The organism is Pseudonocardia sp. ICBG1293 (assembly GCF_020131355.1).
GTDB lineage: Bacteria > Actinomycetota > Actinomycetes > Mycobacteriales > Pseudonocardiaceae > Pseudonocardia.
The window spans coordinates 114,467-290,816 of sequence record NZ_JAHLEL010000007.1; the positions used below are offsets into that span (position 1 = coordinate 114,467).

The 176,350-nt window shown below is 74.7% G+C and carries 166 protein-coding genes, 1 tRNA gene, 5 pseudogenes and 3 riboswitches (1 of these 175 only partly in view); of the genes and pseudogenes, 81 read left to right on the plus strand and 91 right to left on the minus strand.

The annotated features are described in order from the left end of the window. A pseudogene (locus KPF47_RS03985) lies at positions 1 to 26 on the minus strand (IS5 family transposase) (it extends 832 nt beyond the left edge of the window). Between the two features lie 288 nt (positions 27 to 314). On the opposite strand from KPF47_RS03985, the gene mdo (KPF47_RS03990) reads away from it, so the two are divergent. The 3 genes from mdo (KPF47_RS03990) (at position 315) to KPF47_RS04000 (ending at position 4,263) form a co-directional block, all read left to right on the plus strand. After that, positions 315 to 1,586: an NDMA-dependent methanol dehydrogenase gene (mdo, locus tag KPF47_RS03990; protein ID WP_224387005.1), complete on the plus strand. Its 1,272-nt coding sequence runs from the start codon at positions 315 to 317 to the stop codon at positions 1,584 to 1,586. Between the two features lie 74 nt (positions 1,587 to 1,660). Further along, positions 1,661 to 2,749, plus strand: a complete 1,089-nt coding sequence (locus KPF47_RS03995; RefSeq protein ID WP_224387007.1) for a MoxR family ATPase — start codon at positions 1,661 to 1,663, stop codon at positions 2,747 to 2,749. Next, on the plus strand, positions 2,746 to 4,263 hold the full coding sequence (locus KPF47_RS04000; protein WP_224387009.1) for a VWA domain-containing protein: 1,518 nt from the start codon (positions 2,746 to 2,748) through the stop codon (positions 4,261 to 4,263). Before KPF47_RS03995 ends, KPF47_RS04000 begins: the two co-directional genes overlap by 4 nt. A gap of 33 nt (positions 4,264 to 4,296) precedes the next feature. Here the strand turns inward: KPF47_RS04000 and KPF47_RS04005 are convergent, their stop codons facing one another. Beyond that, complete coding sequence (locus KPF47_RS04005; protein WP_224387011.1) at positions 4,297 to 4,884, minus strand: NADPH-dependent FMN reductase; 588 nt, start codon at positions 4,882 to 4,884, stop codon at positions 4,297 to 4,299. A 142-nt stretch (positions 4,885 to 5,026) separates the two neighbouring features. Between KPF47_RS04005 and KPF47_RS04010 the strand changes: the two genes are divergently transcribed. The 7 genes from KPF47_RS04010 (at position 5,027) to KPF47_RS38380 (ending at position 12,586) form a co-directional block, all read left to right on the plus strand. Beyond that, on the plus strand, positions 5,027 to 6,520 hold the full coding sequence (locus tag KPF47_RS04010; protein ID WP_224387013.1) for an ABC transporter substrate-binding protein: 1,494 nt from the start codon (positions 5,027 to 5,029) through the stop codon (positions 6,518 to 6,520). Positions 6,521 to 6,632: 112 nt separating this feature from the next. Continuing rightward, complete coding sequence (locus tag KPF47_RS04015) at positions 6,633 to 7,883, plus strand: MFS transporter (RefSeq protein WP_224387016.1); 1,251 nt, start codon at positions 6,633 to 6,635, stop codon at positions 7,881 to 7,883. 9 nt (positions 7,884 to 7,892) lie between these two features. Next, entirely contained in the window at positions 7,893 to 9,413 is a 1,521-nt protein-coding gene (locus tag KPF47_RS04020; protein WP_308015307.1) for an ABC transporter substrate-binding protein, read from the plus strand. Beyond that, on the plus strand, positions 9,410 to 10,378 hold the full coding sequence (locus tag KPF47_RS04025) for an ABC transporter permease (RefSeq protein WP_224387018.1): 969 nt from the start codon (positions 9,410 to 9,412) through the stop codon (positions 10,376 to 10,378). The genes KPF47_RS04020 and KPF47_RS04025 overlap by 4 nt, the downstream gene beginning before the upstream one ends. Further along, entirely contained in the window at positions 10,375 to 11,166 is a 792-nt protein-coding gene (locus KPF47_RS04030; protein ID WP_224387020.1) for an ABC transporter permease subunit, read from the plus strand. The genes KPF47_RS04025 and KPF47_RS04030 overlap by 4 nt, the downstream gene beginning before the upstream one ends. Continuing rightward, a complete protein-coding gene (locus KPF47_RS04035) occupies positions 11,163 to 11,654 on the plus strand; it encodes an ATP-binding cassette domain-containing protein (protein WP_308015308.1) in 492 nt (163 codons plus the stop codon). Before KPF47_RS04030 ends, KPF47_RS04035 begins: the two co-directional genes overlap by 4 nt. Next, positions 11,537 to 12,586: an ATP-binding cassette domain-containing protein gene (locus tag KPF47_RS38380; protein ID WP_308015309.1), complete on the plus strand. Its 1,050-nt coding sequence runs from the start codon at positions 11,537 to 11,539 to the stop codon at positions 12,584 to 12,586. The genes KPF47_RS04035 and KPF47_RS38380 overlap by 118 nt, the downstream gene beginning before the upstream one ends. 62 nt (positions 12,587 to 12,648) lie before the next feature. Here the strand turns inward: KPF47_RS38380 and KPF47_RS04045 are convergent, their stop codons facing one another. Then, the gene (locus tag KPF47_RS04045) at positions 12,649 to 13,011 is read right to left on the minus strand and encodes a hypothetical protein (protein ID WP_224387022.1); all 363 of its coding nucleotides are present in this window, start codon (positions 13,009 to 13,011) and stop codon (positions 12,649 to 12,651) included. 196 nt (positions 13,012 to 13,207) lie between these two features. On the opposite strand from KPF47_RS04045, the gene KPF47_RS04050 reads away from it, so the two are divergent. Then, positions 13,208 to 13,594 carry a hypothetical protein gene (locus tag KPF47_RS04050; protein ID WP_224387025.1) on the plus strand — a complete coding sequence of 129 codons (387 nt, stop codon included), beginning with the start codon at positions 13,208 to 13,210 and terminating at the stop codon, positions 13,592 to 13,594. Then, positions 13,591 to 15,111 (plus strand): ABC transporter substrate-binding protein, encoded by a 1,521-nt coding sequence (locus KPF47_RS04055; protein ID WP_224387026.1) that lies wholly within the window; start codon positions 13,591 to 13,593, stop codon positions 15,109 to 15,111. The genes KPF47_RS04050 and KPF47_RS04055 overlap by 4 nt, the downstream gene beginning before the upstream one ends. On the opposite strand, the gene KPF47_RS04060 is transcribed toward KPF47_RS04055, so the two are convergent. Beyond that, positions 15,112 to 15,858, minus strand: a complete 747-nt coding sequence (locus KPF47_RS04060) for a trans-aconitate 2-methyltransferase (protein ID WP_224387028.1) — start codon at positions 15,856 to 15,858, stop codon at positions 15,112 to 15,114. Positions 15,859 to 16,093: 235 nt separating this feature from the next. Further along, positions 16,094 to 16,297, plus strand: a riboswitch (cobalamin riboswitch). 133 nt (positions 16,298 to 16,430) lie between these two features. Here KPF47_RS04060 and KPF47_RS04065 point away from each other — a divergent pair. Further along, on the plus strand, positions 16,431 to 19,325 hold the full coding sequence (locus KPF47_RS04065) for a ribonucleoside-diphosphate reductase subunit alpha (RefSeq protein ID WP_224387031.1): 2,895 nt from the start codon (positions 16,431 to 16,433) through the stop codon (positions 19,323 to 19,325). 5 nt (positions 19,326 to 19,330) lie between these two features. Next, the gene (locus KPF47_RS04070) at positions 19,331 to 20,407 is read left to right on the plus strand and encodes a ribonucleotide-diphosphate reductase subunit beta (protein WP_374108796.1); all 1,077 of its coding nucleotides are present in this window, start codon (positions 19,331 to 19,333) and stop codon (positions 20,405 to 20,407) included. Positions 20,408 to 20,668: 261 nt separating this feature from the next. On the opposite strand, the gene KPF47_RS04075 is transcribed toward KPF47_RS04070, so the two are convergent. Next, positions 20,669 to 21,670 carry a hypothetical protein gene (locus KPF47_RS04075; protein ID WP_224387034.1) on the minus strand — a complete coding sequence of 334 codons (1,002 nt, stop codon included), beginning with the start codon at positions 21,668 to 21,670 and terminating at the stop codon, positions 20,669 to 20,671. 77 nt (positions 21,671 to 21,747) lie between these two features. Here KPF47_RS04075 and KPF47_RS04080 point away from each other — a divergent pair, with 77 nt between their 5' ends. Next, positions 21,748 to 21,885: a hypothetical protein gene (locus tag KPF47_RS04080; protein WP_224387036.1), complete on the plus strand. Its 138-nt coding sequence runs from the start codon at positions 21,748 to 21,750 to the stop codon at positions 21,883 to 21,885. Positions 21,886 to 21,887: 2 nt separating this feature from the next. Here the strand turns inward: KPF47_RS04080 and KPF47_RS04085 are convergent, their stop codons facing one another. From KPF47_RS04085 to metE, 4 genes are all read right to left on the minus strand, one after another. Continuing rightward, positions 21,888 to 22,664 (minus strand): ABC transporter permease, encoded by a 777-nt coding sequence (locus KPF47_RS04085; RefSeq protein WP_224387038.1) that lies wholly within the window; start codon positions 22,662 to 22,664, stop codon positions 21,888 to 21,890. A gap of 38 nt (positions 22,665 to 22,702) precedes the next feature. After that, complete coding sequence (locus KPF47_RS04090) at positions 22,703 to 23,647, minus strand: ABC transporter permease (RefSeq protein ID WP_224387040.1); 945 nt, start codon at positions 23,645 to 23,647, stop codon at positions 22,703 to 22,705. Next, positions 23,644 to 25,167 (minus strand): ABC transporter substrate-binding protein, encoded by a 1,524-nt coding sequence (locus tag KPF47_RS04095; RefSeq protein ID WP_224387042.1) that lies wholly within the window; start codon positions 25,165 to 25,167, stop codon positions 23,644 to 23,646. The genes KPF47_RS04090 and KPF47_RS04095 overlap by 4 nt, the downstream gene beginning before the upstream one ends. 145 nt (positions 25,168 to 25,312) lie before the next feature. Then, positions 25,313 to 27,607 carry a 5-methyltetrahydropteroyltriglutamate--homocysteine S-methyltransferase gene (metE, locus tag KPF47_RS04100; protein WP_224387044.1) on the minus strand — a complete coding sequence of 765 codons (2,295 nt, stop codon included), beginning with the start codon at positions 27,605 to 27,607 and terminating at the stop codon, positions 25,313 to 25,315. A gap of 131 nt (positions 27,608 to 27,738) precedes the next feature. Then, positions 27,739 to 27,948, minus strand: a riboswitch (cobalamin riboswitch). A 234-nt stretch (positions 27,949 to 28,182) separates the two neighbouring features. Here metE and mdo (KPF47_RS04105) point away from each other — a divergent pair. From mdo (KPF47_RS04105) to KPF47_RS04115, 3 genes are all read left to right on the plus strand, one after another. Beyond that, on the plus strand, positions 28,183 to 29,475 hold the full coding sequence (mdo, locus tag KPF47_RS04105; RefSeq protein WP_224387047.1) for an NDMA-dependent methanol dehydrogenase: 1,293 nt from the start codon (positions 28,183 to 28,185) through the stop codon (positions 29,473 to 29,475). Between the two features lie 136 nt (positions 29,476 to 29,611). Then, entirely contained in the window at positions 29,612 to 30,910 is a 1,299-nt protein-coding gene (locus KPF47_RS04110; RefSeq protein ID WP_224387049.1) for a MoxR family ATPase, read from the plus strand. Between the two features lie 12 nt (positions 30,911 to 30,922). Continuing rightward, complete coding sequence (locus tag KPF47_RS04115) at positions 30,923 to 32,470, plus strand: VWA domain-containing protein (protein WP_224387051.1); 1,548 nt, start codon at positions 30,923 to 30,925, stop codon at positions 32,468 to 32,470. A 125-nt stretch (positions 32,471 to 32,595) separates the two neighbouring features. Here the strand turns inward: KPF47_RS04115 and KPF47_RS04120 are convergent, their stop codons facing one another. Continuing rightward, positions 32,596 to 33,591: a zinc-binding alcohol dehydrogenase family protein gene (locus KPF47_RS04120; RefSeq protein ID WP_224387053.1), complete on the minus strand. Its 996-nt coding sequence runs from the start codon at positions 33,589 to 33,591 to the stop codon at positions 32,596 to 32,598. Positions 33,592 to 33,694: 103 nt separating this feature from the next. Between KPF47_RS04120 and KPF47_RS04125 the strand changes: the two genes are divergently transcribed. Beyond that, on the plus strand, positions 33,695 to 34,324 hold the full coding sequence (locus KPF47_RS04125; RefSeq protein WP_224387055.1) for a hypothetical protein: 630 nt from the start codon (positions 33,695 to 33,697) through the stop codon (positions 34,322 to 34,324). 107 nt (positions 34,325 to 34,431) lie between these two features. Then, positions 34,432 to 35,142 (plus strand): mycofactocin oligosaccharide methyltransferase MftM, encoded by a 711-nt coding sequence (mftM, locus tag KPF47_RS04130; RefSeq protein ID WP_224387057.1) that lies wholly within the window; start codon positions 34,432 to 34,434, stop codon positions 35,140 to 35,142. Here the strand turns inward: mftM and KPF47_RS04135 are convergent. Together KPF47_RS04135 and KPF47_RS04140 are read right to left on the minus strand one after the other, a co-directional pair. Next, entirely contained in the window at positions 35,096 to 36,232 is a 1,137-nt protein-coding gene (locus KPF47_RS04135; protein ID WP_224387058.1) for a DUF418 domain-containing protein, read from the minus strand. The genes mftM and KPF47_RS04135 overlap by 47 nt on opposite strands. Continuing rightward, positions 36,222 to 36,821: a hypothetical protein gene (locus KPF47_RS04140; RefSeq protein ID WP_224387060.1), complete on the minus strand. Its 600-nt coding sequence runs from the start codon at positions 36,819 to 36,821 to the stop codon at positions 36,222 to 36,224. The genes KPF47_RS04135 and KPF47_RS04140 overlap by 11 nt, the downstream gene beginning before the upstream one ends. A 710-nt stretch (positions 36,822 to 37,531) precedes the next feature. Between KPF47_RS04140 and KPF47_RS04145 the strand changes: the two are divergent. After that, a pseudogene (locus KPF47_RS04145) lies at positions 37,532 to 37,702 on the plus strand (histidine kinase); the annotation flags it as partial. 507 nt (positions 37,703 to 38,209) lie between these two features. After that, on the plus strand, positions 38,210 to 38,860 hold the full coding sequence (locus KPF47_RS04150) for a response regulator transcription factor (RefSeq protein ID WP_224387295.1): 651 nt from the start codon (positions 38,210 to 38,212) through the stop codon (positions 38,858 to 38,860). A 51-nt stretch (positions 38,861 to 38,911) separates the two neighbouring features. Here KPF47_RS04150 and KPF47_RS04155 read toward each other — a convergent pair whose 3' ends face one another. The 5 genes from KPF47_RS04155 to thiC all read right to left on the minus strand — a co-directional run bounded on the left by KPF47_RS04155 (position 38,912) and on the right by thiC (position 45,410). Further along, a complete protein-coding gene (locus KPF47_RS04155) occupies positions 38,912 to 39,730 on the minus strand; it encodes a xanthine dehydrogenase family protein subunit M (RefSeq protein WP_224387062.1) in 819 nt (272 codons plus the stop codon). Then, the gene (locus KPF47_RS04160) at positions 39,727 to 40,275 is read right to left on the minus strand and encodes a (2Fe-2S)-binding protein (RefSeq protein WP_224387064.1); all 549 of its coding nucleotides are present in this window, start codon (positions 40,273 to 40,275) and stop codon (positions 39,727 to 39,729) included. Before KPF47_RS04160 ends, KPF47_RS04155 begins: the two co-directional genes overlap by 4 nt. After that, positions 40,272 to 42,533 (minus strand): xanthine dehydrogenase family protein molybdopterin-binding subunit, encoded by a 2,262-nt coding sequence (locus tag KPF47_RS04165; RefSeq protein WP_224387066.1) that lies wholly within the window; start codon positions 42,531 to 42,533, stop codon positions 40,272 to 40,274. Before KPF47_RS04165 ends, KPF47_RS04160 begins: the two co-directional genes overlap by 4 nt. A 191-nt stretch (positions 42,534 to 42,724) precedes the next feature. Then, complete coding sequence (gene thiD / locus KPF47_RS04170; protein WP_139318905.1) at positions 42,725 to 43,576, minus strand: bifunctional hydroxymethylpyrimidine kinase/phosphomethylpyrimidine kinase; 852 nt, start codon at positions 43,574 to 43,576, stop codon at positions 42,725 to 42,727. Between the two features lie 196 nt (positions 43,577 to 43,772). Continuing rightward, positions 43,773 to 45,410: a phosphomethylpyrimidine synthase ThiC gene (thiC, locus tag KPF47_RS04175; RefSeq protein WP_224387068.1), complete on the minus strand. Its 1,638-nt coding sequence runs from the start codon at positions 45,408 to 45,410 to the stop codon at positions 43,773 to 43,775. A 199-nt stretch (positions 45,411 to 45,609) separates the two neighbouring features. Between thiC and KPF47_RS04180 the strand changes: the two genes are divergently transcribed. After that, entirely contained in the window at positions 45,610 to 46,041 is a 432-nt protein-coding gene (locus KPF47_RS04180) for a nitroreductase family deazaflavin-dependent oxidoreductase (RefSeq protein ID WP_224387070.1), read from the plus strand. A gap of 54 nt (positions 46,042 to 46,095) precedes the next feature. On the opposite strand, the gene KPF47_RS04185 is transcribed toward KPF47_RS04180, so the two are convergent. Next, positions 46,096 to 48,219, minus strand: coding sequence for an FtsX-like permease family protein (locus KPF47_RS04185; RefSeq protein WP_224387072.1), 2,124 nt, complete (start codon positions 48,217 to 48,219; stop codon positions 46,096 to 46,098). Then, positions 48,216 to 49,028 carry an ABC transporter ATP-binding protein gene (locus KPF47_RS04190; protein WP_374108792.1) on the minus strand — a complete coding sequence of 271 codons (813 nt, stop codon included), beginning with the start codon at positions 49,026 to 49,028 and terminating at the stop codon, positions 48,216 to 48,218. The genes KPF47_RS04185 and KPF47_RS04190 overlap by 4 nt, the downstream gene beginning before the upstream one ends. Positions 49,029 to 49,150: 122 nt before the next feature. Between KPF47_RS04190 and KPF47_RS04195 the strand changes: the two genes are divergently transcribed. Both KPF47_RS04195 and KPF47_RS04200 read left to right on the plus strand, forming a co-directional pair. After that, entirely contained in the window at positions 49,151 to 50,314 is a 1,164-nt protein-coding gene (locus KPF47_RS04195; RefSeq protein ID WP_224387076.1) for a sensor histidine kinase, read from the plus strand. Continuing rightward, entirely contained in the window at positions 50,311 to 50,955 is a 645-nt protein-coding gene (locus KPF47_RS04200; protein ID WP_224387078.1) for a response regulator transcription factor, read from the plus strand. Before KPF47_RS04195 ends, KPF47_RS04200 begins: the two co-directional genes overlap by 4 nt. Positions 50,956 to 50,961: 6 nt before the next feature. Here the strand turns inward: KPF47_RS04200 and KPF47_RS04205 are convergent, their stop codons facing one another. Next, the gene (locus tag KPF47_RS04205; RefSeq protein ID WP_224387080.1) at positions 50,962 to 51,234 is read right to left on the minus strand and encodes a hypothetical protein; all 273 of its coding nucleotides are present in this window, start codon (positions 51,232 to 51,234) and stop codon (positions 50,962 to 50,964) included. 120 nt (positions 51,235 to 51,354) lie between these two features. Next, positions 51,355 to 51,936 carry a peptide deformylase gene (locus KPF47_RS04210; protein ID WP_224387082.1) on the minus strand — a complete coding sequence of 194 codons (582 nt, stop codon included), beginning with the start codon at positions 51,934 to 51,936 and terminating at the stop codon, positions 51,355 to 51,357. Positions 51,937 to 52,138: 202 nt separating this feature from the next. On the opposite strand from KPF47_RS04210, the gene KPF47_RS04215 reads away from it, so the two are divergent. Both KPF47_RS04215 and KPF47_RS04220 read left to right on the plus strand, forming a co-directional pair. Beyond that, positions 52,139 to 52,456 carry a DUF3263 domain-containing protein gene (locus KPF47_RS04215; protein WP_100878847.1) on the plus strand — a complete coding sequence of 106 codons (318 nt, stop codon included), beginning with the start codon at positions 52,139 to 52,141 and terminating at the stop codon, positions 52,454 to 52,456. Positions 52,457 to 52,472: 16 nt separating this feature from the next. Continuing rightward, positions 52,473 to 53,186: a LytR C-terminal domain-containing protein gene (locus tag KPF47_RS04220; RefSeq protein ID WP_224387084.1), complete on the plus strand. Its 714-nt coding sequence runs from the start codon at positions 52,473 to 52,475 to the stop codon at positions 53,184 to 53,186. A gap of 112 nt (positions 53,187 to 53,298) precedes the next feature. On the opposite strand, the gene KPF47_RS04225 is transcribed toward KPF47_RS04220, so the two are convergent. The 4 genes from KPF47_RS04225 to glp form a co-directional block, all read right to left on the minus strand. Beyond that, positions 53,299 to 55,653 carry an AAA family ATPase gene (locus KPF47_RS04225; RefSeq protein WP_224387087.1) on the minus strand — a complete coding sequence of 785 codons (2,355 nt, stop codon included), beginning with the start codon at positions 55,651 to 55,653 and terminating at the stop codon, positions 53,299 to 53,301. Positions 55,654 to 55,677: 24 nt separating this feature from the next. After that, positions 55,678 to 56,685 carry a CDP-diacylglycerol--serine O-phosphatidyltransferase gene (gene pssA, locus KPF47_RS04230; RefSeq protein ID WP_224387089.1) on the minus strand — a complete coding sequence of 336 codons (1,008 nt, stop codon included), beginning with the start codon at positions 56,683 to 56,685 and terminating at the stop codon, positions 55,678 to 55,680. Positions 56,686 to 56,695: 10 nt separating this feature from the next. Then, positions 56,696 to 57,406, minus strand: a complete 711-nt coding sequence (locus tag KPF47_RS04235) for a phosphatidylserine decarboxylase (RefSeq protein ID WP_224387091.1) — start codon at positions 57,404 to 57,406, stop codon at positions 56,696 to 56,698. 631 nt (positions 57,407 to 58,037) lie between these two features. Beyond that, positions 58,038 to 59,279 (minus strand): gephyrin-like molybdotransferase Glp, encoded by a 1,242-nt coding sequence (glp, locus tag KPF47_RS04240; protein ID WP_224387093.1) that lies wholly within the window; start codon positions 59,277 to 59,279, stop codon positions 58,038 to 58,040. A 217-nt stretch (positions 59,280 to 59,496) separates the two neighbouring features. Here glp and groL point away from each other — a divergent pair, with 217 nt between their 5' ends. Then, entirely contained in the window at positions 59,497 to 61,125 is a 1,629-nt protein-coding gene (gene groL / locus KPF47_RS04245; RefSeq protein ID WP_224387095.1) for a chaperonin GroEL, read from the plus strand. A 93-nt stretch (positions 61,126 to 61,218) separates the two neighbouring features. Here groL and KPF47_RS04250 read toward each other — a convergent pair whose 3' ends face one another. Then, the gene (locus KPF47_RS04250; protein ID WP_224387097.1) at positions 61,219 to 62,184 is read right to left on the minus strand and encodes a YafY family protein; all 966 of its coding nucleotides are present in this window, start codon (positions 62,182 to 62,184) and stop codon (positions 61,219 to 61,221) included. A 62-nt stretch (positions 62,185 to 62,246) separates the two neighbouring features. On the opposite strand from KPF47_RS04250, the gene KPF47_RS04255 reads away from it, so the two are divergent. Next, positions 62,247 to 62,963 (plus strand): TIGR03086 family metal-binding protein, encoded by a 717-nt coding sequence (locus KPF47_RS04255; protein WP_224387099.1) that lies wholly within the window; start codon positions 62,247 to 62,249, stop codon positions 62,961 to 62,963. On the opposite strand, the gene KPF47_RS39870 is transcribed toward KPF47_RS04255, so the two are convergent. Both KPF47_RS39870 and KPF47_RS04265 read right to left on the minus strand, forming a co-directional pair. Further along, a complete protein-coding gene (locus KPF47_RS39870; protein WP_308015310.1) occupies positions 62,927 to 63,427 on the minus strand; it encodes a PspC domain-containing protein in 501 nt (166 codons plus the stop codon). The genes KPF47_RS04255 and KPF47_RS39870 overlap by 37 nt on opposite strands. 175 nt (positions 63,428 to 63,602) lie before the next feature. Continuing rightward, positions 63,603 to 65,264, minus strand: coding sequence for a DNA repair helicase XPB (locus KPF47_RS04265; RefSeq protein WP_224387101.1), 1,662 nt, complete (start codon positions 65,262 to 65,264; stop codon positions 63,603 to 63,605). A gap of 363 nt (positions 65,265 to 65,627) precedes the next feature. Here KPF47_RS04265 and KPF47_RS04270 point away from each other — a divergent pair, with 363 nt between their 5' ends. The 4 genes from KPF47_RS04270 (at position 65,628) to KPF47_RS04285 (ending at position 71,451) form a co-directional block, all read left to right on the plus strand. After that, positions 65,628 to 69,647, plus strand: a complete 4,020-nt coding sequence (locus KPF47_RS04270) for a nitrate- and nitrite sensing domain-containing protein (protein WP_224387104.1) — start codon at positions 65,628 to 65,630, stop codon at positions 69,645 to 69,647. Further along, positions 69,644 to 70,072 (plus strand): roadblock/LC7 domain-containing protein, encoded by a 429-nt coding sequence (locus tag KPF47_RS04275; RefSeq protein ID WP_020623626.1) that lies wholly within the window; start codon positions 69,644 to 69,646, stop codon positions 70,070 to 70,072. The genes KPF47_RS04270 and KPF47_RS04275 overlap by 4 nt, the downstream gene beginning before the upstream one ends. Positions 70,073 to 70,148: 76 nt before the next feature. After that, positions 70,149 to 70,853 (plus strand): DUF742 domain-containing protein, encoded by a 705-nt coding sequence (locus KPF47_RS04280; protein ID WP_224387106.1) that lies wholly within the window; start codon positions 70,149 to 70,151, stop codon positions 70,851 to 70,853. Positions 70,854 to 70,881: 28 nt separating this feature from the next. Continuing rightward, a complete protein-coding gene (locus KPF47_RS04285) occupies positions 70,882 to 71,451 on the plus strand; it encodes an ATP/GTP-binding protein (RefSeq protein WP_224387299.1) in 570 nt (189 codons plus the stop codon). A gap of 63 nt (positions 71,452 to 71,514) precedes the next feature. Here the strand turns inward: KPF47_RS04285 and KPF47_RS04290 are convergent, their stop codons facing one another. Next, positions 71,515 to 73,836 (minus strand): helicase-associated domain-containing protein, encoded by a 2,322-nt coding sequence (locus KPF47_RS04290; RefSeq protein WP_224387108.1) that lies wholly within the window; start codon positions 73,834 to 73,836, stop codon positions 71,515 to 71,517. Between the two features lie 122 nt (positions 73,837 to 73,958). Here KPF47_RS04290 and KPF47_RS04295 point away from each other — a divergent pair, with 122 nt between their 5' ends. Together KPF47_RS04295 and KPF47_RS04300 are read left to right on the plus strand one after the other, a co-directional pair. Then, the gene (locus tag KPF47_RS04295) at positions 73,959 to 74,141 is read left to right on the plus strand and encodes a hypothetical protein (RefSeq protein WP_224387110.1); all 183 of its coding nucleotides are present in this window, start codon (positions 73,959 to 73,961) and stop codon (positions 74,139 to 74,141) included. A gap of 2 nt (positions 74,142 to 74,143) precedes the next feature. Then, entirely contained in the window at positions 74,144 to 74,746 is a 603-nt protein-coding gene (locus KPF47_RS04300; RefSeq protein WP_224387112.1) for an NTP transferase domain-containing protein, read from the plus strand. A gap of 64 nt (positions 74,747 to 74,810) precedes the next feature. Here KPF47_RS04300 and KPF47_RS40745 read toward each other — a convergent pair whose 3' ends face one another. Both KPF47_RS40745 and KPF47_RS39665 read right to left on the minus strand, forming a co-directional pair. Further along, entirely contained in the window at positions 74,811 to 74,942 is a 132-nt protein-coding gene (locus tag KPF47_RS40745; protein ID WP_224387114.1) for a LysM domain-containing protein, read from the minus strand. Then, entirely contained in the window at positions 74,939 to 75,355 is a 417-nt protein-coding gene (locus tag KPF47_RS39665; protein WP_374108793.1) for a transglycosylase family protein, read from the minus strand. Before KPF47_RS39665 ends, KPF47_RS40745 begins: the two co-directional genes overlap by 4 nt. A gap of 453 nt (positions 75,356 to 75,808) precedes the next feature. Here KPF47_RS39665 and moaC point away from each other — a divergent pair, with 453 nt between their 5' ends. From moaC to KPF47_RS04325, 3 genes are read left to right on the plus strand one after another with little or no spacing between them, the layout of a single operon-like run. Continuing rightward, the gene (gene moaC, locus KPF47_RS04315) at positions 75,809 to 76,318 is read left to right on the plus strand and encodes a cyclic pyranopterin monophosphate synthase MoaC (protein ID WP_224387115.1); all 510 of its coding nucleotides are present in this window, start codon (positions 75,809 to 75,811) and stop codon (positions 76,316 to 76,318) included. Further along, complete coding sequence (locus KPF47_RS04320; protein ID WP_224387117.1) at positions 76,315 to 76,797, plus strand: molybdenum cofactor biosynthesis protein B; 483 nt, start codon at positions 76,315 to 76,317, stop codon at positions 76,795 to 76,797. Before moaC ends, KPF47_RS04320 begins: the two co-directional genes overlap by 4 nt. Beyond that, complete coding sequence (locus KPF47_RS04325) at positions 76,794 to 77,243, plus strand: molybdenum cofactor biosynthesis protein MoaE (RefSeq protein WP_224387119.1); 450 nt, start codon at positions 76,794 to 76,796, stop codon at positions 77,241 to 77,243. The genes KPF47_RS04320 and KPF47_RS04325 overlap by 4 nt, the downstream gene beginning before the upstream one ends. Positions 77,244 to 77,394: 151 nt before the next feature. On the opposite strand, the gene KPF47_RS04330 is transcribed toward KPF47_RS04325, so the two are convergent. Further along, on the minus strand, positions 77,395 to 77,922 hold the full coding sequence (locus KPF47_RS04330; protein ID WP_224387121.1) for a transglycosylase family protein: 528 nt from the start codon (positions 77,920 to 77,922) through the stop codon (positions 77,395 to 77,397). Between the two features lie 579 nt (positions 77,923 to 78,501). Here KPF47_RS04330 and KPF47_RS04335 point away from each other — a divergent pair. The 6 genes from KPF47_RS04335 to KPF47_RS04360 all read left to right on the plus strand — a co-directional run bounded on the left by KPF47_RS04335 (position 78,502) and on the right by KPF47_RS04360 (position 85,459). After that, on the plus strand, positions 78,502 to 79,395 hold the full coding sequence (locus tag KPF47_RS04335) for a MoxR family ATPase (protein ID WP_224387123.1): 894 nt from the start codon (positions 78,502 to 78,504) through the stop codon (positions 79,393 to 79,395). A 10-nt stretch (positions 79,396 to 79,405) separates the two neighbouring features. Next, positions 79,406 to 80,587, plus strand: a complete 1,182-nt coding sequence (locus tag KPF47_RS04340; protein WP_224387125.1) for a VWA domain-containing protein — start codon at positions 79,406 to 79,408, stop codon at positions 80,585 to 80,587. Further along, on the plus strand, positions 80,580 to 81,695 hold the full coding sequence (locus KPF47_RS04345) for an XdhC/CoxI family protein (protein WP_224387126.1): 1,116 nt from the start codon (positions 80,580 to 80,582) through the stop codon (positions 81,693 to 81,695). The genes KPF47_RS04340 and KPF47_RS04345 overlap by 8 nt, the downstream gene beginning before the upstream one ends. 193 nt (positions 81,696 to 81,888) lie before the next feature. Next, positions 81,889 to 83,208, plus strand: a complete 1,320-nt coding sequence (locus KPF47_RS04350) for an iron-containing alcohol dehydrogenase (RefSeq protein WP_224387128.1) — start codon at positions 81,889 to 81,891, stop codon at positions 83,206 to 83,208. A 22-nt stretch (positions 83,209 to 83,230) separates the two neighbouring features. After that, positions 83,231 to 84,610, plus strand: coding sequence for a histidine kinase (locus KPF47_RS04355; RefSeq protein ID WP_308015311.1), 1,380 nt, complete (start codon positions 83,231 to 83,233; stop codon positions 84,608 to 84,610). 159 nt (positions 84,611 to 84,769) lie between these two features. Then, positions 84,770 to 85,459 (plus strand): response regulator transcription factor, encoded by a 690-nt coding sequence (locus KPF47_RS04360; protein WP_308015312.1) that lies wholly within the window; start codon positions 84,770 to 84,772, stop codon positions 85,457 to 85,459. A 3-nt stretch (positions 85,460 to 85,462) separates the two neighbouring features. Here KPF47_RS04360 and KPF47_RS04365 read toward each other — a convergent pair whose 3' ends face one another. Beyond that, entirely contained in the window at positions 85,463 to 85,813 is a 351-nt protein-coding gene (locus KPF47_RS04365) for a hypothetical protein (protein WP_224387130.1), read from the minus strand. Between the two features lie 64 nt (positions 85,814 to 85,877). On the opposite strand from KPF47_RS04365, the gene KPF47_RS04370 reads away from it, so the two are divergent. Then, positions 85,878 to 86,483, plus strand: coding sequence for a hypothetical protein (locus KPF47_RS04370; RefSeq protein WP_224387131.1), 606 nt, complete (start codon positions 85,878 to 85,880; stop codon positions 86,481 to 86,483). A 121-nt stretch (positions 86,484 to 86,604) separates the two neighbouring features. Beyond that, positions 86,605 to 87,126 (plus strand): gamma carbonic anhydrase family protein, encoded by a 522-nt coding sequence (locus KPF47_RS04375; protein WP_224387133.1) that lies wholly within the window; start codon positions 86,605 to 86,607, stop codon positions 87,124 to 87,126. Between the two features lie 37 nt (positions 87,127 to 87,163). Here KPF47_RS04375 and KPF47_RS04380 read toward each other — a convergent pair whose 3' ends face one another. The 3 genes from KPF47_RS04380 to thiO form a co-directional block, all read right to left on the minus strand. Next, positions 87,164 to 87,934 (minus strand): thiazole synthase, encoded by a 771-nt coding sequence (locus KPF47_RS04380; RefSeq protein ID WP_224387135.1) that lies wholly within the window; start codon positions 87,932 to 87,934, stop codon positions 87,164 to 87,166. Between the two features lie 2 nt (positions 87,935 to 87,936). Then, entirely contained in the window at positions 87,937 to 88,137 is a 201-nt protein-coding gene (thiS, locus tag KPF47_RS04385) for a sulfur carrier protein ThiS (protein ID WP_224387138.1), read from the minus strand. Then, positions 88,137 to 89,309 (minus strand): glycine oxidase ThiO, encoded by a 1,173-nt coding sequence (gene thiO, locus KPF47_RS04390; RefSeq protein ID WP_224387140.1) that lies wholly within the window; start codon positions 89,307 to 89,309, stop codon positions 88,137 to 88,139. Before thiO ends, thiS begins: the two co-directional genes overlap by 1 nt. Continuing rightward, a riboswitch (TPP riboswitch) is annotated at positions 89,306 to 89,415 on the minus strand. Its footprint overlaps the gene before it by 4 nt. A gap of 39 nt (positions 89,416 to 89,454) precedes the next feature. On the opposite strand from thiO, the gene thiE reads away from it, so the two are divergent. Beyond that, complete coding sequence (gene thiE, locus KPF47_RS04395) at positions 89,455 to 90,147, plus strand: thiamine phosphate synthase (protein ID WP_224387142.1); 693 nt, start codon at positions 89,455 to 89,457, stop codon at positions 90,145 to 90,147. Between the two features lie 32 nt (positions 90,148 to 90,179). Here thiE and KPF47_RS04400 read toward each other — a convergent pair whose 3' ends face one another. Then, on the minus strand, positions 90,180 to 91,208 hold the full coding sequence (locus tag KPF47_RS04400; protein ID WP_224387145.1) for a hypothetical protein: 1,029 nt from the start codon (positions 91,206 to 91,208) through the stop codon (positions 90,180 to 90,182). 421 nt (positions 91,209 to 91,629) lie between these two features. Beyond that, complete coding sequence (locus KPF47_RS04405) at positions 91,630 to 92,298, minus strand: DUF3159 domain-containing protein (RefSeq protein WP_224387147.1); 669 nt, start codon at positions 92,296 to 92,298, stop codon at positions 91,630 to 91,632. 152 nt (positions 92,299 to 92,450) lie between these two features. On the opposite strand from KPF47_RS04405, the gene KPF47_RS04410 reads away from it, so the two are divergent. Then, entirely contained in the window at positions 92,451 to 93,239 is a 789-nt protein-coding gene (locus KPF47_RS04410) for an SGNH/GDSL hydrolase family protein (RefSeq protein WP_224387150.1), read from the plus strand. 47 nt (positions 93,240 to 93,286) lie between these two features. Here KPF47_RS04410 and thpD read toward each other — a convergent pair whose 3' ends face one another. The 4 genes from thpD to ectA all read right to left on the minus strand — a co-directional run bounded on the left by thpD (position 93,287) and on the right by ectA (position 96,595). Continuing rightward, positions 93,287 to 94,213 carry an ectoine hydroxylase gene (gene thpD / locus KPF47_RS04415; RefSeq protein ID WP_224387152.1) on the minus strand — a complete coding sequence of 309 codons (927 nt, stop codon included), beginning with the start codon at positions 94,211 to 94,213 and terminating at the stop codon, positions 93,287 to 93,289. Positions 94,214 to 94,342: 129 nt separating this feature from the next. Beyond that, positions 94,343 to 94,738 carry an ectoine synthase gene (locus KPF47_RS04420; protein WP_224387154.1) on the minus strand — a complete coding sequence of 132 codons (396 nt, stop codon included), beginning with the start codon at positions 94,736 to 94,738 and terminating at the stop codon, positions 94,343 to 94,345. A gap of 7 nt (positions 94,739 to 94,745) precedes the next feature. Next, positions 94,746 to 95,999: a diaminobutyrate--2-oxoglutarate transaminase gene (gene ectB / locus KPF47_RS04425; RefSeq protein WP_224387156.1), complete on the minus strand. Its 1,254-nt coding sequence runs from the start codon at positions 95,997 to 95,999 to the stop codon at positions 94,746 to 94,748. Next, positions 95,996 to 96,595 carry a diaminobutyrate acetyltransferase gene (gene ectA, locus KPF47_RS04430; RefSeq protein ID WP_224387158.1) on the minus strand — a complete coding sequence of 200 codons (600 nt, stop codon included), beginning with the start codon at positions 96,593 to 96,595 and terminating at the stop codon, positions 95,996 to 95,998. Before ectA ends, ectB begins: the two co-directional genes overlap by 4 nt. 325 nt (positions 96,596 to 96,920) lie before the next feature. Here ectA and KPF47_RS04435 point away from each other — a divergent pair, with 325 nt between their 5' ends. Then, positions 96,921 to 97,229 carry a hypothetical protein gene (locus KPF47_RS04435; RefSeq protein WP_224387160.1) on the plus strand — a complete coding sequence of 103 codons (309 nt, stop codon included), beginning with the start codon at positions 96,921 to 96,923 and terminating at the stop codon, positions 97,227 to 97,229. Between the two features lie 95 nt (positions 97,230 to 97,324). On the opposite strand, the gene KPF47_RS04440 is transcribed toward KPF47_RS04435, so the two are convergent. Further along, positions 97,325 to 98,008, minus strand: coding sequence for an SDR family oxidoreductase (locus KPF47_RS04440; protein WP_308015323.1), 684 nt, complete (start codon positions 98,006 to 98,008; stop codon positions 97,325 to 97,327). Positions 98,009 to 98,103: 95 nt separating this feature from the next. Beyond that, on the minus strand, positions 98,104 to 98,379 hold the full coding sequence (gene tatA / locus KPF47_RS04445) for a Sec-independent protein translocase subunit TatA (protein WP_224387162.1): 276 nt from the start codon (positions 98,377 to 98,379) through the stop codon (positions 98,104 to 98,106). Between the two features lie 196 nt (positions 98,380 to 98,575). On the opposite strand from tatA, the gene KPF47_RS04450 reads away from it, so the two are divergent. From KPF47_RS04450 to KPF47_RS04465, 4 genes are all read left to right on the plus strand, one after another. Beyond that, positions 98,576 to 99,445: a pre-mRNA-splicing factor SPF27 family protein gene (locus KPF47_RS04450; protein WP_224387164.1), complete on the plus strand. Its 870-nt coding sequence runs from the start codon at positions 98,576 to 98,578 to the stop codon at positions 99,443 to 99,445. A gap of 5 nt (positions 99,446 to 99,450) precedes the next feature. Further along, a complete protein-coding gene (locus KPF47_RS04455) occupies positions 99,451 to 101,235 on the plus strand; it encodes a choline/carnitine O-acyltransferase (protein WP_374108794.1) in 1,785 nt (594 codons plus the stop codon). Between the two features lie 17 nt (positions 101,236 to 101,252). Next, positions 101,253 to 102,227 (plus strand): NAD(P)-dependent oxidoreductase, encoded by a 975-nt coding sequence (locus KPF47_RS04460; protein ID WP_224387168.1) that lies wholly within the window; start codon positions 101,253 to 101,255, stop codon positions 102,225 to 102,227. Positions 102,228 to 102,347: 120 nt separating this feature from the next. Further along, positions 102,348 to 103,349, plus strand: coding sequence for a hypothetical protein (locus KPF47_RS04465; protein ID WP_224387171.1), 1,002 nt, complete (start codon positions 102,348 to 102,350; stop codon positions 103,347 to 103,349). A gap of 21 nt (positions 103,350 to 103,370) precedes the next feature. Here KPF47_RS04465 and KPF47_RS04470 read toward each other — a convergent pair whose 3' ends face one another. Continuing rightward, entirely contained in the window at positions 103,371 to 103,550 is a 180-nt protein-coding gene (locus KPF47_RS04470; RefSeq protein ID WP_224387173.1) for a hypothetical protein, read from the minus strand. Beyond that, entirely contained in the window at positions 103,525 to 104,196 is a 672-nt protein-coding gene (locus KPF47_RS04475; RefSeq protein ID WP_224387175.1) for an alpha/beta fold hydrolase, read from the minus strand. Before KPF47_RS04475 ends, KPF47_RS04470 begins: the two co-directional genes overlap by 26 nt. Before the next feature lie 105 nt (positions 104,197 to 104,301). Between KPF47_RS04475 and KPF47_RS04480 the strand changes: the two genes are divergently transcribed. Beyond that, positions 104,302 to 104,886, plus strand: a complete 585-nt coding sequence (locus KPF47_RS04480; protein ID WP_224387177.1) for a hypothetical protein — start codon at positions 104,302 to 104,304, stop codon at positions 104,884 to 104,886. 9 nt (positions 104,887 to 104,895) lie between these two features. Here KPF47_RS04480 and KPF47_RS04485 read toward each other — a convergent pair whose 3' ends face one another. The 3 genes from KPF47_RS04485 to KPF47_RS04495 are packed head-to-tail and all read right to left on the minus strand — an operon-like array spanning position 104,896 to position 107,128. Then, a complete protein-coding gene (locus KPF47_RS04485; RefSeq protein ID WP_224387179.1) occupies positions 104,896 to 105,405 on the minus strand; it encodes a VOC family protein in 510 nt (169 codons plus the stop codon). A 5-nt stretch (positions 105,406 to 105,410) separates the two neighbouring features. Continuing rightward, the gene (locus KPF47_RS04490) at positions 105,411 to 106,022 is read right to left on the minus strand and encodes a CE1759 family FMN reductase (RefSeq protein ID WP_224387181.1); all 612 of its coding nucleotides are present in this window, start codon (positions 106,020 to 106,022) and stop codon (positions 105,411 to 105,413) included. After that, complete coding sequence (locus tag KPF47_RS04495; RefSeq protein WP_224387183.1) at positions 106,022 to 107,128, minus strand: LLM class flavin-dependent oxidoreductase; 1,107 nt, start codon at positions 107,126 to 107,128, stop codon at positions 106,022 to 106,024. The genes KPF47_RS04490 and KPF47_RS04495 overlap by 1 nt, the downstream gene beginning before the upstream one ends. 101 nt (positions 107,129 to 107,229) lie before the next feature. Here KPF47_RS04495 and KPF47_RS04500 point away from each other — a divergent pair, with 101 nt between their 5' ends. Next, positions 107,230 to 107,691 carry a MarR family winged helix-turn-helix transcriptional regulator gene (locus KPF47_RS04500; protein ID WP_224387185.1) on the plus strand — a complete coding sequence of 154 codons (462 nt, stop codon included), beginning with the start codon at positions 107,230 to 107,232 and terminating at the stop codon, positions 107,689 to 107,691. Positions 107,692 to 107,866: 175 nt separating this feature from the next. Here KPF47_RS04500 and KPF47_RS04505 read toward each other — a convergent pair whose 3' ends face one another. The 3 genes from KPF47_RS04505 to KPF47_RS04515 are packed head-to-tail and all read right to left on the minus strand — an operon-like array spanning position 107,867 to position 110,636. Continuing rightward, positions 107,867 to 108,892, minus strand: a complete 1,026-nt coding sequence (locus KPF47_RS04505; protein ID WP_224387187.1) for an NAD(P)-dependent alcohol dehydrogenase — start codon at positions 108,890 to 108,892, stop codon at positions 107,867 to 107,869. Continuing rightward, complete coding sequence (locus KPF47_RS04510) at positions 108,889 to 109,623, minus strand: iron-sulfur cluster assembly protein (RefSeq protein ID WP_224387189.1); 735 nt, start codon at positions 109,621 to 109,623, stop codon at positions 108,889 to 108,891. The genes KPF47_RS04505 and KPF47_RS04510 overlap by 4 nt, the downstream gene beginning before the upstream one ends. Then, the gene (locus KPF47_RS04515) at positions 109,620 to 110,636 is read right to left on the minus strand and encodes an amidohydrolase family protein (protein ID WP_224387191.1); all 1,017 of its coding nucleotides are present in this window, start codon (positions 110,634 to 110,636) and stop codon (positions 109,620 to 109,622) included. Before KPF47_RS04515 ends, KPF47_RS04510 begins: the two co-directional genes overlap by 4 nt. Before the next feature lie 168 nt (positions 110,637 to 110,804). On the opposite strand from KPF47_RS04515, the gene KPF47_RS04520 reads away from it, so the two are divergent. Then, positions 110,805 to 112,226, plus strand: coding sequence for a helix-turn-helix domain-containing protein (locus tag KPF47_RS04520; RefSeq protein ID WP_224387193.1), 1,422 nt, complete (start codon positions 110,805 to 110,807; stop codon positions 112,224 to 112,226). Between the two features lie 346 nt (positions 112,227 to 112,572). Further along, on the plus strand, positions 112,573 to 113,196 hold the full coding sequence (locus tag KPF47_RS04525) for a DedA family protein (RefSeq protein ID WP_224387194.1): 624 nt from the start codon (positions 112,573 to 112,575) through the stop codon (positions 113,194 to 113,196). Positions 113,197 to 113,207: 11 nt separating this feature from the next. On the opposite strand, the gene KPF47_RS04530 is transcribed toward KPF47_RS04525, so the two are convergent. From KPF47_RS04530 to KPF47_RS04545, 4 genes are all read right to left on the minus strand, one after another. Further along, positions 113,208 to 114,074, minus strand: a complete 867-nt coding sequence (locus tag KPF47_RS04530; protein ID WP_224387195.1) for a VWA domain-containing protein — start codon at positions 114,072 to 114,074, stop codon at positions 113,208 to 113,210. Between the two features lie 83 nt (positions 114,075 to 114,157). Beyond that, positions 114,158 to 115,087 carry a MoxR family ATPase gene (locus tag KPF47_RS04535; protein ID WP_224387197.1) on the minus strand — a complete coding sequence of 310 codons (930 nt, stop codon included), beginning with the start codon at positions 115,085 to 115,087 and terminating at the stop codon, positions 114,158 to 114,160. Beyond that, the gene (locus KPF47_RS04540) at positions 115,087 to 116,199 is read right to left on the minus strand and encodes an NDMA-dependent alcohol dehydrogenase (RefSeq protein ID WP_224387199.1); all 1,113 of its coding nucleotides are present in this window, start codon (positions 116,197 to 116,199) and stop codon (positions 115,087 to 115,089) included. The genes KPF47_RS04535 and KPF47_RS04540 overlap by 1 nt, the downstream gene beginning before the upstream one ends. 100 nt (positions 116,200 to 116,299) lie before the next feature. Then, positions 116,300 to 117,937, minus strand: coding sequence for a helix-turn-helix domain-containing protein (locus KPF47_RS04545; protein ID WP_224387201.1), 1,638 nt, complete (start codon positions 117,935 to 117,937; stop codon positions 116,300 to 116,302). 102 nt (positions 117,938 to 118,039) lie between these two features. On the opposite strand from KPF47_RS04545, the gene KPF47_RS04550 reads away from it, so the two are divergent. Further along, the gene (locus KPF47_RS04550) at positions 118,040 to 119,395 is read left to right on the plus strand and encodes an amidase (RefSeq protein WP_224387203.1); all 1,356 of its coding nucleotides are present in this window, start codon (positions 118,040 to 118,042) and stop codon (positions 119,393 to 119,395) included. Between the two features lie 47 nt (positions 119,396 to 119,442). Here the strand turns inward: KPF47_RS04550 and hppD are convergent, their stop codons facing one another. Together hppD and KPF47_RS04560 are read right to left on the minus strand one after the other, a co-directional pair. Beyond that, on the minus strand, positions 119,443 to 120,639 hold the full coding sequence (gene hppD, locus KPF47_RS04555) for a 4-hydroxyphenylpyruvate dioxygenase (protein WP_224387205.1): 1,197 nt from the start codon (positions 120,637 to 120,639) through the stop codon (positions 119,443 to 119,445). Continuing rightward, positions 120,639 to 121,685, minus strand: a complete 1,047-nt coding sequence (locus tag KPF47_RS04560; protein ID WP_224387206.1) for a Glu/Leu/Phe/Val dehydrogenase family protein — start codon at positions 121,683 to 121,685, stop codon at positions 120,639 to 120,641. Before KPF47_RS04560 ends, hppD begins: the two co-directional genes overlap by 1 nt. A gap of 189 nt (positions 121,686 to 121,874) precedes the next feature. Here KPF47_RS04560 and KPF47_RS04565 point away from each other — a divergent pair, with 189 nt between their 5' ends. The 5 genes from KPF47_RS04565 (at position 121,875) to KPF47_RS04585 (ending at position 124,919) form a co-directional block, all read left to right on the plus strand. Beyond that, positions 121,875 to 122,489: a carboxymuconolactone decarboxylase family protein gene (locus KPF47_RS04565; protein WP_224387207.1), complete on the plus strand. Its 615-nt coding sequence runs from the start codon at positions 121,875 to 121,877 to the stop codon at positions 122,487 to 122,489. A gap of 34 nt (positions 122,490 to 122,523) precedes the next feature. Next, positions 122,524 to 122,964 carry a CBS domain-containing protein gene (locus KPF47_RS04570; RefSeq protein ID WP_224387209.1) on the plus strand — a complete coding sequence of 147 codons (441 nt, stop codon included), beginning with the start codon at positions 122,524 to 122,526 and terminating at the stop codon, positions 122,962 to 122,964. A gap of 150 nt (positions 122,965 to 123,114) precedes the next feature. After that, on the plus strand, positions 123,115 to 123,912 hold the full coding sequence (locus KPF47_RS04575) for an aldo/keto reductase (protein ID WP_224387303.1): 798 nt from the start codon (positions 123,115 to 123,117) through the stop codon (positions 123,910 to 123,912). A gap of 73 nt (positions 123,913 to 123,985) precedes the next feature. Next, positions 123,986 to 124,189: a CsbD family protein gene (locus tag KPF47_RS04580; protein ID WP_224387211.1), complete on the plus strand. Its 204-nt coding sequence runs from the start codon at positions 123,986 to 123,988 to the stop codon at positions 124,187 to 124,189. Positions 124,190 to 124,313: 124 nt separating this feature from the next. Continuing rightward, complete coding sequence (locus KPF47_RS04585; protein ID WP_224387212.1) at positions 124,314 to 124,919, plus strand: flavodoxin family protein; 606 nt, start codon at positions 124,314 to 124,316, stop codon at positions 124,917 to 124,919. Between the two features lie 135 nt (positions 124,920 to 125,054). Here KPF47_RS04585 and KPF47_RS04590 read toward each other — a convergent pair whose 3' ends face one another. Both KPF47_RS04590 and KPF47_RS04595 read right to left on the minus strand, forming a co-directional pair. Next, entirely contained in the window at positions 125,055 to 125,561 is a 507-nt protein-coding gene (locus KPF47_RS04590; RefSeq protein WP_224387214.1) for a flavin reductase family protein, read from the minus strand. Beyond that, positions 125,558 to 127,141 (minus strand): AMP-binding protein, encoded by a 1,584-nt coding sequence (locus KPF47_RS04595; RefSeq protein ID WP_224387215.1) that lies wholly within the window; start codon positions 127,139 to 127,141, stop codon positions 125,558 to 125,560. The genes KPF47_RS04590 and KPF47_RS04595 overlap by 4 nt, the downstream gene beginning before the upstream one ends. 103 nt (positions 127,142 to 127,244) lie before the next feature. On the opposite strand from KPF47_RS04595, the gene KPF47_RS04600 reads away from it, so the two are divergent. Next, a complete protein-coding gene (locus KPF47_RS04600; protein WP_224387217.1) occupies positions 127,245 to 127,982 on the plus strand; it encodes a LuxR C-terminal-related transcriptional regulator in 738 nt (245 codons plus the stop codon). A gap of 11 nt (positions 127,983 to 127,993) precedes the next feature. On the opposite strand, the gene KPF47_RS04605 is transcribed toward KPF47_RS04600, so the two are convergent. Both KPF47_RS04605 and KPF47_RS04610 read right to left on the minus strand, forming a co-directional pair. After that, complete coding sequence (locus tag KPF47_RS04605; RefSeq protein ID WP_224387219.1) at positions 127,994 to 128,362, minus strand: nuclear transport factor 2 family protein; 369 nt, start codon at positions 128,360 to 128,362, stop codon at positions 127,994 to 127,996. Further along, positions 128,359 to 129,519, minus strand: coding sequence for an LLM class flavin-dependent oxidoreductase (locus tag KPF47_RS04610; RefSeq protein WP_224387221.1), 1,161 nt, complete (start codon positions 129,517 to 129,519; stop codon positions 128,359 to 128,361). Before KPF47_RS04610 ends, KPF47_RS04605 begins: the two co-directional genes overlap by 4 nt. A gap of 169 nt (positions 129,520 to 129,688) precedes the next feature. On the opposite strand from KPF47_RS04610, the gene KPF47_RS04615 reads away from it, so the two are divergent. Then, positions 129,689 to 129,994 carry a hypothetical protein gene (locus tag KPF47_RS04615; RefSeq protein ID WP_224387223.1) on the plus strand — a complete coding sequence of 102 codons (306 nt, stop codon included), beginning with the start codon at positions 129,689 to 129,691 and terminating at the stop codon, positions 129,992 to 129,994. 58 nt (positions 129,995 to 130,052) lie between these two features. Further along, positions 130,053 to 130,826, plus strand: coding sequence for an SDR family NAD(P)-dependent oxidoreductase (locus KPF47_RS04620; RefSeq protein WP_224387225.1), 774 nt, complete (start codon positions 130,053 to 130,055; stop codon positions 130,824 to 130,826). Between the two features lie 23 nt (positions 130,827 to 130,849). On the opposite strand, the gene KPF47_RS04625 is transcribed toward KPF47_RS04620, so the two are convergent. The 10 genes and pseudogenes from KPF47_RS04625 to KPF47_RS04670 all read right to left on the minus strand — a co-directional run bounded on the left by KPF47_RS04625 (position 130,850) and on the right by KPF47_RS04670 (position 141,590). Then, entirely contained in the window at positions 130,850 to 132,625 is a 1,776-nt protein-coding gene (locus KPF47_RS04625; protein WP_224387227.1) for a CocE/NonD family hydrolase, read from the minus strand. A 64-nt stretch (positions 132,626 to 132,689) separates the two neighbouring features. Next, entirely contained in the window at positions 132,690 to 134,228 is a 1,539-nt protein-coding gene (locus tag KPF47_RS04630) for an MFS transporter (protein WP_224387229.1), read from the minus strand. Next, positions 134,221 to 135,492: a 2-hydroxyacyl-CoA dehydratase family protein gene (locus KPF47_RS04635; RefSeq protein WP_224387231.1), complete on the minus strand. Its 1,272-nt coding sequence runs from the start codon at positions 135,490 to 135,492 to the stop codon at positions 134,221 to 134,223. Before KPF47_RS04635 ends, KPF47_RS04630 begins: the two co-directional genes overlap by 8 nt. Further along, on the minus strand, positions 135,489 to 136,598 hold the full coding sequence (locus tag KPF47_RS04640) for a 2-hydroxyacyl-CoA dehydratase family protein (RefSeq protein ID WP_224387304.1): 1,110 nt from the start codon (positions 136,596 to 136,598) through the stop codon (positions 135,489 to 135,491). The genes KPF47_RS04635 and KPF47_RS04640 overlap by 4 nt, the downstream gene beginning before the upstream one ends. A 14-nt stretch (positions 136,599 to 136,612) precedes the next feature. Further along, a complete protein-coding gene (locus KPF47_RS04645) occupies positions 136,613 to 137,863 on the minus strand; it encodes a CaiB/BaiF CoA-transferase family protein (RefSeq protein WP_224387233.1) in 1,251 nt (416 codons plus the stop codon). Then, positions 137,860 to 138,180: a hypothetical protein gene (locus KPF47_RS04650; RefSeq protein ID WP_224387235.1), complete on the minus strand. Its 321-nt coding sequence runs from the start codon at positions 138,178 to 138,180 to the stop codon at positions 137,860 to 137,862. The genes KPF47_RS04645 and KPF47_RS04650 overlap by 4 nt, the downstream gene beginning before the upstream one ends. Before the next feature lie 101 nt (positions 138,181 to 138,281). Beyond that, a pseudogene (locus tag KPF47_RS04655) lies at positions 138,282 to 139,010 on the minus strand (CapA family protein); the annotation flags it as partial. Beyond that, complete coding sequence (locus tag KPF47_RS04660; protein WP_224387237.1) at positions 139,007 to 139,783, minus strand: amino acid ABC transporter ATP-binding protein; 777 nt, start codon at positions 139,781 to 139,783, stop codon at positions 139,007 to 139,009. The gene KPF47_RS04660 and the pseudogene KPF47_RS04655, both read right to left, overlap by 4 nt. Further along, on the minus strand, positions 139,780 to 140,673 hold the full coding sequence (locus tag KPF47_RS04665; RefSeq protein WP_224387239.1) for an amino acid ABC transporter permease: 894 nt from the start codon (positions 140,671 to 140,673) through the stop codon (positions 139,780 to 139,782). The genes KPF47_RS04660 and KPF47_RS04665 overlap by 4 nt, the downstream gene beginning before the upstream one ends. Continuing rightward, entirely contained in the window at positions 140,670 to 141,590 is a 921-nt protein-coding gene (locus KPF47_RS04670) for a transporter substrate-binding domain-containing protein (protein WP_224387241.1), read from the minus strand. The genes KPF47_RS04665 and KPF47_RS04670 overlap by 4 nt, the downstream gene beginning before the upstream one ends. A 169-nt stretch (positions 141,591 to 141,759) precedes the next feature. Here KPF47_RS04670 and KPF47_RS04675 point away from each other — a divergent pair, with 169 nt between their 5' ends. Further along, entirely contained in the window at positions 141,760 to 142,755 is a 996-nt protein-coding gene (locus tag KPF47_RS04675) for a PaaX family transcriptional regulator C-terminal domain-containing protein (RefSeq protein WP_224387243.1), read from the plus strand. Positions 142,756 to 142,762: 7 nt separating this feature from the next. Here the strand turns inward: KPF47_RS04675 and KPF47_RS04680 are convergent, their stop codons facing one another. The 5 genes from KPF47_RS04680 to KPF47_RS04700 all read right to left on the minus strand — a co-directional run bounded on the left by KPF47_RS04680 (position 142,763) and on the right by KPF47_RS04700 (position 148,701). Continuing rightward, positions 142,763 to 143,509, minus strand: coding sequence for an LLM class flavin-dependent oxidoreductase (locus tag KPF47_RS04680; RefSeq protein ID WP_224387245.1), 747 nt, complete (start codon positions 143,507 to 143,509; stop codon positions 142,763 to 142,765). Between the two features lie 2 nt (positions 143,510 to 143,511). Continuing rightward, positions 143,512 to 145,464 carry an acetoacetate--CoA ligase gene (locus KPF47_RS04685; RefSeq protein WP_224387247.1) on the minus strand — a complete coding sequence of 651 codons (1,953 nt, stop codon included), beginning with the start codon at positions 145,462 to 145,464 and terminating at the stop codon, positions 143,512 to 143,514. Positions 145,465 to 145,601: 137 nt separating this feature from the next. Further along, a complete protein-coding gene (locus tag KPF47_RS04690) occupies positions 145,602 to 146,600 on the minus strand; it encodes an LLM class flavin-dependent oxidoreductase (RefSeq protein ID WP_224387249.1) in 999 nt (332 codons plus the stop codon). A gap of 42 nt (positions 146,601 to 146,642) precedes the next feature. Further along, a complete protein-coding gene (locus KPF47_RS04695; protein WP_224387251.1) occupies positions 146,643 to 148,181 on the minus strand; it encodes a long-chain fatty acid--CoA ligase in 1,539 nt (512 codons plus the stop codon). A 211-nt stretch (positions 148,182 to 148,392) separates the two neighbouring features. Continuing rightward, positions 148,393 to 148,701, minus strand: coding sequence for a YciI family protein (locus tag KPF47_RS04700; RefSeq protein ID WP_224387253.1), 309 nt, complete (start codon positions 148,699 to 148,701; stop codon positions 148,393 to 148,395). A 173-nt stretch (positions 148,702 to 148,874) separates the two neighbouring features. Between KPF47_RS04700 and KPF47_RS04705 the strand changes: the two genes are divergently transcribed. Continuing rightward, positions 148,875 to 149,147, plus strand: coding sequence for a hypothetical protein (locus KPF47_RS04705; RefSeq protein WP_224387255.1), 273 nt, complete (start codon positions 148,875 to 148,877; stop codon positions 149,145 to 149,147). A 163-nt stretch (positions 149,148 to 149,310) separates the two neighbouring features. Here KPF47_RS04705 and KPF47_RS04710 read toward each other — a convergent pair whose 3' ends face one another. The 4 genes from KPF47_RS04710 to KPF47_RS04725 all read right to left on the minus strand — a co-directional run bounded on the left by KPF47_RS04710 (position 149,311) and on the right by KPF47_RS04725 (position 152,008). After that, the gene (locus KPF47_RS04710) at positions 149,311 to 149,763 is read right to left on the minus strand and encodes a GNAT family N-acetyltransferase (protein WP_224387306.1); all 453 of its coding nucleotides are present in this window, start codon (positions 149,761 to 149,763) and stop codon (positions 149,311 to 149,313) included. A gap of 306 nt (positions 149,764 to 150,069) precedes the next feature. Next, on the minus strand, positions 150,070 to 150,234 hold the full coding sequence (locus KPF47_RS04715; RefSeq protein ID WP_224387256.1) for a hypothetical protein: 165 nt from the start codon (positions 150,232 to 150,234) through the stop codon (positions 150,070 to 150,072). A gap of 545 nt (positions 150,235 to 150,779) precedes the next feature. Further along, positions 150,780 to 151,421 carry a TetR/AcrR family transcriptional regulator gene (locus KPF47_RS04720; RefSeq protein ID WP_224387257.1) on the minus strand — a complete coding sequence of 214 codons (642 nt, stop codon included), beginning with the start codon at positions 151,419 to 151,421 and terminating at the stop codon, positions 150,780 to 150,782. Positions 151,422 to 151,432: 11 nt separating this feature from the next. Further along, the gene (locus KPF47_RS04725; protein WP_308015315.1) at positions 151,433 to 152,008 is read right to left on the minus strand and encodes a DUF3159 domain-containing protein; all 576 of its coding nucleotides are present in this window, start codon (positions 152,006 to 152,008) and stop codon (positions 151,433 to 151,435) included. Positions 152,009 to 152,143: 135 nt separating this feature from the next. On the opposite strand from KPF47_RS04725, the gene KPF47_RS04730 reads away from it, so the two are divergent. Next, positions 152,144 to 153,814 carry an amidohydrolase family protein gene (locus KPF47_RS04730; RefSeq protein WP_224387258.1) on the plus strand — a complete coding sequence of 557 codons (1,671 nt, stop codon included), beginning with the start codon at positions 152,144 to 152,146 and terminating at the stop codon, positions 153,812 to 153,814. A 159-nt stretch (positions 153,815 to 153,973) separates the two neighbouring features. Here the strand turns inward: KPF47_RS04730 and KPF47_RS04735 are convergent. Next, positions 153,974 to 154,048, minus strand: a tRNA-Thr gene (locus tag KPF47_RS04735). A gap of 152 nt (positions 154,049 to 154,200) precedes the next feature. On the opposite strand from KPF47_RS04735, the gene KPF47_RS04740 reads away from it, so the two are divergent. The 3 genes from KPF47_RS04740 to otsB are packed head-to-tail and all read left to right on the plus strand — an operon-like array spanning position 154,201 to position 157,887. Further along, complete coding sequence (locus KPF47_RS04740; protein WP_224387259.1) at positions 154,201 to 155,673, plus strand: threonine/serine exporter ThrE family protein; 1,473 nt, start codon at positions 154,201 to 154,203, stop codon at positions 155,671 to 155,673. Between the two features lie 34 nt (positions 155,674 to 155,707). After that, positions 155,708 to 157,126: a trehalose-6-phosphate synthase gene (locus KPF47_RS04745; protein WP_224387260.1), complete on the plus strand. Its 1,419-nt coding sequence runs from the start codon at positions 155,708 to 155,710 to the stop codon at positions 157,124 to 157,126. Further along, positions 157,123 to 157,887, plus strand: coding sequence for a trehalose-phosphatase (gene otsB / locus KPF47_RS04750; protein WP_224387261.1), 765 nt, complete (start codon positions 157,123 to 157,125; stop codon positions 157,885 to 157,887). The genes KPF47_RS04745 and otsB overlap by 4 nt, the downstream gene beginning before the upstream one ends. Positions 157,888 to 157,902: 15 nt before the next feature. Here the strand turns inward: otsB and KPF47_RS04755 are convergent, their stop codons facing one another. The 3 genes from KPF47_RS04755 to KPF47_RS04765 form a co-directional block, all read right to left on the minus strand. Then, positions 157,903 to 158,979 carry a transglycosylase domain-containing protein gene (locus tag KPF47_RS04755; protein WP_224387262.1) on the minus strand — a complete coding sequence of 359 codons (1,077 nt, stop codon included), beginning with the start codon at positions 158,977 to 158,979 and terminating at the stop codon, positions 157,903 to 157,905. 699 nt (positions 158,980 to 159,678) lie between these two features. Continuing rightward, entirely contained in the window at positions 159,679 to 160,521 is an 843-nt protein-coding gene (locus KPF47_RS04760; protein WP_224387263.1) for an MOSC domain-containing protein, read from the minus strand. Continuing rightward, positions 160,515 to 161,618 (minus strand): LacI family DNA-binding transcriptional regulator, encoded by a 1,104-nt coding sequence (locus KPF47_RS04765; RefSeq protein ID WP_224387264.1) that lies wholly within the window; start codon positions 161,616 to 161,618, stop codon positions 160,515 to 160,517. The genes KPF47_RS04760 and KPF47_RS04765 overlap by 7 nt, the downstream gene beginning before the upstream one ends. Before the next feature lie 148 nt (positions 161,619 to 161,766). Between KPF47_RS04765 and KPF47_RS04770 the strand changes: the two genes are divergently transcribed. From KPF47_RS04770 to KPF47_RS04780, 3 genes are read left to right on the plus strand one after another with little or no spacing between them, the layout of a single operon-like run. Beyond that, positions 161,767 to 162,795 (plus strand): metal ABC transporter solute-binding protein, Zn/Mn family, encoded by a 1,029-nt coding sequence (locus KPF47_RS04770; protein WP_224387265.1) that lies wholly within the window; start codon positions 161,767 to 161,769, stop codon positions 162,793 to 162,795. Position 162,796: 1 nt separating this feature from the next. Continuing rightward, positions 162,797 to 163,633, plus strand: coding sequence for a metal ABC transporter ATP-binding protein (locus KPF47_RS04775; protein ID WP_224387266.1), 837 nt, complete (start codon positions 162,797 to 162,799; stop codon positions 163,631 to 163,633). An 8-nt stretch (positions 163,634 to 163,641) separates the two neighbouring features. Next, positions 163,642 to 164,487 (plus strand): metal ABC transporter permease, encoded by an 846-nt coding sequence (locus KPF47_RS04780; RefSeq protein ID WP_224387310.1) that lies wholly within the window; start codon positions 163,642 to 163,644, stop codon positions 164,485 to 164,487. 78 nt (positions 164,488 to 164,565) lie between these two features. Here KPF47_RS04780 and rlmB (KPF47_RS04785) read toward each other — a convergent pair whose 3' ends face one another. Together rlmB (KPF47_RS04785) and KPF47_RS04790 are read right to left on the minus strand one after the other, a co-directional pair. Then, positions 164,566 to 165,543, minus strand: coding sequence for a 23S rRNA (guanosine(2251)-2'-O)-methyltransferase RlmB (rlmB, locus tag KPF47_RS04785; protein WP_224387267.1), 978 nt, complete (start codon positions 165,541 to 165,543; stop codon positions 164,566 to 164,568). Positions 165,544 to 165,557: 14 nt separating this feature from the next. Then, on the minus strand, positions 165,558 to 165,914 hold the full coding sequence (locus KPF47_RS04790) for a hypothetical protein (protein ID WP_224387268.1): 357 nt from the start codon (positions 165,912 to 165,914) through the stop codon (positions 165,558 to 165,560). Between the two features lie 83 nt (positions 165,915 to 165,997). Here KPF47_RS04790 and KPF47_RS04795 point away from each other — a divergent pair, with 83 nt between their 5' ends. From KPF47_RS04795 to KPF47_RS04810, 4 genes are read left to right on the plus strand one after another with little or no spacing between them, the layout of a single operon-like run. Beyond that, on the plus strand, positions 165,998 to 167,266 hold the full coding sequence (locus KPF47_RS04795) for an ABC transporter substrate-binding protein (protein WP_224387269.1): 1,269 nt from the start codon (positions 165,998 to 166,000) through the stop codon (positions 167,264 to 167,266). A 31-nt stretch (positions 167,267 to 167,297) separates the two neighbouring features. Next, complete coding sequence (locus KPF47_RS04800) at positions 167,298 to 168,239, plus strand: ABC transporter permease (protein WP_224387270.1); 942 nt, start codon at positions 167,298 to 167,300, stop codon at positions 168,237 to 168,239. Continuing rightward, positions 168,236 to 170,095 carry a dipeptide/oligopeptide/nickel ABC transporter permease/ATP-binding protein gene (locus tag KPF47_RS04805; RefSeq protein WP_224387271.1) on the plus strand — a complete coding sequence of 620 codons (1,860 nt, stop codon included), beginning with the start codon at positions 168,236 to 168,238 and terminating at the stop codon, positions 170,093 to 170,095. Before KPF47_RS04800 ends, KPF47_RS04805 begins: the two co-directional genes overlap by 4 nt. Continuing rightward, complete coding sequence (locus KPF47_RS04810) at positions 170,092 to 170,931, plus strand: ATP-binding cassette domain-containing protein (protein ID WP_224387272.1); 840 nt, start codon at positions 170,092 to 170,094, stop codon at positions 170,929 to 170,931. Before KPF47_RS04805 ends, KPF47_RS04810 begins: the two co-directional genes overlap by 4 nt. Positions 170,932 to 170,978: 47 nt before the next feature. On the opposite strand, the gene KPF47_RS04815 is transcribed toward KPF47_RS04810, so the two are convergent. Then, positions 170,979 to 171,377 (minus strand): glyoxalase/bleomycin resistance/extradiol dioxygenase family protein, encoded by a 399-nt coding sequence (locus tag KPF47_RS04815; RefSeq protein ID WP_224387273.1) that lies wholly within the window; start codon positions 171,375 to 171,377, stop codon positions 170,979 to 170,981. A gap of 67 nt (positions 171,378 to 171,444) precedes the next feature. On the opposite strand from KPF47_RS04815, the gene cysS reads away from it, so the two are divergent. Then, positions 171,445 to 172,836 carry a cysteine--tRNA ligase gene (gene cysS, locus KPF47_RS04820; protein WP_224387274.1) on the plus strand — a complete coding sequence of 464 codons (1,392 nt, stop codon included), beginning with the start codon at positions 171,445 to 171,447 and terminating at the stop codon, positions 172,834 to 172,836. 14 nt (positions 172,837 to 172,850) lie between these two features. Continuing rightward, positions 172,851 to 173,828 carry a 23S rRNA (guanosine(2251)-2'-O)-methyltransferase RlmB gene (rlmB, locus tag KPF47_RS04825; RefSeq protein ID WP_224387267.1) on the plus strand — a complete coding sequence of 326 codons (978 nt, stop codon included), beginning with the start codon at positions 172,851 to 172,853 and terminating at the stop codon, positions 173,826 to 173,828. A gap of 78 nt (positions 173,829 to 173,906) precedes the next feature. Here rlmB (KPF47_RS04825) and KPF47_RS04830 read toward each other — a convergent pair. The 3 genes and pseudogenes from KPF47_RS04830 to KPF47_RS04840 form a co-directional block, all read right to left on the minus strand. Beyond that, positions 173,907 to 174,750, minus strand: a pseudogene (locus KPF47_RS04830) (metal ABC transporter permease). Positions 174,751 to 174,826: 76 nt separating this feature from the next. Further along, positions 174,827 to 175,594: pseudogene (locus KPF47_RS04835) on the minus strand (metal ABC transporter ATP-binding protein); the annotation flags it as partial. A gap of 42 nt (positions 175,595 to 175,636) precedes the next feature. Then, on the minus strand, positions 175,637 to 176,350 hold a 714-nt coding region (locus KPF47_RS04840), incomplete at its 5' end, for a metal ABC transporter substrate-binding protein (protein WP_224387275.1).

Below are 176,350 nucleotides of genomic sequence, written 5' to 3' on the forward strand. Positions count from 1 at the left end.
ATCAGCGATTCTGGCAATAGAGGCACGGACCCTCCAGGCGACCATCAGGACATCAGCAATCCCATGATCACTTGCAGGTCCGTGTCTCTACCAACACCGACACACGGCCACCTCTACTGCCGGACGCTCTAAGAGGTCGTTTCAGAACGACTTGTCGAGTTTCCATTGACCCCTCGACGACAGATCAAACGGCAGGTCAGATAGCCGCTTGTCGTCTACAACAGACACGTCGACCTCGTTCTGAAATGACCTCTAAGTCGCAACAACCATGGTTGTGCTCGTCCACCGGCCGACGACGTCGTCGAGGAGAGCCAATGGCCATCGAGCTCAACCAGATCTGGGACTTTCCGATCAAGGAGTTCCACCCGTTCCCGCGGGCGCTCCTGGGGGTGGGCGCACACGACATCCTGGGGGTCGAGGCGAAGAACCTCGGCATGACGCGGGTGCTGTTCGTGACCACCGGACTGCGCGGTTCCGGGATCATCGAGGAGCTGAAGGGCAAGGTCGAGTACCAGGGCGTCGACGTGGTCGTCTACGACCAGGTCGAGTCCAACCCCAAGGACTACAACTGCATGGACGCCGCCGCGCTCTACACGAGCGAGGGCTGCGACGGCATCATCTCGATCGGCGGCGGCTCGTCGCACGACGCCGCGAAGGGCGCCCGCGTCGTCATCGCCCACGACGGCCGCAACATCAACGAGTTCGAGGGCTTCTCCAAGTCCACGAACATGGAGAACCCGCCGCACATCGCGGTCTCCACCACGGCCGGGACGGGGTCGGAGACCTCCTGGGCCTACGTCATCACCAACACCAGCGACATGGCGAACCCGAAGAAGTGGGTCGGCTTCGACGACGCCGTCGTCACCACCCTGGCGCTGGACGACCCGCTGCTCTACTACAGCTGCCCGCAGCACTTCACCGCCTACTGCGGCTTCGACGTGCTGGCGCACGGCTCGGAGCCGTTCGTGTCGCGGCTGGACTTCGAGCCGTCGCTGGGCAACGCGCTCTACTCGATCGAGCTGGTCGGGCAGTACCTGCGCGAGGCCACCTACGAGCCCCGCAACCTGCAGGCGCGGTCGAAGATGATGCACGCGCAGTACATCGCGGCGCAGGCGTTCAACTCCGGCGGCCTCGGCCTGGTCCACTCGACCTCGCACGCGGTGTCGGCGTTCTTCGACACCCATCACGGCCTCAACAACGCGATCGCCCTGCCCCGCGTCTGGGAGTACAACCTCCCGTCGCGCTACGCGCGCTACGCCAAGATCGCGACCGCGCTGGGCGTCGACACGAAGAACATGACCACCGTGCAGGCCGCGGACGCCGCGGTCGAGGAGGCCATCCGGCTGTCGAAGGACGTCGGCATCCCGGACAACTTCGGCGTGCTGCGGTCCGACAGCTACGACAAGAACCGGATGAACACCGGCCGGTACGCCGGGGTCGGCGACAAGATCCCCACCGACGGCGACACCGTCCACCGGATCGCGGAGCACATGATGGGCGACTACTGCACCCCCGGCAACCCGCGCGAGTGCACCGTCGAGGCGCTGGTCCCGCTGGTGGACCACGCGTTCAACAAGTCCTACTAGGACACGCACCCTCCCGCCGCCGCGCCCGGGTACGAGCCCCGGGCGCGGCGGTCCCTGCGCGCACGAGGAGCCCCGTGTTCGACAGCCCCGAGACGCTGGCCGACGCCCTGGCCGGCGTGAACTACGTCATCGATCCCGAGTTCGCCGTGGTCGTGCACCTGGCCACGGCCCTGGAGCGGCCGCTGCTGCTGGAGGGACCCGCCGGCGTCGGCAAGACCGAGCTCGCCAAGTCCCTGGCGGCGACGAGCGGGCGGACGCTGGTCCGCCTGCAGTGCTACGAGGGTCTCGACGACGGCCGCGCCCTCTACGAGTGGGACTACGGCAAGCAGCTCATGCACGTCCAGATGCTGCGCGACCGGATCGGCGAGCTGCTGTCGGGCACGGCGACGATGGCGGAGGCCTCGGCACGGCTGCGCGCCGAGGACACCGGCCTCTACACCGAGGACTTCCTCTCCGCCCGGCCGCTGCTGGAGGCGGTGCTCTCCCCCGACCCGGTCGTGCTGCTGGTCGACGAGGTCGACCGCACCGAGGAGTCGATGGAGGCGCTGCTGCTGGAGGTGCTCGCCGAGCGCCAGGTCACCGTCCCCGAGATCGGCACCTTCACCGCCCGCTCGACCCCGTGGGTGGTGCTGACCTCCAACGACACCCGCGAGCTGTCCCCGGCGCTCAAGCGTCGCTGCCTGCACTACCAGGTGGACTTCCCGACCCCGGAGCGCGAGACCGAGATCCTGTCCCGTCGCGCCCCGGAGGTGGCCGAGGAGGTCGTCACCGACGTCGTCGAGCTCGCCCGGCGACTGCGGGAGCTCCCGCTGCGCAAGTCCCCGTCGATCTCGGAGGTGATCGACGCCGCCCGGGCCGCCGCCGTCCTCGGGCTCCGGTCGGGCGGGGAGCTGGAGAAGGTGCGACCGGCGCTGCTCGCGGCGCTGCTCAAGTACGGGTCGGACCGCGAGCTGGCGCTCGTCCGGCTCGACGGCGCCACCCGCGGCACCGACCCCGGCGACGAGGCCGGGGACGCGGCCGGCCCTGGCCGGGTCGGTCACCCGGGCCGCCCGGCCGACACGACCGCCGGAGCCTTCGGCAGGGGCCGCGCGTCCTCGGCGGACGGCCGGGCGGGCACCGGCTCCCGTGCGCTCGCCGACCGCGCCCGCCGCGGCCGGCGATGACCGGCACCGCGCAGCGGCTGCTGGCGGTGGTGTCGGCGGCGTTCTGCCGGGTGCTGCGCACGCAGCGGGTGCAGGTCTCGCCCGCGGAGGCGATCGAGGTGCACCGGGTGCTGGCGATGGTCGGCGGCGCCGACACCGCACGGCTGCGGGCGTCGCTGCGCGCCGTCACCGTCAAGTACGGCCACGAACGCGACGGCTTCGAGCACGCCTTCGACGCGTTCTTCGGGCTGCTGCCCGAGGACGACGGCTGCGGTCCCGGCGGCGGCCCGGGCCTGCGCGGACCCGCCGCCGAGGGGCTGCCCGGCGACCTGGAGCTGACCGAGGAGGACGACCCGCTCGGCCGCTTCGCCGACTACGACCCGGCGGCCGCCGAGGTGGGTGACCTGCTCGACGCGCCGGAGCAGGAGAAGGGATTCAACCCGCACCGCGACGACGAGGACGTCTCCCTCGGCGGGTCCGACAAGGACCTGTCGGTGTCCTCGGGCGACGACCGGGGGCGGCGCGGCACGACCTACACCGTCGACCTGGAGCGGGCCGGGGCCGCCGCCGGCCGGGAGCTGACGTCGGGGGCGAGCGCCCCGGTCTCCGGCGAGATCGACTTCGACGACCCGGAATCGGTCCTGGCCTGGCTCGCCGCCTTCGACCCGCACGCCGTCTACGTCGACGGCCCCGCCGGTGAGGAGCTGTCCGCGGTCCAGCTGGGCAGGCTCGTCGAGGCGATCACCGAGTTCGTGACCCGGCTCGCCGAACGGACGCGGACGGGCCGGGAGCGACGGCCCGACCCGGACGACCCCGGCTCCGGCGCACCGGAGCGGGCGGACATGGCCCAGGCCTGCCACGAGCTGCTGCACCGGATGCGCGGCGCCCCCCGGCGGGTCCCGCGCGAGCACGCGCACGGCCCACTCGACGTGCGGCACACCGTGCGGCGCAGCATGCGCAGCGACGGCGTCCCGTTCCACCTCTACCACCGCGCGACGGTCCCGGACCGGGTCCGGCTGCTGGTCGTCGCGGACGTCTCGCTCTCGGTCCGCTCGATCACCGCGTTCGTGCTGCAGCTGGCCCGCACGCTGCACCGGCAGGCCTTCCGCTGCCGGGTGCTGGCCTTCACCGACTCCCCGGTCGAGGTCACCGACCTGCTGCTGGGTGCGCAGGACGACCGCGCACTGGCCGCCGTCCTCGCCGCGCCGGGGATCGACCTCGACGCCACCAGCGACTACGGCCGGGTGCTGCGTGAGATCGGCGACCGGTTCACCGACGCCGTCGACCACCGGACCGCGGTGCTGTTCGTCGGCGACGGCCGCTCCAACGGGCTCCCGCCGGGCACCGCGGAGCTGGAACGGCTGGCCCGCCGGGCCCACCGGATCGGCTGGATCACCCCGGAGCCGCAGCGCTACTGGGACCAGGCCTCGTGCGCCATGCACGACTACGCCCGGGTGCTCGACCACGTGCTCGTGGCCCGCGACGCCGACGAGCTGCGCGCCGGTGCCGGAGAGCTCGGCCACGCCCTGTCCTGAGCACGGTGCCGGGCGACGACCCGGGCGCGGCGGTCACCCCTGGCCCAGCGAGCGCCGCGGGATGTCCGGCGCGGCCGGGCCGGCAGCCGTGCGCGGCACCGCCCGCGCGAAGGTGACCACGGCGTCGGCCAGGTCGTGCAGGCGCTCGCGGACACCGTCGTCGGTGAGCTCACCGCCGGTGAAGTGGGTGTTGTTCGCGTACACCGCGCCCGGCACCGCCCACGCGCGGAAGAACCCGACGAGCGGCTTGAGCTCGTGCTCGACGGCCAGGAAGTGGTGGTCGGTGCCGCCGGTCGCGACGAGCCCGACGGGCTTGCCCGCCAACGCGTCGTTGGGCAGCACGTCGAACAGGTTCTTGAGCCTGCCGGTGTAGCTCCCCCGGTACATCGGGGTACCCACGATCAGCGCGTCCGCCGCGACCACCCGGTCGATCACCGCACGGGTGTCGCCGGTGTAGTCCGCGGGGTCGCGGCCGTCGGAGAACACGACGTCGCGCTCGCGCAGCTGCAGCAGCCCGGCGGTGACGCCGTCGTGCCCGCCGGCGCGGTGCACGGCGACCCGGAGGAGCAGCGCCGTCTTCGACGGGTCCGAGGGACTGCCGGAGATCGCCAGGAGATCCATCTCCGGGACCCTAGACGCGGCCGGGTCCGGTGGCCGGGCAGCCGATCGGCCACCCGGACGACCCGCAGGTCCTCCGGGTGGGTCCGCACGGCGAGCCGGGTGCCCGGGCGCTCCCGGCGCCCGGCACCCTGGAGGGGTGTCCGTGTCCCGACGCTCGTTCCTGCGCGCCACCGGTACCGTCGCCGCGCTGGCCGGGGTACCGGCGCTGGCCGCGTGCGGCGCCCCGGCCGACGTCGCCACGACCCGGCTGGTCGTCGCGTTCCCCGGGTCCGGGCCGCTCGGGGCGCCGGACCCGCACCGGGTGGAGCGGCCGGTGGACCGGGCACGGGCCGCGGCCGTCGCGGACACCCTGCTGGTGTGGGACCAGGAGATGCGTCCGGCCCCGCACCTGGCCGCGTCCGTCGGCCCGGACCGGACCGGCACCCGGTGGCGGGTCCGGCTGCGGCCCGCCGTCGCCCACGACGGACGGCCGATCACCCCGGCCGACGTGCTCGCGTCGCTGCGCCGGGTGGCCGACCCGGACACCGGGGCGACCGCGGGCCCGCTGCTGCGCACGCTCGACCCCGCCGCCAGCCGGGTCGTCTCCCCGACCGAGCTGGAGCTCGTGCTCGGCGCGCCGGACTTCCTGTTCCCCCTGGTCCTGGCTGCGCCGGGCACCGGGATCGTCCGCGATGGGCGCGGCGAGCTGCCCGTCGGCACCGGCGCGTTCCGGTTCCTGCCCGGCTCGCAGGACGCGCTGTACCGGCACGACGCGCACTGGCTGGGCGCGGCACCGTCACCGGCCGTGGAGTTCGTGGTCGACGACGACGAGGAGAACCGCTACCAGTCGCTGATCGACGGCTACGTGGCCTACGCCCACGACCTGTTCCCGCACTCCGCCCGCCGGATCGCCGGCCGCACCGGCACCGCAGTGCTCACCGCCCCGGGGTCGGTCACCCGCTTCCTGGAACCCCGTGGCGGGGCGTTCGCGGATCCGCGGCTGCGCGAGGCCGTCCGGCTCGGCATCGACCGCCGGGAGCTGGTGCGCACCGTCCTGCTCGACCTGGGCGACCCCGGCGACGACCTGTTCGGAGCCGGTCTGGCCTTCCACCCCGCGGAGGTCCCCCCGGTGGTCCGGGACCTCGACCGGGCCCGATCGCTCGTCGCCGACGCCGGTCTCGACGGCTCCCCGGTGCCGCTGGTGTTCGACCCGTTCGACCCGCTGTCGCACCCCGCGGCGCCGGTCGTCGCCGAACAGCTCGCGGCGATCGGGCTGCGCGCCGAGCCGCGGGAACCCGGTCCGCCGGACACCGGACCGGCCCCGGGGATCGCCTTCGTCAAGGTCGCCGCGCACCCGGTCCCGCTCCACCTGCGCGCCGTCGCGGACGCGGCCGGGGTGGACGACACGGACGGCCCACCGGGCCCGGGCGGTGCCCGGGCCGGACTCGCCGCCCTGGTCGGAGCGGCCGCCGCGACCCCGGACGAGCGGGTCCGCGACGACGCGCTGCGCCGCGCCCTGCTGCTGACGCGCGAGAACGGCACGGTCTGGTCCTCCGGCCACGAGACCGCGGGGATCTCCGCCGACCTGACCGGAGTCCGTGCCGCCCGCCCGGACACCGGGGACTGGGCCCGGTTCCACCGCGCCCGGATGGGCTGACCCTTCGGGCAGCGGTCTTGTTGCCAGGAGGATGCAGATGCCTGCATCCGTCTTGAAACCCCTCGACGACTGTGGTCCCGTTCAGGTGATCATGTGACCTCGGGGGGATGACGTGCTGCGCGCGTTCGGTGAGCTGACCGTGCCGAGCCGGCTGCTGGTGGTGAACCAGTTCGGCATCAACCTCGGCTTCTACCTGGTCCTGCCGTTCCTGGCGACCTACATGGGCAGCCTCGGGTTCGCCGCCGCGACCATCGGGCTGGTCCTGGCGCTGCGCAACCTCTCCCAGCAGGGGATGTTCCTGGTCGGCGGGTCGGCCGCGGACCGGATCGGCTGCCGACCGATGATCATCCTCGGGTGCGCGCTGCGGATCCTCGCGTTCGGGCTGTTCGTCGTCGTGGACGACCTGCCCGGGCTCGTCGTGGCCGCCGTCCTGACCGGTCTCGCCGGCGCCTTCTTCAACCCCGCGGTGCGGGCCTACCTGATGCACGAGGCCGGGGACCGCCGCGCCGAGGTGTTCTCGGTGTTCAACGTCTTCGGGCACGTGGGCGCGCTGGCCGGGCCCCTGCTCGGCGCCGCGCTGCTCGCCGTGGACTTCCGGCTCGTCGCCGGCGTGGCCTGCGCGGTGTTCACCGTGCTCACCGTCGCGCAGCTGTTCGTCCTGCCCGCGCGGCCGGTCGAACCGCAGGACCGCGGAGTGATCGGCAGCTGGGGCGAGGTCGTGTCGAACCGGCGGTTCCTGCTGTTCGCGCTCGGGGGCGCCGGGTACTTCGCCCTGTTCAACCAGCTCTACCTGGTGCTGCCGGTCGAGGCCGAGCGGGTGTCCGGGGTCACCGGGGCGGTCAGCGCGGTGTTCGTCGTCTCCACCCTGGTGGGGATCGCCGGGCAGGTCCGGATCACGGCGTGGTGCCGGGCCCGCTGGTCGGAGGGCCGGTCGATGGCCGTCGGCCTGCTCCTGATGGGCACCGGGTTCGTCCCGATCGGCGTGGCCGCCCCGTTCGTCCCCACCGCGGCGGCCGGGGAGTGGACCGCCGCCGGACTGCTCGCCGTCGCCCCCGTCCTGGCCGGCACCGTGGTGTTCACCGTGGGGATGGCGATGACCAGCCCGTTCTCGCTGTCGCTGCTGCCCCGGGTGGGCAGCGAACAGCTCGCCGGCACCTACTACGGCTGGTACTACCTCGTCTCCGCCGTCGTCGTCGCGATCACCAACACCGCCGTCGGCGAGCTGCTCGACCGCTTCCCCGACGGGTCCGGCCGCTGGGTCCCGTTCGCCGTCCTGCTCGCGATCGGCGCCGCGGGGGGCGCGGTCATCGCCGGAATGGCGCGCACCGGCCGTCTCGAGCCCCGTCCCGTCCCCACCACCTGAGGAACCCCCGTGCCGATCAGTCGCCGCCGTCTCCTCGGCGCTGCCGCCGCGCTCGCCGCCGTCCCCGCCCTCGCCGCCTGTGGCGGCGGGTCGGGCGGGGGTGGTGAGCGGCTGCGGGTCGCCTTTCCCGGCGGGGGGACGCGTGAGTCCCTCGACCCGCACGTCGTGCCGCAGTTCGTCGACCAGGCCCGGGCGAAGGCCTGCTTCGACACCCTCACCGGCTGGTCGCAGCAGATGACCGCGCAACCACGGCTGGCCGAGTCGATCGAGCCCGACGCGACCGGCACCCGCTGGCGGATCCGGCTGCGCGACACCACCTGGCACGACGGCCGTCCGCTGACCGGGGACGACGTGCTGTTCACCCTGCGCCGGATCGCCGACGACGCGACCTCCGCGACCGCGGCCTCGCTGTTCGCCACGGTCGACCACACCGCGAGCACCGCCCGCGGGCGGGACGCCGAGATCGTGCTCTCGGCGCCGAACTTCCTGTTCCCGCTGTCCCTGGGCGCCCCGGGGACCGAGATCGTCCCGGCCGGCACCACGTCGTTCGCGAACCCGGTCGGCACCGGGCCGTTCCGGTTCGTCTCGTTCGAACCGGGCGGCCCCGCCGTCTACGCCCGCAACGACGCCTACTGGGACGGCGCACCGCCCGCACCGGAGCTGGAGTTCACCCCCATCGACGACGAGCAGGCCCGGCTGGGCGCGCTGCTGTCCGGGCAGGTCGCCTACGCCCACGACCTGCGCCCCGCCGCCGCCCGCCGGCTCGAGCAGCAGGGCGGGCGCGCCGTGCTGCTCTCGGCGCCGCAGTCGACCACCCAGTTCCTCAACCTGCGGGTCGACCGGCCCCCGTTCGCCGACCCGCGGGTGCGCGAGGCCGTCCGGCTCGGCATCGACCGCGAGGCCCTGGTCCGGATCGTGCTGCTCGGCACCGGGCGTCCCGGGAACGACCTGTTCGGCGGCCCCGACCTGCAGTACTTCCCCTCCGGGGTCCCCCAGCTCACCCGGGACGTCGAGCGGGCCCGTTCCCTGGTCCGGGAGGCCGGCGCGCAGGGGGCCGCCTTCGCGCTGCAGTCCTCGGGCAGCGACCCCAACTTCGGCCCCGCCGCGACGCTGGTCGCCGAGCAGCTGAACGAGATCGGGCTCCGTGCCACCCCGCGGACCCTGGACCCGCAGACCTACTTCGTGACCGTCCGGACCGAGGGGGTCTCCTCGTTCACCCGGACCGGCACGCTGCCCATCCCCGACTACATCGGACGGCGCAGGCTCACCGGGTCGAACGAGAACCAGTACACCGGCTACCGGGATCCGGAGATCGACCGGCTCTACGCCGCCGCGGTCGCGACACCCGACGACGCCGAGCGGGCCGCCCACCTGGAGCGGATCCAGACCACCCTGCGGGCCGGCTCGGGGGCGCTCGTGTGGGGCACGAGCAACTGGAACGTCGGCGTCGCCGACGGCGTGACGGGCATCGCCGAGGCCCGGCCGAACAGCCTGCTCTGGGCCCGCTTCGACAAGGCCGCCGCCGGGTGAGCAGCACCGCGCCCGCCCGGCAGCGGGTACGCGGTGTCCGCGCCGCCCGCCGGGCCGGGGTGGCGGCGGCGCAGCTGGCCGCGGCGGCGCTGCTGGTGTTCGCCCTCACCACGCTGCTGCCCGGGGACGCCGCCGAGATCGTCCTGGGGCCGGACGCGACCGACAATCAGGTCGAGCGGCTGCGCACCACGCTGGGGACCGACCGGCCGCCGGCCGAACGCCTCGGCGACTGGGCGGGTGACCTGCTGCGGGGCGACCTGGGCACCTCGCTGGTGACCGGCAGGCCGGTCGTCGACGAGCTCGTCGACCGGCTCGGCACCACGGTGCTGCTCGGCGGGCTCGCCCTGCTGGTGACGGTCCCGCTCGCGGTCGCGATCGGGGTGCTCGCGGGACGTCGGCCCGGCGGTGCCGGCGACCGGGTGTCCACCGGCGTCGTCGCGGCGCTGCAGGCCGCCCCGGAGTTCGCGCTGGGCCTGCTGCTGGTCGGGCTGTTCTCGCTGCAGCTCGGCTGGCTGCCCGCCACGGCGGGCGGCGGGTCGCTGCTGACACCGGCGGTGCTGGTGCTCCCGGTCGCGGTCCTCGTCTCCGCGCAGCTGGGACGGCTGTCCCGGCAGGTCCGGCTGGGCGTGGTGCAGACCGACCGGTCCCCGCACGTCGCCCACCTGCGGCGGCTCGGGCTGCCCGAGGGCGTGGTGCTGACCCGGCACGTGCTACCCGGCGGTGTGGCACCCGCGTTGCAGCAGCTGGCCCGGGTCGTCGACGGGATGCTCGGCGGCGTCGTGGTGGTCGAGGCGCTGTTCGCCCTGCCCGGGGTCGGTGCGAGTTTCGTGCAGGCCGTGCAGCTGCGCGACCTGCCGCTGGTCCAGGGCTACGCCCTGCTGTTCGCGGCCTCGACGATCGGGGTCAACCTCGTCGTCGACGTCGTGGCGGCGCGGCTCACCCCGGTCCGCGAGGAGGCCCCGTGACCGTGCTCGCCCTGGTCCTGGTGGGTGTACCGCTGGTACTGGCCCTGGCCGGGCCGCTGCTCGCGCCGCTGCTGGGCGGGGGCGGGCCCTCGCCCGGGGCGCTGCTGCCGCCGGGGCCCGGCCACCCGCTGGGGACCGACGCCCTGGGACGCGACGTGCTCGGTCTCGCCCTCACCGGCGGCACGACGGTGGTGCTGCTGACCGTCGGGGCGCTGGCCCTGACCTACCTGGTCGGCGTCCCGCTCGGCCTGGCCCTCGCCGCGGCGACCCGGCACCGGGTCGCCGCGCTGTCCCAGCGGCTGCTGGACCTGCTGCTGGTCCTGCCCTCGCTGCTGGTGCTGCTGGTGCTCGCCGGGACCGGGCGTCGCGGGATCGGGTGGCTGCTGGCGGCCGCCGCGCTCGTCCAGCTCCCGGCCGTGGTCCGGCTCGTCCGCGGCGCGGCCGCCGCCCCGGCCCGCCGGGTCGCACTGGAGACGATGGCGTTGTCCGGCGAGCCGTGGTGGCGGATCCATCTGCTGGAGACCGGGCGCTTCGTCTCCGGTGCGGTGCTCGTCGACGCCGGCACCCGGGCGGTGCTGGTGCTGACGCTGCTCTCGAGCGCGAACTTCCTGGGGGTCGGGCTGCCCCCGGACACCGTCGACTGGGCGGTGGTGATCGAGCAGAACACCGCGTCGCTGTTCCTGGCCCCGGCCGCGCTGCTGGTGCCCGCGGTCCTGCTGATCTCCCTGGCCGCTGGGGCGAACCTGCTGGTGGACCGGATCGCCGACCGGACAGGGGCGGCCTCGTGACCCCGGTCCTGCGGGCCGCGGGGCTGTCCGCACGTACCGCGGACGGCGCCGTGCTGCTCGACGGGGTGGATCTCGAGCTGGCCGCCGGCGCGGTGCTCGCGGTCGTCGGGCCGTCCGGGGCGGGCAAGTCCACGCTCGGTCTCGCCCTGCTCGGCGAGGCGAACCCCGGGGTCGGCCTGGCCGGCTCGGTGCGCGCCAGCGGCACCGAGCTGCTCGGCCACGACGCCGCCGGGCTCCGGAGCGCCCGGGCGGGACGGGTGGGACACCTCCCCCAGCACCCGGGCACCGTGCTGGACCCGGTCCGCCGGACCGGACCGGTGCTCGACGAGCTCGCCGCGGCCGCCTGCACCGGGCGGTCCGGGCCGCCGCGGTGGCCGACGCCGTGGACCGGGCCGGGCTCGGGGCCGAGCCCTGGCTGCTGCGGCGGTTCCCGCACCAGCTCTCCGGCGGGCAGCAGCAGCGCATGGCGCTGGCCCAGACCCTGGTGACCCGACCCGGCGCGGTGGTGCTCGACGAGCCGACCACCGGCCTGGACCCCGCCACCCGGGGCGCCGTCCTCGACCGGCTCTGCGTCCTCGCCCGGGGCGGTACGGCCCTGGTGCTGCTCACCCACGACCTCGACGCGGTCGCCCGGATCGCCGCCGCCGGGCCCGCGGTGCAGGTGCTGCGGCTCGACCACGGACGGGTTGTCCGTCGCGGCCCGGCCGGTGGGCGGGCCGATGCCCCGCGGGCAGGGGGCGCGCCGGCCGGGGACGGGGACGCCCGGCTCGCCGTGCGCGGTCTCACGGTCCGGAGCGCGTCCGGGGTGCCACTGCTGTCCGGTGTGGACCTGACCCTGGGGCGGGGAGGGTGCCTGGCCGTCGTCGGGCCGTCCGGCGCGGGCAAGACCACGCTGGGGCGCGCGCTCGCCGGTCTCGCCCCGCACACCGGCCGGGTGCTGGTCGACGGGGCGGTGCCCGCGCGACGGGCGGTGCAGTACGTCCACCAGGACTGCCGGTCGGCGTTCCTGGACCACCGGTCGGTCCTCGACCAGGTCGCCCGGCCCGCGGTGCTGCTGCACGGCTCCTCCCACGCGGACGCGCGGGCCGGGGCGCTGGCACTGCTCGACCGGCTGGGTCTGGCCCGGGACACGGTCGCCCGCCGCCCGGGCGGGCTGTCCGGCGGGCAGCTGCAGCGGGCCTCGGTGGCCAGGGCCCTGCTGGTACGACCGTCGGTGCTGGTCGCCGACGAGGCGACCTCGGCGCTGGACGGCGGGCACCGGCGGCTGCTGCTCGACGAGCTCGGGCGCGCCCGCCGGGAGGAGGGTCTCGCCGTCGTCCTGATCAGCCACGACCCGGTGACCGTGGCCGCCGCCGACCGGGTGCTCGCCCTCTCCGGGGGACGGGTGGCCGCACCCCCGGGGCCGACGCCCGGGGCCTGAGTCCCCGGGCGCGCGGGGGCCGTCGGCCCGGTCCGCGCCTGCGGCCCCGCCGGCGCGACGGGTCAGGCGCCGGCGTGCTCGCGCAGCAGTGCCGCGGTCTCCCCGGTGACCTCGGCGTGCAGCCGGCAGTGCTCGTGGTGGTCGGCGTGCGCGCCGCAGGCGGCCGAGCTGGCCTCGCAGGCGAGGGCGGCGGCCGACGCGGCGGCCTCGGCGACGGCCTTGTCCCCGGTGCGGCGGCCCAGCACGCGGGCCGCCGCCGAGCACAGGTCCGCACAGTCCAGGGCGAGCAGGACCTCGCGCTCCATCCCGCCGGTGGCGGCCATGGCCGACGCGCAGGCGGTACTCGCGCGCTCCGCGTCGTGCAGCTTCTCGACGACCGCCGCCGGGGTGCTGACGCCCGCGGCCTGAAGGACGTGGTGGCTCATCGCCGTTCCTCTCGTCGGGGTGGTCGCCGCAGCCGGTCGGCGCGACGCCGGGTCCGCCCCCCGGGTTCCCCGTCCGGACCCGGCCCACCCCTGCCGGCCGGTGGTCGTCGGCCCTGCGCCGCGGCCGACGTCCCGGGGACACCGGCGGTCGAACGACACATGAACATCTCGTCAGATGTGCCGTAGTGTCCGCCGCATGTCCGCGCTCCCCTCCGTCACGGTCTGCCGCGGCTGCTGCTGCGGCTCCGGTCGCAAGCACCCCGGCCTGGACCGTGCCCACCACGACGGGCTGCTCGACCTGCTCATCCGCGACACCGCAGGACACGCGACCCTGCGGACCAGCGAATGCCTCGGCCCGTGCGCCGACTCCGACGTCGTGGTGGTCGCGCCGGCTCCGGCCGCCCGCCGGGCCGGCGCCCGGCCGGTCTGGCTGCGTGCGGTCCTCGATGCGGCGACGACCGACGCCGTCACCGGCTGGGTCCGGGCCGGTGGGCCCGGGGCGGCACCCCGCCCGGCCGTCCTCGACAAGCACGTGTTCGCCCCCGGCCCGCGTGCCACGGACACCGGACGGGCCGCCGGATGACCCCACCGGCACTGTCCCGGCGCCGGGTGCTGACCGGCGCGCTGGGCGTCGCTGCGCTCGCGCTCACCGGCTGCTCCGGGGCCGGGACGGGCGACGGGCGCCTGCGGGTGGCCTTCGCGACCGGCGGCTCGCGCGAGTCGCTGGACCCGCACGTGCTGCCGCTCTACGTCGACCAGGCCCGGGCCAAGGCGTGCTTCGACACCCTCACCGGGTGGTCCCAGGACATGACGCCCGAGCCGCGTCTGGCCGAGTCCTGGGAGAGCGACCCGTCCGGGCGGCGCTGGCGGATCCGGCTGCGCACGGCCCGCTTCCACGACGGCTCCCCGCTGACCCCCGACGACGTCCTGGCCACCGTGGCCCGCATCCGCGACCCCGCGACGAACGCCGTCGCCGCGGCCCTGTTCCGCGACCTCGACGCGGCCGCGTCGCGCGCGGTGTCCCCGGACACGGTCGAGCTGGTGCTGTCCCGGCCGAACACGCTGTTCCCGCTGGCCTGGGGCGCGCCCGGTACCGAGATCGTGAAGGCCGGGACCACCTCGCCCGAGCGTCCGAACGGGACCGGGCCGTTCCGGCTCGCGTCGTTCACCCCGGGCGGCTCGACGCTCTACACCGCCTCCGAGGACCACTGGGACGGCGCACCCGGCGTGCGCGAGCTGGAGTTCCTGCCCGTCGACGACGAGGCCGCCCGGATCGGCGCGCTGCTGTCCGGCCAGGTGCACTACGCCCACGACCTCACCCCCACCGGAGCCGCCCGCCTCGACGGCGAGCGGCGCGCGTCGGCACTGTCCGCGCCCGCCTCGGCGAGCCAGTTCCTGGTGATGCGGGTGGACCGCCCGCCGTTCGCCGACCCGCGGCTGCGGGAGGCGGTCCGGTTCGGCATCGACCGCGAGGAGCTCGTACGGGTCGTCCTGCTGGGCCGCGGCCGGGTCGGCGACGACATGGTCGGCCTCGGTCTGCGCTACCACCCGGCCGACGCGGAGCCGGTGGCCCGCGACGTCGCGCGGGCCCGCGCCCTCGTCGAGGCCGCGGGCGCCCGCGGGACCGCGGTCGAGCTGCAGACCAGCGGTGCCGACCCGACCTTCGACGCCGCCACGGCGCTCGTCGCGCGGCAGCTGGGCGAGATCGGACTGCGGGTGACGGCGCGGCCGCTGCCGTCGGCAGGATACTTCCGCGCGATCCGGCAGCAGGGCGTCTTCTCCCAGAACAGCACCGGCTCGCTGCCGATCCCGGACTACGTCGGACGCCGGATGCTCACCAGCACCCCGACCTACGACTTCACCGGGTACCGGAACCCGGAGATCGACCGCCTCTACCACGCAGCCGTCTCCACCACCGACGAGACCGCACGGGCCGAGGCGTTCGCCCGGATCCTGGGGCTCCTGCGGGACGACTCGGGCGCGCTGGTGTGGGGCGTGCGGGACTGGAACGTCGGCGTCGCGGCCGGGCTGACCGGGATCGAGGCGGCCCGGCCGAACACGTTCGCCTGGGCGAACTTCGCCCGCGCCCGGCTCGGGTGATCAGCGGATCGCGACCAGGGTGCGCCGGTCCAAGGTCTGGGTGAGCGTCGCGACCTCGGCGAACCCGGCGCCGGACAGCGCCCGTTCCCAGGCGGGCAGGGACGACCCGCCGGCGACCCGGTCGGCGAAGCGGCGCTCGCGTTCGGTGAAGCCCGCCGCGAGCGCGGGCTCCTCGGCGAGCGCGTCCCACCAGGCCCGGAAGTCCTCGCCGGTGGCCAGTCCGCGGTCGGTGCGCTCACGGCGCAGCGCCACGGTCAGCTCGGCCAGCCGCGGGTGCGCCGGGTCGGTGAGCAGGGTGTCGACGTCGACGAACACCCCGCCCGGGCGCAGCACCGACGCGAGCCGGGCGGCGAGGCCGGGCAGCGCGTTCTCGGGCAGCCAGTGCAGTGCGGTGGCGGAGACCGCGGCGTCGAACGGCCCACCGACGGCGCCGGTCCAGCCGGGACCGGACAGGTCGGCGTCGACCCAGCGGACCCGGTCGCCGGTGGTGCGCCGGGCCAGCTCCAGCATCACCGGGTCCATGTCGACCCCCACGATCTCCGCGTCGGGGAACCGGTCGGCCGCACGGGCCGCGAACGACCCGGGCCCGCAGGCGAGGTCCAGCACCCGGGCGGGGGCGCCGACGAGCCGGTCGACGGCGTCGAGCGCCAGGGCGAACAGCTCCTCGCGGTCGGGGACGTAACGCTCCTGCTGGGTGTCCCAGCGCCGCAGCCAGTGCTCGGCGTCGAGGTCGGTCCCGACCGTCACGCGGCCTCCTGCACCTCTGTGGCAACAACGGGTCCGACCGTAGCCCGCCGGCCACGGCGACGGAAGGCGGCGACGATCCTCACCCCGCGTCACCCGTCCGCGCGGGCACGCCGGGCGGTTCCCCGGCCGGGGCGGACGGCGCCGCGCCGCTGACCGGCGGCGTTCACCGTGCGTGAGCCTCCTACCCGGAAAACCCGAACAGATAGGGGCTCGCCCGGTTCGCAGCCCCAGATGTAGTGTCCGGGGCGCTGGTGGTTCACCGGCCCGCACGGGCCGGTGAGGCAAGAGGGAACCCGGTGGGAATCCGGGACTGCCCCGCAGCGGTGAACGGGAACGACCGCCGTCAACAGCACTGGGAGTGATCCCGGGAAGCGACGGCCAGTAGGTGTGAGCAGTGCGCCCGTGAGTCCGAAGACCTGCCGCCGGTGCGTGCGCCGTCCGGCGTGCGCTGCTCCGGGGCCTCGTGGGACGGCGCCAGGGTGTGGTGGGCCGCCGACGACACGGGACCCGCCGCCTCCTCCCTCGCACCACGCCCGCCCCGGAGTGGACGGCGACTCGCGAGGAGAGAGCCCGTGACGGCTTCCACCGCTGCACCGGCAGCAGCACCCCCGGCCCTGCGCGTCATCCGGCGCGACGGCTCGGAGACCGGGTTCGACGCCACGAAGATCTCGGTGGCCACGACCAAGGCGTTCCTGGCGGTCGAGGGGGACCCGGGCGCGGCGTCGTCGCGGCTGCACCACCTCGTGGCCGGGCTGACCGACCAGGTCGTCGCGGCGCTGACCCGGCACCCGGCGCACGCCGTGCACGTCGAGCAGATCCAGGACCAGGTCGAGCTCGCCCTGATGCGCGGCGGCCACCACCAGGTCGCCCGCTCCTACGTGCTCTACCGCGAGCAGCAGGCACGGGCCCGGGCGCGCGACGGCGGGGACCGCGCCCCGGGCGCGCCGGTCGTGCACGTCACCGGCCCCGACGGCAGCCGCACCCCGCTGGACCGGGACCGGGTCGCCGCCGTGCTCGGTGAGGCGTGCGAGGGCGTCGCCGACGTCGCGCCGGAGCCGGTGCTCGCCGAGCTGGACCGCACCGTCTACGACGGCATCACCGCCGACGAGCTGGCCCAGGCCCTGGTCCTGGCCGCGCGCACCCTGGTGGAGCGCGAGCCCGCGTACTCCCTGGTGGCGTCGCGGCTGCTGCTGGACCGGCTGCGCACCGAGGCCGTCTCGCACCTGGCGGGCACCCGGGAGACCCCGGACCACGCGACGATGACGCAGCAGTACGCGTCCTACACGAAGGACTACCTGCGCCACGCCATCGCGATCGGCCTGGTCGACCCCGAGCTCGCGACCTTCGACCTGGACCGGGTCACCGCCGCGATCCGGCCGGACCGCGACCTGGAGATCGGCTTCCTCGGCCTGCAGACCCTCTACGACCGCTACTTCCTGCACGACCGCGGCGTGCGCTTCGAGCTGCCGCAGGCGTTCTTCCTGCGGGTCGCGATGGGCCTGGCGGTGCGCGAGGTCGACCGCGAGGCCCGTGCGGTCGAGTTCTACGAGCTGCTGTCGAGCTTCGACTTCATGGCGTCCACCCCGACACTGTTCAACTCCGGCACCACCCGGCCGCAGCTGTCGTCCTGCTTCCTCACCACCGTCGACGACGACCTGGAGTCGATCTTCGGCGGGTACCGGAACAACGCGCTGCTGGCCAAGTACTCCGGCGGACTCGGCAACGACTGGACCCCGGTCCGCGGCCTCGGGGCGCACATCCGCGGCACCAACGGCGTCTCCCAGGGCGTCGTGCCGTTCCTCAAGATCGCCGGGGACACCGCCGTCGCGGTCAACCAGGGCGGCAAGCGCAAGGGCGCGGCGTGCGCCTACCTGGAGACCTGGCACGTCGACATCGAGGAGTTCCTCGACCTGCGCAAGAACACCGGCGACGACCGCCGCCGCACCCACGACATGAACACCGCGAACTGGGTGCCCGACGAGTTCCTGCGCCGGGTGCAGGCCGACGCGCAGTGGACGCTGTTCTCCCCGGACGAGGTGCCCGACCTGCACGACCTCTACGGCACCGCGTTCGCGCAGCGGTACCGCGAGTACGAGGCGGCCGCGGCGCGCGGGGAGATCCGGGTGCACCGCACGGTGCGCGCGGTCGAGCTGTGGCGCCGGATGCTGACCATGCTGTTCGAGACCGGGCACCCGTGGATCACGTTCAAGGACCCGTGCAACCTGCGCAGCCCGCAGCAGCACGCCGGGGTGGTGCACTCGTCGAACCTGTGCACCGAGATCACCCTCAACACCCGCGCCGGCGACGAGGGCGAGGTCGCGGTCTGCAACCTCGGCTCGGTCAACCTGGCCGCGCACGTCACGCGCGACGGGCTCGACACGGACAGGCTGCGCGCCACGGTGACCACCGCGGTACGGATGCTCGACAACGTCGTGGACATCAACTTCTACACGATCCCCGAGGCCCGCCGGTCCAACCTTCGCCACCGCCCGGTCGGCCTGGGCCTGATGGGTTTCTCCGACGCGCTGTTCCTCCAGCGCATCGCGCCCGGCAGCGACGCCGCGGTGGAGTTCGCCGACCGCAGCGCGGAGGCGCTGTCGTTCCACGCGATCACGGCCTCGTCGGACCTGGCCGCCGAGCGCGGCCGCTACGCCAGCTTCGAGGGATCGTTGTGGAGCCGGGGGATCCTGCCGCTGGACTCGCTCGCGCTGCTGGCCGAGGCCCGCGGCGAGGGCGAGCTCGACGTCGACCGGTCATCCACCCTGGACTGGGCCGCGCTGCGGGACAAGGTCGTCTCCCAGGGGATGCGCAACTCGAACGTCCTCGCGATCGCCCCCACCGCGACCATCTCGAACATCTGCGGGGTCGGGCAGTCGATCGAGCCGATCCACCTCAACCTGTACGTGAAGTCCAACATGTCCGGCGACTTCACGGTGATCAACCCGCACCTGGTCCGCGACCTCAAGGAACGCGGGCTGTGGGACGAGGTGATGGTCGCCGACCTCAAGTACTTCGACGGGTCGGTGGCCGAGATCGACCGGGTCCCCGCCGACCTCAAGGAGCTCTACGCGACCGCGTTCGAGATCGAGCCACGCTGGCTGGTGGCCGCCGCCTCGCGCCGGCAGAAGTGGCTGGACCAGGCACAGTCGCTGAACCTCTACCTCGCCTCCCCCAGCGGCCGGGCGCTCGACGAGCTCTACCGGCTCGCCTGGCGCTCCGGGCTCAAGACCACCTACTACCTGCGGACCCGCGCGGCGACGTCGGTGGAGAAGTCCACCCTCACCGGCACCGACGGCCGGCTGACCGGTGTCCCGAGCACCCCGGCCCCTGCCCCGTCGCCCGCGGCCGCCGTGCCCACGGCCCCCGCCGCCGGGCCCGCCACGGCCGTCCCCGCCACCGGCGCCCCCGACCTCGACCCGGGCCGCGCCTGCTCGGTCGACGACCCCGACTGCGAGGCCTGCCAGTGACCACCGTGCAGCCCACCGGACACCCCGGCGACGCCAGCGGCCTCGGCGAGATCGCCCGCGGCGCCGCCCCGATCGACGCCGACGACAAGCGCATGATCAACGCGCGCGCCGACGTCAACCAGCTCCTGCCGCTCAAGTACACCTGGGCCTGGGACAAGTACCTGGCCGGCTGCGCCAACCACTGGATGCCGACCGAGGTCGCCATGCAGGCCGACATCGCGCTGTGGCGCTCCCCCGGCGGCCTCACCGACGACGAGCGCCTGATGCTCACCCGCAACCTCGGCTTCTTCGCCACCGCGGAGTCGCTGGTCGCGAACAACATCGTGCTCGCCGTCTACCGCCACCTCACCAACCCCGAGTGCCGCCAGTACCTGCTGCGGCAGTCGTTCGAGGAGGCGGTGCACACCCACACGTTCCAGTACGTCTGCGAGTCCCTCGGTCTCGACGAGGGCGAGCTGTTCAACGCGTACCGGACCGTCCCGTCGATCACCGAGAAGGACGCCTGGGCGCTGCGCTACACCCAGGCACTGTCCGACCCGGACTTCCGCACCGGCACCCCGGAGAACGACCGCGCGTTCCTGCGCGACCTGGTCGCCTTCTACGTGGTGTTCGAGGGCATGTGGTTCTACACCGGGTTCGCCCAGATCCTCGCGCTCGGCCGGCGCAACAAGATGGTGGGCATCGCCGAGCAGTACCAGTACATCCTGCGCGACGAGTCGATCCACCTGAACTTCGGCATCGACTGCATCAACCAGATCAGGATCGAGAACCCGCACCTGTGGACCGAGGGGTTCGTCGCGGAGATCCGCACCATGCTGCGCGAGGCCTGCGAGCTGGAGGTCGCCTACGCCCGCGACACCATGCCCCGCGGGATGCTCGGGCTCACCGCCGAGTCCTGCGAGCGGTACCTGCGGTTCATCACCGACCGGCGCGCCGAGCAGATCGGGCTCGCCCCGCTGTTCGGGGAGCCGGAGAACCCGTTCCCGTGGATGAGCGAGGCGATGGACCTGCGCAAGGAGAAGAACTTCTTCGAGACGCGGGTGACCGAGTACCGCACCGGGGGCTCACTGGACTGGGACTGACGGCAGGGGCGGACGGGCAGGCCGAGGCCGGCCCGTCCGCTCGTCCGTCCGGCCCACCTCCGCGCGGGCCGGGGACCCTCCGGGCACCGCCGCGGGAGCAGCCGCCGTCACCGCCGGCCGGGGCCGCCTCCCACGCCCCGTGCCGGTGGCCGGGTGGATCACGACCGGCCCGGTGGTGCCGAACACCGGCCGGACCTCGCGATCGGGCCGACCGCAGGCCGGCTGTGTCGACCGCGTCGCGGGTCCGCCCCGCGGCCGGGGTCATCCAGCGTTGCGGTCGCCGCTCGGATCGAGGAGGCCGTCGGCACCGGTACGTCCGCGCCAGGCGTCGAGCACCGCGCGGTCGGCCCCGCCGGCGACGGCGAGCACCCGCAGCGCGACGGCCTGCGCGGCCCGGCCCGGCGCCGTCGCCGGCCGCGGCCCGGGGGCCTCCCCCGCCGCGACCGCCCGGACGACCCCGGCGGTCACCGCCCCCTGCTCCGGGTCGCCGAACCGCTCCAGCAGACCGTCGAACGCGGCCGCCCGGGTCGGGTCGAACGGGATCGGACGACCGGTGAGGTCGGCGAGCGGGTGCGCGGGGTAGAGGTGCGCACACGGCAGGTACCCGGTGGGCACCGGGACGGTCGCCGCGTGCGTGCGGCCCTCGCGCAGCACGTGCGGGAGCAGGTGGGTGTGCGGACCGTCCGGCGAGCGGCCCTCCGGCGGCGGGATCGCGGCGTACACCTCCACCCGGCCGAGCGCGGTGGTGAACACCCGGTGCGGGCCCGCCGCGACCAGGGCGGCGGTCAGCGCCCCGTCGAGCGGAGCGCCCGCGGCGCGGTGCAGCAGGCCGAGCAGCTCCGGGTCGGCCGTGCGGACGCAGGCGTCCACGGTGGTCGTGCCCAGCCCCAGGTCGACCAGCACGGCGTCGCGGTCGGCCTGCCGCAGGGCCGCGCGATCGGGCCCGAGCAAGGTGACGGCGGTCCGGGCGGCGCCGCGCGCCGCGGCCGCGGGCAGGCAGAGTGCGACCGCGTGGTTCCAGTGCTCGTGCGGGCCGACCGGCGTCCGGTAGGCCAGCGGGCGGGTCGCCGGGTGCGCGTCGATCCGGATCCCGCCGCGCGGGGTCACGACCGTGCCCGGCCCGGACGGTCCGACGGCCTCGTCGGGGGTCCGCACGAACTCCGCGATCGCGCCGGGCGCGCCCATGCTCCAGCCCGCGTACGGGTCGGCCAGGTACGCGCCCAGCAGCCCGGCCGTCTCGTCCGCGTCGCCCCTGTCGCCCACGCCCCTCACCCTGCCCCTCCGACCGGAGGGTTCACACCCCGGTCGCACAGTGATGGCAACAACAATCTGGAGGCATCGTGGACGAGCACCCGCACGACGGCCCGGAGTGCGCCGGCTGCGACTGGGAGGGCAGACCGGAGGCCTACCGCTGGTTCCCCGAACTCGGCAGGCCCCTCGAACCGGCGGGCGCGCGCGGGCCGTCCCGGGCGGCCTGAGCTCACCGCGCTCCCACCCGTTCCCACCGGCGTCCCCACCACAGGGCCGCCCCGGCCGTCAGCACGACCGCCGACGAGGGCACCAGCACCACCTGCGGCGCACCGAACAGGTACTCGCGGCCCTCGGCCACCATCGCGCCCCACTCCGCGGTCGGCGGCTGCACGCCGAGCCCGAGGAACGGGAGTCCCGAGACGGTGAGCAGGGTGCTCGCGAAGCGGACGCAGGCGTGCGCGGCCAGCGGCGGGACGAGGTTGCGCGCGACGTGCCGGGTCAGGATCCGGACGGGGCCCGCACCCAGGGCGACCGCAGCCGTCACGTACTCGCGCTGCCGCTCGGCGAGCGCGAGCAGGTAGGCCTGCCGGGCGAACGGCGTCCAGGCGATCACCGTGACCGCGACGAGCAGCGACCCGACGCCCGGGCCGAGCGCGACGGCGGCGAGCAGCCCGAACAGCACCACCGGGATCGCGGCCAGGACGTCGACCACCCGCATCGCCGCCCGCCCGACCGGGCCCGCGACCGCGGCGAGCGACCCGACGGCGACCCCGACCACCCCGGTGACCAGCACCGCCGACAGCGCCAGCCCGACCGTCAGGCGTCCACCGTGGACGGTGCGCGCGAGCAGGTCCCGGCCCAGCTGGTCGGTACCCAGCGGATGCGCCGCGGACGGGCCCGCGAGCATCCCGGCGAAGTCCACGGCGTCCGGGTCGGGCAGCGGCACCGAGAGCAGGCCTGCCGGAACGAGCATCGGCACCGGCCCCACCACGAGCAGGGCGGCCACCCCGGCAGCGGCCCACCAGGGCGCAGGCCCCCGGAGCCTCACCGCGACCCCGCCGAGCGCAGGACCGGGTCCAGCGCCACCGCCGCCACCTCCACGAGCACCCCCGCGACCACCGCGACCGCGACGACGAGCAGCGTGCCCGCCTGCACCACCGGCAGGTCCTGCGCGACGACGGCCCGGTGCAGCAGCCGGCCCAGCCCCGGTATGCCGAACACGACCTCGACCACCACCGAGCCCCCCAGCAGACCGGCGACGAACATCCCGGCCAGCGCGGTCACCGACGTCGTCGCGAGCCGGGCACCGTGCCGCCAGAGGACCCGGTGCTCGCCGAGTCCCTTGGCCCGCGCGACGAGCACGTGCGGCCGGGTCAGCACTCCGGCGGTCTCGGCCCGGACGAGCTGTGCGGCGAGCGCCGCCGGGCAGGCGGCCAGGGTCAGCACCGGCAGGACCAGGTGTGCCGGGTCGCCCCAGCCCAGCGCCGGCAGCGCCCCGGCCCACACCGCGAACACCAGCACCAGCCACGGAGCGAGGACGAACTCCGGGACCGCGACCCCGGCGACGGTGCCCGCCCCCAGGATGCGGTCGAGCCGTCCGCCGGGCCGGCGGGCCGCGTAGGCCCCGGCGGGGACACCGACGGCCGCCGCGAGCACCAGCGCGAGCACCGCGAGCAGCCCGGACACGGCCGCGGCGTCGGCGACCTGCCCGGCGACCGGGGTCCGCGCCACGTAGCCGAGGCCGAGGTCGCCGCGCAGCACCCCGCCCAGCCAGCGCAGGTACTGCTCGGTCACCGGCGCATCGAGCCCCAGGGACTCCCGTAGCCGGGCCTCGGTCGCGGGGTCCGGCACCGCCTCGGCGCTGCGGGCCCGCAGGACCGCCCGCGCCGGGTCGACGCCGACCAGCCGCGGCAGCGCGAACACCAGCACCGACGCGGCCAGCAGCACCAGCCCGACGACGAGCAGCCGGCGCAGCAGGAGCCCGATCACCCCGTCGTCGGGGAGAGCTGCGGCAGCACCGGGCGGATCTGCAGCGGGTCGGGGACGAAGCCGGTCGCCCCGCGCAGCACGGCGGTGTCGAGCGGGTGCACGACCATGACGCCGACGGCGTCGCGGGTCAGCATCGCCGCGGCCTCACGGAACATCTGCTGACGGGCCGCCGGGTCGACGGTGGTGGTGAGCCGGTCGACCAGCGCGTCGTAGGCGGGACTGCAGTACTGGTCGATCGCGTAGCTGCCCTCGCAGGTGTAGTCCGAGGTCAGGGTGCTCGCCGCGTCCGGGAAGTCGGACAGGTAGCTGCGCGAGTTGAGGAACATGTCGTAGTCACCGGCGAGGACCCGCGGTTCCTGGGCCTCGTAGGTACCGACGGTGATGTCGACCCGCACCCCGGCGGCACCGAGCATCGCCTGGATCGCGTTCGCCAGCGCCGGCAGCTCGGGCCGGTTCGGGAAGGTCCACAGCCGCACGGTCAGCGGGTTCTGCTCGGTGTAGCCGGCCTCGGCGAGCAGCTGCCGGGCCCGGACGAGGTCGGCGCCCGGCGGCGGAGCGGTCCCGCCCCACGGCACGGCCCCGCCGAACAGGTCCGCCGCGGGCGCGGCCCCACCGGCCAGCACCTGCTGCGCGAGCACCGGGCGGTCGATCGCGGCGGTGACCGCCTGACGGACCCGCAGGTCGGAGAACGGTGCCGCGGACTGGTTGAGCTGCAGCGGCACGGTGCGCGCGTTCGGGTACTCGACGACCTCGGCGCCGGCCGAGCGGACCTGGTCGAGCTGGGCCTGCGGCAGTCCCTCGGCGAACTGCACGTCACCGGACCGGATCGCGAGTGCCCTGGCCTGCGGGTCCTCGACGTAGCGGACGGTGACCCGGGCGGCGCCCGCCGGTTCGCCCCAGTAGTCGTCGTTGCGGACCAGCTGCGCGGAGTCCGAGCCGCTGACGGAGTCCAGCACGAAGGGACCGGTCGCGGTGCGCAGGTACTCCGGCGCCCCGCCGCCGGCGTACGCGGCGGGGGCGAGGATGCCGAGGTTGCCGCTGGACAGGCGCAGCGGCATGACCGGGTCGGGCTCGGTGGTGGTGATGCGCACGGCGTCCGGGCCGTCGGGGGCGACGGCGAGGCCGATGTCCCGGATCGCCCGCGGCGGGGCCTCGACGCCCGCCACGTGGCGCAGCGCGGTGACGACGGCGTCCGGGGTGAGTGGGGTGCCGTCGTGGAACCGGACGCCGGAGCGGAGGGTGAACCGCCAGGCGTTGCCCTGCTGCTCCCAGGCCGTCGCGAGCATCGGGGCCGGACGCGCGTCGGCGTCGACCGTGGTCAGGGTCTCGGCGACGCCGAGGGTCTGCAGCCGCGCGCCGTCGTCGGCGTCGAAGGCGTAGTCGGCGCGTGGCGGGAACTGCAGGGCCACCGTCAGCTCACCGGCCGGGTCCGGCGTCCCGCCGGAGCCGCCACCTGCCCCGCAGCCGGCCAACACCAGGGCGCAGGCCACGAGCAGCGAGGCCGTCTTCCGTGTGATCACCCTCCATGCCTACATCTGAGCACCTGTTCACTCAATACGGCGTGAGGAACCCCTCCGCCTCCGCACGAGCGGGCCGTTCGTACGAACCTTTCGTACGAACGGCCCGCTCGTCACCGCTGGCCCGGGTGGCCGGCGCGGGGTGGGCTCAGCCGGTCGTCGCCCGGTCCCGGACCCGGCGGGCCGCGGCGACCAGGTTCGTCAGCGCCGCCACGGTCTCCGCCTCGCCGCGGGTCTTCAGCCCGCAGTCCGGGTTGGCCCAGAGCCGGTCCGGTCCGATGTGACGCAGCGCCGCACCGAGCTGGTCGGCCAGCTCGTCGGTGCCCGGGACCTCCGGTGAGTGGACGTCGTAGACGCCCGGGCCGAGCCCACGGGGCACGCCCGGCCCGAGGTCGGCCAGCACCTCCATCCGGGACCGGGCCGCCTCCACCGTGGTGACGTCGGCGTCGAGCCCGTCGATCGCGCCCACCACCTCGCCGAACTCGGAGTAGCACAGGTGGGTGTGGATCTGGGTGGCGTCGGCGACGGCGCCGACGGCCAGCCGGAACGCGTCGACCGCCCAGTCCAGGTACGCGGGCCGGTCCCGCTCGTGCAGCGGCAGCAGCTCGCGCAGCGCGGGCTCGTCGACCTGGATGATCCGGATCCCGGCGGCCTCCAGGTCGCCCACCTCGTCGCGCAGGGCCAGGCCCACCTGCCGGGCGGTGTCGCCGAGCGGCTGGTCGTCGCGCACGAACGACCAGGCGAGGATCGTCACCGGCCCGGTCAGCATCCCCTTGACCAGCGTGTCGGACAGCGACTGCGCGAACTCGGCCCACTCCACCGTGATCGGCCGGGGCCGGGACACGTCCGAGTGCAGGATCGGCGGGCGCACGCACCGCGAGCCGTAGGACTGCACCCAGCCGTGCTCGGTGGTGGCGAAGCCGTCGAGGTTCTCGGCGAAGTACTGGACCATGTCGTTGCGCTCGGGTTCGCCGTGCACCAGGACGTCGAGCCCGATGGTCTCCTGCAGCCGCACCACGCGGACGATCTCCTGACGCATCCGCTCGGTGTAGGTGCCGGTGTCGATGGCGCCGGAGCGGTGCGCGGCCCGGTCGCGCCGGATCTGCCCGGTCTGCGGGAACGAGCCGATCGTCGTCGTCGGGACGACGGGCAGGCCGAGCGCGTCCCGCTGGACCGTCGCCCGGCGCTCGCCGGGACCGCGCCGGTAGTGGTCCGGACCGAGCGCGTCGAGCCGGGAACGGACCTTCTCGTCGCGGCGCGCGGTGACGGCGACCCGGTCCCGGGTCGCCCGGGCGGCGGCGAGCTCGGCCGCGACCGCGTCGGGTCCCTCGTGCAGGGCCCGTCCCAGCACCACGACCTCGTCGACCTTCTGCCGGGCGAACGCCAGCATGTCGACGACGTCGGCGGGCAGCCCGGTCTCGGCGGCCAGGTCGTAGGGGACGTGCAACAGCGAGCACGACGTCGAGACCTCGACCCGCCCCGCGACGCCGACCAGCCGCCCGGCCGTCGCCAGCGCCCGATCCAGGTCGGTGCGCCAGACGTTGCGACCGTCGACGACCCCGGCCAGCACCACCTTGCGGTCCAGTCCCGGGACCGTCGGGTCGAGGGCGTCGAGGTCCGCGCCGCCCGCGACGAGGTCGAGGGCCAGCCCCTCGACGGCCGTGGCGGCGAGCACGGGCAGCGCCGGGCCCAGCTCCCCGAAGTAGGACGCGACGAGGATCTTCGGGCGCCGGGTCGCCGAGGCGAGCCGGTCGTAGGCCCGGCGCAGTGCCGCGACCTCCTCCGGGGTGCGGTCGGCGGAGAAGGCCGGCTCGTCGAGCTGGACCCACTCCGCGCCCGCGTCGGCGAGCTCGACGAGCAGGTCGCGGTAGACCTCGACCAGCGGGGCGAGCAGGTCCAGCGGCCGGAAGCCCTCCGGCGCCCCCTCGGCGGGCTTGGACAGCAGCAGGAAGGTCACCGGCCCGACCAGCACCGGGCGGGTGGTGACGCCGCCGCGCAGGGCCTCGCGGAGCTCCTCGAGGGCCTTGCGGCTGCCCGGCGCGAGCCGGGTGCCGGGGCCGACCTCGGGAACCAGGTAGTGGTAGTTGGTGTCGAACCACTTGGTCATCTCGCAGGCCGGGGCGCCGGTACGGCCGCGGGCCATCGCGAACAGCCGCTCCAGTGGATCGGTGACGCCCGCGAAGCGCTCGGGCACCGCCCCCACCGCCAGCGCGGTGTCCAGGACGTGGTCGTAGAACGAGAACGTGTTGCCGGGGACCTGGTCGAGCCCGGCGTCGCGCAGCCCGGTCCAGGTCTCACGGCGCAGCCCGGCGGCGACGTCGTGCAGCGCGGACGCGTCGGTCCGCCCGGCCCAGTAGGACTCGGTGGCCCGCTTGAGCTCCCGGCCCGGCCCGATCCTCGGGTAGCCGAGCACGGTCGTGCCGATGCTGCTGGTGGAAGACATGCTCACGGCCCTCTCTCCTCGCGAGTGCGGTGGAGGACCCGTCGCCGGCACGGTGCGCCCGCGACCGCCGGGCACGTCGGTGCCCGGCGTCCGCCCGACCCTCCCGCGAGGCCACGGATCCGCGCACGCCGGACGGCGCACGCACCGGCGGCAGGTCTTCGGACTCACGGGCGCACTGCTCACACCTACTGGCCGTCGCTTCCCGGGATCACTCCCAGTGCTGTTGACGGCGGTCGTTCCCGTTCACCGCTGCGGGGCAGTCCCGGATTCCCACCGGGTTCCCTCTTGCCTCGTGACGCCCCGTTCCCGGGCCGCCACGAACCGTCGGCGACCCGACACTACCCCGGGCCCGGCCGGACGGACTGTTGCCGATCGCTCCTTGTTGCCATATCTTGGCAGTACTACCACGCCCTCCCCGGTCGCCGGGTCGAGGGCGACCTCACCCTGCGCCCCTCCGTTCGGAGGGGGAACCTGCCCGGTCTCCCGAGGGGTAATGGCGATCACCCCTGTGCCCGCGGCCACAGGGGTCCTAGCGTGCGGTCTCGACCCATCCACCTGCCTCAGAAAGGGCTGACATGCAGGTAGACGAGCTGCTCAAGCCGTTCCCCATCAAGGAGTTCCACCCGTTCCCCCGTGCGCTCATGGGTCCGGGGTCGCACGAGCTCATCGGCCCGGAGGCCCTGAAGCTGGGCTTCAAGAAGACCCTGGTCATGACGTCGGGCCTGCGTGGCACCGACATCGTCCACAAGATCGTCGAGTCGATGAAGTACCACGGCCTCGAGGTCGTGCTCTACGACAAGGTCGAGTCGAACCCCAAGGACTACAACGTCATGGACGCTGTGGGCCTCTACCAGCAGAACAACTGCGACTCCTTCGTCTCCATCGGCGGCGGCTCCTCGCACGACGCCTGTAAGGGCGCGCGCATCTCGGTCGCGCACGACGGCCGCAACGTCAACGAGTTCGAGGGCTTCAACAAGTCCGAGAACCCGGCCAACCCGCCGCACATCGCGGTCTCCACCACGGCCGGCACCGGCTCGGAGACCTCGTGGGCCTACGTCATCACCGACACCACGACCGACCCCGACAACCCGCACAAGTACGTCGCGTTCGACGACGCCTCGGTCACCACCCTGGCGATCGACGACCCGGTGCTCTACTACGACTGCCCGATCGACTACACCGCGCAGTGCGGGTTCGACGTGCTCGCGCACGCCTCGGAGCCCTACGTCTCGCGGCTGGACTTCCAGCCGTCGCTGGGCAACGCACTGCACGCGATCAAGCTGACCTCGCAGAACCTGCGCAAGGCGGTCTGGAACGGCCAGGAGCTCTCCGGCCGCGAGGGCATGATGTACGCGCAGTACATCGCCGCCCAGGCGTTCAACTCCGGTGGTCTCGGGATCATCCACTCGATCAGCCACGCGGTGTCGGCGTTCTACGACACCCACCACGGCCTGAACAACGCCATCGCGCTGCCCCGCGTGTGGGCGTTCAACATGCCCGTCGTGTACGAGCGCTTCGCCGACATCGCCGAGGCGATGGGGGTCGACACCCGCGGCATGACCAAGCCGCAGGCCGCCGACGCCGCCCTGGCCGCCTCCATCCGGCTGCTGCGCGACGTGGGCATCCCGGAGAAGTTCGCCGACGTCAAGCAGGACACCTACTCGAAGAACCGGCTGGGCATCGGCCCGACCAAGTTCTACGAGAACGCGCCCACCATCGTCGGTGACGCGGCCAACGTCGACCGGATCACCAACCACGTCCTCGGCGACGCCTGCACCCCGGGCAACCCGAAGGAGTGCACGTTCGAGACCGTCCGCCCGGTCGTCGACCACTCCATCAACGGTGACCTGGACGACCTGCTGACCTGATCCGCAGGTCAGGACGTCCACCGTCGCGCCAGCGGGCCCAGCCATCCGAGGTGATACTCGGATGGGTGGGCCCGCTGGCTGCGGCCCCGCACTTCTCCGCACCAGAGCCGGTGCGGCCCGCGAAGGAGATACCCGCGTGTCCGAGGCTGTCGTCCCCACTGTCACCGAGGCGGCGGACGCCGTCGCCTCCACCGGCCCGTTCGAGTCCGTCGAGCAGGTGATCGAGACCCTGCGCGAACAGGGCTACATCGCCGACACCCGCCTGGCCACGACGGTGTTCCTGCTGACCCGGCTGGACAAGCCGCTGCTGCTGGAGGGCCCCGCAGGCGTCGGCAAGACCGAGCTGGCGAAGATGCTCGCCGTCGCCACCGGGCGCCGGCTGCTGCGCCTGCAGTGCTACGAGGGCCAGGACGAGACCAAGGCCCTGTACGAGTGGGACTACGGCAAGCAGCTCATGTACACCCAGATCCTGCGGGAGAAGATCGGGCAGCTCGTCGAGGACGCGCCCGATCTGGCGTCGGCGGTCGACCGGATCGGCTCGCAGGAGAGCGTGTTCTTCTCCGAGCGCTTCCTCGCCCCGCGCCCGCTGCTGGAGGCCATCCGCTCCGAGCAGCCCGTCGTGCTGCTGATCGACGAGGTGGACCGCGCCGACGAGGCGCTGGAGGCCGTGCTGCTGGAGACCCTGGGCGAGTTCCAGATCTCCGTGCCCGAGATCGGCACGTTCGTCGCCGAACAGCGCCCGTACGTGCTGCTGACCTCCAACAACACCCGCGACCTCGCCGCCGCGCTCAAGCGGCGCTGCCTGCACCTGTTCCTCGACTACCCGTCGGCCTCCCGCGAGCTGGAGATCGTGAAGTCGAAGAAGACCGGGCTGTCGGACCAGCTGGCCGAGGAGCTCGTGAACGTGGTGCGCGGGCTGCGCGAGCTGGAGCTGCGCAAGTCGCCGTCGATCTCGGAGACCATCGACTGGGCGCGCACGCTGGCCGTGCTGGGGGTCGACGAGCTGAGCTCGCAGATCCTGTCCGACACCGTGTCGGTCGTCGTCAAGTACGACAAGGACGTCAAGAAGGCCCTCGACGCACTGCCGCGGCTGGTCGACCCGAACGCCGTGGTCCCCGAGCACGGACACGGGCACGGCCACGGGCACGGGCACGGCCACGGGCACGGGCACGGGCACGGCCACGACGGGGACCACGACCACGACGGGCCCGCGGCCCCGGCGCCGAGCGCCCCGGCCGCCCGCGTGGACGACGACCACGACGACGGCGACGTCGACGGACGCGCCAAGCGGGCCGCGAAGGACCAGGCGGGACGGCACGGCGGCATCTACGGCGGCCTGCCCGGCGGGGTCGCGCCGCCGCCGTCGGCGATCCGGAAGGTCTCCCCCGGCCAGGGCACCCGGTCCTTCGGCGGCTCCCGCAAGCGCCCGGTCTGATCGGGGCCCGGCGTGGAAGCGAGCATCCACCGTTTCGTCCGGCTGCTGCGGATCCGGTCGGTGCGCATCTCGGTGTCCGAGGCGCTCGACGCGATGGCCTGCGCCGCCCAGCCCGGGGTGCTGTCCGACAAGGCGGTGCTCAAGGAGGCGCTGCGCATCGCGCTGATCAAGGACCGGCGTGACGAGGCGACCTTCGACGAGGTCTTCGACCTGTTCTTCGCGCTGGTGAGAGTGGGTGAGTCCGACACCGGCCACGGCCACGGCCACGGGCACGGCCACGGGGACCTGAGCGACGACACCCCGCTGGAGAACTTCACGCTGTCCGAGGAGCCGTCGGAGACCCCTCAGGAGGGTCACGACCACGGCGCCCCGGTCGACATCAAGGAGTTCTTCGACCCCGAGGACCTGGCCGAGCAGTACAACCTGCACCAGGAGGCCAACAAGATCGACATGGCCTCGATGACGGACGAGATCGTGCTCTCCAAGGAGCAGGCGGGCGACGCCACCGAGGGCCAGCGCGTGCAGATCGAGACCGACCGGTTCTCCGGCGGTGGCCGGCCGGGGGACATCTCCCAGCAGCAGGGCACCAAGGTCGACGCCGACCTCTCGGTCGCCCAGCAGGACGCGCTGCTGGGCTGGCTGAACTCCGAGGAGGACCGGCTGTCGGAGGAGGAGCAGGGCACCGAGGACGACGCCGCCGCGCTGCGCCGGCGCCTCACCGGAGTGCTCGACAACCTCCCCGAGCTGCTCAAGGCCCACCTGGAGAAGCTGCTCGCGATCGAGCAGCGGATCGTCGAGGGCCACGACGACGCCGAACGCGTCGCCGAGGTCGACCGGGCCAGCGAGACCGAGCGCATGCAGCTGGAGGACTCGTTGCGGCGGCTCGCGAAGTCGCTGCACGGCGCGCTGACCCACCGCAGACGGGTCTCGCCGCGGGGCCGGATCGACTCGGCCCGCACCATGCGCAAGAACATGCGCTACGACGGCGTCCCGTTCTCCCCGGTCACCGTGCAGCGCCAGGAGGACAAGCCACGCCTGGTGGTGCTGGCCGACGTCTCGCTGTCGGTGCGCGCGACCGCGCGGTTCACCCTGCACCTGGTGCACGGGCTGCAGGACCTGTTCGGCCAGGTGCGCTCGTTCGCGTTCGTCGCCGACCTGGTCGAGGTGACCGACCTGTTCGCCGACCACCCCGTCGAGCACGCCCTCGGGCTGATCTTCGGGGGCGACCAGCTCGACGTCGACGCCAACTCCAACTACGGCCTGGCCTTCGGCCAGTTCCTGGAGGACCACGGCTCGGCGGTCACCCGCCGGACCACGGTGCTGGTGCTCGGCGACGGCCGCGGGAACGGCAACGACCCGAACATGGAGGCGTTCGTCGAGATCACCCGGCGGGCCCGGGAGACGATCTGGCTGACCCCCGAGCCGCGGTACTCGTGGGGACTGGGTCGCTGCGACCTGCCCGCCTACGCCGAGTACTGCGACCGCGTCCGCGTGGTGCGGGACCTGTCCGGTTTCGAGGCGACGACCAACGAGATGGCGGGCGAGCTGATCGGCCGCTGACCCCGGCCCACGTCCCCCGGCCCACGTCCCCGGTGTGCACGAGCGGGCCGTTCGTACGAACCTTTCGTACGAACGGCCCGTTCGTGCGACACCCCGGTTGCGACACCCCGGTGCGACACCCCGGGTCAGCGCTCGACGACGATCTTCCCGACGGTGCTGCCGGACTCGATCAGCCGGTGTGCCTCCCGGAGCGACGCGGCGGTCAGGCCCTGCAGGCGCCGCGTCTCGGTGGTGCGCAGCTCGCCGGCGTCGACCAGGCGGGCGACCTCGTCGAGGATCTCCCGCTGCACCGTCGAGGTCGGCTCGGACAGCGGCCGGGTGAACATCAGCTCCCAGTGCCAGGCCTGCGACTTCGTCTTCAGCGGCAGGGTGTCCAGTCCCTCCGGCTCGTCGATGGCGACGACGATGCCGCGCGGGGTCATGAGCTCGGCGTAGGCCTCGACGTTGCCCTCCGAGACCGGCGAGAACACGTACCGGACGCCGTCCGGGGCGGCCGCACGGACGGTCGCGACGAGGTCGTGGTGGTCGGCGATCGCGTGCGCGCCCATCGTGCGGGCCCAGTCCGCGGACTCCGCCCGCGACGCGGTGCCGACCAGGGTCAGCCCGGTGCGGCGACCGAGCTGCAGGACCATCGAGCCGACGCCGCCCGCGGCGGACACCACGAGCAGGGTGCCGGTGGACTCCGCGGTGACCCGCAGGTGGTCGTGCAGGCACTCCCAGGCCGTGAGCGAGGTCAGCGGCAGCGCGGCCGCGGCGGCGAAGTCCAGGCTCGAGGGCTTGCGGCCGACGATGCGCGAGTCGACGAGCTGACGGTGGGCGTTGCTGCCGGGCCGGTCGATCGCGCCGGCGTAGTAGACCTCGTCGCCGGGGGCGTACCCCTGTACCGACGCCCCCACCTCCACGACGACGCCCGCCGCGTCGAAGCCGAGCACCTTCGGCCCGTCGGCCGGGTCGAAGGAGGCGCGGACCTTGCGGTCCACCGGGTTCACCGAGACGGCGCGGACGTCGACGAGCAGGTCGTGCGGTCCCGGTTCGCCGACCTCGATCTCCGAGTCCACCAGTGCCTCGGGGTCCTCGATCGGCAGCGGGCGGGGTGCGACGACGGCGGGGACGAGAGCCATGATCGAACGCTAACCGGGTGGGCGTCCGGCCGCGCGCCGCACCCGGCGCCCGGGATGGGCCGTTCGGCCCATTTCGGACCGCACCGGGGCCGTCCCACGTATCATGGGCCTCCTTCGGAAGGCGGGCCGTGTGGTGGGTGAGGGTGGGCTGGTCGTCCGGGCCGTCGGGCGGGTGTGCACGGCACTGTGGGGCTACACGCCCGGGGTGATCCCCGCGATGGTCGCCGCGATGGGCAGCGGTCCCGCGCTGCGCTGGTTCGCCGCGAACTTCCCCCGTTTCCTGGTCACCCTGCGCGTGCTGGGCCCCGTGCGCACCCACCTGGCCGGCCTCACGATCTCCCTCGCGAACGGGTGCGTGTACTGCGCCTACGGCCGGGCACACGCCCTGGAGCTCATCCACCTGCGCGACCGGGACCGGGTGTTCCCGCTGGACGCCCGCACGCTGGACGACTGGGCCGGGCTGTCCCGGCGCGAGATCGGGCTGCGCCTGCGCGCCGTGCTCGAGGAGGCCGGGATGCACGCCGAGGTGATCTGGGTGGACCGCACCCTGGCCCTGCTCGACGGTGCCCCTCCCGTCGACGCGGACGAGCGCCGGATCGCCCACCTCTGCCGGATGGTCGGCACCATGAACGCAATCGCGGTCGCCGCCGGGACCGTCCCGGACGGCGCCCACGACCCGGTCAACAAGGACGCCGCGCTGAAGGCCCGGCTGCTCGCCGCGCAGAACGCCTGAGCACCCGCCCCCACCGTCCGGACGGGCAGGTGCCCCGCGATCGGACGTGGTGCGGTGCGCCCGCGACCACCTAGCGTGGAGCAGCCACCGCACGCACAGGAGCGTCCATGATCGGAACCGACCGGCTCTCCAACGACCTCGCCGGCTGGCTGGACCGCACCCTGGTGCAACCCGGGATCCTGCCCGCCGAGCAGCTCGAGGAGGCGTTCGTCGCCTGCGTCGCGAGCGCGGCGAAGGACCCGGAGCAGCCCGACGACGCGTGGCTCGCGTTCTACCGCAACACCCTCGACGCGCTGGCCGGCGACCCCGAGCCGGGCGGCACGAACGCCGAGATGGCCCCCGTGCACGCCCACGCCCGCTCGCTGGTGCTGGGCGGACAGGTGCTGGAGCTGGGCTGCTGCTTCGGGTTCCTGTCGCTGCAGCTGGCCCGCGACGGCCACCGGGTCACCGCGACCGACCTCACCGGCGGCACCGTCGACCTGCTGACCCGGATGGCGCCGCAGCTGGGCGCCGACCTGGAGACCCACGTCGCCGACGCCCGCGCCGTCGCCCTGCCCGACGACAGCGCGGACACCGTGTTCGCCGTGCATCTGGTCGAGCACCTGTCCGAGGCCGAGGGCGACGAGGTGGTGGCCGAGATGCTCCGCCTGGCCCGCCGACGGGTGGTGGTCGCCGTCCCCTTCGAGGACGAGCCGAACCCCGCCTGGGGGCACGTCCGGGTCTTCGACGAGCGCGTGCTGCACCGGATCGGTGAGCGCACCGGCCGTCGGTTCAGCGTGTCCGAACACCACGGGGGCTGGCTGGTGATCGACCTCTGATCAGGGCGTGGGTGAGCGCCTCCAGCGGTCCGCGGTCGTGCCGGCGCAGCCACCACCCCGCCGCCGCGGCCGACCCGGCGACGACGAGGGCCCACACCGCGACGACGGCGCCGGTCCGCAGCGGCGCCGCGACACCGGAGAGCGCCCCGGCCAGGCCGAGTCCCCAGGCACCGAAGAGCACCGCCGCCACCACGTTCTGGCCGACGTAGCAGGTCATCGCGGTCCGGCCGAGCGCGGTGAGCCCGCGTCGCCCCGGCCCGGCCGGGCCGCGGAGCCGGGCCAGGACCTCCGGGACCAGACCGAGCAGCCCCAGTGCGACCAGCGGGGCCACCAGGTAGCGCTCGACGAGGAACCACGGGTCCCCGCCGAGCGTGGTGAGCAGGGTGAGGACCGTGCCGGCCGCACCGGTGCCGATCAGCCGGCGACGCAGGGCGACGGCACCGTCGTCGAACAGGCCTGCGCGCAGCAGCGCCGAGCCGGCCAGGAACAGGACCACCGCCGACGGGACGATCAGGACCAGCTCGACCCGGTACAGCAGCGGGTCGGTCAGCCGTGCGACGACCTGCCCGCTCCAGGTCTGCGGGTACGGCGGTACCGGCACGTCCGCGCCGGTGGCCCCGGTCGTCGCGACGGACGCACCGCCCACCAGCAGCACCGTGACCGCAGCGGCGACGCAGGCCGCCGCCGTCCGTACCCGCGCCGACCGGCCCACCAGCCACGCGACCAGCACCGAGGCGAGGGCGTAGCCCATCAGCACGTCGAACTCGAAGACCAGCACGTAGTGCAGCAGGCCCTCGGTGAACAGGATCGCGGCACGGGCGAGGTAGCGGCCGGGCCACCGCAGCCCCCGCCGCACCGCGGAGCGGTACTGCAGCTCCATCCCGATGCCGAACAGCAGCGTCAGCAGCGCGAGGAACTTCCCGTTCGCGACGGCGCGCAGCGCGGTGTCGAGCCACCAGCCCTCGGTGAACCCGGCGAACACCGCACCCGGGCCGCGGGGATCGGCGAACACCCAGACGTTGGTCGCGAAGGTCCCGGCGATCGCCAGGCCGCGCAGGACGTCCGGGGCCGCGAGGCGGTCACCGGGCACCGGAACGCTCCCGGTCGTCCTCACCGGGGAACACGGTGGCCCACAGCGGCCCGGCCACGAACCAGATCCCAGCGACCAGCGATGCCGTCGCGAGCCAGGACCACATCGGGTCCTGGGGCCAGGCACCCGGCTCCGGGAACGGTCGGCCGCCGGCGACCGACAGCAGGACCAGCACCGCGGCCGTGATCACCCAGGCGGCGACGACCTTGCCGTACTCGCGCCACTCGTGGCGCATCCGCGCACCGCCGCCCCGCGGCGGGCGCACGGGGGCGGGCCCGCCGGCGAAGCGGTGCGCGAACCGGACGTCGGCCCACCGGACCAGCGAGTGCCCGAACGCGACGGTGATGCCGAGGTAGAGCGCCGCCAGCCCGTGCACCCGCGACGGCTCGCCACCGGTGGCCAGGTCCAGGGTGGACGCGGTGACCAGCACCAGGTCCATCAGCGGCACCCCCAGCAGCAGGACGGCCCCGAGTGCGCGGCGGCGCAGCAGGTAGCGCGCCCCCAGACCGGCCAGCAGGAACACCCAGAACCCGACCTCGGCACCGACGATCAGCCACAGCAGCGGCTCGGCGAACAGCGACTCCCCCATGGCCGCTGATCCTGCCGCCCCCGTCGCGGCGGCGCGTCCGGCGCGCGACCGATCCGCGTGTACCACCTTCGACGGACGCAGCAGGGGCCCCGGACGTGCTGGGATGGGGTGTGATCACGTACCTGGTGAACCGCGACGGCGGCGCACCCTCGGTGCATCGCGACGCCGGGACCGGTGTCGTGTGGTTCGTGGTCGGGCTCCTGCTCATCTGGGCGCTGCCCGACGCGGGCATCGCCCCGGCGGACGCAGGGACCGGGCCGACGGCGGTGTCGCTGCTGCTCATGGGGCTCGACTGCGCCGCGGCGACGATCCGCCGGGTCGCCGTACCCGCCGGGCTCCTGGCCGGCACGGCGGTCCTGCTCACGGGCCCCGTCCTGGGCACCCGGACCGAGATCGGGACCGTGCTCGTGTTCACCGACCTGCTGTACTGCGCCGTGGTGTTCCCGCCGCGGCGCACCGCGCGTGCGGTGGCCGTCGCCGCGGGCGGGAACGCCACCCTGCTCGGCGTCGCGGCCCTGCTGGTGGCCGGCGCCCGCGCCGGCACCTACCTCGTGCTCAACCTGACGCTGGTCGTCGGACTGCCCCTGGTGTGGGGGCTGGAGGTGCGCCGGTTCCGGGACCTGGCCGCCGTCGAGCGGGAGCGGGCCGCGGACGTGGCGCGGACGGCCTCGCGGGAACGGGACGCCGCGGTCGCCGCGGAACGGGCCCGGATGGCCCGCGACCTGCGCGACGTCGTCGCCGGGCGGCTGTCGGCGATCGCGTTGCAGTCCGAGGCCGCGCTGCAGCCGGGGGCCGAGCCGGCCCTGGTCCGGCGGGTGCTGGGCACGGTGCGGGAGTCCGGTGTCGCCGCGCTCGGGGAGATGCGCACGATGATCGGGCTGTTGCGCGACGGCGACACGGCCGACCCGCCCGGAGCGCCCGCCCGGCTGTCCGAGGTCGACGCGCTGCTCGACGAGGCCCGTGCGGCGGGCCTGTCCCCCACCGTCCGCGACGGTCGCGGGGACTCACCGCTGCCCGCTCCGGTCGACCTCGCCGGGTACCGGATCGTGCAGGAGTCGCTGACCAACGCGGCGAAGCACGCCCCCGGCTCGGAGGTGACGGTGAGCCTGGCCCTGGACCCCGGGCACCCGGCCCCACCGCACCGCCCCGGCGCGGCCCCGCGCGGCCCCGGGGCGGGCCCCACAGGCCACGCCGAGGACCGGCTGCTCGTCGAGGTGCGCAACGGTCCCGGCCGTCGCCCCGCGGCGGGACCGGGCATGCACGGTGGCACCGGGCTCGACGGCCTGCGCGAGCGCGCCCGCGCCGTCGGCGGCACCCTGCAGGCGGGCCCCGACGGCGACGGCTGGCTGGTCCGGGCCGGCCCCCGACCACGACCAGGAGGTGCCGCGATGAGCGTGCGGGTGGTCGTCGCCGACGACCAGGAGGCCGGCCGCACCGGCCTGATGCTGATCCTCGGGTCGGCACCGGACATCGAGGTCGTCGCCGAGGTCGCCGACGGGCTCTCCGCGGTCCGGGCGGCCGACGAGCACCGCCCCGACGTGGTGCTGATGGACATCCGGATGCCCGGTATCGACGGCATCGAGGCCACCCGGCGGATCCTGGCGTCCGGGACGGCGCAGGTCCTGGTGCTCACCACGTTCGACCTCGACGAGCTCGTCGACGGTGCGCTGGCGGCCGGGGCGGCGGGGTTCCTGCTGAAGTCGGTCGACGCGGCCCGGCTGACCGACGGCGTCCGGTCGGTGGCCCGCGGCGAGGGGGTGCTGGCACCGGAGGTGACCCGGCGGGTGATCCGCCGCTACGCGGGGGCCCCGCGGCCGTCGTCGGTACCGGGGCTGGAGCTGCTCACCGCACGGGAGGCCGACGTGCTCGCCGGGCTGGGCCGCGGGCTGTCCAACGCCGAGCTGTCCGCGGAGCTGGTCATCTCGGAGGGGACGACGAAGACGCACGTCTCACGCGTCCTGGCGAAGCTGGGGCTGCGCTCGCGCACCCAGGCCGCGATCGCCGCGCAGGAGGCCGGGCTGGTCCGCCCCGAGCCCTGAGACACCGGCGGCCCGCGTCCCGGGAGGGGACACGGGCCGCCGGTGCGCGGCTCAACGCCTGCCGTGCGCGGTCTCCAGCGCGCGGCGGGTCAGCACCTGCACCAGGTGGGTGCGGTAGGCGACCGACCCGTGGGTGTCGGCGGGCGGCTCGGCACCCTCGGCGGCCAGCGCAGCGGCCTCGGCGATGCTCTTCCCGGCCCGGAGCGCCTGCTCGGTCGCGGACGCCCGCAGCGCGGTCGACCCCATGTTGACCAGGCCGATCCGGTCGTCGGACACCGCCACGGCGACGATCGCCCAGTCGTTGCTGCGCCGGGTGAACTTCTCGTAGGCCCACCCCTTGTCGCCGCAGCGCGGGATCCGGATCTCGACGATCAGCTCGTCGGGCTCGCGGACGGTGGTGAACACGCCGGTGTAGAACTCGCCGATCGGCACCGAGCGCTTCCCGCGCGGCCCCTGCAGGACGACAGTGGCGTCCAGCGCGAGCAGCGCGGCGGGCAGGTCCGCGGCCGGGTCGGCGTGCGCGACGGTGCCGCCGAGCGTGCCGCGGGCCCGGATCTGCGGGTCACCGACGGTGCGGGCGACCGCTCCGAGCAGCGGCACCTCGGCCGCGACCTCGGCGGAGTCGACCACGTCGCGGTGCTTGGTGCCCGCACCGACGGCGAGCTCGTCGCCCTCGACACGGATGTAGGACAGCTCCGGGAGCCTGCCGATGTCGATCAGGAATTCCGGCGCGCCGAGGCGCACCTTCATGACCGGGATCAGCGAGTGGCCGCCGGCCAGGACGCTGGCGTCCTCGCCCTTCTCGGCGAGCAGCGCGATGGCGTCGTCGAGGGTGTCCGGGCGGGCGTAGTCGAACGCGAGGGGGATCATGCGCCGGCCTCCCCGCGGGAGAAGCCGGGCGCGGTGCGCAGCGCGTCGGCCTCGGCCTCGGCCTTCTGCGCGGCGTCCGGGTCCTTGCCCGCGGCGACGAGCACCGCGCGCACGATGTTGTGGTAGCCCGTGCAGCGGCAGAGGTTGCCCTCCAGTCCCTCGCGGACCTTCCGCTCGTCCAGGTCGTCGTCGTGGCTGATCAGCGACACCGCGGACATGACCATGCCCGGGGTGCAGAAGCCGCACTGCAGCCCGTGCTCGGACCGGAACGCCGCGGTGACCGGGTGCTCGGGGCGGCCCTCGGCGGCGCCGTCGAGCCCCTCCATGGTGGTGACCGACTGCTGGTCGGCCTGCACCGACAGCACGGTGCACGACTTGACCGCGTCCCCGTCGAGCAGCACGGTGCACGCGCCGCAGGACGTGGTGTCGCAGCCGATGTTGGTGGCCTTCAGCCCGACGGTCTCCCGCAGGTAGTGCGCGAGCAGCTGACGGGGCTCCACGTCGGCACTGGTGGGCTCACCGTTGACGGTGATCTCGACCTTCACTTGGAGGCCTCCTGGATGGCTTCCCAGACCCGCATCGGGGTCAGGGGCATGTCGATGTGCGTGACGCCGAGGTGGGACAGGGCGTCGATGACCGCGCTCTGGGTGGCGGGGGTGGAGCCGATCGTCCCGGCCTCGCCGATGCCCTTGTAGCCCATCGGGTTGACCGGCGTCGGGGTCGTCATCTCGACCAGGTCGAAGCTGGGCAGCTCGGCGGCCGACGGGATGCCGTAGTCGGCGAAGGTGCCGGTGAGCGGCTGCCCCTCCTCGTCGTAGACGACCTCCTCGAGCAGCGCCTGCGCGATGCCCTGGGCGATCCCGCCGTGCCGCTGACCGTCGCAGAGCAGCGGGTTGAGGATGGGTCCGGCGTCGTCCACGGCGACGATCTTCTCGACCGTCACCTTGCCGGACTCGGTGTCCACCTCGACGACGCAGACGTGCGCGCCGAACGGGAAGGTCGGCTTCTTGCCGTCCCAGGTCGTGTCGACCTTGAGCTGCTCGGAGGCGGCCAGCTCGGCCAGGGTCACCGACTTCGCGCCGGGGACACCCCTGACGGTGATCGCGGCGTGCTCGGGGTCGAGCTCCAGGTCGTCCACGCCCGCCTCGAGCAGCTCCGCGGCGCGCTGCTTGGCCAGGTCGACCAGCTCGGCCGAGGCCTGGTGCACCGCGACGCCACCGGTCTGCAGCGAGCGCGACCCCATGGTGCCGCCGCCGCGCGGGACGAGGTCGGTGTCGCCGTGCTTGACGGTGATCTTCTCGATCGGGACGCCGAGCTGGTCGGACGCGAGCATCGCCCACGCCGTGGCGTGGCCCTGCCCGTGCGGGGACGTGCCGGTCAGCACGGTCACCGAGCCGTCCGGGTGCACCTCCACCGACGCGTCCTCGGCGAAGGCGCCGCCACCGGTGATCTCGACGTAGGAGGAGACGCCGATGCCGAGCTGGCGGGCGTCGCCGGACTCCCGGCGGGCCTTCTGCTCGGCGCGCAGCCCGGCGTAGCCGGACTTCTCCAGGGCCAGGTCGATGGCCTTGGCGTACTCGCCGGAGTCGTACTCGACCCCGCCCTTGGTCTGGAACGGGAACTTGTCCGGGGCGACCACGTTCAGCTTGCGGACCTCCGCCGGGTCCTTGCCGATCTCGGCGGCGAACAGGTCCATCGCCCGCTCGATCGCCGCGGTCGCCTCCGGTCGCCCGGCGCCGCGGTAGGCGGCGATCGAGGTCGTGTTGGTGACGACGGTGCGCGCGCGGGAGTCGACGTTCGCGATGTCGTAGGTGCCGGGCGCCATCATGCGGGTGAACATCGGCAGGAAGGTCCCGAGGCGCGGGTAGGCGCCCAGGTCCTGCACGACGTCGATCCGGTAGTGGGTGACCCGGCCCTCACGGGTGCCGCCGATCGTGACGGTCTGGCGCTGGGCGCGGCCCTGCACCATGCCGGTCATGTTCTCCGAGCGGGACTCGTTCCAGCGGACCGGGCGGCCCTGCCGGCGTGCGAGCCAGGCGACGAGACCGAACTCGGGGTCCGAGCCGATCTTCGCGCCGAAGCCGCCGCCGACGTCGGGGAGCACGACCCGCACCTTGTCCTTGTCCAGGCCCAGCCAGCCGGCGATCTCGTCGCGGCCGCCCTGGGCGTTCTGGTTGGACATGTAGACGGTGACGTGGTCGCCGTCCCAGACGGCACTGGCGGCGCGGGTCTCCAGCGGGGCCGCGGCCAGCCGCTGGTTCACCAGGTCCCGGGAGACGACGACCTCGCAGCCGTCGAAGAACGTGGCGTCCTGCTCCTCGTCGTGCCCGTAGGCGGCCGCGGTGTTGGTCCCGGCCTCGGGGAACAGCAGGGTCTCGTCACGGACCGCGGCCAGCGGGTCGATCACGACGTCGAGGGGCTCGTACTCGACGTCGACCAGCTCGGCCGCGTCCTCACCCTGGTAGAACTCCTCGGTGAGGACCGCCGCGACCGGCTCGCCGACGAACCGCACGCGGTCGGTGGCGACGAACGGGCGGGTCATGGCCTTGTTGGCGCCCGGGAACAGCAGCGCCGGGGCGATGTCGAGGTCGGCCCCGGTGACGACGGCGACGACGCCGGGCGACGCGAGCGCCGCCGAGGTGTCGATCGAGGTGATCGTCGCGTGGGCCAGCGGGGAGCGGACGAGCGTCAGGTGCAACGCCCCGGTCAGCCGCTCCTCGGTCAGGTCGTCGGTGTAGGTCGCGCCGCGCGTGAGGAAGACCGGATCCTCGGTGCGGACGACGCGGGTGCCCAAGATGCTCATCGCGCGGAAGCGTATACACCTCCACCGGCAAGTGCGATGCAGACCACAGCGACCGATCCCCAGGTCAGGGCACCCTTCGCGGAGCGACGCGCGAGCCGGGATCCGCATCTGCGGCCCGCCGGGGCCCGGTCGTTCCCGACCTCGGATTTGTTGAGATCGCATCCATCTCGCATCCAAGGGGGCGCGCAGGGTCAGTCGTCCTCCTCCCACCACGGCCGCACGGCCCACAGCGGGGACACCGGGCCGTGCCCGGCGCCCAGCGGGTAGGCGTGCCGGACCGCCTCGACGATGTAGCGCTTCCCGAAGCGCACCGCCGCCTCCAGCTCCATCCCGCGGGCGAGCCCGGACGCGATCGCGGCGGCCAGGGAGTCCCCGCCGCCGTGGGTGTGGCCGGTGTCGAAACGCGGGCCGGGCAGCTCGACGACCGTGTCGCCGTCGTAGAGGAGGTCCAGGCAGCCGTCGGTGTCCTCGGCGAGGTGGCCGCCCTTCACCAGGACCGCGCGCGGGCCGAGCGCGTGCAGCGCCTTCGCCGCGGCGTACTGGCCCGCGCGGTCGTGCACGTCGTGCTCGACGAGCAGCCGGATCTCGTCGAGGTTCGGTGTGACCAGCGTGGCCCGCGGGAACAGCGTGTGCCGGTAGGCGTCCAGCGCCTCGGCGGCCAGCAGCGGGTCCCCGTGCATCGAGGCCGCGACCGGGTCGACGACCAGCGGCGTGGCCCGACCGGCGCCGATGTCGCATCCGTCGCAGGCCCGCGCGACGGTCTCGATGATCTCGGCGTTCGCGAGCATCCCGGTCTTCGCGGCCTGCAGCCCGATGTCGGAGGCGACCGTGGCGATCTGCCCGGCGATGGTCTCGACCGGGACGGTGTGCACGCCGGTGACCCCGACCGAGTTCTGCACGGTCACCGCACAGACGGCGAGGCAGCCGTGCACCCCGCAGGCGGCGAAGGTGCGCAGGTCCGCGGCGATGCCCGCGCCACCGCCCGAGTCGGTGCCCGCGATCGTCATGACCCGGGGCGGGGTGGTGCCGACGGTGGGCTCCATGGACGTGTCCTCCCTGGCCGGCATTACCCGGCCGGTACGCGGTCGGCGACGCCGGTCCCGGTGGGACCCGGCCGCCCTCTCAGCCCGCCTGTTCCGCGAGCTCCCGCGTCGTGCGTGGTCGCCGACGACGGTAGACGGTGCCGGGGCCGCGGGTGGGATCCCGCGGCCCCGGCGGGGCACGCCCCGGTCCGGTGCCTCAGTCCGCGGTGGCGATCGGCAGGTACACCCGGCCGCCCTCGTCGCGGAACTCCCCGGACTTCTCCGCCATCCCGGCCTCGATCGCCTCGACGCTGGTCAGCCCGTGCGCCTCGGCGTAGTCGCGGACGTCCTGGGTGATCCGCATCGAGCAGAACTCCGGCCCGCACATCGAGCAGAAGTGCGCCGTCTTCGCGGGCTCGGCCGGCAGCGTCTCGTCGTGGTAGGCGGTCGCGGTGTCCGGGTCGAGCGAGAGCGCGAACTGGTCGCGCCAGCGGAACTCGAACCGCGCCGCCGACAGCGCGTCGTCGCGGGCCTGGGCGTGCGGGTGCCCCTTGGCCAGGTCCGCGGCGTGCGCGGCGATCTTGTAGCTGATCACCCCGACCTTGACGTCGTCGCGGTTCGGCAGCCCCAGGTGTTCCTTGGGCGTGACGTAGCAGAGCATCGCGGTCCCGGCCTCGGCGATGCGGGCGGCGCCGATCGCGGAGGTGATGTGGTCGTAGCCGGGCGCGATGTCGGTGGCCAGCGGGCCGAGGGTGTAGAACGGCGCCTCGTCGCACCACTCCTCCTCCAGCCGCACGTTCTCGACGATCTTGTCCATCGGGACGTGGCCGGGGCCCTCGATCATGACCTGCACGTCGTACCCGCGCGCGATCCGCGTCAGCTCGCCGAGGGTGGCGAGCTCGGCGAGCTGGGCCTCGTCGTTGGCGTCGGCGATCGAGCCGGGGCGCAGGCCGTCGCCGAGGGAGAACGTGACGTCGTAGCGGCGGAGGATCTCGCACAGCTCGGCGAAGTGGGTGTACAGGAACGACTCGGTGTGGTGCGCCAGGCACCACGCCGCCATGATCGAGCCGCCGCGGGAGACGATCCCGGTGACCCGCTTGGCGGTCAGCGGGACGTGCCGCAGCAGCACCCCGGCGTGCACGGTCATGTAGTCCACGCCCTGCTCGCACTGCTCGAGCACGGTGTCGCGGTAGATCTCCCAGCTCAGCGCGGCCGGGTCCCCGTTGCACTTCTCCAGGGCCTGGTAGATCGGCACGGTGCCGATCGGGACCGGGGAGTTGCGCAGGATCCACTCGCGCGTCTCGTGGATGTCCTTGCCGGTGGACAGGTCCATCACGGTGTCGGCGCCCCACCGGGTCGCCCACACCATCTTCTCCACCTCCTCGGCGATCGAGGAGCTCACCGCGGAGTTGCCGATGTTGGCGTTGACCTTGGTGAGGAACCGCTTGCCGATGATCATCGGCTCGCACTCGGGGTGGTTGCGGTTGGCCGGGATCACCGCGCGGCCGCGGGCGACCTCGGCGCGGACGAGCTCGGCGTCGCACTGCTCGCGGACGGCGATGTAGGCCATCTCGGGGGTGACGATCCCGGCCCGTGCCCAGGACATCTGGGTCCCCGGCTCCCGCGACCCGACCCACGGCTCCCGCAGCCGGGGCAGCCCGGCGTGCAGGTCGACGGTCGCGTCGGAGTCGGTGTACGGGCCGGAGGTGTCGTAGACGTCGTGGTGCTCGCCGTTGGAGAGCGAGATCCGCCGGACCGGGACGGTGATGCCGTCCGGGCCCTCGATCCAGGCCTTGGCCGAGCCCTGGATCGGGCCGGTGGTGACCTGCTGCGGACGCACTGGTGCCGTTGTCATGACGGTCCTCCCTGGCCGGCATTACCCGGCCGGTTCTGCGGTCGGCGACCGGCGAGTCGCCCTCTCAGCCCCGCGCGACGGAGCTCCCGCGTGTTCAGTTGGTCGTGCACCGGCACCGTAGGCACCGTCCGGCGACGAACACCAGCCCCTCACCCGGCTGCGAGGAATGATCACCGGTGGTATCGGGTTCTCCACCGGTATGACGCAGAACGCTGAGCTCTCCCCGACCGACTGGGTCCGCGAGCAGACCGAGAAGATCCTCGAGAACGGCACCACCGAGGGCGTCACCGTCATGGACCGCCCGATCGTGCTGGTCACGACCACCGGCGCGAAGTCCGGCAAGAAGCGCTACGTGCCGGTGATGCGCGTCGAGCACGGCGGCTCCTACGCGATGATCGCCTCCAAGGGCGGCACCCCGGAGCACCCGGCCTGGTACCACAACGTGGTCGCGAACCCGCAGGTCCAGGTGCAGGACGGCACGCAGACCGGCACGTTCGTGGCCCGCGAGGTCACCGGCGACGAGCGCCAGGAGTGGTGGGACCGCTCCGTCGAGGCCTACCCGCCCTACGCCGAGTACCAGGAGAAGACCTCCCGGGTCATCCCCGTCTTCGTGCTGGAGCCCGCAGGCTGACCCCCGCGGCCACCCGCGCGCCCGACCCCCCGGTCCGGGCGCGCGGGTGTGTCCTCAGGCCGCGACGACGCCGTGCGCGGGCTCGATGCGCCCGGCCCGGCGCACCGGCCCCACCGAGGCGGCCACCGCGACCGCGACGACGGCCGCGGCCAGCCCGGCGAGCTGCCCCACCGGGACCCCGGCGGCCGGCACACCGATCCCGGTCGCCGCGAGCGCCAGGACGCCGTAGGCACCGCCCAGCACCACCCCCAGCACCGCCGCGACCGCGCCGGCCAGTGCCGCCTCGGCCGCGACCGCGCGCCGCGACGCGGCCCGCGACAGCCCGAGCGTGCGCAGCAGCGCGATCTCCCGGGTCCGCTCGCTGACCGACAGCGCCAGGGTCACGCCGACCCCGACGACGGCCACCAGCAGCGTCACCCCGACCAGGCCGAGCCCGACCCCGCGCACCGCGCCGACCGCGGTCTCGGTCTGCTCCCGCATGTCCGCGACGAAGGTCGCCGACGCGTCACCCGCGCCCCGGGCCACCGCCGAGCGCACCGCGACCGGGTCCGCCCCCGGCACCGGCTCGACGAGCACGACGCCGTCGGACACCCGGGCCGTCAGCTCGGGGGCCGCATCGAGCCGGGCCGCGAGCACACCCGTGTCCCCATCCACGCCCCCGGGGAACACGACGACGTCGGCCGGGTAGTTGCGGTCGATCGCGTCCCGCGCGTCGGCCGACGCCCCGGCCACCGCGACCAGCAACGCGGCGGTCAGCCCCACCCCCAGCGACAGCACCGTGGTCATCGCCGCGGTCCGCCGCGACATGCGCCGGGCGTTGCCGACCGCGATCCGGCCCGGCGCCCACCGTGCGACCAGCGGTGCCACCGCCCGTGCCGCGCCGGACACCACGAACGGGCCGGCCACCACGAGCGCGGCGAACACCAGCAATCCGGACAACGCGGCCAGCGCGGTCCCGGGGAGGGCGTCGCCGACCTCCACCGCGACGGCGGCGAGGCCCCCGGCGGCGAGCAGGGCGAGCGCGGCGAGCGGCAGCCGGACCCGTGCCCGCGGGGCCCGGGCGCCGGTCGCGTCGGCGGCCCCCAGCGCGACCACCGGCGGGGTCCGCCCGGCGGCCAGCGCGGGGGCCAGCGCGGCCAGCACCGTCACGACGGCGGCGAGCAGCACGCAGCCCGCGAGCCGTCCCCACGGCACCACGAGCGCCGGGGCGTCCGTCCCGGACGCCCCCACCACGGCCAGCACCGCCCACCCCCCGGCGACGGCGAGGGCCGCTCCCCCGATCCCGGCGACGAGCCCGGTGAGCACCGCCTCGGCCAGCACCGAGCGCGCCACCTGCCTGCGGCTCGCGCCGACGCACCGCAGCAGTGCCAGCTCCCGGGTGCGGCGGGCCAGCACGATCCGGAACGTGGAGGCGACGACCACCGCCGCGGCGACCAGCGCGAGCCCCACGAACACCGACAGGCCCGCCAGCAGCGCGTCGGCCGACGCCGATGCCGACGCGAGGTCCGCGTCGCGCTGCTCGTCGGCCGTCGTCACCCCGCCGACCCCCGGCACCGCGGCCAGCGCGGCCGGGTCCGGGTCGCCCGCGACCGCGATCCGGGACCCGGAGAGCCCGGCGGCGGCCGGGTCGTCGTCGGACAGGACGAGCATGTCGTTGCCCTCGTACCGCAGCGGCACGACACCGGTGACGGTCAACGTCCGGCCGCCGACGCCGACGGTCGCGCCGGGCCCGAGCCCGGTCCGTTCCGCGGTGCCCGTCCCGAGCAGCACCTCCCCCGGCCCGGTGGGCAGCCGGCCTGCGGTCGGCGGGTCCAGGGTGTGCAGCGGCCCGGTCATCGGGTCGGTGGACAGCACCCAGCTGCCGCTCGCGGCGCCCGCGTCGACCGACACGAGCCCGGAGCGCGACGCCGACACCGCGTCCACACCGGGCACCGCCCGCAGCCGCTCGACGACGGCGCCGTCCCCCGTGCCGTCCCCCGCACCGTCGGTCCGCACGCTGAACGAGGCCCCGGCGGGCACCGAGGACAGGTCGCCGGTGAGGTCGCCGCGCAGGGTCGCGGTGAGGATCACCGCGGCCGCGGCGAACACCGTCGCCACCAGCACGGCGAGCCCGGTCAGCAGCAGCCGGCGCGGGCTGCGCCGGGCGCCGGCGAGCGCCGCGCGGGTCGCCGGGTTCACCGGGCCACCGGACCGGTGATCGTGACGTCGGCGGTCGCCGGGTCGTCGGCGCCGGTCAGTGCGCCCATCGCGGACAGCACCCGGTCCGGGGTGGGCCGGTCCAGCCGGCCCGCGGCGCGGCCGTCGCGCAGCAGCAGGACCTGGTCCGACGCGGCGGCGGCCAGCGGGTCGTGGGTGACCATCACGACGGTCTGTCCGTAGTCGTCGACGCAGGCCCGCAGCAGCCCCAGCAGCTCGCGGCCCGAGCGGGTGTCGAGCGCACCGGTCGGCTCGTCGGCGACGACGATCTCCGGTCGGCCCAGCAGCGCCCGGGCCACCGCGACGCGCTGACGCTGCCCACCGGACAGCTCCGAGGGCAGGTGGGTGAGCCGGTCGGCGATGCCGAGACGCTCGACGAGCTCGGCCCGCCACGCGTGGTTGGGCCGGCGCCCGGCCAGCGAGGCGGCGAGGTCGATGTTCTCCCCCGCCGTGAGATGGCCCAGCAGGTTGCCGTCCTGGAACACGAAGCCCATCCGGTCGCGGCGCACCCGGGTCAGGGCGGTGTCGGTCAGGCTCCCCAGGTCGGTGTCGCCCAGCAGCACCTGCCCCGACGTCGGCCGGTCCAGCCCGGCCAGGCAGTGCAGCAGCGTGGACTTGCCCGAGCCGCTCGGCCCCATCACCGCGGTGAACCGGCCCGCGGGCAGCCACAGCGTGATCCCGTCCAGCGCCCGGACCGCGGCCCGGCCGTTCCCGTAGGTGCGGACCAGGTTCACCGGCGCGGCGGCGACCCGCGCTGGCACGTCGGCCGGATTCCTCAACCCCTCGATCATGACGGCCACGGTGCCGTCGGGAGGGGGTCCCCGACATCGGCCCGTGGTAGGGGCTTCCCCGGACGGGTCGTCGTACTTCCGACCGAGGTCGACGGATCACGGTGCGCCCTACCGTGAGCCCCATGAACGCCGGAACACGCCGCGGCCGGCCCCTCCTGGCCGGGTTCGAGCTGCTCGCCTACCTGTTCTGGGCGGGGTGCGACGTCCTGCTCGGCCTGACCATCGGACCGGTGGTGCCGAGCGGCGCGGTGTACGGCCTGCTCGTGGCGTGCGTGGTGCTCCTGCGGTACCGGCCGGGCACCCGGCCGGGCCCCGTCGCGGTCGTCGCGTTCGGGCTGTCCGCGGGCGGCTCGGTCGCGGCGGTGGTGACCGGCGGGATCCCGTTCGTGTCGCTGACCGAGCTGTTCGCGCTGGCCGTGGTCACGGTGTCGACGGTGCGGACCGCACCGGTCCGGGGAGTGCTCGCGACGGCGGCGGTCTCGCTGTGCGTCATCGTGACCATGCCGCTGCTGCGTGTGCCGGGCGTCGACCGCGAGGTGTTCGCCAGCATGACCGTGGTCGGCTGGGCCGGCACGATGGTCGTCGCGACCGCGGCGCGCGAGCTGTGGCAGCGCCGCTCGGCCCGGCTCGCCCAGGCCCGCAACGACGAGCGCCTGGAGCTGGCCCGCGAGCTGCACGACACGGTCGCCCACCACGTCACCGCGATCGTGGTGGCGGCACAGGCCGGGGTGGTCGTCGCGGGCAGTCGCCCCGAGGAGGCAGGCCGGGCCCTGGAGGCGATCGAGCGGGCGGGCGCCGAGGCCCTCGACGGGATGCGCCGCATGGTCGGGGTGCTGCGCTCGGGGGCCGGGGACGACACCGGCGACGGCGCCGAGCGCACCCCGGGGCACGGCCTCGACGACATCGACGACGTCGTCGCCCGCTTCGACCCCGACGGCGGCCGGACCCGGTTGGAGGTCGCGCCCGAGGTGCGGACGGCCCGGCTCGGCCCGGCCGTCGCGGCGACCGCGTTCCGGGTGGTGCGCGAGGCGCTGACCAACGTGCACCGGCACGCACCCGGCGCGAGCAGGGTGTCGGTCGGCGTGCACCTGCAGGCGGGCAGGCTGGTGACCGTGGTGCACAACGACGGGACCGGTACGGAGAACCCGCTGCGCGACCCGGGCGGGTACGGGCTGGCGGGCATGCGGGAGCGGGTGGAGGCCCTCGGCGGGTCGCTGCACGCGGGCGCGGACGGCCCCGGCCGGTGGATCGTCGTCGCCGAGGTGCCGGTCGGGGGCGGCCGGTGAGCGCGATCCGGGTCCTGCTCGCCGACGACCAGGAGATGGTGCGCACCGGGTTCGGGCTGATCCTGTCCGCCGAGGACGGCATCGAGGTCGTCGGCGAGGCCGCGACCGGCACCGACGCCGTCGCACGGGCCCGGGAGCTGCGCCCGGACGTGGTGCTGATGGACGTCCGGATGCCCGGGATGGACGGCATCGCCGCGACCCGCGCGCTGGCCGCGGACCCCTACCCGCCGCGGATCGTGGTCGTCACGACGTTCGACCTGGACGAGTACGTCTACGGCGCGCTGCACTCGGGCGCCTGCGGGTTCCTGCTCAAGACGGCGGGCCCGCGGCTGCTCGTCGAGGCGGTGCGGGCCGCCGCGGCGGGCGACGCCCTGGTGTCGCCGTCGGTCACCGTGCGGCTGCTGGAGCGGCTGACCGAGCCGGAGCCGGCCCGTGCCGACGTCCACGCGACCCTCTCACCGTGCGAGCTGGAGGTGGTGAAGGCGGTCGCCCGGGGCCGGACGAACTCCGAGATCGCCGGGGACCTGTTCGTGTCGCTGTCCACGGTGAAGACCCACATCGCCAACATCGGGTCCAAGCTGGACGCCCGCAACCGGGTGGAGATCGCGGCGTGGGCGTGGGAGAACCGGCTGGTCGAGTAGCCGGGATCAGGCCCGCGCGGCGGGCCGGGCGACCGGGACGAGCGGGCGGCGGGGCGCCGGGACCCGCAGCGCCGCGGCGACGTCGCCCAGCGCCTCCGGGTACGCGGCGGGCGCGACCGGCAGCGGCGCGACCGTGTCGTCGGACAGCGGGGCCGGTGCACCGGGGTGGGCGGCGTCGCGCTCGGACGCGCGGGCGTCCCACAGCTCGAACAGCGGCTGCGCGGCCATCACGAGCAGCACGGCGAGGACCGGGAGGACGGCGAGGATCGTGAGCACCATGGCGTCCACGGTGCCCGCCCGGGGTGGGTCCCCACATCGGCCGCGGGGCCGGTTCTCCCAGGTCGACCCCTAGTACCCGGGTATGAGACCCCGGTCCGACCTCGGGGTCGTCCCGGGGGCTCAGCCCCGCGGGACGTCCTCGGCGTCGACGGCCGACGGGTCCCAGGAGTCCGAGGGTGCCCCCCAGCCGTTGCGCTTGAGCATCTTCTTCGCCGCACGCTGGTGGCGGCCCATCAGCCGGTCCAGGTACAGGCGCCCGTCGAGGTGGTCGGTCTCGTGCTGCAGGCAGCGGGCGAAGAAGCCACGCCCCTCGTGGACGACGGGCTCGCCGTCGAGATCGGTACCGGTGACCCGGGCCCACTCCGCCCGGCCGGTCGCGAAGTTCTCGCCGGGCACCGACAGGCAGCCCTCCTGGTCGTCGTCCGGGTCCGGCATGACCTCCGGGATCCCGTCGGTCTCCAGCACCGGGTTGACCACCAGCCCGCGCCGCATCGTGCGGGTCTCCTCGTCGGGGCAGTCGAAGACGAACAGCCGCAGGTCCACCCCCACCTGGTTGGCCGCGAGGCCGACGCCGTTCGCCGCGGCCATCGTCTCGAACATGTCCTCGACCAGCGTCCGGACCGAGTCGTCGACCGTCTCCACGGGGCGGGTGGGGGTGTGGAGCACCGGGTCGCCGACCATGCGGATGCGCAGAACCGTCACCGGAGCAGGGTACGGTCGCCGCCGGACGTGACCCGGCCGGGCGGTTCCGTCTCCTCGACCCGCCCTCCAGGCGCGTCGCGCCCCGGCACCGTCGGTCCCCTGTGGTTGAATCCGCACCGCGAATGACAGACGTGTCGTTCGTCGTCGTGGGGCCCGGGCGGGGCCGCCGCAGCACGAGATCGTCGTCCGCTCGAGGAGCGTGATGGAGTCCGCCGGGTCCCTGCCGGAGCGCCGCGGAGCGCACCGTCGCACCGCTGCCGCGTCCCCCCGCGAGCTCGACCGTCGCGAACGCGAGATCCTCGCGTTCGAGGCCCAGTGGTGGAAGTACGCGGGCGCCAAGGAACAGGCGATCCGCGAGCTGTTCGACATGTCGGCCACCCGCTACTACCAGGTGCTGAACGCCCTGGTCGACAAGCCCGAGGCGCTGGCGGTGGACCCGCTGCTGGTCAAGCGCCTGCGTCGGCTGCGTTCCAGCAGGCAGCGCACCCGCGCCGCCCGCCGCCTCGGCCTCGAGCCCTGACAGCCAGGAGGTCACGATGACCGCACCCGCGTCCGGTGGACAGTCACCGCTGAAGATCGCCGGAATCGCGCTGGTCGGCGTCGGTGTGGTCGCCGCTGTCGTCGGCCTGATCGGCGTCACCGGTGGTGGCGAGGACGGCGGCAACCAGGCCGCACCCCCGCCTCCGTCGGCGTCGGCCGAGCCCGCCCCCGCGCCGGGCCAGGACGGCACCGACGGCGCGACCCCCGGCGACGGCACCGAGCCCGGCACCGGTGCCACGCCCGCACCGGGCACCCCCGGGGAGGTCTCGCCGTTCACCCCCGGAGCACCCGGCACCCCGGGCTCCCCCGGGTACGACGGCGCGGGCCCGGCCGTCGCCCCGCCGCCGGCCCCGGCCGGCCCGGGCGCGGCGGGCCAGGGCGGCTCCGGGCCCGGCGCGGCGGGCGAGGGGTCCGCGGTCGCGGCCCGTCCGGTCGTCCGGATCTACAACAACTCCACCGTCCGCGGCCTCGCCGAGAAGGCCGCCGGGGAGTTCCGCTCGAACGGCTGGACCGTCTCCCAGGTGCAGAACTACTCCCAGGGCGTCATCCCGACCACGACCGTCTACTACCGGCAGGGCACGGCCGAGAAGGCCGCGGCCGAGGAGATCGCGACGAAGTTCGGCATCCGCGCCGAGCCCCGCTTCGACGGCATCCAGGACGCGACGCCCGGCGTCATCGTCATCGTCACGCGGGACTTCTCCGCCGCCTGACCCGACCGACCGCGACGGCCCCGGACGAATCCGTCCGGGGCCGTTCGCCGTGCTGCAGGCGTGCCGTGCTGCGGGGTGCCGTGCGGCGCGGTGCCCCGTCCCCCGCGGTGGGTCAGCCGTCGCTGCGGCGGCGGGCGTAGGCCTCCAGCTCCGCGACCTGTGCCGGGTCCAGCGACGCCCGCACCGTGCGACGTGCCGTGGCCAGGTGCGCGGCGGTCACCTCGCCGGCGTCGAGGGACTCGCGCAGCGCGGTCAGCGCGGCCTCGCGCAGCAGCGCGGCGCAGTCCGCGGCCGAGTAGCCGTCCAGCTCGGCCGCGAGCGCGCCGAGGTCGACGTCGTCGGACAGCGGCACGTCGCGACCGGCCGCGCGCAGGATGTCCGCCCGCGCGTCGGCGTCCGGCGGCGGGACGAACACCAGCCGCTCCAGCCGGCCCGGGCGCAGCATCGCCGGGTCGATCAGCTCCGGCCGGTTCGTCGCCCCGACCACGACGACCTCGCGCAGCGGCGTCGCCCCGTCCAGCTCGGTCAGCAGCGCGGCGACGACGCGGTCGGCGACCCCGGCGTCGGTGGAGCCGCCCCGGCGCGGGGCGAGGGCGTCGACCTCGTCGAGGAAGATCAGGGCGGGGGCGGCCTCGGCGGCCCGGCGGAACAGCTCGCGGACCGCACGCTCGGACTCGCCGACGTACTTGTCGAGCAGCTCGGCGCCCTTCACCGCGAACACGTTCAGGTCGCCCGACCCCGCCAGCGCCCGCGGCAGGAAGGTCTTGCCGCCGCCCGGCGGGCCGTAGAGCAGCACCCCGCGCGGGGCGTCGACCCCGAGCCGGGCGAACGAGTCCGGGTGGCGCAGCGGCCACAGCACCGCCTCGGTCAGGGCCGCCTTGACCTCGGTCATGTCGCCGACGTCGTCGAGGGTGAGCCCGCCGCTGCCGAGGGTGCCACCATCGGACAGCGAGATCGGGCGGACCGAGCCGACGGCGTCGAGCAGGTCGGACTGGTGGACCTGTTCGGTGGGCTCGGCGCCGCTGCCGCGCAGCGCCGCGCTCACCGCGGCCTCCCGGCGGACCGCGGCCAGGTCCGCGACGACGAAGCCGGGGGTGCGGGCGGCGACCGCGCCCAGGTCGACGTCGTCGGCACGGGGGACGTCGGCCAGCAGCCGCTCCAGCAGCGCACGCCGGGTCGCGGTGTCGGGCAGGCCGACCGACAGCTCGCGGTCCACCAGGTCGGGGGCCCGCAGCCGCGGGTCCAGCGCCTCCGGCTCGGCGCTGGTGACCACGAGCGCCGGCCCGCCGGGCGCGGTCGCCGCGCGCAGCTCGTCGAGGACCAGGGTGGCCAGCGGCGGCGGGTCGGCGGCGGGGAGCAGGGCGTGCGCGTCGTGCACCAGCAGCACCGCGGGACCGTCGGCACCCGTCGCACCGGACCCACCGGTGCGGGCCCGGGCGATCGCCGCCCGGACCCGCTCGGCCGCGGCGGCCGGCTCGACGGCGGCGACGGCCGGGGCGACGAGCTCGACGCAGCGGACACCCGCGGCCGCGGCGGCGCTGCGCACCAGGGTGGCCTTGCCCGCGCCCTCCGGCCCGGAGACGAGCACGCCGAGACGCGCGTCGCCACCGAGTCGGGTCAGCAGCTCCGGACGGCGGAACATCAGCTCGAACCAGTCCAGCAGCCGACGGGCGACGGCCTCGTTCGCGGCGAGGTCCTCCAGCGGCAGCACGGGCTCCCCGGCCACGGCGGGCGCGTCCGGCGCCCCGGCATCCCCGGTCGCCGGCGCGGCGACGCCCGCGTCGGGTCCGCCGCCGGGGCCCGCGGTGCCGGCCCCGGGAGCGGCCGGGGCCGCGGAGCCGCCCGGTCCGGCGGCCGCCGGGCCGGGGACGCGGGGCGGGCCGGGAACGGCCGGGTCGGGGTCGCCGGTGTCCCGGCCGCCCTGCCAGCCCACCACCGTCGAGGGCGCCACCACGACCGGACCGGCCGGGTCGGCGACCGCGACGGTCAGCAGCTCCGAGGTCCACGTCCCGCCGACGGCCGCGGCCAGCGCCCGGCGCACCGAGCGGGCGTCGGAGCCCGGCGCCGGGGCGATGTCCTGCGGGAGCAGCGAGACGGCGTCACCGCGCACCAGGACCTTGCCCATCAGGGCCAGCCGCAGGGTCGCCGGTGCGACCGTCGCGCCGGTCAGCGCGGACCCGATCAGGCGCACCTCGCGGGCGGCGGTGACCGGTGCCGGCGCGACGACCACGGTCGCCCCGTCGGTCAGCCCCGCGTTGGACAGCGTGACGTCGTCCAGCCGGGCCTGGCCGTGCGGGTCACCCGGCTCCCCGGCGACGGCGAGCGCCGCGGTGACCCGGGACCCGCTGAGGGTCACCGCGTCCCAGGAGCGCAGGCCGAGCGCGGCCAGCACCTCGGGGTGCAGCCGGACGACGCCGCGGCGGGCGTCGGCGGCCGCGGGGGCCAGTCGGGCGACGAGCTCCAGCACGGGCGTTCCTCCGGTGGGGTCGGGTCAGCGACGGCGCAGGCCGAGGCGGCGGCCGGAACCGCGGGGCGCGGCGGCGACGCCCGGCCCGCGCGGGTCACGGACGGCGCCCCGGTCGCGCAGACCGTCCCGGCGGGCCTCGCCCTCCGGGTCGAGCCGGCGCCGGACACCCCGTGCGACCGCACCGGCGCGGCCGGCGACCCGGCGGCGCAGCGGCGGGCGCAGGCCCAGCCTGCGGGCGGAGCGGGCCGCCCGGGCCACCGCCCGGCGCTGGCGGGTCGGCACGTCCCACGCCTCGGGGTGCCGCGAGAGCCAGCGGTAGCGGTAGGCGGTCCACGGCAGGAGCAGGAGGTAGGCGACCCCCGCGACGGCGATGCCGAGGAACGGGATGGTGATCAGGACGGCGACGACCGCGGCCACCCCGACGAGCAGCCAGCGGGTGGTGCGCGGGGACACCCGGACGGTCTTGAGCGACAGGGTCGGGATGCGGCTGACCATGAGCCCTGCCGTGACGAGCGCCCACGCCGCGACGAGCGGGCGCTCCGACCACCAGCCCTGGCCGAAGTGCAGCCACAGGTAGATCGGGATGCCCGCGGTCAGCGCCGCGGCGGGTGCCGGGACCCCGACGAAGAACTCGCGGGCGAACGGCGGGGCGCTGTCGTCGTCGATCAGGGTGTTGAAGCGGGCCAGGCGCAGCGCCATGCAGACCGCGAACACCAGGGCCACGATCCAGCCGGCCCGGGTGCCCTCGAACGCCCAGATGTAGATGACCAGGGCCGGGGCGACCCCGAAGGAGACCAGGTCGGCCAGCGAGTCCAGCTCGGCCCCGATCCGACTGGAGGCGTCGAGCAGCCGGGCCAGGCCGCCGTCGAGGGCGTCGCACAGGGCGGCCGCGAGCACGGCCACGATCGCGAAGTCGAAGCGGGACTGGAGCGCGAAGTAGACCGCGGTCAGGCCTGCGCAGAGGTTGAGGACGGTGACCGCGTTGGGCAGCAGCCGCACGCCGGCGGGATAGCCGCCGGCGGGGCGGGTCATCCCCACGACGTCAGTGCTCCGCCGGCCCGGCCACCAGGCCGAGCACGGTCTCCCCGCCCACGGTCCGCTGGCCGGGGCGGACCAGCGCGGTCGTCCCGGGCGGGAGGTAGGTGTCCACCCGCGACCCGAACCGGATCAGGCCGAACCGCTCGCCCGCGGCCACCTCGTCGCCGTCGCGCAGCGCGCAGACGATCCGGCGGGCCAGCAGGCCCGCGATCTGCACGACCCCGACCCCGACGCCGTCGGCGCGGACCACCGTGATCGCGTTGCGCTCGTTGTCCTCGCTCGCCTTGTCCAGGTCCGCGGACAGGAACGTGCCGGGCGAGTACTGCACCCGTGCGACGCGCCCGTGCACCGGGACCCACTGCACGTGGACGTCCAGCACGGTCAGGAAGATCGAGACCCGGGTGTGCGGGACGCGCGGCAGGTCGAGCTCGGCGGGCGGGACCGTGACCGTGACGGTGGCGACCGCGCCGTCGGCCGGGGCCAGCACGGCGTCGGTGCGCAGCGGCGGGGTCCGGACCGGGTCGCGGAAGAACAGCGCGGTGGCCGCGGTGGCGAGCAGGCCCGGCAGGGTGCCGCGGCCGGTGAGGGCGCGCACCCCCGCCGCGGCGAGTGCCACACCGGCGACGATGGGACGTCCGCCCGGGTGCATCGGGGGGATCGCGTCCCGGACAAGTCGTGCGAGGTGGGTCGGGGAGGTGCCGGTTCCTTCGGCCATGGTGGGTCGTCGGCTCCTGATGCTCCGGTGGGGGATCACCAACGCTACGCGGGGGCCGTGGGCGGCCCTCCGGCGGGACGACCGGGACACGCCGAGGATCCGTGGGTCCCCGTGCCGGGACCGGGCCGGTGGCAGGATCGGGGATTCGTGCCCGGCACCGGTCACTCGCGGAGCGCGATCCCGCGAGCCAGGTACGGGGCCATGAAAAGGGCCGGGGCCGTCGTCCCCCGAGACGACGACCCCGGCCGTGGAACCGCTCGTCCGCTCCCCAGCGACGGGCGGTGGGTCTTGTGCTGTAAAGGGTCTACCCCTTCACACTGGAAAGTATTCCTCTCCGACGACCGGCAGTCCAGATCACGATGGATGTCCGCCGTGATCTACCTCTTTCGGCCGAACGGTCACCCCGTACGACGTCGCGCGCGGTGAGATCGTTGCCCCGACTGCCTATGAAACACCTCACACTTTCGGCGCAGCGACACGTCCGCGCGAGTGGCGGGACCGTTGCAGAACGCAGTCCTCCCCGGCGACCCCGGAGCGTCGTCGGGCCCCGGCGGGGGCCCGGTGGCCGGCCGTCGACGCCGCTCGGCTCCCCCGCGTACCGCTCGGCGCGCGCCGGGTCACCGGGTACGGATCACGGCGAGTCGAGCAGCCAGACCGCGACGGGGTCGCCGTCGGCCACGGCGGTGGCGTCGGCCGGCAGGTCGATCAGGCAGTCGGCCCGGGCGAGTGCCGCGATCAGGTGCGACCCGGTGGAGCCGACCTCCGACACGGTCCCGGCGGCCGCGTCGAGCAGGCCCCGCCGGAACTGGCGGCGCCCGGCGGGTGAGGACAGCGATCCGGCCAGCCGTGCGGTCACCACCGGCCGCGCCGGCGCGGGGTGCCCGGCCGCCGCGCGGAGCGCGGGCCGGACGAAGACCTCGAACGACACCTGCGAGCTGACCGGGTTGCCGGGCAGGGTCACCGTGGCGACCCGGCTCCCGCCCAGCTCCAGGCGACCGCAGCCCTGCGGCCCGCCGGGCTGCATCGCGACCTTGCCGAACTCCACCCCGTGACCGGTCATGGCGTCCTTGACGACCTCGTAGGCGCCCGCGCTCACCCCGCCGGAGGTGAGCACCAGGTCCACACCCTCGCCGACCCGCTCCGCGAGCACGGCACGGAAGCGCTCGACGTCGTCGGGGACGAAGGACAGCTGCTCGGCCGTCGCGCCGGCCTCCCGGACCGCGACGGCGAGCATCGTGCCGTTGGACTCGTAGATCTGCCCCGGCTCCAGCGTGCCACCCGGCGCGACGAGCTCCGACCCGGTGGACAGCACCAGCACGTGCGGCCGGCGGCGCACCGGCAGCTCCGCCCGGCCGACGGCGGCGGCGAGACCGATCTGGGGTGCCGCGAGGACCGTCCCGGCCCGCAGCACGACGGCACCGGACGCGGCGTCCTCACCGGCGCGGCGGACGAACGCCCCGGGCCGGGGGGCCTCGCGGATCCGGACGCGCTCGACGCCACCGTCGGTCTGCTCGACCGGCACGATCGCGTCCGCCCCCTCGGGTACCGGGGCCCCGGTCATGATCCGGGCGACCGTGCCCGGCGCCAGCACGGGGACGTCGGTGCGCCCGGCCGGGACGTCGGCCGCGACCGGGAACTCCGCGGGGGCGTCCTCCGACGCGCCGGCGAGCTCGGCGGCGCGGACCGCGTAGCCGTCCATCGCGGAGTTGTCGAAGGGGGGCAGGGCCACCCCGGCGGTCAGGTCCTCGGCGAGCACCCGGCCGCTCGCGGCGGCCAGCGCGACCGACTCCGTGCCGGTCGGCGGCAGCAGGGCCGCGACCGCCGCGGCGTGCTCGGAGACGGTGCGCGGACCGGCCTGCGACCAGGTGCTCATGGGCCCATCCTGCCCGCCCCCGCGCGACGCCCGCAGCCGGGCGGGCCCGCTTGCACTCGGCACGGGCGAGTGCTAGAAACGGGCTCAGCATCCACTGGCACTCGTGTCCGTGGAGTGCCAAGGTCGGGTCGGTGAGTCCGGCGCAGGGTTGCCGGGCGTCCGTCGCGGGCACCGCATCCGATCACTCGACTCACCTCTATCGGAGGGCAACACCCCCATGGCGAAGCAGATCGCGTTCGACGAGGAGGCCCGTCGGGGCCTCGAGCGGGGCATGAACACCCTCGCCGACGCCGTCAAGGTGACGCTGGGCCCCAAGGGCCGCAACGTCGTGCTCGAGAAGAAGTGGGGCGCGCCGACCATCACCAACGATGGTGTGTCGATCGCCAAGGAGATCGAGCTCGAGGACTCCTGGGAGAAGATCGGCGCCGAGCTGGTGAAGGAGGTCGCCAAGAAGACCGACGACATCGCCGGTGACGGCACCACCACCGCCACCGTGCTGGCCCAGGCACTGGTCCGTGAGGGCCTGCGCAACGTGGCCGCCGGCGCGAACCCGATGTCGCTCAAGCGCGGGATCGAGAAGGCCACCGAGGCCGTCTCCCAGGCGCTGCTGAAGTCCGCCAAGGAGATCGAGACCAAGGAGCAGATCGCTGCCACGGCCTCCATCTCGGCCGCCGACCCGCAGATCGGTGAGCTCATCGCCGAGGCGATGGACAAGGTCGGCAAGGAAGGCGTCATCACGGTCGAGGAGTCGCAGACCTTCGGGCTCGAGCTCGAGCTCACCGAGGGCATGCGCTTCGACAAGGGCTACATCTCGCCCTACTTCGTGACCGACGCCGAGCGCATGGAGGTCGAGCTCGAGGACCCCTACGTCCTCCTGGTCTCCTCCAAGATCTCGACCGTCAAGGACCTGCTCCCGCTGCTGGAGAAGGTCATGCAGTCGGGCAAGCCGCTGGCGATCATCGCCGAGGACGTCGAGGGCGAGGCCCTGGCCACCCTGGTCGTCAACAAGATCCGCGGCACCTTCAAGTCCGTCGCCGCCAAGGCCCCGGGCTTCGGTGACCGCCGCGAGGCGATGCTGGCCGACATGGCCATCCTGACCGGTGGCGAGGTCATCTCGGAGAAGGTCGGCCTCAAGCTCGACACCGCCGACCTGTCCCTGCTGGGCACCGCCCGCAAGGTCGTCGTGACCAAGGACGAGACCACCATCGTCGACGGCGCCGGTGACGCCGACCAGATCGCCGGCCGGGTCAACCAGATCCGTGCCGAGATCGACCGCACCGACTCCGACTACGACCGCGAGAAGCTCCAGGAGCGCCTCGCCAAGCTGGCCGGCGGCGTCGCCGTCATCAAGGCCGGCGCGGCCACCGAGGTCGAGCTCAAGGAGCGCAAGCACCGCATCGAGGACGCCGTCCGCAACGCGAAGGCGGCCGTCGAGGAGGGCATCGTCGCCGGCGGCGGCGTGGCGCTCATCCAGGCCGGTGCCGGCCTGTTCGAGGGTCTCGGCCTGGACGGCGACGAGGCCACCGGCGCGAACATCGTGAAGGTCGCGCTGGAGGCCCCGCTCAAGCAGATCGCGGTCAACGCCGGTCTCGAGGGTGGCGTCGTCGCGGAGAAGGTCCGCAACCTGCCCACCGGTGAGGGCCTCGACGCCGCCACCGGTGAGTACAAGGACCTCGTCAAGGCCGGGATCATCGACCCGGCCAAGGTGACCCGCTCGGCGCTGCAGAACGCGGCCTCGATCGCGGCCCTGTTCCTCACCACCGAGGCGGTCATCGCCGACAAGCCGGAGAAGGGCGGCGGCGCCCCCGCCGACCCGACCGGCGGCATGGGCGGCATGGACTTCTGATCCACGCCTGCTCACGCAGCAGCATCGTCCGCGGGGGCGGTACCGGTTCGCCGGTGCCGCCCCCGCGGCGCGTCCGGGGTGGCCCGGGGTGGCTCAGCCCAGCTCGTCGACGACGGCGCGGGCACGCTCCCGCAGCGCCGTCCGCAGCTCCGGCGGCTCCAGCACCCGCACCCCGGGCAGCAGCGGCCACAGGACGTGCGCGGCGTGCGCCGGGTCCCCGAACGCCGCGACGACCTCCAGCTCCCCGTCCTCCTCGCGGACCTCGACGGTGCTGACCGCGCCGAGCACCTCCCGCCGTTCGGCGGGCAGCCTCAGCCGGACCCGGATCCCGGGCAGCCGCGCGCGGAAGTCCGCCCGCCTGCGCAGCCACAGCTCCTCCAGGTCGACGCCGTCGGGCCGCTGCGCGGGCTCCGCCAGCGGCTCGGCCGCCTCCACCCGGGAGATCCGGTACGTGCGGTCCGCACCGTCGCGCAGCGCGAGCAGGTACCAGTGGCCGGAGGCCTGGACCAGGCCCACCGGGTCCACGACCCGGTCGGTGACCGTCCCGGGCCCGGCCCCCGGGCGGGTACCCGCCCGGTAGCGCAGCCGCAGCCGTACCCCGCCGAACACCGCACGCTGGGCCGCGGTGAGCACGCCGGGGACGGAGCCGTCGACGGGATCGCGGAGCATGCCGCCGTGCCGGACCAGGACCCGCCCGGCCGCGCCGTCGGCGCGGTCACGGGCCGCCTCCGGCAAGGCCGCGACGATCTTGCGCATCGCCGAGGCGAACTCCGGGCCGAGGCCGAGCGCGCCGGGCGTCGACGCCGTACCGGAGCCGAGCAGGGCGACCGCCTCGCCCGGGGTCAGGCCGGTCAGGTCGGTGGTGAAGCCGGGCAGCAGCGCGAACCCGCCGTGCCGGCCGCGCTCGGCGTAGACGGGGACGCCCGCGGCCGACAGCGCCTCGACGTCGCGCAGCACGGTGCGCTCGGAGACCTCCAGCTCGCGGGCGAGGACCGCGGCGGTGGTCAGGCCGCGGTGGCGCAGCAGCAGCATCAGGGAGAGCAGGCGGTCCGCGCGCACGGTCGTGAGAATGCCAGGAAAGCCTGACAGAAGGTGTCGTGTTTCGCGGTCAGGGTGGCGCCATGACGACGCACACCACGCAGTCCCCGCCCGCCGCCGACCCCCGCCCCGCCTGGTTCGCCGCCCTCGACCGGGTGAGCGGGCTGGTCCGGGCCGTGCCCGCCGACCGGCCGGCCGACCCCACGCCCTGCGACGGGTTCGACGTGCGCACCCTGATGGCGCACCTGGTCACCACGCTGCGCCGGCCGGCCGCGATGGCCGCGGGCACCGACCCGATGGCCGCGCCGCTGGTCAGCGAGGACGTCCTCGACGACCCGGCCGCCGCGTACGTCCGCGAGGCGTCCGCGCTGCGCGCCGCCTGGTCCGGTCCCGCGGGCGACGCGCTCCTGGACCGGGTCCACCGGCTGCCCTTCGGTGAGGTCCCCGCCCGCGTCGCGCTCGCGGTCTACGTCAACGAGACGCTCGTGCACGGCTGGGACCTGGCCGTCGCGACCGGGCAGGACCCCGAGGGCGACCCGGAGCCGGCGACGGCGGCGCTGCGGACGGCGCAGAGCTTCCTGCCCGCCGACCGCCGGGGCGGGCCGGTCCCGTTCGGCCCGGTCGTGGAGCCCCGACCGCAGGCCGGCCCGACCGAACGGCTGGCGAACTGGTCGGGCCGGGAGTCGGCCGGGTGGGTGGGTGGGCCGCCGCGGCGTCGCGGCTCCCCCTCGTGCACCGCGACGCCGGCACCCCGCCACCGGGCTCAGGCGACCGGCGCGATCAGCCAGGCGGCGAGGTAGACCAGCGCCGCCGCGCCACCGGTCAGCAGGGTGAGGGCCAGGACCGCGATGCGCAGCAGCGCGGCGTCGACGCCCAGGTCGGCGGCGAGTCCGCCGCAGACCCCGCCGAGCATCCGGTCGGTGCCGCTGCGGCGCAGCCGGAACGCGGCGACGCGGTCGCCGATCCCCGCCGCGCGCGGCCCGGACCCGGCGCCGCCGTGCGGGGCAGCACCCGGCGGGACCGCGCCGTACGGGGTGCCGGCGGCAGGGCCGTCCTCGGCGGGACCGGCCCCGTCCGGGGTGGTCCCCGCGGCTCCGGGACCGGATGCGGGCGGGCCGAGCGGGTCGGGGCCGGTCGCCGCGTCGACGGCGGGGACCCGGTCGGTGACCGGGCCGGGGTCGGTCGTGGCGGTCGTGGCGGTCGTGGCGGTCCCGGTGGCCGTCTCGGGGGCGTCGGTCCCGGTGGTGCTCGCTGTGTTCTGCATGCCTCCAGGCTGTCGCCCCGCGGGCCGCTCTCCCTCGGGACGAGCCCGGAGGCCGACCCGGAACCGACCGGGGCGCGCCTCAGGGGCGCGGGCACCCCGGGCCCCAGGTCCGCGGCCGTCCGCCGGGGGAGGGCACCCGGGCGGGGTACCGGCCGGACCGCGCGGCCCGGGGGTCTCAGCCCGCGTCGGGCAGCGCCGGGCCGAGGAGGTCGTCGGCGTCGACGATCCGGTAGGCGTACCCCTGTTCGGCGAGGAACCGCTGCCGGTGCGCGGCGTAGTCGGTGTCCACGGTGTCCCGCGACACCACCGAGTAGAAGTGCGCCTGCCGCCCGTCGTTCTTCGGGCGGAGCAGGCGCCCCAGCCGCTGGGCCTCCTCCTGCCGGGACCCGAACGTGCCGCTGACCTGCACCGCGATCGTCGCCTCCGGCAGGTCGATCGAGAAGTTCGCGACCTTGGACACCACCAGCGTGTCGATCTCGCCGTTGCGGAAGGCGTCGAAGAGCTTCTCCCGCTCCTTGTTGCGGGTGGAGCCCTGGATCACCGGGGCGCCGAGCTTCTCCCCCAGGGCGTCGAGCTGCTCCAGGTAGGCGCCGATGACGAGCGTCTGCTCGCCCTTGTGCCGGTCCAGGATCGCCTGGACGACGTTCAGCTTGGTGTTCGCCGTCGACGCCGTCCGGTAGCGCTCCTCGGAGTCCGCCGTCGCGTACGACATGCGCTCGGCGTCGGTGAGCGTCACCCGCACCTCGATGCACTCGGCGGGCGCGATCCAGCCCTGGGCCTCGATGTCGCGCCACGGGGCGTCGTAGCGCTTCGGGCCGATCAGGGAGAACACGTCGCCCTCGCGGCCGTCCTCGCGGACCAGGGTCGCGGTGAGGCCGAGCCTGCGGCGGGACTGCAGGTCCGCCGTCATCCGGAAGACCGGGGCGGGAAGCAGGTGCACCTCGTCGTAGACGACCAGGCCCCAGTCACGGGAGTCGAACAGCTCCAGGTGCTTGTACTCGCCCTTGGTCTTGCGGGTGACGACCTGGTAGGTGGCGATGGTGACCGGGCGGATCTCCTTCTTCTCGCCGGAGTACTCGCCGATCTCCTCCTCGGTCAGCGACGTCCGTGCGATGAGCTCGCGCTTCCACTGCCGCCCGGAGACGGTGTTGGTGACCAGGATCAGCGTCGTCGCGCCGGCCTTGGCCATCGCGGCGGCACCGACCAGCGTCTTGCCCGCGCCACAGGGCAGCACCACCACGCCCGAGCCGCCCTCCCAGAACCCGTCGACGGCCTGTTGCTGGTAGTCGCGCAGCGACCAGCCGTCCTGGTCCAGGGCGATCGGGTGGGCCTCGCCGTCGACGTAGCCGGCGAGGTCCTCGGCCGGCCAGCCGACCTTGAGCAGCGCCTGCTTGAGATGACCCCGCTCGGACGGGTGTACGATCACGGTGTCGTCGTCGATCCGGGCGCCGAGCATCGGGCTGATCTTCTTCTGCCGGAGGATCTCCTCCAGCACCGCGCGGTCCAGCGCGGTCAGCACGAGCCCGTGCGCGGGGTGCTGGGACAGCTGCAGCCGCCCGTAGCGCCCCATGGTGTCGACGACGTCGACCAGGAGCGGCTGCGGGACCGGGTAGCGGGCCCAGCGCACCAGCGCGTCGACGACCTGCTCGGCGTCGTGCCCGGCCGCGCGCGCGTTCCACAGGGCCAGCGGGGTGACCCGGTAGGTGTGGACGTGCTCGGGAGCCCGCTCCAGCTCGGCGAAGGGCGCGATGGACGCGCGGGCCGCCGCGGAGTCGGGGTGGTCGATCTCGAGCAGCAGCGTCTTGTCGGATTGGACGATCAAGGGGCCGTCGGTCACGGAACGAATCCTCTCGAGGCCGGAGAACGGAGCGGTACGGGTCCGCCGGACGCCGAGCGGAGACGAGCGGTCGGCGTGTGTCACGTCACGTGACCGTGGGGCAACCGGCCCTACGCCACTCGGGAGACGAGGGTTCCGGGGGCTAGACTCGGCAGCCGTCCGTCACGCACAGACGGGACCCGACACGATCATATCCGCCCGACTCCCCCGGGACGCGGCAACCGCCGCCCCGTGTCGGTCGTGATGTGGCCGAGCGGTTCCCGTCGTGACCCCGAAAGGCGCACCGGACCAGCTGATGCTCCCCGACCTCGTGCCCGCCGCGCCGCCCGTCCCCGGACCGGAGACCGACAGGGAGATCTCGCCGTGACCACCGTGACCAGCACGGAACGCCCGAGCACGTGGTCGGAGCGTCTCGACCCGCGGAACTGGAGCCTGGTCGCCAAGCTGGCGGTCGTCGGCCTGGTGCCCACCGTCCTCGCGCTGTCCATCGGCGCCGTCCGCGTCGTCGACCAGGCGAACGTGGCCGAGGAGCTCGGCCGCGGGAGCGGCCTGGTCGACGTGCACCGCCAGATCGAGACGCTGACCGGCGCCCTGCAGGACGAGCGCGACGCCGCGGTCCGCTTCGTGGCGGGCAACCGGCTCGGTGACCGGGCCGCCGTCGACCGGGCGCAGGCCACGACCGACCAGGCGCTGCAGGCGACCACGGCGGGGCTCGACACCGCCGAGCAGCAGGCCCCCGACCTGGCCACGGCCCGCCGGCAGGCGGACACCACGTTCGGCCAGCTGCCGGTCATCCGGTCGCAGGTCGCCGAGGGCCCGACCCCGGCCGCCGACCTCACCGGCCGCTACACCGCGGTCGTCCAGCGCACCCTGGGGCTCGACCGGGCGCTGGTCGGGCGGCTGCAGACCGCGGACACCGCGGGACTGACCACCGCGATCGCCGCCGGGTCGAGCGCCCGCGAGGCCCTGCAGCTCCAGCGCACCGTCATCGGCGGCGCGCTCGCCGCCGGGACGCTGGAGGAGCAGCAGCGCGCGCAGGCGACCGGGGCCGAGGCCTCGTTCCAGGCCGCGGCGGGCGACTTCCAGTCCTCGCTGACCCCCGAGCAGGCCGAGTCCTTCGGCAACATCGGCGCCGGCCAGGCGAACGCCGAGCGCAACGCACTGCGCGACCAGGCGCTGTCGGTCCCGCCGGGGGTCGCCCCGCCGGTCGACCCGAACGCGTGGGACGCCGCGGTCGACCGGTCCGTCGGCGCGGTCGACCAGTCCACGGCCGCCGCGGAGCAGGCGTTCGTCGACGGCCGGGCCGCGGCCGCGGAGCAGGCGGGCAACACCGCGGGCCTCAACTCCGTGCTGCTGATGCTCACGATCCTGCTGACCGCGGGCGTCATCCTGCTGCTGGGCCGCCAGATGGTCCGTTCGCTGCGCCTGCTGCGCAGCTCGGCGCTCGAGGTCGCGGAACAGAAGCTGCCCGCGGCGGTGCAGGGCATGCGGTCCGGGCAGGCCCCGAACGCGCTCGTCGAGCCGGTCCCGCTGGACAGCCGCGACGAGATCGGTCAGGTGGCGCGCGCCTTCGACGCCGTCCACGGCCAGGCGATCCGCCTCGCCGCCGACCAGGCCGCACTGCAGCAGAACGTCAACTCGATGTTCGTCAACCTGTCCCGCCGCTCGCAGGCGCTGGTCGAGCGCCAGCTGCAGCTGATCGAACAGCTGGAGAGCGACGAGCAGGACCCGGACCAGCTGTCGAACCTGTTCCAGCTGGACCACCTCGCGACCCGTATGCGCCGCAACAGCGAGAACCTGCTGGTCCTCGCGGGCACCGACCTGGCGAAGCGGAACGTCGCGCCGGTGCAGGTCGTCGACGTCCTGCGGGCCGCGGTGTCGGAGGTCGAGCAGTACCAGCGGGTCATCGTGCAGACCCCGCCGAACGCCACGATCGCCGGCCGGGCCGCGAACGACCTCGTCCACCTGCTCGCCGAGCTGCTGGACAACGCCACGAACTTCTCGCCGCCGGACTCGCAGGTCGTCATGTCGACGACCCGCACCGCCGACGAGTCGCTGCTGATCGAGATCTCCGACCGTGGTGTCGGCATGATGGACTCCGAGCTGGTCGACGCGAACCAGCGCCTCTCCGGCCCGGCCGAGGTCGATGTGTCGGCCTCCCGGCGGATGGGTCTGTTCGTGGTCGGCCGGCTGGCCGCACGGCACCGCGTCGGCGTCCGGCTCGCCTCGGCCGCGGTCGGCGGCGGCTCCGGCGGGCTGAGCGCCTCGGTGACCGTCCCGCCGCAGCTGGTGCCCTCCGCGCAGCTGCCCGAGCAGCGCCGTGACGGCGACCCGGGCGCCTGGGGCGGCCCGCCGCCCCAGGGCGGTGAGCAGCAGGCGCCGCCGCAGCCCGCCCCGGCGCTGACCGGTGGCGGCGCGCCCGACGAGCCCCGGCCGGACTCCCCGGTCGCGGTGAACGGCAGCGGTCGCGGTGGCTCGCTGCCCTCGATGGTCGCGGGCTCCGACGGCCCGATGACCCCGACGTTCGAGACCGGCGCACCCTCGTCCACGGGAGCGCGCAACGGTTCGGGGTCGGGCCTGCCGACGCGCCGTCCGGGCTCGTCGCTGACGAAGAACGCAGCCCCCGGCGACGCCGGCGGGCAGCCAAGCGACGGGCCGGCGCCGACCCTGAACGGGTCCGCCCCGCAGGGGCTGTCGGCCTTCACGTCCTCGCCGGACGGGGCTGACGACGGCCGCGCACCGGCCGACGTCTTCACCCCGGCCGACGGCGACACCGCCCGCGGCGCCGAGGCCTTCCGGGGCGGCGGGTCGGTCCCCTCCGGCAGAGGTGACGGCCCGTCCGGCGACGACGGCGCGGTGTCTCCCGGGAGCACCGGGACGTCCGGCACCGCCGACCGCGGCGACGGCGCCGACGACAGTGACCCGGCCCGGTCCGGCGGCGCCCCGGCCCCGTCGGCCGCTGCGGCACTCGGGCTGACGGGTGCCACCGCGGCGGCCGCCGCGGCCCGTGCCCGCGCCGACCGGGACTCCGACGACACCGTGGTGCTGGACCGCGCGATCGGCGACGGGCCCGAGGACACGACGACCGGCGCCATCGGCTCCGCCGCCGTCGGCGGCGCGGTCCTCGGCGGCGCGGCCCTCGGGGGCGCGGCCGTCGGGGCCGGTCGGGACGGGGACACCGGCCCGGACACCACCGGGTCCGACACCGGGAGCACCGGATCCGCCGGCGACGGCGGGGACGCCCCGGACGACGGCGACGACGCGGTCGCCGACCCCGAGACCGCCGCGCTGCCCACGATCCGGCCCTCCGGCCGCGCGCCCATGGGCGGGCCGCTCCCGGCCCGCACCAACGGGTCCCGGCCCACCCCGTCGCGACGCCCGGTCATGCCGGCCCGCGGCGCCGGGCCGGACCTGCCGACCCGCGGCCCCGGACGTCAGGGACCGCCTCCGGCACCGGCCCGCGGCCCGCAGCAGCCCACGCCCCAGCGGGCCCAGCAGTTCCCGGGCACGCCCCCGCGCCCGGACCCGCAGCAGGGTGACCCGCAGGAGCGTCCGGGCCGGCAGCCGTCGCCGGGCACGCCTGCGCCGCTGCCGAAGCGCGAGGGCGGCCGGGCCGCGGGTCCGGCACGTCTCGCGGCGGGTGCCGCGGGCTCCTCGCAGGACGAGCTGTTCGCACCGAAGGTGCCCGTCGAGGGTGACCGGGGCCGGCTCCGGCGCCCCGGGGCGGTCGAGTCACCCCGGTCCCAGGCCGGGTTCGACATGGGTCAGACCACCCCGATCTTCGACGACATCGCCTCGGCCTGGTTCCGGTCGAACCGTTCGGTGCCGGTCCGCTGGCAGGACGGTTCCACCCCGAACGGCGGCGCCCCGAACGGTGGCGCCCCGGACGACGTCGACCCGACCACGGTCTCCGCCGGGGGCGACGCCACGCCGCCCCCGTCCGGCTTCGCCTCTCCCGCCGACGACGTCTGGCGGCAGGCCCGCGAGGCCACCGACGGCGACGAGTCGGAGACAGCCGGTGACGACCTGACGACGGCCGGACTGCCCAAACGACGCCCGCGGGCGCGACTGCTCCCGGGCAGTGCGGCAGGATCGACCGTGCTCAGCCCCGCTCCGGCGGAGCCGAGGGACGCCGAGAGCGTCCGTGGCCGTCTCGCCAGCTACCAGCAGGGCGTGCGCCAGGGCCGGGAGAGTGCCTCCGGGGTCCGGCGCAACGCACTGGCCGGCACGACCGGGACGGTCGACGGCGACCCCGACCGGCACGACCCGCACGACCAGCACGACCGGCAGGGCATCCGTGCCCCGCAGGACACCACCGCGACCGGCACCCCCGAGCCCGCCGCGGACCGACCGAACTCGTCCGACCCCGAGGAGAACCAGTGAGGGCACCGCAGGCACAGCCCAGCCAGAGCCGTTTCGGCTGGCTGGTCACCAACTTCGCGGAGCGCGTCCCGGGTGTCGCGCACGCCATCGTGGTGTCGACCGACGGGCTGCTGCTGACCGCGTCCGACCGGCTGCCGCGCGACCGGGCCGACCAGCTCGCCGCCGTCGCATCCGGTCTGGTCAGCCTGACCCAGGGCGCCGCGCGCTGCTTCGACGCCGGTGGCGTCGTGCAGACCGTCGTCGAGATGGACCGCGGGATCGTGCTGCTGATGTCGATCAGCGACGGCTCCTGCCTGGCCGTGCTGGCCTCGCCGAGCTGCGACATCGGCCTCGTCGGCTACGAGATGACGTTGCTGGTCGACCGGGTCGGCCAGCTGCTCACCCCGGAGCTGCGCGCGGAGCTGCAGGGCTCGTTCGGGCCCTGAGCCCACGACCCCGGACCCCAGGACGCGTTACCGTCATGCACCCCATCCCAGGATCGACCAGAGCGGGTGAGATCCGATGACCCAGGACCCGGGTGGACACGGCCCCGAGCCGACGTTCGCCGACGTCATGAACGGGTTCAGCCTGGACTCCAAGCGCAAGCCGAGGAAGCGCCGATGGGGGCGCGACCGTCCGGAGGACGACGTCGAGCCGGAGGACGCCGGCACCGGGGCCCGGGTCCCACCGCCGGGACCGGCCGAGGTGACCGGCCCCATCGGCGGGTCGGCGGCCTACGGGCTGCCGCCCACCCCGGACGAGCTGGAGGCCCGGCGCACCGGTGAGCGGCCGGACCGGCCGACGCCGTACCCGGCACAGAACTCGGGGCCGAGCCCCGCGCACGACCCAGTGGCAGCGCCGCCGCCGGTGCCCCCGTCCGCGGGTGGCGCCTCCTTCGTCCGGCCCTACGCCTGGACGCGGGGACGGACCAAGTCGGGCTACGAGCTGGCCGTCGAGACCCTGGTCTCGGTCAGCAACCGGGCCCGCAGCCAGCTGGAACGGCTGCCGATGGAGCACCGCTCCGTCGCCGACCTGCTGCTCGAGCAGACCCGCTCGGTGGCCGAGGTCGCGGCGTTGCTGTCGCTCCCCCTGGGCGTCGCCCGGGTGCTGCTCGGGGACATGGCCTCGAACGGCACGGTGACCGTTCACCAGACCGCGAGCACCCCCGGCAACGCGCCGGACCTCGCGCTGATGGAAAGGGTGTTGAGTGGACTCCGTCGGCTCTAGGCCACAGCCGCCCCAGCCCGCGGCCGGGATGGCCCGTGCCGCGACGATGTCGGCCAAGATCGTGGTGGCCGGCGGGTTCGGCGTCGGGAAGACCACCTTCGTCGGATCGGTCTCGGAGATCATGCCGCTGACCACGGAGGCGGTGATGACCGAGGCGAGTGCGTCGCACGACGACCTCTCCGCCACCCCCAACAAGCGGTCCACGACGGTCGCGATGGACTTCGGCCGCGTCTCGCTGGACTCCGACCTGGTGCTCTACCTGTTCGGCACGCCCGGCCAGCAACGGTTCTGGTTCATGTGGGACGACCTGGTCCGCGGCGCGATCGGTGCCGTCGTCCTCGTCGACACCCGGCGCCTCGCCGACTCGTTCGCCGCGATCGACTTCTTCGAGGACCGTGGACTGCCCTACGTGGTGGGCGTCAACGCCTTCGACGGGCAGCTGCAGCACACCCTCGACGACGTCCGTGAGGCGATGTCGATCGACCCGGCCGTCCCGATGGTCGTCTGCGACGCCCGGCACCGCCAGTCGACGAAGGAGACCCTGATCGCGCTGGTGCAGCACGCGATGCACCAGCGGATGGCGGCCGGCGCCCGCTGACCCCGGACCCGGCGGCGCCGGCACGAGGAGTGCCGGCGCCGCCGAGGTCGTGCGCCCGCGGGCTCAGTCCCGCCCGGCCGGCTGCTCCGACCCGGCGTCCACCGGCGCGATCGAGGTGATGCGGTGCAGCTGGATGCGGCGGAGCTCGCCGTCCAGCGCGTCCCGGCCCTCGACGTACCCGCCGCCGACGGAGACCGGCGCCAGCACCCGGTCCCCGGCGACGCCGTGCGCGTCGACGTAGCCGATCCACACGGTCCGGCCCTCGCGCACCGCGTCCTGCAGGGACGCGAGGTTCCCGGTCGCGCCGGTCGCCTCACGGCGGCCCGCGACGCTGTCGCGCACCCCGGCCAGGCGGTCGCCGGCCCGCAACCGCTCGACGATCTCCTCCGCCCGCCGGGTCGGGGAACGGTCGACCACCCGGCCGGCGTCGCGGGTCCCGCGCCGCAACCGTGGCTCGGTGCGCCGCCCCTTCGGACCGAGGTCGACGACCGCGCCGCCCGCGTCCTCCGCGGCCGGGCTGAACCCGGCCGCGCGCAGCCCGTCCAGCACCTCGGCCAGCGGCAGCGAGGCGACCACGACGGTCGGCGCGATCCGGCGCAGCCCCAGCTCCTCGGCCGCGGGATGCGCGAGGACCTCGGACAGGAGCACCTCGTCGTCGGAGCGCAGGAAGCAGCTGACCGCACCGCCGCGCAGCCTGCCGTGCCGGCGGGCGACGTCGTCGACGAGGTAGGTCAGGGTCTGCGGGACCGGGGTGCGCGAGCGCGCCTCGAGGATCGCGCGGACGTCGTCGGCGGTGCGGCCGGTGTCCAGTGCCCGGCGCAGGCTGCGCTCGGTGAAGCGGTAGACCGTCGCGCCGCCCGCCGACTCGACCTCGGCCAGGATCGCCAGCTCGTGCGCGAGGTCGGCCGACAGCCGTCCCGGCGCGACGGCCGTCAGGTCGGCCTGCAGCAGGATCTCCTCCACCGGGGCGGGCAGCGCCGCGTGCAGCGCGGCGGCCAGCTCGGTGGGGTGCCGGGTGGGGTGTGCGGGATCCGGGCGCAGGGCCGGGTCGAGCAGCACCCGTCCGGCCGTGGTGAGCGCGTCGAGGGCGACCACACCGACCGTCGTCGCCTCGGCGACCGTCCAGCCGACCGTCTCGTCGCGCAGCCGACCGCCGCGCCGCGGGGCGTGCCAGGCCAGCAGCCGCGCCAGGTCCTCCGGGGACCCGACCGAGGTGCCGGGCGCGAGGTCCGCGAGCGCGTCCAGGACCCGTCGGCGGTCCCGTGCGGCCGGGGGCCTGCGAGGGCCGTCGGACAGGGCGGTGATCGGCTTGCCGGTCTCGTCGCGGCGCCCCACCAGCCCGGGCAGCCGCGGCAGCTCCAGCCACGCCTGGGCCAGCACCGCCCAGCGCGACTCCTCCCGGCCGGTCCCCCAGACGTCCCAGGTGGTGGTGGGCAGCCACTCCGGTGCCACCGACTCGGTCGAGCCGACGAGGTCCGCGGCGTGCAGGATCTCCAGGATCAGCGCCGCGGTCGGCTCGTCGGTGTCGGCCGCCTTCGCGGCGCGCTTGAGCTCGCGCACGCCGAACCCGCCCGAACGCAGCACGGGCACCGACTCCCGCGCCAGCCACTCCAGGAGCAGGTCGGTGCGGCGCAGGAACTCCAGCGCGGCCCCGGCTCCGGTGCCGTCCACCAGGGCGGTCTCCCGCGAGCGCAGCGGTACGTCCGGCCGGGACAGGTCGAGCGGACCCATCGGTCGGTCGCCGCGCAGGGCGAGCGCGACCTGGCGGGGCAGCTCGACGGTGTCGGCGTCGCGGCGGACCAGCAGCCCCTTGGCCACCAGCGACCCGACCGGCCCGGCGGCGCCGTTCGGCGTGCGGGAGCGTCCGACCGGCGGGCCCTGGGCGAGGACCTCGAGGACCTTGCGCTCGTCCTCCTCCGCCCCGGCGAGCAGCGCGTCGAGCTCGGAGCCCGCAGCGGGCCCGGTGGCCGGGGCGCCGAGCCCGGCGGGCCACGGCCCGGCGACGTCCGCGGCCGCGGGGACCACCGACACCGCGTCGTCCGGGCCCCAGGCCAGCGCCCGGTCGCGCAGCGCGGCGAGGCCCTCGGCGAGGGTGGCCGCGTCGACGTCCTCGCCCAGCCAGCCGCGCAGGCCGGTACCGGGCGTCGTCGCGTCGGCCGGGGTCTTCCACGCCGTCGCCAGCACCAGCGCGTCCAGCACGGTCAGCGCGACGGTGCCGAGGTCCTCGCACGCGCGCTGGACCGACGCCCGGATCGAGGCGCGGGTCGCGAGCACGGTGAGGTCGCCGGGGGGCGGGACGGCGAGGTCCGGACGCGCGCGCAGCAGCGCGGCGAGGAACCCGTCGTCCTGCCCGCGCAACCACTCGACCAGGGACGTCTGCATCATCGCCAGAGTAGTCCGACGGCCGGAGACGCACCGGGGCGGACAGCCGCGTCCGCGTCCGCGATACTGGGTGCACCGAGACCGTCGGTCCCGCCCGGGACCGGACGACGACGCTGGAGGACGCGATGGCCGCCAAGCCCGCCAACCAGGACCGGATCCACCCGGAGTGGCCGCACTCCGAGGACGGGGACCACCCGGTCACCGAGCTCCTGGGCAGCGTCCAGGGAAACATGTCGCCCTACGGTGACATCGAGTTCCCGGTCGCCAGCGTGCCCTACGAGCACCCGGTCACCGAGATCAACCGCTGACCGTGGTCGCCGGCCTGTTGCTCGCGGGCGGCGCCGGGCGCCGCATGGGCACCCCGAAGGCGCTGGTCCGACTGCACGGTGAGCCGCTCGCGGTACGCGCGGTGAAGGCGTTGCAGGCGGGCGGGTGCGGCCCAGTCACCGTCGTGCTCGGCGCCCGCGCCGACGACGTCACCGACGTGCTGCGCGCCGCGGGTCTGGGCACCGACGGCAGTGACGTCGGTGTCGTGGTCGCCGAGGACTGGGACGAGGGCATGGGCGCCTCGCTGCGGCGCGGGCTGGGGTCGCTGACCCACCTGCCCGGCACCGGTGCGGCGCTGGTGCACCTGGTCGACCTGCCCGGCATCGGACCGGAGGCGATCCGCCGGGTCGTCGCCGGCGCCGAGCCGTCGTCGCTGCGGCGGGCCGCGTTCGACGGCGTCCCCGGGCACCCCGTCCTGCTCGGGCGGGACCACTGGTCCGGTGTGGTCGCGCTGTCCTCCGGGGACTCCGGTGCCCGCGACTACCTGGCCGGCCGCTCCGACGTGGAGCTCGTCGAGTGCGGCGACGTCGCCGTCGCCGACGACGTCGACACCCCGGGGCAGCTGCGCCGCCTCGCCGGTACCTGAGCCGGTCCCGACACACACGCGCCCCGGTCCCTCCACGAGGGACCGGGGCGTCGTCGTGCCGGGATCAGGTGTTGATGACCTGGCCGGGGGTGATCAGGTGCCCTGCGCCGAGGCCCGGGTTCTTGGCCAGCAGGTCCTTCCAGTTCGCGATGCCGTGCGCGGCCGCGATCCGGCCCAGGGTGTCTCCCGACTTCACCGTGTAGGTGCCACCGGAGGACGCCGCGGGGTCGCGGACCCGGACGCGCCGGTCTTGGCGGAGCAGGACGGCCAGGCGTTCCAGCCCTGGGCGGCCAGCACCTTCTCCGCGACGGCGATCTGCTCGGCCCGGGACGCCTGGCGCGCCGACGTGGCGTACTCGCCACCGCCGAAGGCCTTCCAGGTGGTCGGGCTGAACTGCAGGCCGCCGTAGTAGCCGTTGCCGGTGTTCGCAGCCCAGTTCCCGGTGCTCTCGCAGTGTGCGAGGGAGTCCCAGGTGGAGTCGGTGGCGGCGTTCGCGGTGCCCACGACCGCCAGCATCGGGGCGCCGAGGACGGCGCCGGCGACGGCGGTCCGGGCGATCGTGCGGCCGGCGGTGCTCGGTTTGCGGTGTTTCCCACGGTAACGAGGCATGGCTGGCTCTCCCGCGTGACGCGTCCCGAACCGCACCCGGGGAGTGGGTGCCCGTTCCGGCGGCCGGGGGAGCGGCCACCGATCCGTCTGTCGATCGGCCCTGTCCCACGGGATACCTCGGGGGCCGGTGGACCGCCGGACAGGGAGCGTTGCGGCACCGGAGCCCGGCCGCATGGGGGAGTCGGCCGAGCCGTGATCGAAGGTAGGTCACGTCAGGACGACGCGAAAGTCGACGGCGACACGGCGTGGCGTCGGACGTACCGGACACATGATGTTCGGGCAATGCGTTTGCGCAGGTGAAGAGCCCCGATCACGAACGAGAAACGTTCGTGCAAACAGTGCGATCGGTTCCACAAACGTGATACCGATCACATCTACTAGCCATCCGGGGCCCCGTCCCGTGCACACGGAGTGGTGGGGGCCACCGGGGGACCCACCCGTACTGTCGGGGGCGTGACCACCGAGCACAACCGGCCCGGACCCGCTCTCAGCCACGTCGACGACGCCGGGGCGGCCCGGATGGTCGACGTCGCCGACAAGCAGCCCGGCCGCCGCACCGCCGTCGCCACCGGGACCGTGCACACCACGGCCGAGGTCGTGCACCTGCTGGAGACCGACGGCCTCCCCAAGGGCGACGCGCTCGCCACGGCCCGCATCGCCGGGATCATGGGCGCCAAGCGCACGCCGGACCTCGTCCCGCTCTGCCATCCGATCGCGATCAGCGGGGTCACCCTGGACCTCGCCCCCGCCACCGACGGCGACACGGGCCGGATCGCCATCCGCGCCGAGGTCCGCACCACCGACCGCACCGGGGTGGAGATGGAGGCGCTGACCGCGGTCGCCGTCGCCGGGCTCACCCTGCACGACATGATCAAGGCCGTGGACCCGGCCGCCGTGCTCGACGCCGTGCGCGTCGAGCGCAAGGAGGGTGGCAAGACCGGGCTGTGGGAGCGCGGGGCATGACCGCCGCACGCACCGCCCGGGTGGTCACCGCCTCCAACCGCGCCGCCGCCGGTGTCTACACCGACCGTGGCGGGCCACCGATCGTCGCCTGGCTGCGCGAGCGCGGCTACGACACCCCGAACCCGGTCGTCGTACCGGACGGGGAGCCGGTCGGCGAGGCGCTGCGGGCCGCCGTCGCCGACGGGGTCGCGGTGGTCGTCACCACCGGCGGCACCGGCATCTCCCCCACCGACGCCACCCCCGAGGTCACCCGGGCCGTGCTCGACCACGAGATCCCGGGCCTGGCCGACGCGATCCGCCGCGCCGGGGAGGAGAAGGTGCCCACCGCGGTGCTCTCCCGCGGGCTGGCCGGGGTCGCGGGCCGCACCCTGATCGTCAACCTGCCCGGCTCCCCGGGCGGGGTGAAGGACGGCCTCGGCGTGCTCGCCGGGGTCCTCGACCACGCGGTCGACCAACTGCACGGAGGAGACCACCGATGACCGATCCCGCGACCACGCGGACCGCGACGGTCCTGCGTGCGGCCGTCGGCGAGGAGCCGCTCGACGTCGACGAGCACGCCCGCCTGGTCGAGCACGCCGCGGCCGGCGCGGTCGTCACCTTCGCCGGCGTCGTGCGCGACCACGACGGCGGGAAGTCGGTGCACGGGCTGGAGTACAGCGCGCATCCGACGGCCGCCCGGATCGTCGCCGAGGTCGCCGAGCAGGTGGCCGCCCGCTCGCCCGGCGTCCGAGCGCTCGCGGTCAGCCACCGGGTCGGCCCGCTCGACATCGGCGAGGTCGCCCTGGCCTGCGCCGTCGCCGCCGAGCACCGCCGCGAGGCGTTCACCGCCTGCGCCGAGCTGGTCGACGAGGTGAAGCGGCTGCTGCCGGTCTGGAAGCACCAGCGTTTCGCCGACGGGTCCGACGAGTGGGTCAACTCGACCTGATCCCGGGGGGCGTCCCCGCAGCACGGAACGGCCCGGGTCCCCTCCCCACACGGGGAAGGGGACCCGGGCCGTCGTCCGCCGGGGCGGGTGCTGGGGACACCGCGCGCCCCGTCCCGTCCGTCCCGGATGGCGGTCCGGGCGGACGGAGGGATCAGCCGAGGTCCAGGACCTGGCCGACCGAGATCGCGTTCACGTTGCCGATGCCGTTCGCGGCGGCCAGCTTCGCGACCGAGGTGCCGTGCGCGGCCGCGATCCGGCCCAGCGTGTCGCCGGACACGACGGTGTAGCCACCGGCGGCCGGGGCCGCGGCCTTCTTCTTCGGCGCGGCGGCGGGGGCCGACGCCTTCACGCGCTTGCCCGTGTCCGCGCTGTGCCCGGTGATGCCCAGCTTCTTCGAGCAGGACGGCCAGGCGCCCCAGCCCTGTGCGGCCAGCACCTTCTCGGCGACGGCGATCTGCTCGGAGCGGCTGGCGTTGGCCGCCGAGCCCGATCCGCCGTAGGCGGCCCAGGTGGACGGCGAGAACTGCAGCCCACCGTGGTACCCGTTACCCGTGTTGATCGACCAGTTGCCGCCGCTCTCACACTGCGCGAGCTGGTCCCAGACGCTGTCCGGGGCGGCGTTGGCGGTACCGGCGATCGTGGCCGTCGCGCCGACCGCGACGACACCCGCCGCAGCCATGCGCAGGAGACTTCGGCCCTTGGGTCCCTTGGTCATTGCTTCGCTCCCCACCGCGCCGGCCCGAGGACACGCACACTCCGCGCAGGTGGTCCCCAGGGCACAGGTGTGCCCGCCGTGTCGTCGCAGGTGCGTCGATCGGGACCGGGGAGCGACGTCCGTGACGCCCGCGGAGGTGGTCTCGCTCGTCCCCGTCCCGTTCCGTTTCCTCGACGGACCGGACAGCCGCGGGACGGGGGTGGTTCGGCGCGGCGGGTCCGGATGTGTGGCTCGTTCAGGTGGCCGCTCCGGTGGACCGGCCGACGAGAAAGGTGAATGCGCGGAAAGAATTCGTCAATGAAGGACCCCGTGAGCGGAATCACTGTAACAACGATGTAATTATCAGATCTACCCTAAATGCACTGGTCAACGACGTCACATCACGGACCTATCACGCGGTCGTGAACATTTCTGATCCGGAAGCACATCGAACCTTCCGGGCCCCCCGTTCGTCTCCACGGGGAGGTCCCGGACCCGCCCGCGCGGTGAGGAGGGGCCCTCCTGCTGTGGCCGCGTTCACCGCCCGTCCTGCATGCTGGTTCGGTGAACGAACCCGCACCCGGCCCCGGGAGCCCGGCCGAGCTCGCCGGCGCGCTGCGCGCCACCGGCTACCTCGCCGACGACGGTCTCGCGACGGCGGCCTTCCTCGCCCTGCGCATGAACCGTCCGCTCTTCTGCGAGGGCGAGCCGGGGACCGGTAAGACCGCGCTGGCCCAGGCACTGGCGACCACGCTGGACGCGCCGCTCATCCGTCTGCAGTGTCACGACGGCATCGACGCAGGCCAGGCCCTCTACGACTGGGACTTCCCCCGTCAGCTGCTGCACCTGCGCACCCTGGAGGCGGCGAGCGGTCGTGACGGGTTCGACCCCGACGCGGTCGAGGCCGGCCTCTACGACGAGCGCTTCCTGCTCGCCCGCCCGATCCTGCAGGCGCTGCGCACCAGCCCGTCGGTGCTGCTCATCGACGAGATCGACCGCGCCGACGACGAGTTCGAGGCCTTCCTCCTGGAGGTCCTCACCGAGCACGCGGTGACGATCCCCGAGCTCGGTGAGGTCCGCGCCGCGACGCCGCCGGTCGTCGTCCTCACCTCGAACCGGACACGGGAGGTGCACGACGCGCTCAAGCGGCGCTGCCTCTACCTCTGGCTGGAGCACCCGAACATCGAGCGCGAGATCGAGATCCTGCACTCCCGGCTCCCCGAGGTGCCCGAGCGCCTCGCCGCGTCGGTGGCCCGCGCCGTGCAGAAACTGCGCCACACCGACCTGATCAAGCCGCCGGGCGTCGCGGAGACGCTGGACTGGGCACGGGCCCTGCAGCTGATCGGCGCGCGGCACCTGGACCCGGAGTCGGCGGCGCGCACGCTGGGTGCCGTCCTGAAGTACCGGGAGGACGCCGACCGGGTCCACAAGCAGCTCGACACCCTGCTGGCGTCCTGACCCGGCCGCGATGACCGTCCCCTCGAGCCCGTCCCCGGCGGCCCCGCCACGGCCCCCCGCGGCGGAGCCCACCGGCACCCCCGACGAGCTGCTGACCGGATTCGTCGGGTTCACCGAGGTCCTGCGCGCAGCCGGGGTCGCGGTCACCCAGGACCGGGTGACCGCCTACCTGCAGGCCCTCGACACCCTCGACGTGACCGACCGGGACCAGGCGTACTGGGCGGGCCGGTTCACGCTGTGCGCCGACCCCGACGACATCGTCCGCTACGACCTGGCGTTCCCGTCGTGGTTCGAGCCGACCAGCAACCGCCCGTCCAGCAACCGCGACGACCGGCCGCCGGCACCGCCGAAGCTGGCCGCCCTGCTGCCCGGGCGTGAGGGCGGCGAGGACGACTCCGACGACGCCGACGGCCCGCAGATCAAGGCCGCCGCGACCGGCGCGGAGATCCTGCGCAACCGCGACCTCGGTGAGCTCTCCCCCGCCGAGCGGGAGCACCTGCGCCGGCTGATGACCCTGCTGGAGCCGGAGCCGCCGACCCGGGCGTCGCGGCGCCGGCGCCGGAACACCCGCGGCGAGGCCGATCCGCAGCGCACGTTGCGGGCGGCGCTGCGCAACCAGGGCGAGATCTTCCGGCTGGCCCGCCGCGACACCTCGCGCCGCCCGCGCAAGGTCGTCCTGCTCGTCGACGTGTCCGGTTCGATGGAGCCCTACGCGGACGCGCTGATGCGCTTCGCCCACGTCGTGGTGCGCCGCTCGCCGCGCTCGGTCGAGGCGTTCACCCTGGGCACCCGGCTCACCCGCATCACCCGTGAGCTGCGGCTGCGCGACCCCGAGCACGCGCTGCGCGCCGCGGGCAGGGCCATCCCGGACTGGTCGGGCGGCACCCGGCTGGGCGAGGTGCTGCAGGCCTTCGTGGACCGCTGGGGGCGCCGCGGGGCGGCCCGGCGGGCGGTGGTCGTCGTCTTCTCCGACGGCTGGGAACGCGGCGGCACCGAGCTGCTGGGCGCCCAGGCCGAACAGCTGTCCCGGCTGGCCCACCGGCTCATCTGGGTCAACCCGCACGCGGGCAAGGACGGCTACGCCCCGGTCCAGGGGGGAATAGTCGCGGCCCTTCCGCACTTGGACGACCTGCTGGCCGGGCACAGCCTGGACACGTTGGAGAAACTGCTCGAGGTGGTGCGCAATGCGTGACGTGATCGACCAGCTCGAAGGCTGGTGGAAGAACGGGGAGCCGGCCGCGCTCGCGACGGTGGTCGGTACCTTCCGGTCCGCTCCGCGCCAGCCGGGGGCCTCGATGCTCGTCGGGCCGGCCGGCGAGGCGGTCGGCTCGGTCTCCGGCGGCTGCGTCGAGGGCGCGGTCTACGAGCTCGGGCAGCAGGTGCTCTCCGAGGAACGGCCGGTGCTGCAGCGCTACGGCGTCTCCGACGACGACGCCTTCGCCGTCGGGCTGACCTGCGGCGGCATCCTCGACATCTTCGTGGAGAAGGTGACCCCGGAGACCTACGCGCAGCTCGGCCGGATCGCCGAGGCGATCCGCGACGAGGACCCCGTCGCGGTCGCGACGGTCGTCGCGGGCCCGTCGGAGCTGCTCGGCAGGCGGCTCATCGTCTGGCCGGACCGCACCGAGGGCGGCACCGGCTCGGACCGGATCGACGACGCCGTCCGCGACGACGTCCGTGGTCTGCTCGACTCCGGCCGCAACGCGACGCTGACCTACGGCGTCCACGGCGAGCGTCGCGGGGAGGGGCTGCAGATCTTCGTCGAGTCGTTCGCCCCGCCGCCCCGCATGATCGTGTTCGGGGCGATCGACTTCGCCGCCGCGGTGGCCCGGATGGGCAGCTTCCTCGGCTTCCGGGTGACCGTCTGCGACGCACGCCCGGTGTTCGCGACGGCCAGCCGCTTCCCGGGGGCCAACGAGGTCGTCGTGGAGTGGCCGCACCGGTACCTGCAGGCGGAGGCCGATGCGGGCCGGATCGACCAGCGCACCGCGCTGTGCGTGCTCACCCACGACCCGAAGTTCGACGTGCCGCTGCTGGAGGTCGCGCTGCGGCTGCCGGAGGTCGGCTACATCGGGGCGATGGGGTCGCGACGCACCCACGACGACCGGCTCGACCGGCTGCGGGAGAAGGGCGTCACCGAGGCCGAGATCGCGAAGATGTCCTCGCCGATCGGGCTGGACCTGGGTGCCCGCACCCCGGAGGAGACCGCCGTGTCGATCGCCGCGGAGATGATCGCCCAGCACTGGGGCGGCGAGGGTGTCCGGCTGGCCGAGCGCGAGGGGCCGATCCACGCGTCCTGAGCTCCTGCGCTTTCGGCCAGGTCGCGGCCGGTGGGTGTACCGGCTCCGACCTGCGGTCACGCCCGCCGTCCGCCGATCGAGCGGGACCGGGGAGGGGGTGTCCCTGTACCGTGGGAACACGCTCGTGACCGAGCCGCTCGTCGCCGTCGTCGAGCGGGCAGCCGACAACGTGCAGCAGTAGGAGGAGGGCAACGTGGTCCTCACCGGTTCGACCGGCTCCGTCGCCCCCGACCACGGGCAGCGCGGCACCGTGCCACGCGAGACCGTTCTCGTGCTGCACGGGCAGACCGGTGCATCCGGCGTCGAGCAGGGGTACACCGTCCGCGCGGCGCACGCCCCACGCTCGGCACGGCCCCGGTTGTCGAAGTTCCACGCTCCCGAGATCGTCTTCGGGTCGGACTCGTTGCCCGAGACGGCGTACGCCGCCCTGCGGCTCGGAGCCCGCAGGCCGTTCGTCGTGACCGACCCCGGTGTGACCGAGGCCGGCTGGCCCGCCGAGCTGCTGCGGCACCTGCGCGCCGCGGGCCTGTGTCCGCAGCTGTGGAACGAGATCACCCCGAACCCGAAGGACCACGAGATCCAGGCCGGGTTCGAACGGTACGAGAGCTCCGGCTGCGACGTGGTGATCGGGATCGGTGGCGGCTCGGTGATCGACGCCGCGAAGGGCGTCGCGCTGCTCGCGGCGAACGGCGGCACGATCCTCGACTACGAGGGCATCGACCGGATCGCCCATCCGATCCCGCCGCTGGTGATGGTGCCCTCGACCTCCGGCACCGGCGCGGACGTCTCCCAGTTCTGTATCATCACCGACACCGAGCGCCTCACGAAGATCACCATCATGGGCCGGGCACTGGTCCCGGACGTCTCCGTGATCGACCCGCGGTTGCTCGTCACCATGCCCGACTGGCTCAACGCCGCGACCGGGCTGGACGCGCTGACCCACGGCATCGAGGCGTTCGTGTCGCTGGCCCACGGCCCGCTGACCGACACCCACGCCCTGCACGCCGTCGCGCTCGTCCACGCCAACCTGCCGACCACGATGATCCGCCGCCACGACGACGACTCCCGCACCGCGATGGCGCAGGCCGCGCTGGAGGCCGGCCTGGCGTTCACCAACGCGATCCTCGGTGCCACGCACGCCATGAGCCACCAGGTCGGCGGCATGCTGGACCTGCCGCACGGCCTGATCAACGGCGTGCTGCTGCCGCACGTGATCCGGTTCAACGGCTCGGCCTCCGACGCCGACGCGGCGCGTTTCGTCCCGATCGCGCAGGCCATGGGCCTGCCCGCCCGGCCGGGGATGCCCGGCGACGAGGCCGTGGACATGGTCGCGACCGAGGTCCGCAAGCTGGCCGACGAGGTGGGCGTCCCGACCGGGCTCGCGGCGATCGGGGTGCGGGAGGCCGACGTCCCGCGGCTGTCCCGGCTCACCCTCGGCGACGCCTGCCTGACCACGAATCCCCGCACGGCGAGCGTCGAGCAGATCGAGACCCTGTTCCGGGAGGCGTTGTGACGCCCGCACGGAGGCCCCCGCGGTGACGGCCGCCGCCCGATTCCCGCGTCGGCGCACCCCCGCACCGCTCTCGTCGACGGCCGCCGGGGGCCGGGGACGCCCCGACCTCGATCAGCTCACCGGCCTGCGGACGGGCAAGCCCTCGTTCTACCCGGAGTACCGCGAGGGCGCCGAGCGGCTGCGCCGGGTGATCGTCGCGCTGGACCGGATCTCGGCCGCGCTGGTCCGCACGATGGAGGGCTCCGAGGCGCTGGTCCGCGCGGTGGCCGACGCCGCGGCCGACCACCTGTCCGCGGACTGGGTGGTGCTCGGGCTCGTCGACGGCGAGCTGCCCGACGCCGCGCCCCGCCACATCGTCCTCGGGCCGGACGGCGTCGAATGGGGCGACCTGGCGTCGGTGCCGGAGCGCGTACGCCGGCACGTGGAGCGGCTGCACGCCGGCGACGGGCACCACCAGCACGACGACGGGTCCCGCCCCCGACACCTGCACGTCCCGATCCGGCTCGACGGCCGCACCGTCGGCGGGTTCGTCGCGTGGACACCCCCGGAACGCCACATCGACGACACCGACCACTCGGTGCTGCGCATCCTGGCCGGTCAGACCGCGTCGGCGCTGCAGAACTGCGCGCTGCTGGAGCGGGCCGAACGGCTGCACGCCCGCACCGCCGCGCAGGCCGAGGACCTGCGCGTCCGCAACGACGAGCTGATGCTGACCCAGCAGGCGCTCGGCGCGGCCCGCCAGCGCGAGGTCCTCGACAACGAGCGGCACCGCATCGCCCGCGAGCTGCACGACAGCGTCACCCAGTACGCGCTCTCGGCGGGGATGCACATCGAGCTGTGCCGTTCGGAGGTCGCCGACCCGGACCTGCTCCACCACCTCGACATCGCCAAGGACCTGACCCGCCGGGCGGTGGAGCAGCTGCGCTCGGCGATCTATGCGCTCAACGACGACGACCACGCCGACAAGGACCTGCCGTCGATGCTGCGGCAGCTGTCCACCGTGCACATGCCCGACGAGCTCCGGGTCGAGGTGACGATCGGCGGGACCCCGGTCCCGCTGCCCCACGAACACGAGCAGTCGCTGTTCCGGATCGCCGGCGAGGCGCTGTTCAACACGGCGATGCACGCGTCGGCGTCGCGCGCGGTGGTGCGGCTGGCCTACGCCGACGGCCGCGCCCGCCTGTCGATCTCCGACGACGGCGGCGCCTCCCCCGACCAGATCCGCCGCACCCTGCGGGCCGCGTCGGTCCGCGGCCCCTCGGGAGAGCACCGCGGCCTCGTCAACATGGACGCCCGCGCGCGCGAGATGGGCGGGACCCTACGGTTCCGCCGATCGCGGATCGGCGGGCTGCAGGTGCAGGTGGACGTCCCGATCGGGGCGCCGGGGAAGGAGCTCGGATGAGCAGCGGCACACGGACCGCCCCGGGCGGTCGCAACCACGTGCCGGCACCCGCCGGACACGTCCCGGGCGGCACCGGCCGGACGGGCGGGCACCCCGCCGCCCCCCGCCCCCCGCTCGGGTCCCGGCACGGCGGGCGTCGCAGCGCGACCGATCCGGATCGTGCTGGTCGACGACCACTCGATCATGCGTCAGGGACTGCGCGCGGTCCTGGAACGCGAGGAGGACCTGCGCATCGTCGGGGAGGCGGGCAGTGCGCCGGAGGCGTTCGCGGCGGTCGCCACCGGCAGACCGCAGGTGGTGCTGCTCGATCTGAAGCTGGCGTCGGGACCGCAGACCGACGGTCTCGAGGTCTGCCGCAAGCTGTGCGCCGACCATCCCGGCATCGGGGTGCTGGTGCTGACGACCTTCGCCGAGGACCGCCTGGTCGTCGAGTCGGTGCAGGCCGGCGCCCGGGGCTACGTGGTGAAGGACGTCGACACCACCGAGCTCGTCCGCGCCATCCGTGCGGTGTCCCGCGGGGAGAGCGCGTTCGACGCCCGGTCGGCGTCGGCGATGGTGCGGTCGCTGTCCGGCGGGATGCCCGACCGGGAACGGCTGACCGACCGCGAGCTGGACGTGCTCCGTCTGCTGGCCCGCGGGCTGTCCAACCGCGCCATCGGCGCCGAGCTGTTCATCTCGGAGACGACGGTCAAGTTCCACGTCGGCAACCTGATGCGCAAACTGATGGTGTCCCGGCGCGCCGAGGCGGTCTACGCGGCCACCAAGCTCGGGCTGCTCTGGCCCCACGCCGGACGAGGCCGGGGCGCCCGGCTCCGCAGCGGAGCTGTCAACGGGTGGCCTGGAGGGTGACGCTCAGCGGCACGTCGGGCAGGCCGCGGTCCACGTGCCACTCGCCCGCGTCGTCCTCGGTCGTCCGGCCGGGCAGCGCCTCCCACGGGACGGTCCGTGCTCGGTGAGTCCGGTGAGGGTCGGCCCCTGGTCGAGGAGCGCGGTGACGATCTCCCCGAGACCGTGGTTCCACTCGTGGGTCGCGGCCGGCGGACGGGAGGTGGGGACGTAGCTGCTGTCGTCGTCGAACCGCACCACGCCGGAGAGCCGGCCGGGATCGGCGACGAGCGCGTCCACGCCGTAGCCGGGGCTCTCCGCGTGCAGCGGGGCACGGTCGTCCCAGGAGGCGCGGTTCAGGGCGGGTGAGCGGTCCACCCGCGCACCCCGGCAGGCGCGGCCCCGCGCGGCGACCGGACTCCGGCCACGGTAGACAGGGCCGATGCGCTGGTACGCCGAACGTCCCGACCGGATCGCCCGCCAGGTCGTCGCCGACGTCGTCGCCGTGCTCTGGACGGTGGTCGCCGTGACCGCCGGGGTGGCCGTGCGCGACGGGCTGTCCGCGCTGCGGGGCCCCGGGGACTCGCTGGTCGTCGTGGGCGGGCGGGTCTCGGACACCTTCACCGGCGTCGCGGGGGCGGTCGGGTCGATCCCGTTCGTCGGGTCCGACCTGGCCCGCGCGCTGGACCCGGCCGCGGGGGCGGGCACCGAGCTCGTCACGGCGGGACGGGAGTTCGGTGACGCCGTCGGCTCCTTCGCCACCGGGGCGCTGGTCGTCGTCCCGCTGGTGCTGCTGCTGCCCGTCCTGCTCGGCTGGCTGCCGCTGCGGCTGCGCTACGCCCGGCGGGCCGGGGCGGCCGTCACCGCCCGGGGTACCGCGCCGGACCTGCTGGCCGTGCGGGCGCTGTCCCGGGTGCCGGTGGCACGGCTGGTGCGGGTCGCACCGGACCCCGCGGCGGCGTGGCGGTCCGGTGACCCCGCCGTCGTGGCGGCGCTCGCCGCGCTCGAGCTGTCGGCGCTGGGCCTGCACGCCCGTCCGCGCGGCTGAGCGACGGCGCCCCGCGGGTCGTCGGTGCGCGCGGGACGGCACAGCGGGCGACGACACGGCCCGGCGACGACGCGGTCCGCGGTCCCGGTGGCCCCGGGAGCGGGGTGCGAAGCTGTCGACCATGCCGCTGTTCGCCCTGGAGGGCCTCCGCCCCACCGTGCACCCGGACGCCTTCGTCGCCCCGACGGCCACGCTCGTCGGCGACGTACGCGTCGAGGAGGGTGCCTCGATCTGGTACAACGCCGTGCTCCGCGCCGACCTGGGGCCGATCGTCGTGCGGGCCGGCGCCAACGTGCAGGACGGCTCGGTGCTGCACGGCGGTGACGACCCGGTCACCGAGATCGGGGAGGGCGCCACGATCGGGCACCTCTGCGTGGTGCACGGCGCCGTGGTCGGGCCCCGGGCGGTCGTCGGGAACGGCAGCACCGTGCAGGACGGCGCCCGCATCGGCGCGGGAGCGATGGTCGCCGCCGGGTCGACGGTCGCACCGAACTCCGAGCTGCCGGCGGACCGGCTGATGCTCGGCTCCGCGGCGAAGGAGCGCGGTGAGCTGTCCGAGCAGGCCCGCTGGTGGGTCCGCACCAACCCGGACTTCTACCGCGCGCTGGGTCGGCGCCACGCCGACGGCGTCACCCCCGCCTGAGACCTCGGTGCGCGTGCCCCGGCACGCGCACCGTCGGTCAGTCCTCCCGGTCGGGGGAGCTCGCCTGCGCCCGGTAGCGGCGCGGGATCCGGCCGGCGTGCCGGGCGTCCCGTCCCGCCTCCACCCCACGGCGCATCGCACGCGCCATCCGCTCCGGGTCGGCGGCACGGGTGACGGCGGTGGCGAGCAGGACGGCGTCGCAGCCCAGCTCCATCGCCAGCGCCGCCTCCGAGGCGGTACCGATCCCGGCGTCGAGCACGACCGGGACGCCCGCGGCGGCCACGATCATCTCGATGTTGTGCGGGTTGCGGATGCCCAGCCCGGTGCCGATCGGTGACCCGAGCGGCATGACCGCGGCGCACCCGACCTGTTCCAGGCGACGGGCGAGGATCGGGTCGTCGTTGGTGTAGGGGAGCACGGTGAAGCCGTCGTCGACGAGCTGCTCGGCGGCGTCGAGGAGCTCGACCGGATCGGGCAGCAGCGTCGTCTCGTCCGCGACGACCTCCAGCTTCACCAGGTCGGTCTCCATCGCCTCGCGGGCCATCCGCGCGGTCAGCACGGCCTCGGCGGCGGTCCGGCAGCCCGCGGTGTTGGGCAGCACGGCGATCCCGAGGCGGCGCAGCAGGTCCAGCAGACCGGTCCCGCCCGCGACGTCGACGCGGCGCAGCGCCACCGTCGTCAGCTCGGTGCCGGACGCGACCAGCGCCCGCTCCAGGACCTCCAGGTTCGCGGCCCCACCGGTGCCCATCACCAGCCGCGAGCCGAACAGGTGGTCGCCGAACGCGAGCTTGTCGCTCTGCACAGCCATGCTCATCCTCCCTGTACCGCGGTCAGGACCTCGACCCGCGCGCCGTCGGCGGGGTGGTGCCCGGCCCACGACGTGCGGGGCACGACCTCACCGTCGACGGCGACGGCGATCCCCCGCTCCGGCAGCCCGGCCGCGGCCAGGATCCCGGCGAGGTCGGCGCCCTCGTCGACCTCACGGTGCTCGCCGTTCAGCACGATCCGCATCAGTGGTTCCCTTCCTCGCGTGCCCCGGCCGCAGCCGGGGCGAACCGGCGCGGGTCCGCCGCCCGGACCGCCTCCGGCACGTCGTCGCCGCGCAGCAGTGCCGCGACGGCGGCCGCGGTCACCGGCACCAGCAGCATCCCGTTGCGGCCGTGGCCGGTGGCGGCGATCAGCCCGTCGGGCCCGGTGCGCCCGATCAGCGGCAGGTTGTCCCGGCTGCCCGGGCGCAGCCCGGCGGCGGTCTCGGTGAGCGCGTACTCGGCGATCCCGGGCAGGATCCGCTCGGCGTCGCGCAGCAGGTCGCGCACCCCACCGACGGTGACGGCGGTGTCGAAGCCGTTCTCCGCCGTGGTGGCGCCGACGACGAGGTCGCCGTGCCCGGGCAGTGTCCGCGGCACCGCGTACACCGCGCGCCCGTCGACGAGCGCGCGCACCGTCCGGGTCGGCGGCGGCAGTGCCCCCGCGCGCCGGGTCAGCCGCAGGATCTCGCCCTTGACCGGGCGGACCAGCCCGTCGAACACCGGGTGCAGCGACGACGAGTGCGCCCCCGCCGCGACGACGACGGCGTCCGCCCCGACCTCGGTCCCGTCCGCCAGCCGCACGCCGGTGACGCGGGAGCCGTCGTCGCACACGCGGGCGACCGCGCGGTCGGAGACGACGACCCCGGCCCGGCCGGTCGCCGCCGCCAGCGCGGCGAGCAGCCGCCGGTTGTCCACCGACGGGTCGTCCGGAACCGACAGGCCGCCGCGGACCTCGGGCCCCAGCGCCGGTTCGAGCCGGCGCAGCTCGCGTCCGGTCAGCCGGTGCACGTCGCGGCCCAGCGACTCCAGGTAGTCCGCGAGCGCGGTCAGCTCGGCGCGGTCCCCCGACCCGGTCGCGGCGACGACGGTGCCCTCCGGGTGCAGTCCGGCGTCGGTGCCGGCCTCGGCGGACAGGGCCGCGGCGAACTCCGGCCAGCGGGCGACCGAGTCCAGCCCCAGGGCGAGCAGGTCCTCCTCCCCCGGCCAGGCCTCGGTGACCGGGGCGAGCATCCCGCCCGCCACCCAGGACGCGCCGCGGCCGGGCGCCGGATCGAACACCGTCACCGTCCAGCCGTCGCGGGCCGCCGCCCGGGCGACCGACAGGCCGACGGCCCCCGCCCCCGCGACGACCAGCCGTCCGGCACTCGCGCTCATCGGGTCCACCTCACTCCCTGCGCCGGCATGACCCGGATCAGGTTCGACGGTCGGGACCGCGTCTCGGGTCCCCTCTCAGCCCGCTGCCCGGGCTCCCGTGGTTCGTCGTCGTCCGGGGCCCAGGCTACGCCGTAGCCTGCGAGCCGTGTCCGACACCGATACCCGTCCCGGCAGCGGCGACACCCGTCGCGCGCGGCTCGACCGTCTCGACCGCGCCCGCCTCTACCTGTGCACCGACGCCCGCACCGCACGTGGTGACCTGGCGGAGTTCGCCGACGCCGCCCTCGCCGGCGGGGTCGACATCGTCCAGCTCCGGGACAAGGGCGGGCCGGACGGACCGCTCGAGGCGAGCGCCGAGCTCGCCGCGCTGGAGGTGCTCGCCGACGCGTGCCGGCGGCACGGCGCGCTGCTCGCGGTGAACGACCGGGCCGACGTCGCGCTCGCCGCCGGTGCCGACGTGCTGCACCTCGGCCAGGACGACCTGCCGGTGGCGTGGGCCCGCCGGGTCGTCGGCGACCAGGTGCTGGTCGGCCGGTCCTCGCACAGCCCGGACGAGACGCTGGCCGCCGCCACCGAGGACGGCGTGGACTACTTCTGCGTCGGCCCGTGCTGGCCCACCCCGACCAAGCCCGGCCGCCCGGCGCCCGGCCTGGACCTGGTCCGGACCGTCGCCGGACGCGCACCCGCCCGGCCGTGGTTCGCCATCGGCGGCATCGACGGCGACCGCCTCGACGCGGTCCTCGACGCCGGTGCGGACCGGATCGTCGTCGTCCGGGCGATCACCGAGGCCGAGGACCCGCAGGCGGCCGCGGCGGCCCTGCGGGCCCGGCTGCGCTGAGCCGGGCCCGGCACGGGCACCGGTGCCGCGGGTCAGTTCTGCGAGCCGGGTCCCTGGCCGCCGGAGCCCTGCCCGACCTGGTCCTGTCCGGACCCACCGGAGTCGGGCTGGCGGGTCGGCAGGACCCGGTTCAGCCCGTCGCGCAGCGGGTCGGACGAGCCCGCGCCCTCCTCGCCGGTCTCCCGGTCACCGGAGCTGGTCGTCGACTCCGACGTGCTGGTGCCCGACTCCTCGGTGGAGGTGGCGCTCGACGACGTGGAGGACCCGTCGGTGCCGCCGTCGGTGCCGCCGTCGGTGCCCCGGTCCTCCTCCTGCGCGGGCGGCGGACCGCCGCGCACGACGCTGCCCACCGAGGTCCCCGAGGAGCCGGACAGCGACGAGCCCTTCACGAACTCGATGCCCGAGATCAGGAACATCGACACCGCGAAGGTGACGACGCCCAGCACCGCGGACACGACGACCGTCTTGCGGGTCACCCGGACCCGGCGGAACCGGCTCGGGCCCGTACCCGCGGCCCGGGTGGTGCCGCCCGGGCGCTGCCACGGGTCGAGCAGCACGGTCTCCTCGCCGGTGGGTCCGGCGCCCCCGCGGCCCGCACCGTCCTGCGCGGCGGCCGCGGTGCCCTCGGCGACGCCCCTGCCGCGCCGGGTCGCCTTCTCCTTCAGCTCCAGGGCCTTGTCCTTGCTGACCTCGAGCGAGCGGGTGAACAGCGTGGTGGCCAGCGTCGAGATGATCGAGCCGAGCGCCGCGCCGATCACCGTGCCGACCGCGCCGAGGAACGAGCCGAGCACCGCCGTGACGATCGCCGCGCCCGCACCGGCCGCGATCTTCGTCGGGCTCAGGTCGGCCTTGACGCCGCTCGCCTTCGTCGTGTCCGCCGAGCCGTCGCCCGGGCCGTCACCGGGTCCCGCGGACCCGCCGGGCCCGTTCGGGCCGCCGCCGACCGGGCCCACCGGGCGCCCGGGACCGGCCGCGCCGGTGGTGTCCGGCGCCGGCGGCAGCACCCGGGTGCGGGGACGCCCACCGGGCGGGCCTCCGTCCGGGCGGCCGGGTCCCGGCACGACCGGGCCCGCCGGACGGCCACCGGGCGGGGTCGCTGTGGTCCGGCCCCGGGTCGTGCCCGACGGCGGCTGCGGGCCCCGGCCCCGTGGGTACGGGGCGGGTGCCCGGTGCGCTGCCGGGGCAGCCGGGGGGCGTCGGGAGCGGCGACCGGACGACCGGCGCCGGGTCGGGGAGCGGACGGCTGGGCGGGGGTGCGGGCCGGGCCGGGGACGCCACGGGGGGCGTCGCCGGAGCCGGGCTCCGGGGGGCGCTGGTGTGGCATGGCTCCTTGCAGAGTTCGTCGGTGCGACTGCTCGCCCCGGGGGAACGTCCGGGAGGCCACGATTGCGCCGGACGATCACCCGAAGTGGTGACCTTCACACGACCGAGCGGAGGTCACGGGAAGATCACGATTTTAGCGTCACGGGCCGTCCGGGTCCGTCACCGGGGGTGACGGATGCCCGGGTGATCGCCCGGCAGCGCCGTACGCAGCAACGGCCACGACACGAGCACGCTCAGCCCGACCAGCACCGGGCTCAGCACGGTCCGCGCGACACCCAGCAGCACCACCTGGTCGGCCGCCCACAACGGGAGGAACACCGACAGCCGGACGACGTACTGCGCCACCCACGCCCACGACGCCCGCTGGTACCCCCGGAGCAGGTCCGGGTCACGCCGCCACCGCGTGCGCTGCCCCAGCAGTCCGCCGACGACGACCCCCAGCAGCGGCCACCGCACGACGATCGAGATCGCCCAGACCAGCGCGCTGCCGACGTTGGACACGATCTGGACCAGGAAGAAGTCCGACGCCCGCCCGGTCACCAGCGCGATCCCGGCCGCGACGACGACCCCGGCCAGCCCGAACAGCACCGCGCGCGGCCGCCGGCCACGGCGCAGCCGCCACCCGGCCACCCCGGCCCCGGCGACGATCGCCGCGCCGGCCCCCCAGTTGATCGGGAACGCCGAGCCCGCGGCGCCCGCCACCACCCAGGCGAGCACGAACGCGACCACCGGTATCGAGGCGTCCACGGCACCGGCCCGGCCGCCGAGCAGCTCGGCGAGCCCCGGGTCCTCCCGGGCTGCGGTGTGCGGAGTGCGATCGGTGCCCACCCCACTGAGGGTGCCCTATGTCGCGCGCCGGGTCGACGGATCCGATTGGCGGACAGCCCCGAGCAGGGTGATCATCGCCGTAACGCCGGACATCGTTGCGGTGAACAATGGACAAGGTACGCGGAGGACCGGGGACGAGAGGGGGCCGTGCGATGCACCAGCAGACGCACCGACAGCACCGGAGCTACGTCGCGATCGGCGACAGTTTCACCGAGGGTCTGGACGACCTCACCCCCGACGGCCGGGCACGCGGCTGGGCCGACCGCGTCGCCGAGACCCTCGCCCACCGACGCCCCGGCTTCGGCTACGCCAACCTCGCCGTCCGCGGCAGGGTCCTGGACCAGATCGTCGCGGAGCAGATCCCGCTCGCCGAGCGGATGCGCCCCGACCTGATCACCTTCTGCGCCGGTGGCAACGACATCATCGGCTGGTCCTGCGACGTCGACGACCTCGCCGCCCGCTTCGACGCCGCACTCGGCAGGCTGGTCGCCACCGGCGCGGAGGTGCTCATCTTCACCGGCTTCGACCTGCGCCGGATGCACCCGTTCATCCGCAGGCTGCGCGGCCGGATCGCCTGCTACAACGAGGACATGCGGGCCGCCGCCGAACGGCACGGCTGCCGCGTCGTCGACCTCTGGGCGATGGACTGCCTCGCCGACCCGCGGGCCTGGGGCCCGGACCGGCTGCACCTGGTCCCGCACGCGCACGAGCGGGTCGCCTGGCGGGTGCTGGAGACCCTGGGCGAGCGGGCCCCCGACTGGCGGGGGCCGTGGCCCGAGCCCGAGGGCGGACCGGCCCCCTGGACCGCGCGCCAGGCCGAGGACCTGCGCTGGGTCACCCACCACGTGATGCCGTACCTGCGCAAGCGGCTGCGCGGCGCCCGGACGTGGGACGAGTACCACGCCAAGCGCCCGCGGCTGGCCCCCCTGCAGGACGCCTGAGCCGTCCGGCGCCGTCCCGCGGGGCCCGCGGGACGGCGCCGGCACGTTCAGCGGACCGGGCTGTGGTCCCGGGCCGCGATGTGGGACGGCCGCGGGCGCGGCGCGGAGAACGGCGCCGTGCACGCGTTCTCGCCGCTGTTGAACACCAGGAAGATGTTCGAGCGCGGGTACGGGGTGATGTTGTCGCCCGACCCGTGCAGGCAGTTGGAGTCGAAGAACGTGGCGCCGCCGGCGTCGCCGGTCATCATCGCGATGCCGTGCCGCTGCGCCAGCTTGGAGATCGAGGCCGCGTCGGGGGTGCCGATCTCCTGCTCGGTCAGCGAGCTGAGGTGGTTGTCCTCCGGGGTCTCACCCACGCACGACACGAAGGTGCGGTGCGACCCGGGCATGATCATCAGGCAGCCGTTGAACGGGTGGTTGTCGGTCAGCGAGATGGAGCAGCTGACCGCACGCGGCCCTGGCATCCCGTCCTCGGCGTGCCAGGTCTCGAAGTCGGAGTGCCAGTAGAAGCCCCCGCCGCCGAGTCCGGGCTTGTAGTTGATGCGGCTCTGGTGGACGTAGACGTCGGAGCCGAGGATCTGGCGGGCCCGGGACAGCACCCGCTCGTCGTGCACCAGCCGACCGATCGCCTCGGACATGCGGTGGACCTCGAAGATCGACCGGACCTCGTCCGAGGACTTCTCGACGATGCAGCGCTCGTCGGCGCGCACCTGCGGATCGGCGGCGAGCCGGTCCAGCTCCGCCTGGTACTCCGCGACCTCCTCGGCCGTCAGCAGGTCCGGCACCTGCACGAAGCCGTCGCGCTCGTGCGCCTCCAGCTCCTGGGCGCCGAACATGCCCGCGCTCGCCCGGTCGCTCCAGACCGTGGGCTCGGCGCGGTCGATGAAGGCGGGGGTGTTCGAGACGCGCGTGGGGTAGCGGTCTCCTGCGGCGCGCACGAGACGCGGTGCGTCGTTGCCGACCAGTGCGGTCATGGACCCTCCTGTGAGTCGCTGTGGGTTCGGTTCCCCTTCGGATGAGATGTCGTGTGAACGACCGCGAGGGGCGTTCCCGCTGTCACACAGCGGAAACACCCCTCGCGATGTCGATCTCGGGACGGAGGTTCAGTCCTCCGTGACCAGCGGGTACACGCCGTTCTCGTCGTGCACCTCGCGACCGGTCACCGGCGGGTTGAACACGCACACGCAGGTGATCTCGGTCTTCGGCCGGAGCTGGTGCTTCTCGTTCCCGCTCAGCACGTAGATCGAGCCCGGCTTGAGCTGGTACGTGACGTCGTTGTCCTTGTCGTAGAGCTCGCCCTCACCGGAGGTGATGAAGACGGCCTCGATGTGGTTCGCGTACCAGAAGTCGTTGACCGTCCCGGCCTTCAGGGTGGTCTCGTGCACCGAGAAGCCGACCTTGTCGTTGGCCAGCACGATGCGCTTGCTGCGCCACTGGCCGTTCTCGGACTCGACGTCCCGATCGGTTCCGGTGATCTCGTCGATGGTGCGGACGATCATGTGGGTATCAGCTCCCGATGACGGTGCGGACGGACTCGGCGATGATCCCAAGACCCTCGTCGAGCTCGTCGTCGGTGGTCGTGAGGGGCGCCAGGAGCTTGAGGACCTCGTCGTTCGGCCCGGCGGTCTCCAGCAGCAGGCGGTGTTCGAAGGCCTTCGAGGCCACCTTCTCGGCGAGCCCCTCCCCCTCGAACTGGATGCCGCGCGCCATCCCACGGCCCTTGGTGAACATCTCGGTGCCCTGGTTGTCACCGATGATCTTGTTGAAGGCCTCCTCGACCTTCTCGCCCTTGCGCAGCGTCTCCTTCTCCAGCGTGTCGTCGGTCCACCAGTTGCGCAGCGTGTGCGTGGCGGTGACGAACGCGGGGTTGTTGCCGCGGAAGGTGCCGTTGTGCTCGCCCGGGCCCCACTGGTCGTACTCCGGCTTGATCAGCACGAGCGCCATCGGGAGGCCGTAGCCGGAGATCGACTTGGAGATCGTGACGATGTCGGGCTGGATGCCCGCGATCTCGAAGGAGAAGAACGGGCCGGTCCGGCCGCAGCCCATCTGCACGTCGTCGACGATCATGAGGATGCCCTTGCGGGTGCACAGGTCCCGCAGGCCCTGCAGCCACTCGATGCGCGCCGGGTTGAGCCCGCCCTCGCCCTGCACGGTCTCGACGATGACCGCGGCCGGCTCGTTGAGGCTGGAGCCGGTGTCGTCGAGGACCTTCTCGAACCACAGGAAGTCGGGCATCTTGCCGTCGAAGTAGTTGTCGAACGGCATCGGCGTGGAGTGCACCAGCGGGATGCCCGCGCCGCCGCGCTTCATCGAGTTGCCGGTCACCGACAGCGCACCCAGTGTCATGCCGTGGAACGCGTTGGTGAAGTTGATCAGGGCTTCCTTGCCGCTGATCTTGCGCGCGAGCTTCAGCGCGGACTCGACGGCGTTGGCGCCGGTCGGGCCGGGGAACTGCACCTTGTACTGCAGGTCGCGCGGCTTGAGGATGACCTCCTCGAAGGTGCTGAGGAACTCACCCTTGGCCGAGGTGTACATGTCCAGCCCGTGGGTGATGCCGTCACGGGTCAGGTACTCGATCAGCGGCTTCTTCAGCACGTCGGGGTTGTGCCCGTAGTTGAGCGCACCCGCCCCGCCGAAGAAGTCGAGGTACTGGTTGCCGTCGACGTCGGTCAGCCGGCTCCCCTTCGCCGTGTCGAAGACGACGGGCCAGTTACGGCAGTAGCTCCGGACCTGGGACTCGAGATCTTCGAAAACGGTCATGCTTCACCCTTGTCTGCTGCGATCGGGCCGATGAGGTAGAGGTCTTCCGGCTCGTGGGAGTCACCGAGCAGGTCCGGACCGAAGAGGTCCTCCCGCTCGATCGTCGTGCCGTGGCGCTCCGCGAACTTCGTGAACAGCCGGATGGACGAGGCGTTGTCCGGCGTGATGGTGGTCTCCATCCGCTCGACACCCGCCGCCGCGACCGCCTGGTCCCAGGCGGCGTCCAGCATCCGTCCGGCGAGACCGGCTCCGCGTGCCACCGGGTCGACGCACACCTGCCAGATGAGCAGGGCGCCGTTCTCCGGACGCAGGTAGCCGGTCACGTAGCCGACGGCACGGCCGTCGTCGCGCCGGGCGATGACCGAGGTCCGCGCGAAGTCGCGGCACCAGAGCACATAGGCGTAGCGGGAGTTCGCGTCCAGTGTCCGCGCCTCCACGGCCAGCCGCCACATGTCCACCCCGTCCGCCGGGACCGGGGAGCCGATCTCGTACGTATGGTCGCCATCGGCGTCGGCCGCCGGGGCGGGTGCGCCGGGCGCGGCGTCCCCGTCCGGAGCCGTGGACGCCCGAGGAGGAGCCTGTTCGGGAGCGGTCATGACTGGCGAGATTAGTGCCGCCCGGCGGTCGTCGCAGCCGCTGAGGCCGGGCACCGGCCCTCGGGGCCATGATCCACGTGACCGGGACCACAGGAGCGTCCGACGCTCCGGCAACCGGTGTCCACCCAGGAAGACACCGTGATCACCGGCCGGCCCGAGGAGTCCCGGAGGGCCCCGAGGACCCGGCCGGGGCCCCCGACGTGGCGCTCACCACGCTGCGCCACCACCCGGCCGCACATTCGGCCAATCGTGCGGATGCACTTGCATCTGCACCGTTTCGGGGTGACGATGGCTGTTCCGTCGAGTCGTGCCCGGAGGAGCTGCCGTGTCGGTGACACCCGCCAGTACGCGCCCCGTGGCCGTGGTGACCGCGCCGGAGGAGGAGCAGACCGTCACGGTCACCTGCGCCCGCGACAGCCGCAGCCACGTCGTCGCACAGGCGGTGCTGGCCGACTCCCTCGTCGCCGGGACCGGTCACTGCACCGCGCTCTGCGGGCACGTGGTGCTGCCCGCCTCGCTGGCCTCCCCGCCCGGGGACGGATGCCTGCTGTGTGCCGAGACCTCCGGGGCGGGGCGCCGTGCCCGCCGCCGCGGACGGATCGGCTTCGGACGGTCGGCCCGCGCCGCCTCCTGAGCGCCGCCGCCGACCGCCGACCACACCGCCGGTCCGTTCCCCACCGCCGGCCGGGCCCCGACCCGCGCCGGTGGCCCCGGTGACCCGGCTCCGGGTCACCGTCCGCCGGACACGTCGAGCACGGCTCCGGTGACGTAGCTGGCCTCGTCCGACAGCAGCCAGGCGATCGCCGTGGCCACCTCGTCGGGGTGACCGGCGCGCCCCATCGGGATCGACGGCGCCATGCGCTCGATCCGCCCCGGCTCACCGGCGCGGGCGTGGAAGTCGGTGTCGAGCAGGCCCGGTCGCACGGCCGCCACCCGGATCCCGTCCGCGGCGACCTCCTTCGCCAGCCCGACGACGAGCGCCTCGACCCCGGCCTTCGCCGCCGCGTAGTCGTTCCACTCGTCGGGTGAGCCGAGCACCGCCGCGCGGGAGGTGACGTGCACGAGCACCCCGCCCGCCCCGCCGTAGCGGGTGGACATGCGGTGCACCGCCTCGCGCGAGCACAGCAGTGCCGCGCGCAGGTTGAGCGCGAGGACCTCGTCGATGCGGGCGTCGCTCATGTCCTCGAGCCGCTGCTGCGAGGGGGCGCCCCCGGCGTTCGCGACCACGCCGGTCAGCGGCGACGGCATGGCCGAGGCCGCGTCGAACAGCTGCTCGACGCCCTCGGTCCGGGTGACGTCCGCGGCGACCGCGTCGGCGTGCACCCCGGCGGCCCGGCACTCCGCGACGACGGCCGCGGCGTCCTCGGGCGAGGCCCGGTGCCCGACGAGGACGTCCTGACCGCGCGCGGCCAGGAGCCGGGCGGTGGCCGCACCGACCCCCGGCTGGCCCCGGTCACGAGCACCGTCATGCGTGGTCCGTCATGCCTGGTCCGTCATGCGCCCGGCGGTCAGGCCCGGTGGGTCTCGGGGCCGGGCTCGGGGCGGGTGGCGCCCTCCGGCTGCCGGGTCCCCGGGTCGCGGACCTCGGCGTCGGCGCGGGTCGCGCCGCCGGGGCCGATCTCGCCGGGACGCTCGTCGTCGTCGCGCAGGCCGCGCATCTCGCTCTTCAGGATCCGGCTGGACCGGCCGACCGACCGCGCCATCTCCGGCAGCTTCTTCGCGCCGAACAGCAGGACCAGCACGACCAGGACGATCAACCAGTGGGTGGGGCTCAATGCGCCCATGACAGCCTCCTCGCTCGCCGACGGGATCAACGAACGACCCGGCGCCGGGGTTCCCTCCCGCGGCGAACAGACTCCCACAGCGCACGGAAACTGATCGCTCGGTCACTCACCGTTGATCCGGTGGCGACGATCGGGTTTGGATGACCGTGACACCGTGGGCGGCACCGGCGCCGTCCGGGCACGAAGGAGCTGATCCGTGCAGCCGACCGCACTCGCGGCCCCGCAGGAGCTCGACCCGGTCGACCTGGCCCGCTACCCGGTGCACGAACCGGGCTCGTCCGGCTGGCGGGACGCGGTCCGCCGGGCCAGGGCCCAGCTCGCCTCCGACGGCTGCGCGGTGCTCCCCGGGTTCGTCCGGGCCTCGTGGCGGGACCGGCTGCGGACCGAGGGCGAGGCGGTCGCCCCGCTGGCGCACCACGAGACCGCCGTCGTCAACGTCTACAACACCGACCCCGACCCCGCGCTGCCCGCCGACCACCCGGCGCGCGTGCCGCTGGAGCGGGGCAACGCCTTCGTCGCGCGGGACCGCATCCCGGCCGCCGCGGTGATCCACCGGCTGTACCCGTCGCCGGGGTTCCGGGCGTTCCTCGCCGCCTGCACCGGGGTGCCGGAGCTGTACGAGCTCGCCGACCCGCTGGCCGGGCTGTGCCTGAACGTCGTCGGCGACGGCCGCTCGCACCCGTGGCACTTCGACACCAACGAGGTCGCGATCAGCCTGCTCACCCGGGCGCCCGAGGCCGGCGGTGTGTTCGAGTACTGCCCGGACATCCGCGACGCCTCCGACGAGCACACCGCCGACGTCGCCGAGGTGCTGCACGGGCGCGGCGGCGACCGTGTACGGCGGCTGGTGCTGCGCCCCGGTGACCTGCAGCTGTTCCGCGGCCGGTACTCGCTGCACCGGGTGACCGAGGTGCACGGCGGTACCGCCCGGCACACCGCGATCTTCTCCTACAGCACCCGCGCCGGGGTGGTCGGCAGCGCGGTCCGCACCCGCCAGCTGTTCGGCAGGACACTGTCCGAACACGGGGGGGCGCGCACCGTGCGCGTGGACGGGCTGCTGGACTGATGCCCGTGACCACCACGTTCGCGGCCGACGACGACCTGCCGAAGGTGCCGCTCCCGACCCTGTCCGCCTCGGTCGACCGGTTCCTGGAGTGGTGTGCCCCGCTGCTCACCCCCGACGAGTACGCCCGCACCCGGACCGCCGCCCGTGAGCTCCTCGCCGAGGGCGGGCCCGCCTCGGTGCTCCAGGCCGACCTGGAGCGGTTCGACGACGGCGCCCACAGCTGGCTCGACGAGTTCTGGCCCTCCCGCTACCTGGGCCGCCGCGACCGCATCGCGCTGAACGCCAACTTCTTCTTCCTGTTCGGGCCGGGCACGACGACCGACCCGTGCGAGCGGGCCGCGCAGCTCACCGTGGCCGCGCTCGGGCACAAGGCCGACCTCGACGCCGGGACGTTCCCGCCGCTGCTCAACCGGGACGTCCCGCAGTCGATGGACCAGAGCCGCCACATCTTCTCCACCACCCGGATCCCGGGTGACCCGCAGGACACCGTCCGCACCCCCTACAGCGACGGCTGGCCCGGTCCCTCCACCGAGCGGCACGTCGTGGTGCTGCACCGCGGCCGCATCCACCGCCTCGACGTGGTCGGCCCGGACGGCGACGCGCACACCGTCGAGGAGATCGCCGCCGCCCTGCGGGAGATCCGCGACGGGAACCCCGGCCGGACCGCCACCGGTGACGCGGTCGGCGCGCTGACCACGCTGGCCCGCGCCGAGTGGGCGTCGGTGCGCGACCGGCTGACCGGGCTGGACCCGGTCAACGCCGAGGCCGTCGATCTCGTCGAACGGGCGCTGCTCGCGATCTGCCTCGACGAGACCGACCCGGCCGACGAGCAGTCCGCCGCGCGGACCCTGCTGGCCGGGGACGCCGGCGACCGGTGGTTCGACAAGGCGCTGTCGCTCGTCGTGCTCGCCGACGGCACCGCCGGGGTCAACATCGAGCACTGCGAGCTCGACGGGACCACCGTCCTCACCCTGGTCGACGCCATGTTCGCCGACCCGGTCGAGGTGCACGCCGAGCGGATCGGCGCCCGGCCCCACGGCGCGCCGCCGCACGCCGAGCTGCGGTTCGTCCTGGACGACGACCTGCGCGCCACCGTCACCCGCGCGCACGACGAGTTCGCGGCGTTCCTCGACGCCACCGCCACCGGGCTGGTCGCGTTCGACGACTTCGGCGCCCGCGACGCGAAGGCCCTGGGGTGCTCCCCGGACGCCTTCGTCCAGGCCTGCTACCAGATCGCACACCGGCGGGCCAAGGGCGTCACCGGCGCCACCTACGAGTCGATCGCGACCCGGCAGTTCCGGCGCGGACGCACCGAGGCGATGCGGGTGATCACCCCCGAGATGGTCGCGTTCGTCGACACGATGGGCGACCCCCGGGCGTCCGACGCCGACAAGGTCGAGACCTTCCGGGCCGCCGCCGCGGCCCACGGTGCCCGCGCGAAGCAGTGCCAGCAGGGCGACGCTCCCGAGCAGCACCTGTGGGAACTGGACTGGATCCGGCGTCGCCGCGGGGCGGAGCTGGGCGTCACCGACCAGCTCGCGGTGTTCGACTCCCCCGGCTGGACGATCATGCGCGACGACTGGCTGTCGACCAGCTCGGCGCCGTCGGACAACATCCGGTACTTCGGCTTCGGCTCGACCAGCTCGCGCTGCATCGGGGTCGCCTACGTGCTGCTGCCCGACCGCTTCCACGTGCACCTGTCCACCCCGGCCGACCAGGCCGAGGGGATGCACGCGTTCGCCCGCGAGCTGCGGACGGCGGTGACCGAGCTGCGGAACCTGCTTGCCTGAGCGGGTTCACTGGTGCGGTGGAGCGTTTCCTCGTCACCGGCAGTTCCGGGCACCTCGGTGAGGCCCTGGTCCGCACCCTGACCGACGACGGGGTGCCCGTCGTCGGCCTGGACCGGCGGCCCTCGCCGTGGACCGCGGTCGTCGCCACGCTGACCGACCGCGACGCGCTGCGCTCCGCCCTGCGCGGGGTCACCCACGTCCTGCACACCGCGACGCTGCACAAGCCGCACGTCGGCTCGCACACCCGGCAGGATTTCGTGGACACGAACGTGTCCGGCACCCTCGCGGTACTGGAGGAGTCCGCCGCCGCGGGGGTACGGGGCCTGGTGTTCACGTCCTCGACCAGCGCCTTCGGCCGCGCACTGACCCCGGAGCCGGGCGGGCCCGCGACCTGGATCGACGAGACCGTGGTGCCCCGGGTCCGCAACGTCTACGGCGCCACGAAGGTCGCCGCCGAGGACCTGTGCGAGCTGGCCGGCTCCGACCCCGGGCTGCCGGTGGTGGTGCTGCGGACCTCGCGGTTCTTCCCCGAGGCCGACGACCGCGACGAGGTCCGTGCCGCGCACGACGACACCACCCTCAAGCTGGTGGAGTTCTGCCACCGGCGGGTCGACGTCGCCGACGTCGTGTCCGCCCACCTGGCCGCGGCCCGGCGGGCACCCGGGCTCGGGTTCGCCCGCTACGTGGTGAGCGCGCCGACGCCGTTCCACCGGTCCGACCTCGCCGAGCTGGGCAGGGACCCCGCCGCGGTGCTGCGACGACGGGTCCCTGCGCTCGCCGCACTGCCGGCCGTCCGGGGACGCCCGGTGCCACCGGTGGACCGGGTGTACAGCGCGGCCCGGGCGGTGGCCGAGCTGGGCTGGACCCCGGTCTGGGACGTCGCCGCCGTCGTCGCGCGGGTGCGGGCCGGCGGGCCGCCACGGAGCCCGCTGGCCGACGTCGTCGGGGCGAAGGGGTACCACGATTCCCCGACCGGGGTGTACACCCGGTGATTTCACCTCGCCGGACCGGGTGACGCTGGGCCGTCAGGTCTAACGCAGTGGGTACGACCGGCGGTAGAGGTGACACAGCACGTGTCGCCGACCGTGACGCCGTACCCCGGAGGTCCTGCCATGACCGGCCCGCAGCACCGACCCAGCCCCGGCCCGCGCGGTGCCGACTCCGACCGCGCCCGGCCCTCGCCGCGTCCGCGGCACGGGTTCGACGACCACGAGTTCCCGGAGGACTCCTACCAGGGGGGCTACCCGGACCTGCGGGCGTCGCGGCCGGTGGAGCGGGCGACGCCCACCGACCCGGAGGGCTTCGGTGAGCTCTACGGGGGGACCGGCCCGCAGCCGTCGGTGGGAGGGGGCGGGTACGCCGCACCGATGCGCTACGAGGGCTACGGCGCCCCGGTGCCCGCAGGCGGCTCGCAGCAGGCCGACGACGGTCCCGACGACGGTGGGTACGGCGCCTACGGCCGGGCCGCCCACCGCCAGCCCGAGGAGCCGGCCACCCCGACCCGGGCCGCCTACGGCGAGTACGGCGACCCCGCATCGCGGGGCGGGACCGCGATCGACGGTGGCCCGCCCTACCCGGACACCCCCGACCCCGACCCGGGCGGCTCCGGCGACGCCGCGACGTCCGGGCCCGACCCCGGCCACGGCGAGACGGGCGCGACCGCGGTCGCCGAGCGCACCACCGTCGGCGCCGGGGCCGGGGCCGTCCCGGCACCACGGGCCCCGGAGGCCGACCGACGTCGTCCGGCGACGGTGGCCGAGGCCGCTGCGGCCCGGTTCGGCGCGTCCGGCCGGCCGGCCGACCCGGCGCAGGCCGAGCTCGCCGAGCGGACCGGCCCCCCGGCCCGCGCGACCGCCCCGGCGGGTCCGGGCGTCGAGGCGACCGGGCCGCTCGGCACCGCGCCCCGCGCCTCGGCCGCGCCGGCCGCGGTGACCGTCGCGAAGGACCCGACCGCGCTGACCGTGCTGCGGGTCGTCACCTACCTGCTGGTGTCGCTGTCCTGCCTGGTGTTCCTGGCCGGCGCGGTCTACGGGCTCCTGACGTTCCTGGAGCTGCGCGGGGCCATGGGCACCTCGCCGCTGTTCGGGGGCGGCACCCCGTTCGGGGGCTACTGAGGGCGCCGTCGGGCGCGGTCCTCAGGTGCGGGACAGGACCTCCCGCAGCCGCCGTGCGAACACCGGCACCTCCTCGACGAACCCGACGTGCCCGCCCGGGAACGGCTCCGGTGCGCGGCCCAGGGCGTCGGCGAGGGCCCGTGAGGTGAGGTCGCAGAGCTGGCCCGCGGACGCCTCACCGATCCCGACGGCGACCCGCACGCCACGGAGCCGGTCGAGGTCGGGGACCCACCGCACCGTCGCGGCCATCTCGTGCAGGAAGAAGTGCCGCTCGTCGGCGGCCTGCCGGGCGGTGGCGCTCCCGTCCGCCGCGGGCAGCGCGGTGCGCTCGGGCACCTCCTCCGGTGCCGCGGTGGGCAGCCCCGCCGAGGCCAGGAAGAGCCCCCAGGCCGCTGCGGACCCGTGCTCGCGGTAGGCGCTCGGTCCGGGTACGCCGCTCGTCGGCGTCGGGGAGCAGCTCCTGCAGCGGCGGCTCGTGCGCCACGACGACCCCGACCAGCTCGGGTCGCTCCTGGGCGAGGGCCAGCGCCACGACCGCCCCGCCGCTGGAGCCGAACACCGTCGCCGGGGCACCAGCGCCGACGTGCTCGACGAGGGCCGCGAGGTCGGCGGCGCGCACCGGGACCGGTGAGCCGGCGTCGGGGTCCCCGGCGACGCTGCGGCCGGTGCCGCGCGGGTCGAACGTGACGACGGTGTGGTCCCCGGCGAACGACGAGGCCAGCGGCCCGAACGGCTCGGCGCCCATCGGCGACCCGGCGAGGACGAGCAGCGGGCCGGAGCCCCGCACGTCGAAGGTGATGCGGGCGCCCGGCCGGTCGAGCAGGTCGGTGCTGACGGCGGTGGACATGGCGGCTCCCCGGGTCCGTGGGTGTGCCTGCGATCCTGGCCGCCGCACGGGCCGGTGTCACCGCCGTAGGCTGGAACGGACTCCGACGGAACGGACGAAGCCCCCGTGAAGACCCGCATCGCCCCGGCAGTGGGCGTGCTCCTCGTGCTGGCCCTGCTCGTCGGCGGGCTGTCCTGGTTCGCCGGGTCCCGTGGGTTCACCCCCGACGACCTGCGTGACCTGGTCGACCCGCCGCCACCCGAGCAGTGCGACCGACCCGACCCGACGACCGCGGGCTGCCTCACCCCGTCGGCACTCCGCCTGCACGACGCCCTCGTGGAGCGGTTCGGCGAGCCCGGCCCGTCGGCTCCGGTCCGGGCGATCACCTGCTGGTCGGAGCACGCGTGGAACCCGTCGAGCGACCACCCCGCCGGACGGGCCTGCGACGCGTTCCCGGCCGGCTACGGTGAGTTCCCCGCCGGGCAGGACCTGGAGGACGGCTGGGCGGTCGCCACCTGGCTGCGGGACAACGCCTCCGAGCTGCGGGTCCGCTACGTCATCTGGCAGGGCCGGATCTGGTACCGCGGCACCGGGGACTCCGGGGAGGGCCGGGAGAACTGGGGGCGGCCCTACAACGGCGGCGGGGTCTACGACCCGGAGGACGCCACCGGCGGGCACTTCGACCACGTCCACGTCAGCGTCCGCCGGTGAACACCCCGCTCACAGCACGTGGTGGCCGTACATCTCCCCCAGCGGGTCGGCGATGAGCTCGATGCGCGCGCCGTCGGGGTCGCGGAAGTAGACCGACACGCCCGAGTGCACCTCGTGCTCCACCCCGGCCTCGGTGAGCCGGGCGACGAGCTCGTCCCACCGCTGCGGCTCGACGCTGATCGCCATGTGGTGCAGCCCGCCGAGGACCTCGGCGTACGGGCCGACGTCGAGACCCGGGAAGTCGAAGAACGCGAGCAGGTTCCCGTTGCCGATGTCGAAGAAGAAGTGCGACGAGCCCGGGTAGTCCCGGTTCTCGATCAGCTCGGTGAGCGGGAAGCCCAGCACGTCCTGGTAGAAGCGCACGGTCCGCTCGACGTCCGAGCTCACCAGCGCGGTGTGGTGCAGACCGCGCGCGGTCGAGGCCGGCCGCTCCCCCGCGGGCTTCAGGTGGGCGGAGCGGATGCGGTCGCGGGCGGCGTCGAGGGCGGCGGTGTCGCTAGGGGTACCGGTGTCGGTCATCGTGGTCAGCCCTTCAGCAGTGCGGTGAAGTCGGGGACGTCGGCGAACAGGTCGGTGCGGGTGGCCGGCGGCCGGGCGGCGACGGCGTCGGCCAGCTCCCCCGCGGCGCGCCCGACACGGCTCTCCAGGGAGGTGCCCACGTCGGTCGCGCCCCAGTCCTCGGGCGCGGCGAACACCGCAGTCGGGACCGTCGCGGCCCGCAGGTACGCGAACAGCGGGCGCATCGCGTGCTCCAGGGCCAGCGAGTGGCGTGCCGTGCCGCCGGTCGCGGCGAGCAGCACCGGGGTACCGGTGAGCGCGTCGCGGTCCAGCACGTCGACGAAGGTCTTGAACAGGCCGCTGTAGGACGCCGAGAAGATCGGGGTCACCGCGACGACGGCGTCGGCCGCGGCCACGGACTCCAGCACCGGCGCCAGCGCGGTGTTCGGGAACCCGGCGACCAGGTGGTCGGCGAGGTCGCGGGCGTGCTCGCGCAGCTCCACCACCTGCACCTCGGCCCGCTCGCCACGGTCGGCGAGCGCCGCGGTGACCGCGGCGGCGAGCCGGTCGGCCAGCAGCCGGGTCGACGACGGCGTCGACAGCCCGGCACTGAGCACGACGATCCTGCGTGCGGTCATCATGCGACCTCCTGCTCCTGCGGTGCGACGGCCGCGTCACGGGCGGCGACCAGCGAGGCGTGGGTCGGCGCGTCCGGGACCCCCGGCGCGCGCAGCGCGGCGAACTCCTTGCGCAGCACCGGCACGACCTCCTCGCCCAGCAGGTCGAGCTGCTCCAGCACGGTCTTCAGCGGCAGGCCCGCGTGGTCGATGAGGAACAGCTGGCGCTGGTAGTCACCGACGTAGTCGCGGAACCCGAGCGTCCGCTCGATGACCTGCTGCGGGCTGCCGACGGTCAGCGGGGTCTCGCGGGTGAAGTCCTCCAGCGAGGGCCCGTGGCCGTAGACCGGGGCGTTGTCGAAGTACGGCCGGAACTCGGCCACCGCGTCCTGGCTGTTGCGGCGCATGAACACCTGGCCACCGAGGCCGACGATCGCGCGGTCGGCCGGTCCGTGACCGTGGTGCTCCCAGCGCGTGCGGTAGAACTCGACCATCCGCTTCGTGTGCGACGCCGGCCAGAAGATGTGGTTGTGGAAGAAGCCGTCGCCGTAGTAGGCGGCCTGCTCGGCGATCTCCGGGCTGCGGATCGAGCCGTGCCACACGAACGGTGCGACGCCGTCGAGCGGGCGCGGGGTCGAGGTGAAGCCCTGCAGCGGGGTGCGGAAGTGCCCCTCCCAGTCGACGACCTCGGTGTCCCACAGCTTCCGCAGCAGCGCGTAGTTCTCGACCGCCAGGTTCAGGCCCTGGCGGATGTCCTGGCCGAACCACGGGTAGACCGGGCCGGTGTTGCCGCGGCCGAGCATGAGGTCGACACGCCCGCCGGCCACGTGCTGCAGCATCGCGAAGTCCTCGGCGATCTTCACCGGGTCGTTCGTGGTGATCAGCGTGGTCGAGGTGGACAGCTGCAGGGTGTCGGTGACGCCCGCGAGGTAGCCGAGCGTGGTGGTCGGCGACGAGGAGAAGAACGGCGGGTTGTGGTGCTCGCCGATCGCGAAGACGTCCAGGCCGACCTGCTCCGCGTGCCGGGCGATGGTCAGGACGTCCTGGATCCGCTGGGCCTCGGTCGGCGTGCGGCCGGTCGTCGGGTCCGGCGTGACGTCGCTGACCGTGAAGACTCCGAACTGCACGGCTTCCTCCCTCTGTTCGTCGACGACTCAGTGGTTGATCCGTCATCTACATCTTGCAGCAACATAGGTGATGCGTCAACTATTCCGGTAGGGTGGGGCCCGTGACACGGTGGCTGGACGAGAGCGAGCAGGCGGCCTGGCGAGGGCTGCTCCGGATGCAGGCACGCCTGCAGGGTGAGCTGCACCGGCGGCTGCAGGCCGGGTCGGGACTCTCGCTCACCGACTTCGACGTGCTGGTGGCGCTGACCGACCGGCCCGACGAGCGGTGCCGGGTGCTGGAGCTGGCGGTCGCGCTGGAGTGGGAGAAGAGCAGGCTGTCCCACCACCTGGCCCGGATGCAGAAGCGCGGCCTGGTCGGCCGCGAGGAGTGCGACGACGACGGCCGCGGCAACTACGTCGTGCTCACCGAGGCGGGCCGGGCGGCGATCGAGGCTGCGGCGCCGGGGCACGTGGAGACCGTGCGCGAGCTGGTCTTCGACGCGCTCTCCGACGACGACGTGGCCGCGCTGGCCCGGATCACCGCCGCCGTCCAGGCCCGGTTCGACGGCCGCGGGCCCGGCTGAGCGGTCCGGCACCGGGGCCCGGGACGCGTTCCGCGGAACGCGGTCCGTGCGTCCCACCGCGTTCCGCGGAACGCGGTCCGGCGCGCCCCGCCCCCGTTCCGCGGAACGCACGACGGCCCGCACCGGGAGGACCGGTACGGGCCGTCGGGACCGGGAACGCGGGCGAGGGCGCGGGTCAGGGCACCAGGATCGCGCGCCCTCTGACCTTCCCCGCGTCGAGGTCGTCGAGCGCGGACTGGAAGTCCTCGAGCGCGTAGGTCGTCGTGTGCAGGGTGACCCGGCCGCGTGCGGCCAGCTCCATCAGGTCGCACAGATCGTTGTAGGACCCGACCAGGTTGCCGACCACGTTCACCGCGGCCGAGATCAGGTCGATCGTCGGGACGTCGACGTTCTCCCCGTAGCCGACGACGTGGTAGTCCCCGGCGCGGCGGGTCATCGCCAGGCCCTGCGCGGTCGACCCGCCCTCGCCGACGAAGTCGATGACGGCCTCGGCGCCGTTCCCGCCGGTGAGGGCCAGTACCTCGTCGACCTGGCCGCCGTCGGCGACGATGCCGTCGTCGGCGCCGATCTCCAGCGCCAGCTTCACCGCGTCCGGGTTGCGGTCGAGGACCACCAGCCGGGCCGGTGTGAGCGCCTTCAGCACCTGGATGCCGATGTGCCCGAGCCCGCCCGCGCCGATGACCACGCAGGTGTCGCGCGGACCCAGACGCCGCGACGCCTTGGCGGCCGCGTGGTAGGCGGTGAGCCCGGCGTCGGCCAGCGCGGCGACGTCGGCGGGCTGCAGCGACGGGTCGAGCTTCACCACGCTGCGCGCCGAGGTGCGCAGGTACTCCGCGTACCCGCCGTGGGTGTCGATGCCCGGGAACGCCGAGGCGGTGCAGTGCACGTCGTCGCCGGAGCGGCAGGCGCGGCACAGCCCGCAGGTGGCCAGCGGGTGCAGGATGACGCCGTCGCCCTCGGCCACGTGCGTCACCGCCGACCCGACCGTCTCGACCCAGCCCGCGTTCTCGTGGCCGATCGTGTACGGCAGCGTGACCTGTGACTTCTCGGCCCACTGTCCTTCGAGGACGTGCAGGTCGGTGCGGCACACGCCCGCCCCGCCGATCCGCACGACGACGTCGAACGGGTCCACGACCTCCGGCTTCGCGACCTCGGTCAGCTCCATCGGCCGGTGGTAGCCGACGACCTGTACTGCTCTCACGGACGGGATCCCTTCGTGGTGTCCCCGGAGACCGACTCCGGGTAGCGGGTCTTCAGCAGCCCCCGGCAGAAGTGCGCGTTGCCCTCGATCGAGATCCGCACCGAGCGGGCCATCCGCAGCTTCAGCGGGACCTGCTCGGCCGGGTACGGGACGCCGTCGTGCCCGACGAGCACCGGCAGGTGCCCCGCGGTGCCGAGCCCGATCGTCGCCCGCCGGCGCAGCAGCGCGTCGGTGGTCGGGCCCGCGGGCAGGTCGGCGAGGGTGACGCCGTGCAGGGTCTCCGGCTCCCGGTCCGGGTCGCGGCGCAGCAGCCCGGTCAGCGACCGCTCCATCGCGGCGGCGTGCGCCTTGCGCCGGAAGGTGACCCGCAGCCCGTCGAGGTCGGAGTCGGCCTCGTGCCGGAAGGTGCCCTTGTAACCGGCGTCGGCGGCCAGCCCGGCGTTGATCAGGTCGGAGTCGTGGTGGTCGTCGAGCTCGACGGTCACCGCGGTCGTCCAGTCCAGCGCGGTGAGCACGTCCTTGGCGTCGGAGCACATCAGGTACGCGAAGTTCGGCGCGCAGAACGCGGTGGGCAGACGCAGGTGCACGGTGACCCGGTCGCCGTCGACCTCGAGGGAGCGGACGAACTCCAGGTCGGTGATCGGCTCGTCCAGCTCGGGGTCGACGACGGCGTCGAGCGCCCGGAACGCCTGGTCCGTACGCGAGGTGCGGGCGAGGGCGGGGGCGCTCACGACGCCACCGGGACCTCGGTCGGGGTCTCGTCGCGCAGCGCCAGCTCCGCGGGGACCTCGATGTCGTACATCGTCGCGGCGTTGAGGCCCAGGATCTTCTTCTTCTGGGCCGTGGTCAGCGGCGCGTACTCCGACAGCTCCTCCGGGATCTCGAAGTCCACGAACCGCTCGACCAGCCAGCGCGGGGTCCAGATCGCGTAGTCGCTGGAGAACTGGATGCGGTCCTCGCCCAGCCAGTAGAGGAGCTCACCGATGATCTGGCCGAAGTACTTGGGCCGGGTGTGGATGAACGGCATCGCGACGGCCAGGCCGGCGTGCACGTTCGGCTCCTGGGTGGCGATCCAGCAGAAGTCCTCGAGGCGCGGCAGGCCGCAGTGCTCGACGACGAAGTTCAGGTCGGTGAAGTCGGTGGCGACCTTGTCCACGTCGGCGACGTCGAACGCGTCGCGGTCCAGCGGGCGGATGGTCGGGCCCTTGTGGATGTGGATGTTGCGGATCCCCAGCTCCTGGGCCGCCTCGAGGTACTTGTACGACCAGTGGTCGTCGAGCTTCCAGCCGCGGGACTCGCCGTGCCACTCGGCGGTGTAGAGCTTGGCGCCCTTCAGCCCGAAGCGCTTGGCGTCCTCGCGCAGCTGCCGCAGGCCCTGCTCGCCGTTGCGCGGGTCCCAGTGGTGGTTGTAGGTTAGCTTGTCCGGGTGGGCCTGCGCGAGGGCGAAGGCCTCCTCGGTCTGGCCGAACCCGTTGGCGTAGAACTCACCCAGGTACGCGGGCTGGAAGACGGCGTGGTCGACGTGGCCGTCGGTGAACAGGTCCTTCATCAGCCGCTCGCCGCCCTGGTAGAGGTAGTCCTCGTAGGGCCAGACCTCGGACTCCGGGCTGAGGTTGCGGTGGTAGTCGTAGAAGCAGTCGATGAACTGCCTGCCGTGGATGTTGCGCTGGTTCTCCGGCCGCGCGTCCCACAGCGCCACGTGGGCGTCCACGATGAAGTAGGACTCACCGTTCTTCGAGTACATCGTCGTCCTCTCGGTCGCGGCGAGGTGGTGGACACCCCGCGACTGCGCGGGGTCGGTGGTCCCGCGTCGGGGGCCGAAACTAGGAACGGCGGCGGCGCTGCGGTGGTGATCACCGTCTCAACCTGAGACGCGACGCCGTCGCACCGGCGTCGCAGGTGTGACACCGTCGTGAGCAGCAGGTACGAGGAGGTACGCGCGATGGGGCAGTCACTGGCTCCGGCCCGGATCTCGGCGTCCTGGGCGCGCAGCGAGACCTACGGCGCCCCCACCGAGGCGGTCGACCCCGCATTCACCGGCGCCGTCGACGACGGGTCGCTGTTCGCCCGCTGCGGCGGCGAGGTGCTCGCCGGGCTGCACGAGGGCCTGCCCGGGGAGCCGATCTCGCTGATGCTCACCGACGCCGACGGCATCGTCGTGTCCCGGCTCTGCGACGAACGCGGCCTGACCGACGCGCTGGACCGCACCTACCTCGCCCCCGGGTTCGCCTTCGGCGAGCGGGAGGCGGGCACCACCGGGCTCGGACTGGCGCTGGCCGACCGGGTCCCGTCGCTGGTCCGCGGCGACGAGCACTACTGCACCGGGCTGTGGGGCTACACCTGTGCCGCCGCCCCCGTCCTCGACCCGGTCGACGGGTCGCTGCTCGGCAGCATCAACCTCACCACCTGGTCGCAGCGCTCCGACGGGCTGCTGCTCGCGCTGGCCCGCACCGCGGCCGGGCAGACCTCCGCGCTGATGCTCGCCCACGGACGCGGTGCGACCCCGCGTCCGGCGCCCCGCGGCGAGGTGTTCCGGGTCGCCCCCCAGCCCACCGGCGGCACCGCCGAGCTGGGCCGCAGCTGGTCCACCGCGCTGGACGAGGTGCGGGCGGCGCTGCGCGAGGGTGCGCGGGTCGGGGTCGTCGGCGAGCCCGGTGCGGGCAAGTCCGCGCTGCTCGCGGCGGCCCTGCGCACCGTCGCGCCGCGGCACCGGGTGCTGCACGCCCGCCCGCCCGCCGCCGAGGACGCGGTCTCCTGGCTGTCGCTGTGGTCGCCCGAGCTGGGCAAGGACGACACCGCGGTGATCGCGGGCCGGGTGCACGCGCTGCCCGCTCCCGTCGCGACCCGGCTGGCCGCGCTGGTCCGGTCGCTCCCGCAGTCGACGCTGGCCGTCACCGCGGGCGGCGTCGAGGGGATCCCGGACGCGCTGTCGCGGCTGCTCGACGTCGTCGTCGAGGTACCGGCGCTGCGCCACCGGCCCGAGGACGTGCCGGTGCTGGCCGCGCACTTCGCCCGCGACGGGGTGAGCTTCACCGACGCCGCCGCCCGCGCCCTGCGCACCCACACCTGGCCGGGCAACGTCGAGCAGCTGCGCCGCACCGTGCGCGACGCCTCGGCCCGCAGCAGCGTCGTCGACGTCCGGCACCTGCCACCGGAGCTGCTCGCCACCCGGTCCGGGTCGCTGACCCGGATCGAGTCGCTGGAGCGCGACGAGCTGGTCCGCTGCCTCACCGAGCACGGCATGAGCGTCACCCGGGCCGCCGAGACGCTCGGCATCAGCCGGGCGACCGCGTACCGCCGGGTGCAGCGGTACGGGATCACACCCCCGCGCTGAGCGCAGCGTCGTCCCCGGTCACGGGCCCCCGTCCGGTCCCGACGGTCCCGGACCACCCGGACGGGGGACGCGTTCACCGGACCGGGGCTACCGGTGGCCGCCCACACGGCGGACGCGGCTCGCCCGGACCTGCCGATCACGGTCCACGGTGGGACGATCGGTGTGCCGGGCAACGACGCCCCGGAGGACCCGGCGGCCGGCCCGGCCACGGGGCTCGGCACCGCCACCCGGCGACGCGGTCACCCTCGGTCACGGGGAGCGCGCGTCGCGCGACGACGGCGGGGCGCCCGCCGCCCGGTGCGGCACACAGGGCACCATTCGATGGAGTACCTGACGGGAGGCGTTCGTGTTCGGACTCGCGGACACCGTGGCCGCACTGCTGGCCGCGATCCCTGCTGCCCCCGTCCGGTCGCTCCTCGTGATCGGGGTCGGGGCGTTCCTCGAGGGTCCGATCGTCACCGTCGCCGCCGCCGCGCTCGCCGGGGCCGGGCAGCTGCCCTGGTGGGGGGTGTGGCTGGCCGCGCTGGTCGCCGACGTGGTCGGGGACACCGCGCTCTACGCGCTGGGCCGCAACGGCGACCGTCCGGCCGTCGCCCGGGTGCTGAACCGGCTGGGACTGACCGAGGAGCGCCGCGAGGTGCTGTCCCGCGAGGTCCACACGCACCTGCCACGCATCGTCATCGGGGCCAAGCTCGTCGACATCGGCGCCATCCCCGCCTACCTCGCCGCCGGGCTGTCCAAGGTCGGCTACCGCCGCTTCCTGGCCTGGATCATCCCCACCACGGCGGTGCGCGCCGCGGTACTCGTCGGGATCGGCTACGCGGCCGGGGACCGGCTCGCCACCGACCTGGAGTCGCGGCCCTGGCTGCTGGTCGTCGGCGGGATCGCCGTCGGGCTGTCCCTGGTGCTCGGACGGACCGCGATCGTGCGGGCCGCCGGCTCGCGGCGACGGGCCCACGCCCGGTCCTGACCGGCCGGGGATCACCCGCCCAGCAGCGACCGCAGCACCGCCGGTGCGTCCGACGGTCCGGCGACCGGCGCCCACCGCGCGTTGCTGCGCGCGGCCAGCTCCGCCGCCTGCTCGTGGTCGGACTCCGGGGCCAGGATCAGCAGCTCCGGCACCCGCTGCGCCGCCGGGACCGGGTCCTGGTCGTCGGTGGCCCGGCAGTCCGAGAGCAGCACGACGATCCGCCGCTCCGCGCGCGTCCGTTCCAGCTGCGCGGTGGCCGCCCTCAACGCACCGGACAGCGCGGTCACCCCGTGGCCGCGCAGACCCAGGACCCGGTCGACGACCGCCGACGGCGGACGGCTGGACCCGATGTCGCGCAGGACCCGGGTCTCGGCCGCGAACGACAGCACCGCGTGGTCACCGGGTGCCCGGAACGCGCAGGCCGCGGCGGTCAGCGCCGCCGCGGCGAGCCGGTCCCCGCCCATCGACCCGGACGCGTCCACCACCAGGCACAACGCGAGCGCGGGCCGCGCCCAGGTGCGCGCGGTCAGCTCGTCGAGTCCGACCGGGCGCCGCGCCGCGCGGGCCTCGGCGACCGCGCCCAGCGAGGCGTCCAGGTCCAGGTCGCCGCCGCGGTCGGCCGGGACCGCCCGCAGCCTGCCGATCCCGCGCCGGGTGACCCGGCCGGACCGGCCGATCTCCAGCACGACCCGGCCGGCCAGCCTGCGGGCCGCCGCCCGCAGCGCCTCGTCGGTGGCCTTCCCCATGTCGACGAGCAGGATCAGCGTCTCGTCGGGACGCTGCGCCAGCGCGGCGTCGAACGCGTCGACGTCGAGCACCCCGACCTCGGGCGAGATCTCGGTGAACCCCGGGTGGCCCGCCAGGGAGCTGCGGGCCACCGTGCGGTCCTCCGGGCGCGCACGCGGCCGGGGCGGACGGGACGCACCGTCCGCGGGTCGGGGACCGCCCGCCGGAGGCGGGCTCAGGCTCCCCCCGACGCATCACCGCCGTCCGGGGCGTCGGCGTCCGCACGCGGCTCCTCGCCGAACTCGGCCCGGTACAGCTCGCGGACGATGTCCTCCGCGGTGCGCGAGCCGGACTCGGCCGTCCGGATCCGCCCGGACAGCGCGACCAGGGCCGCGTCGAGCCCGGTCCGCCAGTCGGTGGTCTCCCGGCCGCGGCGGGCGGCCAGCGCCGCGGAGATGCGGACGATGTCGATCGCGCCGCGGACCGAGGAGCCCACGTGCACGTCGGGGTGCTCGCGGGTGCGCCGGACCAGGGACACGACCTTCGCCCGCCACTGCGGGTCGACGACCGGGCCGCGCAGCTCCACGACGGCGGTCTCGTCGGACGCGGTCTGGTAGCCCATCGCGATCCGGCACACCCGGTCGTAGACGGCGGAGGAGATCCGGGCGGTGCCGACGGCGTCGAACGGGTTCATGGCGGCGACCAGGCGGAAGCCCTCGTCCGCGACGATCCGGCCGAACCGGGGGACGTGCAGCTCGCCCTCGCTCATCACGGTGATGAGCACGTTGAGGGTCTCCTCCGGGATCCGGTTGATCTCCTCGACGTAGAGCAGCGCCCCGGAGCGCAGGGCCTCGGCCAGCGGCCCGTCGACGAAGGTCTCGGCGGTGTAGCCGCGGTCGAGGACCTGGGCCGGGTCGAAGTGGCCGACCAGCCGGGCGGGGGTGAGCTCGGCGTTGCCCTCGACGAACACGAAGGGCAGGTCCGCCTCCACCGCGACCGAGCGCAGCAGCGTGGTCTTGCCGGTGCCGGGCGGCCCCTCCAGCACCACGTGCGCGCCGGCCTCCAGCGCGGCGACCAGCAGCTCGACCTCGTGGCCGCGGCCGACGACGGGGGTCCCCGCGGGACCGGCCGCAGCCGGTCCCGCGGGGTTCGTGACAGACCCCATCAGTGCTCGTGGACGAGGACGCCGCGGACGTTCTTGCCGTTCAGCAGGTCGTCGTAGCCCTCGTTGACCTGCTCGAGGGTGTAGGTCCGCGTGATGATCTCGTCGAGCTTCAGGTCCCCGCTCTGGTACAGGCCGAGGATCTTCGGGATGTCGACGGTCGGGTTGCAGTCGCCGAACAGCGAGCCCTTCACCGTCTTCTTGAACAGGGTCATGATCGAGCCCGGCAGCGTGACGTTGGTCGTCGAGAGCTTGTTCAATCCGGTCAGCACGACGGTGCCGCCCTTGCCGGTGTTCTCGAACGCCCCGGTGACGATCTCCTCGGTCACGATGCCCGCGGTGACGATCGTCTTGTCGGCGCCGTTGCCGTTGGTCATGGCGCGGGCCAGGTCACCGGCCTCGGCGGCGGTGGCGACGGCGTGCGTGGCGCCGAGCTCCATCGCCTTCTCCCGCTTGTTGGCCAGCGGGTCGACGGCGATGAGGTTCTTCGCCCCGGCGTAGCGGGCGCCCTGGACGGCGTTGATGCCGATGCCGCCGACGCCGGCGACGATCACCGTCTCCCCCGGGCGGACGTCGGCGGCGTTGACCGCGGAGCCCCAGCCGGTGGGCACGCCGCAGCCGACGAGCACGGCCTTGTCCAGCGGCAGGTCGTCGTCGACCTTGACGACCGAGTTCTGGTGGATGGTGGAGTACTGGGAGAACGTGCCCAGCATGCACATCGCGCCGTACCGGCCCCGCGGGCCGGTGAACGGGAAGCGCTCACCCGGGAGGTAGCCCTCCAGGATGGTGGCGCCCATGTCGCAGATGGCCTGCTGCCCGGTCGAGCACCAGCGACAGGTGCCGCAGTTCGGGATGAACGAGCAGACGACGTGGTCGCCCGGCTGCACCCGGGTGACGCCCGGGCCGACGGCCTCGATGATCCCGGCGCCCTCGTGCCCGAGCACCATCGGCAGGCGGGCCTCGAGGTCACCGTGCGCGATGTGGACGTCGGAGTGGCACAGCCCGGCGTGGGTGTAGCGGATGAGGACCTCACCCTGCTGCGGACCGTCGAGCTCCAGCTCCTCGATCTCGATCGGCTTGCCGGTCTCGTAGACGACGGCGGCCTTGGTCTTCATGCGACACGCTCCTTCGCGCGGGCGGGGTGAGGACTGCGGCCCATCCTCTCCGGCGCACCGGTCGGTGACGTGTTCCACATGTGGACACGTGCGTACCCGGTCATGCGTGGTCCAGGCCGAGCGCCCGGATCCGCCGGTACAGCGTGGTGCGGGAGATCCCCAGGGCCAGCGCCGCCTCCCGCTTGTTGCCCCCGGCGGCGGCCAGTGCATGCCCGATCGCGGCCCGCTCCGCGCGTTCGCGGCCGCCGAGGCGCGCCGCGCGCGGGCCGCCCACGAGATGGGCGGGCAGGTCGGTCACGTCGATCCGCCGGGTGCCCGGCAGGTTCGCCAGCTCCGACACCACCCCGACCAGCTCGGTCAGGTTGCCCGGCCAGGCGTAGGACGACAGCGCCGCGGCCGCGGACGGGGTGAGGATGAGCTCGCGGCCGGGCCGCAGCTGCTCGGCGGCCCGCGCGACCAGCTCCGGGATCTCCGCGCCCCGTTCGCGCAGCGGCGCGGGCTCGACCCGGTGCCGGCACCGGGCCAGGAGCCGGGACGCGGCGGGCGGGAGCTCCGCGACCGGGCAGGAGGTCAGCACGAGGCGGGTCCGGACGTCGCCGTGCAGCAGCGGGCGCAGTACCGCCCAGAGCTCGTCGGGCAGCACGTGCACCTCGTCGACCACGACCGCGGGAGCCCCGGCCTCGACGAGCGCGGCGAGCCGCGCCGCCCAGTCCCGGGCCGGGGCGGTGAGCGCCTCCGACGCCGGCAGCACGACCGGGTCCTCGACCCCGAGCAGCCGGCGGGCCTCGGTGCTGCGACCCGTCCCCGGCTCCCCCGCGACCAGCACCGGCCAGCCGGTCACCGCCGGGCGCGGGCGGCGCACCAGGGGCCCGCGGGACGCGGGCCGGACCGGGGCCAGCTGGAACAGGACGCCCTCGGCGGTGTCGGCGACGGTCTCGGCACACACCCGGATGCCGGGCCCGTCCGGGATCTGGAGGACCCGGGTCAGCGGCCCGTTCTCGACGACCTCGGTGCGCAGCGCGGCGAGGACGTCCATTCCGCCGGGGCCGAGCACGGTCACCGCGCTGCGGTTGGTGAGCACCACCTCCGGGCCGAGCACCGCGATCGGGTCCGTCCGCCGCCGGGTGGCCTCCTGGAAGGCGAGGAACAGCCGCCGGTCGTCGTCGCGGGCCGCCTCCACGATGCGCGCCTCGATGTCGCGCGCGGCCCGTGAGAGCAGCGGCCCGAACAGCGGGTTCGCCCGACCGCCCTGCACGGTGATGTCGAGGACCCCCTCGGTCCGGCGGCGCAGCGGGTGCCGGATCGGGTGGCCGAAGCAGCTGAGGCGGCGCAGACCGGTGAGGAAGTGCTCCTCGCCGTGCACCGCGACCCCGGCGCCGGTCGCGGCCGCGGTGCCGATCCCGTTGGTGCCGAGCGCGGACTCGTCCGCCGATGCGCCGACGACCAGCCCGATGTCGTCGAACGCGCGGCCCAGCGCGCGGTCCCCGCACCAGATGTCGAGGATCCGGCAGTCCGTGTCGGCCAGCTGCACCGAGAACGGTTCGTCGGCGAGCTCCTCGGCCAGCGCCCGCAGCACCGGCTCCGCGGCGACCGCCAGCCGTCCGGCCCGGTCGACCTCGGCGATCCCGGCGCCGCCTCCGCGCTCCGGGTCGACCCCGGCCATCCGCGCGCGGTGCCACGAGGACGCGATGTCCGCCCGTCCCGGCGAGCCGCCGCCGGGCGCCGTGTCGGTCGCCATCGACCGCACCTCCCCGATGATCGTGACAGGTGTCACGGACACTACCCCGCGCCCGGGGCGCCCCGGCCGGCGTCGCGGGCCTGCCCGGCATGATCGGACGGCATGAGCCGACGCGTGCACGCGTTCTGCGACGACGCCCTGGGTGACGACGACGCGGTGTCCCTCGCCGCCCGGCTGCGCCGCCGCGAGGTCTCCGCGGCGCAGCTGCGGGCCGCCGTCGCCGGCCGGGCAGCCCGGGTCGACCCGCAGCTGCGGGGCCGGGCCCTGGACCGCACCGGGTCACCGGTCACCGGGGACCCCGACGGGCCGTTCGCCGGGGTGCCGACGCTGGCCAAGGACAACGTCGAGGTCGCCGGGTGGCCTGCGGGACACGGCACCCGGGCGTTCACGCCGTCGCCGTCGCGCGCGCACGCCGAGGTGACCCGCCAGCTGCTGGCGACCGGGCTCGACCTGGTCGGCACGACCCGGATGCCGGAGTACGGGCTGAACGCCTCCACCGAGTTCGCCGAGGACGAGCCGGCCCGCAACCCGTGGGACCCGCGGTACTCCTGCGGCGCGTCCTCGGGCGGCGCGGCCGCGCTCGTCGCCGCCGGGGTGGTGCCGCTCGCCCACGCCAACGACGGCGGCGGCTCCATCCGCATCCCGGCCGCGGCCTGCGGGCTGGTCGGTCTCAAGCCCTCGCGCGGGCGGCTCGCCCCGAACGCGGCCGGCGCCCGGATGCCGATCGACCTGGTCGCCGACGGCGTCGTCTCCCGGTCGGTGCGCGACACCGCCGTGTTCCTCGCCGGCGCCGACCGCGCCCGGCGCAACCCCGCACTGCCGCCGCTGGGCGTGGTCGAGGGACCCGCCCGGCGACGGCTGCGGGTCGGGGTGGTGCTGGAGTCCCCCACCGGTGCCGCGGTCGACGGCGACACCCGCGAGGCCGTCACCGCGGTCGCGGAGCTGCTCGCCGGCCAGGGCCACGAGGTGTCCGAGGCCGTCACCGGGGTGGGGACCCGGTTCGTCGAGGACTTCCTCGACTACTGGGGCCTGCTCGCGTTCTCCGTGGTCACCGGCGGGAGGCTGCTGCACGGTCGCACCTTCGACCCGCGCCGGCTCGACGCGCTCACCCACGGTCTGGCCGACCACTACCGGCGTGCCCTGGCCCGCACCCCGGTGTTCCTGCACCGGCTGCGCCGGGTCGCGGCGACCCACGCCGAGCTGTTCACCCGGCACGACGTGCTGCTGTCCCCGGTGCTCGCGCACACCCCGCCGGAGATCGGCTGGCTCGCGCCGACGGTGCCGTTCGGACAGCTCGCCGCGCGGCTGCTCGACTACGTGGCGTTCACCCCGCTCGCCAACGTCGCCGGGGCGCCCGCGATCGCGCTGCCCGCGGGCGCGACGGCGGGCGGGCTCCCGGTGGGGGTGCACCTGGAGGGGACGGTCGGCGACGAGCGGACGCTGCTGGAGCTGGCGTAGGCGATCGAGGCCGACCGCCCCTGGCGGCGCATCCAGGACTGAGCCGCTCAGACGTTGCCGCGGCGCTCCTGCTCCCGCTCGATCGCCTCGAACAGGGCCTTGAAGTTCCCCTTGCCGAAACCCAGCGACCCGTGCCGCTCGATCAGCTCGAAGAACACCGTGGGCCGGTCCCCGACCGGCTTGGTGAAGATCTGCAGGAGGTAGCCGTCCTCGTCGCGGTCGACGAGGATCCCGCGGGAGGCGAGCTCGGAGACCGGGACGCGCACCGAGCCGATGCGGGCGCGCAGCTCCGGGTCCGAGTAGTAGGCGGCCGGGGTATCGAGGAACTCGACGCCCCGGGCACGCAGCACGTCGACGGTGGTGAGGATGTCGTTCGTCGCGAGCGCGAGGTGCTGCACGCCGGGACCGCGGTGGAAGTCGAGGAACTCGTCGATCTGGGAGCGCCGGGTGCCGGGACTGGGCTCGTTGAGCGGGAACTTGACCCGGTGGTTGCCGGAGGCGACGACCTTGCTCATCAGCGCGGAGTAGTCGGTCGCGATGTCGTCGCCGATGAACTCGGCCATGTTCGTGAAGCCCATGATGCGCCGGTAGAAGTCCACCCAGGTGTCCATCCGGCCGTGCTCGACGTTGCCGACGACGTGGTCGAGCGCCTGGAACAGCCGGCGCGGCGCGCCCTCGGGGCGGACCACGGCCGAGCTGCGCGCGACGTAGCCGGGCCGGTAGGGGCCGGTGTAGCCGGACCGGTCGACCAGGGTGTGCCGGGTGTCGCCGTAGGTGGCGATCGCCGCGGTGCGCACGGTGCCGTGCTCGTCGCTCTCGTCGTGCGGCTCGACCAGCACGGTCGCGCCTGCGGTGCGGGCGTGGGCGATGCAGCGGTCGACGTCGGGGACCTCCAGCGCGATGTCGGCGACGCCGTCGCCGTGGCGGCGGTGGTCCTCGGCGAGCGGGCTGTCCGGGTCGACGGCGCCGCGCACCTCGAACCGGACCGCGCCGGACCGCAGCACGAAGGCGTGGTGGTCGCGGTTGCCGGTCTCCGGGCCGGAGTACGCGACCAGCTCCATCCCGTACACGACCTGGAACAGCTGGGCGGCGGCGGTGGCGTTGCCGACCGTCCACACGACGGCGTCCCAGCCGGTGACCGGGAACGGGTCGGCGGAGTCGTCGTGGTCGACCAGCCCGACGAGCCGGCGCAGCGCGTCGGCGTCGAGTTCGGCGAGCTTCTCCGCGTCGGTGAGGATGTCCATCACTGCCCTCCGGTCAGGGTCCGGGAGGCGAGCGTCTGCGCCGCCTCGACGGTGGTGACGCCGCGGGTGCGGGCGTCGGCGAAGATCCCGGCGAGGGTGTCGCCGATGGCCTCGGTGCGGTCGGCGACCCGCCGGGCGTCCCAGCCGAGGACCTCGCGGCCGACCAGGTGGATCGCACCGCCGGCGTTCGCGACGAAGTCGGGGGCGTAGGTGATCCCGCGCCGGCGCAGGACCTCGGCCGCGTACGGGTCGGCGAGCAGGTTGTTCGCCGCGCTCGCGATCACCGCGGTGGGGACCGTCGCCGCCACCTCGGCGGTGACCAGCCCGCCGGTCGCGCACGGGACGAGCACGTCGCACTCGCGGGTGGTCACCGCGCCGGTGTCGACGACCTCGGCGCCCAGCTCGTCGGCGGCCGCGGCGCAGCGGGCCGGGTCGACGTCGGTGACGATCAGTTTGGCCCCGGCGCCCGCGGCGAGCCGGGCGACGTCGGCACCGACCGCGCCGAGTCCCTGGACGAGCACCCGGAGCCCGTCGACGCCGTCGAACCCGGCCTCACGGGCCCCCGCGCGGATCGCGGCGAACACCCCGAGCGCGGTCATCGGCCCGGACGAGCCGGGCCCGCCCGCCGCGACCGAGCGGCCGAACACGTGCGGGGTCAGCCCGGCCAGCACGTCCATGTCGGCGGAGCTCGTACCGATGTCCGGGCCGGTGGTGTAGTTCCCGCCGAGCAGCTCCAGGTTCGCCGCGTGGAGCTCCAGGATGCGCTGCCAGGTGGCGTCGTCGAGCTCGGCACGGGGCGCCGGGAGCGCGATCACCGACTTGCCGCCGCCCATCGGCAGGCCCGCGGCGGCCATCTTCGACGTCATGGCGCCGGCCAGGCGACGGGCGTCGGCGACGGCGACGTCGGGCGAGGGGTAGACCATCGCGCGGGTCCCGCCCGACGCCGGGCCGAGGCGGGTCGAGTGCACCCCGACCACGAACCACGCCCCCGTCCCCCGGTCGTAGCGGACCGAGGTCAGTTCGCCGTCCCACTCGGGCAGAGCCATCCCGCGCCTCCATCGACTCGTCGGTGTACAGCGAGCACACCCCACGAGTCGATATCTGCGCAACTGGCCCACCATCGTCTGGGCCAGGGCGCCAGATCGACCGGACGTCCGCCGGACAGACCTGGTCAGAACGTCCAGGAGACCGCTGTCACTCCCGGGGCCGGTCGCCCGCGTCCGTAACCTGGACCGGTGACGACCAGCGACGCCCCGACGCCCGCGGACCTGCGCGGCAGGCCCCGCCCCCCGGGCCACCCGCGGACCGCGCCGCTCGACCCGGCCGTCCTGGACCCCGGGCGTGCCGCGCTGCACGCCCGGATCGCGACCGGACCGCGCCGCGCGCAGGCCCGCGTCCCGCTCGTCGACGACGCCGACCGCCTTCTCGGGCCGTTCGCGACGATGCTGTTCTCCCCGCGGATCGGCGACGCCGTGCAGCAGGTGGGCGCGGCCCTGCGCACCGACGCCGACCTCCCCCCGCGGCTGCGCGAGCTGGCGGTGCTCGCCGTCGCCGTGCACCACGGGTCGGCCTTCGAGTGGTCCGCCCACGAGGGGCTCGCCCGCGACACCGGACTGTCCGGGGTGCAGCTGCAGGCCCTGCTCGACCGTGGTGTGCCCGGCGGCCTCGACGAGCCCGAGCGGATCGCGCTGGCCACCGTGCGGGCGCTGCTCACCCGGCACGACCTCGGTGACGGCGCGTACGCCGAGGCGACGCGGGTACTGGGCCGGGACACCCTCGCCGCACTGGTCTGGCTGACCGGGTACTACTCCATGCTGGCCACCGCGCTGGCCGTGTTCCGGCCGGAGTGAGGCCGGGTACCCGCACGAGGAGGGGAGGTCCGCGATGAGCACCGCACCGAGCACCGCACCGGACGGGGTGCGCGTGGCCACGGCCATGCACACCTTCCCCAAGACCTGTGGACCGGCGACGACCGTCGCGCAGGCGTGGGCGGCCTTCGAGCGGCCGAAGGTGCACTCGCTGCTGGTCCTCGACGGGGGGCGGCTGCTCGCCGTGGTCGACCGCGCCGACCTGGCCGGTGCCGGACCGGACGAACCCGCCGCGGCCGTCGGCACGCTCCACGGACGGGTCGCCCGGGCGGGCGACGACCTGGCCGCCACCTGGGCCACGATGGCCGACGCCGGCCGTCGGCGGGTCGCCGTCGTCGACGACGACGGCGGTCTGCTCGGGCTGCTCTGCCTCAAGCGGCACGGCCGCGGGTTCTGCTCCGACGCCGGCATCCAGGCCCGGATCGACGAACGCGCGGCGACCCGCGACCGTCCGTGAGCCCGCCCACCGCGGGGAACACCACCCGGCGCGCCGGACGCTGTACCGGCTGACCACCTCCGACGCCGTCGTCGGCCACCCGCCGTCGAGAGGACCCCGTCCCCGGTGACCCACCCCGATGACACCGTGCTCCTGGACGGCGGCGTCGCGATGCCCCGTCTCGGGTTCGGCGTGTCCGAGTCCCGCGACGCCCGCGCCGCCGTCTCCGAGGCGCTCGCGCAGGGCTACCGCAGCATCGACACCGCCGCCGTCTACGAGAACGAGGCCGGTGTCGGCGCCGCGCTGGCCGCGTCCGGCCTGGCCCGCTCGGACGTGTTCGTCACCACCAAGGTCTGGAACGTCGACGGCGACCGCTCCGACGCACTCGACGCCGCGCAGCGGAGCCTGGACCGGCTCGGCCTCGACCACGTCGACCTGCTCCTCGTCCACTGGCCCAACAGCGACCTCGGGCACTGCCTGTCGACCTGGGAGGCCATGGAGCAGCTGGTCGCCGACGGCCGCACCCGCGCGGTCGGGGTCTCGAACTTCCGGCCGTCGCACCTGCGCAGGCTGCGCGCGCTCGGCGGTCGGCTCCCCGCGCTCAACCAGGTCGAGCTGCACCCCCACCACCAGCAGCCGGAGCTGCGCGCGGTGCACGCCGCGCTGGGCATCGTCACCGGCGCATGGAGCCCGCTGGGGCGCGGCGCCGTGCTCGGCGAGCCGGCGCTGACCCGGATCGCCGACCGGTACGGCGTCACCCCGGCCCAGGTCGTGCTGCGCTGGCACCTGCAGCAGGGCACCGTCGCCGGCCCGAAGTCCGACGACGCGGGACGCATCGCGGCCAACCGCGACCTGACCGGGTTCACCCTCGACGACGCCGACCTCGCCGCCGTCGCCACGCTGCAGCGGTCCGGCGGGCGAGGCCGGATCGGGCCGGTCGCCGACCGCGTCGACCGCATCGCCTCCTGAGTGGCGTGCGTCACGTCCGCGTGAGGAATCGCGGCGCGCGCCCTCTCACGACCAGTCCATCGAGGAGGTAGTCGTGTCGTTCACCGACAAGGTCCGGAACAAGACCGAGAACGCCGTGGGCGTGGCCAAGGAGAAGACCGGCGAGGCCACCGGCGACCGCGAGCTGCAGGCCGAGGGCAAGGCCGAGCAGTCGAAGGCCGCGCTGAAGGACGCCGGGGAGAAGCTGAAGGACGCCGTCGGGAACGTGAAGGACGCGCTGGGCGGCTCGAAGAGCTGACCGGGACCCACCGTGACGGGGGCGACCGGCAGGCATGCCGGTCGCCCCGAGCGGGAACACCGCCGGTGTACCGAGCCGGGTCCGACGCCGTACCGGGCTCCTCCCCCCACGTCACGGAGGAACCATGAGCACCGTCAAGCTCGCGATCGTCTACTACTCCGCCACCGGCACCGTCGACGCGATGGCCCACCGGGCCGCCGAGGCGGGCGAGAAGGCGGGCGCCGAGGTGCGCCTGCGCCGCGTCGCCCGCGAGGCGACCACCGGCGAGCGCGAGGCCACCGAGGCGCAGTCCGCGCACGCCGAGGCCGCCCCCGAGGTCCCCGCCGCCTCGGCCGAGGACATCGTGTGGGCCGACGCCGTCCTGTTCGGCTCGCCCACCCGCTACGGCAACATCGCCGGGCAGCTGAAGACCTTCATCGACTCGCTCGGCCCGCAGTGGGGCCAGGGCCTGCTCGCCGACAAGGTGTACGCGGGCTTCACCGCCAGCCAGACCCTGCACGGCGGCCAGGAGTCGACCCTGCTCGCCCTGTACAACACGATCCACCACTTCGGCGGCATCGTCGTGGCCCCGGGCTACACCGACCCGACCAAGTTCGTCGACGGCAACCCCTACGGTGCCTCGCACGTGACCGGCGCGGACAACGACGCCCCGCTCGGCGACGCCGACAACGCCGCGCTCGACCACCTCGCCACGCGTGTGGTCACGGTCGCCGGGCGGCTCCGGGACTGAGGTCCGGTCACGGCACGACGAGCACCTCGACCTCGACGCCGGGCACTCGGTGAGCGGGTCGTCCCGCCGGGTCCGGCGTCCGGTTCGTCGGTGTCGTCGAGCCGGACGTCGCCACGGGCGCGCCGGCGCAGGACCTCACGGCGTGTCCCCTCGGCCCTCGGAGCGGTGCAGGGTCGCGAAGGCGCCCCGGTGGTAGAGCAGCGGCGGGTGGTCGGTCACGTCGAGATCGCGCACCGCGCCGACGACGATCGTGTGGTCACCGCCGTCGGGCTCATCGTGCAGGTCGCAGTCCAACCAGGCGGCGACCCCGGCCGGACGCGGGCGCCCGTGCGACGAGGGGGTCCAGTCGAGACCGGCGAACTTGTCGGTGCCGCTGCGCGACATGGCCAGCGCGACCTGCTCCTGTCCGGCGGCGAGCACGGCGACACCGAACCCACCGGCGGCGCGGATCCGCGGCCAGGTGCTCGAGCTGCGCGCAGGGGCGAGCAGTACCAGCGACGGGTCCAGCGACAACGAGCTGAACGACCGACACGTCAACCCGAGCGGGACCCCGTCCGGGCCGAGCGCGGTCACCACGGTGATGCCGGAGCAGAACGCGCCCAGTACCTCCCGGAATTGCCGCGGATCGATCACCGCGCTCATCGGGTCCGCTCCTCGCGCAGGGCGCGGCGCAGGATCTTCCCGGTCGCGGTCTTCGGGATCTCCGGGACGACCTCGACGATCCTCGGATACTTGTAGGCCGCCATCCGCTCCCGCGCCCAGGCGATCAGCTCCTGCGGGGTGGGGGCGTCGGTGGTGCCCGGCCGGAACGCGACGACGGCCTTGACCGTCTCCCCGCGACGCTCGTCGGGGACGCCGACCACCGCCGCGCCGACGACGGCGGGATGGGACAGCAGGACGTCCTCCACGTCCCGCGGCCACACCTTGTAGCCACTGGCGACGATGACGTCCTTCTTCCGGTCGACGACGTAGAACCAGCCCTCGCCGTCGACGAACCCGACGTCCCCGGTGCGCAACCATCCGTCGGTGAACGTCGCGGCGGTCTCCTCGGGACGCTCCCAGTAGCCGGGCACGACCCGGCTCCCCCGCACCAGCAGCTCCCCCACCCCGGACTCGTCGGGGGCGTCGATCCGGGCGGCGCAGTCCGGGACCGGCCTCCCGACCGACAGCGCACCCGAGCGCGGGTCGACCGGGGCACGTCCGCCCACCGGCACCGCGTGGGTGGGTGAGGTGGTCTCGGTCATCCCGTAGGCGTTGTGCACGTAGAGCCCGGTCGCGGTCTCGAACTCCGCCACCACCGCCGGCGCGATCGGCGCCCCGCCCGAGGCGACCGCGGTGAACGAGGAGAACAGACCCCGCGGATCCGCATCGGACCGGCACAACGCCATCAGCGCGGTGATCGCCGCGACCGTGAACGACGGCCGGGTCGCCCGCACCACCTCGGCGACCACGGCGGGGTCGAACCGGTGGGCCAGCACCAGCGGCACACCGGACACCAGCGCCGCGGCGATGTGCCCCGACAGCCCCGTGACGTGGAACAACGGCGCGATGCCCAGCACCGCGCCGGGGGCGGCGATGCCGTACCAGTCGCGGTAGGCGAGCCCACCGGCCAGCACGTTGGCGTGGGTGTTGCACGCCCCCTTCGGTGTCCCCGTGGTCCCCGAGGTGTAGGTCAGCACCGCGACGTCGTCGGGCCGCGGCGCGTGTGGCGGCGGCACCTCGCCGTCGTGTGCGGCGAGCACCGCGGCGAGATCGCGCGTGCCGTCCGGGACCGACCGGACATGGCCGTCCGGCCGCGACGACGGGGCGTCGTCGAAGGGGTCGGTCGTGACCACCCCGGTCACCGTCGAGCCCTCCACCGCCGCGGCGCCGTGGATGCGGTGCAGCTCGGCCAGCGCCACCAGTACCCGGGCACCCGAGTCGTCCAGGATCAGCCGGACCTCGCGGGCGGTCAGCATCGGGTTCACCGCCACCGCGGTCGCGCCCGCCTTCCACACCGCGAGCAGCGTGACCACGTACTGCGGGTCGTTCTGCAGGTAGAGCGCGACCCGGTCGCCCGGACGCAGCCCGTCGGCGAGCAGCGCGGCGGCGAACGCGTCGGAGCGGCGGTCCACCTCGGCGGCGGACAGGTCACGCCCGGGGCAGCGCAGCACCGGGTCGCCGGGGGTGTCGGCCGCCGTCCGGCGGAACGCCTCGAGCACCGACGTGGGGCGTGCGGTCACACGGTCCTCCTGGGTGGATCGGTCTGTTCGGTACGTGGGCCCGCCGGGTCGAGCGGGCTATGATCGGCCCCACACGGAGTGGTGTGCGGGGAGGTGCGACGAGATGCGTGCCGTGGCGGCGTCGACGTTGTCCGCCGGCCAGCTGGGTCAGGTCTTCGCCGTGCTGGAGCGGGTGGACCGTGCGCACGACGTGGCCGGTTTCGCCGATGCCACGCTGGAGGCGCTGGGATCGGTCCTCGGCTTCCGCAACACCACGTTCTTCGTCGGCTCCACCTACGGCGGGCTGTTCCGGGACCCGGACCCGCTGCTCAACGGCCACCAGCGCACGTTGATCCGCGAGTACCGGGACCGCTGGGAACGCCACGACGTGTTCGCCCGCCCGCGGGAGGCCGCCGTCCTGCACCGCACGCACGCCACAGCGGTCGACGCCAGCGAACCGGTCGGTGCCGCCGACCGGGCCTACGTCGACTGGCTCGCCCACCACGGCCTGGGGAACATGGCCGCTGTGCGGGTCGGGCCGGGTGGCCGCGAGGCCCTGTTCGGCATCTTCGGCCCGCCCGGGACCGTGGGTCCGCAGGAGCTCGCGGTGCTGCGGCTACTGGGCCGCCAGCTCGACGCCGTGGCCCGGCACCTGCCGGACCGGGTGCCGTCGGCCGCGACGCCGCTGCCGCCGCGGCTCGCCCAGACCGCGGACCTGGTGCGGCGCGGCATGACCAACGCGATGATCGCCCGGACGATGGAGCTGTCCGAGGACACCGTGAAGAAGTACGTCAGCCGGCTGCTGGAGCGGACCGGCGCGCAGAGCAGGACCGAGCTGGCCCTGCTGCTGCGCGACGGCTGACCGCTCCCGTCTCAGCCCAGCGCCGCGAACAGCGGGGCGAGCTGCGCGGTGTCGACGTACTCCTCGATCCGGGTGACGCGGCCGTCGTCGCCGGTGTGCACGACGAGCACCGCGGGCGCCCGGAACACCCCGCCGTCGGGCAGGGTCCCGCGCAGCGTGTACTGCGCGACCGACACCGCTCCCGCGTCGTGGGTCCGGACCTCGGCCATGCCGAAGTCGGGTACGACCCGTCGGATGGCACGGACCGACTCGACGGTGTCCGGCACCGTCGGCGCCTCCACCCCGTCGAACGAGTGCCAGGTGACGGCGCCGGGGGCGAACAGGCCCTCCCCCGGGTCGAGGGTCGTCAGCGCGTCGACGACGCGGGCGGCCGCCGTCACCGGGTGCGCTCCTGCTCGTACTTCTCCGTCATGTGGGCGACGGCGTCGAGCTGTGCCTTCGAGTGGCCGTCGCGCACCTCGGACGCGAGGCGGGCCGCGTCCACCGTCGGCCGGGCCTGGCCCTGGAAGTGCGGGGCGACCTCGCGGGCGAACAGCTCGAAGGAGCGCTTCGTCGCCGTCGGGTCGGCCCAGTCGTGCCCCATGAGCAGCAGGCTGCCGAAGCCGCCCGCCTGGTCGACGAGGCGCTGCACCTGTGCACGGGCCTGGTCCGGGGTACCGATGACGCCGATACCCGCCTCGTTGATGAACTGGATCATCTCCTTGACGTTGTCGCCGGAGACGGCCATCTGCGGGAAGGCCGCGACCTTCTGGAAGTAGCCGAACCAGTGCTCGATGCCGTACTCGACCTCGCGGTAGGCCTCGTCCTCGGTCTCGGCGAGGTGGAACGGGCTGACCAGCCGCCAGCCGGAGCGGTCGACCTCGGTGCCGGCTGCGGCGGCCCGCTCCTCCATCACGCTCCAGTGGTGGGCGAGGGCGTCGAAGCCGTCCGCGGACAGCGTCGCGCCGATGCTGAGCAGGCCCAGGCCGTGCGTCCCGGCGAGGCGGGCGCCGGTCGGCGAGGCGACCGCGGCGACCGCGACGTCGAACAGCGGGTCGGAGTAGGGGGCCAGCTGCAACCGGGCGTCGAACAGCGAGTGGGTGGGGGTCTCGGCCGTGACGCTCTCCCCGCGCAGCAGGCGGAGGATGATGTCGAGGTTCGTGCCGAGCAGCTCCCGGGTCTGGGTCGGGTTCAGCCCGATCATCGCCGAGTCGGTCGGCAGCGAGCCGGGCCCGACGCCGAGCATGGCCCGGCCGCGGGTCATGTGGTCGAGCTGCACCATGCGGTCGGCCACCCACAGCGGGTTGTGGTACGCGATCGAGGTGACACCGGTGCCCAGCTTGATCTGCCGGGTCCGCTGCGCGGCCGCGGCGATCATCAGCTCCGGGGACGCGTAGATCTCGCTGCCCGCGGAGTGGTGCTCGCCGAACCACGCCTCGTCGTAGCCGAGCCGGTCCAGGTGCTCGATCAGCTCGAGATCCTGTTCGAACAGCAGGGTCGGGTTGAGACCGGGGGCGTGCACGGGCGCGAGGAAGATGCCGAAATTCAGCCTGGCCATCACAGGGACCTCTCGTCGGCGGCGCGCCGTCGCGCCGCACCTCGGTGACGTCGTCAGGAGCCCACCGTGCTCCGGGCGGCGGTCGCCGTGCGAGTGCACAAAAGAGGACGCCGGGACGTCCTCCTCCGTGCACTCCCCACGCGGGCCGGGGCGGGCTAGCGTCGCGCGCATGTACTTCCGGATAACCCCCGGCGACGTCGAGCTCGTCGACCCGGCCGACGTCCGCGCCTTCCACGTGGTCGCCCCGGTGGACCTGGGCGAGGACGAGCTCACCGACACCGTGCGCCGCACCGGTCTCGGCGAGGTCGACGACGGGCACGTCCTCGTACGGGTCGACGCGGTCCGCAGGCTGGCCGCCGGGCGGGTGGGCCCAGGCTGGGAGGACGACCTCGCCGGCATGCTCGGCTACGCCCGGAGCAAGGGCTGGCTCTCCGACGACGGCCGGACGGTGCGCGCGCACGTCGAGCGCGCCTGAGGCACGTCCTCCTTCGTGCACTGTCCCCCGGCACGCCGGCGGTCCTAGCGGCGGCGACATGACGGACTTCTCGGGCACCGTCGCCCTGGTCACCGGGGCGGCATCGGGCATCGGCGCGGCGATCACCGCCCGTCTCCACGCGGCGGGGGCGAGCGTCCTGCTCGCCGACCTCGACGCCGATCGGCTCGCCGCGGGCCCCTCCGGCGAGCGGCTGCGCACCGCGGTCACCGACGTGACCCGGGCGGGCGACGTCGAGGCCGCGTGCGCCACCGCCGTCGAGGCGTTCGGCGGGCTGGACCTGGTGTTCAACGTCGCCGGGGCGGCGCGGCTGGGCACCGTGCTCGACGGCGGCGAGGACGACTGGCGGTCCACCGTCGACCTCGTCCTCGGCGGCACCTACCTCGGCATCCGGTACGGCGGCCGGGCGATCCGCGAGACCGGCCGCGGCGGCGCGATCGTGAACATCTCCTCCTTGAACGCGCACGTCCCGCTCTACGGCGGTAGCTCCTACGCGGCGGCCAAGGCCGGTGTGGAGATGCTGACGAAGAACGCGGCGCTGGAGCTGGCCCGGCACGGGATCCGGGTCAACGCGGTGCTGCCCGGCCTGGTCCGTACCCCGCTGACCACCGGCTGGTTCGACGGAGGCCCGATCGAACGGGACTTCACCGCACGGATCCTGGCGGGCCGCCCGGCCGAACCGGACGAGCTGGCCGGGCCCGCGGTGTTCCTGGCGGGTCCGGACGCGTCGTACGTCAACGGGACGAGCCTGGTCGTCGACGGCGGATGGGAGATCACCAACTACCCCGACATCTCGGCGGCCGTCGGGGCGTAGGCCATGGCGGGCGCGGGCCGTCGCTACCGCTGCGGCAGGGCCACCGAGGACGGGGTGTCCGGCCCGGACAGCACCTCGATCCGGGCACCGTCGGCACCGGGGACGGGGCCGGTGGCCCGGGGGTCGTGGCCGGTCACCGTGACCTGGACCCGGTGCCCCGCCGGCACCCGGTAGGCGGTCGGGAGCATCGCGAAGTGCAGCCGCACGGCCTCCCCCGGCTCCACCGGGGCGGCGTCGGCGGCGTACGCGCGGTGCCACGGGACGCCCTCGGGCAGGGTGTACGCGGGCGGGTGCTCGGCGCGCAGGGAGATCCGCTGCCGGCCCTCGGTGATCACGGTCGTGCGACCGTCCGGCGCGACCTCCTCGAGGTAGGCGAACACGTCGCCGTCGGCCCGGTCGGTGCGCACCGTCAGGTCGGCGACCGGGGCGCCGGTCAGCACGGTGTCGCGGTCCAGGACCGGTCCGGTCCAGCTCGTCCCGCTCCCGGGGACGTGGCAGGGCTGGACGGTCGCCCCGGAGCCGGGATCGGTGGGGCACTCGGCGCCGGTGTCGACCGTGACGCCCCGGGCGCCGGGGGCGGCGGAGCCGAGGACACCGTCACCGCCGAGGGCGGCGGGCCGTGCGGCGATCCCGGCGGGCGGCCAGCTCGGCGCGGACTCCCACTCCAGACCCGTCGCGTCGGCGGTGTCCGACGACGGGGTGGCCCAGTGCACCGGTGGCTCGTCGGCGATGCCGGTGTCGATGCCCTTGAGGTGCTGGTCGAAGAACCGGTGGGCCTCCTCCACCAGCGCGAACCCGGCGTTCTCGCAGTGCTTCCAGGGGCCGATCAGCAACCGGGACCCGGGCACGTTCAGCAGCGCGGCGACGCCCTGGCCGCGCAGCTCGTCGCGCCACCCGCCGATGACGTAGACCGGTACCCCCGTGGAGCGGATCTCGTCGGCGTAGGTGCCGACGCTGCCCTCGGACCAGAAGCGCGACTGCGTGGCCGCGGTCCGGCTGTCCCGGTACGGCATGCCGCGCCACATGTCGGCGAGCGGTACGGCCTTCTGGTGCTCGATCGCCGCCTCGCGCAGCAGCACCTTGTCCTCGTCACCGTCGATCGGCGCGTTCGCCAGGTCCTGCTCGACGGTGCGCGACGGGCCGAAGCCCCACTGCGCGGAGATGCCACCGGCCCGCCAGGCGTCGTACTTGTCCCAGGAGAAGCACCCCGCGAGCACCGCCCGCAGGTGCGGCGGGCGCACGGTCAGGGCGTGCATCGCGGCGTCTCCGGTGTTGGAGCAGCCGTAGACCCCGACGTTGCCGTCCGACCAGGGCTGCGCCGCCAGCCACTCGGTGATCTCGTAGGCGTCGCCGGCCTCCAGCCGGTCGTTGTAGCCGCGGCGTACCCCGAAGGACTGGCCGTTGCCGCGCCGGGCGACCTGGGCGACGACGTAGCCGTGCCCGGTGAGCGAGGGCATCGTCTGGATCCCGCCCGTCGCGGGGCCGGCACCGTCCTCCGGCTTGCGCTCGGTGGACAGGCTGTGCTGCCACAGCACCGGGAACGGCCCCGGCGCCGGTCGGCCGTCCACCGCGGGCCGGTCGAGCCGGACGGCGAGCCGGGTGCCGTCGCGCATCGGCAGCAGGAAGGACTCGCTGACCTGCTCGGTGAAGCCGGGTTCCGGACGGTACGAGCCGAGCGAGGAGGCCGTGGCGTCCCCGTCCGCCCGCGGGACGACGAGCACCGCGAGGGCGACGGCGGCCGCCAGGCCGAGGGCGACGAGTGCGGACACGAGCAGGGTGCGGCGGGATCGTCCGGGCATGGTGGGGCCTCCGTGCAGCGGTCGGTGGTGCAACGGGTGGTGGGTGCGGCGCACGCGGTGCGGCTCAGGGGGCGGGCGCGGCCTCGCCGAGCGGGGTCTCGCGGATCCCGGCCACGGCGACCAGGGCGAGCACCGCGACCGGCAGGGTCGCCAGCACGGCCAGCTGGAGCCCGTGGGTGTAGGACGCCCGGACGGCGTCGGCCAGCGGCGCGGGGAGGGCGGCGACCTCGGCGGGCGTACCGAGCAGCCGGCGGACGCCGTCGTCCCCGGCGGGCAGGCCCGCGGCGGCGAGTGCGCCGGGCAGGTCGCTGCGCAGCCGCGCGGTCAGCACCGCACCGAACGCGGCGACGCCGACGGCGCCGCCGAGGGTGCGCGCGAACGTGGCCGAGGACCCGGCGACCCCCACGTCACCGGGTCCCACGGCGTCCTGTGCGGCCAGCACCAGCACCTGTTGGGTCAGACCGGTCCCGGCGCCGAGCAGCGCCATCCCGGCGGCCACCTGCCAGGCGGGGGTCGCCGGGGTCAGCGGCGCGAGCACGGCCAGCCCCACGACGAGCAGCGCGCAGCCCGCCGTGGGGTAGCGCTTCCAGCGGCCGCTGCGCACGACCAGCCGCCCGACCACGGCCGAGGCGACGATCATGGTCCCCACCTGGGGCAGCATCAGCAGACCGGCGGTCATGGCGTCGTGGCCGTGGACGACCTGCAGGAACTGGGGCAGGTAGATGATCCCGCCGAACATGACCGTGCCGACCAGCAGGCTGGCGGCGCAGGAGATGGTGAAGGTGCGGCTGCCGAACAGCCGCGGCGGCAGGACCGGGTCGGCGGCACGGCGCTCGCGCAGCACCGCGAGCGCACCGGCCGCCCCGACCGCGAGGCCGAGCACCACGGTCGGCGGGGACATCCACGGCCAGGCCACCCCGCCTGCCGACAGGAGCAGCACGAGGCCGCCCGCGGCCACGGCCAGCAGGGCCGCCCCCAGGTGGTCCAGCGGCGCGGTCCGGCGGGCCGGGCGGCGGTCCGGGGCGAGCCGGACGAGCGCGGCGGCGGCGATCGTCACCGGCACGACACCGAGGAAGCACCACCGCCAGCCCGGCCCGCCCGGGCCGACCAGCAACCCGCCGAGCAGCGGCCCGGCGACCGACGCCGTGCCGAAGGACAGCCCGAACCAGCCGGTGTAGCGACCCCGCTCGCGTGCCGGCACCAGCACCGCGACGAGTGCGTTCGCGCAGGCCAGGATGCCACCGGAGGCCGCGCCCTGGACGGCGCGACCGGCGATCAGCCACCCCATCGACGGGGCGAGCCCGGCCGCCAGCGACGCGACGACGAACAGCGCGATCGCCGCCAGCAGCACCGGCCGCGGGCCGCGCCGGTCCGCGAGCTTGCCCCACACCGGCGTCGCCGCGGCCATCGTGAGCAGAGCGGCCGCGGCGACCCAGGCGGCACGGTCCTGCCCGCCCAGCTCACCGGCGATCGTGGGCAGCGCGATCCCGATGATCGTGTTCGTCAGCGAGCCGGTGAACAGCGCGACCAGGGCGCCGGCGAGCACCGCGGGGGTGGACGGCCGGGGGACGCCCACGGCGGCGGGGGCCGGCGCCTCAGCCATCGGTCCGGGGCAGCACCTCGTCCTGCAGCCACCCACCGACCGCCGCGTCGAGGTGACCGGGCCCGGTGCCGCGGTCGTCGACGTTGTCGGCGTGCAGCTCCAGCACCGGGATCCCGGCCGCGCGCAGTGCCCGGGTGGTCGCCCAGCTGCCCCGGGCGTCGTCGGACACCAGGTGCACGACGCCGTCGACGCCGTGCGCGCGGGCCTCCTTGACGTACCACTCGGCCGACCAGGGCGGCGTGTAGAGCTGGTCGGAGAACGCCGCGAACCGGGCGGCGAGGGTGCGCAGCGGGTCGTCGCCGTAGCGGACGTAGCCGTCGGCGGCGATGGCCAGGTACATCGACCACACGAACACCGCGCCGTACCGCTCCTGGATCCGGCGGAACAGGTCCAGGTCGAACCACAGGCCGCGGCCGACCCACATCAGCCGGGCCCGCTCGTGGTCGGCGACGGCCGCGCCGGCGGCGATCCGGTCCGCGACCTCGTCGTGCAGCCTGCGGGCCGCGTCCCGCGCCCACACCGTGCCGCGGTGCCACTGCGGCACCATCACGGCCGGGATGGAGTCGGTGACCGCGACCGGGCACGGACGCGCCGCGGCGATCAGGTCCCGGGTGCGCCGGTTCCACTCCTCCTGCTCGTTGGTGAGCGCCAGCACCTCGGCGAAGCGCCGTTCGGGGAACCGACGCCCGGTGGTCTGCTCCAGGAACCGGATCAGTCCCTCCAGCTCACCGACCATGAGGTCCAGGCGGTCGGTCCCGACCGCCTCCTCCCAGCGGTGCGGCATCAGCTCCCACCAGCGCTCCGGGACGGTGTCGGCGGCCGCGCTCTCCAGCGGGAAGAAGGTGACGCCGGGCCGCGAGCCCCAGACGTCGAAGATCTTCCGCGAGGCGTCGCCGGTGGTCTCGGCGAGCACGATCGAGGGCATCGGGAGCCCGCCCCACGGCGCGCTCGCCGGGTCCGGGTCGAAGGCGCTGCCGAGCGCGGTGGAGCTGTACTGCTCGGTGTAGTCGGGGTAGCCGCGCTCGCGCAGGCGGGCGAGGTGGTCCTGGGTGCGCCGCTTGGCGGAGACGATCGACGCCCACCACTGGTTGACCACGTACGGGATCCCCATCGCACGGAACACCTCCTGCGGGGCGTCCGCGTTGACCAGGGCCAGCGGGGCCCCGGGGAGGTGGTCGCGCTGCAGCTCGGCGAACCACCGGCGCTGGTACGCCGTCGCCTCGGCCGCGCTGGACAGCCGGCCCGTCCGGGCCGGGGCGCTCACGCCGCGACCGCCGGGCGGCGCAGGTCGGCGAGGGCCCGGTCGAGACCGTCCGGGTCGATCCGGCCGTAGGGCTGGCGCTCCAGCAGCGCCGCGGGCACGCCGGCGGCGGCGCGTTGCGCGGGCCAGTCCCACGGCGGCGCGTCGTCGTGCTCGCGGACGTAGCCGAGCAGCCCCTCCGCGGCCCGGGCACGGATCCGGGCGGCGGTGTGCGCGGCCCGCTCCGCGATCGAGGACCGCGGCGCCGACGGACCGTTGGCCTGGTACCTCTCCGCGAGCGCGAGCTCCAGCCCCGCCGGGTCGCTGGGGACGCCGACGTCGACCGCGACGAGCAGGTCGCCACGGTCGTGGTCCTCACCGACGACGAGCAGCCCGGCGGACTCCAGCGTCGCGTAGACCGACGGCTCGTCGTGCGCGGAGCCGGTGACGTGGACGGGGTGCCCGGGCCGCGGGTCGCGCACGGGCAGCTCCTCGGCCAGCGCCGTCAGCAGCTCCGCGGCGCGGGCGGGCGGCAGGGCGCAGGCCGCGTCGACGACGCCGAGGAACTCGGTGCCCGTGAGCCGGCGCGTGGAGCGCAGGTCCCCCAGGCCGCGCAGCAGGCCACGCACCCGGTCGGGCGCCACGACGGCGGCGGCGAGCGCGTCGTCGCCGACCGGGCGTCCGGAGCGCTCGCCCAGCCAGGTCCGCAGGCCGCGGACCTTGGCCCGGACGTAGCGGGTGGTCGTGCGGTGCGGCAGGTGCAGGACGTCGACCAGGTGCACCGGGGGCAACGCGACCGACGGCTCGACCCGGCGCAGCTCGCGGAGCACGTAGAACAGCCGCAGCGAGGCCTCGCAGTCCCGCGAGACGACGAGCACGTCGAGCGGGCCGTACGCCCCGTCGAGCAGCCGGGTCAGGACCGAGTGGGCGACCGGGTCGAGTCCGCCGCCGAGCAGGCGCCGTCCGGCCGAGGCGTCCTCCACCGGCGAGCCGGACAGCCGCAGCGGGCGGTAGCCGGCGGCGGTGAGCAGCTCGACCGGCACGTCGGCACCGACGTGGCCGGCGACCGGCCGGTCGTCACCCGCCCCGGAGCGGGCGGGGTCCAGCAACGCAGCGAGGGCTGCGGACATGGCGATCCTCCGGGTCAGATGACGGCGTCGGCGGCGAGTGCGGCGACGTCGTCGGCGTCGTAGCCGAGCAGCTCGCGGTACACGCGGTCGTTGTGTTGGCCGAGTACCGGCGCGGGGCCGTCGAGCCCGACGTCGGCACCCGAGAACACGATGGGCATCCCGGTGGCGGACAGGTCCGCCACCGCGCCGTGCCGCGGGTGGGTGGGCGGGACGACCTCCCGGCGCTCGCGCACCAGCGGGTCCCGGACGGCCTCCAACGGGTCGCGGACCTCCGCCGCGGGCACACCCTCGGCGGTGAGCCGGGCGATCACCTCGGCCCGGGGCAGGTCCCGGCACCAGGCGGCGATCAGGGCGTGCAGCTCGTCGGCCCGCTCCACCCGGCGGTCCCGCGTGCGGTAGCGCTCGTCGTCGACGAGGTCCGCGCGCCCCATCGCGCGCAGCACGCCGCGGGCGAAGGCGTCGGTGGGGGCGCAGAGCGCGACGTGGCCGTCGGCGGCCGGGAGGATGCCGAACGGGGCGAGCCGCGGGACCATCGCGCCGGTGCGCTGCTCCAGGCCGACGGCGTCGTAGGCGTCGAACGGCTCGCAGGCCACGAGCGAGGTGAGCGCGCCCAGCATGGAGACGTCGACGTGCTGGCCGTGTCCGGTGCGCTCGGCCTGCAGCAGCGCCGACACCGTCCCGACCACGGCGTACAGCGGGGCGAGCAGGTCCCCGATCGGGAGCCCGAACCGCACCGGGTCGCCGCCGGGCTCGCCCGCGGTCATCATCACCCCGGACAGCGCCTGGATGATCGCGTCCATCGCCTTGCCCGACCCCGGACCGCCCTGGGCGCCGAACCCGCTGATCGAGGTGTACACCAGCGCCGGGTTGATCTCGCGGACCGCGGCGTAGTCGATCCCCAGCCTCGAGGTGACCCCCGGGGAGTAGTTCTCGACCAGGACGTCGGCGTGCCGCACGAGGTCGGTGAACACCGTCTTGGACCGCGGGTCCTTCAGGTTCAGCGTCACGCTGAGCTTGCCGCGGCCGCGCAGCAGCATCGACACCGACATGTCGTCGTCGTGCAGGCGGGACAGCGCCAGGCCGTCCCGGCCCAGGTAGGGGGCGTTGTTGCGGGAGGTGTCGCCGCCGGTGGCGGGGTTCTCCACCTTGATCACGGTCGCGCCCAGCCCGGCCAGGAGCAGGGTGGCGTAGGGGCCGGCGAGCGCGGTGGTCAGGTCGATGACGGTGCGGCCGGCGAGCGGCTGGTCGGTCGCGTTCTCGGTCACGCTGTCTCCTCGGACGAGCCCGCCCCGGCGACGAGCCAGTCGTCGCCCCGGCGGACCAGGCGGGCACCCAGCCGGGCGCGGGTGGTGATGTCGCGGACGTAGTCGACGACGGGCGAGTCCGGGCCCTGCGGGACGGGGCGGCCCGCGTCGTCGATCCGGCAGGGGACGATCCCCGCCTCGACGAGCCCGCCGCGGTCGAACCGGCAGGTGGCGACGACGGTGTCGCGGCTCTCGGGGTGGAAGGGGTAGAAGGGCATGTCCGGGTCGGGGGCGAAGCCGTACAGCTCCGTGCGGCGCCGCGCCCACGCGTCACCCACGCGCTGTCCCCGCCGGACGCCGGGGTCAGCGCGTGGGTGACGGTCACGAAGTTGCCGAGCCCGTGGAAGATCGGCTTCCCGCGCCATACCTCGATGCCGCGCAGGATGTGCGCGTGGTGGCCGAACACGGCGTCGGCCCCGGCGTCCACGGCGGCCCTGGCGACCGGCGACTCGTACATCGCGACCGCGGCCGGGGTGTGGCCGACGCCCTTGTGCAGCGCGACCAGCACGACGTCGACCTCGGCGCGCAGCCGTGCGACGTCGTCGGTCATCTCCTCCAGCGACTCGGGGTCGGCGAAGGTGTAGACGCGCGGCGGCCCGCCGGGGCTGGCGTGGTCGAGCTCGTAGTGGGTGAGCACCCGGACCGGGGCGCAGCCCGCCTTGCGGGAGGTCGCCCAGGACTCGCGCGGACCCACGCAGTTGTAGGACAGCACCCCGATCCGCAGGCCGCCGCGCTCGACGACGGCGGGCGCGCGGGCCTCGGCGAGGTCGGCGCCCGCGCCCGCGGTGAGCAGCCCGGCCCGGCGCGCGTGGGCGACGGTGTCGGTCACGCCGACCTCGCCCGCGTCGAACACGTGGTTGCCGGCCAGGGTGACGACGTCGAACCCGGCGTCGGCCAGCGCGCCGAGCGCGGCCGGGTCGGCCGGCGGCGCCGGCACGTCGGTGGACACCTGCGCCGTGGTCGTGGAGTGCGGGACCTCGACGTGGCCGACCGTCAGGTCGGCGGCGCGGAGCAGCGCGGCGGACGGCGCGAGGAAGGACGCCGGGTCGGGCTCGTCGAGGATCAGGTCCCCGACCGAGGCGACGGTGACCGATGTCGGGGTGCTCATGCGGGGACCTCCCGGGTGTGGCGGGACAGGAAGGCGCGCAGCCGGTCGCTGGACGGGTTGCCGAAGACCTGCGCGGGCGGCCCGGTCTCGACGACGCGGCCGGCCTCCATGAACACGACGCGGTCCGCGACCTGGCGGGCGAAGGCCATCTCGTGGGTGACCACGACCATCGTCAGGCCGTCGGCGGCCAGCGTCCGCAGGACGCCCAGGACCTCCTCGACCAGCTCCGGGTCGAGCGCGGAGGTGGGCTCGTCGAACAGCAGGATCCGCGGCCGGGTCGCCAGCGCACGGGCGATCGCCACGCGCTGCTGCTGCCCCCCGGAGAGCTGGCGCGGGTAGTGGTGCAGCCGGTCGCCCAGGCCGACCCGCTCCAGCAGCGCGACGGCGTCGCGACGGGCCTGGTCGGCGGAGCGGCCGTGCACCCGCCGCGGCACCTCGGTGACGTTGCGCAGCGCGTCGAAGTGCGGGAACAGGTTGAACTGCTGGAACACCATGCCGATCCGGCGGCGCTGGGCGGCGACGCCCTTCGGGGTGAGCGGACGCAGCCCGCCGCGGTGCTCCTCGTGGCCGAGGAGCTCACCGTCGAGGTACATCCCGCCGGCGTCGAGGGACTCGAGCTGGTGGACGCAGCGGACCAGGGTCGACTTGCCCGACCCCGAGGGGCCGATCACGACGACGACCTCCCCCTCGGTCACGTCGAGGTCGACGCCGTCGAGCGCGGCGTGCGACCCGAACCGCTTGGTCACACCGTGCAGGTGCAGGACGGGGCTCACGAGGCACCTCCGGCCGCGGCCGTCCGGACGTGCCCGCGGGCGAACCGGCGCTCCAGCCGTCGTTGCGCCACCGTGAGCAGCGTGACGACGGCCAGGTACCAGATGCAGGCCACGAGCAGGTTGGGGACGATCTCGTAGGTCTGGTTGTAGATGATCTGCACCGCGTTGAGCAGGTCGTTCATCGCGATCACCGACACCAGCGCGGTGCCCTTCACGACCGTGATGAACTGGCTCCCCGACGGCGGGATGATGACCCGCATCGCCTGCGGCAGGACGATCCGGAAGAACGTCTGGGCCGGGGTGAAGCCCATCGCGGCCGCGGCCTCGCGCTGCCCGTGGTCGACACCGAGGATCCCGGCGCGCACGATCTCGGCCATGTAGGCGGACTGGACGAGCGAGAGCCCGATCACCGCCGCGGTCAGCGGGGTGATGACGTCGTTGGCGTCCCAGGACACCAGGGTCGGTCCGAACGGCAGGCCGATCGAGATCCGTGGCACCAGGTAGGCCAGGTTGAACCAGAAGATCAGCTGGACCAGCGGCGGGATGCCCCGGAACACCCCGACGTAGACGGTGGCGGCCCAGCGGACCGGCCCCAGGTCCGACAGTTGTGCGGCGGCGAGCAGACCGCCCAGCAACGACCCGATCACCATCGCGGCGACCGCCAGCAGCAGCGTCGTGACCAGGCCCCGGAGCACCGCGGGGGCGAACAGGTTGGCGGCGACGACGTCCCACTGGAACCGCTCGTTGCCGACCAGGAAGACGGCGATCCGGACGACGACCAGGGCCAGCAGCAGCGAGGCGACCCAGCGCCACGGGCGGAACCGGGGGCGGGCGGTCGCGACGTCGTGCGTCCCCGGGCCGGTGGTCGACGGCGGCGCGGTGACGGTCACGGCGTGGTCCCCGCGTTCAGCTCCGGCGCCGAGACGGTCACGTCGTCGAGACCCCAGCGGGACATGATTCCGGCGTAGGTGCCGTCCCGGAACAGCTCCTCGAACGCCCGCTGCAGCACCGGCCCGAGCTCCTCGGACTTCGGGACGAACAGCGCGAGCTTGTCGACGGTGGCGCCCTGCTCCCCGGTCTGGGTGACGTAGGTGTAGACGCCCTGCTGCTGCGCGGTCACGTCGATCGCGGCCGCCTGGGTCATCCCGGCGGCGTCCGCCCGGCCGGACCGGGCGGCGAGCAGGGTGGCGTTGGTGTCGGCCAGCCCGATCGAGGTGACCGCCGGGCGGCCGGTGCGGGTGCAGTACTCGGAGAGCAGCCGCAGCTGCTCCTCGACGACGCTCGCGGTCGTCACGGCGACCCGCCGGCCGCACAGGTCGTCGGCGGCGCCCACGTCCAGCGGCGAGTCGGCGGGGACGACATAGGACGTCCTGGTGGTCATCCAGGTGACCGTGTCGAACTGCCGCTCGCGCTCGGCGGTGACCTTCACGGGTCCGTTGAAGGCGTCGTAGCGGCCGGCCAGCATCCCCTGCAGCGCGGCCGGGAGGCTGTCGACGACGACGGTCTCGGTCCGGACGCCGAGCACCCGGGCCAGGGCGTCCTGGAAGTCCCGGTCGATCCCGGTGATGGTGCCGTCGCCGGCGACCGTGCGGTACGGCGGATGCGAGTCGCCGGCGAACCGGATGACGCCCGCCTCCTTGACCGCGTCGGGCAGTGCCGCGTGCAGCTCGGCGTTCGCACCGGGCGGCAGCGGGGCGTCCGCGGGGTCCCCGGACCCCCCGGTCCCACAGCCGGCGAGCAGCAGCACCGAGGCGGACAGGACGCCGAGACCCAGGACACGGGGGCGGCGTGGACGGGTGTGGCGCATGGCGAGGTACTCCCTGCGTTGGGTCGTGCCATGTGGGGCCGGTCGGCGGTTCACGATCATTGCCGACGTCGACAGCGACGAGCGTCGCATGAGGTGTCGTCTATGACAACACCCGCTTTCCGCTCTGCGGAAGACCGACCGGCGACACGTACGCTCCCCCGCGGGAGGGATGTCGATGCCGGACGACGGGCGCACGCGGGCGGAGCCACAGCTGCTGCTGACCTCGCTGCTCGGTGACTACTGGTACTGGCGCGACGAGCACATCCCGTCGGCCGCGCTGGTCCGGCTGCTCGCCGAGTTCGGGATCGGCCGGGAGAACGCCCGTGCGGCGATGCGCAGGCTCGCCGCCAAGGGGCTGCTGACGACCTCGCGCGCCGGCCGGACCACGGCCTACGGCATCCCGCCCCGGACCAGCGACGTCATCGTGGACCGGACCCACCGGATGCTGGTCTTCGGCGCGTCCGCGCCGGACTGGGACGGCCGGTGGACCGTCGTCGCGTTCTCGGTGCCCGAGCAGGAACGCGAGATCCGCACGGCACTGCGCTCCCGGCTGCGGGTGCTCGGATTCGCCGCCCTGTACGACGGCCTGTGGGTCTCCCCGCACGACCTCGCCGGATCCGCCCACGACCTCGTCGCCGAGCTGGGCATCGGCCGGGCCACGGTCCTGCGGGCGACCGAGGTGCCCGGCGGGCCGCACGGCGGCGGGCCCGCGTCGGCGTTCGACGTGGACGGCCTGGCCGCCGAGTACGCGGGGTTCGTCCGGACCTACGCGCCACTGCGCGACGGTCTCGCCGCGGGCCGGATCGGCCCGGCCGAGGCGCTGCGCATCCGCACCGAGCTGCGGGTGGCGTGGCACACCTTCCCCGAGCGCGACCCCGACCTCCCCGCGGTGATGCTCCCTGCGGGGTGGGCCCGACCGCAGGCGCAACAGCTGTTCGTCGAGGTCTACGACCGGCTCGGACCGCTGGCCGAGCACCGGTTCCGGCAGGTGCTCGCCGAGGTCGACCCGGGTCTCGCCGGGCTGGCCTCGCACCACGACAGTGCCCGCATCGCGCGCCTGTACTCCGAGCTCGGTGACCGCAGGGCCCGGGGCGACACCCCGTTCGAGCAGGCGGTCCGCGAGCGCAGGCTCGACGAGGTGCGGCGCGGCAGGCCGTCGGTCTGACGAGGCGCTACCCCAGCAGCGCCCGGATCCGCTCCGGGGCCGGCCCGTCCGGCTCGATGACCACGACGGCGTCGTCGAACCCCGCGTCGGCGTAGCGGTGCAGTGTCTCGCCCAGCCGTCCGAGGTCGGCCCCCGCGGGGACCGGCAGGGCGTAGGCGACCGCGCGCCGTCCGCCGGCGGCCCGGTAACGGCGCAGGGCCTCGGTCATCTCCTCGGGGGTGGTGCGGTAGCCGGAGGCGAGCCAGCCGTCGAAGCCACGGGCGGCCTTCTCCACGTTCGCACCCCACGACCCCAGCAGCAGCGGTGGCCGGACGGACGGGGGGTCGGCGAGCCGGGCGTGCTCGTCGCCACCGCGTTCCAGCAGCTCACGGAGCCGCACCGCGTTCTCGTCGAACATCCGGAAACGGGTCCGGTGGTCCCGGTCGAGGGCGGCGTAGTCGTCACGGGTCGAGCCCGGGCTGATGCCGAGGGCGAGCCGGTCCCCGCAGACCGCCTGCAGCGACAGCATCCGGTGCGCCAGCTCGGCGGGATGGTGCAGCGGGACCTGCACCGTGCCCGTCGCCAGCCCGACGCCCTCGGTGGCCCCGGCCGCGACGGCGAGCGCCACGAACGGGTCGGGCACCAACCGGCCGCGGCCGATGATCTCCGGGGCCCACAGGTGTGCGAACCCGGCGCCGGCGAGCCGCCGGGCCCACCCGGCGACCGGGTACGGCGGCGCGTCGGACAGGTGCGCGAGCGTCGCGCCGAGGAGCACCGCTACCCCCGCCGGTCCGCGGCGAACCGGGCGTACCAGCGCAGCGCGTCGGGGTCGTCGACCGAGGCGACGTTCGCAGCCTGCTCCAGCGGGCGGCCCGCCATCAGCTTCTTGATCGGGACCTCCAGCCGCTTCCCGCTCAGGGTGTGCGGCACCGCGGGCGCCTCGACGATCTCGTCGGGGACGTGCCGGGCCGTGAGCCGGCCGCGCAGCGTGGTGACGATCTTCTTCCGGAGCTCGTCGTCGAGCGGGTGGCCCTCGGCGGGCACGACGAACAGACCCAGCCAGTACTCGTCGCCGGGCAGGTCGACGCCGACGACCAGGGCCTCGGTGACCTCCTCCATCGCCTCCAGCACGTCGTAGAAGTCGCCGCTGCCCAGCCGGACGCCCTGCCGGTTCAGTGTCGAGTCCGAACGGCCGTGGACGGACACGCTGCCGTCGCCGTGCACGGTCACCCAGTCCCCGTGCCGCCACACGCCGGGCCAGGTGTCGAAGTAGGAGTCGGAGTAGCGCTCGCCGTCCGGGTCGTTCCACAGGTACACCGGCATCGACGGCATCGGCTGGGTGACCACCAGGTCCCCGACCTCGTCGACGACCGGGTTGCCGTCGTCGTCCCAGGCGGCGCAGTCGACCCCGGCCAGGCGCCCGCCGATGCGGCCCGCCCGCACCGGGGAGTACTCGTTCGCGCCGACGAAGGATCCCGAGATGTCGGTGCCGCCGCTGGTCGAGTCGATCCGCAGGTCCGGCGAGACGTGCTCGTACAGCCAGTCGTAGCCGCTCGGCGGCAGCGCCGAGCCGGAGACCATGACGTGCCGGACCCGGGACAGGTCGTGCTCGGAGCGCGGGGACACGCCGGTGCCCGCCGTCGCCGTGACGACCGCCGCCCCCATCAGGACGACGTCGGCGCCGGTACGGGCCGCGATCTCCCAGACCGCACCCGGCGGGTGCCCGGGGCTGCCCTCGTGGAGCACGATGCTCGCGCCCCGGGTCAGCGCGCCGAGCTGCATGTTCCACAGTGCCCAGCCGGTGGAGGTGTAGGTGTACATCCGCTCGCCCGCGCGCAGCCCGCAGTACAGGCCGGACCACTTCAGCCCCTCGAGGGTGATCCCGCCGTGGCCGTGCACGAGCCCCTTCGGCAGGCCGGTGGTGCCGGAGGTGAACAGCACCCACAGCGGGTGCGAGAACGCCACCTGCTCGAACTCCGGCTCCGCGTCGACGGCCAGCAGCTCCTCCCAGGCGACGGTGCCCTCGGGAGCGGGCCGGTCGAACACGTACGGCACGTGCACCACGTGTCGCACGGTCGGCAGCTCGGCCCGGAGCCGGGCGACGACGTCGGCACGGTCGACGACCCTGCCGTTCCAGTGGTAGCCGTCGGCCGCCAGCAGGACGGTCGGTTCGAGCTGCGCGAGCCGGCCGATGGTGCCCTCGGCACCGAAGTCGGGCGAGCAGCAGGACCAGACGGCACCGACCGCGGCGGCGGCGAGCAGGCCGATCACCGCGTGCTCGGTGTTGGGCAGGTAGGCGCAGACCCGGTCCCCGGGCTCGACGCCGGCACGGCGCAGCCAGCCCGCGGTGGCCGCGACCGACCGGCGCAGCTGCGACCAGGTGATCTCACGTGCGGGGGTGCCGCCCTCCTGCACGCACACCAGGGCGGTGTCGTCGTCGGCGCCGTGACGCAGCGCGTGCTCGGCCCAGTTCAGCCGCGCCCCGGTGAACCACCGGGTGTGCGGCATCGGGTCGGCGGTACGGACCTGCTCGTAGGGCGCGGACAGGGTGACGTCGAAGTACTCGACGACCGAGCGCCAGAACCGGTCGACGTCGTCGACCGACCACACCCACAGGGCGTCGTGGTCGTCGAACGGGCGCCCCTCCCGCTCGGCCAGCCAGTCCAGGTAGGCGCGCAACGCGGATCGCTCGATGCGCTCCGCCGACGGGCTCCAGAGGACGTCGGTCATCGGTGTCTCCTCCGTGGGGGCGTCCCGCGCGTCGGCGGGCCCACCCGGGGAGGTGGACCCGCCGACGCGGTGCTGCGGTGCGGTGCCGCGGTCAGCCCGCGGCGCGGGGTCGCCGGGGGGCACCCGGCTCGGAGCGCTCAGGAGGCGAGCACCTTCGGCATGATGTCGTTCTTGATCCGCTTGAGGTCGTCGAGCGTCTTCGACACCGGGACGTCGGCGAACGGCGGCCAGATCAGCGGCATGGTCATGCCGGCCTCCTTGTACGCCTTGAGCCGGTCGGTGAGCTGCTTCTCGGTGCCGACCAGCAGGTTGGACGCGACGCCATTGACGGTCTGGTCGACCTCCTCGTCGGTGATGACCGTCCAGATCATCGAGCAGATCTCCAGGTCCTTGGCCCGCTTCGGGCTGCCGATCTCCTCGAACTGCTCATCGATGGCGGTGATCCACCGGGCGAGGCCCTCGGGCGAGTCCTGGATGCCGATCCAGCCGTCGAGGTCGTACTTGGTGATCCGGCGCGCCGAGCGCAGCGGGTCCTTGAGGCCGCTCATGAAGATCGGCGGGCGCGGGTCCTGCAGCGGCTTGTGCCCGAAGCCGCAGGCGTCGAAGTCGGCGAACTCGCCGTGGAACTCGTAGTGGTCGGCGCCCTTGTCCCAGATGCCCTGCATGATCTCGATCGACTCGCGCACGTGCTTGTGGCGCTTCGGGAAGATGTGCGCGGCGCTCGCGGCGGCGAACTCCTCGGGCATCCAGCCGGACCCGACGCCGACGTTGAGGCGGCCGCCGGACAGGTGGTCGATGGTCGCCAGCTCCGCGGCGAGGACGCCGGGCGAGCGGAACGGGGTGTCGATGATGCTCATGCCGATGCGGACCTTGGTGGTCTTCGCGGCGAGCCACGGGATGAGCGGGTAGCCCTGGAACCACCTGCCGCGCGAGGACACCGGCAGCGCGTTCGGCAGCCCGTCCATCATGCCGAAGGAGTACTGCAGCTCCTGGCGGTCGGACTTCTCCGGGACGACGATCCGGTCGAGCGTCCACACCGAGTCGAAGTCGAGCTCCTCGGCGAGCGCGGTGAGGTCCTCCAGCTCCTTGACCGTGACGAGGTCACGGAAGTTCGGAAGGTACAGAGCGAGCTTCATGTGATGCTGCCTCCTTGCGGCATGACAGTGTCGCGAACAGCGTCACGGACGGGAGAGTGTGATGCGGATCTCGTTCTTGAGAACCTTACCCACAGTCGAGCGCGGAAGATCGGTCCAGAGCTCGATCTGCTTGGGGGCCTTCACGGAACCGATGCGCGCCTTGACGAACGCGACCAGCTCACCGGTGCCGATCTCGACACCGGGCCGGGGCTGGACCACCGCGGTGACCCGTTCGCCCCACTTGTCGTCGGGCAGCCCGACGACCGCGCAGTCCCGGACGGCGTCGTGCGCCATCAGGGCCTGTTCCACCTCGGCGGAGTAGACGTTGAACCCGCCGGTGATGACCATGTCCTTGGCCCGGTCGACGATGTACAGGAAGCCGTCGTCGTCGAGCCGGCCGATGTCGCCGGTGTGGTGCCAGCCGTGCGCCGACACCTCCGCGGTCGCCTCGGGGTTGCGGTGGTAGCCCGCCATGACCAGCGACCCGCGCACGCAGATCTCGCCGCGCTCGCCCCGTGCGACGGGCTGCCCCTGCTGATCCAGGATCGCGACGGTGACCAGCGGCGACGGGCGCCCCGCCGAGGACAGCCGCCCGGTGTCGATGCTCCCGTCGGGCCTGCGGTGCTCGGCCGGGGACATCGTCGAGATCATCATCGGTGCCTCGGACTGGCCGAACAGCTGGGCCATCGGCCCGATCCGGTCCAGCGCCTCGGTCAGCCGGGCCACCGACATCGGGGCCGCGCCGTACCAGAAGCACTGCAACGACGACAGGTCCGTCGCGTCGAGCGCCTCGTGGCCGAGCACCATGTAGATCAGCGTCGGCGGCAGGAACGTGTGGGTGACCCGGTGCGTCTCGATCAGCTGCAGGAACCGGCCGACGTCGGGCTCGGCCATGACCACGACCTCGCCGCCGCGGGCCATGACCGGGAAGCACAGGACCCCCGCGGCGTGGGTCAGCGGCGCGAGCGCCAGGTAGACCGGCCGCTCGTCGAACGGGTAGCTCATCAGGGTGATCGCCGACATCGTCTCGACGTTGCGGTCGGTCAGCAGCACACCCTTGGGACGTCCGGTGGTGCCGCCGGTCCCGACCAGCGCGACGACGTCGTCGGGCGGGGCGGCCTCGGCGGGCGGGTCGTCGCGGGCGGCGGCGAGCCAGGCGTCGAACGCCTGGGCGCGGCCGTCCGGCCCGGCCTCGCCGAGGCGCACGAGGGTGGTCAGCTGCGGCAGGTCCGGCGCGATCTGCGCGACCAGACCGTCGAAGGAGGGCTGGTAGACCAGGGCGACGCAGTCGAACAGGTCGAGCAGCTCGGCGGTCTCGCCCGCCGCGTTGCGCGGGTTGATCGGGCACCACACCGCGCCGGCGCGGGCGATGCCGAACACGCAGGAGAAGGCGGTCGGGTCGTTCGCCGACAGGATGCCGACCTTGTCGCCCGGGGCGACGCCGGAGCGCCGGAGCGCCCGCGCGACGGAGTGCGAGAGCTCGACGACCTCGCCGTAGGTCAGCGACGTGCCGTCCAGGGTCAGGCAGGGCGCCGCGGGATCGAGGGAGGCGCCCTTGTCGAGGTAGAAGGTCAGCGACATCGCAGCTCCCCGGACTCGCACCGTTGCGGACAGCGACGACCGTGGCGAAAATCTGGACAGTTGTCAAGATTCTGCTGTCCACCGCCGGACCGATCGTGCACGACAGAACGCTCGGGCGACAGGGGCCGTCGCCGTGCGCGCACGACGACGGGCCGGGAGCGTGGTGCGCTCCCGGCCCGTGCGGGTCGGTGGGGCGGCGGTCGCCGGAGGGTCAGCCCTGCCCGGTCAGCGCCCCGGCCAGCGGGCCGAGCGGCGGCGCCCACTCACGGATCTCGGCCCGGGCGACGACGCCCGCGGTGCTGAACGGGTCGTTGTCGACGATGCGCTGCACCGCGGCCCGGTCCTCCACCCGGAAGATCAACAGCCCGCCCGGGTCCTCGCCGGGCGCCCAGGCGCCCGCCGCCAGCATCGTGCCGTCCTCGCCCAGGGGGCGCAGGTAGTCGCGGTGCGCGGGGCGCGTGGCGTCCCGCAGCTCGGTGTCGTCGGTGTAGGTGTAGATCAGCGCGAAGGTCGTGGCCACGCCGGGATCCTCGCATGCGCAGGCGTCGGCAGGCCGCTGCGCGCACCGCCCCCGGCAGGCGCGGATCGTCGTCCCGGGAGCCCTCCCGAAGGAGGTCCATAGCATCGGCAACCGCCTCCACCGCCCATCTCGGGACGGAGGAGACCCGCACCCACGAGTGAGAGGACACCGCCATGAGCCGGAATCGATCGACCCTGCGATCGGCGACGCTGGCCGCCGTGTCGATGACCGGGGCCGCCGCACTCTGCCTCCTCGGCACCGGGGTGGCCCAGGCAGGTGAGCACGTCGAATCGGCCGGGACGTTCCAGAGCAGGGCCGCCTGCGAGTCGGCGATCGCGTCCTTCACCGCCACACCGGTCGGCGGGAAGTACGTGTGCGTCTCCAACGGCAACCCGGCCTCCAGCGCCGAGCCGACCTACACCGCCTACTACCACTACTGGGACTGATCACGACGCGGTGGGGCCGACCGCCCACTGCCGGGCACGACGCGTCCGACCGGTGGGCGGGTCCGGCTCGGAAGGCCGCCGCGGCGGCCTCGACGACGATCCGGCCCCTGCTCGCCGGTGCCACCGGACACGCCGACCCCGCGGTCGCCGGAGGCCGTCCCCGCTACAGCTCGAGCTTGAAACCGACGTGTGTCGGGGAGAACCCGAGCTTCTCGTAGAACCGGTGGGCGTCGGGTCGCTGCGCATCGGAGGTCAGCTGGACCAGGTGAGCGCCGCAGCGGCGGGCCTCGGAGACGGCCCACCGGAACAGCTCCGTCCCCAGGCCCGTCCCCCGTTCGTCCGCGTGCACCCGGACTCCCTCGATCTGCGCCCGGACCGTCCCGCGGCGGGACAGCCCGGGGATGATGGTCAGCTGGAGGGTTCCGATCACGGCGTCGTCGCGGGTGGCCACCACCAGGTGCTGGTTCGGGTCCGGGTCCAGGGCGGCGAACGCCGTCCGGTAGGGGGCCAGGTCGTCGGGCGACTCCCGGGCCGCCCCCAGTACGTCGTCGGCCAGCATCGCCACGACGGCGGGCAGATCGTCGACGGTCGCCGGTCGGAGGACGAGCTCACCGATGGGGATCACCCTGCCCTCGGATCGTTGCGGAACACCGACCGGGTCGGCACGCGGCGCTCGCCGGGCGCCACATCCGGCCCGGAGCGGCGGGACGGGCACCCCGACGTCGCAGCATACGGAGAGGACCGCACGTCGCTCCCGAGATCCGCCCGGTGACCGGCCGGGAGGATTTCGGACGTGCCGGACCGTCGAACGGGCGAGAGGCCGGCAGCGGTGCGGGCGGCATTGCTCGTCGCGGGTGTGCCCGGGGGCCACCCGGTGATCGGGAGAAGAGGGCGTCTGCAGTCCCTCGACACCGTGGGCCCGCTACGAGCGTCGCCGGAGTCCCTGGATCGCGAGGAACAGCGCCGAGCCGAGCACGACCAGCCCCCCGACCGCCACCTGCCGGACCCACCGCGACTCGTAGCCGTACAGGACGTAGGCACCGACCAGCAGGAGAACACCGATGACCGTGAGGGCAACGAGGGTCACCCGGGACACCGCGGCTTCTCCACCGACACGCACAGCTGGACCGTACCGCGCCGGGAGGAAAAGGACGTTGCTCGACCGCACCGACCGATGGTCACGCGACAGTGCACGGCGTTCACGACGGGACCTCCGCCTACGCTCGACCCGGCCCGCCCGTGGGAGCCTCCCCGCCCGGCGAATGGCGACGAGCACCAGTCGTCGGAACGACTGTCCGACCCCACCCGATGGTCGGGCGACCCACCTGTGACGCGGAGGACCGTCGACGTCCGGGCTCTTCATGCCGAATCCGATCGCGCGATTCGCGGACGCAGAACGCCGGTTCGCGGCACGCCCTCCGGCCATCGACGGTCGGGGCTCCGGCAGCGGTCCCTGCGGTGCCCGAGCTCGATCGTCCGGTTCCGGGCGGGACCAGGCGACCACGGGCGTGCGAGGCCGGGCGGAACACGCCCGGAGCGTGCAGGCGGAGCGCCGAGTCTCCGTCACCCCGCAGGCGAGCTGCCGGCCGGGCGGCGTCGGCCGGAGGCTCGCGAGGTGAGCGTCCACAGTGCTCAGTTCTCCCGTTCCGACGACGCTCTCGCCGGGTCCGGCGTGCTGATCAGAGGCCGCAGCGTGTCGGCGAAGACGGCCGTGACGGCGGCCGCGTCGACCTGCTCCGGGTCGATGGCGTGTTCCAGCAGCAGACCGAGCCGCAGCGACTGGAGAGTCAACGCCACCTGCTCCGCAGGAACCGTGAACTCGACACCGAGATCGGCACCGGCCTCGGCCAGCACGTCGGTCAGCTCGTCGCGCAGCGCGCGGCGGACCTCGACGTAGACCGCGCGGACCTCCGGATCGCGCGCGGCCTGCTGGGCGATCTCGACGAGCAGCCTCGTCCACACGTCCTGCTCCACGACGCTGCGCGCGAACACCTCCGCGGCGTCCTCCAGCGCCCGCTCCGGGCGGCTCCTCGCGCGGAACGTCGTCGCTGCCGCCGAGAACCGGGTGCGCACGTGCCGTTCGATCAGCTCGGCGAGCAGGGCGTGCTTGCCGGAGAAGTTCGAGTACACGGCACCCTTGGTGAAGCCTGCGACACGGGCGATCTCGTCCAGCCCGGCGGACTCGTACCCGCGGTGGGCGACGACCTCCGCCGCCGCGTCCAGCAGTCTCCGACGCACCTCGGCGCGTCGCACCCGGGGAACCGGCTCGGCCATGCGGGATCCTCCTAACCAGCAGGGACGCGGGTGAGCAACCGCCAGGACAGCATGCCCAACAGCAGCAGGGCCGGTGGCCCCAGCACGACCTTGGCGGCTCCCAGCGCGACGACCATGTTGGTGGAGTACAGCGGCATCGCCACCGCGAGGCGCGCCAGGCCGAATCCGGCCCACAGCAGTGTGACAGTGCGGTGCCTCGACACGTCGTCGGTCACGCCGGCGAACCGCTCGAGCCGCATCGTGATCGGGCGGTTCACCACCAGGGAGCCCGCGCACACCAGCGCCAGGGCGATGTTGAACAGCAGCCAGTTCAGGAAGTAGTCCCGGCCCTCTCCGGTCACCGTGACGACGGCCGCCTGCACCAGCACCACCCCGAACGCCGCGACGACGACGGTGGGCCGTTGACGCCGCGTCACGCGGAGGATCGCCAGCGCCGAGCCGGCGGCGACCGCCGCGATCACTCCCGCCTGCACGCCGGACAGCCCGTTGCCGACGAGGAACGCCACGGTGGGCACCGCGGCGTCCGCCAGATGCCGCCGCATGTCGTGGGGGCGGACGACCGGGCGTCCGTTCTGACAGGGGGGCATCGGCCATGGCCGCACGATACTCAGTGGTACTGGATACGTCGAGGTACTCGATACTGCTTGGTATCGAGTACCGTCCGATGCGGTGCCCCGGCGTCGGCTGCCCGGGGAACGCGCTTCGCCACAGGAGGACCGGCAATGGATCGGGAGCAGGACACCGGCGGATCGGGTGCGGACGAGGCTCCGGTCCAGGCTCCGGTCGAGGCCGGGAGGCAGGACAGGCCGTCCTCGCGGCGATCCCTGCTCAAGCGGGCCGGCACGGGCGTGTTGTTGGTCGGCGCCGGCGCCATCGGCGTGCGGATCGCGGACTCCGTTCTGCGGCCCGCGACACCGCGGCGTGCCGGGTTCCCGGCTGCCGGCCCGGTTCGCATCGACGACGTGACGGTCGTGGATCCGCTGGACGGCTCCCGAGCCGCGGGGATGTCGATCGTCGTCCGCGACGGACGGATCGAGTCGGTGTCACCGACCGGGACGATCCCGGTCGACCAGGGCGTACGGGTGGTCGCCGGGGCGGGGCGGTTCGCGGTGCCGGGGTTCAACAACATGCACACTCATGCACTGCAGGCGGAACGTCCCGAGCTGGCGCTGGCGACGATGCTCGCCGAAGGGGTCACGGGCATGCGCCAGATGGAGGGGTCGGCCGAGCTGTTGCGGTACCGCGCCGAGCAGCGTCTGCCCCTGACGCCGAGGGCGCCCGGTCTGCTGGCCATGCCGGGCGATCTGCTGCTGCCCTTCAACGCGCGGTCGGTGGAGGGGGTCCGCGAGGAGGTCGCCCGGCAGTGGGACCAGGGGGCGGACTTCATCAAGATGATCATGACGGAGCGGGAGGTGTTCTTCGCGGCCGTGGCGGCGGCCCACGAGCACGGGCTGCGCATCGCCGGGCACCTCCCACCGTCGGTCACGATCGACGAGGCGTCCCGGGCCGGCTTCGACTGCGTCGAGCACCTCGGCACGGGCACCAACCTGTGGATCTCCTGTTCCCGGGACGCGGACGCACTCCGGAAGGAGAAGGACACCGGTCTGCCCGCACCCTCGTGGGTGGCCGGTCTGCCCTTCGCGGGTGACGTCTTCACGAGGATGAGGAAGGGGGCCCTGACCGGGAACGCGTCCGTCACCAGCGAGGCCGACGTCCGCCTGTTCGCGCGCGCCCTCGACACGTTCGACCCCGACCGGGCGCGGGACCTGGCCGCGGTCCTCGTCGAGAACGGCACCTGGCAGTGTCCGACCCTGGTCCAGCTCCGCGGGCGGTACCTCGCCGACGACGCCGTCTACCGGACCGACCCGTGGCTGGAGACCATGTCCGCCGAGGACCGGGGCAGGTTCCTGGCCACGGTCGACGAGTTCGCGGCCCTCCCCGCCGCCACCAGGGAGACGTTCCGCCGCAACTACGAGCGCACCGTCGAGACGGTGGGCATCTGGCACCGGGCGGGAGTGCCCGTCCTCGCCGGGACCGACGGTGCGGGCCGCGCTCAGGGGAACTCCCTCCAGCTCGAGTTCCGGGAGCTGGCCAAGGCCGGCCTGTCGCCGCTGGAGGTGCTGCGGTCGGCGACCACCTCACCGGCACGCCACCTCGGCCGCACCGGCCGGATGGGCCGTATCGCCGGGGGCATGGACGCCGACCTGGTGCTGCTCGACGCGGACCCGCTCGCGGCGGTGGACAATTTGGCCTCGATCTCGCTCGTCGTGCGCGGCGGACACCCCTTCACCGCGGACGAGCTCGCGGACGGCATCGACGACCTCGCGGGTCAGGGTCGTGACCGGTCGGCACTCGACATCCCGGCGATGCCCCTCGGTGGCTGCTGCTCCTGACCGCGGCCCGCCCTGCGCCGCCCCGCGTGCCCGCGCCCTGGCCACCCCCCGACCGGAAGGGCACCCGGGCGACCGAGACGTATCACGGCATCAGGTTCATCCTCGCCCACGCCGTGCCGCGTCGTGGCCGTCGACGGTCCGGGGACCGCGGACCGGGTGTGGAGCCGGAGGTCGGGATCGAACCGACGACCTACCGCTTACAAGGCGGTTGCTCTACCACTGAGCTACACCGGCGAACCCGTCCAGCCTAACGCTCCGCCCGGGCCGCAACCCTCCCGGCCGCCGACCGTCGCACGGTGTGAGGTCACCCGACGCCCCGGCGCCGGGCCGTGGCCCGCCCCTAGCCTGGTGGGCGACGCCAGACCCGCACGACGGATGGAGGGATCGTGGCCGAGGAGACGCCGACGGCCGACCGGTTCGCACGGCGACTGCGCGGCGCGCTGCGGCGTGACGCGAAACGGCTACTCACCCCGGGTCCGTCGACGGTGCCGATGCTCATGCTCGGCCCCCAGGTGCCCGACGACGCTCGCGTGCAGGAGGTCCTGGACCTCTGCATGCGGATCGGCGAGATCGCACTGTCGTCGGGCGAGTCGGTCGACGAGGTCACGGCGACGATGCTGCGGCTGGCCAACCTGGCCGGGCTGCCCGCGGTCGACGTGGACATCACGTTCACCTCGATCACGATGTGCTGCCACCGGGGCAACGCCGCCCAGCCGGTCACGACGATGCGCCTGGTCCGCTACCGCACGCTCGACCTGTCCCGCCTCGCCGAGACCGAGGAGATCATCCGCGAGGTGGAGGCGGGCCGGCTCGACGTGCGGGCGGCGTCGTCGAAGGTGTCGGAGGTCGTGCGGCACCCGCACCCGTACCCGCGCTGGGTGGCGACGTTCGGCTGGGCCGCGCTGGCCGCGTCGATCGCCCTGCTGCTCGGCGGCGGCCCGCTCACGGCGACGACGGCGTTCGTCACCACCGCGATCATCGACCGGATCGGCCGGATACTGGCCCGCAGCGGGGTCGCGGCGTTCTTCCAGCAGGTGGTCGGCGGCTTCCTCGTCACGGCGTCGACGGTCGCGCTGGTGCAGCTGGAGGTGTTCCCGCCGGGCACCCGGGCGTCCTACGTCGTCGCGGCGGGGATCACGGTGCTGCTGTCCGGGCTGAGTGTGGTCTCGACCGTGCAGGACGCGCTGACCGGTTACTACCTGACCGCGGCCGCGCGGATGGTGGAGATCTCGCTGCTGTCGGCGGGACTGCTGACCGGCGTCGTGCTGGGCCTGCAGCTCGGGCTCGCGATGGGGACCCAGATCGAGGTGTCCGGGGACCTGCCGTCGGGACCGGGCCAGTTCGGGCTCTCGCTGGTCGCCGGTGCCCTGGCGGCGGCGTTCTACGCGCTCGCCGGGTACGCACCGTTGCGGTCGTTGCCGATCGCCGGCGCGGTCGGCGCGTCGAGCTGGCTGGTCTACGGCCTGCTCACGCAGAACGCCGGGCTCGGCCAGGTACCCGCGACCGGTGCCGCGGCCCTGGTCGTCGGGCTCGCGGCGGGCCTGCTGCGGCGCGGCACACAGACCCCGCCGATGGTCGTCACCCTCGCCGGGGTCACCCCGCTGCTGCCCGGTCTGGCCGCCTACCGCGGCTTCTACCAGCTGGCGATCGAGGGGCCGTCCGAGGGACTGGTGACGATCACGATCGCGCTGGCCGTCGGTCTGGCGCTGGCCGCGGGCGTCGCCCTGGGGCAGTTCGTGGCCAGCCCGCGCCGCCGTCCCGAGGACCGGCCCGGCGGGGCCGAGAGCTCCCCCACCGGCGCCGCGGCCGTCGGCGCCCCGGTGCCCGACACCACGGCCGACGGCGCCGATCCGAAGTAGGGTCGCCCCAGGGGTCGAGCGTCGAGGAGGACATGTGTCCACAGAGGAACCGGTATCGGCGGCGGATCTGGTGGTGGTGGCCAACCGGCTCCCCGTGGACCTGGAGCGGCACCCGGACGGCAGCACCAGCTGGCGGCGCAGTCCGGGCGGCCTGGTCACGGCGCTGGAACCGACCCTGCGGGCCAGGGAGGGCGCCTGGGTCGGCTGGCCCGGCGTCCCGGACGCCGAGGTCGAGCCGTTCGCCGAGGACGGTCTGTCGCTGTTCCCGGTGACGCTGACCGCGCAGGAGGTCACCGACTACTACGAGGGCTTCTCCAACGGCACGCTGTGGCCGCTCTACCACGACGTCGTCGCGCCGCCGCAGTTCCACCGGCACTGGTGGCGCGCCTACACCGCGGTGAACCAGCGTTTCGCCGAGGAGGTCGCGAAGGTCGCCGCGCACGGCGCGACGGTGTGGGTGCAGGACTACCAGCTGCAGCTCGTGCCGGGACGGCTCCGCGAACTCCGCCCGGACCTGCGGATCGGCTTCTTCCTGCACATCCCCTTCCCCCCGATCGAGCTGTTCCGCCAGCTCCCGTGGCGGACCCGGATCATGGAGGGGCTGCTCGGCGCCGACCTCGTGGGCTTCCACACCGACGGCGGCGTCCGCAACTTCCACTGGCTCGCCCAGGAGCTCGCGGGCGCCTCCCCCGCCCGCGACCCCGAGGTGATCCACCACGGCGGTCGCCGCATCCGGCTCGGCGCCTTCCCGATCTCGATCGACTCGCACCGGCTCGACGAGCTGGCCCGCACCCCCGAGGTGGAGAAGCGCGCCGCCGAGATCCGCGAGGAGCTCGGGAGCCCGGAGAAGATCGTGCTGGGGGTGGACCGGCTCGACTACACCAAGGGCATCGACGTCCGGCTGCGCGCCTTCCACGAGCTCCTGGAGGAGGAGCGGGTGTCCGTGGACGACGCGGTCATGATCCAGCTGGCGACGCCGTCGCGCGAACGGGTCGAGCACTACCAGCAGATGCGTGCCGACATCGAGCAGGCCGTCGGGCGGATCAACGGCGAGTTCGCGCGCGTCGGGCACCCGGCGGTGCACTACCTGCACCGCTCGCTGCCGCGCGAGGAGCTGGCCGCGTTCTTCCTCGCCGCCGACGTCATGCTCGTGACCCCGCTGCGCGACGGCATGAATCTCGTCGCCAAGGAGTACGTCGCCTGCCGCCCCGACGAGGGCGGCTGTCTGGTGCTGTCGGAGTTCGCCGGTGCCGCGATCGAGCTGACCAGCGCCCTGCTGGTGAACCCGCACGACACCGACGGGGTCAAGGAGGCGCTGTACGCGGCGCTGACGATGAACGCCGAGGAGGGCCGGAAGCGGATGCGCACGCTGCGCCGCCAGGTCCTCGACCACGACGTCGACCGCTGGGCCACCGGGTTCCTGGAGGCGCTCGGGATCCGGGTCGGGCAGTGAGCCCCGACGCTGCCGTGGCGGAGCTCGCCGGGGTGGCGCGGCTGCTCGTCGCGCTCGACTTCGACGGCGTGCTGGCCCCGCTGGTCGACGACCCCTCGGCCTCGCGGCCGCTGCCCGCCGCGGCCGCCGCCGTCCGGCGGCTCGCCGCGCACGACGCGACGACCGTCGTGATGCTGTCCGGCCGGGGCCGTGACGACCTCGCGAGGGTCTCCGGGTTCACCCCGCCGGTCGGGCTGGTCGGCAGCCACGGCGCCGAGTACGACGACGAGCTGGCGGCCCTGCTCGGTCGCGGCGGCCTGCTGACCCCCGAGCAGGAGCACCGTCGCGCCGCGCTGCTCGACGGCCTGCGCGCCCTGGTCGAGCAGACCCCGGGCGCCCGGCTGGAGACCAAGCCCGCCGGCGGCGCGGTGCACGTCCGCGGCATGGACCCGGCCGCCGGGGCGGCCCTGCTGGAGCGGGTCGACGCCGAGTGGGCCGGTGACGGTGTCGACGCCGTCGCGGGCAAGGACGTGCTGGACCTGGCCGTCGTGGAGACCACGAAGGGGTCCGCGGTGGAGGCGCTGCGGGCGGCGCTGCACGCGGACGCGGTGCTGTTCGCCGGCGACGACGTCACCGACGAGACGGCGTTCCGGGTGCTGGGCGACGGCGACGTCGGCATCAAGGTCGGCGACGGCGACACCGCGGCCCGGTACCGGGTCGCCGACCCGCAGGAGATGGCCGCGGTCCTGCAGCGTCTCGCCGCGCTGCGCACCGGGGCCTGACCGGGCCGGAGCGGGTCAGTCGAGGTCGGCCAGCGCGGCCGGGGGCTCGCGGCACGGGTCGTCGCCGGCGGGCAGATCGGAGGCGTTCCCACCGATCCCGAGTCCCTCGGTCGCCGCGAGCCCGCCCATCTGGGTGTACCAGCGCGGCGCGCGCTCGCGGGCGTGCCAGTAGCCCTTCGCGCTGATCCAGCCGCGCTCGCCGGGGTCGGCGACGCCGTTGCCGTTGGTGTCGCCGAGGAACCGCATGCCGCCGCCGGGAGCCCGCTCGACGTGCAACGGGGACGGCAGCAACCCGATGAGCTGGGCGGACTCGTCCACGCTCAGCGACCGGCTGGACTTGCCGAAGTAGTACCAGGACGCGGCACAGACGCCGTAGACACGCGGCGCGAACTGCGCGACGTTGACGTAGATCTCCAGGATCCGGCGCTTGGACATCACCAGCTCCATCGTCTCGGCCGGCGGGATCTCCAGCGCCTTGCGCACCGGTTCCAGCGGCGGGTACCGCCCGGCCCACAGGAACAGGTTCTTCGACGTCTGCTGGGTGATGGTCGACCCGGACGGGTCGTCGGCGCCGTCCATGTAGGCCTGCACGCGCGCCCACTGCATCCCGTAGTCGACGGCGAGCGTCCGCTCCGGGAACTGCTGGTCCTCCTGCCCCATGACGACGATCAGGAAGTTGCGCGAGACGTGCTCGGCGTCGGTCCACTGCGCGACCGTCGGTCCGAAGTTCCACAGCCGGAACATCGTGTACGGCGGGTTGACCAGGGTGAACAGCAGCACCAGGACCAGCGGGACGGCCTGGGCCACCAGCGCCCACCGCAGCAGCCTGCGCAGCCGGGCCCGGGTCGAGGGCGGCGGGGTGCCCGGCGGCCGCTGCGGCCGGAGCCGGCGCACCCGTTCCCGCAGGGCCGCGATCTGCGGCCCGATCGCGCGGCCCGGAGCCCGCCCGGACTCCGGGCGGGGCACCGCGCCCGCACCGCGGCGCGGGGGCGGGCCGGTCCGTCGGGCACCGCGTCGTGTGGGCAGGGGGCGCTGGGCGGGGTGGAGCGCCTCCGGAGCGGACGCCTCCTCCCGCTGCCGGTCGGCGTGCACGCGGTCGCCGGGCGGGGGTGGGACCGGTTGCGGGGCGGCCGGGGGGAACGGCGAGGCACGGCGGGGCGGGGCGTCCCGCGGTGTCGGCGGCGCGGGCGGCGCGGACCGTCCGGCGGGCGACGCCGCCGGGCCGGCCGGCGACGCCGCTCCCCGGCCGCCGACGTGCGGTGGTCCCGCCCGTCCCGGGCCGCGCCCGTCCGACGGCGCGGGCCGGGCACCGCCCGGTCCCACGGGGCGCGCAGCACCCGACCCTGCGGGGCGCGCCGCACCCGGTCCTCCGGAACGCGCCGCACCCGGTCCCCCGGGACGCGCGGCCCCCGGACCCGCCGGACGGTCCGCTCCCGGGCCCCGGACACGATCCGCACCCGGTCCCGCGGAACGCGCCGCGCCCGCTCCGCCGGGGCGGTCCGCCTCCGGGCCGGCGGGGGGTGCGGCACCGGCGGGCGCGCGCCGTCCGGTCCCGCCGGCCGGGGCGGACCGGGCTGCGGCCCCGCCGGACGCGGCGCGGCGGGCCGGTCCGCGGACGGCGGGGAGGCAGGGGGCGCGGCAGCGCGCCCGGGCGGCGGGTTGCGGCGCGGGCGTCGGGGCGGGCCGGCGTCGTTCAGTGCAGCCTCCCCCTCGCCCCGGTCCGGCCACCCGGACGGGCGACCCGGCCCCGACGATACCGACGGGGTGGGGAGGACCGTGGCCGGTCCGGGGTCAGCGCGGCGGGCCGCAGGCCGGGTCGACGGCCTCGAGCACCTCGACCCGGTCCCCGACCGCGATCTCCGCGCCCGGGTCGTCCGGGATGAGGTTGACGCCGAACCACACCTTGCCCCCGAACCTCCGGTGCCGGGCCAGGGTCGCCATCGGCTCGCGCCCCTTCGCCGCCGTGTCCGGGTCGACGGTGGTCAGCACGCAGCGGGCGCAGCCCTTGGCCACCCGGAACCCCACGGCGCCGATCCGGATGCGGCGCCAGCCGTCCTCGGCCCAGGCGGGTGCCCCGTCGACGACGAGGTTCGGCCGGAACCGGCCCATCGGCAGCGGTGCCTCCGCGGCGTTCGGGCCGTCGGCGACCAGCGCGTCCAGGGCGTCCAGCGATGCGCCGGAGGCGAGCAGCAGCGGGTAGCCGTCGGCGAAGGAGACCCGGTCGTCGGCGCGGGAGAAGTCCGGGTCGGGACGGCGCCTGCCCGGGTCGTCGAGATGGATCAGCCGCACCGGGGCGCCGAGCAGCTCGGAGAACCAGGCGTCGGCCTCCGGGCCGGCCGGGACGCCCGCGGTGTCCCAGCGGTGCACCCGCGCCGGCACCGGGGCGCCGATCGGCACCGGCACCGTCAGCGGCGGGAGGCCGGGCCCGGTCAGGCGCAGGCCGTCGGCCGCGGGGGTGGGGTCGACGAGCACGAGGCGCGGGTGGGTACGCGCGGTGACCGTCGCGCCGTCGTCGCGGACCAGCATCCAGCGCCGGTCCCCGGCGAGACCGGCCCGTTCGACGACGGCGCGGGCGACAGCGGTTCCCCGGCAGGATTTCACCGGATACCGGTGCAGCCCGGTCAGGGTCACCATCCGGAGAAGAACTCCCCGGACTGGCGCAGCTCGCGGGTGGTCGCTCCGACGATCAGCTCCGTGGGGAGCGTGACGTACTCGGGTACGTGCCGGTCGCCGCGCTCGAGCAGCAGCCGACCCGCTTCGAGACCCTTCTCCCGGAACGGCTGGCGGACGGTGGTCAGCCCGGCGCGCTCGGCCTCGGGCACGCCGTCGAACCCGGCGACGGAGAGGTCCTCGGGCACCCGCAGCCCGCGGTCGCGGGCCTCGCGCAGCGCTCCGAGGGCGAGGATGTCGGAGGTGCACACCAGGGCGGTGATGCCGGGGTGGGACTCCAGCAGGGAGGCCACGCCGTCCGCGCCGGCGTCCAGGGAGTGCTCGAAGCGCTCGATGACCGGGACCCCGGCCCAGTCGACGCCGGCCTCGGTGAACGCCGCCCGCAGCCCGGCGAGCCGCTCGCGCTGCACGGCGTAGGAGCTGCCCTCCTGACGCGCGATGTCGGCCGGGCCGTCGTGCCGGTGCGACGACAGGCGCATGCAGAGCACGCCGACCCGGCGGTGACCGAGCTCGACGAGGTGGCGCCCGAGCGCGAGGGTCCCCGCGCGGTCGTCGACGCCGACCCGGTCGACGCCGGTGATCCCGGTGGGCTGGTCGCAGACGACCGTCGGCACCGGCCGCTGCAGGACGGCGCGGAAGTGCGGATCGTCCTCGCTGACCGAGTAGACGACGAACCCGTCGACCCCCGCCTGGAACACCGCGTCGACGTCGGAGTGCTCCGGGCTGACCGGGACCAGCAGCAGCCCGGTCCCCGCCTTCTCGCACGCGAGCGCGAGCCCCTCCAGGAACCCGGTGGCGCCCGGGTCGCGGAAGGCGTAGCTGAGCGCCTCGGTCAGCAGCAGGCCGACCGCCCCGGCACGGCGGGTGCGCAGCGATCGGGCGACCGGGTCCGGGCCCGGGTACCCGAGCCGGCGGGCCGCCTCGAGGACGCGCTCACGCAACGGCGCGGACAGCTGGTCGGGCCGGTTGTAGGCGTTCGAGACGGTCGTCCGCGAGACCCCGAGCTCGGCGGCCAGCGACGCCAGCGTCGCCGGACGCCGCGGATGCTGGGGGCCGGTCATTCCCCGAACGGTAGCGGCGCGGTCACGCAGGTGAAAGCCCGCCCCGACCGGCCGCGACGACGTCACACGCCGTGCCGCGGTCGCGCCCCGCGTGCAGCGGTAGAGTGAATCTGAGAATGATTTCCAATAAAACTATGCTGATGTGTTGATGGGAGTTCCGTCCGTGTCCCGATCCCCGCTCCGCCCGGCCGCGCTCGTGGCCGGGCTGGCCACACTCGCCCTGGGCCTGACCGCCTGCGGCTCCGGCCAGGTCGACGCCCCCACCAGTGCCGACACCCCCCAGGTGGCGATCGTCGCCTCCACCGACGCCTGGGGCGCGGTCGCCCGCGCGGTCGGCGGCAACTACGCCCGGGTCCAGTCGGTCATCAGCTCCCCCGACGTCGACCCGCACGGCTACGAGCCCACCCCGCAGAACGCGGCCACCGTCGGCGAGGCGCAGCTGGTGCTCATGAACGGCGGCGGCTACGACGCCTTCATGACCGACCTCGTCGCCGCGTCCGGCAACCAGGCCCCGCTCGTCGACGCCGTCGAGGTCTCCGGCATCGAGGGCGCCCAGGAGGCCGCCGCGGACGACCACGGCCACGACCACGCCGCCGAGGGCGCCACCGAGCCCGCCGCCGGTGCCGACCACGAACACGAGCACGGCTCGTTCAACGAGCACGTCTGGTACGACCCGGCCGCCGTCGGCCGGGTCGCCGACCAGCTCGCCGACCAGCTCGGCCGGATCGACCCGGGTGCCGCGGACTACTTCCGCACCAACGCCGAGACGCTCCGCGGTGGCGTCGCCCAGCTCACGTCGAAGGCCACCGAGATCGGCCGCGCGCACCCGGGAGCCCGGGTCGCGGTGACCGAGCCGGTGCCCGCCTACCTGCTGGAGGCCGCCGGGATCGCGAACGCGACCCCGCAGGAGTTCTCCTCCGCGGTCGAGGAGGGCACCGACCCGCCTGCCGCCGTCGTCGCGCAGACGCTGGGGCTGTTCACCGCGCAGCCGCCGGTCGACGCGCTGGTCCTCAACAGCCAGACGACCTCGCCGACCACCGACCAGGTCCGCGACGCCGCCCAGAAGGCCGGCGTCCCGGTGGTGGAGATGTCGGAGACGCTGCCCGCGGGCACCACCGACTGGGTGCAGTGGATGAACGCCAACCTGGACGAGCTGTCCGCGGCGCTGAACCGCTGACATGGGGTCCTCGCAGCAGTCCGCGCTGTCGTTGCGCGGAGCGGGCCTCCGCTTCGGGGACCGGACCCTGTGGTCGGGCCTCGACCTGGACGTCGCACCCGGCGAGTTCGTCGCCGTGCTCGGTCCGAACGGGTCCGGCAAGACCACGCTGATGCGCGTCCTGCTCGGGCTGCTCGGGCTGTCCGAGGGGACCGTGACCGTCGGCGGGCACACCCCTCGGCGCGGCAGCCCGGAGATCGGCTACGTCCCGCAGCAGCAGCCGCTCGACCCGGACCTGCCGCTGCGCGGGCGCGACCTGGTCGGCCTCGGGCTCGACGGACACCGCTTCGGTCTCGGCCTGGGGCGGCGGCGCGAACGGCGCGAGCGGGTCGACCGTGCGCTGGCCCAGGTCGGCGGCACCGGCTACGCCGACGCCCCGGTCGGGCGGCTGTCCGGCGGCGAGCAGCAGCGGCTGCGGGTCGCGCAGGCGCTCGTCGGCGACCCGGCCGTGCTGCTGTGCGACGAGCCGCTGCTCAGCCTGGACCTGTCCCACCAGCGGATCGTGACCCGGCTGATCGACGAGCGTCGCCGCGCGGCGGACACCGCCGTGCTGTTCGTGACCCACGAGATCAACCCGGTGCTGCCGCTGGTGGACCGGGTCCTCTACCTCGTCGACGGCCGGTTCTCCATCGGCACCACCGACGAGGTCATGACCTCCGCGACGCTCTCGCGGCTCTACCGCACCGACGTCGACGTCCTGCGGGTGCGCGACCGGCTGGTCGTCGTCGGGGCCGAGGACACCCCGGTCCCCCGGGACGGGCACGACGCGCACGGCGTCGCGGTCGGGGGTGGCGCGTGACCGAGGTCCTGGCCCGGATCCTCGACCTGTCCGGCACCGGCGCCCTGCTGGGCTACCCGTTCGTCCGCAACGCGCTGATCGCCTGCGCGGTGCTGGGGCTGGTCGCCGGGCTGCTCGCCCCGCTGGTCGTGAGCCGTGGGATGGCCTTCGCGGTGCACGGCACCGCCGAGCTGGCCTTCACCGGCGCCGCGGCCGGGCTGCTGCTCGGCGTCGCCGTCGGGGTGGGGGCGGTGGTGGGCGCCGTCGTCGCCGCGGTGATCTTCGGGGTGCTGGGGCTGCGGCAGCGCGAGCGGGACTCCGCGATCGGCGTGGTGATGGCGTTCGGGCTCGGCCTGGGTGTGCTGTTCCTCGCCCTCTACGACGGCCGGTCCTCCAACCGGTTCGGCCTGCTCACCGGCTCCATCGTCTCGGTCGACCAGCAGAACCTCTGGGTGCTGGGGATCGTCGCGGTCGTCGTCCTCGCCACGCTGGCCGTGCTGTACCGGCCGCTGCTGTTCGCCAGCACCGACCCCGACGTCGCGCTGGCGCGCGGTGTGCCCGTCCGCACGCTGACCCTGGTGTTCGGCGTGCTGATCGGCCTGGTGACGGCGCTGGCCGTGCCGATCGTCGGCGCGATCCTGGTGCTCTCGGTGCTGATCGTGCCCGGTGCCGCGGCGAACCGGGTCACCGCGAACCCGCTGCTCGCGACGGTCGTCGCGATCGTGATCGCGGAGGTCGCGCTGGTCGGCGGGACGATCCTGTCGCTGGCGCCGGGGCTGCCGATCTCGGCCTACGTGGCGACCATCGGCTTCGTCGCCTACCTGCTGTGCCGGCTGGTCGGACGGCTGCGCGGCCGGGGCGCCGTCCGGGCCTGACCTCCCCCGTCGTCGCACGAACGGGCCCCTCGTACGAAAGGTTCGTACGAGGGGCCCGTTCGTGCAGGGAGGGGGCGCTCAGCGGTCGACGCGACGGCGACGGGCCACCTCGGCCAGCACCACACCGGTGGCGACCGAGGCGTTCAGCGACTCCACCCGGCCGGCCAGGGGGATCGACACGGTCACGTCGCAGGTCTCGCGGACCAGCCGGGACAGCCCCTTCCCCTCCGAGCCGGTGACGATCACCAGCGGCCCGGTGGCCAGGTCGAAGTCGTCGAGGGAGACGTCGCCGTCGGCGGCCAACCCCGCGACCATCAGCCCGGCGGAGGCGTACTCCTGCAGGGTGCGGGTCAGGTTCGTGGCACGCGCGACCGGGACCCGGGCCGCGGTGCCCGCCGAGGTCCGCCAGGCCACCGCGGTCATGCCCGCGGCGCGCCGCTGCGGCACGACGACGCCGTGCCCGCCGAAGGCCCCCACCGACCGGACGACCGCACCCAGGTTGCGCGGGTCGGTCACCCCGTCCAGCGCGACGGCCAGCGCCGGGCGCCCGGAGTGCGACGCGGCCTCGAGCACCTCGTCGGGGTGGGCGTAGGCGTACGGCGGCACCTGCAGCGCGAGGCCCTGGTGCAGCGCCCCGCCGCTGATCCGGTCGAGGTCGTTGCGCGGCACCTCCAGGATGGAGATGCCCCGCTCCGCGGCCAGCGCGACGGCCTCGGTGACCCGGTCGTCCGCGGACATGCCGGTGGCCACCTGCAGCGCCGTGGCCGGGACGCCGGCCCGCAGGCACTCGACGACCGGGTTGCGACCGAGCACGGTCTCCGGGGTCTCCCCGTCACCGCGACGGCCCGCCACCGGGCGCCGGCGCTGCTGCTGCTGGTCCTGGGCGGCACGGCGCGCGGCCGCCCTCGCCTTCGGATGGCCGGGTCGCATCTCGCCGGGCGGGGTCGGACCCTTGCCCTTCAGCGCGCGCCGGGGCTGACCGCCGGAACCGACGACCATGCCCTTCTTGGTGCCTTCCTTGCGGATCGCACCGCGGCGCTTGGAATTGCCTGCCATGAGTTCTTCGAGTCCTAAGCGTCTTTGAGAGTCCAGGTGGAGCCGCCGGCGCCGTCCTCGACGGCGATCCCGGCGGCGAGCAGCTCGTCGCGGAGCCGGTCGGCGGTGGCGAAGTCACGTCCGGCGCGCGCGGCCTGGCGGCGCTCCAGCATGGACTCCACCAGGGTGCCCAGCGCCTGCCGGGCGGCGTCGCCCGACTCCTCCGCCACGCCGCCGGCGGCGAGCGGGTCCAGGCCGAGCACCTCGGTCGTCGCGCGGACCGCGGACGCGGCGCGCAGCGCACCCGTCCCCGCCGTCGAGGGGGTGTGCTCAACATCGGTCTGGTCCAGGACGTGGCCACCTGGGACACCGGGCAGGGCCACAACGGACACCGGTTGGTCGCGTTCCAGCCCGCCTACGACACCCTGATCCGGCGGGAGCCGGACGGGACCTTCGTCCCGATGCTCGCCGTCGGATGGGGCTACACCGACGGCACGAACACGACGTTCTCGCTGCGGATCGGGAGGGCGTCACCTTCAGCGACGGGACCCCGGTCGACGCCGCGGCGGTGGCGGCCAACCTGGAGCACTTCCGGACGGCGAACGGCCCGCAGGCGGTCCAGCTGGCCGACGTCGCCGAGGTCCGCACGCGCGGCACCGACCGGGTCGAGATCGAGCTCGAGCGCCCGAACCCGGCGCTGGAGTTCTACCTGAGCCAGGCCGCCGGGATGATGGCCAGCCCGGCCGCGCTGGGCGACCCCGCCCTGGACCGGGTCCCGGTCGGGGCGGGGCCCTACGTGATGGACGCCGCCGCCTCGGTGCCCGGCGACCGGTACGTCTTCCGGGCCCGCCCGGACTACTGGGACCCGGCGCTGCAGAGATTCGACCAGGTCGTGCTGAAGGTCCTGACCGACCCGACCGCGCGGATCAACGCGCTGGTCTCCGGGCAGATCGACGCGACGCAGATCAGCCCGCGCAACATCGCCCAGGCGGAGAACGCAGGCCGCGAGATCGTGAGCTGGGACGCGAACTGGGCGGGCCTGCTGCTGTTCGACCGGGACGGTGCGATCGCCCCGGAGCTGGCCGACGTGCGTGTCCGCCGGGCCATCAACCTCGCGTTCGACCGGGAGGTGACCATCGAGGGGGTGCTGAACGGCTACGGCACGCCGACCAGCCAGGTCTTCGGCGAGGCCAGCACGGCCTTCGACCCGGCGCTGGACGACCACTACGGCTACGACCCCGTCCGCGCCCGTGCGCTGCTCGCCGAGGCCGGGTACCCCGACGGCTTCTCGATGACCATGCCGCTGTCGACCGGTCTCAACGAGTTCATCCCGTTCATCGTGCAGCCCCTGGCCGACATCGGGATCACGGCCCGGATCGAGTCGGTGCCCGCGCAGTCGTCGCAGGCCGCGATCGGGAGCGGGCGCTACCCGGCCAGCTTCTTCGCGATCTTCCAGGGGCCGACCTGGGTGGCGGTGGAGCAGCTGCTCGTCCCGCAGACCCTCTACAACCCGCTGCGTTCCCGGGACCCGGCGCTGGACGCGATGCTCGACCGGGTGCGGGCGGGCGGCCCGGACGCCGACGACGTGGCGAGACAGATGGCCCGCCACGTCACCGAGCAGGCCTGGTTCGCCCCGTGGGCCCGGATCGGCACCACGAACGCCATCGACCCGGAGCGGATCGCGGTCGAGCCGCAGATCGGCCAGGTCATCCCCTCGATCTACAACTACCGGCCGGTCGGCTGACCCACGGCCGTCGCACACCAAGGAGGACGCGGTGCTGCTGTTCCTGCTCCGCCGGCTGCTGTCGGGCGCGGTCGTTCTCGCCGCCGTCTGCTGTCTGGCGTTCCTGCTGCTGTTCTTCTCCACCGACGACGTCGCCTCCACCATCCTCGGTGAGCAGGCGACCCCCGACCAGATCGCGGCGAAGAACGCCGAGCTCGGCCTGGACCGGCCCCTGCTCGAGCGGCTCGCCGAGTGGTGGGCCGGCGCGCTGACCGGTGACTTCGGTGCGTCCTGGTTCAACAACGAGACCGTGGTCGCCGCGCTCGCGGCCCGGCTGCCGGTCACCCTGGCCGTCGTCGCCGTGGCGATCGTCGCCATCGGGGTCATCGCGACCGCGCTCGGCACGACCGCCGCCGTCCGCCGCGGCCGGGCCGACCGGGCCGTGCAGATCGGTGCGGCCATCGGCGACGCACTGCCCAGCTTCCTGATCGGACTGCTGCTGGTCAGCCTGTTCGTGGTGGCCCTGCCCTGGTTCCCGGCCGTCAGCACGATCGCGCCGGGGTCCGGGATCGGCCCGTGGGTCGCCTCGCTGACCCTGCCGATGATCGCGCTGCTGATCAACGGCGTCGCGGCGTCGGCCCAGCAGGTGCGCGGCGCCGTGCTCACCCAGATGTCGCGCGACCACGTCCGCACGCTGTGCAGCCGCGGCCTGCCCGAACGCGAGATCCTGGTCCGGCACGTCCTGCGCAGCGCGGCTCCGGCCGGGCTCACCGTCCTGAGCCTGCAGTTCATCGGCATGTTGAGCGCCGTGGTCGTGCTGGAGCAGGTCTTCGCACTGCCCGGGGTCGGGACGCTCGCCGTGTCGGCGACGACCATCGGTGACCTGCCGCTGGTGATGGGGGTGGTCGCCTACACGACCGTGATCGTCGTCGTGGTCAACCTGCTGGTCGACGTGGCCAACGGCTGGCTCAACCCGAAGGTGCGTGTCGCATGACCGAGCACACCGGATCCACCGTCCCGCCCGTCCCGGCGTCGCCGGCCCCCCGGGGGCGCGGCGGTGAGGTCGCCCGGCGGCTGCTGCGCAACCCGCTCGGCCTCACCGCGTCGGTCGTACTGGGCCTGATCGTGCTGGGGGCGTTGCTCGCCGGCGTCCTCTCCCCGTTCGACCCCACCTACGCCGACATCCGCAACATCCTGGCGGGCAGCTCACCGGACCACCCGCTGGGCACCGACAGCGGCGGCCGGGACGTCCTGAGCCGGCTGCTCTGGGGCGGGCGGACGACGCTGCTGGCGGCGCTGCTGTGCGCCGGCGTCGCCATCGCGGTGGGGGTGCCCGCCGGGCTGCTCGCCGGCTACTTCGCGGGCGGGATCGACGCCGCGGGGACCTGGGTCACCAACATCGTCCTCGCGCTGCCGTCGATGATCGTCCTGCTCGCGATGCGGGCCGCGCTGGGACCGTCGGTGTGGATCGCCATGGCCGTCTTCGGGGTCATGCTCGCGCCGGGGTTCTTCCGCCTCGCCCGCACCGCGGTCCGCGGGGTGCGCGCCGAGCTCTACATCGACGCGGCGCGGGTGTCGGGCCTGTCCGACGCCCGCATCCTGCGCCGGCACGTCCTCTCCGTGGTCCGCGCCCCGCTCATCATCCAGGGCGCCCTGGTCTGCGGGATCGCGATCGCCGTCCAGTCCGGGCTGGAGTTCCTCGGCCTCGGTGACGCCTCGGTGCCCACCTGGGGCGTGATGCTCAACGAGGGCTTCCGCAGCGTGTACGACGCGCCGATGACCCTGCTGTGGCCGGCGCTGGCGATCGCGGTCACCACGAGCGCGCTGGTGCTGCTGGGCAACGCGCTGCGTGACGCGCTCGAGGACCCGGCCCGCGCCGGGTCCGGCGGTGCGGGTGCGGCCGCCGCGGTCCGGGACGCGGTCGCGCGGCGCCGGTCCGGCTCCGCCGGCGCCGTCCCCGACGGGGGCGGGCACCTGCTGGAGGTCCGCGACCTGCGGATCGCCTACCCACAGGGGGACGGGACGACCAGGCAGGTGGTCGACGGGGTGTCGTTCACCCTCGACCGCGGTGAGGTGCTCGGGGTCGTCGGGGAGTCCGGCTCGGGCAAGTCCCAGACCGCGTTCGCGGTGCTGGTGCTGCTCCCGGGCGACGCCCTGATCACCGGCGGCACGATCCGGATCGACGACGAGCTCACCGTCGGCCCCGGTGACGTCGCCGTGGACCAGGGCCGGCTCGCCCCGTTGCGCGGCCGGCGGATCGGCTACATCCCGCAGGAACCGATGAGCAACCTCGACCCGGCGTTCACCGTCGGGTACCAGCTGACCCGGCCGATGCGGCACCTGCTCGGTGTCCCGCGCGCCGCGGCCACCGCCCGGGCCGAGGAGCTGCTGCGCAGCGTGGGGATCACCGACCCGACCCGGATCATGCGGTCCTACCCGCACGAGATCTCCGGCGGCATGGCCCAGCGGGTGCTGATCGCCGGCGCGATCTCCTGCGAGCCGGACCTCGTGATCGCCGACGAGCCCACCACCGCGCTCGACGTGACCGTGCAGGCGGAGGTGCTCGACGTCCTGCGCGACCTGCAGCAGCGGCTGGGCCTGGCGGTCCTGCTGGTCACCCACAACTTCGGCGTCGTCGCCGACCTCTGCGACCGCGTCGTGGTCATGCGCGACGGAACGGTGGTGGAGTCCGGCGACGTCCGCACGATCCTGCGCGAACCCACCGACGGGTACACGGCCTCGTTGCTCGAGGCGATGCTCGCCGACAAGCCACCGCGGGCCCGGCCGCTCGCGACTGTGGCGCCGGACCGGAGCCCGGCGCGGACCGAGAACCAGGGGAGCACCCGATGAGCCCGACGATCGACGGCGGCGCGCTGCTGCGTGTCGAGGACCTGGTGGTCGAGTTCCGTGCGAAGCGCTTCGGCCGCGCCTTCCGCGCGCTGCACGGGGTGTCGCTGCACGTCGCGGCCGGTGAGACGCTCGGCCTGGTCGGCGAGTCGGGGTCGGGCAAGAGCACGATCGGCCGGGCCGTCCTCGGGCTCGCCCCGGTCTCCGGGGGCCGCATCGTGTTCGACGGCCGGGACATCTCCGCCGCCGACCGGGCCACCCGTCGCGTGCTCAGCCGCGACCTGCAGGTGGTCTTCCAGGACCCGTACAGCTCGCTCAACCCGGCGCTGACGGTCGGGGACACGCTGTCCGAGCCGCTGCAGGTGCAGGGGATCGGGGGCGCGGAGGCCCGGGACCGGGTCGCCGCGCTGCTCGACCGGGTCCATCTCCCGCGCGACGCGATGCACCGGCTGCCCCGGGAGTTCTCCGGCGGTCAGCGGCAGCGGATCGCGATCGCGCGGGCGCTCGCGCTGCGCCCGAAGCTCATCGTGTGCGACGAGCCGGTCAGCGCGCTCGACCTGTCGACCCAGGCCAGGGTGCTCGACCTGTTCCTCGAGCTGCAGGAGGCGACCGGGGTCGCCTACCTGTTCGTCTCGCACGACCTGGACGTGGTGCGCCACATCAGCCACCGGGTGGCCGTGCTCCACCGCGGCGGGATCGTGGAACAGGGGGAGGCGTCGCAGGTGACCCGCGAGCCGGCACACGACTACACTCGGGCCCTACTGCTGGCCTCACCGGTGCCGGACCCGGACCGGCAGGCCGAGCGACGGGCGCGGCGCCGGGAGGCGGCGGCGGGGTGAGGCGGGCGAGGCCCGGTCGTGCACCGGTGGGCGTCGGCGGCGGTCCGTCACCGGCCCCCCACGGGCGACGGCGGCCCGCTGTGCGCCGCGACCATCCAGCTGTGCCCGAACGGATCGGCCAGCCGCCCGGCCCGCCCGTAGGGATGGTCGGACACCTCGAAGACGACGGTGCCGCCGCTCCCGACCATCGCCGCGGCGACCGCGTCCGGGTCGTCGACCTCCAGCGCCAGGATCACCGCGCCGGGTCCGTCCGGGGCCGGGTCGGCGGCGTCGCCGTCCTTGACGGCCCACTCCGCACCCCCGGCCCGCAGCAGGGCGTGCACGACCGCCCCGGAGCCGTCGGTGTGGCGCTCCACGAGCTGCGCGCCGAACGCGGCCCGGTAGAAGTCGATCGCGGCGTCGGCGTCGGCGACGACCAGCCGCGGGTACATCCGCTGAACAGCCATGAAGGACACCTTGCCGCCCCGGCACCGCCCGTGTAGTGGACGAATCGGAGGCCCGTACCCTGGTGACGTGAGCCTCAGACTTCTCGACTCAGCGACCAGGGAGCAGCGCGCCTTCACGCCGCTGCGGACCGGAGCCGTGTCGATGTACGTCTGTGGGGCGACGGTGCAGGGCCTCCCGCACATCGGTCACGTCCGCTCGGGCCTGAACTACGACGTGCTGCGCCGCTGGCTGGCCCGGTCCGGCTACGACGTCACGCTGGTGCGCAACGTGACCGACATCGACGACAAGATCCTCCGCAAGGCCCAGGCCGCGGGCCGTCCGTGGTGGGAGTGGGCGGCCACCCACGAGCGCGCCTTCACCGCCGCCTACGACGCGCTGGGCTGCCTGCCGCCGTCGGTGGAGCCCCGGGCGACCGGGCACATCACGCAGATGGTCGAGCTGATCGAGCGGCTGATCGAGCGCGGCCACGCCTACCCCGCCGGCGGCGACGTGTACTTCGCGGTGCGCACGCTGCCCGACTACGGGTCGCTGTCCGGCCAGCGCGTCGACGACGTGCACCAGGGCGAGGGCGACGGCGGGCACAAGCGCGACGCGCTGGACTTCACGCTGTGGAAGGCCGCCAAGCCCGGCGAGCCGAGCTGGCCCACCCCCTGGGGGAACGGGCGTCCCGGCTGGCACCTGGAGTGCTCGGCGATGGCGACCGCCTACCTCGGGCCGGAGTTCGACATCCACGGCGGCGGCATGGACCTGGTCTTCCCGCACCACGAGAACGAGCGGGCCCAGAGCCACGCCGCGGGCGACGGCTTCGCCCGCTACTGGCTGCACAACGCCTGGGTCACCATGGGCGGGGAGAAGATGTCGAAGTCGCTGGGGAACACCCTGGCGATCGAGAACCTGCTCGAGCGGGTCCGCCCGGCCGAGCTGCGCTACTACCTGGTCGGTCCGCACTACCGGTCGGCGATCGAGTACTCCGACGCCGCGCTGGACGAGGCCGTCGCCGCGTACCGGCGGATCGAGTCGTTCGTGCACCGCGTGCGCGAGCGGCACGGCCTGCCCGAGGTCGCCGCCGAGCTGCCCGGCGCGTTCACCGCCGCCCTCGACGACGATCTCGGCACCCCGCTCGCGCTCGGCACCGTGCACACCCTGGTGCGCGAGGGCAACACCGCCCTCGACGGCGGGGACGCCACCGGTGCGCTGCGCGCCGCGTCCGCGGTCCGCGCGACGACCGAGGTGCTCGGCCTGGACCCGCTCGCCGCCGGCGGCGTGGCGGAGGAGTCGGGCGACGCCGCCCGGCAGGCGCTGGGCACCCTGGTGGAGTCCATGCTGGAGCGCCGCCAGGCCGCGCGCGCCGGACGTGACTTCGCCACCGCCGACCGGCTCCGCGACGAGCTGCTCGCCGCCGGGATCGCCGTCGAGGACGGCGCCGGCGGCTCCACCTGGACTCTCAAAGACGCTTAGGACTCGAAGAACTCATGGCAGGCAATTCCAAGCGCCGCGGTGCGATCCGCAAGGAAGGCACCAAGAAGGGCATGGTCGTCGGTTCCGGCGGTCAGCCCCGGCGCGCGCTGAAGGGCAAGGGTCCGACCCCGCCCGGCGAGATGCGACCCGGCCATCCGAAGGCGAGGGCGGCCGCGCGCCGTGCCGCCCAGGACCAGCAGCAGCAGCGCCGGCGCCCGGTGGCGGGCCGTCGCGGTGACGGGGAGACCCCGGAGACCGTGCTCGGTCGCAACCCGGTCGTCGAGTGCCTGCGGGCCGGCGTCCCGGCCACGGCGCTGCAGGTGGCCACCGGCATGTCCGCGGACGACCGGGTCACCGAGGCCGTCGCGCTGGCCGCGGAGCGGGGCATCTCCATCCTGGAGGTGCCGCGCAACGACCTCGACCGGATCAGCGGCGGGGCGCTGCACCAGGGCCTCGCGCTGCAGGTGCCGCCGTACGCCTACGCCCACCCCGACGAGGTGCTCGAGGCCGCGTCGCACTCCGGGCGCCCGGCGCTGGCCGTCGCGCTGGACGGGGTGACCGACCCGCGCAACCTGGGTGCGGTCGTCCGGTCGGTGGGGGCCTTCGGCGGGCACGGCGTCGTCGTGCCGCAGCGGCGCGCCGCGGGCATGACCGCGGTGGCCTGGCGGACCTCGGCGGGCACCGCGGCCCGGGTCCCGGTCGCGCGTGCCACGAACCTGACCCGCACCCTGCAGGAGTACGCCTCCGCCGGGCTGATGGTCGCGGGGTTGGCCGCCGACGGCGACGTCTCCCTCGACGACTTCGACCTGGCCACCGGGCCGCTGGTGATCGTCACCGGCTCGGAGGGGAAGGGGCTGTCCCGGCTGGTCCGCGAGACCTGCGACGTGACCGTGTCGATCCCCCTGGCCGGCCGGGTGGAGTCGCTGAACGCCTCGGTCGCCACCGGTGTGGTGCTGGCCGAGGTGGCCCGTCGCCGTCGCGTCGACCGCTGAGCGCCCCCTCCCTGCACGAACGGGCCCCTCGTACGAACCTTTCGTACGAGGGGCCCGTTCGTGCGACGACGGGGGAGGTCAGGCCCGGACGGCGCCCCGGCCGCGCAGCCGTCCGACCAGCCGGCACAGCAGGTAGGCGACGAAGCCGATGGTCGCCACGTAGGCCGAGATCGGCAGCCCCGGCGCCAGCGACAGGATCGTCCCGCCGACCAGCGCGACCTCCGCGATCACGATCGCGACGACCGTCGCGAGCAGCGGGTTCGCGGTGACCCGGTTCGCCGCGGCACCGGGCACGATCAGCACCGAGAGCACCAGGATCGCGCCGACGATCGGCACGGCCAGCGCCGTCACCAGGCCGATCAGCACGCCGAACACCAGGGGTCAGCGGGACGGGCACACCGCGCGCCAGCGCGACGTCGGGGTCGGTGCTGGCGAACAGCAGCGGCCGGTACAGCACGGCCAGCGTGGCGAGGACGACGACCGCGACGATCCCCAGCACCCAGAGGTTCTGCTGGTCGACCGAGACGATGGAGCCGGTGAGCAGGCCGAACCGGTTGGAGGACCGGCCGTCGTAGAGGGCGAGGAACAGCACACCCAGGCCGAGCCCGAACGCCATCACCACGCCGATCGCGGAGTCCCGCTCGCGCTGCCGCAGCCCCAGCACCCCGAAGATCACCGCGGCGACGACGGCGCCCACCACCGCCCCCACCCCGACGGCGACGCCGAGCAGCAGCCCGGCCGCGGCGCCGGTGAAGGCCAGCTCGGCGGTGCCGTGCACCGCGAAGGCCATCCCACGGCTCACGACCAGCGGGGCGAGCAGCCCGGCGACCAGCCCCAGCACCGCGCAGGCGATCAGCGCGTTGCGGACGAACGGGTAGCCCAGCAGGGCGCCGGTGCCGGACAGGTCGAGGATCCGGGCCAGGACCTCGGTCACGCGCCACCCCCGACCGCGACGCCGTGCGCGTCGTGCCCGTCCCGGGGGACCGGGGTGTCCTCGGCCCGACGACGACCAGCCGGTCGCGCACCCGCAGGACGTCGACGTCGGTGCGGTAGAGCCGCGAGAGCGTCGCGGAGGTCATGACCTCGTCGGTGGTGCCGATGGAGAACCGGCCGTCGACGAGGTAGAGGACCCGGTCCACCAGCGGCAGCACCGGGTTGATCTCGTGGGTCACGAACAGCACGGCGGTGTCCGCCGCGCGGCGACGCTCGTCGATCAGCCGGGTCACGATCCGCTGGTGGGACAGGTCCAGGCTGAGCAGCGGCTCGTCGCACAGCAGCACGGCCGGGTCGCCGACGAGCGCCTGCGCGACCCGCAGCCGCTGCTGCTCGCCGCCGGACAGCCGCCCGACCGGGGCGTCGGCGTAGCCGGTGCCGCCGACCTGGGCCAGCGCACGGTCGACCCGCTCGCGCCGTTCGCGCCGCCGCCCCAGGCCGAGACCGAAGCGGTGTCCGTCGAGCCCGAGGCCGACCAGGTCGCGCCCGCGCAGCGGCAGGTCCGGGTCGAGCGGCTGCTGCTGCGGGACGTAGCCGATCTCCGGGCTGCCGCGCCGAGGGGTGTGCCCGCCGACGGTCACGGTCCCCTCGGACAGCCCGAGCAGCCCGAGCAGGACGCGCATCAGCGTGGTCTTGCCGGACCCGTTCGGACCGAGCACGGCGACGAACTCGCCGGGTGCGACGTCCAGGTCGAGGCCCGACCACAGGGTCCGGTCCCCGAAGCGGAGGCCCGCTCCGCGCAACGACAGCGCGGACTGCTGCGAGGACCCCATGTCAGCGGTTCAGCGCCGCGGACAGCTCGTCCAGGTTGGCGTTCATCCACTGCACCCAGTCGGTGGTGCCCGCGGGCAGCGTCTCCGACATCTCCACCACCGGGACGCCGGCCTTCTGGGCGGCGTCGCGGACCTGGTCGGTGGTCGGCGAGGTCGTCTGGCTGTTGAGGACCAGCGCGTCGACCGGCGGCTGCGCGGTGAACAGCCCAGCGTCTGCGCGACGACGGCGGCAGGCGGGTCGGTGCCCTCCTCGACGCGGAGGAGAACTCCTGCGGGGTCGCGTTCGCGATCCCGGCGGCCTCCAGCAGGTAGGCGGGCACCGGCTCGGTCACCGCGACCCGGGCTCCCGGGTGCGCGCGGCCTCTCGGTGGCCTTCGACGTGAGCTGGGCGACGCCACCGCGGAGCGTCTCGGCGTTGGTGCGGAAGTAGTCCGCGGCACCCGGGTCGATCCGGCCGAGCTGGTCGGCGAGCTGGTCGGCGACCCGGCCGACGGCGGCCGGGTCGTACCAGACGTGCTCGTTGAACGAGCCGTGCTCGTGTTCGTGGTCGGCACCGGCGGCGGGCTCGGTGGCGCCCTCGGCGGCGTGGTCGTGGCCGTGGTCGTCCGCGGCGGCCTCCTGGGCGCCCTCGATGCCGGAGACCTCGACGGCGTCGACGAGCGGGGCCTGGTTGCCGGACGCGGCGACGAGGTCGGTCATGAAGGCGTCGTAGCCGCCGCCGTTCATGAGCACCAGCTGCGCCTCGCCGACGGTGGC

Bases quoted from the DNA above. Each gene is read 5' to 3' on its own strand.
- mdo (WP_224387005.1), top strand. From the start codon at position 315: ATGGCCATCGAGCTCAACCAGATCTGGGACTTTCCGATCAAGGAGTTC.
- KPF47_RS04000 (WP_224387009.1), top strand. From the start codon at position 2,746: ATGACCGGCACCGCGCAGCGGCTGCTGGCGGTGGTGTCGGCGGCGTTC.
- KPF47_RS04005 (WP_224387011.1), bottom strand. From the start codon at position 4,884: ATGGATCTCCTGGCGATCTCCGGCAGTCCCTCGGACCCGTCGAAGACG.
- KPF47_RS04045 (WP_224387022.1), bottom strand. From the start codon at position 13,011: ATGAGCCACCACGTCCTTCAGGCCGCGGGCGTCAGCACCCCGGCGGCG.
- KPF47_RS04050 (WP_224387025.1), top strand. From the start codon at position 13,208: ATGTCCGCGCTCCCCTCCGTCACGGTCTGCCGCGGCTGCTGCTGCGGC.
- KPF47_RS04055 (WP_224387026.1), top strand. From the start codon at position 13,591: ATGACCCCACCGGCACTGTCCCGGCGCCGGGTGCTGACCGGCGCGCTG.
- metE (WP_224387044.1), bottom strand. From the start codon at position 27,607: ATGTCTTCCACCAGCAGCATCGGCACGACCGTGCTCGGCTACCCGAGG.
- mdo (WP_224387047.1), top strand. From the start codon at position 28,183: ATGCAGGTAGACGAGCTGCTCAAGCCGTTCCCCATCAAGGAGTTCCAC.
- KPF47_RS04120 (WP_224387053.1), bottom strand. From the start codon at position 33,591: ATGGCTCTCGTCCCCGCCGTCGTCGCACCCCGCCCGCTGCCGATCGAG.
- KPF47_RS04125 (WP_224387055.1), top strand. From the start codon at position 33,695: ATGGGCCTCCTTCGGAAGGCGGGCCGTGTGGTGGGTGAGGGTGGGCTG.
- mftM (WP_224387057.1), top strand. From the start codon at position 34,432: ATGATCGGAACCGACCGGCTCTCCAACGACCTCGCCGGCTGGCTGGAC.
- KPF47_RS04140 (WP_224387060.1), bottom strand. From the start codon at position 36,821: ATGGGGGAGTCGCTGTTCGCCGAGCCGCTGCTGTGGCTGATCGTCGGT.
- KPF47_RS04150 (WP_224387295.1), top strand. From the start codon at position 38,210: ATGAGCGTGCGGGTGGTCGTCGCCGACGACCAGGAGGCCGGCCGCACC.
- KPF47_RS04155 (WP_224387062.1), bottom strand. From the start codon at position 39,730: ATGATCCCCCTCGCGTTCGACTACGCCCGCCCGGACACCCTCGACGAC.
- KPF47_RS04165 (WP_224387066.1), bottom strand. From the start codon at position 42,533: ATGAGCATCTTGGGCACCCGCGTCGTCCGCACCGAGGATCCGGTCTTC.
- thiD (WP_139318905.1), bottom strand. From the start codon at position 43,576: ATGGAGCCCACCGTCGGCACCACCCCGCCCCGGGTCATGACGATCGCG.
- thiC (WP_224387068.1), bottom strand. From the start codon at position 45,410: ATGACAACGGCACCAGTGCGTCCGCAGCAGGTCACCACCGGCCCGATC.
- KPF47_RS04180 (WP_224387070.1), top strand. From the start codon at position 45,610: ATGACGCAGAACGCTGAGCTCTCCCCGACCGACTGGGTCCGCGAGCAG.
- KPF47_RS04190 (WP_374108792.1), bottom strand. From the start codon at position 49,028: ATGATCGAGGGGTTGAGGAATCCGGCCGACGTGCCAGCGCGGGTCGCC.
- KPF47_RS04195 (WP_224387076.1), top strand. From the start codon at position 49,151: ATGAACGCCGGAACACGCCGCGGCCGGCCCCTCCTGGCCGGGTTCGAG.
- KPF47_RS04205 (WP_224387080.1), bottom strand. From the start codon at position 51,234: ATGGTGCTCACGATCCTCGCCGTCCTCCCGGTCCTCGCCGTGCTGCTC.
- KPF47_RS04215 (WP_100878847.1), top strand. From the start codon at position 52,139: ATGGAGTCCGCCGGGTCCCTGCCGGAGCGCCGCGGAGCGCACCGTCGC.
- KPF47_RS04220 (WP_224387084.1), top strand. From the start codon at position 52,473: ATGACCGCACCCGCGTCCGGTGGACAGTCACCGCTGAAGATCGCCGGA.
- pssA (WP_224387089.1), bottom strand. From the start codon at position 56,685: ATGACCCGCCCCGCCGGCGGCTATCCCGCCGGCGTGCGGCTGCTGCCC.
- KPF47_RS04235 (WP_224387091.1), bottom strand. From the start codon at position 57,406: ATGGCCGAAGGAACCGGCACCTCCCCGACCCACCTCGCACGACTTGTC.
- glp (WP_224387093.1), bottom strand. From the start codon at position 59,279: ATGAGCACCTGGTCGCAGGCCGGTCCGCGCACCGTCTCCGAGCACGCC.
- groL (WP_224387095.1), top strand. From the start codon at position 59,497: ATGGCGAAGCAGATCGCGTTCGACGAGGAGGCCCGTCGGGGCCTCGAG.
- KPF47_RS04255 (WP_224387099.1), top strand. From the start codon at position 62,247: ATGACGACGCACACCACGCAGTCCCCGCCCGCCGCCGACCCCCGCCCC.
- KPF47_RS39870 (WP_308015310.1), bottom strand. From the start codon at position 63,427: ATGCAGAACACAGCGAGCACCACCGGGACCGACGCCCCCGAGACGGCC.
- KPF47_RS04280 (WP_224387106.1), top strand. From the start codon at position 70,149: ATGACCCAGGACCCGGGTGGACACGGCCCCGAGCCGACGTTCGCCGAC.
- KPF47_RS04285 (WP_224387299.1), top strand. From the start codon at position 70,882: ATGGCCCGTGCCGCGACGATGTCGGCCAAGATCGTGGTGGCCGGCGGG.
- KPF47_RS04290 (WP_224387108.1), bottom strand. From the start codon at position 73,836: ATGATGCAGACGTCCCTGGTCGAGTGGTTGCGCGGGCAGGACGACGGG.
- KPF47_RS04295 (WP_224387110.1), top strand. From the start codon at position 73,959: ATGGCCGCCAAGCCCGCCAACCAGGACCGGATCCACCCGGAGTGGCCG.
- KPF47_RS39665 (WP_374108793.1), bottom strand. From the start codon at position 75,355: ATGCCTCGTTACCGTGGGAAACACCGCAAACCGAGCACCGCCGGCCGC.
- KPF47_RS04320 (WP_224387117.1), top strand. From the start codon at position 76,315: ATGACCGCCGCACGCACCGCCCGGGTGGTCACCGCCTCCAACCGCGCC.
- KPF47_RS04325 (WP_224387119.1), top strand. From the start codon at position 76,794: ATGACCGATCCCGCGACCACGCGGACCGCGACGGTCCTGCGTGCGGCC.
- KPF47_RS04330 (WP_224387121.1), bottom strand. From the start codon at position 77,922: ATGGCTGCGGCGGGTGTCGTCGCGGTCGGCGCGACGGCCACGATCGCC.
- KPF47_RS04340 (WP_224387125.1), top strand. From the start codon at position 79,406: ATGACCGTCCCCTCGAGCCCGTCCCCGGCGGCCCCGCCACGGCCCCCC.
- KPF47_RS04345 (WP_224387126.1), top strand. From the start codon at position 80,580: ATGCGTGACGTGATCGACCAGCTCGAAGGCTGGTGGAAGAACGGGGAG.
- KPF47_RS04370 (WP_224387131.1), top strand. From the start codon at position 85,878: ATGCGCTGGTACGCCGAACGTCCCGACCGGATCGCCCGCCAGGTCGTC.
- KPF47_RS04375 (WP_224387133.1), top strand. From the start codon at position 86,605: ATGCCGCTGTTCGCCCTGGAGGGCCTCCGCCCCACCGTGCACCCGGAC.
- KPF47_RS04380 (WP_224387135.1), bottom strand. From the start codon at position 87,934: ATGGCTGTGCAGAGCGACAAGCTCGCGTTCGGCGACCACCTGTTCGGC.
- thiS (WP_224387138.1), bottom strand. From the start codon at position 88,137: ATGCGGATCGTGCTGAACGGCGAGCACCGTGAGGTCGACGAGGGCGCC.
- thiO (WP_224387140.1), bottom strand. From the start codon at position 89,309: ATGAGCGCGAGTGCCGGACGGCTGGTCGTCGCGGGGGCGGGGGCCGTC.
- KPF47_RS04410 (WP_224387150.1), top strand. From the start codon at position 92,451: ATGCACCAGCAGACGCACCGACAGCACCGGAGCTACGTCGCGATCGGC.
- thpD (WP_224387152.1), bottom strand. From the start codon at position 94,213: ATGACCGCACTGGTCGGCAACGACGCACCGCGTCTCGTGCGCGCCGCA.
- KPF47_RS04420 (WP_224387154.1), bottom strand. From the start codon at position 94,738: ATGATCGTCCGCACCATCGACGAGATCACCGGAACCGATCGGGACGTC.
- ectB (WP_224387156.1), bottom strand. From the start codon at position 95,999: ATGACCGTTTTCGAAGATCTCGAGTCCCAGGTCCGGAGCTACTGCCGT.
- ectA (WP_224387158.1), bottom strand. From the start codon at position 96,595: ATGACCGCTCCCGAACAGGCTCCTCCTCGGGCGTCCACGGCTCCGGAC.
- tatA (WP_224387162.1), bottom strand. From the start codon at position 98,379: ATGGGCGCATTGAGCCCCACCCACTGGTTGATCGTCCTGGTCGTGCTG.
- KPF47_RS04465 (WP_224387171.1), top strand. From the start codon at position 102,348: ATGACCGGCCCGCAGCACCGACCCAGCCCCGGCCCGCGCGGTGCCGAC.
- KPF47_RS04475 (WP_224387175.1), bottom strand. From the start codon at position 104,196: ATGTCCACCGCCGTCAGCACCGACCTGCTCGACCGGCCGGGCGCCCGC.
- KPF47_RS04485 (WP_224387179.1), bottom strand. From the start codon at position 105,405: ATGACCGACACCGGTACCCCTAGCGACACCGCCGCCCTCGACGCCGCC.
- KPF47_RS04490 (WP_224387181.1), bottom strand. From the start codon at position 106,022: ATGACCGCACGCAGGATCGTCGTGCTCAGTGCCGGGCTGTCGACGCCG.
- KPF47_RS04515 (WP_224387191.1), bottom strand. From the start codon at position 110,636: ATGTACTCGAAGAACGGTGAGTCCTACTTCATCGTGGACGCCCACGTG.
- KPF47_RS04535 (WP_224387197.1), bottom strand. From the start codon at position 115,087: ATGGGGTCTGTCACGAACCCCGCGGGACCGGCTGCGGCCGGTCCCGCG.
- KPF47_RS04540 (WP_224387199.1), bottom strand. From the start codon at position 116,199: ATGAAGACCAAGGCCGCCGTCGTCTACGAGACCGGCAAGCCGATCGAG.
- KPF47_RS04545 (WP_224387201.1), bottom strand. From the start codon at position 117,937: ATGGCGACCGACACGGCGCCCGGCGGCGGCTCGCCGGGACGGGCGGAC.
- KPF47_RS04550 (WP_224387203.1), top strand. From the start codon at position 118,040: ATGAGCCGACGCGTGCACGCGTTCTGCGACGACGCCCTGGGTGACGAC.
- hppD (WP_224387205.1), bottom strand. From the start codon at position 120,639: ATGGACATCCTCACCGACGCGGAGAAGCTCGCCGAACTCGACGCCGAC.
- KPF47_RS04560 (WP_224387206.1), bottom strand. From the start codon at position 121,685: ATGGCTCTGCCCGAGTGGGACGGCGAACTGACCTCGGTCCGCTACGAC.
- KPF47_RS04570 (WP_224387209.1), top strand. From the start codon at position 122,524: ATGAGCACCGCACCGAGCACCGCACCGGACGGGGTGCGCGTGGCCACG.
- KPF47_RS04575 (WP_224387303.1), top strand. From the start codon at position 123,115: ATGCCCCGTCTCGGGTTCGGCGTGTCCGAGTCCCGCGACGCCCGCGCC.
- KPF47_RS04585 (WP_224387212.1), top strand. From the start codon at position 124,314: ATGAGCACCGTCAAGCTCGCGATCGTCTACTACTCCGCCACCGGCACC.
- KPF47_RS04590 (WP_224387214.1), bottom strand. From the start codon at position 125,561: ATGAGCGCGGTGATCGATCCGCGGCAATTCCGGGAGGTACTGGGCGCG.
- KPF47_RS04600 (WP_224387217.1), top strand. From the start codon at position 127,245: ATGCGTGCCGTGGCGGCGTCGACGTTGTCCGCCGGCCAGCTGGGTCAG.
- KPF47_RS04610 (WP_224387221.1), bottom strand. From the start codon at position 129,519: ATGGCCAGGCTGAATTTCGGCATCTTCCTCGCGCCCGTGCACGCCCCC.
- KPF47_RS04615 (WP_224387223.1), top strand. From the start codon at position 129,689: ATGTACTTCCGGATAACCCCCGGCGACGTCGAGCTCGTCGACCCGGCC.
- KPF47_RS04620 (WP_224387225.1), top strand. From the start codon at position 130,053: ATGACGGACTTCTCGGGCACCGTCGCCCTGGTCACCGGGGCGGCATCG.
- KPF47_RS04625 (WP_224387227.1), bottom strand. From the start codon at position 132,625: ATGCCCGGACGATCCCGCCGCACCCTGCTCGTGTCCGCACTCGTCGCC.
- KPF47_RS04630 (WP_224387229.1), bottom strand. From the start codon at position 134,228: ATGGCTGAGGCGCCGGCCCCCGCCGCCGTGGGCGTCCCCCGGCCGTCC.
- KPF47_RS04640 (WP_224387304.1), bottom strand. From the start codon at position 136,598: ATGTCCGCAGCCCTCGCTGCGTTGCTGGACCCCGCCCGCTCCGGGGCG.
- KPF47_RS04670 (WP_224387241.1), bottom strand. From the start codon at position 141,590: ATGCGCCACACCCGTCCACGCCGCCCCCGTGTCCTGGGTCTCGGCGTC.
- KPF47_RS04675 (WP_224387243.1), top strand. From the start codon at position 141,760: ATGTCGATGCCGGACGACGGGCGCACGCGGGCGGAGCCACAGCTGCTG.
- KPF47_RS04685 (WP_224387247.1), bottom strand. From the start codon at position 145,464: ATGACCGACGTCCTCTGGAGCCCGTCGGCGGAGCGCATCGAGCGATCC.
- KPF47_RS04690 (WP_224387249.1), bottom strand. From the start codon at position 146,600: ATGAAGCTCGCTCTGTACCTTCCGAACTTCCGTGACCTCGTCACGGTC.
- KPF47_RS04695 (WP_224387251.1), bottom strand. From the start codon at position 148,181: ATGTCGCTGACCTTCTACCTCGACAAGGGCGCCTCCCTCGATCCCGCG.
- KPF47_RS04705 (WP_224387255.1), top strand. From the start codon at position 148,875: ATGAGCCGGAATCGATCGACCCTGCGATCGGCGACGCTGGCCGCCGTG.
- KPF47_RS04720 (WP_224387257.1), bottom strand. From the start codon at position 151,421: ATGGCCGAGCCGGTTCCCCGGGTGCGACGCGCCGAGGTGCGTCGGAGA.
- KPF47_RS04725 (WP_308015315.1), bottom strand. From the start codon at position 152,008: ATGCCCCCCTGTCAGAACGGACGCCCGGTCGTCCGCCCCCACGACATG.
- KPF47_RS04730 (WP_224387258.1), top strand. From the start codon at position 152,144: ATGGATCGGGAGCAGGACACCGGCGGATCGGGTGCGGACGAGGCTCCG.
- KPF47_RS04760 (WP_224387263.1), bottom strand. From the start codon at position 160,521: ATGGTGACCCTGACCGGGCTGCACCGGTATCCGGTGAAATCCTGCCGG.
- KPF47_RS04765 (WP_224387264.1), bottom strand. From the start codon at position 161,618: ATGACCGGCCCCCAGCATCCGCGGCGTCCGGCGACGCTGGCGTCGCTG.
- KPF47_RS04770 (WP_224387265.1), top strand. From the start codon at position 161,767: ATGGGAGTTCCGTCCGTGTCCCGATCCCCGCTCCGCCCGGCCGCGCTC.
- KPF47_RS04775 (WP_224387266.1), top strand. From the start codon at position 162,797: ATGGGGTCCTCGCAGCAGTCCGCGCTGTCGTTGCGCGGAGCGGGCCTC.
- rlmB (WP_224387267.1), bottom strand. From the start codon at position 165,543: ATGGCAGGCAATTCCAAGCGCCGCGGTGCGATCCGCAAGGAAGGCACC.
- KPF47_RS04795 (WP_224387269.1), top strand. From the start codon at position 165,998: ATGGGGCTACACCGACGGCACGAACACGACGTTCTCGCTGCGGATCGG.
- KPF47_RS04805 (WP_224387271.1), top strand. From the start codon at position 168,236: ATGACCGAGCACACCGGATCCACCGTCCCGCCCGTCCCGGCGTCGCCG.
- KPF47_RS04810 (WP_224387272.1), top strand. From the start codon at position 170,092: ATGAGCCCGACGATCGACGGCGGCGCGCTGCTGCGTGTCGAGGACCTG.
- KPF47_RS04815 (WP_224387273.1), bottom strand. From the start codon at position 171,377: ATGGCTGTTCAGCGGATGTACCCGCGGCTGGTCGTCGCCGACGCCGAC.
- rlmB (WP_224387267.1), top strand. From the start codon at position 172,851: ATGGCAGGCAATTCCAAGCGCCGCGGTGCGATCCGCAAGGAAGGCACC.